Source organism: Bifidobacterium sp. ESL0784 (assembly GCF_029433295.1).
Classification (GTDB): Bacteria; Actinomycetota; Actinomycetes; order Actinomycetales; family Bifidobacteriaceae; genus Bifidobacterium.
In genome coordinates this window covers 115,343-346,028 of record NZ_JAQTHV010000002.1, presented here as the reverse complement: position 1 = coordinate 346,028, position 230,686 = coordinate 115,343, and the positions used below count along the sequence as shown (strand labels likewise).

The following is a 230,686-nucleotide window of genomic DNA, read 5'->3' as shown; positions in this document are numbered from 1 at the left end:
GGGCGAAAGCTACCAGCATATCGCCGCGCGCGTGAGCGATTTCGCGCAGGAGGCCGTGCACAACCACCCAGGGCAGCAGGTCATCATCGTCAGCCATGAGTCGCCGATTTGGAGCTATCGGCATATGCTGGAAACCGGTCATCCCGAGCACAACATGCTGTTGCGGCACACCGCGCTCGCTTCCATCACCTCGATCACCTACGACAGCGAAACCGGCGAGATGCTGCATATCGACTATGCCGACCCGGCCAAGGACGTGAAATGACAATACGCGCCAAAAACAACACCACGAAAGTTCGCATTCGAGCGTGGGCACGTCGGCGTTGTCATAGTGGTGTATGGATTACGATAGGGTGGGGAAACCGGCAATTTGGCAGTGAGAGCAAAGGAGCGAATATGGCGGTTGATATTGAAGGCGGCATCATCAAGGATGGTGAACTGGCTCGTTTGGCTTTGATGCCGGAGGTGCGGGACGCGGCGCAGACCGGCGTCGATCTTATCGCGCTTTGGCCTCTCGATACCGCACAGAAGCTCAGCAATGACGCGAAATATGCCGAGGACCTGCAGGTTCTCGTCTGCCGGGCGGTGGCCGAAGTCATCACCGGCGCTGAAATTCCGATGGCGGATGCGGAATTCGTCTATGAAGGTGCGGTTGATATTCCCGGTCGTCCGCAGTCGGTGGTCGATGCGCTGATCGATGTCAACGATGCCTACGAGCAGATGGAAGATTATTCCCGTAACGGCGATACGGCGCTGGTCATGGCGGGTGCCGGCGATCTCAATGTGGGCTGGGACGAAGAAATCGTGAAGACTGTTGCCGCCGCACTCGAGGAGATCGAGCAGGCCGCCGGTGCCGCCGCCGTTTCGAGCGAAGGTGGACAGAGCGAAGACGGCGATTCCGAAGATGATTCCACGCCGCACGGCCCGGACGTCGAAAGCATTACCCAGCGTCTTGTGGTGGTGTTGGCCGCGATTGAGGGGTTGCTTGGTTTGGTCGAAAACGACGTGGATGCCGCCAATGACGTTGACGCCGCAGCCCGCAATGCGACGCCGATTATGCTTTATATCAACGAGTTGTGCGAGCGCATGTCGATTCCACGCATGTACTTGACAAGCCGGCAGTTCAAGGATCTGGTGGGTAAGTATCTTGAGACGGTGGGTTCCGGCGACGGCGAAAATGCCATCGATGCCGTGGCCGGGTTCGTCTCGCCCTTGGCCAAAGCCGAATGGGAGAAGCATCACAACGACGTTGTTTACGATCCCGTGGCGGTGGCTAAGGCCGAAAAGGAAAAGGAAGAGAAGATCAAGAAGGCCAAGCTGGCCGAAAAATTCAAGGATATTCCGGAAGACAAGAACAAGCCGCCGGTGGAGCTGTAAGTTCGGGCCAGGTAGCCGTTAACGAAGGCAGTGGGTTCGGCCCGGCGAGGTTGCCGTTCCTTGGTTCTGTGGCCTTCAGCTGGTCTGCTCCGATATCCGATATATACGAAAACGTGCGCTATCGCAATATTGCCGGTAACGCACGTTTTTCGTTTTTCCAATGTTAGATGTTCTGGCTCAGTTCTGGGCGTCGACGGAATCCGTCTTGGCGGGCTTCATATCGGTGGGTCCCATATATCCCTGCGCCGGCTCTCCGCCGGAACCCGGCAGTTTCGTCTTGCCGTTATGGCCGCCGCCGGGCCGCGTATTGGCGTCAAATGGCGGCTCTTTCAGGTTGGTGCCCTTGGGATTCCTGGCTGAATCTGTTGTGCTCATCACGATCTTCCCTTCTGGTTGGACACGCACGTCACGGTGCGCCGGATGGCTTAAAAAGTGCCGGACGTACATTTCTGCCGACGATGTCTCATTATATGGCGTCATCTATGGATATCGTGAAAAATATACAAATCGTTTCTATTTATTGAATTTTTGTAAGCCGACGATTGCCGATTGCCGGCAGGCAAGTAGCTGGAAACGGTATGGGTATGGATTGATGCGCATGACTGATGGCAATGGCTTGGCCGCAAACCAAAGGCCCTCCAAACTCGTCCGATGGACGTATTCAGAGGGCCTTTGGTCGTACCGGTTAGCGCTTATTTCGCGGGGTCATTGACGTTGCTTCCAAAGCCGTCTTCTGCGCCCCAATCCATTATTGGGCTGCTGGCCTTGTTGCGTTTGCGGGTCCTGCTGGCCGAAGGGATTTTGGCTTTGGTCCGTCTCTTCGGTGTGGGCTTCGTGCTGGGGCTGGTACTGCGTCTCAATGGACGAGAAAGTTTGCGAGCTTTCGCCCTGCTCATATTGGTCCGTTCCGGAGCCTTTCTGGCTCGCAGGCTGGCCGTATTGATTGTCGGCGGTGTTTTGCGGATTTGCCGGTTGCGCATACGGAGAGTTCGCGGAAGCCTGTTGACTTGTCGTCTGCGGATATTGCTCGCCAAATGGGTTCTGCTGTTGCTGCATCGGCTGGGCATACTGGCCGTACTGATTGGCTGGCGGATTTCCCTGATTCATCGGCGGCATGTATTGGCCGTTGACGAGGCTCTCCGGAGGCAGAGACTCATCGAAACGAGCGCCTTCCGGGTTGGGGCCAAGCACCATCAGCACGATTTCCAAGATAAAGCCGGCCAGCATGCAAAGGAAAGCTATGAGCATCGCTATGATCATGCCGGCACCGGCAGTCTCGAAGGACGATTTGGACGGGCCGGAGATGGCCATTCCACCGAAGCCTACGACCATCGATAGCACCATGATCATTCCGCCCGCGATATCCAGGCCATAGGGCAGCAGCCACCACCAACCTGACTTGTTGGAATCGTGCAGGCGTCGGATTGTGATGGCAAGGCTTGGGATGAAAAGCGCAAGTCCTACGATGGTATCAATGAAACCGGCAGCTTTTCTGAACAGAAGCACGTCAAGGAAGAGAAGAACGAAGTAAAAGATCAAGAGGAACAGTTGTACCCACCAGTATTCGCTGCGGCTGGCGCGACCGGAGAACTTGATGTATTTGAGGAAGAAACGCTTGACGGCTTCTATCGGCGGGCAGCCATAATACGGCATGTTCAGCGGGACGGCTGTCGAAGGCCCGAAATTGCCGGCATTCGGGTTGCCGTAAGGCTGGCTGGGCGCACCATTCGGGAATGCGGATGCCCCGCTTTGAAAATCCATCGATTGGTTTGCGGCATATTGAGGAGGAACGTTGTTTGAGGCTTGCTGAGCGTTGTCATACTGCGGAGCCTGCTGGGAAGCGTTGTATTGCGAGGCTGCCTGCGGCGCATCATATTGGGGCGCTGGTTGCTGGGCTTCGTACTGGGGCGTTGCCTGCGGGGCTTGGTGTTGCGATGCCGATCCGGGGAGCGGTGGAATATCGGGAATAACAAAGTTTTGCGGCGCACTCGATGACGACGTGTCAACGGGATTGGCTGGGGTTCCGGAAGCGCCTCCGGCTGTGTACGGGCTTTCTTCCGGATTGTTGTAATCCACGTTTGGTTGAGGGCTGGTGTCGTCCATCGATTTCCTTTCCTTGAACTGTTCCTTGTTCTATGCATATCGCGATAATCGTTGAATACCCACATCGTTCGGATACAGCGTGAAGATACGACCTCACATCTTGCTTTCAGTTTAGCGGATGATGTCGAAAGCCACCAACTTGGGATAAGATATTGTTCGAATGATTTTGTAATAGTTGCAACGATTCGCAACGTATATGGCCGAATTGTCAGAGTTCGCTGTCATCAAGCGAGAGCGCGTCATCCTTATCTGCCGTGCCGAGGAGCAGACGTTCGACAAGCGAGACCAAGCCGAGCAGTATGCCAGTCAGGGCCACTACGACGATGGCGGCGGAGAAGATCATCGCCGTTTGGAACGAGTTGAACGCGCCCTGCAGCCACACGCCGAGGCCGTTGGTGGCGCCGAGGTATTCAGCGGTGACGGCAGTGCCGAAAACGTAGGCGGCGCTGATGCGGATACCGGAGAAGATCTGGCGGCCGGCGACACGAAGTTTCACGTGGAACAATGTCCACGGCTTCGTCGCCCCGCAGGTCAGCGCCACGTCCTGATAGAAGTTCGGTACAGCTGCCAAGCCGCGCGAAGTGTCGACAGCAATCGAGAACAGGCCGAAAATGGCTACTAGCGTGATTTTGCCGACCGGATTGAAACCGAACCAGATCATAAACAGCGGCGCAATGGTGATGATAGGGATGGTCTGCGCGGCCACCAGCAACGGGTAGATGGCGCGGTTGGCGGTTTTTGAGACATAGAGGCCGATACCGATGGCGATACCGACGATGACGGCAATCACGAAGCCCGCCAGCGCTTCGCCGGTGGTCACTGCGGTCGCAGCCATGAGGTCGGGCCAGGTCGCGATTATCGACGAGACGATGGCTGCGGGGGAGGCCAGCGTGGTCTCGGAAACGAGATGGGCGCTGGCCGCTACCTGCCAGACGAGAAGCACCGCCCCGATGGTGATGGCCGGTGGCAGCGCCTTGCGCCACCAGTTCCGGCGCCTGTTTCGCGTTTTCGTATTGTTGTGCATCAATTGCCTCATTGGTATAAATACAAAAATGAATTCAAATCTGAGAAAGATTATTTCCAATAGCTTTAGTCGGAAATCAATCTAGGCGGAGCACCGAAAGTTAAGGGGAAACTTTGCGGTCATCTGCATCCCTGTATTTTCGGCACGCTCTCATTCGCGCTCATTGGTGACTATTCCACATATTTGTTGGTCGAAAGCTCGGCGGCCTGGGGCGCGCGGGCGAGCTTCTTCTTGTGCGAATCGGTGTAGGTGCCGGCGTTGTACTGGAAGTCGAGATACTTCTGGCCGTCCTCGGTGTTGAGCGTGGCGGTGAGCTTCTGATCGGGCTTGCCGTTGGTTGTCTCGTCGTTCATGCCGTTGCCGCTCCAATAGCCTTCTTTCACAACCTTTTCCATCGAAGCTCGGGCGAGTTTCGGATCGAGGTGCGAGGTCTTGGTCTGCGAAACCAGAATGTCGGCGGCCTTGTCGGGATTGGCCAGTGCATAATCGTATCCACGGCGAGCAGCCTTGATGAACTTCTTCAGATTGGCGACGTTCTGCGGGTTTTTGAGCCATGAGTTCTTCACCGCAAAACCGAGCTGATCGGGATTGCCGGGCACGCCCCACTTGTCGGCCGCGAAGCAGTTGAGCGCCGGACCGTTGAGCTGCGATTCGACCTCTTCCCAGTTGGCGTAGAATCCTGCGAAATCACCTTTGCCGCTCGTGAGCGTCCGGAAGGTATTGGTACCGGCCGTTGCAGTTTTAAAGTCACCGTCCCCGCCGGCGAAACGAATCATCTGGCGTACCGAAGCGCTCTGTTCGGCTGACCCGAAGGTGACGAAGGTCTTGCCGGCAAAGTCCTTAGGCGTCTTGATGTCGGTGCGGCTTTTCAGGCTGCACCAGCGGGCGATGGGCTTTTGCGTCAGGTCGAAAACGAGCTTCAAGTCGGCTCCGTGCGCGTCGGCGTTGGCTAGATCGGTCAGTTTCGAGAAACCAATATTTGCCACCCCGTTCTCCACGCTGGTTTCGGCACCGGCCTGGGCGGTCGGCAGGATTTTCACATTGATGCCGGCATCCTTGAAATAGCCGAGTTGTTGGGCTACATAGAGGCCGACATGGTTGGTGTTCGGCGTCCAGTCGAGCATAAAGGTCAATGTCGGCTTGCCGTTGGCGCCGGTGGTGTTATTGCTTTCCGAACCATTGCCGCAGGCAGCAAGCGAAAGACCAAGTGCTGCCACGCCGACGACTGCCGTGGCCTTGCGCATTATTTTGCGGTAATCAGTGAAGTTGGTTTTCGCGTCATTCCGAGAACGGCTAAATCGTCCGCTACCCCTAAAAAACTTCAGAAAATCGGTTTTGATACTCATTATGAATCACCTTGTCTGTTCTGCGGCCCGAGACGACGCATGCGAAAAGGTGAGGAGTCCGCGCGACGAATCAAGCCGGTGCATTGAGCTGGGAATCGTTGTATGCCAATCGGTTTTGCGGTTACGGTTGGGTGTTATCTCAGCCGTTTCCACCGCAAAGTTGCTATTCCAAGCTATCTGCGTTGTTAAAATCGTCTTGGCGCAGCTGCTGCCACCAACCACGCGAACAGCTTTAAAGTATAGGCTTCGGCCCTTACCGATATAGTCATCGACGAACGTGTTGTAGCACTCAACGGCTAATTATAGGCAATTGTTGCTTCCGTGCTATGGAATTCATTGACGCAAAATAAGGAATGTTGATATTCTGCGGTTTTGGTGATGGGAAAGCATGCTTATCGAAACAGAGAACGCTTTGCGGGCCGCTTTTCACGTTCAGTGCTGTGCGGAGCCATCGTATCGATTCGAATTTTATATGACGTATTGTGATATTTGCTACATTTTCGCTGTGAAACCGCTCGAGAAATGTCGAGGTATTGCTTTTGCGTATTGGCATTCGGTGCCGGATCGACTTTTCTTTTTCATTTGTCTTCCGCGGTATGGCCGGTTGCGTTAATCTAGAACTATGAGCGAAAACAATAGCAACACACTCCGCATTGCCGTCGTCGGTGCCGGCCCGGCGGGAGTTTATTCATCCGACATTTTCCTACGCGAGCTGAAGAAGCAGGGCGAATCCCTTGGTCTGCCGACCAACGCGCGTATCGATCTCTTCGAAAAGCTGCCGGTGCCGTTCGGTCTCGTACGTTACGGCGTCGCGCCGGATCATCCTGCCATCAAGTTCATCGCCGATGCGCTGGAGAAAACGCTGGATAATCCTGATATCCACCTATATTGCGATGTGGAATTTGGCCGCGACCTGACACTTGACGATTTAATGCCGCGCTATGACGCGGTGCTGTTTGCCACCGGCGCGGTGGCCGACCGTCCGTTGACCATCGCCGGCGCCGACCTCGACGGCGTGCACGGTGCCGCGCGGTTCGTGGAGTGGTACGACGGCTATCCCACCGGCGCCCGCACTTGGCCGCTTGACGCCGAAAAGGTCGCCGTCATTGGCGGCGGTAACGTGGCCATGGACGTTTCACGCGAACTGATGCGCAACGCCGACGACCTCAAGGCCCGTACCGATATTCCCGATAATGTCTACGAAGGAATCAAAACCAACAAGGCGAAAGAGTTGCACCTCTTCATCCGCCGCGGCGTGGCCCAGGCCAAGTTCAGCGTGCAGGAGTTGCGCGAGCTCGAGAAGCTGCCGGGCGTGCAGATCATCATCAACGAGGACGATTTCGGCCTTGACGATGACACCATCGAGCAAGCCGGCAAAGACAAGCTGACCCGTCAGATGGTCGAGGAACTCTATGCCATCCGTGACATGGCGGAGGACATGGAAGACGATGGCGGTGTCGATTTCGAGGGCAATCCCGCTACCAAGAAGTATTACATGCACTTCAATTCCGCGCCTACCGAAGTGCTGGGCAAGGATGGCAAGGTTGTCGGCCTGCACGTCGAGCACACCGAAACCGGAGCCGACGGCGTGATGCGTCACACCGGCGAATTCACCGATTATCCCGTCGAGGCCGTCTACCACGCCATCGGCTACAAGCCGGCGAGCGTGCCGGGCGTGGCCTACGACGAGCAGCGCGATGTGCTGGCCAATGAAGAAGGCCGTATTCTCGCCGAACCGACGCTTACCGCCGAAACCGGCAAAAGCACCGTTCGCCCGCGTCTCTATGCAACCGGTTGGGCCAAGCGTGGTCCGGTCGGTCTGATCGGTTCCACCAAGTCCGACGCGCTACTGATCGTCGGCAACATGCTCGAAGACCTCACCAAGGATGAGAATGCCGACGGGAACGGCAAAGGCTGCATCGCCGCCGATCGTGACCCCGAGTCCATCGACCGTCTGCTGGCCTCCCGCGGCGTCAGGCCCATCGACTTCGCCGGCTGGAAGAAGGTCGACACCTACGAGCGTGCCGAGGGCGCGAAGGAAGGCCGCGAGCACAAAAAGGTCATTGACCCCGACCAGATGCGTGCGCTCGCGTTGGGCTGAGTGGCGCTTTGAGATATTTGATTGATCGGCGGCGGGACTGAACATACTGGCGCTGAGTGTATCTCTGCCGTTGCTTCGCCTATTGCCTCGATTGACGCAGTCCTATGCCATTCCGCTAGCTGGCACTGTTCGATTATTTGACAGTGGTGTCGGGTTTCCGTCTTGGGTGCTTTCTGTTGATACGACAGAAAGCACCCTTTTTCGTGCTTTTCGTCGCGCCCAATAATTCACTGCGACCAAAAGCACGTTTTTCTTCGTTTTTTCGTGCTTTTCGTCGCGTTTACGAAATCACAGCCTGCGTTCAGCAAAAGTACAGGCAGGTTCGTTAGGCTTTAGTTTATGGACGGCAAGATCAAAGTGCATGGCCATTTGAACGGCCTCAAAACCACACTGCTTTTCGGGGTGATGTGGGCCATCATCATGCTCATTTGGTGGCTTACCGGAGCCAGTCGTGACACGCTTATCTACTATATTTTCATCGGCCTTGCCTCCACCTTTATTTCCTATTGGTTCTCAGACCGTATTTCGATTGCTTCGATGGGTGCGCGACAGGTCTCCGAAGCTGAGGCGCCTGAGCTTTACCGTATCGTCCGCGAACTTTCCGCGCGCGCAGGCAAGCCAATGCCACGTATCTATATCGCTCCGACGATGAGTCCGAACGCCTTCGCCACTGGTCGCAACGAGCGTCACGCAGCTGTTTGCTGCACGCAGGGAATCCTCCAGATTTTGAACGAGCGCGAGCTGCGCGGCGTGCTCGGCCATGAGTTGATGCACGTCTACAACCACGACATCCTCACTTCGGCGGTCGCCAGTGCGATGGCGACGGTGATTACCTATCTCGGCTATATGCTGATGTTCTTCGGCGGCGGGCGAGATAACGATGATCGTGATTCCGGAATTTTCGGACTGATTGGCGTCGCCTTGAGTTCGATTCTCGCGCCGATCGGCGCTTCGCTGGTTCAGCTGGCGATTTCCCGTACCCGCGAATACGACGCGGATGAGGACGGCAGCAAGCTCACCGGCGACCCGGCCGCGCTCGCTTCGGCGTTGAATAAGATTACGTCCGGCGCGCAGGCCAACCCGATGCCGCAGACCGCCGGTACACAATCCGCTGCCGCGATGATGATTGCCAACCCCTTCTCCGAGCAGGGTTTCAGCCGCCTCTTTTCCACGCACCCGCCCACCCAAGAACGCATCAATCGCTTGATGCAGATGGCGCGTGAGATGCAAGGTGTTGGCGCCGGCCCGAATAGAGGGTCACATTTCAATCGGTTGGGTCCCGATGAATCGGCTCAAGTCGCGTACTGAGTGTTGATTTCGGCGCTTCGTTGCGAAAATGGGCTGGCGTCTTTCCGTCCAAATTGACGTGCTCGTAGTCGATAATCCCAATAAGAGATTATCGACTACGAATGAAATTTATCTGTCTGAGATTATGGAATATGGATCGGTTTCAAAGCCGGATTCCATGGGGTCAACGATTTTCGTTGAGTTTCTTGTTGATTTTGTTGATATTCATCCTTTTGAATGTGATGACGATAATCCAAACCAACGCATAGATAATGACGAATGCGGCTACAACGCTCACCAGGCCGCCGGGAATCTCTTTGAAACCCAAGCCATTAGCCAGGAGCCAAGCGATGGTGAATGTGAACGTCAGCACGCAGTGGGCGATATAGCCAACAAGTTTTCCGTTATTGAGCAGGAACGTCAGTTCGCCGATCAGCATGCTCATCATGAAGAGTGTCGCAATGCTTAGCGGATTGATGGGTATCCATCCAGGTACGACGGCACTGACCAACAGGAAGAAAAATGAGCCGGCACCGAGCCCGTCGACTGCGTAGAAAACGATTGCGCCGAGAAGCGTCCTTTGGTGTTCCGTGGTGCCGCCTTTCTTTCCGAGATTTCGGTTACTTTATTGGACAATCCAGTATAATGCTTTGATTATATACCTAAGATTTGAGATATCTGACGTATATCAAATGATTGATGTAAGCGTCGTAAAACCATTGCAATACATCAATTGCACTGCACAGAATTGAGCATGGAGTGATTCCTTTTTGCTCGGATATCTTTGAGATGACATCAAATGGTCATGTCGTAGTTTGCAGATTTTTCCCGTCTCGGTACAGGTTTCGCGGCTCTGTGCTAGACTCATTCTTTGTATGCGCGCGTCAATGTGCGTGCACCGTTGCGGATGTAGTTCATCGGTAGAATGGAAGCTTCCCAAGCTTCAGAGGCGGGTTCGACTCCCGTCATCCGCTCTTTGATATTTCCGATAGTTCGTTGAAGATAAAAATCATGTGAAACCGTCATTTGCTCGAAGCTCTCAAATGAGGTAAAACCAATTATTCCCAAAATGATTATTCCCCTCCGATGAGCTATCTTCAGGACTTACCGTTATTCGATGAACGGTTGATGGGCAATAATGTGGTTCGCAAAACAAAGGAAAAATCAATGCGAATTGCCGATTGAAGAATAAAGTGGAGGAGGCAGGAATCGAACCATGCATCTCCGCCTTGCGGCGGGCTCTACCATTGAGCTAATCCCCCAATTCACTGGGCTATCAAAGAATAACCGCGATGACTTGTCAAGTATATCACATATTTTCGATCGACAATTCCATGTCTGCGGCTTCGGCCGTTTTGGCCGGTCCAGAGGTTTGTGTTCGTTCCGGTTTCTGTTTTCTGAAGATTTTGCATGTGGGATGACCTCCGTCGAAGTCGATGGCGAGGCTCGCGGCAATAATGGAGGTATGACTATTGCGACCCCTGAACGATATCGTGAAATGCTGGAATCCGCGCGGCGTAACGGCTATGCCTATCCGGCGATCAATGTGACCAGCACACAGACGCTCAATGCCGCGTTGCAGGGGTTCGCGGAGGCACAGTCCGATGGCATCATCCAGGTTTCCGTAGGCGGTGCTTCCTACTTTTCTGGGCAGCGTGTCAATGACCGCGTCACCGGTTCGCTGGCGTTCGCGGCGTTTGCGCATGAGGTGGCCGCAAAATATCCGAATATTTCCATCGCGCTACATACCGACCATTGTGCCAAGCCATATCTTGATGGCTGGGTGCGGCCGCTGCTTGCCCATGAAGCGGTTGAGGTGGCACATGGCAGGGAGCCGGCCTTCCAATCGCATATGTGGGACGGTTCGACGGTCCCGCTCAAGGAAAATCTCGACATCGCCGAAGACCTACTGGATCTTTGTGCCAAAGCCCGTACAGTCCTTGAAATCGAGGTCGGTGCTGTCGGCGGCGAGGAAGACGGCCATCGTGCGGATATCGACGAGAAGCTTTATTCCACGCCGGCCGATGGCATTGAGGTCGCTCGTAGGCTCGGCCTGGGGGAGCGCGGCACTTACATGGCGGCGTTTACGTTCGGTAACGTTCACGGTGCGTACAAGCCGGGGGTGGTGAAGCTGCGTCCGGAGCTATTGGGCGAGATCCAGCGGGAGGTCGCGTCCGCCGCAAAGACGGGAAAATTATACAGCGACACGAACAGGGGCCTGAACTCCTCTGTGACCGAGGTTTCCGAAGGTCGGGATGCGTTGGGATTCGACAAGTCGGATGATTCGGATTCCCGTGTAGTTGCTCCGTTGACTGCAAGTCCATCGGTCAGCACTCCTGGGTATACGGACACGGATTTGCACGACGACAAGCCATTCATGCTGGTCTTCCACGGCGGATCGGGCTCGTCGAAAGGTGACATCACTGCCGCAGTGCATTACGGCGTGGTGAAAATGAACATCGATACCGACACGCAGTACGCCTTCACCCGCGCGGTTGCCGGCCATATGTTCGAGCATTATGATTCCGTGCTCAAAGTCGACGGCGAGGTGGGCGAAAAGCGTTACTATGACCCGCGTTCGTGGGGTCGCACGGCCGAGGACGCGATGGCCAAGCGCGTGGTCGAGGCCTGCGTGGAGCTGGGTTCGGCCGGCAAGGCGCTCAAATAAGTTTCTTAAATAAACCGCTTAAATAACCTGTCAGGTAAGCTGATTAACGGGGAATATGGCAAAACGGCACAACACGGCGAAGCGCCAAGGAAAATAAATAGCGCATGTTCGAAGGCAAAAATTTGGAACGCCGGCGTTTGGGCAAGGTGCTCCCGTCGATGTTCACAAATTCTTGTCAGCCAGTGCAGAGGGATTGACCCTGCCCGTACTGGCGCGCACGATATAAGACGATTCCAGCATAATGGGCTTTCGCTCGTTCAGCGGTTTGGTATGGCGGATAAGGCCGATCGTCTCGGTCACGGCTTTGACTCCCAACGCCTTACGGGGCAGGCGGACCGTTGACAATGCGGGGGAAACCAGCGAACTGAACTGCACGTCGTCGATGCCCACAACCGACACGTCATCGGGAACATTGACATCCTTGCTGTGCAAAGCCGCGATGAACCCGATGGCCATGATGTCGTTGTAGGCGATAACGGCATCGGTGGGGTTGCTCAGAAACTGGTTTCCGGTACAGAAGCCGCCGCTGAACGTCGGAGTATTGGAGGGAATGCGGCGCAGTTTCAGGTGGCGTCTTAGGCAGATGGAGGAAAGCGTCCTCCAACGCACGCCGTCCTGCCAAGACGATTCCGGACCGCTCAGATAGGTGAAACTGCGGTGTCCCAGCGCGACAAGGTGATTGATCGCCTGCGTCAGTCCTGTCTGTACCTCGGCGATCACCGACTGGATGCCGCGAATGGAGCGGTTAAGGGTCACCAACGGCTTGGTTTGGGCAAGTTTTCTGATGCCGGTGTCGGAAAGGCGTGACGAAGCGAGGATGATTCCGTCAATATGTTGCCCGGCGATGTGAATCGAGGTCCGTTCGATGACGGTATTTTCCTCCGAGTCAAGCACCAGCAGGCCGAAGCCGTTCGTGAGACATTCGTGTTGTGCGGCTCGCGTGTATTCTGCAAAAACCGGGTTGCTGAGGTCGGCCACCACGATACCCAGCATCCCGTTGAGATGATCGTCGTTGGTATGCGCATTGATCGTATGTGAGCGATAACCGAGCCGGTCGGCGACCTCGTAGATTTTTTCGGCGGTTGCGGCGCTGACACGGCCGGGCCTTGCAAACGCTCGGGAAACGGTAGACGGCACAACTCCGGCAGCTTGGGCCACGTCTCTGATGGTGACGGGTTTCTTGGCATCCTCCAAGACGGCAGGCGGCTCTTGCGGATTGTCTCGAAAATCTTTCGATAGGTCTTGAAGATTCTCGGCCTTGCCGTCATCCGTTATTTCGTCATTGTGCACTCTTTTGCCGTCCTTTGCTCTTTAGTATAAGCATACGTTGGCAAGTAATGGCAACAGCATACGGCCAAATGCTGCTGCGCGTAAACTGAGGCACGATTTAGGACTTTCGGGCAATCACCAGGGATTGTCTGTTGCGCTTCTGCTAGGAGGATTTTATGGCTGTCAAATCAGGAACGCCTTTATCCCCAGACAGGCTATTTCCTGCCGAGGAAAAAACATTGCATGCCGCACGCGAACTGTATGCCTCGGTCAAGGATCTTCCCATTATTTCCCCTCACGGGCATATCCCCGTTGGATGGTTTGCACAGGACAAGCATTTTGCCAATCCCACCGATTTGTTCATCACGCCCGATCATTATGTCACTCGTGTGCTGCATGCCCAGGGCGTCGCGCTGAGTGCGCTGGGGGTCAACCAGCCTCATTTCACCGAGCAGCAGGCCCGTGATGCTTTCCTGCTGCTTGGCCAGCACTGGTTTGCTTTTGCCGGAACGCCGATGCGTTATTGGTTCGAGGATTCGTTGGTGCGCGTTTTCGGCATCGATACCGCTTTTGGCCCGGATACGGCGGGCGTGATTTACGATGAGCTCAACGAGATGCTCAAGACCCCGGAATTCAGCACGAGGGCGCTCGCCAACCGTTTCAATATGGATTTCGTTTCCACCACCGACGATCCCGTCAGCGATCTGAAGCTTCACGATGAGGTCAATGCCGATCCGGATTTCAAGCCGTTTGTCGCCCCTGCGTTCAGACCTGACGTTTATCTTGAGCCGGGCCGTGCCGATTGGCCGCAGTTGGTCCGTGACCTCGGCTCGGCCGCCGATGTGGATGCCTCCAGCTATGAAGGTTTCACGCAAGCCATGCGTCGCCGGCGCCGGTACTTCAAAGAGCATGGCGCGGTGCTGAGCGACCATTCGCATATCAGCATCAATTCCGAAAGGCTCACGGATGCCGAGGCTGGTCGTCTGTTCCGGGAAGCGTACGCCGGACGAATCGATTCACGTGATGCCAACCGCCTTCGCGCCCATCTGTTTAACGACCAGGCGAGATTGGCCCAGGAAGACGGCTTGGTCATGACGGTCCATCCCTCCATTGCCCGTAATTATGACAACGCTTCCTACGCCGACTATGGCGCGGATATCGGCGGTGACATTCCTGCACGAGCCGAGTTCGTCGAGGCTTTGCGCCCGCTCTTGAACGAGTACGGCAACAATATCGATTTCCATTTCGTCGCCTTCACCACCGACGAAACGGTGTATTCCCGTGAACTTGCGCCGCTCGCAGGCTTCTATCCTTCGTTCTTTGTGGGCGCTCCATGGTGGTTCATCGACTCCCCGGAAGCCATTTCGCGCTATTTCCGTGCCACGGTTCCCTACGCCGGATTCACCAAGCTTTCCGGTTTCATTGACGACACGCGTGCAATCTGCTCGATTCCCTCCCGCCACGACATGAACAGGAGGATCACCGCGAGTTTCGTTGCTTCGCTGGTATGCGATCATCGCATTTCCATGGACGAGGGGCTTTCGGTCATGCACTACGAGGTTGCCACGCAGCCCAAGCGTGTGTTCAAAATTGATGCTGCGAAGCAACAATAAGGGTTTGGAAAATAGAAGCGTAAGGAGCAGTGATGTCAAAGGTAAACGCTTCGGTTCCGGCGATCAGCCGTGAAAAGGATGGCCGTCCGGCGGCTCCCGAAAGAATCATTCATCTAGGAATCGGCAATTTCACGCGGGCACACCAGTCTTGGTACACCCAGCATGCATCCGATGCGGCGCAATGGGGTATCGCCGGATTCACCGGTCTCGGACTGAGGATGAGCAACCTGCTTGAAGCGCAGGGCTGTGTGTATACCCTGATTACTTCCGGCGCCCAAGGTGACGAATTCGAAGTCATTTCCTCGATTTCCTCCATGCATGCGGGCTCGGACACAGCGGCTTTGCGTCTTCGTTTCGCCGATCCTGATATCTCGATCGTCACTTCCACGGTCACCGAGGCCGGGTATATGCGTGCTCAGAATGGCGATCTGGACGTTTCCGATGCCAATGTTGTCTCCGATCTTCAGGCTTTGAAGGCTGATCCGGAAGCGGGCGGGCTCAAAACGATTCCCGTCCGTATGGTCGTGGGTTTTCTCGCCCGCAGAAGCGCGGGAGCCGGCCCGATCACCGTGCTACCTTGCGACAATCTGGCCGGTAACGGTGCCGCGTTCCGCAAAGTGGTCGAGCAGGCCATCGCCGAAGTCGATCCGTCATTGCTTGACTGGACACGTCTCAACGTCGCTTGGGCCACGTCAATGGTCGATCGCATCACTCCTGCCACCACGCCGACCGATATCGATCTGGTCGAACGCACGAAAGGTTGGCATGATGCCGCTCCGGTGCGCACCGAGCCGTTCCGCGAATGGGTGATCGCCGGGGAGTTCCCGTCAGGACGCCCGGCATGGGATGAGGTAGGGGCCATCATTACCGACGATGTGACTCCTTACGAGCAGCGCAAACTGTGGATGCTCAACGGTTCCCATTCCACTCTGGCTTACTGCGGCCCGTTGTTCGGCCGCGAAACCGTTTGCGACGCCGTTTCCGATCCGACCTTGCGTGGCTGGATCAATGAATGGTGGGATATGGCCGGACAGTATGTTCCCGTTCCCACCGACGAATACCGTGCGAAACTGCTGGAACGTTTCTCGAACCCCCGCATCCGTCACCTGTTGATGCAGATCGCGACCGATGGTTCGCAAAAACTTCCCGTTCGCATTGTCCCTGCCGCTTTGCGGGCGTTGAAGGACGGGAATCCCGCGGTTCCTGCCGCCCGTGCCATCGCGGCTTGGGTGCTCTTCCTCGACCGTTTCAGCGACAAACTCGGCGATGTCAACAAGGATGAGGTCGTGTCTCTTGGCAAAGCCTGCCGTGACGCCAGCGGGAACATCGATGCAGGGGCCGTCAAGAAGGTCGTCGCCTATCTCAGCGAGGAACTCGCCAGCTCTTCGTCATTCGTTGACGAGGTCGTGCGTCAGATCAGTGAAGTGGACAAAGCGGCCAAGGCTCATCAGGCCTGAGCGTTAACCCACTAGTCAACAGACAATATATATAGACAAACGTGCAGTACGCGGCTACGGCCGTAATGATTTGTACAACAGAAAGGAATCGATATGGCTATCGAAAAGGCCGAGGTTTTCGTCACGAGTCCGGGGCGTAATTTCGTCGTTCTCAAACTTACGACGACGGACGGCATCGTAGGACTTGGCGACGCGACGCTCAACGGGCGCGAACTGGTCGCCGCGGAGTACCTGAAGACCATCGCTCCGTCGCTGATCGGCAAGAACGAGGACAACATCGAGGATATGTGGCAGTACCTCTATAAGGGTGCCTATTGGAAGCGCGGACCGGTGACCATGGCCGCCATTTCTGCCGTCGATGTGGCACTCTGGGATATCAAGGGCAAGAAGCTCGGCGTTCCGGTCTATGACCTGCTTGGAGGCGCATCGCGCAAGGGTATCCTGACTTATGCGCACGCCTCCGGCACCGATTTGCCGAGCCTGTTCGATTCGATTGATATGTATCGTGACATGGGCTTCAAGGCCACGCGTATCCAGTACGCGCTGCCCGGCATTCCTTCGACCTACGGCGTCGCGGCTTCGGCCAACGCACAGACCGGTAAGGGCGAGAAGGGCATGCGTTACGACTACGAGCCCGCCCGTCGCACCAGCGTTCCGGTCGAGGAAGTCTGGGACGCACGCACATACCTCAACACCATTCCCGGAGTCTTTGAGGAAGTGCGCAACAAGTACGGCAAGGATCTGATCCTGCTGCACGATTCCCACCATCGTCTGCGCCCGATCGAGGCCGCTCGCTTCGGCAAGGCGCTCGAGCCTTACGACCTCTTCTGGATGGAGGACACCACGCCCGCGGAGGACAACCAGCAGTTCCTGCGTCTGGTGCGCGAGCACACCACCACCCCGATCGCCATCGGCGAGATCATCAACTCCTGGACCGATTACATCACCCTGATCGAGGAGCAGCTCATCGACTACGTGCGTTCGGCCGTCACCCACACCGGAGGACTTACCCACATGAAGAAGCTCATGGCCTTCGCCGAGCTCTTCGGTGTCAAGTCCGGCTTCCACGGCCCCACCGACGTCTCGCCGGTCGGCATGGCCGCGAACCTGCACTTGGATCTTGCAATTCCGAACTTCGGCATCCAGGAGTACATGAAGCACAGCGACGAGACGCTCGAAGTGTTCCATACTTCCTATACGTTCAAGGACGGCTACCTGCACCCGGGCAACAAGCCGGGTCTCGGCGTCGACTTCGACGAGAAGCTCGCCGCGAAGTACCCATATCAGCCGGCTCCGCTGCCGGTCGATCGTCTGCTCGACGGTACCATGCACGAGTGGTGAGTGATTTTTCTTAGTGGCTGCCGCGATGGGGACGATATATACATTGCTCGGCACGCTCCGGGCCGCTCAGGCCGAGTCTTTACGGTCGAGCAACGCATATATCGTCCCCATCGCTCTGACTAATGGTGCTTTTTAAAAGCGAATAAAAAAATAAAAACAAGTTTGTTCGGGCAAGGTTGCGCCGTAGCAACGCATTGGTACCGATCCGGCACTCTGTAATAATCTTTCCTTGTCGGCCGGGTTCGGGAGAGACTGATAGGGCACCCGTTGGGACAGAATAGGCAATTCCCTATCTTGGCGATGGCATGAGGCCTGATAATTGGCTTCCTGCCATCGCTTTGGCGTTTTTTAGCTTCGGTAATTGTATATTTGTCGTATTGATATAAATAGTACGTTAGGTTATTCAATGTCGAAATATGATTTCAAAGCAAACTATGGCAACTTTGAATATTCAAAAACGGATTTGGATATGGTTAAAAAAGATTGACCTCCCACACGGATGTCGGGTTGCCAATATGAGGCTTTGCAAAGCTGTAAAGCCATAAGGAGGAAGAATGGACGCGAATACAGAAGCTGTACAATCGTCGCGAAAATTTGGAAAGGGTTCTCGGCCGAAAAACATCCAGAAAGCTCATAAGCATCGTCGCAATGGCTTAATTGGGTGGGCCTTCATCACGCCTTTCCTTATTTTCTTTGTCATAGCAATTATCATGCCGATTATCTATGCGCTGTATCTCAGTGTGTTCACTGATAAATTGATTGGCGGCAGGGTTTTCACCGGCTTAAGCAATTATGTTGCGATTCTGACGAATGGTTTGTTCTGGGATGGACTCTGGCGCGTTATCCGCGTCTTCCTGATCCAGGTGCCGATCATGTTGGGGCTCGCTCTTCTTGCTGCGTTGGCCATCGACAGTGCGCGGTTGGTTGGTCGCTCGGCCTTCCGAATCCTTCTGTTCCTGCCTTACGCGGTTCCTGGAGTGGTCGCCGTGCTTATTTGGGAATTCCTGTATGGCAATCAGTTCGGTCTGACAGCCAATATCAATGCCCTGTTCGGTCTCTCACTGCAGCCGCTGGCCAAGAACGTGATCCTGTGGTCCATCGGCAACATTATGACATGGTCGTTCACGGGCTACAACATGCTCATCCTTTACTCCGGTCTGAAAACCATTCCGACCGAGCTCTATGAGGCGGCAAGGCTTGACGGAGCAAGCGAATGGCAGGTTGCTTGGCATATCAAGGTCCCTGCGATCAAGGGCCAGCTTTTGATTTCCTTCATGTTCTCGATCATCGGTACATTCCAGCTCTTCAGCGAACCACAGCTGTTGCAGACTCCGGCGCCGAATGCGATTTCGAGTAGCTATACCCCGAACCTCTGGGCATACAACCTCTCGCTGAATGGCAGCCAGTACAACTTGGCGGCGGCGTTGGCCATCATCATGGGCCTGATCACCGGTGTGCTTGCGTTCGTGACGCAGAACCACGGTTCAAAGAATATCGACTGAGATCGCAAGGAGAAAAAGATGTCTCGTAAGAATACGAAAAACGCTGCGACCGTAGCGGTCTCCACCGGATCCGGTGTCAGGAAGAACGGCTATTCACGCCGTCATTCCCCCGTACTGTTCATATTCATGCTGGTATTGGCGCTCTATTCGGTTATCCCGCTGTTGTGGCTGTTACTGAATGCAACCAAGAGCCAGGCCGATATTCTCTCGACTTTCGGCCTCGGTTTCGGGCACAAGCTCAACATCGTCGAAAATCTCAAGGCGACATTCACCTATGAGGACGGATCGTTCCTGAGGTGGCTGGGCAACACGGTGATGTACGTGGTCATCGGTGCGGGCGGCGCCACTTTGCTGGCGGCGCTGGCAGGATATGGCATGGCCATGTTCGACTTTGCCGGCAAGCAAATCGTTATGGCGATCATCATCGGCGCCATCGCCATTCCCGGCAACGCCTTGGTCGTCCCCACCTTCCTGCTGTTCGCAAAGTTGGGCCTCACCAATACCCCGCTGGCGGTGATACTTCCCTCGCTCATCAGCCCGTTCGGGTTCTATTTGGTTATCAGTTATGTGCAGTCGGGTGTGCCAAGGGAAATCGTTGAATCGGCGCGTGTGGATGGCGCTGGAGAGGTCCGAATCTTCTTCCAGATCGTCCTTCCCTTGCTGATGCCCTGCATCGTCACCGTGCTGCTGTTCGCCATCGTGTCTACATGGAACAACTACTTCCTCCCGTTGATCATGCTCAACGACCCGAAGTGGTATCCGTTGACAGTCGGCCTGGCGGAATGGAACGCACAGGCGACCGGCTCGGCCACTCCAAAGCCAATCTACAACCTGGTCATCATGGGTGCGCTTGTCACCGTCATCCCGATTATCATCATCTTCCTCATGCTCCAGCGTTACTGGGAGTCCGGCCTGAGTGCCGGCAGCGTGAAGCAGTGATGTCGGTAATCAAACTGTTCAGATTTTAGTAAATTAGAAAGAAAGGTACCTTCAATGAAACGTACAAAGGTAGTTCGCTTCGTGGCAGGAGTCGCAGCCATCGCTATGGCTGCTGCAGGCCTTGCGGGTTGCGGCGGCTCGTCAAACAGCGCCAGCGGCTCGAACGGCGGAAAGGAAGGCGATTTGGACGCGGCCCTGCAGAAGGGCGGCACGATCACCTACTGGACTTGGACCGACAGCGCCAAGGCCCAAGCGGCGGCGTTTGAGAAGAAATATCCGAAGGTTCATGTCAAGGTCGTCAACCCTGGCACGGGCATGACCGTCTACACCAAGCTGCAGAACGTTCTGAAGGCCAGCTCCGGCATTCCTGACATCTCCCAGATCGAATATCAGGCCATCCCGCAGTTCTCGGTCCCTGGCAATCTGCTGGATCTTTCGCAGTACGGCTTTGCCAAGTACAAGAACAAGTTCGTCAAGTCCGCTTGGGAAGGCGTGACCAGTGGCAGCAGCATCTATGGTCTGCCGCAGGACACCGGCCCGATGGTCATGTTCTACAACAAGCAGGTCTTCGATGCCGCAGGCATCACCAATCCTCCGAAGACCTGGGACGAGTACATGCAGGATGCGAAGATTCTCCATGAGAAGGATTCCAGCGTCTACATCACCAACGATTCCGGCCAGGGCAACTTCATCACCTCTATGCTGTGGCAGGCCGGAAGCCATGCTTACAAGGTCAACGGCACCAACGTCGAGATCAATCTGAACGATCCAGGTGCCATGCGTTGGGCCAAGAACTGGGACTACCTGTTCAAGAACCACTACATCTCCTCGCTGACCAATCAGGGCACTGAATGGTATCAGGCTGCCAACAAGGGCAAGATCGCCTCTGTGGTCTCCGGCTCCTGGATGGCCGGTGCCTTCAAGTCCTCCGTCAAGGAGACCGCCGGCCAGTGGCGCGTCGCCCCGATGCCTTCTTATGATGGCAAGCCTGCTTCCGCAAACTACGGTGGTTCTTCCGAAGTCGTGCTGAAGAAGTCGGCCAACCCCGCTTTGGCGGCTGCCTTCCTTCGTTGGCTCAACACCTCTCAGGAATCCATCGATCTGTTCAAGCAGAGCGGCGGCTATGTCTCCACCAAGAAGGAACTGTCTTCCCAAGAGTTCCTCAACGAGAAGTCCGACTACTTCGGTGGCCAGCAGATCAACAAGGTCTTCCTTGAGAGCGGCAAGAACGTCGTGAGCGGTTGGCAGTTCCTCCCGTATCAGGCCTATGCCAACTCCATCACCATGGATACGGTCGGCAAGGCCTATCAGGGCCAGACCACTTTCGAGAAGGCGCTGAAGGAGTATCAGAAGGCTTTGGTCACTTATGGCAACCAGCAGGGCTATAAGGTCACTGGCAAGTAAGTACTCCACAGCTGTTTAAAGAAGTGCAATTGATAATCATGAGAGCAACACATGTGTAGTGATGTGTTGCTCTCATGATATCTGTACGTGGCTGTTGAGGCCGTGTTTACGGTCCGGCGGTGCGGATACACAATCCAATGAGATTAGGCGGTTGTATACACATGTTTGTTCCTGAATATTATGAGGATCTTTCGCTTCTTCATAGCGGGACAGAACCCAACAGGTCATATTTTGTTCCATGTTCCCTACCTGCTGAGAAGAGTGTATGTGGAGACGTGCCGAAGCAGAACATACTTGCTTCAGCGGGGCTGGAGCAATCCGATCGATGCATCATGCTTGACGGGACGTGGAAGTTCCGTTATTACGCGAGCATCTATGATCTGGATGCGCAGATAGCATCTACAGGTCTCAAGTTTTTCGACGAATCCTGCGATATATCGGGCGATGGCGTTTTAGGCGCCTTTGACTCGATCGAGGTTCCGTCTCTCTGGCAGTTGAACGGTTACGACAAACCGCAATATACCAACATGCGCTACCCGTACCCCTTCGATCCGCCGCATGTTCCCAAGGATGATCCCTGCGGAGTCTATGTACGGGACTTCGAATATCACCAAAATAGTGCCGCGCCCCGCGTCTTCCTTGATTTCGAAGGTGTGGATTCATGTTTTTATGTTTGGCTGAACGGCAAATTGGTGGGGTATAGCCAGATTTCGCATTCGACCAGCGAATTCGACGTGACGCAGACACTTCACGAGGGCCGCAACCGCATCGCCGTGCTGGTGCTGAAATGGTGCGATGGGAGCTACCTTGAAGACCAGGACAAGTTCCGTATGAGCGGTATTTTCCGGCGGGTCTATCTGATGCAGCGTCCGCGAGATGCCGTTCGTGATTTCTTCGTCCATGTGAATCTCGCCGATGGTCTTGACACGACAACGTTGAGCGTTGATTTCAGCTTCCTGGGCTCGCAAGCCGCCGATGTTTCGCTATCGTTATTGGACGCGTCAGGTCAGCTGCTTGATACCACGCACACCCGGGCTGCACAGGGTAATAGTGCCAACTCCGGCTTCATCGCTGAGGCGACGGCGACATTCATCATCGCCCAACCGCATCTTTGGAACGCCGAAGATCCTTACCTCTATACGTTGGTGATTTCCACAGGACTGCCGGGCGACGGCGAAATGATTGTCACTCGGGTCGGCATTCGCAAGGTCGAGATCAACGACGGAGTGCTCGAAATCAATGGCAGGCCGGTGAAGCTGCACGGCGTGAACCGCCACGATTCCGATCCGGTCAAGGGCTTTGCCGTGGACCGCGATGACATGATACGCGATCTGCGTTTGATGAAGGAGCACAACGTCAACGCGATACGTACCAGCCATTATCCCAATTCGCCGGAATTCTACGAATTGTGCGACCAGATGGGCTTCTACGTCATCGATGAGGCCGACATCGAAAGCCACGGCGTGGAGAGCCTGTATTATCAGCCCACTTCCGCGACACAGAAGCTTGCGTGGCATGGCACGATCAACGACAACCCGCAATGGTTCCCGGCGATTCTGGACAGGGTCCAACATTGCGTGTTGCGAGATAAGAATCGTCCCTGCGTGGTGATGTGGTCGATGGGCAACGAAAGCGGTTATGGCCGCGCGATCGAAAAAGCGCTGGCATGGACGAAATCGTTCGATTCCTCACGTCCTACACACTATGAGAGCGCGATTCATCCGGCGGACGACCGCGAATTCGATTATTCCGATCTCGACGTTTACAGCCGTATGTATCCCTCCATCGAAGATATCGAAGGATATTTCGAGCAGGCCAAAGAGGGGAAGGGTGCCTACGGTGCCGGGGACATGCACACCCTGCGTCCCTACGTCCTGTGCGAATACTGCCATTCCATGGGCAACGGCCCGGGCGATCTCGAAGACTATTTCCATGTCTTCCAGAAGTATCCGGGTATAGCAGGCGGCTTCATCTGGGAATGGTGCGATCACGCCATCGACAAGGGCCGCACCATAGACGGGAAAACCATATACGCCTACGGCGGCGATCACCACGAATACCCGAATGATGGCAATTTCTGCATGGACGGATTGGTTTACCCCGACCGGACGCCACACACCGGGCTCAAGGAATTCAAGAACGTCTTCAGACCGTTGCGCGTTGTCGGATTCGACCGGCAAAAGCAACTGCTGACCCTGCATAACTACATGGATTTTGAGGATTCATCGGCGTTCGAGATTTCGTGGCAGCTGCTGGTGGATGGCAAAGTCGCTGATCAGGGAATGCTCGATGTCCAAAGCGACGGGCTCCATATTGCTCCGCACCAAGAAGGAACGGCGAAACTGGACGGTATCTCGATTCCCGATCGAGGCAAGGCCACGTTGCTGGTTTCCTATGCCACAGCCCAAGCCGGAGTTGTGCTCCCTGCAGGTTTTGTCTTGGGATTCGATGAGGTGCCGCTCGAAAACGCCGACGCACGCAACCAGTACGCCACGCATCTGCTTCAAGAGAATCACGGCAGGTCAGACGATGTCGAGATCGAGCAGGATTCGCGGCAGATTCGCATGAGTGCAGCGCAATGGCAGTATATATGCGACAAGCGAACCGGCTTGTTCTCCTCGATGGTTTTCGGCAACCGCAAGATCATCGACCGGCCGATGGAAGTCAATATCTGGCGCGCCCCCACCGACAACGATATGTTCATCAAAAAGGACTGGGAGGCCGCCGGTTATGACCGTGTGCAGACCAGGGCGGATGATGTGGCGGTGAAGCGTGATGCCGAAACCGGCGACGTTTTCATCACCGCTCGGCTTACGCTTGCGGCCGCCGCCGTACAGCCGGTGCTTTGCGCCGATGTGACGTGGAATATTCACGGTGATGGTGCCATTGAGCTGGCCGTTGAAGTTAGGCGTGGGCAGGCGATGCCGTTCCTGCCGCGTTTCGGGCTCCGTCTCTTCGTGCCGAAGGGCATGAACCATGCGGCATATTGCGGCTACGGACCCAACGAGAGCTATATCGACAAACGGAGGTCAAGTCATTACGGGCTTTTCGCCGGTTCGCCGGAAGATCTCTACGAGCCGTATATCAAGCCTCAGGAAAACGGCTCTCACTACGGTTGCGACTATGTCAGACTTGAAGACGCCAGCGATGACGTAACGTTGACCGCAGTCTCAGAAGTACCGTTCTCGTTCCAGTTCCTGCCGTATACGCAGGAGGAAATGACCGAAAAGAAGCATCGTTACGAGCTTGAGCCCTGCGCATCGAACGTGGTGTGCCTCGACTATGTCCAAAGTGGTGTGGGCTCGAACAGCTGTGGCCCGCAGCTTGCTTCGCGTTATCGCTTGGATGAGCAGGATTTTGCTTTCAAGATCATGCTGCTTCCTCAAACCAGCTGTTAATTCAATATCAAATCAAACCGAACCAGCAATTTCCGTTACACGCGGAAATGTGATAGGGGAAAAGATGAAGATTAAAGTTGATCGTGAATTGGCCAAATGCGGCCGGTTCCTACACGACCGGATCGAGCCCCATATCGAGCGTACCGTCGTTTCGTGCGATGTGGCGATGGTCGAGAATCCCGGAGAGCCCGAGCCGGCGGGTGCGTTCATAGAACGTGCTGAGCGTAGTCAAGTGGAGTTTTCGCCCGCACGTTTCGGCGAGAAGTGGGGTACGACATGGGGAACCACATGGTTCCGCGTCGAAGGCACCGTTCCTCAGGAAAGCCTTGCCGGCGAGCAGACTCTCGAACTCGTGGTGGATCTCGGTTGGGAGCCCGACAAGGTCGGAGGCCAGGCCGAAGGCTTAGTATACCGCGCCGACGGCACTGCCATCAAGGGACTGCACCCGTTAAACAGCTGGGTCAGACTGACCGGCAGCGCAAGCCTGCCTGACCTGATCAATGCCGATGGCTCGTTCAGGTTCTATATCGAGACGGCCAGCAATCCTTATCTCGTCGGTTGGCCGGCGCGCAGCACGGATCTGGGCGAAGGTCCGACCGGCAAGCGCGATCTGCCGTATCTGCTCAAGCGCATCGATATCGCCGCTTTTGATGAAGAGCTATGGGATTACGCGCGTGACCTCGAAGTGGTGCGTGGCCTGATCAGGTCGCTGGATTCCTCCACCGTCCGCTATTGGAAAGCCGTCAAAGCCCTGCAGCGTTCGTTGAACGCCTACGATGATGACGATATCGAAGGCACATTGGGCGCTGCTCGCGCATGCCTTAAGGAAGTGCTGTCAAGCGAAGCACCGAAAGACGTGTTGCATGAAAACGCCATCGGACATTCGCATATCGATTCCGCGTATATGTGGCCCAAGCGCGAGACCCACCGCAAGGTCGCCAGAACCGTTTCCAACGCCTTGGCCCTGATGGATTATGATCCCGATTTCCGATACGCCATGAGTTCCGCGCAGCAGTATGAGTGGCTTCAGCAGGAGCATCCGGACATTTTCAAGCGCATGCTGCAGCGGGTGAAGGAAGGACGTTTCATACCGGTGGGCGGCATGTGGGTCGAAGCCGACGCGGTGATGCCCGCCGGAGAATCCCTGGTCCGCCAGATCACGTTCGGCCGTCGTTATTTCAAGGACGTTCTGGGCGTCGAGCCGCGAGGCATATGGCTGCCCGACAGCTTCGGCTACACCGGGGCCTTCCCGCAGATCGCCCGACGTGCCGGGTACGAATGGTTCTTGACGCAGAAAATCTCTTGGAACGACACCACCAAGTTCCCGCATCACTCCTTCATGTGGGAAGGCATCGACGGCACCGAAATACTCACGCATTTCCCGCCGACCGACACCTACGCCTCCGAAATGCAGCCTGAAGAGCTTCGCTATGCCGAATCGAACGCGCAGGACAAGGAACTCATCGACCAGACGCTGATGCTCTACGGCTATGGTGACGGCGGCGGAGGCCCGACGCGCGAGATGGTGGGGCGCATGCATCGGATGCGCAGTCTTGAGGGACTTGCGACCTGCCAGTCGGCCGCACCGGACGAATTCTTCGACAAGCTGGCCCGGCAGATGGATGATGCCGGCGACGAGCGTCCCCATTGGCGTGGTGAGCTCTATCTTGAGCTGCACCGGGCCACACTGACTTCGCAGCAGGACATGAAGAATGGCTGCCGCACCGAAGAGTCGCAATTGCGCGCTCTCGAATACCTGTGCTGTGTCGCGGCGGTCGCCGACCAGCACTATAAGGTGCCGCGCGAACAGATCAACGGCATCTGGAAGACCTTGCTTTTGAACCAATTCCACGATATTTTGCCGGGTTCCGCCATCTCTTGGGCCCACCGCTTGGCTCGTGAGGATTACCAGCGGGATGAGGCGCTGCTCAAGGAACTGACTCGACAGGCCTGCGACGTGATTGCGAAAGCCATGCCCGGCGAGCAAGTCCTTGCGCAAGGCAAGATATCGCAAGCCGATTGGAGAGGGCACGACCTGTCAACCGGGCAACGTGGCGGTATCCCCGTGACCTGCGAACGTGAACATGACGGCTATGTCCTCGACAACGGAATACTGCGTGTCCTGGTCTCGCCAGAGGGGACGATTGATTCGTTGGTCGATCTGGCCGAGGGCCGTGAATTGGTCGCTTCGGGCGAGCATCTGGCCCAGTATGCGTTGCTGACGGACAAGCCCTCGGAACGCGATGCCTGGGAGATCGATCGTGATGCGTTCCTTGGCCCTGTGGCCAAGGGTCTGCGCGATGTCACTATCGAAAAGCAGGACGACAATGATCAAGCAACACTGCGCATCAGCGGCAACCTCGGTCGGGCTTCCCGCGTCTCGATGACGGTAAGTCTCAAAGCCGGCGCGAAAAAGCTCGATTTCACTTCCCAGGTGGACTGGAACGAAAAGGATCGTTTCCTTAAGGTGATGTTCCCTCTGGCGTTGGTGACGGATAACGCGACCTACGAATGCCAGTACGGCACTGTGCAGCGTCCGGTCTGCAAGAATACCGAAAGCGACGAGGCACATTTCGAAAGCTGCACCCATCGGTTCGTCTATCTCGCCGAATCGAATTACGGCGTCGGCGTCGCAAACGCTTCGACATATGGCGCGAGCGTCCGCGAACTCGACGGCGACGAACGGGTGTGCGGCACCCAGCTGGGGGTGTCGTTGCTTGAATCTCCGACGTATCCCGATCCGCATACCGATGCCGGGCGTGTACACAGCTTTGCCTGGTCGGTGTGCGTCGGGGCGAGCCTTCCGCAAGTGGTCGACGAGGCCAGTGAATTGAATGCTCCGGTGCTCAGCAACCTGCCTGTAGTGGATCCTCTGGTGTCCCTCGATTGCGAGCGTGGCCATATTGTTCTCGATTGGCTCAAGGAGGCTGGCGACGGGTCCGGCGACATTGTCGTGCGTCTCTATGAGGCCGTGGGAGGCCAGGCGTCGGCGAAGTTGCGCACAAACGTTCTTATGGCCCAGGCTACGGTTCGCGAAACGGATTTGCTCGAGGAAAATCCTGTACAGGACTCCTTGGCGACCGCTTTAGTGGAGTCTCGAGCCGGTGCGCCGATTCCTGCCCAGGGAGCGCAACTACGCATGGGGCCTTACCAGCTGGCGACTCTGCGCCTGCATCGCTCCGGCGTAGAGCGCGTCTGAAAGCGGCCAGGCAATCTTGCGGTATATCTCTAACGGGAGTTGAAAACCATGTCAAGTTTTATCACTTCGCAAACACGGGTAGTCGGCGACAAGCCCTCGAAAGCGGTGTCGTTTGCCGTCGAGGACGTGCTGCGCGACATCGGCAAGGTGTTGTTGCCGGCAGGTGGCAAAGGTGCGGATATCGTGTTGGTCGATGGACCGCACGATTCGGAAGCCTATGAGATTGATGCTGCCGGCGGCAATGTCGAGATCCATGCCGGTGACGATTTTGGTTTCATCTTCGGCCTGTACGCTTTCAGCCGCGAGATTCTTGGTGTCAAGGATTTCTGGTTCTGGGACGACCAGCGTTTTGAGCTGTGCGAGCGTATCGAAGTCGAGGATGATCTTCATATCGTCAGCAAACCCGCCGCTGTCACCTACCGCGGTTTCTTCGTCAACGACGAGGTGCTGTTGGAGAATTGGCAGGTCGACAACGATAAAACCAAGCCTTGGCGTCTGGCCTTCGAGACGATCTATCGTTTGGGCGGCAATCTGGTCATCCCGGGTTCCGGCCAACGCGGGGAGCCGCATCTGAAACTGGCCCGCGATATGGGGTTCTATATCAATCAGCATCACGTCACGCCGTTGGGCGCACCGATGTTTGCGACGGCCTATCCCGGCGTCGAGCCGCTTTGGCCCGAGCAGAAAGACCGGTTCCAGGCCTTGTGGCAAAAGGCCATCGACGAGCAGAAGGACCAGCGCACGATATGGACGCTCGGTTTTCGTGGTCAGGGCGACCAGCCGTTCTGGAACGTGGACGCGCGTTACGATACCGACGAGGAGCGGGGCAAAGTGCTCAGCGAAGTCATTGATTTGCAATATAAAATGGTACAGCGTGCTTACCCCGGTGCACCCTGCTGCATTTATCTGTATGGCGAGATGATGGATCTCTGCCGCAAGGGGTTGCTGAAATACCCTGAGGCGTTGATCAAGATCTGGTCCGACAACGGTTTCGGCAGAATGGTTTCCCGGCGACAGGAGAACTGGAATCCCCGGGTTCCGGCGATGCCTGAAGGCGACGGGGGCAACGGTATCTATTACCATGCCAGCTTCTACGATCTGCAGGCGGCCAACCATATCACGCAGTTGTGCTGCGATCCCAGGCTCATTCAACAGGAGCTCGAAGCGGTGATCCATAACGGCGGCGACGATGTATGGATTATCAATTCCTCGAATATCAAGCCTCATGTGTACATGCTCAATATGATTGCCGCGCTATGGCGTGAGGGAACGGTCGATTTCGAGCAGACGGCCAAATCGTATATCGCCGATTACTATGGCGAGCGCAACGTCGAGGCCGTGTTTGCCTTGTTTGAGCAGTATTGGAATATCGCCGTCCATTACGGGCCGAACTGGGACGATTGCGCGGGCGAGCAATACTTCAACCATGTCCCGCGCATGCTGATCACCCAGTATCTGCGCAATCACAACGAGCCTTCCCCGGATCTCAAGTGGATGTGCGACGGCCCCGATCTTCGTACCCAGGTCCTTCACTACCGTGACCAAGTGGCCCCCGCCGTAAAGCGTTACCGTGATTTCCTGCTGCAGGTTGAATCTGTCGCGGCGCAAATCGAATTGAACGGTGATGCTGCCGAGGCCGGGCTGGTTCGTGACAGCATCGGTTTGATGGCTAATATCTACAGCCATTGCGTGTCCGGTGCCTGCTATGTATGTCAGAGCCTGCTTCAGGCGGATCAGGGGCGTTGGCGCCACGCGTTCTATTACGCCGGTCTTGCCCGTGACGAGTTCGCTGCGGGCAACGCCGCCATGCAGGCGCGTGAACATGGCAAATGGGCCGGTTTCTGGGATAATGACTGCTTGGCCGACGTCAGTCAGAGCGCCTATATCTGTGGCAAGTTGATGTCATATGTCCGTGTGATGGGTGACGGTCCGCACTTCTACCAATGGAAGCGTGACTTCATGTACCCCGAAGGCGAGAAAACCGTGTTTGTGATTGCGACGATGGAGAAGTACAAGACGGATGACGAGATATTCGCCGCGATGAAAGCCGCTTGGCAGCGCTGAGTATTGCCGGGATTTCAATATCAATAAATATAGTTGTACCTAATAAGGAAAGATGAACAATGAAAGATACGGATACAAGCAAACAAGACGCTGAGAAGCCGCAGTTGAATCCGAAATACGAGCTGGGCACGGTGGCCAATCGCACGTTCATGGCAAGCGAGACTTACGAATTACTGGACTTCGGCAAGGGTTTCGCGGTGCCGCAGGGAGGCTCGGGCTGGCTTGACGACGAAGGCCGGATCGACCCGTCGCACGGCGTGCAGACCTGGATTACCGGGCGGATGACGCATGTCTACTCGATCGCGGCGATGCTGGGCTGGCCGGGAGCCGAAAAGCTTGTGGATGCGGGGCTCAAGGGCCTTACGGGCGTTCTGCACGACGACAAGAACGGCGGATGGTATCCTTCGATCCAAGCCGACGGCACCCCGGAGCCGGGCAAGACCTGCTACCCGCACGCCTTCGTGATGCTTTCCGCGTCCTCCGCTCTGTTGGCTGGGCGTCTCGGAGCCAAGGAACTGCTGGACGAGGTCTTGAAGACCTACGACGAGTATTTCTGGGATGACGAAGTCGGATTGGCGGTGGATACGTGGAACAGCGATTTCACCGAGCTTGACGACTACCGTGGCGTCAACGCGAACATGCATACCACCGAGGCGTTCCTGGCCGTGGCCGACGCCACCGGCGACAACAAGTACCGTGCACGGGCCGGCCGCATCGTCGATCACGTCATCGGCTGGGCGAAAGGCAACGGCTGGCGCATCCCCGAGCATTTCGGGGCGGACTGGTCGATCAACCTCGAATACAACGCCGACAAGAAGGACGACCAGTTCAAGCCCTACGGCGCCACCCCGGGCCACGGCATCGAATGGGCGCGCCTCATCACCCAGTGGGCGTTGAGCTCCTTCGCCAACCGCGCAGGTGCACGGCCTTATATCGACGCAGCCGAGCATCTGTTCCGCCAGGCGGTCGCCGACGGCTGGAACCGCAACGGCACGGTGGGCATGGCCTATACCGTCGACTGGAACGGCAACCCGGTGGTCACCGACCGCATGCACTGGACGTTGGCCGAGGCGCTCAACACGTCCGCCACACTCTACAAGGTCACCGGCAAAGAAGAGTATCTCGACCGGTACGCTCAGTTCGCTCGGTACGTCGACGAGCATCTGATCGACCATGAGAAAGGCAGCTGGTTCCACCAATTGGACCAAGGCAACCGCGTCATCGGCACGGTGTGGCCGGGCAAGTCCGACGTCTACCACGCCTTCCAATCCACTCTGATCCCATACTTGGATCCAGCGGTATCCATCGCGACCGCAATCAAAAACGCACAATAGTCAAGCAAGAAAGAACTGCTATACGTTGAAATATGAAAGCATGTTTCAACGGTAAGCATATATATTGGGGAATAATGCATAATAATTCATCGAAACTTCAGGCTCAGTTCGTTATCGATAATGATTTCGAGGTGGAGAAGGTCAGCGACAGACTGTTCGGCTCGTTCGTCGAACATCTCGGGCGTTGTGTCTATACAGGAATCTACGAACCAGACCATCCCACCGCCGACGAAAACGGTTTCCGTCAGGACGTGATCGACCTGGTCCGAGAGCTTGGAGCAACGACTATTCGATATCCCGGCGGTAATTTCGTGTCCGGATACCGTTGGGAAGACGGCGTCGGCCCGAAACAAGAGCGTCCGAGGCGTTTGGATCTGGCTTGGCATTCCACCGAAACCAACCAGTTCGGCCTGCACGAAATGGTCAAGTGGCTGCGCAAGGTGGGCGGCAACGAACTGATGGAGGCGGTGAATCTCGGAACTCGCGGGCTTGAAAGTGCGCTCGATCTGCTTGAATATGCCAACGTTCCCAGCGGCACAAAACTCTCCGAACAACGTCGTGCCAACGGTGCCGACAAGCCGTTCGACATCCGTATGTGGTGCTTGGGCAACGAGATGGACGGCCCATGGCAGCTCGGCCACAAGAGCGCCGAAGACTATGGCACCCTTGCCGCGTCGTTGGCTGCCGGCATGCGCCAGATGGATCCGAACCTTGAACTTGTGGTGTGCGGTTCGTCGTCGCATGGCATGCAAACCTTCGGCACCTGGGAGGAGACGGTGCTTTCCAAGGCCTATGATCTGGTTGATTTCGTTTCCTGCCACGCATACTATCAGCCCCACGATGGCGACATGGCCAGTTTCCTCGCCTCCGGCGTGGATATGGACGGTTTCATTCGTGATGCCGCTTCCACCATCGACGCGACCAAGGCAAGGCTCAAGAGCAAGCACAACGTCTATCTTTCGTTTGATGAATGGAACATCTGGTACCACGATGCCAAGGAAAGCAAGAATCCTGAGGGTATCGGCAATTGGCCGGTTGCCCCGCATCTTCTGGAGGATGTGTATTCGGCGGCGGATGCGGTGGTCTTCGGTGATCTGATGATTACCCTGTTGAAGAACGCGGACCGTGTGCACGCCGCGAGCCTGGCGCAGCTGGTGAACGTCATCGCGCCGATTATGACGGCTCCCGGCGGCCCGGCGTGGCGGCAGACGACGTTCTATCCGTTCTCGATCACTGCGAAGCTGGCGAAGGGCGGCACGGTGCTGGAACCGAAGCTGGATTCCGCACAGGTGTCCACGCCGCGTTATGGCGAGGTGAACGGTGTCAACGCGGTGGCGGTGCGTGGCGCGGACGGCTCGGTGTCCGTCTTCGCGGTCAACCGTTCTCTGGAAGCCGAGGCCGAATTCGAAATCAAGCTGCCCGCCGAGCTGTGTGGCAGCTCCGAGGTGAAACTGGATGCCAAGACGCTGCACGATGACGACATGTTTGCGAAGAACACCCTTGAACAGCAAAATCGTGTAACTCCTCATACCAATGAAACCGCTACGCTCGACCCGCAATCCGGTAGCGTGAAGATTGCGTTGCCGCCGGTTTCGTGGACAGCGATTCATATACAGTAGCCGTCGGTATTTTGGCAGTCGGGAGATGTTCCTGGCTGCCATTTTTTATTGTTTTATGTGCGTGAACTTGCTTTTCCTGACGTCGCGGGAAGGCTCGTCAATTTTTATGGCCACATGCTGGTATTCCCGTCAATCACGCGCGGCATAATGGGGTTATGACTGAAAATTCAACTGATTCACGACCAGAACTGCCCAAAGACGTCCGTGTTCGCTTCTGCCCGTCGCCCACCGGCACGCCGCACGTCGGCATGGTGCGCACCGCCCTCTTCAACTGGGCAGAGGCGCGGCACACGCACGGCACCTTCGTCTTCCGTATCGAGGACACCGACAACGAGCGTGATTCCGAGGAAAGCTACAACCAGATTATCGACGCCCTGAACTGGCTGAATATCGACTGGGACGAGGGCATCAATGTCGGCGGCCCCGACGGCCCGTACCGCCAGTCCGAGCGCGGCGACATCTATAAGGACGTCGCTCAGAAGCTGCTCGATGCCGGTTACGCCTACGAATCCTATTCCACCGCCGAGGAGATTGAGGCGCGTAACGTCGCTGCAGGCCGTCCGAAGGCGTTCGGCTACGACGGCTACGACCGCAACCTGACTGACGAGCAGAAGACCGCGTTCAAGGCCGAAGGTCGCAAGCCCGCGCTGCGTATCAAGATGCCCGATGAGGATATCGCCTTCGACGACCTCATCCGCGGTCACATCGAATTCAAGGCCGGCAGCGTTCCCGATTATGTCATTGTGCGCCCGAACGGTGACCCGCTCTATACACTCACCAACCCGGTCGACGACGCGCTCATGCGCATCAATGTCGTGTTGCGCGGCGAGGATCTGCTGAGCTCCACGCCTCGTCAGGTCGTGCTCTACCGTTATCTCATCAAGCTCGGCATCGCTCGTGAGATGCCGCTCTTCGGCCATATGCCTTATGTCATGGGTAAGGGCAAGAAGAAGCTCTCCAAGCGCGACCCGGAGTCCAACCTCTTCCTGCACCGCGAGAACGGCTTTATTCCCGAGGGCCTCTTGAACTATCTGGCGCTGCTCGGTTGGTCGATCGCGCCCGACCGTGACGTCTTCAGCATGGATGAGATGGTCGAGAAGTTCGATATCCGCGACGTCAAGGCCAACCCGGCCCATTTCGACATCGACAAGGCCATTTCCATCAACGCCGAGCACATTCGCATGCTCGAACCGCAGGACTTCCTCAACCGCTCCGTGCCATACCTGCGCCGTGACGGCGTGGTTTCCGCCGATTCGTGGGACAAGCTGACCGACCGCGAACGCCGGATCCTCACCGCCGCTGCGCCGCTGGTCCAGCCGCGCGTGCGTCTGCTCGGTGAGGTCGCCGGCATGGCCGGAAGCCTGCTAAGCGAAGACGAATACATCGAGCCCGAGGACGACGCCCGCAAGACGCTCAAGGATTCCGCCGCCGAAGTGCTCGACAAGGCCATCGCCGCGCTGAGTGACGTTGCCGAATCCGATTGGAAGACCGACAACCTGCACGAGACGCTCAACAAGGCATTGGTTGAGGATGGCGGTTTCAAGCCGCGTCTGGCGTTCGGCCCGGTGCGTGTGGCCATGTCCGGCCGCCGCGTCTCCCCGCCGCTTTTCGAGTCGATGGAGATCATCGGCAAGCCGCTCACCCTCGCCCGTCTGAAGGGCCTCAGGGAGCACCTGTAATCGGTTCGTCCTTCGTGTTTATGTGCTAAAGACGACGCTGAATATGTTTAAGCGGCGTGTTTATCGTACTGGGGTTCACAGATGCGCTAAGTGGGTCGCTGATAGGAGTTGAGTGTCCTGTTTAGCGCATCTCGGTTGGCAAATACGATAAACAGGACACTGAGGGCACCCGTCTGGCGTCAGAATTGCATCTGTAACTGATGTGATACCGTACAACACGCCGGGTTGCGTTTGCTCTCGCTTTCCTCTAAACTATTAGTTTGTTGCCTTGGGAAGGGCAGCGATAAGTTAAGCCTCCATCGTCTAGCGGTCTAGGACTACGCCCTCTCACGGCGCCAACACCGGTTCAAATCCGGTTGGAGGTACGAAGTGCTATAGTTGTTTAGCGGCTACAGCACCAAGCCAATTGGGGTATGGTGTAATTGGCAACACGGCTGATTCTGGTTCAGTTGTTCTTGGTTCGAGTCCAGGTACCCCAGCAAAGATGCAAAAGCCTCGCAGCTTTTTAGTTGCGAGGCTTTTATTAGTTGTGGGATAATAATTCCGCTAATAACATTGGCGATATGATGGGGTTATCGACGACACAAAGGTTGGAATCATGACTGATCAGATACACATGACGCGTGATCTTTCGTCAAAGCCGCGAATCCAGCCTGTTCAGGAGGGCGATACCCGGCCCGTTTCCGTCTCTGCGCGTCTTGGTCGTCTCCAGTTCCATGATTCCGGCAAGTTCCGCGTCTTGGTATTGGCAGATATCCAGGACGGGCCCAAGGTAAACAAGGACACCATCAAACTGATCGAGGCTGCGCTCGACAGTTCTCGCCCGGATATTGTGATTTTTTCCGGTAACCAGATTGCCGGTTACGACAAGGCATACGCGAAGACGTTCCGCAAGCGCACATGGACACCGCAGAAATGGTCGATGGGCACGGCGGCGACCAACCTGCGCGACACCGAACTTGAGCATACCCGTGAGCTGGTGCGTCAGGAGATTTCCCAGTTCCTCAGCCCGCTGATTGAACGTCACGTTCCATGGGCCGTCACCTATGGCAACCACGATTTCCAGTGTGGCCTTGCCAATGCCGAGCTCGATGAGATCTATCGCGAATTTCCCGGGTGCCTGAATCCGGAGCCTCCGATCAAGCGCTCCGACCGGCCGCGCAAGCAACCTGGTAGCGGCTTGCCGGACCAGTACGTCTACCCTTGCGAGGCAGGCACATTCGTTTTGCCGGTCAGCGAGGATCACAAAAGCGACAGTGTCCTCGGTTTGGTGATTTTCAATTCCGGCGATTACGGCAAGCTTGGCGGCTATGGTGCTCCGAGCCAGCGGGCGCTCGATTTCCTGAAAGTGGTCCCCGGGCTGGTTGGCGCCAAGTCGATGGTCTTCCAGCATATTCCTGTGCCGCAATATTACGATCTGCTCAAGGAAGTCCCCGCCACCGCCGCGCACGCCGTAGAGGGCTATCGCACGTTCGCCGGCCACAATTACGTCATCGACGAGACCAAGACGCTGCCTGGCAGCTTCCTGGGGGAGGGTATCAGCTGCCCCGATACCGACACCGGCGAATTCGATATCCTCAAATCGACGGACGGTTATTTTGCGCTGCTTGCCGGACACGATCACCGCAACCGTTTTGCGGGCACCACCGAGGGCCTGATGCTCGTCGCCACGCCGACCTGTGGATTCGGCTCCTACGGCCCGGCCCCGGCCCAGCGTGCCGCACGTCTTCTTGAATTTGACATCCGCCACCCATATGAGCCGCGCACCCAGCTCTTGGAATTCGGCGATCTGGTCGGCAAATCGAGCTCCAACAAGGCATACACCTATGCGCTCAACGGTGTTCCCGACGCTGCAAAAGAGGGCACGAACCTGTTGCGCCGTCCGCGCCTCATCGCGCAGATCCTGCGTAAGATGCATCTGAAGAAGTGAACCGCGTGGTCGGGAAACGTTTTATATATAGATTTATACGTTCCACGTGCCATTTAGGCCAGATAAGCCGGAACCCGTTTCGAGGTATTCGGGGTAGCTTCTAGTATCCGTTTTCTGAGATTTTGGGACGAAATAGCATTTATTTTTCTTGTTTTCGGCCGTGTCATTAAACGATATACATATCGCTTACAGCGTAATTTTAAATAGTCAAGTATTGCATATTATACAGAATATTAAGGCCGTATTTTTGTAATATGCTAATTTCCCTTTTGTAAATTCGCCATTTTGATGAATAATTTTATTATTTAAACTGTTTAATTTTTTAGACAGTTTAAATAGATAAAAATCGGTTAACTTGAAATATCTGTCTAAATTAATTAGCATTACAGCTTGTCTTAAATGTTTTAGTGCAGCTGACTAAATTAGGAAGAATCGCGAAAGAGATTATGGTGAAAAAGAAAAATACGGCAATCGGTTTAATCGTTGCCGCAGCGTTGTTGGCAGCTCCAGTTGCCGCTTCTGCCGATGAAATCGGTGCTACGGATTCCGCTCCAGCGGAAAGTGAAAATATATCAATCGGCGGCGCGAATGTTGCCGATAGCAAACAGACCAAACAAACTGAGCTGAGCGTTAATGCCACGAGTTCGGATGCCTCCAAGGCCAATGCCGGAGCGGAAACGGGTAAGGCGGCCGCTTCCTCCGCAGGCAATCCTGGAACGGGCTCGGCTGGCCAACGCGGTTCATCTTCTGTGCTTGGCAGCGCGGCAGGTCTTCGCCCTTCCGCACAAAGCGCGACGACGGATTCGGCGTCAGGCCTTGTTTCTGCGCCTTCGGGCCTGCTCACCCGTGGCGGTTGCCTTGGTTCGGCTCCGGCGCAAGGCGGATTCGCGGGTTGGACGAAGTCCGTTGACGCCAGTGGCGAATGTACGCTGACCATCGCCGCGGACGCTTCCGGCAACAATGCCATGCCCAATGACGCCAATGTCATTTCCGGCGGCAAGGTCGATGCGAGCGTGGATCACATCGTTTTCCAGGGCCCGAACAAGACCAAGCTGAACAACGCCTCGGCGCAGTATTTCCACGGATATAACAACGATGGCGGGTTCAAGACCTTTGCCTCCAATGGTTTCGTCGATACGTCCGCTGTGACCGATATGACCAGCATGTTCTCATCCGATTTTGCCCTGACATCGTTGGATGTTTCCGGTTTTGACACCTCGAACGTGACGACGATGAACTCCATGTTCTCCTCCACTCAGAAGTTGAACACCATTCATGGCCTGACCGATTTCCATACCCGGAATGTCACGAACATGTCCACGATGTTCTATGCCTCGAAATACACCTCCCTGGATCTTTCGAGTTTCGACACCTCGAAGGTCACCACGATGCATGCCATGTTCCTGGCCAATCCGCGTCTGACCTCCATTGTCGGCATGGACACCTTCAGGACCCCTGCTTTGACCGACATGAGTTATGCCTTCGATACTGTCGCGGTGCAATCATTGGATCTTTCGGGCTTCGACACCTCGCACGTGACCAACATGGATTGCCTGTTCACCGGTTCGGCACGGTTGAACTACGTCAAGGGTTTGGAAAACCTCAATACCGATATGGTTACGAGCATGAACTCGATCTTTACCAGAACCGGATTTACTTCCTTGGACCTCACCAATTGGGATACGGTCAATGTGCAGGGTGGGCAAGGAGTGGCGCTTCCCTCCACGCTGAAGCAATTGACGTTGGGCGCAATGGGTGGCCCCGGCCCGATTCCCGGTCAGCGGAGGGTTACTTGTATCAATTCCCTTCCGGAAGCAAACAAGGGCCATGAAGAAAACGGCTATACGGGCAAGTGGACCAAGGTGGTTGATGCACCGATCGCCAATAACGGTGCGATAACCTCTTATAATTCCGCTACCGATATGGTAAATGCCATCAATGCATTCCCCTACAGCCCGGTTCCGGGTGCGACCTACGTTTGGGAACGCTATCGCGACGTTAACACACAGGTGGCGGCCCCAAGCGCAAATTACAAGGTCGATGGCAGCAATGAGACTTTGCGCAGCCACGGGTATTCGGCCGACGTCCCTCAGAGTGGTGGCACTTCCAAACATGTCGAGCGTTTTGCGCCGATGGTGTTGCCCGCCGCTCCCACCGGGCTCCGTTATACCAATGGCGGCCGTGCTTCGCATGATTATACCTCCGCGGGATGGGAAGACGAGGCTACCCATGTGGGCTACCCTGTTGGCGGCTCGGTGATTCCTGCCGAGAACGGCACGACCGTCACCTCCGCGTGGACACAGGTTCGCGACTCGAGCGCGTTGAATGACGAGATCATTCAAGATTCCAAGCTGGTCCAGGCGGACTACACGCCGGCGACCTGGTCCGTCTTCAAGACGGCGCTGGACGCGGCTAATGCCGTACTCGACGGCAGCGGCAACCAGGGCGTGGTCGACAACGCCTTGAATGCTTTGCGCTCTGGCCAGACCGGTCTTGAGATTGTGCCAGACAAGCTGGGCCTGACCACATTGCTGGATATGGCCAATGCCAAGCACCAGGCCGATTACCGTCCTTCCACGTGGACCGCTTTGGCCAATGCGATTGTCAACGCGAATACGGTGAACGCGGATGTCAACGCGACTCGCCATGATGTCAGCGCGGCGCAGACCACGTTGAAGAACGCTATCGATGCACTGGAGCGGAAGGCCGACAAGAGCAGCTTGAGTGTTTTGATTTCCAAGTCCGCGGCCGCGCACGAATCCGATTACACGGCGGCTTCCTGGGCGCCTTTCATCCAGTCGTTGAGTGACGCCAAAACCGTGATGGACGATGCGAATGCCACGCAGCAGAACGTCAACGATGCCCAAGGTAAGCTGCTTGATGCGTTCACCGGCCTCGACAAGCCCGCCAAGGTCGTTGTCAAGCCCGGCGAAAGCGGTCAGGCCGGCCAATCCGGTCAGAGCAGCCAGCAAGGCAATACGAATTCGTCAAATCACCAGTCTCAGAGTAATGGCAACGGTAACGGCGACAACGGCAAACCCGCAGCTGCAGCTCCTGCATCACAGCCTGCCGCGCAACCCGCTGCGCAGCCTCAAACGACAGTGAACCGAATTGTGATCCAGCGTCCCGCAATTGCTGCTGCGCCTGTGGTCGGCGCTCCGAGCGGTAACCAGAATGGTTCGGGTGCCGATTCCGGGGCTGCCGGTAACGACAATGTCAAAGAACCCAAGAAGAAGGATTCGGGCAAGTATATCTGCAAGACGGATACGGGCAATTACGTCACTCTGAGCGGTTGGATTGAACCCACTTCCATGTCGGGTCTGCCGCGCTGCTCGGTGCGTCAATCCGCGCCTGAGACTTCCAGCGCGCCCAAGACGCAGTTCAACTGGTGGATTATCGTGGCGTTGGTGTTCATTGCTGCCACTGCCATACTGGCTTACCAGTATTATCGCAGCGAACATTCGCGAGAAAAAGTGGAGACTTCATCGCAGCACGCTCAGCGTTACTGATTCGCTTCGTGGTTGAAAGACCGTCAAGCGACACCTGATCTTCTGATCAATAATGGCTGCCCCCTCGAAATCGTATTCGAAGGGGGCAGCCATTATTCGTTTTTGTGCTTTTACCTGCCGGCGCTGGCTTTCATCAGGGCGTTGGTCAAGTACTTGCCGCCGGCCATCACATACGGCGCGTAACGGCGGCCGGGGGAGGGGCCCATGCGGCCGGAGGGGCCAGAGATGGAGATGGCGGCGATGACCTGGCCGGAGGAATTGCGGATTGGCGCGGAGACGGAACAGACGCCTTCCTCGCGTTCGTTGACGGAATCGGCCCAGCCGCGGCGGCGCACCGTCGCCAGCGTGGAAGTCGTGAATTTAGCGTGGCGTAGACCCTGATGCAATCGTTCGGAATCTTCCCAAGCGACAAGGATTTGTGCGGCGCTGCCAGCCTGCATTGAAAGCATGGCGCCCACGGGGATGGAATCATGCAGTCCGCTGGCCCGCTCGACGGCGGCAATGCACACGCGCTGGTCGCCTTGGCGGCGATAGATCTGAGCTGATTCGCCGGTACGATCCAGAAGGGTCTGGAGAATTGGCCCGGCGGCAGTGAGCAGGCGGTCTTCGCCGGCGGCGGTGGCCAGTTCGGCGAAACGCGATCCAAGAATAAAACGTCCGTGCTGGTCGCGCAGAACGAAACGATGACGTTCCAGCGCAATGGCCAGGCGGTGTGCGGTAGGTCGTGCAAGCCCTGTGGCTGCCACCAATTGTCCTAATGTGGAAGGTCCGCTTTCGAGGGCCTCAAGAATCTTGACTGTTTTATCGAGGACCCCGACCCCGGAATGAATCTCGTCATGAATAGGGGCGCGATTCGAATTTTGGGCAGCATTGCCGGTTGCTTGGGGCGCGCGTATATCCCGCGCCGCTTGGGGATCCTTTGATAGTGAGTCCATATATGTATATTATACAGTGGGGTCTATCATCTCATTCGTCTCACGATACGAAACAAAGATGTCCATATTGTTGACAAACGCCGATACTCGGAATTACACACTACCACAAAAATCCGCGCGGTGAAATATTGACGGGAAGCGGCCCGAAAACCGACGATAGGAGGTCGTATGGCAAGCACATTGGCTGAAAAAGTCTGGGCTGATCACCTGGTGCACCAAGGCAAAGACGGTGCCCCGGATCTGCTGTATATCGACCTCATGCTCATGCACGAGGTCACCAGTCCGCAGGCGTTCGAGGGCCTACGACTGGCCGGACGCAAGCCGCGCCACACCGACCTGCTGATCGCCACCGAGGACCACAACACGCCTACGGTCGACATTGACAAGCCCAATCCTGACGAGACCTCTGCCAAGCAGCTGAGCACGTTGGAGAAGAACTGCAAGGAATTCGGGGTGCTCCTGCATCCTCTGGGAGACGCCGATCAGGGTATCGTCCACGCCTTTGCGCCGAACCTTGGCCTGACGCAGCCTGGCATGACCATCGTCTGCGGCGATTCCCACACCTCCACGCACGGCGCGTTCGGGGCGCTCGCGTTCGGCATCGGCACTTCTGAGGTTGAACACGTCATGGCCACGCAGACCCTGTCGTTGAAGCCGTTCAAGACCATGGCCGTCAACGTCGAAGGCGAGTTGCCAAAGGGTGTTACCGCCAAGGATATTATTCTGGCCATTATTGCCAAGATTGGCATTGGCGGCGGGCAGGGACACGTTATCGAATATCGTGGTTCCGCAATTCGTTCGCTTTCGATGGACGCCCGCATGACCATCTGCAACATGTCTATCGAGGCGGGTGCCCGTGCGGGCATGATCGCCCCCGACGAGACCACCTTCGAGTACTTGAAGGGTCGCCCGTACGCGCCGACCGGCGAGATGTGGGACAAGGCCGTGGACTATTGGAAGACGCTCAAAACCGATGACGACGCGACCTTCGATAAGGAAGTCACCATCAACGCGGCCGACCTTTCGCCTTACGTCACTTGGGGTACCAACCCGGGTCAGGGCGCGCCGATTAACGCCGACGTTCCCGATCCGGCCGATATCGCCGACGCTGAGCAGCGTCAGGCGACCGAATCCGCGCTTGAGTACATGGGTCTGAAGCCGGGAACGCCGATTAAGTCGATTCCGGTGGACACCGTCTTCATCGGCTCCTGCACCAATGGCCGCATCGAGGACCTTCGTGCTGCCGCTTCGGTGATGAAGGGCCATCACAAGGCCGATTCCATCCATCGCGTGCTGGTCGTGCCGGCCTCGTCCCGCGCCCGCCTGCAGGCCGAGGACGAGGGACTTGACAAGATCTTCAAGGACTTCGGCGCGGAATGGCGCAACGCCGGCTGCTCGATGTGTCTGGGGATGAACCCGGACAAGCTCGTGCCCGGCGAACGTTCGGTTTCGACTTCGAACCGCAACTTCGAAGGCCGTCAGGGCAAGGGCGGACGCACGCACTTGGCCTCGCCGCTGGTCGCCGCCGCTACCGCCATTCGCGGTACGATTTCCAGCCCCGCCGACCTGTAATGTCCTTGACGATTCATTCGTCCTTTATATTAATTATCGGATTTTAGATTTCAGAAGGTTTATCGATTATGGAGAAACTTACGCAGGTCACCGGCGTCGGCGTCCCGCTTCGGCGTTCGAACGTCGACACCGATCAGATTATTCCGGCCGTCTTTTTGAAGCGTGTCACCAAGACAGGTTTCGACGATGCGCTGTTTTATGCGTGGCGGCGTGACCCGGACTTCATCCTCAACAAGCCCGAGTATCAGAACAAGGGCAAGATTCTGGTCGCCGGTCCCGATTTCGGTATCGGTTCGTCCCGCGAGCACGCAGTTTGGGCGCTGCACGACTATGGATTCCGCGTCATCATCAGCCCCCGTTTTGCAGACATTTTCTACGGCAACACCGCCAAGAACGGCGTGCTGGCCGCCATCATGCCCGAGGAAAGCGTCGAGCTGCTTTGGAAGCTGCTGGAAGAGGAACCTGGACGTGACATGACCGTCGATTTGAAGGAGCGCACTGTGACCTGCGGTGACGTCACCTTGCCCTTCGAGGTCAACGATTACACGCGCTGGCGCCTGATGAACGGATATGATGACATCGACCTGACACTGCAGCATGAGGACGCCATCGCCGACTACGAAAAGATGCGCGCCCAGCGCTTCCCATTCAAGCCCAAGACGTTGCCCGCCAAGCACGCCCCCGAGCAGCCCGTCAAGTCCGCGCGCCCGGTTGATGACTCTGATTGGCTGGGGCCGTTAAGCGCGTAGCCCTGTGGGCTACGAGTAGGCCCCGGGTCACTTCGCGATTCTCGAGCGAAGTGACAAAGAATTGAGTCCGCTTCGAAGAAGTGGTCAATAATTGCTGTTCCGGACCGTTAAAGGCGTAGCCCCGTGGGCTACGCCTAGGTCCCGCGTGGTTACGCGATTTTTCGAGCGGAACCACAAGGCATTGAGTCCGTTCCCGTAGGGGACGGACAAAAATTGCAGGGCTTGGGCCATTAGGGGCGAAGTAAATTTCCAATTCGGACATTTAAATTGGGCCCTTACCTTGGCAACATACCAAGGTAAGGGCCCAATTATATTCAGCTATATTTTGATATGTTTTAGAAGTTATAGCTCAACGCGATCTTGCCTTGCGGATGGTGGTTGACCGCGAATTCGATGGCGTCTGCGATGTCGGTGATGTCGAAAGTTTTGTCGATGAACGGCGTGATGGCCTTGTTTTCGGCGAGCTCTTTGATATAGGGATATTCCTTCTTCATCTGCGCGAACCCGATGCTGCGCAACGATTTGCCGGTGCCTTCGAAGCATTCCTTGCCGCGCTGCCTGGCCTCGCCTGACTGCTGCATGCCGCCTACGGGAATGTAGACGCCACCGTCCTTGAGTAGGGCACGGTACTGCTCAAGCGTTGCGTAGCCGTTGACGGCAAGAATGCAATCGTAGCGGTCACTTGATTTCGTGAAGTCTTCCTTGGTGTAATCGATTACTTTATCCGCACCGAACGAACGGACGAGATCGACGTTGTGGGTGCTGCATACCGCAGTCACCTTTGCGCCGAAGGCCTTGGCGACCTGCAGCGTGAACAGGCCGACACCACCAGTGGCGCCGTTGATCAGCACGCTCTGTCCCGGCTTGACATCTCCCAGACGCACTTCACTCAGCGCGACTTGCGCTGCGGCGGGCAACGTAGCCGCTTCCTCGAAGTTCAGGTTTGTCGGCTTCAGGTAAAGGTCGCCGTCATTGAGGACCGCATATTCTGCCCATGCGCCGATGAGCATCGGGGTGGCTCCGAACACCTCGTCGCCCGGCTTCACATCGACGACCTTGCTGCCGACTTCTTCGACGACGCCCGCGACGTCGACACCTAGAACCTTGCCCAGCGCGTGGATGACGTTCTCGTCCATGTTACGCATCATCGGGCTCATTTCCTTGCCCATCACCGGCTCGATGAAGCGCATGTAATCCGCGAGGTTTAGCGACGAGGCCTTGACGTTCACCAAGACCTGATTGTCTGCGATCGCGGGCTTGTCGATTTCCTCGACCTCGAGAGCGTCCTTGGACGCCCCGAATTGTGTATAGACGATGCCTTTCATGTGATGCCCCTTCGTTGACTCCGGCCCGATCTCATTGGTGTCTAGTTTCGTTTCGATCTATATCGGTCTGTGTTCGGCTTCCGATTATTACAGATTGATACATTATCGTATCCTGCATCTCTGACCCCTAACAGGAAGCAGACGGTACGCGATTGGGGAATGCTCAAGGCGGAAACGTTACTTCATGATTCCTTAATCGTTGTCCAGCTTGGGCTTATCCGACAATGCCAAAGTTTGTGAATCGGCCGCACAGATTTTATTTGCCAGGAAACGTATCGTAAAAAATGAGACGGCAATAATAAAGTCTGAATATTGGCTCGAAATGGCGGTTTAACGCCGTTTCGCAAGTTAAAACTATGCAAATTAGACAAGTCCGTTCGGCCCGGGGCGCATTTTCGCCCATGCTTCACTGATCCGCCACAACCGTTGTGGCACACTATGTGTAGTAAGATCGCTTAATAAAGGATCGACGAAAGAGGTTGATTTTGGCAGATACTACACAGGACGTCCTGCACGTCGAAGGCGGCAAACCCCTCAACGGCACCATCAAGGTCCGCGGCGCCAAGAATTTCGTAAGCAAGGCCATGGTTGCGGCTCTGCTCGCGCCCGGCGTTTCTGTTTTGAAAAACGTCCCCGAGATCCGCGACGTCCATGTCGTTTCCGACCTGCTGCGTCTGCACGGCGCCACCGTTGATTGGGACGATGCCAAGGGCACGCTGCGCATTGATGCGACCAACGTCCGTCTCGCCGACGTAGCCGACGTGGACACGCTTTCCGGCTCGTCGCGCATCCCGATCCTCTTTTCCGGCCCGCTGTTGCACCGTTTGGGCGAGGCGTTCATCCCGCAGCTCGGCGGGTGCAACATCGGCGGTCGGCCGATTGACTTCCATCTGGAGACGCTGCGTAAGCTTGGCGCCAACGTGGACAAGGAACACAGCGACGGCATCCATATCACCGCTCCCAACGGCCTGCATGGCGCGAAAATCCACCTTCCATACCCGTCTGTAGGTGCGACCGAGCAGACACTTCTGGCCGCGGTTCAGGCCGAAGGCAAGACGGAGCTTTCCGGCGCCGCCACCGAACCTGAGATCATGGACCTGGTCGCGGTCTTGCAGAAGATGGGCGCGATCATTTCCGTCGACGTCGACCGCACCTTCCGTATCGAGGGTGTCAAGGCGCTCAAGGGCTTCACCCACACCGCGCTGACCGATCGCATCGAAGCCGCTTCCTGGGCTTCGGCCGCGTTGGCGACCCACGGCGACATTTTCGTGAAAGGTGCCACCCAGCCTGAGATGATGACCTTCCTCAACGTCTATCGCAAAATCGGCGGCGAGTTCGACGTCACCGACGAGGGCATCCGTTTCTGGCATCCGGGCGGGGACCTGAAGCCCGTGGCTATCGAAACCGACGTGCACCCTGGTTTCATGACCGACTGGCAGCAGCCGCTCGTCGTCGCGCTGACCCAGGCCAACGGCCTGTCGATCGTGCACGAGACCGTCTACGAGAACCGTTTTGGCTTCACCAAGCCGCTGGTGCAGATGGGTGCGACCATCCAGCTCTACCGCGAATGCCTCGGCAGCCTGCCGTGCCGCTTCCAGCAGCGTAACTACAAGCATTCCGCCGTCATCTTTGGGCCCACGCCGCTTGAGGGCCGCGACATCGACGTGCCGGATCTGCGTGGCGGTTTCAGCCACCTCATTGCGGCGCTCGCGGCCTCGGGGCCGTCGAACGTGCAGGGCATCAGCCTCATCGACCGTGGTTATGCCGATTTCCGCGGCAAGCTCGCCGCCCTCGGTGCTGACTTCGACTGAGGTTCCGCACTTTTACCAGCTGTTGGCAATCTCCTCGTCAGGTAATCTGGCGGGGAGATTTTTTAGTGTTCCGATACTGTTTTTCGAAACAAAATTAAGTAATTTCGTCTCGAAAATCGTTATGCGGATACGTTTGGTGGTCATCGCTTCAAAAGACGGATTGCCTATCACAAGGTAAGATATTACGCAAATCGCAAATGCGTAGAGAAGCCGCTATCCCCACGTTGTACACAGAGTTATCCCCATGGTGTGGATAACTCTGTGTATTGTCCCCAGTGACACGCCCAAAATGTGGATAACATATTTTCTTATCCACAGATAAAAGCCCGTGCGTGTCATCGTGTGAGGTCGAAAGTGAAATGAACATTTTTGCTATGGTGTTGTAAGTTTTCCGAGGAAGGGCGCGCAAAACACTGTTTTTTTACGGTGTTTTGGTTAAGCTTGACGGCATGGCAGACGGAAAATCTTGGGACTCAACGCGCGCAGGCGGCGACTATAATCCGGGCAAGTTCAGTGCTGACACTTCGGCGAATAACGCAACATTGTTCGATCGTGTCCCTCCCCACGACGATGACGCGGAAATGGCAGTTTTGGGCGGCATGCTGATGAGCAAGGACGCCATCGGCGAAGTCTCGCAGCTCATCGACGTCTCTGATTTCTACCAGCCTAAGCACCAGACCATCTACGAGGCGATTATCACGCTGTTCTCCGCCTCGGAGCCCGTTGACGCGGTGCTCGTTGCCAACGCGCTTCTGAAAGACGGCAACCTTGAAAAAGTGGGTGGTGCCGATTACCTGCATAGCCTCGTAGCCTCTGTGCCCACGGCCGCAAACGCGACGTATTACGCCGAGATCGTCCACCAACGTGCTATCCTGCGCAACGTCATTGCCGCCGGCACGAAAATCGCCCAGCTTGGTTATTCTGCGGAAGGATCGCAGGCCGAGGATGTGGTGAACCTAGCTCAGTCCGAGGTCTACGAGATGAGCGTAGGCAAGGTGCGTCAGGATTATGAGGCCATCGGTCCTGTCGTCCACGACGCGCTTGACCAACTCGATGCTCTGCAGAACGGGACTATTGAAAAGGGCGTGCCCACAGGCTTCAAGGGCATTGACGATGAGACACAAGGTTTGCAGCCCGGCCAGATGATCGTGGTCGCAGGCCGCCCGGCGATGGGCAAGTCCACGCTCGGCGTGGATTTCGCACGTTCGGCGGCGCTGCACAATAATCTGACCACCGTCATCTTCTCACTTGAGATGAGCAAAACCGAACTCGCGCAACGTATCATCTCCGCCGAAACCGGTATCCCGCTGGTCGCCCTGCGCCGCGCGGACAACGACAGCCTGACCCCGGAACGCTGGAACACGTTGAACGACTTCTGGACGGCCATGCAGAATGCGCCGCTCTTCCTCGATGACAGCCCGAACATGAGCCTGATGGAAATCCGTGCGAAGTGCCGCCGCCTGAAGCAGACGAACGATCTCAAGCTGGTCATCATCGATTACCTGCAGCTGATGAGCTCCGGCAAGCAGGAGGAAAGCCGTCAGCAGGAGGTCTCCGGCTTCTCGCGTGCCCTGAAGCTTCTGGCCAAGGAACTTGAGGTGCCTGTGGTCGCGCTTTCCCAGCTCAACCGTGGCCCTGAAATGCGTAACGACAAGAAGCCGCAGCTCGCGGATTTGCGTGAATCCGGTTCCATCGAGCAGGACGCCGACGTGGTCTTCCTCGTCCATCGTCCCGATTTCTACAACGAAGAGGACCGACCCGGCGAAGCCGACATCATCCTCGCCAAGCACCGCAACGGCAAAACCGGCACGTTCCCGCTCGCCTTCCAGGGCGAGTACTCGCGCTTCCGCGATATGCCGCAGGATTTCAACCAGGGGGTCTGATGCACGCAATATCGCCAATGGGCCTTCAAAGGATTGTTCGATCAGTGTTTATACAAGGTCGGTGAATGATGAATATTCCGGATACCGACAATATCAAGGCAGCCGACCGCGCCGATAATAAGGAACGTGACATGCGCAACGAAACTTCAACGCCGCGCAAGCCATGGAACGCGTTCGCCACGCCGACCATCGGCAAGACTGTTCGTAGTCTTTCCCGTTTGCTGCATCATGGGGGCAGTGCGTTGCCCGGTGAAGTGGTCGAGAAGATCGATCCCGGTTTTTTGGCGCGTACGCTTGGCCAATTGCCTTATGGGGTTGTTTTGGTTTCGGGCACGAACGGCAAGACCACGACCACCCGCATGATTGCCTCAATGCTCAAAGACCTCAATCTCAAGGTGTTCACCAACCCGACTGGTTCGAACTTCACGCGTGGCGTGGTTTCGGCGCTGCTTACCGAGGTTTCCGCTTCCGGCAAGTTGGATGCGGATATCGCGGTCCTTGAGCTTGACGAGGCGTATGCGGTGCATTTCGTCCATCAGGTCAAGCCGCGTTATAGCTTGCTGCTGAACGTCATGCGCGACCAGCTCGACCGGTTCGGAGAAATCGACAACACCGCCCGGCTTCTGAGCAAGGTCGCGCAGGCGACTACCGGAACAGTGGTCTTGAACCGCGAGGATCGGCGCATTGCGGCGCTCGCGAACGTGACACCGGAAAATACGCAAGTTCGTTATTTCGGCCTTTCCGACGAATTGCGCAGGCTGTTCCCCTCCGATGACGACATGCATGCCGGCGATCTGACCGCCGCCGAAAAAGCCGCAGCAAAAGTGGAGGGCGTCAATACGGCGTTGGCTAGTGCCGTCGCGCCTGTAGCAGCCTTCCGCTCGGGCGGCGACACCGGTAAGAAAACCTCTGAAAATACGGTCGATTTGCAAGGCCCGGATACAACTTCTACGTCGATGACAGCAAAAGCATCCGATAGCCAAACCGGCGCTGTAAAGTCGCATGACATATTCGATTCCGAAGGCAATAGGATTATCCCCAAGCTCGACGCGAGGGAGACGGTTTCCGACTCCTCGGCCATGACTGATTCTCTGGCGTCAAAGCGCCTTGCGGACGTGGTGTTGAATCGCGTGGGTGACCACGAGGCGGAATTCGTGATGGACGATGCCGAATTCGAGACGAAAGTCCAGCTCGAAGGTGTCTATAACCTTTTTAATGCGGCCGCGGCGCTTGCCGTGGTTCGTGCAGTAACCGGAGAAATCAAGAATGCGAACGTTACCCTGCCCAGAGCGCGCGATGAGCGGCTGATGCGGGCGCTTTCGCATGTCACTCCCGCATTCGGGCGCGGCGAGGTTATCAAGGTCGACGGTGCGCCGGTCGAATTGCTCTTGGTCAAGAACCCGATGGGCTTCAGGATGTCGCTGGCCAGCTTTGCGCCCGCTGGTCACGACACGATGATTGTTATTAATGACGAATATGCCGACGGACGCGATATGAGCTGGCTTTGGGATGTCGATTTCACCTCGTTGCGTGGCACGGGTGTTGAAATGGTTTCAGGCGTGCGTGCTTGGGATATGGCATTAAGGTTGGAATACGAAGGTGTCAAAGTCGCGCAAACCAACACGAACGTCGAAGAGGCCGTCCGCAAGTTCGTCACGGCCGATCCCGGCACGCCGAAACATATTTACTGCACCTATACCGCGATGCTCAAGGTGCGATCGGAACTTGGCAAATATGCCAAAGTCGCCGACGCCGGAGTAGGGAAGTGAACGCCATGACCGAAAACGATAACGCAACGAAACCCGCACAGGCCGCTCGTCCCATCGATGTCATGTCCATCTATCCGAAAGATATGAACATCTACGGTGACTGGGGCAACGTGCTCACCATCAAGCGCCGGCTCGCGCTATACGGCTATGAACCGGTCATCCACGCCTACAACCAGGGCGACCCGTGGCCGGAGCACGTCGACATGATCCTCGGCGGCGGCGGACAGGACAATGGCCAGAAGAAGATTTCCGAAGACTTTTTCAAGCGGGCGGATATCCTGCGCAAGTTGGCACAAGATGACGTGCCGATGTTGATGATCTGCGGCATGTACCAGCTGTTTGGTGAGTATTTCGAAACCATTGACGGTACCAAGCTCGACGGCATCGGCATTTTCGAGGTCTATACCGAGGGCCGCGAAACCCGCATGATCGGCAACCTCCTGGAACATTCCGACCAGTTCGGCGATGTCATCGGCTACGAGAACCATTCCGGCCAGACCTTCCTGCGCGAGGGCGTGAAGCCGTTCGGCCACGTCGACCACGAGGGATGGGGCAACAACGGTAAAGACGGTACGGAAGGTGCTTGCGTTCACAACGTTATCGGAACTTATATGCACGGACCGTTGCTGCCGAAGAATCCCGAGGTTTCGGACTTCCTCATTCGCGCTGCCACCACCCATCGCTACGGTGAGTTCCAGCCCCAGCAAAGCGGCGCTCAGAAAGCCGAGCTCGCCCACATTGACGAACTCGCCGCCAACGCCCGCCGCGTCGCCTCCTCAAGGCCGCGGTGACAAATCATTATGCGAGTAAAGCACGAATCGAGGAAATCCCGATTCGCAGATTAAATCAGGATTTTTGTTCATACGCTGTTTTATTCTCCGAAGATGTCTGTGGTGTAGCCGTCCCATCCTTGCGACCACATGTTTTGATGGATGAGCTGGTTGGTGTGGCAGTTGCGGAAGGTGATCTGCATGTCCCAGTCGCCCTTGCCGCCTTTGAGGTAGTAGTTGAGCCCGTAGCATTGGGGGAGGGTGATGGCCATGTTGGATTCGATGAGTGGTTTGACGTTGCGGTCGAGCCAGAGAGTCTGTTCTCGTCCGTCGGTGGAGACTTCCTGCCGGTAGTCGGATCCGTCGTGGTGGAATTCGGCGATGCCGTTTTTGATGTAGTCGTCGTTGCCCTTGATGAGTCTGTCGACTTGTTTCTGGGTGACGACGATGACGATGTCGCCGTTCTTCTTGGCATAGACATCCGTATAGTCTTCTGGAACGAGTCGTTGCTTCATGTCATTGGCATAATGTTTAGGTGTTTCATCATTACCTGTGAAGTTTTTTACGAAGCTCGCCGGGTAGGTGATTTCCTGTGTTGCAGGTTTCGTGGGCTGTTGATTAGTTCCGCATCCCATTAACGACACAGAAAGAAGAAGCGTCATCACCGCTATCAGGATGGACCTTAGCTGTAGCCTTCTGTGTCGTAGTTTCATGATTATGCCGCCAAAATTAAATCCACGACCGCAACTTCTGCTGGCGTCGCTACCTCGTTGCCCAACCCTACCGTCAAAACCTCACTGACCACTACTATGCCTGCTGTGGCAATAGTGGTCATTTTCTTCCAAATCATTTCCTCTATCTGAAAAGGCTTTGCCTCTGCCCAGTACGTAATCGTCGTCGATAACCAGATTGCCTTGTGTCTGCGCCATCACCATTCTCCTCTCGCGTGCATTGCAGCTTTCTTGGCTTCCTGCTGCGCCTCCCACTGTTCTTCTGCCACGACTCGTTGCAAATGGTTTACCTGATCGGCGCGATAGCTTTCGGCGCTGGCGATGCTTCGTTGAAGATCGCCGATTTCCTCTTCGGCCCTTTGAATGCCGCGATTCACGCTTTGCACACCTTCGGAATATGCTCCCGCCACATTGTTGGGTTCGTTGCCGAACAATATGGAGCCCATGGCATTGCTGTAGCCAACCGCGCAATGGCAGTTGGCACAATCCTGCCAGATTTTGTTGAAGCCGCCTTGGCGTCGGCCTTGTTCGTTCAGAAAGCTGTTTTGCTTATAGGAGACGTAAGAGAGCAGCTTGCGAAGACGGTTGAGGTTCTGCTTGGCAGCGTTGAGCTGACCTGACAAATCGGAAATGCGTTGATCCGTGCGCGCTATATCGACGCGCAGGTTGTCCGAATACGGCATTATGGCCTCCCCGGATAGCCATGGTTACTTATATGTTGTCATTTTATAGCATTATATAATAACCAATATTGTCATATTCGATTGTTGGGATGGCAAATCAAGCCGACAGGCTGGCCTTGCCGCGTTCGTAATATTCCATCGAATATGGCTGGCCGAGGATGCTGAAAGTGCCGTTTTCATAGCGCAGTTTGGTGGTCGCTGTGTTGTTCGGGCCGGTGAAATCAAGCGTCTGATCGAGCGTGAAGAGGAACTGACGGATACTCAGGCCGGAGCTGACGACCAATACGTTGCCACCGCCGCGCTTGGCCTCCGCCTCACCGATCTTGGTCATTGCCCGCGTCATGCGCCTGCGTACGTCCTCAGAGGTTTCCGCGCGAACACTGGCGTCAAGGGTGGTATCGAGCACGTTCTTTGCGTCCAGATCGTGCCAGGCATCTTGGATATCCAGATTGATTTTCGTGCCGCGATCGGCAAGGCCGGCCTCGAGCGTCGGATAGCCGAGATAATTGGCTCCGGCCAGATTCGTCTCTTTGCCGGAGCGTCCCTCGAAGCTGCCGAAATTATCCTCGCGCAGATCCGGGTCGCGTATGAGCTTGACGTTTCCGTTGCCGGAGTACTCGAGCGCGCCCTGGGCGGTATGGTAGTGGCGTGGCAGCGAACCGGAATAGGCTGCGTCGAAAACGATGCCTTTGAGGCCCAGTCCGAAGCACTTGATGATGTCGCGCCCGTGCTGGGTCACTGGGAAATCGGACCATCCCTGCATAAGCCCCATCACGTTTGAAGTGGTTTCGGTATGTCTGGTCAGATAGATGATTGTCGGTTTCATTGCCCTTTGCTTCCTTCATTGACTGCTACCTCAAGGTTATACGCAGTGATGATTTTTGGTTTTTCAAGCAGAATCCGTTTGAAACAAGCGAAAAGGTAACGAAGATTTCGTCGCCGGCCGTCATTGGCTGCGATGATTGCGGTTCGTTATGAAACAAAGCTATAGAGCAAAACGTATGATAAATAATAGTATTAAGGCGCGCTTGCCAACCTGCATTTTTGGTTGACAGACGCGCCTTAATACTATGTGGTCTTTTACTTCACCCTCTTGATGAGGATGGCGGCGACGGCCGAAATGACGGTCATCGCGATTGCGACCGGGAACACCATGGTGTAGCCGCCGCTGACGGCGACGATGGTCGAGGTGAAGACCGAGCCGATGGCCTGGCCTGCACATGTGGCGATGTTGATGAAGCCGAGATCCTTGCCAGCGTTCTCCTTGTTGGGCAGCACGTCGACGTTCAGCGCCTGGTCGATGGCCGAATACATGCCGTAACCGAATCCGGCGACACCCGCGAAGAGCAGCATACCGGTGGGAGTGGGGATGAACCAAGCCAGCGCGATGCCGATGGCATAGAGCGCACAGGCGAAGATGATCGGCGGCTTACGGCGTTTGATGATGTCGGAAATCGGGCCGGAAAGGAAGGTCGCGATCAGCGAGACGATCATGGTGATGATGGACATCGTGGCGATGACGGCGCCCGCCTGCGTCTTGGTCTGGCCGATACGGTCCTCGAGAATATAAAGCTGGTAGGCGGTGATCATCTGATAGGCGATGAGCAGACCGGTACGGCAGATGAAAGCCTTCCAGAAATCAGAGGCGCCCTTGATCGGCGGGGTGAAGGCGTGGACGATGACCTTCCAGACCGGTTCGCTGTTCTTGGGGGTATCGAGGTTGGAATGCTCGCGGGGGAGGATAGCCATGGAGATCCAGCCTGCGGCAAGCAGCATGACGCCGGAGATGACGAAGCCGAGCCGAGTGCTGGCCACGAACTGAGCTGCCAGCAGGTTGCCGAGGCCCTGTCCGATGACGGCGCCGCCGCCGAATGCCGCGGAGGCCGTGCCGCGGTCCTTCTCGGGAACGCGGTCGGAGAGAATCGCCGTGATGGGCGCGATCATCATGTTCAGACCGATCAGCGAGATGCAGTAGGCGATGCCCACTCCTACTCCCATGGTCGGCAGGCCTGTCATGTAAAAGCAGATGCCGCAGATGACGGCGCCGGAAACGATCCATGGCGTACGACGGCCGAAGCGTGAGCGGGTGCGGTCGGACATGCTGCCGATGAAGACGTTGATGAACATGGAGATCACTGCGCCAACGCCGTTGATTACGCCGAGCGTGGCGCTCGGGTTGGCGACGCCGATGTCTTTGAGGCGCTGCGGCATCAGCGTGCTGCCGACCATGGTGAAGCCGACGTAAAGCAACGTGTTATAGACGAACATGCCGATGATATAACGTGCCGATTCAAAGCGGGGGCGTGCATCTTTCTGCCCGTTTTCCGGATTCGACGTCGTAGCGGCTTGATTTGTAGCTGTGGTCATGATAGTTGTTTCGTCCTTTACTTACAGTTTCATCCACACTGAAGTGTCCTGCGGCAGCTTGCCGTCTGCAGTAAGCGGGCTGGAGCTTAGCAGCACTTCTCCTTCGGGCAGAGTCATCGGGGTCGCGCTGAAGTTGGTGATGTTCGTCCAACCGTTGGCACGCTGGTAGGCGATGGAGCCGCCGAGATTGCCGTCGGCGCCGTCGTGGGCGTCGGTCTGGTGGTCATAGTCGTTGAGCCAGGTCAGGCTGGTGTCGGGCGTCTGCAGCTCGTGGCGCAGTTTCAGCACGCGGCGATAATGCGAGAGCATGGAATCGTCGTTGGCCTCTTCGCTGTCCACCGCGTAGTCGGAGAACCAAGCGGGCTGCGGCAGATGCGGCTTTTCGGCATCGCTGCCGTCGGTCTGCTTGGCCGGGGAGAAGCCGAACGTGCTTGCTTCAGCCTGCCACGGAAGCGGCACACGGCAACCGTCGCGGCCCTTCTTGGTGAGGTCCCGACGAGTGCCGAAGGCCCACGGGTCTTCGAGCTCGTCCCACGGGATGTCGGCAACTTCGAAAAGCCCGAGTTCCTCGCCCTGATAGACGTATGCCGAGCCTGGCAGTGCCATTTCCAACATGACAGCGGCGCGGGCGCGCTTGGTGCCCAGTTCACGGTTTTCGTGGTAGGTGGTGCCGTTGCGCAGCAGCCAATCGTTGGCTACGGCATGGTAAAGACCATTGTCGGTCTTGATCTGCGGCAGTGCATAACGCGAGGCGCTGCGTGGCACGTCATGGTTGCCCATCACCCAAGTAGAGGTGGAACCGTTGGTGCGTGCGGCCGAGGCGATGCCGTCCTCGATGGCCTCGTGCATTTCGTCGCGCAGCCAGTTGCATTCGGCGAACTTGAAGTTGAAGACCTGTCCGAGCTCGTCCGGGCGGGCGTAGAGGTACTGGCGCGAAGCTGGAACCCAGGCCTCCGCAACGGCAAAGCGGGCGGGCGTGTACTTATCGAAGACCTCACTGCGCCATTCGCGGAAGATCTCGTGCACTTCGTCACGGTCGTAGACCGGGTGGCTGCCGTCCTCGACGGTGATGTGCATGGCGTCGACGTCGTAGTTGTCGAGGTCGTCACGGTCGAGGTCCTTGGCCAAGCCTTCGGCCACATCCACACGGAAGCCGTCGGTGCCGTGATCGCACCAGAATTTCAGAGTCTTGAGGAAGTCGTCGCGCACTTCGCGGTTGTCCCAGTTGAAGTCGGGCTGTTCCTTGGCGAACAGATGGAGATACCACTGGCCGTCGGGCACACGGGTCCAGGCGGAACCGCCGAAGTTGGCGATCCACTTGGTCGGTGGCTCATCGCCGTTCGGGCCTTTGCCGTCGCGGAAGATGTAGCGGTTGCGGGCGGCGGAGCCAGGCTCGGAATTCAGCGCCTCCTGGAACCACGGATGCAGGCGGGAGGAATGGTTCGGCACGATATCGACGACCACCTTGATGCCGGCCTCGTGTGCCGCGGCGACCATGGCGTCGAAATCGTCCATCGTGCCCAAGCGTGGGTCTACATTGCGGTAATCCTGCACGTCGTAGCCGCCGTCGGCCAATTCGGAAGGATAGAAGGGGGAGAGCCACACCGCATCGATGCCGAGAGCCTTGAGATAGTCCATCTTGCCGGTGATGCCCTTGAGGTCGCCCAGGCCGGAACCGGTCGAATCCTTGAAGCTTCTGGGATAAATCTGATAGACCACCGCCTGCTTCCACCAAAGGTCCGCGTTTGTAAAAGCGCTGTCATTTTTAGTGAGATTACTTGTTTCCGCCATGACTACTCCTTTATAGTTTCTGAGTTATTCTCGCTGAATATCAGCAATAATCTCATTATCGTGATGAAATTATAAACAACAGAAGTAATAATAGCGCTTGCATTTAAATTGTCAAGCCAAAGAATAAATCCGAGATAGATAACAAAATCACAAAAATATTCGTCGTAATCGGCGAAAAATCAAGGATCTTCGTCTTGATGAAGTAATGCAAGCGCTGTTATTTAAGGTCATAACAAGATAGGCAAACATAGATGGAGGTTTACGGAAGGTTGCGTCTCGAACGATGACCTTCGTCGATGAACCCGGCTTAACTTAAGCGAAAACCTCAACGATTCGTTGCCGTTTCCCGGCCACGCTTACCGATAGAATTGAATCGGCTCGGCAACGGGAAGGTTCACATGGCGAGGATTACACTTCATGACGTCGCTTTGGAGGCGGGCGTCTCCGACTCGACGGTTTCCAGGGCGCTTCGTGGGCTTGACAAGGTCGACGAGGGAACGCGTATCAAAGTCAAGAACGCCGCGAAGAAGCTGCGCTTTTCGTTCTCCCGTAACGCATCTTCACTTGCCAGCGGTAAGACGATGAGACTGGCGTTGCTGTTTTCGGACGCGCTGAATACCTGGTTCGATTCCTCGGTGCTGCAAGGGGCTTATGAGGTTCTGTCTCCTGAGGGATACGACATCATCCCCAGCACGGTGAGCACGCATTCTGAGCTTGATTCCTTCCTTGAACGGCTTCCTTTCGACGACAACGTCGATGGCGTCATCGTCTGCTCGATCAACTTGGACTCCAAGCAATCCGGAATCCTCAAAAAACTGACCATTCCGGTGGTCGGTTTGGACTCGCGCACAATCGACGGCTTTGACGCCTCGGTTCTGCTCGATGACGACAAGGCGATGGGGGAAGCGGTAGGTCTGTTGAAGAATCTTGGACATCGGTGTATCGCATTCGTCGGCTGGCCGGTTCCCGGGGATTTTCAATTCAGTACGCAGCTGAGGAGTGAAGCGTTTATGAGGGCCGCCAAGCAGCTGGGATTCGAAAATCGTTTGGTCAGCCGCATCGATCTGGGGAAAATGAGTGATTATCGTTCTTCTGCAGATGCGCTTTCGGCGGCGGCTGCGCAATTGCTCGCCTCGGATCCGCGCCCTACCGCGATTTGCGTGGAAACGGATGGATTCGCTGTACCATTGATGGCGGAATTGGAAAAATTCGGGGTCCGCGTTCCGCAGGACATGTCGGTAATCGGTTTTGACGACAACGATGTCGCCGCCGCCGTCAACATGACGACGATTCATCAGAGTCCTGTGGAGATGTCGCGGCTTGCGGCGCGCAAGGTACTTGCGTTGATGCGCGGCGAAACGTTGGAACAGCCCCATTCCAAGCTCAACCCGATGCTTATGCTGCGTAAAACGACGGGTCCTGTGCGGCAGTAAACCATGAATGCCGGTTTTATTGCGGGCTTTCCATGTTTCCCGATGGCATAATCGCCTGGTCTTTTGTATCAAGGATTGTCATTCCGAGTGTTTCATGGGCTAAATTAGTAGTACGGGTATCACCGCTAACGAAAGAGGAATCATGGCTGATTACAAACTGGGTGACGGGCTGCGCACCGTATTTCTGGCAGGCATCGGAGCACTTGCGACCACCGCTGAAAAGGGGCAGGAACTCGTCGACGAACTGGTCAAGAAGGGCGAGCTGACGGTGGAGCAGGGCAGGACGCTCAACACCGAGCTCAAACACAAGGCGCAGGAAGTCAAAGACGACATGAAAGCCGGGAACGCCAAGGATGAGGCGAAGGCCAGCGAGTCGGCTGCCGACAAGTCCGATGAAGACGACAACAAAGCCGAGTAAGTCGTACGCTCGTCGATTTGATTTCAGGTGACAATGGCCGATACAGTGCGCAATGCCGCGTTGAAGGGTGATTATGCCCAAAAAGAGGCGGTAAAGGACGATAAGGCCGAAACCGACTTCGAGAAATCAGCTGTGAAAGCGGATGCCGGCGCAGCCGAACCAAAATCGGCGGCAGCATCCTCAAGTTCGGAATCGAAGGCGAATGCAGATAACGTTGCCAAGGACGATAACGTTTCTGGAATCGGAACAGCTGGTAATGCCGAGACTCCCGACAATGCCGACAATGTCGAGAACACTGACAAGGCCCTCGAGGATACCGACGAGATCAGTCTGTTCGGACGACGTCGTGAATCGTTTGCGCAACGTTACCATCTGACCCGTCGCGGGAAAGCCAAGCGTCTTGGCCAGATTCTGCGCATCATGAGCCAATTCGACATCACCAAGGGACTCACGCCCCGTAAGATGCGGCTGATGCTGGAGGCGCTCGGCCCCACCTTCGTCAAAGTCGGGCAGATGCTTTCGATGCGTTCCGAGATTCTGCCACAGCAATATTGCGATGAACTGGCGAAGCTGCGCGCCGACGCCGACCCGATGCCATATCAGACCGTCGTCGAGACGTTGGAGCAGGAATACAAGCGGCCGGTGGATGAGATTTTCGTGGACATCGACCCCAAGCCGTTGGGTTCCGCTTCGCTGGCCCAAGTCCATCGCGCCACCCTGGTCACCGGCGAGGACGTGGCCGTGAAGGTTCAGCGTCCGAATGTGCGGCAGACGATGGCTCAGGATGTCTCCATCATGCGTTCGATCGCCAAGGCAGCCACGAAATTCATGGGTTCCAGCATGCAGGTCGTCGATTTGGGCGGAGTGGTCGAGGAGCTTTGGGACACCTTCGAGGATGAGACCGACTTTTTGATGGAAGCCCGGCATCTTGCGGAATTCAAGCGTTTCTGTGAACCATACCGCTATATGGACTGCCCGAAGCCGTATATGGATCTGTGCACCCAGCACGTTGTGGTGATGGATTATATCGAGGGCATTTCGCTCAACCATACCGACAAGCTCATCGCGGAAGGCTATGACCTGAAGGAAATCGGCACCAAGCTGGTCGACAACTACGCGGCGCAGATTCTCGACAACGGCTTCTTCCATGCCGACCCGCACCCGGGCAACGTCATCATCGCGGACGGCAAAATCGTACTGATTGATCTGGGGATGGTAGGCCGTCTCGACCGCAAGACCCGAGGGCTCTTGCGGCAGATGATTTTCGCCGTCGGCAAGCAGGATTCGCCGGCGCTTGCCGACGGGCTGCTGCGCTTCGCCGACGTCCAGCCAGATTCCGAGGATTATCCTCATCTTTTGAGGGATCTTGACGTCATCGTCGAGGAATACGGCAAAGTCGATCTGGCCGACCTCAACATCGCGGAATTCGCGATGGCGCTGACCAATCTCGCACAGCGTCACGGCATCGAGGTTCCCTCGACCATCACCACGATGAGCCGTGCGCTGGTCACGCTCGAAGGTCTGCTTGACGAGTTCATCCCCGACGTCAACATGATTGAGATCATCACCAATCACGCCGCCAGAAGCAAACGCTTGGATGAAGTCGCCGAGGACGAAATCAAGGCGTTTGGCATCGAAGGCAACAAGGCTCTGCACGGTTCGCTCGACGCGCTCGCCGAAAGCAAGATTGCCATGCGCATGCTGACTCGTGGACAGCTGCGGATGAATATGGAAATCGTGGGCAGTGAGGAGCCGCTGAAGCAGATCTCCGACATGACCAATCGCCTGACGATGGCCCTGATTGTGGTCGGACTGTTCGTCGGTTCGTCCATTGTGTATTACGCAGGAATGAAACCCATCGTTTTCGGTATCCCCGTGGTTGGCTTCATGGGCTACGTCATCGCTTTCATTCTGAGCGTCTGGATCGTTTTCGACATTTATTTCAAAGGTCGCAAAGCCAAGAAGGCCGCCAAAAACAAGTAGTGTGAGAATATTTTTCTCTGTACGAATCCGGTAAATTAATGGGTCGCATCTGATTGCGGTTGAGATAAAAAAGAAAGCCTTTCCGGAAAATTGTTCGGAAAGGCTTTCTGATATATATGAATTCCACTCAGTCGATGAGGCCGTAGAGACGGTCTCCGGCGTCACCGAGACCGGGGACGATGTAGCCATGCTCGTTCAGGTGGTCGTCAACGCCGCAGACCACAACTTTCAGGTTGATGCTGGGGTCGAGGGTCTCCTCGACGCGCTTCAAGCCTTCGGGGGCGGCGATGATGTTGATGGAAGTGATGTCCTTTGCGCCGCGCTCGATCAGGTAGTGCGTGGCCGCGATGGTGGTGCCGCCGGTGGCGAGCATCGGGTCTAAGAGGAAGACTTGACGGCCGGTAAGGTCTTCAGGCAGACGGTTTGCGTAAGTGATGATGTCGAGGGTGTCCTCGTCGCGGCGCATGCCGAGGAATCCTACCTCGGCGGTCGGCAGAAGCTTGGTCATACCGTCGAGCATGCCAAGGCCGGCACGCAGGATCGGCACCACCATCGGGCGCGGGGAAGCGAGGTGCTTGCCGGTCATCTTACAGATCGGGGTCTCGATGTCCTTGTCGACCACGTCGAGGTTGCGCGTCGCTTCGTAGGCCTCGAGGGTGACGAGCTCGCTGACGAGCTCGCGGAAGATGTTGGAGGGTGTGTTCTTGTCCCGCAGAACGGTGAGCTTATGCTCGACCAGCGGGTGATCCAAAACTTGAAGTTCCATACCTCCAAGGATATGCCCAGCCATGGTTTTTTGAAAATCGAAAACGCGAATAGGCAATCGGTCCGCGATATGACGTCGAAAAAGAAAAGTAAAACGCTGAACCGTGAAAGCGCCTGTCGGCGCGAACGCCGCTCGCAGCGGCAAAAAATGAAGCCCGGGGCTTAAGCACGGTCCAGCGCGTCTCCCAAGTATAACGGGTCATCCTGCGTTTACACGCCGAGCGCGTAAAGTATGGTTTTGGCCGGGCCCCATGGCGCTGGGTTACTCCAGCTTCCGCATAGGACCACTGGACTACTTTGATTTGTCCCGATGCGCTTCGCGCCGGGTTACTCCAGCTTTCCTTGACGCCAGAGGCTGGCTCCGTGACGGAAATCCGCGGAAGTCGTCATGAGATTGCTGCCGGTGTGGAGCAATCGTGCGGCGACGGTACGTGGATCATTGGATGCGGGACCTGCTGAACTCGCTGGGCCTTTGCCTGCACGATAACGGTCGTCCGCATCATGCAAAGCGGAATTGTAACGGTTGGCGGCGGGCTCGTTACGGTCGGTGTCGCCGTAAGCCGTGCCGCGGTTGTCGTTATCGTTGCCGTTTTGTGTATCTGAATGATCCGAGGCCTCGTCGGCAACCTGTTGCGCTGCCTCAGCGGCCTCCGCTGCTTCGACCTCACGCTGCAAATCGCGCATATGCGCTTCGCGACGGGCAGCTTGTTCCGCTTCGACTTTGCGCGCCTGGCCGGTCAGCATTTTCGCTCGAATCGCGAGACCTTTGGCGATGACATCGATGAAGGCGGAAGCGCGTTCGAGCGCGACAGCGAAATCACCTGTAAAAGCGCCGGAGAGTATCGAATCCGCGGTATGCACGATGTCTTCGGCGGTAGGCGGAGTGTCGACGCCGGCGATGGCCGAAGCCGCAGTATCTTCTGGCTCGGCGATACGATACAGGCTAGCCAACGATCGTTGGTTCTTGCGCATCCAAGTGCGCAGCAGATATAGCCGCCAGAGGATACCCGGCAGGGAATCCGGCTCCGACCTGCTCCAAAGCTCCGCGATGATATCGACGCCTTCGCGGTCGACTAACGTGAGCACGCGCTCGACGATTTGCGGGTCCTGCGTATGGTGGACTCGGTCGAGCATGGCCTGCGCCGAGGCGTGGCTCATCTCGTTGATTTCCTCCGGATCCATGCCGCCGGCCATTTTCTCGGTCAAAGCCGGGTCGAGCTGGGCAGGACGGGCCGGGCGCGAAGAGCCCGTTCTTGCGGGTGCAAAGCCGGGGTGGGCGGAATTGACAGAGCCTGAACTGTAATGCACTGGGTTAGTAGACAACTGGAGCCATTCTTTGGATATCGATGATACGCGGGCCTTCCGCGTCTTTCACGATAAATAATGCTACTGCATTACCTGTCGGCATGTAAGGTGACTTAGCGATAAGCTGTTTGGCCAGCGATTTCGAGGCGCACATGGTCCGCAGATGCTCGAAAATCCCGCCGATGACGGGCCGGTGCATGCAGATCGCGGTCGTACGACTATATTGCTTGGGCGTGCTTTCATCTTCGGGAGTCGTTGTTTCGGCTTCGTTTGGAGTCTGGCCGTTGACGGCATCTTCCTTATTGGTCGTATCTGAATTCTTGCTATGCTTATTTCCTTCGGCGTTGTCATCTGGCTTACCGGCAGGATCGGCGTTATCGCTGATCCTGACCACGGCTTTGGTGCCGGCTCGTACGGCGCGATTGGCTGCGGCTGTGGCATCGGTGTCGGTGGACAAATCGTCAATGACGTCAGCAACGCATTGCCACGCTGCGTCGGGGTCCGCCGCGAAGGCGTCCTCGGTAAGTGCAGGCAGTTGCGTGATTTCAAGTCCCGTATGCCAGGCGTAGGGTTCCAGTGTTTCCATGCAACGCAGCCAGGGGGAGGAGGCGAGCTTTTGCGGTGCATAGCAGCCCAACTCCTGGTTCAGGGCGAAACTCGCCGCCGCGCCGCGGGGAATGATGGGGCGGTTCGCATCGGTTCCGTTCCAACGCTTGCGGGCCACGGCTTTGCTGTGACGGACGATAATCAGTTTCTGCGCCTGAAGTGCGCCTTCCTGGATACGGTCGACGAATTGGTCGAGGATATCACGGTCGTGCGGGTGCGAGAGCAGCTTGCGGGCCTGTGGAATAGTGAGCCACCGGACTTCGTCGATTTCGCTGGTTTTTGCGGGCCTGATGGTGCCTACTGCCTGCTCTTGGCTTTTTGCGGCTTCTGCTGAAATCGGGTGTGCCATCCAGTAGACGACATGCTTGGTATAGATGGTGCCGGTTTTGCTACCGGTTTTGCCGTGCTTTGAATTCTTGCCCTCGCTGTTAAGGGGATATTCGACTTCGCCGATGCTTGGGCCCAACGCCACCGGGACACCGGTTTCCTCTTCCATCTCGCGTATCGCCGCGTGACGGAAGGATTCATGTTCTTCGAGTTTGCCTTTCGGCCAGCTCCAATCGTCGTATTTCGGACGATGCACCAGGCAGACTTCCAACTGCGTGATGATGGCGCGGAAGTGGATTTCCGCTTGCGTCAATGGCAGTTTGTGTTTCTGCCGTTTGCGTTTGCTGGTGCTGTGGGACGCGCGATCTTCAGCGAATTTGGTCGCTTTTTCCGCTCGCGCGTCGACACCTGTGGCAATGCCATCGGCAATCCAGCGGTAGGGTATGCCCCCCGCCGATTCAACGACATGTGAAGGTTTAATCTCGGAGGTCATCTACCGCTCGCTTTTCCATGGTTATTTTCGGCCGCGTTGGTGGGTCTTGATCAGCAGTTCCTGGCAATCGACCAGAGGCTTGCCGTCCTTATCGTGCGAATGGCGAATATAGGTGCCGTCCTGCTGCATATGCCACGACGAAGTGGTATCGGCCATCTGCAGATCGACATACTTGATCAGGGAAGTGATTTCCTCGGGGTCGGTGATGCGCACCAAGGCTTCTACGCGACGGTCGAGATTGCGGTGCATCAGATCGGCCGAGCCGATCCAGACTTCCGGGCCGGAGGCCGGGCCTTCGCCAATCTGTGGACCCGCGGAATTCGCGAAGGCGTAGATGCGGCTGTGCTCGAGGAAACGACCGAGGATTGAATGGACACGAATGTTCTCGCTCAAGCCGGGAACCCCGGGCTTCAGGCCGCATATACCGCGTACGATGAGATCGATTTTCACTCCGGCCTGGCTGGCACGGTAGAGGGCATCGATAGTCTTTTCATCGACGATGGAGTTGACCTTGATCTTGATCCAGGATTCGTGGCCCGCACGCGCTGCGTCCTCTTCGCGGCGAATGCGCTGGATGAGGCCGCTGCGGCATGTGCGTGGAGCGACCAGCAAACGATGGAAGCTGGAACGCGGCGCATAGCCGGAAAGCTGGTTGAACAGGCGCGTCAGGTCCTGCCCCACCACCGGGTCGCAGGTCAGCAGGCCGAGATCGGTGTACTGGCGGGCGGTCTTCGGGTTGTAATTGCCCGTGCCGACGTGGCAGTAGCGGCGTAGGCCTTCCGCCTCCTGACGCACGACCAGAGAAAGCTTGCAGTGTGTCTTCAGACCCACGATGCCATAGACGACATGGACACCTGCACGTTCGAGCTTGCGGGCCCATGCGATATTGGCATCCTCATCGAAACGTGCCTTGATTTCGACCAGCGCCAGGACCTGTTTGCCTGCGTGCGCCGCGTCGACCAGTGCGTCGATGATCGGCGAATTGCTGGAGGTGCGGTAGAGCGTCTGCTTGATGGCCAACACTCTCGGGTCGGCCGCGGCCTGGGCCAAGAAGGCCTGCACCGAAGTCGAGAACGAATCGTAGGGGTGGTGCAGCAGGATGTCGCGCTCGCGGATGGCGGCGAAGATGTCCTGCGCACGGCTTGATTCGACCGTGGCGATTTGCCGGTTGGTGGTCGGGATGAACGGTTTGTTCTTGAGATCCGGCCGGTCGATGTCCTGCAGCTCGAACATGAGTTTCATATCGAGCGGTGCGGGCAGACGGAAGATTTCATCCTCACTGACGCGCAGGCGGCGTGCCAGAAGCTGGGAGAGGAACGGGCTGGTGGCATCGCTGATCTCAAGGCGGATCGGCGGTCCGAAACGACGGCGCAGCAGTTCCTTTTCCATCGCGTTCAACAGGTTTTCGGCATCATCTTCTTCGACGTCGATGTCCTCGTTGCGGGTGACACGGAACGAACGTGCCTCCTTGATGATCATGCCGGGGAACAGCGATTCCAGGTGGGCGATGATGAGGTTCTCCATGGTGATGAAGCCATAGCGTTCCTCGCGGCTTTCCTCGTCGGTCAGGTCGTCGACGGGAACCAAGCGGTTGAGATTATCGGGAACCTTGACACGGGCGAAATGCGTCTTGCCGCTGTTCGGGTTCTCCACCAAAACGGCAAGGTTCAGGGAGCCGCCGGAAATATAGGGGAACGGGTGGGCGGGATCGAAGGCGAGCGGTGTCAAGACCGGGAAGACCTGCTGGCGGTAATACCGTGAAAGCCGTTCCTGCTCGGCGCTGGTGAGCCGGTCCCAGCTCAGAAGCACGATATGTTCCTTCGCCAATTCGGGAAGAATGTGTTTGATGGCCTCGTTGGCATGCTCGGCTTGCAGTTCGTGTGCGGTCTCGCTGATCGAACGCAGTTGCTGGCGCGGGCTCAGGCCCGAGGCCGACGTCACGGCGATGCCGGTGTCGATACGGCGTTTGAGGCCGGCGACGCGCACCATGAAGTACTCGTCGAGATTCGAGGCGAAGATGCCTGCGAAATTGGCGCGTTCCAGCAATGGGACCTCGGGGTCCTCCGCCATCTCGAGCACGCGTTTGTTGAATTTGAGCCAGCTGAGTTCACGGTCAAAATAACGGTCTGCGGGCAGCTGCTGCTCTTCCGGCAGCGCCTTGCGCTTGTCGTTCTTCTCGGTTTCGGCGATGTGCTCGGCAATCTGGCTGCGGAGCAGCGCCTTCGAGGGTGCGTCAAAAATCTGTGCCATATCCCTACTCTAAGCATTGCCATAGAGCTATGGAAGCAAAGAAACGCTGAATTCATCGTATTGTGGATAACTAATTTTTAACACATCGTGATTCTTGCTAAATCTGCATAAATCGAACACCTTATTTCGGCATTTGCCTTCTGTATTTCCAATGGTTACGCTGCGGGAATAATGAAACGACAGAAGCGCACAACCTATTCGTTGAACAGAACAAATCGCGACATTTTATGTGCATTACAGGATGGAAAGAAACGATATTGACCAATAGTGCACAAACTCCGGTTTTGGTTTGTAGTCGACGGGCTGGTGGTACATAATATGGAGTACAAGCACAAATGAACAGGGCAGATCCACAAAAAGACAAGGTCTCGATGACTATTACGTTGAACGGGCCGATGATAAAGCTTACCGTTACGACGATGGAGTTGTGAAGATATCCGCCTTTAGTTTGAGCTTGTTGGGAGACCCGTTTCGGCGGGTCTCCTTTTACGTTTGCACCATTGCGTATCCGGCGCCTCTAGGTGGCGTTTCAGCGTCGTTATATGCGGGAGTCGTGTTTTGCGCCCCAGGATATTTGGATGACTTGTAGATATTCCGACCTGAGTTGCGAACACAAGCACACTCGTAGTCTGCGCCATCTAAACTGAAAACCATGACTGACGATTCCATTGGGCAGAAAGTACCGGCCGACGATTCTCAGGAGCCTGCGCCGCGCAATCAGGCCAAAATCGAGATTCCCGTGCCTCCCCGGGCTCAGGTCGAGACGCCCCTACCTTCCCAGAATGCTAGCCAGACGCCTGCAACGCCTCAGCCGGAACCGTCTGCGCGGGAACAATCGGACGGCGACCCGCGTGTCAGTGCCGTCAATGAACCGTTTAATGGCGCTTTGAACAAAGCTCAGTCTGTCAATGCGTTTGTCGCGTCGCAAGAAGCAAGTTCGAGCCCGAAGGAACCCGAACCCGTAAATTTTGTGGCTTTTGGCGAACAGAACACTGCATTCGAGGGCGATGGCGACGTCTCGGCAAGTAGCGCCCTCATCGCTGATGCCCATTCCGGGAAGCCTGATATCGACTTCGCCGGCACAATCTCGAACAAGGACGCCGCCAAGGACGAAGAAGAGATTGAAAAAGGGCTTGCCCAGGTCGATCCGCTGACCGTTCACCCGCGCGTCTCCAGCTGCATCCTTGCGGTAGTGCTCGCCCTGATTTGCTTTGCATCAGCGGCGGGGATTTACTGGTTCGGCGTGCATACGCTGGAAGGTCAGAGTTTTGACGAAATCGTCTGGCAAAGTTTCAATACGAGCGCGCCCGGTTGGATTATCGCGGTCTCGCATGTGCTGAACCGTGGGGTTGTGATAGTGGTGGTCAGCCTTGCGATTGCCGTGGTTGCCTTCATCATCGCGGCGGTCCGTAAACGTTGGTGGCTGGTTGGGCAGATGGCCGTGTTCGGGGTCGTTACGTACGGTGCCGCATGGCTGAAAAGGCTTTTGCCGAGACCCATGATTATGCGCGTCATGTCCACACACGAAAACAGCGCTCCGTCAGGACATACCTTGCTTGCGGTGGGGTCGGTGCTTGTGCTGCTCGTTGCGGTTCCGCGTGTCTGGCGTGCGTTGGTCGCCTTGCTTGGATCAGCGTATAGCATTCTTGTCGCCGCATCGGTGATTGTAGGCCGTTGGCATCGGCCGTCAGACGTGCTGATGTCGCTGCTGATCGGCGGCGGACTGATGTTGCTTGCGCTCGCGTTCACACGCAAATCCGGAATGGATAGCCCCGGTAGCCGTATGTCGTCGGCCAGCATACAGATTGTCGGCAGCATTATGATTACCTTCGGCGTCGTTTCCTGCGCCTATGCCGGCTACATGCTTTGGCAGATTTACCCTGGACTCGACATGATGGCCGCGTGGGCCAAGAACGGTGCGTGTGCGTTGACCATGGCCGCCATCCTCGGCGTGGGCTGCCTGATGTTCGGTCTTGCGCTTGCTGTGCGTCAGCTGACGGCGTCCCCATTGACCAGGCTTGGTCTGGTCGGTGCCCCACCTGCGCCTCCGCAGGAGTAAGCAGTGTAGTTGTGCCATCCACGCCAATGCATGGATGGTGCCTTCTGTATTTCGAGAGAATGGAAATCGGCAGGCTTGCACCCTTCGTCCCGGTCCATCCCTATTTGTGTCTTTTTACTTGCTTGCGTAAGCCTAGTAGATAAAAGGACACGAATATAGCGTCTAAATGTTGCTTTTTACTTAGGTAGGTCAAGCAGGCGAGTAAAAAGCAACATTTATCTGTCGTCATGTTGGGAAGGTGGGGATTCTGTCGGTTTGGTTATGACTTTCCGGTACCCTCGTCTCCGAACTTTCTGCACATCGGCGTAAGAGCGAACGCACCAATCGCAAGACAGATGCCGGTGCCGGCCATGATCGGTGCAACCGTCATGCGGTCGAAAAGCAGGCCGTAAACCATTTGTCCCAGCGGCGTCGCGCAAAGGCTGATGGTCGAAATGAACGCGCCGATCTTGCCCATCAGCTCGTTGGGAATCAGCATCATAAGAGTCGGGGCGCTGATGATGTTGGCGAAATCGATGGAAAGCGTGATCAGGCAGAACGCGGCAATGAACGTGACCAGTTTTATCCACCTGCTCACCGGCAGTGCGAAGACCACGGCAATCGGCGCGAAGCAAAGGGCGGCGGCGTAGACGGTTGCCGGCATGTGTCGCATGAACAGTTTCGCGGCCAGTGCCGTGGTTAGCAAGGTATCGAGCAGGGAAACGACGCTCATGATGCCGTCGGAATAGCCGTAGACGTCGGCCCCGAAATTGAGCGCGGTGCGGATGATATACGGCGAGCCGACGGACGAGACACCGTTGAGGAAGAAGTTGAGGGCGGCGGTGACGGCAAGGAGTTCCAGCAGCGTCGGGTTGGCTTTGAGAAACACGGCGGCGTCGCGGATGTCGGCGAGGAAAACCTTGAGCATGCTCTGCTTATCGGATGAGGGTTTGGTTTTACCTGCTTTCGTTATTTCATGATGATGGTGTACGTTGCCGAGCTTGATGAAGCACTCCAAACTTGCGGTGACGAAGAAGCAGAGCGTGGTGGCGCCCATCATGGTGCGGATTCCGATCAGCGCGTAAAGTGCACCGCCGGCGAAGGTCGGGATGATCTGCATGATGGAGTTGACCTGGCTGGAAATCGCTTGGGCACGACGCAGCAACACGGCGTCCTTATGACCGAGCATTTGGGGGATGGCGGCGCTGACGGTGGGGGATTCAAGCGCGTCAAGTGCGGAGAGCGCGATGAGCAGCACCGCGATTGAGACGATGGTATGGGTCTCCATAAAGCCGAACGCAAGGGTTGCGGCCAGTACGACGCATCCGCTGATGGCATCGAGCGCGACCATCATGGTGCGGCGGTTGACTCGGTCGGCGATGACTCCTCCGAACGGCATGAGCAGAATGGTCGGGATGATTGAGATGGAGAGCAGCGAGGCGAAAACGGTGGCCGAACCGGTTTTATCGAGCACCCACATCGACGTGGCGAAGCGCAGCATCGTATTGCCGAACAGCGAGAGCCCCTGCCCGGCGATGAGCAGGATGAAGTTGCCGGATCGCAGCGGCGAAGCAGATCCTGTGGCTGGCTCGTGGATTTCCGTGTTCATAGTTTTCCTTTCAAGATTTCTTAAATTACATACCGACCGACGGTATGTAAATAAAATAAAGAATTATGAGGTATATCTTCTGTTGTGATTGTTGCGAAACTCCTTGGCTATTTCAACTCTTCAATGAATGGTTAAGGGAATGCCCGAGTTTTTAGTTTTGGCTTTTTGAAATCGATTTCGTCGTCAGAAACGTTATCTCCAAGTGTTCTTATTTCGTCTTTTTGGTTTTGTTTCCTTCATCGGTGATGGCGTCATCCGCGCAATCATGGCTTTGAAGCTGCGAGTAGAAATCGGCGAGTTGGTCGATCATGTCGTTCGTGAACACCGGGACGCCGATGGAAACGCATATGGTGGCCAAGCATTGTGCACGGTGTCGCAAAATGCTACGGGTACCGGGGTAGAAATTCGGCATGAACCACATGTTCATCAGCAGTGTGATCAGTTCGGCGGCCTCCTGCGGATAGTCCGTGATGATGGAACCGTCCTCGATGCCACAATCGATGAGCTTGCGTAGGTCGCCAGGTAGGGCGTGCGTCCACATGCCGATGCTTTCGGCGAGATTCTGCGGGTCGTCCATGGTGGGGAGCAGGCCTTTCAAACGCTCGACGTGTTCCGTATCGGTGATTGTGCCGAGGAACAGTTCGCGGATCTTCTGCAGCCCGTTGAGGTCTTTGCGTTCCAGAAAGGCATCATATTGGGCGGAGGATTTTTTGTTGTCCTCGTCGCTGATGGCGTCGAGAATGTCCAGTTTGGACTTGAAATGGTGGTAGATCGCGCCTTTGGAGAGGTCGCCGAGTTCGTCGAGGATGTCCTGAATCGAAGTGTTTTCATAGCCTTTGGCGGCGAACAGCTTCTGCGCCGCGTCAAGAATGCGGCGTCTGGTCACCTCGGGATGTGCGTTGCGTGCCATGCGGTGTCTCCTTTAAGAATGTCGGCAGATTCGTGGAATCCGATACGGCAGTAGGCTCATAAGTGGATCTATTACGTCTCGTCCACGACCAATCAGCTCTTGCTGCCATCATTATACATACCAACGGTCGGTATGAAGTAGGTGTGTCGCTCTTATTAAATAGTTTATATTTCAAGTTGATTCCTTATTTTTGACTAATCGTCAAATCTGTCACCGTCAATCTAAAGCGTATATGAAGTGAAACTCTATCTCGTAGGTAACGGGTCGTATCCCGAGTTCGCCGCCCCGAGGCACAATAGGGGAATGACTTCCAAAGGAAAACCGTCGCCGCGTTCGGCCGTCGAGCCCTTGAGCGATGAGCAGGTGGAACTTCTGGGCAAACGCCATCACTTGGTCGACCCGACGCAATACCTCCCAACCGGTCCGCGCGAAATAAACACCGCTGAAATCGAGGCGCAGAATCCCAAAGGTACTAAGCGTCTGCTTGATGCCGTTTCCGCGGTTCTGCGTGCACACAGCAAGAATTACGCATGGGGGCTTGAGCACGTCCCCGAAACCGGCCCGTTTATTACGGCCGCAACCCATGTAACGATGTATGACGTTTTCATTCCGATGGATGCGCTTTTCCACATGGGCCGCCGCCCGCGTTACATGGCCAAAGCTGAAATGGCGCATTGGCCGATTATCGGGCGTTGGTTCCGGCTGGTGGGTATGCAGCCAGTGCCGCGCCGCAGCGGCAAGGCCATCGAAATCGAGAAGGAATCCATCGATATCCTCACTTCCGGACGTCCTCTGACGGTCTGGCCGGAAGGCACGCTTTCGCGCGACCCGCTCAAATGGCCGATGAGCCTCAAAGAAGGGGTCGGCATCATCGCGCTCGAATCCTCGCGCCGACTTGGCTACCAGATACCGCTTTATTGCTCGGTGACGTGGGGTGCGGCGAGCATCAACCACTGGTGTCCGTGGCCGCGCAAGAACGTGGTGATGTGCTATGACGACGCACTGGATTACGGTGATCTGCTTAAAGGTGCCGATTCATGGGGTGTCGAGCCGCCGATGGAGCTGGTGACGGAGCTCACCACGCGCATTCGTGAGCGTATGGAGACGATCATGGCGGAGATTCGTGGCGAAGAGCCTCCGGCCGAGGGATATTGGGATTTCCGGACGATGAGCCGCAAGCCACGTCGCTAATTGACGGAATAGCGGATGTTGCGGCACAATGGTTGAGTTCTTGACGTCAGGGCATGTGTTTGGCGAATACATAACAGAATGCGATATTTGGCACTATTATGGAAGAAGCTAGCGATGCAAAGGAGCAAAATATGAAGGTGACGGTACTCGGGGCAGGTGCCTGGGGAACGGCGTTCGGCCAAGTGCTTGCGGACGCGGGCAATGACGTGACCATGTGGGCGCGCGAGCCGGAAATCGTCGAAGGCATCCGCGACCAGCACCATAATGCGGTGCGACTTCCCAGTGTCAAGTGCCTTCCAAGCAATATGACCGCCACCGGTGACCGGGCACAAGCCGTAAGTCAGGCGCAGATCGTTGTGGTCGCCATTGCCGCTCAGCACGCGCGTGAGGCGCTGGAACTTTTTGCACCGCTTATCAAAGCCGATGCCATCGTGGTGTCCTTGATGAAGGGCATCGAACGTGCCACCGGCAAGCGGATGGATGAAGTGGTACGGGAGGCTTTGGGAGGTCTGCCTGCCGAGCGTTTCGTCGCGATTTCCGGACCGAACCTCAGCAAGGAAGTTGCCGACCGCCAGCCGAGCGCGACGGTGGTGGCCTGCGAGGATATCGACAATGCCAAAATCGTGGCACAGGCCTGTAAAACGCAATATTTCAAAGCGTTCGTAACCACTGACGTCATCGGCGTGGAGATGTGCGGATCGCTCAAAAACGTGGTGGCGCTCGCGGTGGGTATGGCCCGCGGCGCCGGTTATGGTGAAAATACAGCCGCGATGATCGAAACCCGTGGTTTGGCGGAGCTTGCAGCGCTCGGCGAGGCCGCGCACGCCGAATCCAAGACTTTCCAAGGTCTTGCGGGAGTCGGTGATTTGATTGCCACTTGCGGTTCGCCGCTGAGCCGCAACTACACGTTCGGCGCGAATCTTGGTCGCGGCATGAGCGTTGAGGAAGCGACGAAGGTCAGCAACGGTGTGGCCGAAGGCGTGCCCACCACCGAAGCTGTCGTGCGCATGGGCGCGGGGCTCGGGGTAAAGACCCCGCTTGCCAGTGCGATGAACGACGTGTTGGAGCGCGGCCTGACCTGCGAACAGATGCTTCATGAGCTTCTCAAAGGAAATATTACGGAGGAATAATCCAACCATTACGCCACATTACGTAATGCATAAGGATATGGTGAGAAACTCGTCTTGGAATTTGAAGGGTTGGCTCAACGTGCTTGGGTCGGCGTGGTCTGCATCGGCTTTGTGAATGAGGGAATCATTCCCTTTGTCTCCTGTCCATTGCCGTGTACGCTTGGGTTCAGATTCGAGTTTCGTCGGAGTAAAGCGAGGGGATATGCGTAAGCAGCGCGTAGTGGTTTTGTACGGTGGCCGGGCGGATGAGCATTCGATTTCCTGCCTTTCGGCGGCAGGGGTCATGAAGGCCATGGATACCGAGCGTTTCGACCCGATTCCCATTGGCATCACCAAGGCCGGAGAATGGGTGATGGGCGGCACCGATCCGCGTGATTTCGATACTGCGGATGGCGCGATGCCGACAGTGGAGACGTCCGACGCCAATGATGCGGTCAAACCGGTCGTGCTCGACATGTCCCGTGGCAACAACGGCTTCTACGTGCGTGAAACGAACGGTAAGTTGACCTCGCTCGGCTATGTGGACGTGGTATTCCCGACGCTGCACGGTCCGTATGGCGAGGATGGCACGGTCCAGGGTCTTCTCGAAATGATGGGCGTGCCATACGTCGGTTGCGGCGTTTTCGCTTCTGCCGCGTGCATGGACAAGGCATTCACCAAGATCATTCTTCAACAGGCCGGCATTCCCGTGGCCCCCGGAGTGACGTTCGATACCCGTGATTTTGATGCGTCCGACGAATTCAAAGGCGACGCTGCCGAAGCGATGAAAACTATCAAGTCGGCGCATCTGCGCTATCCGCTGTTTGTCAAGCCATCCCGCGCCGGGTCGAGTTTCGGCGTGACCAAGTTGGAACAGCAAGGGGACGCCGAGGAACTGGCCGCGGCGCTTTTCGAGGCGTCGCATCACGACTGGAAAGTGTTGGTGGAGCAGGGCATCGACGGGCACGAGATCGAGTGCGCCGTGTTCGACCCGGTTGCGGACGAAGAGCCGAAGTCGGCGCTGCCCGGCGAAATCGTGCTCGACCGTCGTGCCGCCGACGGAGACCAGTTCTACGATTTCGACAGCAAATACACCGATTCCGACGCATCGCATGTAGAGGTTCCGGCAAATCTGCCTCAGGAAACGCTGAAACTCGCGCAGGAGGTCGTAGTCCGTGCTTTCAAAGCCGTTGATTGCGCCGGGCTTTCGCGCGTGGACACGTTCGTGACCTCGCGCGGCGAAGTGATGGTCAATGAAATCAACACCATGCCGGGCTTCACCCCGATTTCGATGTATCCGAAGGCTTGGGAGGCCACCGGGGTGAGCTATACGGAGCTGGTCACCAAGCTTATCGAGGGTGTGTTAAGGTAAGCTAGATATTATACTTTAGCAAAATTAAATCGAGATGGATAAACATCATTTATTGTTTCATACTGTATTCAGATTTATACAATGAATTGATATATTCGATTTATCGATGATCCGAGAGGATATGTGCCGCAACATGAACGACGATAACCGTCCTGAAGAACAGGCTTCACATTCGCTTTCGCAAGAAGAATCTGACTCGCCGCAGCAATCGCAGCAGCCACAATCGCCCTATCATGCGTTGCACGCCAAGGCGCAACCGGATCAGCAATCTCTGGAAACCCAAGAAACTCGGCGACTCGACCAAGTGGATTATTCCTCTGAGTCCCAAGATCAGGCTCAATCGTCAAGCCAGCCAAGCCAACCAAGCCAGGCGGAATCCAGGTCTCAATACGAACCGGAATCGGCTTATCGGGCGTTGAAATCGCTAGTCCAGCCGCAACAGCAATCTTCTACGCAGCAGCCCCAGTCCCAGACCTATCCTCAGCCATATGGGGCGCAATCCGGGGCTCAGCCCGTGCAGCAGTATCAAGCCCAGATTCTGGCATCCCAGCCGTATCAAGGCCAGCCGTACAGTCCTCAGGGTCAGCAGTACCAGCAGCCGCAAATGCAAACGTATCAGCCCTATCAGTCTCAGGCTGGTTACCAGCAGTCCCAGTATCGCCCATATCAAGCCCAGTATCAGTATCAGTATCAGCAGCCTCAATACCAGCAGACCGGCCAGTATCCGTCGCAGCCATACCAGCAGCCGCAATATCAGGCATACCAATATTCGTCCTATCCGCCGCAGCTATCTGGAGCTCAACCGCAACCCCAGTCCCAATCCCAGCCCGGAACGGGTTATCAGTACCCCTCCCAGCCTCGCTACAGAGCGCAGCCGTTTTCGCAATTCGCGCGTCCCGCTGTAAACGGCTATTTCTACCAGCCGAATCCCGCGTGGCAGGCCGCGATGTCCCGTTGGCTTCAAGGAGCCTGCAAACGTTTCTCGAATATCGGCTTCACTCTGGTCATGGTGGTTCTGGTCTGGAATGTGTTTGCCATGCTGATTTCCGGATTCACATCAGTATTCGTCGATCCTCGGAAACTGCCGATGTGGGTGCAATTGCTGATGGGCAATGGCCCGCTTTACGCGATTGCGATTCCGCTGTCATTGCTTATCTTCCGCACCATGCCTAAAGTCAAGCGTAAAACGAGCGATATGGGGCCTGGCATGTTCTTCGCGCTGATGGCCATATCGTTCCCGCTGACGGATATCGGCAATTTCATCGGCAACATCCTCTCGGGTCTGCTTTCACACAATCAGGCGCGCAGCAGCATCAACGAGCTGATTGAAAGCCTTGACCCGATAAGTCTTTTGCTCTTCACGGTCATCATCGGTCCTATTTTCGAAGAATGGCTTTTCCGACGTCTACTGATCGACCATACACAGCAATACGGTGAAAAAACGGCGATACTGGTTTCCGCCTTCGCTTTCGGCCTTTTCCACGGCAACCTCTTCCAGTTCTTCTATACTTTCGCTTTCGGCCTCCTGCTCGCCTATGCCTACGTGCGCACCGGCAAGCTGCGCTATACCATCGCCATGCACATGACGTACAATTTCTTTAACGGGTTTTTGTCCGAGATGACTTTCCTGCCGATGAGCAAAACAATCAGGTCGAGGGTCTCAGTGGATATGTTCGGCGGCATGCAGCAGGCGTTCGCCACGGGGCGCGGCAGAGAAGTCATGCCGTTCCTGGCGTACTTTGTCTTCGATTGCACGATGTTCATCGCGGGCATTGTAATCGCCATCATCATGCGCAAGAAGCTGGTGTTCTATCGGGCGCCGGAGGAATTGCCGGCAGGTACGCGGGCCAGGACGGTATTGCGCAACTCCGGAGTCATCACTTTCATCGGCCTGTGCGCCATTCTGATGATTGCTGCACTGTTCAACGTATAAGTTTAGTGGAGAACGTCGTCAAGCAGCCGTGTCCGCAACCGTGATCAATGCCGGCTCAGGCATGGATGTGCGCAGTCGGCTATGGAAAAGTGGTTGGAAGTGTGGTTTTCTCTGTGCGGGCTTAGGATTTGCGGTGGCAATCACGGTTTTGTACTTTGTCCGCTGTAATTACCTGTGCGGCTTGTGGTTTTAGATGATGAATTCTTCCTTGGCCAGCGCACGAACGGCGCAATCGCGAACCCGATCCTGATTGATGCCTGGGTTGGCAAAAAGCAAAGCTTCGCCCTGAACGCCGTCAGGAGAAAACCCGGTGAAGTTGATTTGCGGCGGATTGCGTCGGTCGGTGATGCCGGTAGTTGCCGTTTTGAGAACGCCTACGATGCGTTTGGCCGCCATTTTGATATCCGTGCCTGGTTTCACGGCAAAGGCCACGCTGACGCACGCCTCGCCCTCACGAGTGAGACGTTCAAGTGAAGAGGTGTTGAGCACCGAGTTGGGAATGATGAGCTGATTGCCGTTGCGCTCGCGCACCACCGTTTGCCGCCAAGTGATGTCCTCGACGGTTCCGGTGATGTTTTGGATGCGCACATGGTCGCCGGGGTGAATGACATGGCCAATCATCAGTCCGAAACCGGAGATGATGTTGGCGATGGTATCTTTCAGACCCAACGAGATTGCGACGCCGCCGACGCCAAGCGCCGTGACGATGGTAGTCGGATTGATACCGAAAACCGGCTGAAGTACCATGGCCACGGCAATGGTCCAGATCGCCACCAGGGAAAGGTTGATGAAAATCGACGCATTGGGAATGCCGGAATGATTAAGTAGTTTCTTGAGCCATCGCGAAACGGCTTTTGTAGCCACAAGGGCGATGACAAGCACGATAATCAGAAAAGCGATACGACTATCGTGCATCTTGAGCCAGTCCAGCAATGTTTCCATAAAGCTTTAGCTTACCCCCAGTAGGCTTCGAGCTGTTGGGCCGACTGAAATCCGAAAATCAAGCGGTGTGGCTGATGCCACCCATAAGTGCGGCGTTCCCCCTGAAACCGTCGACATGTTGATGCTGCATAACGTGAAGATCATCAAGCAAGGCATCAACCTCATGCTTGAAATCCTTGTCTTGGCTTTCAGCTTCGGCGATGTTCTTGAGCAGTGAGCTGTCGCCCTTCTCCAATGCGGTGCGGAACATCTGCACCCAGAAGCCCGGCATGCTGTTTCCGGAAACCGCCATGTAAAGAGTACGCGCGACCACCGCCGCGTCGAGGTTGCTCCACTGCTCGACCGTCGTCTCCTTGGCGAGCTTGGGCCACATCCCGGAAAGCGCCATCAGGCCGCCAACCGAGAATTCCAAAAGACAATTCTGAGTGGTGGTCATGTCGCGGTCGAGGTGCTGCCATTCGATGAAGCCGTCGCGAATCGCGTCGTGCACGGTGAAGAGCAGGAACGGAGAGCCGTGCGAGCTTACAGTCAGCGAGATGCGGTCGAGATAGATGCGGTTGGCCGGTACGCCGATGAGCTGCATGACGATGCCGTTCCAAGCCTTGGACGGGTCGATGGTGAATTCGGGCAGGGCCCTGCTGATACCTTCGACGGCGTGCTGAATCGCTGTTTCAGCGAGGTTGTTGAGTTTGCAGTAGTGGTAGTAGAAAGAGTTACGGTTGACGCCCGCCAGATTGACTATGTCAGTGACGGTAATTTTGGGATAATCCCGCTCCTCAAGCAACTTCCAGAACGCATTCTCCATGCGCGTCGTAGCCGGCAATTGATTTGAGTCTTGTCGGGGTCTAGACATTCTGATGCCTCCTGATGATTGAGAAAATTCTATGTGAAGAATTTCAGTATTGATTCTAAAGGATAATGGTTGACGATTTTGGTTAAATTACGATTATCGCGTAGAGAAAACTTTTCGACGCTTCATTATACATATTATTGTGTATATTAAATTAGATAATTTCGTATTTTAATCTATTTTTTTATACATCATGTTGTGATTTTACAAATTTAAATGTGATGTAAATCACATTAATTAAAAAATCGCTTTTAAATATACAACGAACATTCAAAGCGCGATAGATTGACAATATGGATATTCATACTTATCAGTTAATGGTCGGTGGGTTCGGCGCTATTCATCACGAACAGAGTAAAGGTGTCGAGTCCCATGTATTGTTGTTGCCTAATTCAATAGACATTAAAACGTTTGACGCAAAAGTCACTTTACGTCAAGAAAAAAGTGTCAAAGGTAATAAAAAATTAGTCGACGATGATAGCTCATCGCAATTGCCGTCAATCAGACCCGCAGGCGTTGCCTCTGATGTGCCTTCTCCGTCGTGGCTTTTGCGTGAGGGGGATACCGTTTTCGCGGTTCTCGAGGATACCGACGAAGTGGCTTCGCTGCGAATCGTATATAAGGATGACCATTCGAATGATAATCCGGCAAAAAACGGGAAAGTGAAGCTTGAAGAACTGTCGCGTGTGAAATTGCCTGCCAAGTCCGGCCCCACCCATGCGGCGATTGCTGTTGATCCCCTACTTGGCCGGCACTTGATTACCGCCGACTATCAGGACGGTACCGTCTGCGTTTTGCCGATTGATGCGGATGATGTACTGGGGCCGGTGGCGCAGGTGATGCATGGCGATCCTGATCATCACGGGCCGTTACCGGCGCAAGAGGGGCCGCACGCTCATTGGATTCTTCCTTTGGCCGACGGCCGTGTGCTGACTACCGATTTGGGTGCCGACCGCATCTATGTCCATCATTGGGAGGGTTCGCGCCTGGTCCGTACCGGCTTTATCTCACTGGCACCCGCCACAGGCCCTCGTGACCTGCACGTTTTGCCGGGGCCGTCCGGTGACTGGCGTATCGCAGTTGTGGACGAATGGGGTTGTACGGTGACCATTCTTGAACCTGTCGATCGTAATGGCGTAGGTTCGGCTGTTGGCCAGGATAACAAGGATGGGGAGCAATCCGAGGAGTTCTGGGTGGCCCAGACGGTGGGTCTTGGCGGCGATGGGGGAGAGCACCCCGATCAGGCAGCTTCCTTGGCTTTTGTACCGGATGCCCTTCACGTCACCGATTCCTCCGAGGGGCAGGACACCGAAGTGCCGCCTTTCTCCAGTGGTTTCGTCTATGTCGGACTGCGTGGTTCCGAGCGTATCGTGACGTTGTATTGGGATGGCAGAAAACTGAGCCGCCTGGCTGCCGAAAGCGAAGCCGGCTGGAAAGGGCGCGGGATATCCTGCGGTGGCAAGCGTCCCCGGCATATCAAGGCCGTCGGCAACATGTTGATCGTTGCCAATGAGGTCAGCGACAATCTGAGTCTTTTCCGTGTGGCGGACGACGGTGAACCGGTGCATCTCGGGGATTATCCGGCCGGATCGCCGACGGTGGTACTGCCCTTGGCCGGCGTCTAAAGCGTTCTCTGTGTCGCTGCGACAGCTTTGGAAAGAGAGTCGGACAGAGGAGGGCACAAGCATGTTGTTAGTGCCCTTTTGCCTGTTTACGTGAATATATTTTTGTTTAGATTATCGATTTAAAATATAAAATAATAAAATATGTCAAATCGAACTTTTAAAGTTCTTTTTTCTGTTGACGTGAGCACAACTTTGTCGTTGACGTAATATGAAACGTTAAAAAAAGATGTGAACGGTTGATATTGGGGTAGAACGGCTAAAAAAGAGAGGTGAATTCAGAAACCTTGCTGTTTTGAGCGGAAAATCCTGTGAAATATGCTTGACGCTTCTGACATCCCCGCTTTTTGTTGCTATTCCGGTAGAAATTCAGACCGGAATATCGTAAGACAGGCGTTTGGGGGCTGATTGCATATTCGACCAGAAAATACAGTCAATTATTGCATATTATAAGTGCAAAATCGCTTTAACTGTATAAAAAAATGTATTTGTATTCTATGCTTGAAGCTTAATTCCAAGTTGGTTCGGACGATTTATCTGATGGATTGATTTTCGGCCGCCTAGATGGTGCCGATTGACTCTGCACCATAACTGGCTGGCATGTCCTGTGTAGGAGGCGGTGATTTGCGTCATTGCCGGTGCCGTTTTGCGCTTGGTTTTGCAATATGTGATTGAACTTCATCCGAAGGACTGATACTTTGGCGCCGCTCATCCCAACTCATGGCTGTCAAGAGTATGAAAATAAGTGTGGGTATATATAAAGGTGTCTTTTGTCGACCATGTGTTCAGGTGAGCCAAAAGGGCCGCCCGATCACTCGTGTTTGGGCTGCGGACGGGGTTGGCGGCCAGCTGCCATGTTGCCCTTGGTCGGCCCCGGTTGTATACTTGATAAGTTGTGTGTCGCTGTTGTGCGCCAAAACGCAGGATGACGGCATCAAGACTTGCAAGTCAAAACAGTATAGGGAGTCCATTATGGCAGCTCGTTGCGCAGTGTGCGGCAAGGGACCGCAGACCGGTTACAGCGTTTCGCATTCACATATCCGCAATAAGCGCACCTTCAGCCCGAACCTCCAGCCGGTTCGCACCACTATTGACGGACAGAACGTCCGCATTCGTGTGTGCGCCAAATGCCTCAAGGCAGGCAAGGTTCAGCGCGTGGTTGCGTGAATCGCGAGTAGCAATTTCAAACCTCCGTACGTCGTTCGGCGTCGGAGGTTTTTTATATCTGTTTCACAACCAAAACGGGATATGAAAGGTTCTTAATTTTCGTAGGCATTTCGATGGTTGATTTATTTTCGAACGTAAGTTATATTTATTTTGAGCGTAATTAATGATGATATATCACGTTCCTAAACACCGTTCGAAAGAGGCAATGTTGGAATCCGCGATTGTGTTCAATGTACAGAAATTCAGTCTTAACGACGGTCCCGGCATACGTACCGTCGTCTTTCTGAAGGGATGCCCGCTACGGTGCGGATGGTGTTCCAATCCGGAAAGTCAGAGGAAAACGTCGGAAATCGAGTGGGACGAACGTTCTTGCGACGGGTGCGCGGCCTCCGATGGTTTGGCCTCCAAGGTCGGCTTCATCAAGACCGGTTCGCGACGGGGGCCGGATGTGATCCGTTTGCAGATAGGGGATCCACGGGTTGATGCTGCATTGCGGGACTGTCCTGGTCTCTCTGTTGTCGGCATAAACCGCACAACCGACGATGTGCTTGTCGAATGTCTCCAAGACGAGCCGTTTTACGAGGAGGGCGGCGGCGGAGTCACGCTTTCGGGTGGTGAACCTCTGGTGTGGGGGCACTTCTGTGTGGAATTGCTTGACAAACTGAAAGCCCGCGGTATTGATACCAGCATGGAGACCACCGGCCATGTGCCTGAAAAGACTTTCAGAGCCGCTATCGAACATCTCGATCATATCTTCATGGATTTGAAACAGTACGATACGAGGTTGCACAAGCGAGGTACCGGTGTCGGTAACGAGCTGATCCTCAAGAATATGGCCTACGCCGTTTCTACCGGCAAGGATCTGTTGATTCGTACGCCGGTCATTCCTGGGTTCAACGATTCGCTTGCCGACGCCAGAGGCATGGCGCGCAAACTTAGGGAAATCGGGGTCAATAAGGTTCAACTCCTACCTTTTCACAATTTCGGAGAATCAAAGTACGAGTTGCTGGGGCGTGATGACTATGCGTTCAAAGGCGTGCCTAATACGCATCCTGAAGACATCGAGGATTTCAGACAGGTGTATCTTGACGAGGGCGTTGACGCCTTTTTGTAGCGAGAGTTCTGCCGTCTCGTTGCTTCGGTTGAGTCGTTATTCTTGGAGTCATGATTGATAACGATTTTGGTTTGATGATACAGATGCTTTCGTTTGAAAACTGATTCACTTGTGATTGCTGGATAGTGGGTGTTAGGCTGACAATATAGGAAAAGGGATGAATTCGGCTACGGAAGGTGTACGGATGGAAACGAGAACCAATCGTATTCTGGAGCTGCTCACTGAGCGTAAGCGCATAGAGGTGGCCACACTTGCCGAAGAACTCGGGGTTTCCGAAGTCACTATGCGCAAGGATCTGAGCGAACTCGAAAAACGGGGCATCATCGATCGCGAACATGGGTTCGCGGTGCTGAAAAGCGCCGATAATATGGAGAGCCGACTTGCCTACCATTACGAGGAAAAGCTGAAGATCGCAAAGCGTGCAGCGGAGTGCGTCCATGACGGCGATACCGTGATGATTGAGAATGGCAGCACCTGTGCGTTGTTGGCCGCAGAATTGGTTTCGGCGAAAAACGACCTCACCATCATCACCAACAGCGCCTTTGTGGCCGGATACGTGCGTGGGAAGTCCCAAAGCCAAATCATCCTTTTGGGTGGCATATACCAGCAGACGGCGCAAGTCATGGTCGGACCGATGGTTGAACGTTGCCTGAAAGGCATGTATGTCGATATTCTTTTCGCAGGTACCGACGGATACAGCGAGGAGACGGGATTCGCCAATCGTGATTCCTTGCGTGCCGAAACCGTCTGCGGTATGGCGCAGCATAAGGGCCGTGTGGTCGTCGTCACCGAAAGCAGCAAGTTCGCGCGACGTGGTACTGTTCCCCTTGATTTCGGCGACAAAGATGTGGCGATATTCACGGATGACGGTCTTTCGGGCTCTGCCCGGAAAATGTTGGATCGGCATGGCGTCAACATCGTGACGGTCTGATATTTCGCTGTAGGTAAATTTTTCAATTATGTTTGGTCGGACGGCGTCGACCATGTTTTAGATTCCAACTGGAAGACGAACGTCTGCAAGAACCGTTGACATTAATATCCAAATATGATGATTTTTGGTATTTTCAGTACATTTGCCCGGATTGTTTACCGTTTTCTTCGGGTGTTGAGTTGTTTATAAATATAAAAGTCATTTGGCTAAAATAAATCAAATCGAAAGTATTTTACTTTCGAACAAAAGATAAATTAGTTACGAAGTTGACAAAAATACTTCCTTTCGTTATTCTAAAGCTGCGTAAGTGATGTAGCTTACATTTATGAAAGGAAAGTACGATGAGTGATTCACATTTTGGAAAGCTCACTGACAGGATGAACTCTTTCCGTGATCAGCTGCTTGACACAGTGCCACAGATCGATGTCGATCGTGCGATGATCACGACCAAGGTCTATCAGGAGCAGCAAGACCAGCCCTTGGCCATCAAGCGTGCGATCATGCTCAAGGAGATTCTTGAGCAGATGCCGATTTTCATCGAGCCTGAGACGGTCATCGCTGGCAACCAGGCCTCAAAGAACCGTTCGGCACCGATCTTCCCTGAATACGCCATGGACTGGGTAATCGACGAGCTGGATCAGTTCGAAAATCGTGATGGCGACGTGTTCACCATCACCGAGGAAAACAAGGAAAAGCTGCGTTCCATCTATCCGTTCTGGAAGCACAACACTCTTCAGGACCGTGGGCTTGCGGCGTTCCCTCCCCATTCCAAGCTGTTTTATGATCTCGGTATCATCAAGTCCGAGGGCAACATCACTTCGGGTGATGCCCATTGTGCGGTCAATTACGAAGGTTTGCTGAAGCTTGGGTTGAAGGATTACGCCCGTCGTGCCCAGGAGAAGCTTGACTCGCTCGATCTAACGGATTACCGCAACATCCACAAGAGCTACTTCTATCGTGCGATTCTCATCGTGGTCGATGCGGTCAAGGAATTCGCAGGTCGCTATGCCGCGTTGGCGCGCCAGCAGGCTACGAGGTGTTCGCAAAAAGGTGACGAGCGCCGTGCTTTCGAACTTTGCGGAATGGCAGAGGCTTTGGACCATGTACCGTATGAGCCGGCACGCACCTTGCGTGAGGCGGTGCAATCGGTGTGGCTGATTCATCTCACCTTGCAGCTCGAGTCCAATGGGCATTCGCTTTCCTACGGGCGCATGGACCAATATCTGTGGCCATATTATGAAGATGATCTGAAGACCGGCCGGATCACGAGCGACGAAGCCGACGAGCTGATGTGCAATCTTTGGCTTAAGACCTTCACCGTCAACAAGGTCCGTCCGTGGAGCCACACCCAGTTCTCTGCCGGATCGCCGCTTTATCAGAACGTGACGGTCGGCGGCCAGAAGCTGGTGGACGGCGAAGCAAGAGACGCCACCAACCCCATGAGCTGGCTCATCCTGAAGTCCGTGGCACAATGCCATTTGACACAGCCGAACCTTACGGTCCGCTATCACGAGAATCTTCCCGACGATTTCATGAACGAATGCATCGAAGTGGTGCGTTGCGGTTTCGGTATGCCGGCGTTCAACGACGACGAGGTCATTATCCCCAGCTTCATCGAAAAGGGTGTGGCCCGCGATGATGCCTACAATTATTCGGCCATCGGTTGTGTGGAGACGGCGGTGCCGGGCAAATGGGGCTATCGTTGCACCGGCATGAGCTTCCTCAATTTCCCGAAGGCGCTGCTTATCGCGATGAACAATGGCGTCGATCCACAAAGCGGTACGAAACTTGTGGAAGGCACCGGTCATTTCAAGGACTTCACGAGCTTCGACCAGGTCATGAATTGCTGGGACAAAGTCGTTCGTGAGATGTGCCGGCAGTGCGTCATCATCGATGCGACGTGCGATATGGTCCTCGAACAGGATACGGCTGATATTCTCTGCTCTTGCCTGACAGATGATTGCATCGACCGCGGCCTGAATATGAAAGAAGGTGGAGCCGTCTACGACTTTATTTCCGACTTACAGGTGGGTATCGCCAATCTTGCTGATTCTCTTGCGGCCATGAAGAAAGTGGTCTTCGAAGAGAAGAAGGTCACTCCCGAAGAGCTTTGGGACGCGATGCAGGCCAATTGGCAGGGCGAGAAGAACCAGCATATCCGCGAGCTGATGAAGGCGGCGCCGAAGTATGGCAACGACAATGATTATGTCGATTCGCTTATTCGCCAAGCGTATGACATCTATATCGATGAGATGAAGAAGTACCACAATACCCGATATGGCCGCGGGCCGATCGGCGGAATCTATTATGCCGGTACCAGCTCGATTTCGGCGAATGTGCCACAGGGCGCAGGTACGTTGGCCACCCCTGATGGCCGTGCCGCAGGTGAGCCGCTCGCTGAAGGTTGCAGTCCCTCCCATTCCGCGGATCAACACGGACCGACCGCTGTGTTCAAGTCGGTTTCCAAGCTGTCCACGGATGACATCACCGGAGGTGTGCTGCTCAACCAGAAGGTGACCCCGCAGGTGCTTTCGAAGATGGAGAACAGGCAGAAGCTCGCCTTGCTGACCAGGGCGTTCTTCGATAAGCTTCACGGATATCATGTGCAATACAATGTTGTCTCCCGTGACACATTGCTTGATGCACAGGTCCATCCGGAAAAGCATCGTGACCTGATTGTTCGCGTCGCCGGCTACAGCGCCTTCTTTGTCGTGCTGTTCAAGGCGACTCAGGATGACATCATCGAACGGACCGAGCAGGCGCTGTAATCCGCGATTTTCTTAAATGTTGGCAATGAAAGGAAATAACTATGAAACTCATCATTGATGATGCAGATACCGAAGCCATCAAACGCTTGGTTGAGTATTATCCGATTGATGGTGTGACCACCAACCCTTCGATTCTGGCGAAAGCCGGACGACCTCCCTTCGAAGTGCTGCATGAGATTCGTTCCATTATCGGGCCGGACCGCGAGCTGCACGCGCAAGTGGTGGCCAAGGATGCCAAGGGTATGGTCGCCGACGCCCACAGGATTGTCGAGGAGCTGGGAGACAACACATTCCCCAAAGTTCCCAGCGTTCCAGAAGGGTTCAAGGCAATCAAGCAGCTGTCTGCCGAAGGTATCAATGTCACTGCGACCGCCATCTATACTCCGCTCCAGGCGTTCATAGCAGCCAAGGCCGGAGCGGTATATGCGGCGCCATATATCAACCGCATCGACAATATGGGTTATGACGGCATCGACGTCGCATGCAAGATTCATGACATCTTCAGAGCCAACGATCTGCGCTGCGAGGTTCTGGCGGCGAGCTTCAAGAACTCCGAACAGGTCCTCAAGCTGGCAGTCCATGGTGTCGGTGCCGCGACGATAGCGTCCCCGGTTATCGATTCTTTGACGAAGAACGCGGCCATTGACGCGGCGGTGGATGATTTCACTGCTGATTTCGAAGGGCTCGTGGGTTCCGGAAAGACCATGGCAACGGTATAGGTCTGCTCAAAACGGCTCGATGACATTTGGGAAGTAACTTGTATCATCGTGGTCATTGAGCCGCCGGGTTTGGCCAGCGGGTTTTCTTCGTTTCATAATGTTGGAATTCGCTGGCGGAACCATTGCTAAAAAATAAAACGATGATTTGTCGATCATAATTTAAACGTGGAAGCTGTGTCGCTTCCATAGATTTTGATAAAAATTTCGATTTTCCAATGGAATTCCAGGGTGTATTGCGCTCTGAATGACCAATATACATATCGCAAGGAAGCATCATGAAAATTTTAGCTATTGACATCGGTGGAACGAATATCAAATACGCCTACATGTTGGAAGATAGTTCGATTACCTCCCGTGGGTCGATTCCCACCCCGCAGACGGGACGAGAGGAATTGATCGCCGCTTTGACCAGGCTCTTTAAGCAAGAGCCGGGTGTGCAGGGCATAGCGATTTCGATGCCCGGCATTATCGACGCTGATGAAGGATACTGCGCTATGGGCGGAGCACTGCGTTACAACGATGATTTCTATCTTCGTCACGAACTATTCAGCCATTGCCCGGTGCGCATCGTCATGGACAACGATGCGAAGTGCGCGGCCACTGCCGAAGCGACCGTTGGCGCATTGAAAGATGTCAGCGATGGCTTTGTCCTGCTGTTTGGCACCATGATCGGCGGTGGCATCATCAAGAACCATGTGCTTCACCGAGGTCCGCACTTCTCCGCGGGTGAGGTGAGCTATATCATTACTTCGCACGACGAGGGACCGACATGTGAAGGGGTGTGGGGCAACCAATGCGGGACCCCTGCCTTGTGTGCAAACTACGCCAAGGTCAAAGGTGTCGACCCTGATTTCATCGATGGCGTGAAATTCTTCGAGGCCGTCAACTCCGGTGAGAGCGAAGCGTTGGATTGCCTGGACCATTATGCCTATGACATCGCGGTTCAGATATTCAACATCCAGAACATCGTCGATCCCGAACGGTTCGCCATCGGCGGCGGCATTTCTGCTCAGCCTGCGTTCATCGAGGCCATTCGTGCCAATCTGCAGAAGCTATACGCGACCTGCCCGTATTTCGTCTCCCAAGCGGAAGTGGTCAGCTGCAAGTTCCAGAACGACGCGAATCTGGTAGGTGCGTTGCAGTGCTATTTGCGCGGCGTAGACGAGCGCGAGTACTTCGTCAACAAGGAAGATATGGACGGCTCGATCGAGAAGTCGGAAGAGCGGTCCGACGAGGACGAAGAAGAAAAAGCGCCTGAAGGTAAGGTGCTGGTCAACAACTTCAGTAAGGAGTGAACGGAATGGCCAAGAAAAAAAGTCTGCTCAACGTCATCATTGACGGTATTTCCGGCATTTTCCTGCCCATTGTGAACCTGCTTTCGGCCGCCGGCATCATGAAGGGCGTGCTGATTATCCTGACCAGCTGCAAGGTTCTGGATGCTTCCGGGAATACGTATCTGGTGCTTGACGCGATGGCTTCGTGTGTATTCACCTTCCTTCCCGTCATGCTTGCCTATACTTCCGCCAAGCAATTCAAGACCAACCCGTATATCGCTGTCGTCATCGCTTGCCTGCTGATGTATCCCGCACTCGTGAAAGTGCAAGAAAAAGGCACTACTCTTTCGTTCTTCGGCATACCGATGTTGGGCGTCAAATACGCTTCGAGCGTGCTGCCGATTATTCTTGCGATTGGTTTGCTGAGATTCGTGCAGCAATGGCTTGATAAGGTCCTACCGGAAGTGATTCGCGGATTCCTTACGCCGCTGATTTGCGTGCTGTTCGTCGGTTCGGTGACGTTGCTGCTGTTCGGACCGTTCGGCAAGGTGGTCGGTGACGGTCTCGCTGCCGGATACGAATGGGTGTATGCGCTCTCGCCGATTATCGCAGGTCTGCTGTTGGGAGCTGCCGTGCAGCCGATGGTCATCTTCGGTTTCCACTGGAGCCTGATTCTCATCGGTATGAACAACCTCGCGGTCTCCGGGCATGATACGGTGCTTGCACTGATGGGTCCTCCGGTGTTCGCTCAGGCCGGTGCGGCACTTGCCGTGATGCTCAAAAGCCATGATGCACCGTTCAAGACGACCTGCATTTCCGCCAGTATCTCGGCACTGTTCGGTATCACGGAACCCGCGATGTTCGGTGTGAACCTTCCGCGCAAGATGCCTCTTGCCGCTGTGTGCATCGGTGGCGGCGTCGGCGGTGCGATAGCCGGATATTCCGGGGTTCAGGCTCATGCTTTCGCACTTCCCAGCGTTGCAACCTTGCCGGTGTTCTTCGGTCATGGCTTCGTGACCTACGTTATTTCCTGCGTGTTCGCCATGGTGGTCGCCTTCGTTCTAACACTCGTGCTCAAGTTCCCTGTTGACGGTTTGAATGACGAAAAGGACGAGGTTCGTTCCGAAGAGGATCGCGAGTTGCTTGAAGAAAGCTCCGAGACCGAAAACGAGTCCGTTTCGAATACCGAAGTTGGCATCGCCGCCGACGAGATTGCAACGGCCGAAGCTGCGGTATAGGCTTAGCCGCGTTAATCGCGAATAGTAAATAGCAATTTCAAACCTCCGTACGTCGTTCGGCGTCGGAGGTTTTTCATATCTGCGATCGACAATGGAGCCAGCGCCGGAGGGTTGATCCCGCGACACGAATCGTGCTAAATGTGTCTTTTGCTTGCCTACATAGGCCACTAAGTAAAAAGACACAATTATGGGGGCGAGGTTAGGCAGGCGAATTGGCGGATTCGAGGTAGCGTTGTCCAGCGAGCTGCTAATAATAAGGTCTCGCTTTTGGAATTGAGGGGTTCCTGCCAAATAAAGTGGGCGCGTCTGCGCCACCCTTGCACAAAGGAAGCGCGCTTGAAGGCGCGATGCACGAATGTCCCGCGCAACCGTAAACGGTGATAAGACGTAGGAATGAAATGGAGAAAGAAAACATGGGCTCTGCCATGTCTAGGTCAACTGCGCCTGAAAATGAGACGTTGTCGGCAGAAGATGCAGCGGCACAATCTGCAGTCAAAAATGAATCCGCGTCGACACCGCACACGCCGTTGAAGGCTCGTGTGAATGTCAAACACCCGAACCTCACGATGCTCGGCCTTTATCTTGGTGCGTTCCTCGGAATGTTGAGTGAGACCGCAATGAACATCGCTCTGCCCGATTTGATGACGAGCTTCCACATCGGCTCTGGCACTGCGCAATGGATGGTGGTGGGCTACATGCTTGTCATCGGCATCGTGCTGCCGTTCACCAGCCTGCTGTTGAAGTGGATTCCGTCCAAGCCGCTGCTGCTGTTCGCGTTGTCCATGTTCTTTGTCGGCTCGCTGATTTCCGGCTTCGCGCCCGGCTCTTTGTTCGGCGTGCTGCTTGCGGGCCGTATGATTCAAGGCATCTCGACCGGTTTGGCTTTGCCGATGATGTTCTCGGTTATCCTTGAGGTCTTCCCGCTCAACAAGATCGGTGCCGCCATGGGCACCGCAGGTCTCGTGGTAATGTTCGCGCCGGCCATCGGCCCGACCCTCGCCGGTGCGCTCATCGGTGCGTTCTCCTGGCGTGCGATTTTCTTCTTCTTTGCTGCTGTCGCGCTGGTAGCGCTGGTTTGCGCCTCGATTTGGATGGTCAACGCCTATAAGCTCACCAAACCGCACATAGATTTGCTGTCCTGCATCACCTCGATTCTCGGTTTCGGTGGCTTCGTACTCGGCGTCAGCCTCATCAGCGATTTCGGCTTCTCGCTGCCGGTCATCGCCATTCTTGTCATCGGCATCCTTGCCATCGCTTGCTACAGCTATCGTCAGCTGCATATGGACAACCCGGTCATCGACCTGCATGCGTTGGGCATTCGTCAGTTCACCGTCGGTGCACTCATCGTGATGATGAACTTCGGTATCACCTTGGCCACTATGTATCTCATGCCTCAGGAACTGCAGAACGGCTTGGGCGTCAAGGTCGCGCTCACCGGTTTGGTGATGTTGCCCGGCGGCGTGGCCAACGCGCTTGTCTCCATGTTCGCCGGTCGCCTTTATGATGTCGTTGGTGCGAAATGGCTCGTGCGCGGCGGATTGGTGCTCTCCATGATCGGTGTGATTCTGCTGATGCTGGCGAGCCCCTCGACATCCGTGGCGTACATCATCTGCGCACATGTCATTCTGATGATCGGTGTCCCCATGGCGATGAGTCCGGCTCAGTCTTCGGCCCTCGCCTCGCTGCCGCAGCATCTTTCGACCGATGGCTCAACCATCCTCAACACGATGCAGCAGGTCGTCGGAGCGGTTATCACCGCTGTCGCCACGATTCTGCTTGGCGCAGGAGAAGCTTCCTCTCATTCCGGCGGCAAGGCCATGGCCTTCGTCACCGGTTCGCGCTGGGGCTTCACTTTCGCACTGGTGCTCGCCATCGTCGCGTTCATCATCTCCTTCGGTCTCTCGAAGCAGACTTCGACGGACGACGCTTCCAAGCGCTGATGGGTCTGTGAATGTTGGTTGGGAAGTCGTTACCCAGACGACTTTACCCGATTGATTCCGTACAAGTCGACAAATAGGTTTTGCAAATTGGCTGAATACAGTCATTTTGAGAAAATGTATTTGTCGACTTGTACGGAATTTTCGTATTGGAAAGTGATTTCGGCCATCTTACAATGCAGATAAATCAGCAAGGCCTCGCCGATTTATCTGCACTGCTTTTATGTTTCTGTGTTGTGAATCAGGGTTCGGCATGTCAAGGTTTTCTGGCCGTTCGTCGGCCTTCAATAGAATAGAGATATGAGCAATACCGTCACTTTGACCACCCCGATTTCCGCGTTGATCGCCAATAAACGGCGGGTCAGCGCGTTGAAGGGACTTGGCATGGTGAGTGTCGGCGACGCCCTGACTTACTATCCCTTCCGCGTCACCGAGCCGGTTCCTCTGCGTTCGATTCATGAGGCGAAAGTCGGTATGCCGATGGCGTTCGCTGCGGTGGTGCGCTTCGCGCGGGTGATTCCGATGGGCGGCAGACGCGGGTATCGGCTCGAAGCGGTCGTTGAAGATGACGCGTTTGCCGCAAGCCGGCAGGTTCCGGGAGCAAATTGCAAACTCGTCTTTTTCTCGCACAAAAAGCAATATATGGACTGGATGAGCGGACGGTTGCATTCGGGCGCCGACGTCGTCCTTGCAGGCACACCCACGGAATTCAACGGCCAGTTGCAATTCACCCATCCCGAAGTGCTCACGGTGATGCCGCAAGGTGCCGACGTATTTGCCGATTCGGCAACAGCGTCTGATTCCGCAAGTGCCGGTGAGCTTTCTTTCGATACCATTCCCAGCCAAGCCGATGCACAGACAAAATCGCAAAGTGGCGTATCTACCGGTGTTGGCGTTCCCGCTTCGCATTCCCAGCCCGTTCAGGCTGTCAACGCTCTGAAATTCGACGCGTCAACCGCCTACGAGGCGCTGCAGCACGTCTGTCGCCCGCGGCCGGTCTACCACGCCACTTCGCGCATCTCCACCGAGCACATCCACGAATCCATCGTCGCGATGCTCGATGCGTTGCGTGCAAGCGGGGAGGCAGTGCTAAAGGCCAATAATCCCAGTGATGATTCGTCTCTTGACTCCAAAAACGACCTTGCTTTACGTGCCGCAATTGATGACGTACTGCCGGGGGATGTCATTGATTCCAAGCATCTTATGCACCGTGCAGATGCTTTTGCTGCCATTCATGATCCACAATCGACCAAGGCGTTTCACGCTGCTTTGGCGACGTTGCGCTACGAGGAAGCGTTTGTCTCCCAGATTTCCGTCTTGCAGGAACGTGAGAACGCACACAAGGCCGAGACTTACGAATGCAAGGATTCCGGGTTGCGGGATGCATTTGTCGCCTCACTGCCGTTTACGCTGACCAAAGGCCAGCAGGATGTCATCGACACCATCTGCGAGGACATGGGCAGAAGCTACCCGATGCAACGTCTGTTGCAGGGCGAGGTCGGCTCCGGCAAGACGGTAGTGGCGCTCGCGGCCATGCTACAGGCTGTAGGTTCCGGCAATCAAGCCGTTTTGGTGGCACCGACGCAGGTGCTTGCCGAGCAGCATTTCGAGACCATCAGCCGTATGGTCGGCAAGGTTTCCGAAAACGAGTCTTCGACTATTCCGGTGACGTTGTTGACCGGCGGGATGAAATTGGCGACCCGGCGCAGGGCACTCGCGACGGCAGCCAGCGGCGAACCCGGTATCATCATCGCCACACACGCCGCGTTCTCCAAGATGTTTCAGGCGCCCAATCTGGCCTTGGTGGTCATCGACGAGCAGCATCGTTTCGGTGTCGAGCAGCGTGAGATTTTGCGCTCAAAAGGCGAGAAGACACCACATCTGCTGGTGATGACCGCAACGCCGATTCCACGCACCGCCGCGATGACATGGTTCGGTGATCTTGACATTTCGTGGCTCACCGAACTGCCCGGCGGCCGCAAGCCGATTCGCACGTTCATCGTGCCTGAGGCCGATGGCAATATGATGGCACAGATGTTTATACATATCCGACGGCGCATTGACGCGGGGGAGCGCGCGTACGTGGTCTGCCCGAGGATCGATGCGGACGAAGCCGATGCGGAGGCTTTGGCTGTGGCTGGTGGCAAAACGAGTGCAGAAGCTTCGACAAGTGCAAGTTCCGGCAGCTGCAGTCGAGGGAAGTCTTCAATGTCCGCTGCGGGTAGTGACGATATCGAAAGCGGCTTTGTGGAAGTCGATGATTATGACGATGAGAATGATGATGGCATACCTCGTGAGCCGAAGCCACCGTTGCATGCCGTTGATGAGATAGCCCAACGACTTTCGTCTCTGCCGCAGTTTGTCGGCGTCAAATTCGCCACGCTGACCGGCCGTGATGATGACGAGACCAAGCGCAAGGTGATGACCGATTTCGAATCAGGCAAGACGCCTATTCTGGTGGCGACTACCGTGATCGAAGTCGGCGTGGATGTGCCGCAAGCTAGTTGTATTACTATTTTCGATGCCGATCGTTACGGTCTCTCCCAACTTCACCAGCTACGTGGCCGCGTCGGTCGTGGCGGCACGGATTCCTGGGCGTTTCTCGTCTCGCGCGCCGAACCGGGCAGTATCGCCGAGCAGCGTTTGAAGGTCATCGAAGGTTCTCTTGACGGAGCCGAAATCGCGCAGGCCGATCTCGAGTTGCGCGGTGCCGGTGATGTATTGGGCGATGCCCAGTCCGGTGGCAAGTCCGGTCTCAAGCTGTTGCGCGTGGTCAAGGACGCCAAGATCATCGCCGATGCCCGTGAACAGGCCGAAGCACTGCTCAAGCGCGACCCAACGCTGGCCGGCGAAACCCAACTCGCCGGTGCCGTTCTCGACTTCACCCGCGGCGGTGAGTCCGAAATCTTAAGCAACTGAGTTCTTTATACAGCTATAAGGTGTAATTATGCGTGTGATTGCGGGACGATTCAAAGGGTTCGAGCTGGCCAAGGCCAAGCCGGGTACTCGGCCGACGACGGATCGAACGAAAGAGGCTATTTTCTCGAAGCTTGAGGCTTGGGGAGTGTTGGAGGGCGCTCGCGTACTTGACCTGTTCGCAGGAACCGGTGCTTTGGGTATCGAAGCGCTTTCGCGTGGTGCCGACGAATTGGTCGCCGTCGAATCGGCTGGACCGGCTGCTTCGCTGATCGACAAGGAACTGAGTAATCTCAAGCGCAACCGGTCCTGGGATTCTCGCGCGATGAAGGCCCGCGCGATGCGCAAGCGAGCCGAGCGCATCGCTTCCGGTTATGACGGCCCTGTTTTCGACGTGATTTTCGCCGATCCACCATATGCGCTCACCACGGAGGAATGCAACCAGCTCATTGCGGATTTGGTCGCGTCCCCGGCCGCAGATGAACAAACGGTAATAGTATTTGAACGTTCAACCCGCTCTGAGGCGCTGACGATGCCCGAAAACTGGCAAGTCAGCGATCAGCGCCACTACGGCGAAACCGAGGTCTACTACATCGACCACGAGTAGCTAACCACTCTTGGGTTTCGACGCAGTGGCACGGAAAGTTTGCAGAAAAGTCCTTGGGCAAATCCTTGGCAACGTTGCTGGTGAGTCTTTGGGAATGTTGCCGAAAGTTTCTAGGAGTTACTTGTCTTGTGCGGTCTTGCCGCCATCGATGACAAATTCAGCGCCGGTGCAATAACTCGACTCGTCGGAGGCGAGGAAGAGCACCAGATTCGCCACTTCCTCAGGCTTGCCGATTCGTTTGAGCGGAATGCCCTTGATTTGTGGATTCCAGATGTCCGGATTCTGCGCGATGGACTGCTTGATCATGTCGGTTTCGATCATGCCGGGATGCACGGAGTTGGCGCGGATGTTGTAGTCTCCGAGTTCGACTGCGGCGGCTTTGGTAAGCCCGCGTACCGCGAACTTTGAGGAATTGTAGGCGTAATGTCCCCACATGCCGAGCAGTCCGCCGACCGAGGAAATGTTGATGATTGAACCGATACCGGCTTTGCGCATCGACGGTTCCACGGCTTTCATGCCTAGGAACGTGCCGAACTGGTTGACTTCTACGATTTTCTTGTATCCCTCGAAGTCGGTGTTTTCAAGGCTCAGCGTCTTGCCTCCAGGGATGGCGATGCCCGCGTTGTTGACCAGCACGTTGACATGGCCGAATTCTGTCTCGGCATAGTCCACGACCTTCTGCCAATCCTCCGGTTTCGTGACGTCCTGGCGCATGAACCGGGCGTTTTCGCCCAGCTTATCTGCAACTTGCTGCCCGGCCTCGTTCATATCGGTGAGCACGACCTGCGCGCCCTCTTCGACCAGACGTTTGGCGTCGGCAGCACCCATACCGCCGGCGGCTCCCGTGACGATGGCTATCTTTCCTGAAACCCTGCCCATAATCAGCTCCTTAGCTTTATGGATATGTCTTTCCATAATAGGTGTGAATCGGTCTCTTTTGCGAGGGGTGTCTCGCACAAAACGGCCGAGGGCAACGATGTTATTTATAAATAACATTCAGGGGTAAATAAGAGGGTTTTGTTATTTATAAATAACATTTTCTCATTAAATATGATGAAAATCATTTTTTCTGATTACCGAGAAAGTGTAAGGAATTGTCGTATAAAGACAAAACATGGCTATATTCGGGATATGAAATGATGGTGTGGAAGAAATCGTCTTGTTACGAAGCCTACGCATCCAACTTGCGAGGGTGGGGGCCGGAGACCTCCCAGCCCAAGGACATCAAGGTTTTGCGGTCGGCTTTGTCGAGAGACCTGCAGTCGAGCTGCTTGATGAGGTCGGGACGGAGCTGATCGGTGTGAGCGATGGCCTCGTCGCGGCGGAAGCGGTCGACCTTGCCGTGGTCGCCGCCGGTCAGGACTTCGGGGACGCTCATACCTCGCCAGACGGCCGGTTTCGTGTACTGGTAGTGTTCCAGGAGTGCGTTCTGGCCGGTATAGGATTCCTCCACGATGGAGTCGGGATTGCCCATGAATCCCGGCATCAGGCGGGTGATGGCCTCGAGCATCACCGACACGGCCACTTCGCCGCCGTTTAAAACGTAGTCGCCGATGGAATACTCGCGTACGTCAACGCTTTGCGCACGGTAATAGCGGGGGATACGCGCGTCGTAACCTTCGTAGCGGCCGCAGCCGAAGATGAGGTGGTTAACATGGGAAAGCTCGGTCGCATCTTGCTGCGTAAACAGCGGTGCCGAAGGATTCGGGAAAATAAGAACAGGCTTGGCAGTGGTTTGGCCAGTTGTCACGGAAGTAGTCGTTTTGTCATCCGAATCGTTCTGTGCGTCATTGGAAGTGCCATCGTGAGTTTGGGAAGATGATTGAGAATCGTTGATACTTGCCAAAGATTCTTGGGCACTGTCGTCGTCATTAATTTCGACGGGTTCCAAGCCGAGCAAATCATCAAGGCATTTGGCCCAGACCTCGGGCTTCATCACCATGCCGGCACCACCGCCGACCGGCGTATCGTCGACGGAATGGTGCACGTCGCGGGTCCAGTCACGCAGATCGTGCGTTTTTACATCGAGCAGCCCATGTTCGATGGCCTTGCCAAACAGGCCGACGTTCAGGGCTTCAAAATACTCGGGAAACACGGACACGATATCGATCTTCATGGTTTCAACCATATCGTGACCCCACCCATCTGGATAGGTGAGACTCCTGATTGGGTGAGAAGCATACCCAATAAACGGTCTCCAAGGTATAAAGCCGGTTCGGTAATCAGAAATATCGGCGAATAAAAAAGTGCAGGTGTCAGATGAATTGTCTCTGATACTTGCACTTTATACGAAGTTTGGCGAGATAGATTTACAAACCGGGAATCAAGCCAGCCGGAGGGTCGAGCGTGAGGTAGTGCTCATCCAGGTCGATGTCGGGCACCAGTTCATCAACAAATGGAACTAACGCTGTTTTGATGATTTTAGCGTCGTTGTTCTCGTTGTTTCCGTCAGAAGGCACCGGAATAAAGCTTCCGTCTTTTTGCTCGATAACCGGATTAGCCAAACGAATCTTCAGCAGGGATTGCGCAGGGCCGTCGATGACGTCCACGACCTTGCCGATGACTTGGCCGGCTTTGGCACCATCGATTCCGTTGGCAGGTTGATCGACGACTCGCGCCTCAAGCCCGATGAGATCTTTGGGATACCAAGCGTCCTCTTCGGCCATTTCCTCGGGCTCGTCGGCCTCGACGTAAAGCTCCAAGCCGTTCAAAGCCTCGGAAGCGTCACGATTATCAACGCCTTTGAAATGCAGAATCCAGCGGTCTTTGAACGTACGGGAATGGGCGACGGTGTAAGTATGCTCGCCGTCTTTGGTGTACAAAACCGAACCAGCCGCGAACCGAAGTTCCGGTTCGTCGGTGAAGGTTTGCACGGTGACTTCGCCCTTGAGTCCTTGCGCACGCCCGATACGACAGACCCTCAACAGTTCACGCTGCTGAGGGTCTGCCTGCTGCGAAATGGTTTCGTCGCGATTCACTTGCGAACATCCATGATGTCGACGCGCACCTTGTGGTCGGACAGAGCCTGCACCACGGTACGAATCGCATTGGCGGTTCGGCCGGAACGGCCGATCACGCGCCCGATGTCTTCAGGGTTCACACGCACCCGCAACAGCTCGCCGCGGGCATTTTCGTGGGACTTCACCGACACATCATCGGGAAAGTCGACGATATTGGAAATGAGGTGTTCCACAGCTTGCGCGAGCATGATTACTCAGCCTTCTCGGTTTCAGCAGCTTCGGCCTTGGCCTCTTCGGCGCCAGCTTCCTCTGCCTTGGCCTCATCAGCCTTGGCGGCTTCCGCAGCCTTCTCAGCTTCGGCCTTCGCCTTGGCTTCGGACTGCTTGGCCTTGCGCTTCTGCGCGTCGGCCTCAGCGGCCTCGACACGAGCAGCGGCATCCGGACCAGCTTCAGCGGTCTTCAGCGTGCCCTCGGCACCCGGCAGACCCTTGAACTTCTGCCAGTCGCCGGTGATCTTCAAAAGATTCAGGACCGGTTCACTCGGCTGTGCGCCGACGCCAAGCCAGTACTGAGCGCGATCGGAATCGATCTTGATCATCGAAGGCTGTTGGTTCGGATCGTACAGGCCGATCTCTTCGATCGACTTGCCGTCACGCTTCTTGCGCGAATCCATGACGACAATGCGGTAGAAGGCATAGAACTTCTTGCCCATGCGCTTCAGACGAATCTTGGTAGCCATTGTGGCTCTCCTTGTTGGTTCATTGCGGTTTCGAGCTTGTATGTGGGGCATACTTGCGCGAATCCGCGTTGTCCCTCACGGCCTGCGGGATTGAGAGGGCCCCGCACCCGTAAATAACTTTTCAACTATATCGCGCCCGCTGGATAGATTCCGGTTCCGGTCTATCCTTGACAATAAAGCTTCACTGTGATGTTGCTTTGAGGAGATACAGCTATGAAAATGATGGATATCAAGAAAATCGGTAATCTCGGCGCAGGTACGATGGGGCATGCCACCGCACTGCAATTCGCGATGAGCGGTTACGACGTGACTATGGTCGATACGGCTCAACCGGCGCTGGATCGTGGCCGTAAGCTCATCGAGCGCGACCTCGACACGTTCATCAAATCCGGCATGGTCAAAGCCGAAGATCGGGATGCGGTACTTAGCCGTATTTCGATGACTACCGACTATGAGGCGCTTGTCGACGTTGATTTCATCATCGAATCAGTGCTTGAGAATCTCGAGGTCAAACATGATGTGTGGAAGAAGGTCGAAGGCATCGTCTCCGACCAGACTATTCTGGCGACCAACACTTCAGGATTGAGCCCGTCCGCAATTGCGAATGGTTTGCAGCATCCTGGCCGTTTTGTCGTCGCACACTTCTGGAACCCGGCCCAGCTCATGCCGTTGGTCGAGGTGGTGCCCGGTGAGAAGACTGACCAGGAAACCGTCGATGTCACCGTCGAGTTGATGAATCACGTCGGCAAGCATGCCGTGCCGCTTAAAACCGAATCGTTGGGATTCGTTGGTAACCGTATCCAGTTGGCGGTCATTCGCGAATGCTTGAACATCGTCGAGCGCGGTATCGCCACGCCCGAAGCCGTCGATGACATCGTCAAATACAGCCTCGGCCGTCGGTGGGCTATTCTCGGCCCGATTGCCAGTGCCGACCTCGGCGGGCTTGATGTTTTCGACAATATCTCCAAGTATCTTTACGACGATCTGGCCTGCGAAACCGGCGAGGACACCGCACTGAAGGCCAAGGTGGATGCCGGCGAGCTGGGTGCGAAGAGTGGCAAGGGCTTCTATGAATGGCAGGGCGAGCAGGCCGCCCGAACCATCCAGTCCCGCGACGACCAGCTGCTTGAGGCACTGGGCCGCGACGGTAAGGAACAAGGCTGAAAGATTGCTCGGCCATGCAGATTGATAAAAGCGCTATGCAAAATCGTGCGATTGGCGCGTTGCAGGGACTTTCTTTGGGCGATGCTCTCGGCATGCCGACGCAAAGCATGAGCAAGGAATGGATTGAATCCGCTTACGGGGAAGTAGCGGGGTTGGTGGATGCGACAGCCGACCAGCCGATTGCTCCCGGTATGGCAGCCGGTTCAGTGACCGACGATACCGAGCAGGCGCTTTTGGTGGCGGATCTCATCGATGAGGGCAATGGTCATATCGATTCCAAGCGATTAGCCTCCAAATTGCTGGCTTGGGAGGACGATATGAAGCGTCGGGGCTCTCTCGATTTGCTTGGACCTTCCACGAAACTGGCGCTGGAGCAGGTCAGGAACGGTGCGGATATTACCCAGACGGGACGTACCGGTACGACCAACGGTGCGGCGATGCGGGTGACACCGGTGGGCATCGCTCATGATGCCCATAATCCTTCGTTCGCCGATTACGTCTATGAATCCTGTCGTGTGACCCACAACACCGTTCCGGGTTTTCAAAGCGCACTGTTGGTTGCCGCCGCTGTCAGTTTCGGCGTTGCCGGAGAGCCGTTGCGGGCGTCGTTGAATCTTGCTGTGAATCTGGCTGAAAACACGTCGTATGAAAGGGCTGCCTGGAGTCCGAAGGCAAGCGTTATCGCGCGTGCTGAATTGGCCGTCAAAGCCGCACAGGATATTGCCGATGAAGATGAGTTCGTCGATCGTCTGCGTCGAGTGTTCGGGACTTCGGTTGAATCCAACGAGTCGGTTGCCGTGGCTTTTGCCTTGGCGTATCGATATGCCGATGAACCGGTGAAGGCGTTGCTTGCGGCGGCCAATATCGGCGGGGATACCGACACGATCGGTGCTATTTCCGGCTCCATGCTCGGGGCAGCGCTGGGGCCGGAAGCGTTCCCGAAAGAACTTACCGATCAAGTCGCTGCCGTTTCGCACCTCGACCTTCCGAAATCCGTGGAACCGTTGCTCAAAATTCGTGCAAGGGATGGCCGGATGGGCGCCTTGAAGTCCGGTTTGCCGCAAGTCGGGAAACCGGAAACGCAACTTGAACACGATGAGGTCGAACATGCGTGAACCCGAATTGATTCATCTGGCTCAGGTATGCGTTGATCTGACCTTATCGGTCGAGCACCTACCCGAGCGTGGTGGCGACGTTTTTGCCACCAAACAAGCCATGAGCGCGGGCGGCGGTTACAACGTGCTCTACGCCGCCCGGCAGATGGGAGCGCCTGCGTCATATCGAGGTGCCGTTGGCACCGGCCCGATGGCTGATGTGGTGCGCAAGGCCTTGTCTTCGATTGGTGTCGACATACGTGGGGCGGTGCTACCCGACATTGATACCGGTTACAGCGTCGCCATGACCGAGCCGGACGGTGAACGCACGTTTGTTTCGACCAGAGGCGCGGAAACGCAGGTACCGGAGGATTCCTACGAAGATATCGAACTTGTCGACGGCGATGTGGTCTATTTATGTGGCTATTCGTTTTCCCATAAAAAGAACACCGAGGCGATACGCAGGTTTGCCGTGAAAAATGCGGGCTGGAACAAGGGCTGTGTTGTTTTTGACACCAGTCCGATGATTGCCGATATCAGTGATGAATGCCTCAAAATCTTACATGGGCTGCACCCGATATGGACGATGAACGAACGTGAGACGGCCATTCTTTGCTCGCGTTTCGGTCTTCACGCTGATTCCGGGGATTATACGGGTGCGTGTCGTCTGCTTGCCGGGTATCTCGGCGATCGGGTTATCGTGCGTGTCGGCGCTTTGGGCGCATGGTACTGTGACGGGCGCCAAGACGGGAAGGGCAACGAACAGTCTGTAACGCACATCCCGGCCCTTGAAGTCGCCGCTGTGGACACGAACGGGGCGGGAGATACGCATGCGGGCGTGTTGTGCGCGGCTCTGCTCGAGTCGGATGACATCATTCATGCCTTGAAGCTGGCCAACTGTGCTGCCGGGTTGTCGACGTGCCATTCGGGTCCGGCTACATGCCCGCCCCGTTCCGATATTGAATCGGCGATAAGCCGGCTATCGTGAGCAGGCTTTCATTTGAAGAGGCCATATAGTCGCGGCAATGATTCACGCAGGAAATTCTAAAAATACGAAAGGGTGGCATCTGTCCAAAAGGAAGATGCCACCCTTCATTCAAGCAAGGTAATGGTTGATCCAACCGAAGCAGATCAGCCAGTTAGGAGAATCGCCGATATCAGACGCTTGCGGAAGCTTCGAAAGTCGCGAGGATTTTGTCGAATTCCTCGTTGACCTCCTGCAGCGTCACCTCCTGCTCTACGCCGACGCTAGCGGCCTCGAGCAGCTTGTCCATCGCCCACTCCTTGACCGGCCTCTCCTCAAGCGCCGCCGCTCGTTTCATAAGTGCGAGCTGATCTTTGCTGACGGAGATATTGAATTGAATGTCTGCATTTTGTGTGTCGTTCATCATATGTCCTTCTTTGCATTCGACATTGAATTCGTACTTTTAGTATCGGTTCAAGTCGTCTACATAACAACCAAAGGGACAGCATATGGACACTCTTTTGAAAAGTCAATAGACAGTTCTGTCGTGTCTAGTTTATGTGTATCAGGCGTTCGCTGCGGAACGGTGATTAAGACGGCTAAAGCGCTATATGACTTGCTTTAGACGATGGTTTCGCTTTAGAAAAAACGGATGGTGTATGTTACGATTCGCGGGCGTTTTTGCTGCGAGCAAACGCATGCCGATTATATGTGGCGTAACTGGGCGAGTAGTGCGAAATGGTCGCTTCCGGGAATGGCCAGGGTGCTTACGTTTGAGGTGCGGATGCCGGAAGTCGTCAGGATATGGTCAAGTTCCAAACGCGGCCAAACAAGCCATTGCGGGAAACTTGCGGTGTGGCCATGCGAGGCGTGCAGGCCCGCGTCATCGAAGCCCTCATCAAGCAGCTTGCGGAAGCTGGGATGGTCGAGGTTGGAGTTGAGGTCGCCCATGATGATGGTTTCGGACGGGAATGTCGCTGCTGCCGGTGCGGAATTGCCGGGAGCGTGACTGCCGAGGGTCGCCAGATTGATGATGCCGCGGGACCATTCCCTGCAGCCGCGCATGGGAGATTTGGGGTGGGCGCTGTAAACGGCGACTCCGTTGATGTCGCAGTAAGGTACGTCGGCGGCCGCGATGTCAATGGCGTTGCCGTTCTGCGCGTCGGGTTGGATGCGTGAGAAGATGCCGTTGAAGCCGCCGTTGTCGCCTTTCTGGGATTTGCCAAGCTGGCAGTATGGCAGCAGTGTACCCATTCCCGCTTTATCGAGCTCGGCGACGAGGGTTGGCGTCAGTTCCTGCAGAGCCAATATGGATACGCCATTGCCACGTACGGCGTCGACGATGGCCTGTGGATTGGCTAGACCGTAACGGCAATTCAACGTCATTGCAGTATAGGAATTATTGGTATTTTGGGCTTTCCGTCCGTCGGTTGCTTGCCGGCCCCGTTCGCCTGAAGTATGTTGTTTTCTGTACCAAGGTGACGCGAATACCCCGGTGAGTAGGGTCAATATCGCCGCGAAGACGGCGACTATCCAATGCCGGGAAGCAAACGCCAGCGTCACAATGACCATTGACGGTATCCACAAAAATCGGACGAACGCGATGAGGTAAGGCATGGGACGATGCCCATCAGCGCCCGCCGGCAGGAAACGCAGTACCCACCACAAGGCGATGATGCCCAGCAGGGTGGAGAGCGTGGTTGCCATGGATTGTTTTCTTGACTCTTGAGCCTGGCTCAGCCGAGCAAGCCGGAAAGGCCGCCGCCAAAGTTCGGCGGAAGATTCGGGGTGCCGTTCTCGTCGGTGCCTGCCGCGTCCATGGCCTCCTGCAAGCCTGCGGGCAGTGCGGGGTTCTGCGGTTTCTTGGCAAAGGCCGAGCCGCCGGAGTTCTTCTTGCCAGCAAGCTTCTGTCGCAATGCTTTTTCTTCGGCCTCGCGCTTCATCGGGTTGCCGGACTTGGACTTCCCCTTCTTCTTGCCTTTCTTGCCCTTTTTGCCGTAGCCGCCGCCCATGGCCGGACCACCCATGCCGGGGATGCCGCCGCCGACCTTGTTGGTCATGCGTTTCATCATCTTGGCTGCCTGCTCAAAGCGTTGCAGCAGGCCGTTGACGGAGGAGACCGTGTTGCCGGAGCCGTAGGCGATGCGCGCGCGACGGGAACCGTCGATGATGGACGGGTCGCGTCGCTCTTCCGGGGTCATCGAGTGGATGATGGCCTCGGTGCGGTCGATTTCGTGCTCGTCGAGGGCTTCGAGTTCCTTGCGGTGAGTGGCCATGCCGGGGATCATGCCCAGGAGGCTTTTCATCGAGCCGAGCTTGCGCACCTGTTCAAGTTGTTCCATGAAGTCGTCAAGGCCGTAGGTGCCTTTCGCCATCTTCTTGGCGGACTCCATCGCCTCCTGCTCGTCGAACTCCTTCTGCGCCTGCTCGATCAGGGTGAGGATATCGCCCATGTCGAGGATGCGGGAGGCCATGCGGTCTGGGTGGAAGACCTCAAAGTCCTTGAGGCCTTCGCCGTTGGAGACGAAGAGGATCGGCTTGCCGGTGACGGATGCGACGGAAAGTGCTGCACCGCCTCGGGCGTCACCGTCGAGTTTGGAAAGTACCACGCCGGTGAAGTCCACGCCCTTGTTGAACGCCTCGGCGGTTTGCACCGCGTCCTGGCCGATCATCGCGTCGATGACGAAGAGGATTTCGTTCGGGTTCACGGCATCGCGGATGTCGCGGGCCTGCTTCATCAGCTCCTCGTCGACGCCCAAACGACCTGCGGTATCGATGATGACAGTGTCATACAGTTTGTCTTTGGCGTACTGAATCGAGTCGCGTGCGACCTTGACCGGGTCGCCGCTGGTCTGTCCGGGAGCCGCCACGGCCTCGCCGCCGTCGGACTGCACGCCCTTTTCAGGTGCGTAAACCGGTACATCCGCGCGCTCGCCTACCACCTGCAGCTGGGTGACGGCGTTCGGGCGCTGCAAATCGGCCGCGACCAAAAGCGGGGTGTGACCGGCGTCTTTCAGCCAATAGCCGAGTTTGCCCGCCAACGTCGTTTTGCCGGCGCCCTGAAGGCCGGCAAGCATGATGATGGTCGGTGGATTCTTGGCGAAGTTCAATGGGCGGTCGACGCCGGCGCCGAGGACTTGCGTCAGCTCGTCGTTGACGATTTTCACCACCTGCTGCGCGGGGTTCAGCGCCTGCGAAACCTCTTCGCCCAACGCACGCTCGCGCACACGGGAAGTGAAGGAGCGCACGACGTCGAGCGCCACATCGGCGTCGAGCAACGCGCGACGAATCTCGCGGATCGTCCCGTCGATGTCCGCCTCGGTGAGTTTGCCTTTGCCCTTCAGATGCTTGAACGCGTTGGAGAGCCTGTCTGTCAAAGAAGAGAATGCTGCCATAATGTCTCAATTCTAGCGGTTCGTAGGGAAAACGGCGTACTGAACAGCTGGGAACGTATTGAATGGCTGGGAGATATTGCAGCCCATGCATTGTAGAATGCCGGGCTGTTTTCTTGATTCGGTTCCGTCTGAGGCTGAGCCTTAGGCGGGTCTGATGTAGAGGTATTTGCAGATTTACAATGAAAAAAATAAACAACATAATAGATTAAATCAATTAGAAAACTAATTATTTAGTTATATTATAAAAAATAGCCGAATTTGGCATGTTTTATTTACATTCGACTTATGCTGAAAAAGTAATCCTACGACCGGGCAAAGTTGTCGGTCTTTGCGGTGTTGCGGTTTGGGGGCAAAGGATATGAGGTACTTACAGGAAAAGTTGAACATGTGTCGGGCAATGCGGAGATGTTGCCAGGCGACAGCTTGGCTGGTGGGGCTCTCTCTATTGCTGTTTCCGGCAAATGTGGCCAATGGCGTGGAAGTGTCATCGACATCTGCGGCTACGACTCAGTCCACTTCGAATGGTTCAGAGACTGATGAGGACGCGGCCAACACCCCTTCGACGGTTCAAAGTAACGGCTCTACCGCTCCTCAGGCCTCTGAACCAACGGTAAAACCCGATATGCCCAAGAACGATGGGCCGGCTGCGACGGCCGCCCCTTTATCGGGCACAACGTCTCCTGGCCAACCTGGTACAAATCCGGAATCTCGCAAACAGATATTGCGCGAAGGGCTATCGAGAAATGGGGACGATACTTTCCTTGGAGAAGAGGAGTTCAAAGGTACTAAACCCTTCGACGAAAAACGGTGGTTCGCTTTCGATGATGCGTGTCTTACCGGCGGATCGCCACCGACCACTCAGTTGCAAGCGAGAAGGAAAATTTCGGTTGATGCGAACGGCAAGGATATCGGCGACAACACCACGCCGATCACCGTTGTCGATAAGAACGATCCATCGAAGACGAAAACCGTCAATCAGAAACTGCTGGGAACCTGCCACAAAGCTGACGGCACATATGCATTGATGGGCAATGCCGGCAGAGGTTTCCTGCAATTGACCGACGAGAACAGTAAAAAATACGACGGGAAGACCTCGGGCGTCGGCTCAGCGTTGTATGACAGGACTTTGCCGATTTACGACGGTCTGCACGTCTCTTTCAAGATGTACATGACCGGCACCGCTGACGGCATCTCGTTCTTCCTCGTAAAGAGTGACCAGACCTTGACGCAATCTGGGCTGCACGGCGGTCATCTGGGGTATGTTGGCATTCCCAATGCCTTATTGGGTATCGGGTTCGATCAGTTCGGCAATTTCGGCGCATACGACATTCCTGATGACGTGGCGTATAACGCGCACGATCCTACGAAGTCGGTGGCAGGCTACAAACCTGTCAGATGTGATCCGCAAAGCACCAACAATACGAGCCGGTATCCTCTGGTTACAGATGCCAATGCCCGCAACTCCATCGAACGAGACCCGGCTAGGGGCCTGAGCTCATTTTATCTGCGTGGCACGATTCCCCATCCACTGGTAGGCGTCCGCGACAGTTCGGAGCACGGCTATTGCCGTCTTGCGCAAAGTGATCTTTTACCGAGCAATGGAACAAGAGTTCCTGACAAATCGCCGTTTTTAAGCACAGGTATACCCACGAGCAGCGCTGAGGTCGGTACGCAGGTCGACATCATTCTTTCGCCGGCTGACGCTAACGGACGGCAGACGTTGGATGTGACGATGGTTGCGCGCGACGGTACGACGAATCATGTCATCAACAACTTGCCGGTGCCGGCGTTACCGAGATCGGCGAAAATGGGGTTCTCGTCTTCAAACGGCACGCCCGGCGCGCATCTTATCCGTGGGGTGTCGGCCAACAGCATTAATCCTTTGGGCGATCTCAATCTTTTGATGCAGGATGGATCCGAGATGGAGAATGTACCCGCCAAGGCGCGGTACAAGATAGGAGACAAGATACCTTACAAATACATTGTCACCAATCCTGGCAGTGAAGATATGACCGGGTTGTCCGTAAAAGATGGGTGGAGCAATTCGGCAAACTGTAGAGCGACCACCGTACCGGTCGGTTATGCCACAGAGTGCTCGAACACTCATACCGTCACTGCAGCCGATGACGTCGACAACGGGAAAGTCACCAATACGGCTACGGCTACGGCCACAGCCGCGAAGCCGGTGAGCGGCACCAGTTCGTTGGCGTTCCCTATCAACAGCATGGGCACTTTCAACGTTAAGCAGATTATCAATGACCCGGGAGGCGGGGGTACGTTGCCTGTGGGGCAGACCTACACGGTGAATTGGAGCTATTCGAACGGCACCTACCAATACTGCATGAAGCAGGAAGACGGCTCCTTTTTGGCGTTTCCGGTGGGTGACGGCCCGGTTGCACAGGGCGGAACCGAGCCGTCACCCACTGATGACACGGTGAATTACGCCGGTAATTCGGGTAGTCTGCAGATTGACACCTCTGTTGCGCATGGTCCGCAAGTCGCAGGAGGAGGCGAGCTTTATTTGCCGGTTGGCGCGACAGTGTCCATCGTCGATAATGGTGCCATGCCGGCTGTGCAAGGCTGGCACTGGACGTCGTCGGTGTTTTCTCCGACAATTCCCGTAACCATTGGATGCGCTGCCGGGCATACTTTGGCGGTTACCAAAACCAACGATCTGGTAAAGAACGTCGCCGTATCGAATTTGCCCATCACCGGAGGAAACAGCTGGGAGTGGTTTTCTGTGATTATGGTTTCTGCGGCAGGGCTGTTGATTTCCGGTATTGTGATGCGTCGCCGTCGCGTCATGAAAATCTGACTGCGGCAACTAGCTGGTACTTATGCGAGCGGTGCTACTTCTCGCAAGCACCAGCTGATATCGATAGGGGAGATAACTTCTGGCTGGGTTACTCTCCTTCTTGGTGAGTTTGCCTTTGCCCTTCGGATGCTTGAACACGTTGGAGAGCCTGTCTGTCAAAGAAGAGAATGTCGCTATAATGTCTCAATTCCACCGGTTCGTAGGGAGAAAAAGAAGCTCCGAGCGCAAAACTGGTCGGAGCTTCTTTTGCTTAGTCGCGATGGACTATCGATCAATCACGGTGGCCCGATGCTGCGCGGCGGTGAACTCGTTGCGGTGCTGATAAAGGAACATGGCGAAGAAAGACAAAACGGCGAGCACGAGCATGAAAGGCCATACGGGAGCCACCACGGTGCGGCTGACGGAGGTCGGAACTGCGCTTACTGTGGTTTTCTTGTCCTCGTTTTTGCAGACGACCGCTGCGGGTGCCACGGAGCCTTCGCTGTAGTAGGCGATTTTACAGATCCTGCGTTGCGGCGATGGTCCGGAAGTATTGGGGGCGGTTGCATTGTCGGCATCGTTGCCAGGCGCGGGTTTGGTCGTGGTGGCACCGATTCGTGGTGCGGGCAGCAGACGTGCCGACGCTCCGGCTGTAGAGGCCGGGGCCAAGGTAGGGGTTGTGGGCGCCACGACGAATCCGGCTGGGGCTGGGGTCTGCGTGGCCGGCTGAGCGGTCACGCCGCTGGTGCTGCCCGTACCTGCGTTGATAGATGAAGTTGATGAGCCGGAGGCGCCGGACGGGCTTGACGAAGAGGTTCCTGAAGGCGTCGATGGGTTTGGTGCCGGTGCGTGGTGGACTTGCCAGATGGCGTAGAGGGTCACGTCGCCGCCTGCTACGTTTGCTGTGCTGCCCAAGTTGTGGTCTACGGCACCCGTCGGGGTGGTGCTCCAGCCGGACAGTGTGTAAGTGTTGGTCGTCGAAGAAGGCGCAATCAAGGTGTACGGATCGCTGGCGGGCAGAGCCACGTCGGGATTGAGCGTGGCCACTGTTCTCGGCGTGCCGGCATCGGCGACATGTCCGGCTGTGTCGAATTCCGGCATGGGCACATCGTCCACAGTCATGTCGGTGAAAGCAGCGCTCAGGTTCCCTCTGGAGTCGGCGGTGTAACCGCGGGCCGTTGCCGCTGCGGTATAGCCGGAAGGCAGGCTTGCCAAGTTGGACTCGAGATTGAGTGTGTGCAAGGGCGCAGTTTGCCAGATGTATGTGCCGGCTCGGTTGGGATCCGTTGCCAGAGTGCTGGTAAAGTCGTCCTGGCTCTGAGCCTGAGCGTTGGTTAATGGTTCCGTCGCGCCCGTTGCGCCGTTCGACAGGTGTGAGACTTTAATCCATTTATCGGTGTAGCTCCTGCCTGGAGTCGATGGTCTTGCATAGATTGCCGATGCCACGGGGTTGCCTCTGAAGCTTCGATTTGACAACCTTGTCTTGGGTCCGACGGTCAGCCTGTTGACCCTGCAGAACATATCGTCGGTATTGCTTGTGCCATTGGGCTTGATGGTAAAGTCAAGTTTGGTGGTATCCCATTTGCTCAAATTCAGGGTATTGATGTTGCACGCGGAATAGAACATGTGGTTCATGTCGGTGACGTTGTGGGTGTCGAAGTTGGCGATATCCAAGCTGGCTAGCTGAATGCCGTCAAACATGGATCGCATGCTGGTGACTTGGCTGGTGTCCCAGCCGCTTAAATCCAAGGAGGTCATCCCGCGGTCTCCTTGGAAAATGCCTTCCATGGTTTTAACGCGGCTCGTGTCTACAAGGCCGTTGCCTTTGAAGGTCTTGACGTAGGTATTATTCGGGGTCGGGTCCCAGTCGCCAAACAGGAATCTGGAGTTTTCCGGCAATTGCGTTTTGTTGACACCGTTGAAGACGATGTGCTTGGCGTAAGCGAAATTGTGAAGGGTTTTTATGTGGCTGAACGGTGTTGCGGTGCCTGGCATGGTTTCCAGACCCTCGAAATCATTCTTCTGGAGCGGGTCGTCCGCTGTGAAGGTCAGTGTGCAGTCGCCACCGTATTCGGCGCTTGGCGCGAGCGTCCAATGGCCGTGGGTCATGGGGCCGGTGTCGCTGCAGATTCCCCCTCGTGTGAGAGGTGATGTCGAAGGCTCTTCGCCTTGAGCGCTTGACGTCGATCCCGGCGCTTTCGCGGAGGGGGTCTGGAGGGCATGCCGTGGTATTGACGTTGGCGTGGATAGCGTAGGAGTGGACGTCAACGTGGTCGACGTCGATCCCGGTGCGTCTGATGTCGGCATCGTACTTGTTGCAGGTGCCGTTGAGATTGGACGCTGTTGAGTCTGGTCAGTCGACGTTGAGGAATCCGCCGCCTGACTGCTCGGCGTGTTTCGCTGAGGTTGCCGCGTTGCTTCGGGGGGTTGTGCCGCCTGTGCCATGGCAGGCGACAGCAAAGTCGCTGTCGCTAGTGCCGTTGCGATCATCGTTTCGATCTTGCGTCGCATGATTGCCTTCTCGTTTCTTCTTGTCATCAAAAAATTTCCATATTGGTTTTTCAGCATAAAAATTATTAGTTTTTGATAACTTTAATAATTGTACGACGAAGAAACGATGAACGCAAATATAAAGCAATTTTTTTCATCGTTTTATGATAAATTGTGATGAAAACTAGGGAAAATGCGATTTATTAGATACTGATTGTTGCAGTCAAGAAATTCCGTAAGTTCTTCACGATGCTATTTCAGACTCCAAGTGGAGCCTGTCGGCTTGTCTTCGATAGTCACTCCCATGGAGGCGAGGGCATTGCGGATTTTGTCAGCTTTTTCGAAGTTTTTGGACTTGCGGGCGGCGTTGCGTGCAGCGAGTTGGTACTGCATCATCTCGTCAAGCAACTTGTGCTCGGCTTCGGCGTCGTTGGCGCCGATATTGCTTTCGCGCTTTGAACCGCCCTCGGAAGTCCCGACATTCCAAGGTTGCGCCAACGGGTCGAGGCCCAAGGTGTCGAGCATGGCCCGCACCGAAAGCAGCGTTTCGCGCAAGGCAACCCGGGAGGTAAGCATGTCGATGATTTCGGATGGAATGTTGCCGTGCGTGAAGGCGAACCTGACCTTGGCGTCACCTTGGATGTATTCTTCGGGCATATCCGAATATTTGTCGCTGGTTTCGTCGAGAACCCTGCGGTACTCGTCGGTCAGGGCGGCCATGTCGGCTTCATTCAGAGAAACGGTGCTGATGTTGGATTGCGCCGCTTCAAGTTCGGCAATCAGCGAATTGCCATGACGGATGGCGGTGAAAATCGCAGCGGTGGCGCCCGAAACGTTGATGTCGTCGTTCATCGCCTCCACGAAATCGGACGGCAACTGGTCGGCCTTGATGGCTGCGACTTCCTCGCGGCTCGGTTGTTCGTTCGGCCCCAGTACCTGGCCGGCGCGGACAATGAAATTGCTGATGCGCTCGTAGGCGGATTTCGCCTCGGCGAGCGTCTGATCGCTCCACTCGAGCATAGAGCGATATTGCACGCTGCCCAGGGCGTAACGCACCACCCACGGTGAGTTTTGCGCGAGGACGCTCGGCACGGAAAGCCCGTTGCCCAGCGACTTCGACATCTTCTCGCCTTTGGCCGTCACCCAGGCCGAGTGCATCCAGACGTTGGCGGACTCGTAGCCTGCCGCGCGCGTCTGCGCCATTTCGTTTTCGTGATGGGGGAAGCGCAGGTCGAGCCCGCCGCCGTGGATGTCGAACATGCCGTCGAGATAGCGGTGGCTCATTGCCGAGCACTCGATATGCCAGCCGGGGCGACCGGTACCGAATGGCGTCTTCCAACGGGCGGTTTCAGGGTCGCTTTCCTTCGAAGCCTTCCACAGCGCAAAATCACGGGGGTCGCGCTTGTCGGGGGAATAGTCAGCCGGGTCGGCCGGGTTGTATTTGTCATTTCCGGACTGGTCGACGCTCGGGCCCATTTCGTCCGCCACCGCCGCTGCGGAATCGACTTCTGAGGTTTGTTTTTGGTGGGTCAGCTCGCCGTAATATGGCCAGCTGGCCACGTCGAAGAATACGTTGCCGGTCGGTTTGCCGTCGTTGTCGGTGACGACGTAGGCGTGGCCACGGTCCACCAGACGTTGGATAAGGTCGACCATGTCGCCGATATGGCCGGTCGCTCTGGGCTCATATGTCGGCGCGAGCACTCCCAACGTTTCATAGGCGTGCGTGAATTCGCGCTCGTAATGATAGGCGCGTGCCCACCATTGCTCACCAGCGGCCGCAGCCTTGTCCAGGATCTTGTCGTCGATATCGGTGACATTGCGGATGAAAGTGACGTCATAACCGAGCTTTTCAAGCCAACGACGGACGATATCGAAGGCGACCGCCGCGCGGATATGGCCGATATGCGGCGAACTCTGCACCGTGGCGCCGCAGACGTAGATGCCCACCTTGCCGGGCACAATCGGCGTGAACGCGGACACTTCGTGCGTGGCCGTGTTATAAAGTTTCAACCCCGTGGCGGCATCGGCGAGCGCCTTCGACTGGTCCGATTCAGGAAGGTTGGAATTCTGCGGTTTCGTGGCGTTTTCCATATTTACCAGAGTATTGGCTTTAGCCGACAAAAAAATGTGCAAGTCCGTTCGCTTGAAGTCAACGGGTATGAATTTGGGGTGACGAAATGCCACAATGGAACCATGACGATGCCGAAAGTGCTTATTCTGCAACATGTTTCCTGCGAAAAGCCAGGACGGATCCTTGATAATCTCGACGACCTTGGTATGGGCAGCGAAACACTGAACATCGCCTCTGAAGCAAATCCAGACGTGCCGAAAAGCGAAAAGATTGCGGGGCTCGTGGTAATGGGCGGGCCGATGGGGGCGCAGGATTACAAGGAATATCCGGGGCTCAAAACCGAGGCGAAGCTGGTGCGCAAGGCCGTGAAGGCGGGCAAACCGGTGCTGGGCATCTGCCTTGGCCATCAGATTATCGCCACGGCGCTCGGCGGCAAACTGCAGAGTGGCAAATGCTCGGAAATCGGGTTCGCGCCGATCAAGCGCGTCGTCAAAAACGACTGGTTCCCAATGTGGACCTCCGAGATGAACGTGCTCAACTGGCACAACGACGTCGTCTCCGTTCCCGATGGTGGCCAGCTTCTCGCGTCATCGAAATATACCGAAAACCAGGCGTTCTGCTATAAAAGCGCACTCGGGCTGCAGTTCCATCTTGAGGTGACGCCGACGCTTTTGGACGAGTGGCTGAGTGAGCCGTCCATGGTCAAGGGCATGAAGAAGAGCCAAATTGCCAAGATTCGTGAGGATTTCAAGCATTACGACGTTGAACTGCAGCCGCTCGCCGAGCAGGTTTTCTCCGCCTTCGCCGTGCGTTGTGCTGCCAGTGCCCGTGCGATGGGCGAACAGTCCTGACTCGAGCTTGCGATGAAAATCAGGGAAATGAGGCAGGAATCGTAATTTTCATCGCATGTTCAGTTTTGGTGTGACGGGAAATGCGAGAATGTGCACTGGCTGATTTGCCTGCAGACTAAAGGGTGTTGGCGGCGGGCGGTACCATCGAATCACTATGCCGACTTATGACTTGGGACTTGAACACGTTTCGCTTGATTTCGCCACCAAAACCATTTTTACCGATGTGACGCAAGGCGTCTTCGAGGGCGACCGTATCGGTATCGTCGGCAAAAACGGCGACGGCAAATCCACGTTGCTGCATTTGCTGGCTGGCACGCAGCAGCCCGATTCCGGGCGCGTGACCACGCGTAACGGGCTGACGTTCGGCATGCTGGACCAGCGCGATCCACTTGATGACAATGCCACAGTGCGGCAGGCCGCGCTCGAAGGGCGTGAGGATTACCAATGGGCTTCCGACACCCGTTCCCGCGAGATCGTGGAGGCGTTGCTCGGTGGTTTGAGTCTCGATGCCAAAGTTGGTTCGCTTTCCGGCGGCCAGCGTCGACGTGCGGATTTGACCCGTTTGTTGCTGAAGGATTGGGACATTCTTGCGCTTGACGAACCGACGAACCACTTGGATATCGTTACCATTCATTGGCTTGCGGAGCATCTGAAGAACCGCTGGGCCAAAGGGCAGGGCGCGTTGCTGCTGGTTACGCACGACCGCTGGTTCCTGGATGAGGTCTGCGAGTCGATGTGGGAGGTGCACGACGGGGTGATCGACCCGTTCGAAGGCGGCTACAGCGCCTACATGCTTCAGCGCGTCGAACGTGACCGGCAGGCCGATATTCGTGAGGAACGCCGCCGCAATCTTGCCCGCAAGGAACTGGCTTGGCTGACTCGCGGCGCCCGCGCCCGTGCCACCAAGCAGAAGTTCCACGTGAAACAGGCCAATGAGCTGATTGCCGACGTGCCACCGATGCGTAATACATTGCAGCTGAAACAAATGGCGACTTCACGGCTGGGTAAGCAGGTCGTCGACCTCAGCGATGTCACTCAGATTTTCGAGCATCTCCAAGGCGAAACACCCAGTGATAATGGATCTGATGACTCGGACAACGACTCCGCTTCGCGTGTTGATGTGGTTCCGGCTTTGTATCAGGAGCCGAAAGTCATGGGTTTCGTCGAGCTGGCTGTTGACGATTTGGATGATGACCGGCTTGTTGATGCCAAAGCCGAACGTTCTCAAGCCGACGAAAATCAGTCTGTGACGGAAACCAATGAAGCCACACAGATTTCGGATGGGACGAATGACGCCGATACTTCCGATGTTTCTTCCAATCAGGAAGATAGTGCAGTCAGTGATAAGGAATCCAACGCCGAGGATACCCCTGCCGTCACTTCCTCAGCGCAGAAGGTGACGGTCAGCGGACGCAAGATTCTTGACGATGTCACTTGGCTGATTGGCCCCGGCGACCGATTTGGTATTGTCGGTGCGAACGGTGCCGGCAAGTCGACGTTGCTGAAAATCATCGACGGCACGTTGACACCGACGACCGGGTACGTGAAAATCGGCAAGACCGTGAAGTTTGCGGTGCTTTCGCAGCGGCTCGATGAGCTGGAGAAGCTCGGCAAATACAAGATCAAGGAAGTGCTGAGTCGCTACAAGCCGACCTATGAAGTCGACGGCAAAGAGGTTTCGACCAGCCAGCTGATGGAACGGCTTGGTTTTTCGGCTGCGCAGCTGATGACGCCGATTGCCGATCTTTCCGGCGGGCAGAAGCGCCGCATGCAGCTCTTGCTGATTTTGCTGGACGAGCCCAATGTTTTGATTTTGGATGAGCCTGGCAATGATCTTGACACCGACATGCTGGCCGTGATGGAGGATCTGCTTGATTCCTGGCCGGGCACGCTGATTGTGGTTTCCCATGACCGCTACCTACTTGAACGCGTGACTGACGAGCAGTTTGCATTGATTGGTGGCAAGGTCCGTCACCTTCCCGGTGGCGTCGATGATTACCTCGAAATGGTTCGCAAAATCGAGAACGGCGAAACGCTCGATGAGGTTATCGGCGGCAATCACAGTGGTAAGTTGTCGGGCAAGGGCTCTTCTTCGAGCAGTACGACTGAATCCCAATCATCAAATGCAGACGCAAGCGATAACGGCAACAATACCGATTCCGATTCGCAATCCGGCGAACCGAAACTGACCGGCAAAGCCTTCCACGACGCCACTCGTCGTCTCTCGGCCATCGAGCGCAAACTTGCGAAACTCGAAACAGAGAAGTCGAAGATCGAACAGAAAATGGCCGCGCACGACCCGTCCGATTACGTAGGTCTGGGCAAACTCAACGAGCAACTCTCTGCCAACTCCGCCGAGTCTGAGTCTCTAGAGTCCGAGTGGATGGAGCTCTCCGAGCAGGTTGAATAATAACCCCAGAATCCCAGAGGAAAGACAACAAAAGGTGGATATGGTTTTAACCCATATCCACCTTAGAAATTTGGTACCGTTAAGTTACTGCATTACCTTCCGGTGATCTCGCTGCCGACCACCTTTTCGCTCAAGGCGTGGGGACCGCGGGTCATGGCGACAGCGCCGGAACGGACCAGTTCGATGACGCCGTAATCGTCCAAGAGCCCAAGCAGCGCGTCGATCTTGCCTTCGTCGCCGGTGGCCTCGATGGTCAGCGACTCGGGGTGCACGTCGACCACGCGCACGCGGAAGAGTCGTACGATCTCAAGTACATCCGATCGATTCGATTCGTTGGCGGCGACCTTGATGAGCACCAGCTCGCGCTGAACGGCGTCCATGTTGTCGAGATCGACGATTTTCAGGACGTGGAGCAGTTTGTTGAGCTGCTTGATGATCTGCTCAAGCGGCACCTGCTCCACGTCGGCGGTCACGGTGACGCGCGAGATGTCGGGGCGTTCGGTGGGGGAGACGGAAAGCGAGTTGATGTTGAAGGCGCGGCGGGCGAAAAGGCCGGCTATACGGGCCAGTACGCCGGGGCGGTTTTCGACCAAGACGGACAGGGTATGACGCTCGCTATGCGGAGTGGATGCAGGATAGATTGCCATGATATTCCTTTCGCCTTGCCCTTACTTTTCCGCGGCCGCGATGTCGGCGGCTTCGGCAACATTCTCGGTATCGTCAGAAGCGTCATCGGCAGCTGGGTTCGCCGCGTTATGATGCAGCAGTGGTTGTATGCCCGGCATATAGGTGACGGTGTCGTTGGATTGCCCGGCTGCCACCATCGGCCAGACCATGGCGTCCTTGTAAACGCGGAAGTCGATCAGCACCGGCCGGTCGTTGATTTCGTTAGCGCGTTTGATCGCGTTCCTCGCCTCGTCCTGTGTTCTCGCGCGAATACCGACGCAGCCATACGCCTCGGCCAGTTTGACGAAATCGGGGACATTGATGATATCTTCGGTGTTTTCGCCATCCTGGATGCTGGTCTGCGAATAATGCTTGTCGTAGAAGAGCGTCTGCCACTGGCGGACCATGCCGTAAACGGAATTGTTGAGAATCGCGATCTTCACCGGAGCGTTGTCGATGAACGCAGCTGCCAACTCCTCGGAAGTCATCTGGAAGCTGCCGTCGCCGTCGATGAGCCAAACTGGTTTCTTGCCGCCGAAATCACGGGTGGAACCGATGCGCGCCCCGATGGCCGCAGGAAGGCCGAAGCCCATGGTTCCCAAGCCTCCCGAGGAAATCCAGGAATGTGGATTCTCGAAATCGACAAGCTGCGAGGCCCACATCTGATGCTGGCCCACGCCGGAAACCCAGATGGTGGAAGGTGCTGCCTGGCGCGAGAGCTCCTCGACCACCCACTGCGGCGAAAGTGTACCGTCCGGCGTCGTTTCGTCATACTTCATCGGATATTTTTCGCGCCACGAGTTGATGAGCTTCCACCACGACTCGTGATTCGGCAAGCCGTGTATGGCCTGTCCTCGCTTGATTTCGGCGTTCAGTGCGTCGAGCACCTCGGCCACGTCGCCGACAATCGGTACATCCGGCTGGCGGCGCTTGCCGATCTCGGCCGGGTCGATGTCGATGTGGATGACGCGGGCGGCGGGTGCGAAAGCCTCCAATTTTCCGGTCACACGGTCGTCGAAACGGGCTCCGATGGCCACCAGCAAATCGCATTTCTGCGTGGCTGCCGTAGCCGCCAACGTGCCGTGCATGCCGAGCATTCCCAGTACTTTCGGATCGGAATCCGGCACGATGCCGCATGCGGGAAGCGTGGTGACGATGGGGGAATCGGTCAGATCGGCCAGTTCCTTGACCTGCTCGCTGGCGTTGGAGCGCACCGCGCCGCCGCCGACGTATAGCACCGGTCGATACGATTGTTCAAACAGTTTCGCGGCCTCGCGCAGGACGTGCCCGTGCGGTTTGGTCGTCGGATTATAGCCTGGCAGCAACAGTTTCTGAGGCCATGAGTAATACATATCGTCAACTTGGGCGGTTTTCGTGATGTCGACGACGACAGGGCCGGGGCGGCCGGTGCGCGCGACATAGTGCGCTTCAGCGAGTACGCGGGGAATGTCCTGCGCGTCGGTGACAAGGTAGGAATGCTTGACCACGGGGTATGTGATACCGACGGTATCGGCCTCCTGGAAGGCGTCTGTGCCGATGGCGTTCACGCCGACCTGCCCGGAAATGACCACGAGCGGCACCGAATCCATGTTCGCGTCTGCGATCGGGGTGACCATATTGGTGGCTCCCGGCCCGGAGGTGACGATGCATACGCCCACGCGTCCGGTGGCCACGGCGTATCCCTCGGCCGCGTGCCCCGCGCCCTGCTCATGGCGCATCAGCACGAAACGGAACTTGGTGTCGTCGTGGATCTCATGATAGACCGGCAGGATCGCGCCGCCCGGAATGCCGAAAACGTCCTGCACGCCCAGATCTTCCAGCGTGCGGATCAGCGCCTGTGCGCCGGTCATTTTCTCGCCATCCACGAGAGTCTGTTTGTTGGTCTTCGGTGCTTTCGGCACCGCGCTGAATGCCTGTAAAGGCGTTGGTGACACCATCATTCCTCTTGTCTCTTCGGGTTGATAAGGATTGTCGGTGACCTGTGGCGTATGGTGTACGTCCGCATGGCTGTGACGTTCGGTGTTCGCTGGGCTGTTCTTGGCAGGCCGCGGCGCTATGCCGATTTGGTAGATATAATAACGCCTTACGCGTGGCGAACCCGCTTATTGCCCAAATATTGGCGTCGTGATGGCGGTTTATTGCGTATAGCTTGTGGGAATACATGCCCGAGGCCGTTGTCATTGTTCTGTGCGGATGATTCTTATTGCTTGTGATATACACGTATGTCTGGTTTACGGTTATACGTACGCTGCGAATGACCGTGGTGATAAACGGGAATATCAAAGCAAATAAAGGAGCGGACTATGGCCAAGGAAGACACCGCGACGACCACCAAGCAGCCGGTTACGACGTTTCTGCGGGCGTTGTCGGTTGCGTTTGCGGCATTCATGGTGATTGCGATGATATTTGCGCCCTGTTCCGTTTCAGCCGCGCAAGTTCGGCACGATTGCAAGGTCGGCAGCGACAGCATAGCCGATTGCTTCCCCGATGAGGCTCTCGCCAAGGACGTTGCGAGAGCCGAGCACGTCAAGACCACTAATATCTTTACCCAGAAAATGGTTGATACCACCACGAAACTCAATGCTTTCAAATCGTTGAACGGACGAGTCGAGAGTCTCAAAGGCATCGAGAATCTGGTGAACCTCACCTATCTCAATATCGATGGTAATTATGTTCAGAGCCTCGCACGTCTAGCCAATCTCACCAAACTGCAAACGCTGTATTGCAATGGAAACGAGGTCTCCGATTTCTCGCCGCTTTCCAAGCTCACCTCGTTGCAGGTGCTTTCCCTGAATAATCGACAGGATAATTCTGGTTCAAATCCTGACTCCCTCTTGTCGATCGATCTTGCTCCGTTGGCAGGTCTTATCGGGCTCAAGGTCCTTCGGCTCAATAACCTTAAATTCAAAAGCGTCGCTTCGCTTGCCGGGTTGGTCAATCTGAACGAACTTGATATCGAGAGTGCTGGCATCATCGATGGCTCGCCTCTGGCTAGCTTGGTGAATCTCACCCGGCTCGACATCAGCAAGAATGATCTCGGCTCGATTGATATGGTGCGGAGCATGACGAATCTGCGCAAGTTATACGCGGGGCAACAGAACACTGGGGGCAGTCTGCAGATCCGTGATGTCTCCGCGCTCGAAACGCTTACAAACTTGCAGGAGCTGGATTTGAGCGGCAACGCGATAGCCGATATCTCGCCATTGCGTGGAATGGCCAATATGCGTGTGCTGTGGATTGGTGGTAACCGTATTTCCGACATCAGCACGCTTTCCGGAATGACCGCGTTGACGTCGTTGTCGATTGACTATAACGAGATTCAAAGCCTGGAGCCCTTGCGCGGTCTTACGCAGCTGCGCACACTCAAGGCCGACGACAACAACATTTCGGACATCTCACCTCTAGCTGGACTTACCAAGCTTGAAGGGGATCTCGATCTTTCCGATAACCAGATATCGGATATTTCCCTTCTCGCCAATTGCGACAAGATATGGGATCTTGAGCTTGAAAACAACAAAATAACCGATATTTCGGTTTTGGCGAAGATGGCAAGTATCAGTAGCGCGGATTTCGGTGGTAATGCGGTACGTGACGCCACTTTGCCTGCCAAGGTGAGGGATGAAGTGAGAATAGATTTGGATAGACAATACACATTGCTTGACGACGCCGCCACCGACCAGTTGACGCTGAAGACGGGGAAAGATTTCGATGGCAAATATATCAAACCGAAGATGTATCCGAAAAACGGCCATTACGACCCGACGACTGGGGTGGCGACGTGGAAATCCGCGGGGGACGCCGACCATATATCCCTAACCTTCTGGGACGCAAAAGAAATGCATGACGCCGATTTCATCGGAATGGTCTCACGACATATTCAAGGTGTGCCGCCGAAACAGACGCATAGTGTCTCATTTACCAACGAATGCGGTCTTCATGTCCCTGACCAGCAGGTGCGTGACGAAGATGTGGTGAACCTGCCCGACGTTCCGATCACATGTGATGGAAAGGGATTCAGTCGATGGCGCGTGAAAGACGGTAAGGATGAGAGTGTCATATTTGGACCCGATGCTATCAACGAGCCCGTTACTGAGGACATGGAATTGAATGCCAAGTGGGAGGATACTCCGTCCAGCATCTTCTACGACGAGGAAAGAACGCGGAGCGGAAAATACTGTGACGGTCCAGCCGACGAGGATGAATATGTGCATGCCCATCCCGACGGTGGTGATGAGGGCGGCAGCTTGGATTTTTCATGGCGTGAATTGGCGTTGTTTTTTTGGCCGATCACACTACTTGGAGTGATTGTTATCGCTTTCGTTGTGTTGGCCTGTTGCTTACGTATCAAAGAGAAGAGCGCTGATAAGGAGCCGAGTGGTGTTAGAGGGCCGGGTATAGCTGAATGGTCGGACGATGCTCGAGGAACGGATGGTGCCGAAGGACTTGGCACTGTAGGAGAGCCGGGCGTTGCAGAGGAACCGAGTGCTGATGAGTAGCCGAACACTGCCGAAGATGAGATGCAATAGGTTCGGGAATCTAATGAATTAGGGTATAGAGGTTTTATGGATGAAGGGTTTATGGTCGATAGTGATTGCAGTCGCCCGATGAGTCGATGCTGCCCCGAGCAACTGACCTTGCAGACAGCTGCTCGGGGCATGAGGGATGCACATACCCGGGTATTCAGAATCGGACGTAGGAGAAAAGGACGAGGGAGATTCTCAAGCTGCGTTGGACGAGTCCGCAGAAACCAATGGAGATACTGATTCTCAGTCAGCTTTAGTAGTGAATGAGGCAGGGTAAGGGGATGATTTTCAGTCTACTTTAGATGAGTCTGCGCTGGAATTATTACGGTGATGGTGTTTCTTCGCCTGATGCTTGCTTGGATGGTCATCAAGCTCGTGCCAAGCCTCGCGAGCAGCAGCAAGCTGGGCCTTGCGTTTGCTGGAACCGGTGCCGACGCCGAGCACTTCGTCATCCTGACCGACAACGGCTCGGGCAGTGAAGACCTGCGCGTATTCCGGGCCGGAGACGGCCATGCGGTAGCGCGGATCCTCAAGTCCCATGCCGTGCGCCTTGACGGTCAGCGAGGTCTTCCAATCCAGCGCCGGGCCTTCGGTCGCAACTTTCTTGAGCTCATCATCGACCAGATGATGCACGACTTTACGGGCCTCGTCAATGCCGTGCTCAACGAATGTCGCGCCGATCAGCGATTCGACGATGTCGCAGAGAATCGAGCTTTTTTCGGCGCCGCCGGATTCCGCCTCGCCATGGCCGAGCAGGATATATGGGCCTACCTGCAGTTTTTCGCGTGCAATTTGTGAAAGCGCCTTTTCTGAGACGGCCATCGCCCGCATCTTCGCAAGCTGGCCCTCATTCATGTCCGGGTGAACACGATACAACGTTTCCGTAGAAACGAACTCGAGTACAGCGTCACCCAAGAATTCCAAACGTTCGTAGTTCGGCGCACCCTCGTGCTCGTGCGAGAACGAACGGTGGGTGAGTGCCTGCACCAGCAGATCCGGTGAAAGCGTGGTTCCGAGTCGGTCAAGCAACTCCTGCTGCGGAGAGGCAGGTTTGCTGTTTTCGTTGTTGTGTGAATCGGTCACGATGGTCCTTTTACTAATCGATACGACCCCGACGAACATATTGCGGGCACCAAGCCGTTTGATGACGAATGGCGGGATATCGGATCTCGTCAATCAAAGTCAAATCGAATTGGTTCCTGTAACACATCTGCGTGGTGGGTTATGGATATGAAATTATTGCCTGGATTGATTGCAAACGTAAGCAGAGATGCAAAAGCCCCGCCACCCGTCGATGGCAGGGCTTTTATTTGCTAGCGTTTCACTTGCTCAGCGACTTGCTGATAGCCTCGCGATAGACGCGGCCGCGGAACGAGCCGCAGCTCGGGCAAGCCATATGCGGCAGGGTCGGCGCACCACAGTTCGGGCAGGCGACGGTCTTGGCCGCGCTGGCCTTCCAGTTGGAGCGGCGCGAATGCGTGTTGGCTCGCGAAGTCTTGTACTTTGGCAGTGCCATGGTATTCCTCTATTTCGTTCGAACAATTTGAGCTTAAGCGTAGACAAGTTTAGCGCCATCTCGGTACAAGCTCTACTTGCCTTGCTTCTCTTCCTTTTCCAGCTCGGCCCTGAGATCGGCCAAAGCGGCGAATCGGTTGTCGACCACGTCGTGATGGTGGTCGGGATTGTCGTTTAGGTTGATGCCACACTGTGAGCACAGGCCCTTGCAATCCGGCTTGCATAGCGGCTGCATCGGCAGGTTCTCCACCAACGTGTCGCGGAGCAAGGCTTCAAGGTCGGCGAAATTGCAGTCCGCACTCAGCGGGTAGGTGTCTTCCGACTCGTCCTCGCCGGCGATGATGTCGATGTCCTCATCGTGTTTGTCGTGTCCGTTGTCCGCGTTGACCGAGGCTTTCGCGGAATCGTAGGGGAAGAACGCGGTGACGTCCATGCTCCAGTCGCGTTTGATCGGGGTGAGGCAACGCACGCACTCGGCATGAACCGGCGCGTTGAAATGTCCGGTGAAAATCAGGCCATCGACGATGGAATCAAAGGTTCCGCCCACCTTGACGGACGCGCCTTCTTCGACGCCGATAACGTTGTCGCCGATGCCGCTTGGAGCGGGGAAATCGGCATCAACGGTTTTGCTTTGGCCTGGGCGCGAGATAATCTGCCCCACGCTCACGGCCCATTGCGAATCTTCAGGTCTGCTCATATATTCTTATTGTTCTTTCGAATCTTTGGGATTTCGTTGTTATACGTGTTAGTCGTTTTTCTCCGACGACGTTTGCTTTTGGGCGAGCGCCTCGGCTTGGGTCGCTTCGAGCTCCTGTGCGGCCTCGTGCTGGCGCTTGTCGATGACGTCGATGCCGTTGCGGATATCGCGGTCGTAAGTGGTGACTTGGTCTTTCAGGGCCTTCATCACGTCGGCGCAATAGGCGTTGGCACCCTGCACGAGCTTGGTCGACTTGGTCTGGGCGTCGTCCAGGATCACGCGGGCCTTCTGCTGTGCCAAGTCCACGACGCGTTCCTGCCCGGCTAGGATCTGCGCTTGCTCCTCGGCGTTCTGCCTGATCTGCGCGGCCTGGCTCTGCGCCTTGGTCACGATGGCCTGGGCCTGGCTTTGCGCGTTCTGCAGACGGCGTTCGGCCTCACGCATCAGGGAAGAGGCACGTTCGAGCTGAACGGGAAGCATGGCTTTGAGCTGGCCAAGCTGGTCGAGGAACTCGTCGCGGTCGAGACGAACCATGCCGGGAGTGAAAATGCTCGACTTGGTCTCCTCGATGGAAGCGCTCATCTGGTCGATGATGTCATAAACCGTCGTGAACTCGTCGCGGCTTTTGCTCTCGGCGTCGTCTTTTCGCTCCGATTCGTTGTTTTCGTCATTGTCGTCATTATCGGCGGTAGAGACTTCGTCGTGGTGTTCCCGCAGGTCGGGAAGGTCGGAGGGGGAGGTGAAAAGCGGCTTGGCTGCCTTCGGAGAAGACGTCTCGCCGGTTTCGTCGCCGGCATTGTCGTTCGTTTCGTCGCGGTCAACCGAGACCGGTGAGCTTTCGCCGTCTTCGTCATGGTTCGGCGAAAGATTGTCTACCGGAATGACCTTCGAAATGGTATCGTCTTCCTCGTCGCTGAGGTTTTTCTCTTCCGTCATCATTGACTCTTTTCTTTCTGAAGTTGCTCGGCGAGCATGCCGACCACGCAATCGGGCACCATGCCGGTGACGTCGCCGCCGTGACGCGCCACATCCTTGACGATGGTGCTGGAAATGTGTTCGAGAATCGGGTTCGCGGGCAGGAACATGGTTTCGACGCCGGAAAGCTTGCGGTTGACCAGCGCCATGCCGAGTTCGGCCTCGTAATCGCCGTTCTGTCGCAGCCCCTTGACGATGACTGAGGCGCCGACCTTGGTGCAGTAGTCGGTGATCAGTCCGTCGGTTGAAGCGACTACCACGTTAGGGTATCCGTCTTTGACCAGCGCCCGCTTGATGACATCTACACGGGTGTTTTCCGAAAACATGGGGGTTTTCGCGGAGTTGACGGCCACGACAACATGTACCGTCTCGAAAATGCGCGCGCTGCGTTCGATAACGTCCAAATGCCCTGCCGTGACTGGATCATACGAGCCTGGGCACACTGCAATAGTCATATTCCCAAGAATAACGCCTGACGCTGATTTCCGCTGTATCGACGTGAGGCGTGCACAATGTGATAGTAAAAAATAAGGTACAATAAAATAGTGAGATTCTGCATTATTTCAAGCGCGAACCCGGGATGTTCAAGATGCATATGACCATGTATAATTGTCATACAGGTAAGCAGGTTGACGATTACGATGGCCTCGATCCCAACGGTCACCAGTGGTCTCAGGGCCAGTTTGGCGATTGATTTTGGATGGGGTGTAATGCTTAGAGATGAATGGTAGGTGAATCGTTACTTGTGGTAAATGCTCGACGCTATGATATATCCAGCATTTCGATGTGTGGTGTATAGATGGATGGCAGGATACCTGATAGGAGACGGCATGACTGACTTTTTCGAATGGACGAACAGAGCTGCTCGGCGATCGAGCGGTTGGCGAGATGAGGCCGGATTCGAGAACCCTAACCGAGACCCGGATTCCGGTGCTGGGACGGCGGTACTCGAGCGCCCCGAGACCAATGAGGAGACCGAGCGCAGCGACGACGGCAATACCGACCGCTTTGCGCATTACGTTTCGCGTGACCGTATTAACGAGTCCCAGCTTACCGGAAGGCCTGTGGTGGCGCTGTGCGGCAAGATCTGGGTTCCCAAGCATGACCCGTCGCATTATCCGGTCTGCCCGGATTGCAAACGCATCTACGAGGAAATGGACGGCGAGTAAAGCTAAGTAGTTGCTTTTGGTGGCAAGAAGTATTGACTGCCGCTTTCAAAAGGCTGCATATACCAAGCGATAAGCGGTATATGCAGCCTTTTTGATGGTGCATTTGATGTATTTTGCTTGGAATATAGAAAAGCCGGCCTGCGATTTCTTTTGACGGCTAGCGCCAGATTGGAACCGCAGACCGGCTTTTAGCGTTTATATTCGCTTTGGTACTCCATTCTCTACAGTACATCAATTTGCGTAGGGATTGACGGATCGCCCTTCATCAGCGACTGCGCGGTGATCGGCAGCTCGGCCAGAGCCTTCGCGTGATAATTGTGCGCGGCGACGATGGCGTCGTGACCCTGATACTGCGTGTTGGCCTCGCCATGGTCCATATAGCTGACCATCAGGTCCTTCCAACCGGCCTCGGGCTGGAACTTGGCGAGCTTTTCCTCGGACCCGGAGATGACGTGCTCGGCGCTCGCAAGGTCATATTCATAGGAGCGGAACGCGAGCTTGCGGCCGGGGACAGTGGCCTTGTTTTCCGAGTGCTTGGCGACGGGCACCATTTCGCCGTTGTCGCCTTCGCGCTCGGTGAGCTTGTAGACCATCGCGCAGGTCGGGGCACCGGAACCGGTGACCAGCATCGTGCCGACGCCGTAGGAATCGACGGGCGCGGACTGCAAGGCGGCCAGGGCATATTCGTCAAGGTCGTTGGTGACGGTGATCTTCGTGTTCTTGGCGCCGAGGGCGTCGAGCTGGTTGCGCACGCGCTGGGCGAGGGCTGCGAGATCGCCGGAATCGATGCGCACACAGCCAAGGTCGGGGCCGGCCACCTCAACTGCCGTCTTGATGGCCTTTTCGATATCGTAGGTATCGACCAGAAGCGTCGTGTTCGCGCTCATGGCGTTGACCTGAGAGGCGAAGGCGTCACGCTCGGAATCGTGGACGAGGGTGAAGCAGTGGGCCGAAGTGCCGATGGCCTTGAGCCCGTAAATCTGGGCGGCGAGTAGGTTCGAGGTGCCTTGGAACCCGCCGACGACGGCTGCGCGGGCTGCGGCGACTGCGGCCCATTCGTTGGCGCGGCGGCCGCCCATATCCATGCAGGGACGATCCTTGGCGGCGCTGACCATGCGCGAGGCGGCTGAAGCCACGGCGGAATCATAGTTGAGGATCGAAAGCAGCAGCGTTTCAAGCAGTGTGCATTCGCCGAACGTGCCTTCGACCTCCAGAATCGGGGAGTCGGGGAAGAACATCTCGCCTTCGCGATAGCCCTTGATGGAACCGGTGAACTTGAAGTTTTCGAGCCATTTGATGGTTTCTGGGCTCACGATTTTGCGGTCGGAGAGAAACTTCAGGTCATCCTCGTTCAGGTGGAAGCGTTCGAGCGCGTCGAGGATGCGCCCGGTTCCGGCGAGTACCCCGTAGCGCCGGCCGAGCGGCAGATGGCGTGTAAACACCTCGAAGACGCACTTGCGGTTCGCGGTACCGTCCTTGAGCGCCGCGTCAAGCATCGTGTATTCGTACATATCGGTCATCAAAGCCGGTGAATAATCCAGCATCACATGCCTCCCTGAGGTGTGCCTCTTCCGTGCCTCGCGTTGTCGGTTCGGGCACGAGATTTGCGTTGCCGGATTCCCCGGCCGCGTTGCTTTCCATTTCGAGTCTAACCCGACACGGCGATTAATAGTAATAATGACTATAAGTAGACATTTCGGCGTTGATCTACGCAAGGATACCAGTGAATCCGATTGTTTTCTCGCGCTGTCCATAAACTTGGCTTCCATGAAATATTTTGTCGGAATCTATCGTCTCGTCATCGCTTTTTTCTGCCTGACGTGGACGAGCGTGGCTTGGGGCGAGGCCAGCTATTGGGTCTACTTCACCTACGAAACGAACTTTTTGCTGGGGCTGGTGATGTTGTGGGCCGGTATCGCCTGCCTGATCGACGGTAAACAGCCGCCGGCGTGGCTCAAGGGCGTTCTGACATTATATATATTGATTACCGGCATCGTCGCGGCCACGTTGCTGCCGCCGGCCAACCCCGCCACCGTCAAATACGTGTTCGGTATTATGACCAACCAGATCCTGCACAGGGTCGTGCCGATTCTTGCGGTCATCGATTTCATCCTTTTCGATGCCCATCGCCGCTTCAAGTGGCACTATGTGCTCACCTGGCTCATCTATTTCCCGTTCTATCTGGCATTTGTGCTCATCCGCGCGCAGCTTTGGCCTCATTCCGGGCCCGAGGCCGGCGGCAATCCGTACCCGTACGGTTTCATCGACGTCAACAAGATCGGCTGGAACCAGATGTGGATCAATATCGCCATGTGCATTGTCGCGTTTGCCATCATGGGGCTTGTTATTTTCCTGATTGATCGCATCCTGCCGAAGAAACCGCTGATTGGCTCCGTTCGCAACTGAATAAAAGCGCTATTTCCCGCACTCCACACACATTTGTGCTGGAAAAGTCCTAAATAAAAACTTTAAATGCGTTGTTTCCCGCATAAAAGTGTGGGGACTGCGGGGAATGTCGCATTTGATGAGATGAATTTGTATTGCGTTAGTCGTAGAGGTGTTGATCTGTGCTAAAAGGCATGGTCGAATTGTCTGCGATAGCGAAGCTGTCAGGTAAGTGGTAGAGCGTTGAACCGACGTGACCGGTTGATGGTAGGTTTGCGGTATGGCTGAAATCAAAGATCTATTGGATAGCAACACCGTGGTGCGTCCTGACGGACGTGCCGTCGACGAGCTGCGGCCCGTCAAAATCACCCGTCATTTCACCGATGCGCCGGAAGGTTCCGTCTTGATCGAATGCGGCAACACCCGCGTGATGTGCACGGCGACCTTCGCGCCCGGTGTGCCTCGCTGGCGCAAGGATTCCGGACTCGGCTGGGTCACCGCCGAATACGCGATGCTGCCGCGCGCCACCTCCGAGCGCACCCCGCGCGAATCGGTGAAGGGCAAAGTCGGCGGGCGTACGCAGGAAATCAGCCGTTTGGTCGGCCGTTGCCTGCGCGGTGTCATTGACATGAAGGCGCTGGGCGAGAACCAGGTGCAGTTGGACTGCGACGTCCTGCAGGCCGACGGCGGCACTCGTACCGCTTCCGTGACCGGTGCTTACGTCGCGCTGGTCGACGCGCTGCATTGGGCCGAAAAGCACAAGCACATCCGCTCTGCCAAAAAGGCCATCAAGGACCAGATTTCCGCGGTTTCCGTTGGCGTCATCAACGGCACCCCGATGCTTGACCTGCCCTATATCGAGGACAGCCAGGCCATGACCGACATGAACGTGGCCATGACCGGTTCCGGCAAATTCATCGAGATCCAAGGCACCGCCGAACACCGTCCCTTCACCCGCGACGAGCTCAACGTGCTGCTCGAGCTCGCCGAAAAGGGCAACAAGGAACTCCAGCGCGCGCAGAACGAAGCGCTCGCCAAGGACTGAATTCCTGTTTGTCAAGTAATAAAAGGAAACGCCATGAAAATCGTCGTCGCCACGCATAACGAGGGCAAGCTGCCCGAGATCCGCACCATCATCGAGGCTGAGTTGGGTAATGCCGCCCGACACGTCGAGCTGGTTTCGGCCGGTTCAATGAACCTACCCGACCCCGTTGAAACGGGCGTGACGTTCGAGGAGAACGCCTTGATCAAGGCGCGGGACGTGGCCAAGCGAACCGGATTGCCGGCGCTCGCCGACGACAGCGGACTGATTGTCGATGTGCTGGGCGCGGCTCCTGGCATTCTTTCGGCACGATGGGCCGGCGCCCACGGCCATGACAAGGCGAACAATGCCTTGCTGCTCGCCCAGCTCGAGGATATTCCCGACGGCAAGCGTGACGCGCGGTTCAATTGCGCGGCGGCGTTGGTGGTGCCGAAGCATTGCGGCGAAGAACGGGCGAATGGCACGACACCGAAAACCGAGGAAACCGTCAAGTTCGGCGAGATGCGCGGCGTGGTGATCCGTGAGCCGCGCGGTGAAAACGGTTTCGGCTATGATTCCATTTTCGTGCCGAACGAGCAGCCCGGCCGTTTGAACGACGATGGCGAAAAACTGACCAGCGCCGAGATGAGTGCCGAGGAAAAGAATGCGATTTCGCACCGTCACAAGGCTTTCGTCGCCCTTGCACCCGCAATCAAGGAACTCATCGGTTGAGCGGCAGCATCCTTACATGGCAATGAGGAAGTGGGCTACGGTCATCATAATCGTGCCGAGAATGGCGGTTACGCAGAGAATGAAGCCGGCGAGTTTGGCGTTGCCGAGCACCTTGTCGGTGAACATCGTCGAGAAGATGGCCGTCGGTGCGAGGCAGCACATCACCACGGTCTCGCGGACGAGCGGGCTGAACGGCAGGATATACCAAGCCAGCAAAGCGAAGATGATTGCGCAAGGTATGCGCCAGGCCAGAACTTCGCCGACGAACTTGAAATCGTGCTTTGAGCCGGGCAGGTCGGTCAGCATGCCGACCATCACCATCGAGCAGAACGCGTTGGCCGCGGAGAAGGGCTGTGAGACCTGAGCGATCCAGGTGGGGAAATGGAAGTTGAAGAGCATAAGCACTAGCATCAGAATATAGGTGTCGAACGCCGGTGAGGTGACGAAACCCTTGATGATGTTGCGGATCAGCGCACGCCTTTGAAACCGTCGCGCGTCGCGGTCGGTGGCTTTGATGCGTGGCAAAGTCGGTGCGTCACCGGCATGCTGCTCGGCCAGCGTCTTGCCCGGTGCAATGTGCAGCAGGTTCTGCGTCATCACGTTCGTGCCGGCCGCGACCATGATGTCATTGCCGATATCGAACATCGCGGCGGGAATCAGCGCCGCAGGCCCCAGAAACGCCTGGACCATAGGGAAGCAGAAGCATCCCACGTTGAATCCGCTGCCATTGAGCATCAGGAACGCGCGGTCGGCGACGGGCCGGTGGCGCGTGACGACGAAAATCAGCAGCGGCGGAATCAGCGCCGCACAAAACGAGAAACACGAGAGCAGCAGAAGGTTGAGCTGGTGCGGATTCGTGGCGAACGAATAGATAATGGCACCGGGCAGCACGATATCGAATTCGAGCACCTGCACCACGCGGTAGTCCTTCGGTCCAAGGATTCCGGAGCGTTTGAACAGGTAACCCAACAAAATGATCAGCAGCAGCGTCGCCGGTTGAATGAGTGCTGACATGAATCCGTCTTCTCCTTCTTTGTACGTGGCGATCTTGCCAGACGGTTACCTTCCTCTGGCTTATATCATAGACCGTCGGTCGCCATCGGACGGCTGGAGGTCGGCAGTGCGGATGTCAGATGAGTACTCGTGTTTGTCGGATGTGCTTTGTGCCTTCATATCCACTGTTGATTGTCTTCTTGAAAATATTGGCGTGTGTTGGATACCGGATCGTTTTCCCTAGTTGCCTTTTCTCAGTTCGAAGATAATGCGCTGAGCCACCATCTCATTGGTGACCACATCGGTGAACAGATGGCCGCGCAACGCGCCCAGCAGCGCCTTGGTCTTGAACGTGCTTTTGACCACAACGAAGCGGATAGGCGTCTGCAGGATAGTGTTCAAGTCGAGGCCGAATGTGGTGTCATGGTGTTGGTTGAGGAAGTTGCCGTAGATGTCATAGGGGCGGCCATAGGCGAGTCCTGCGACTTGTTCGAGATTGACTTGCGGGAAGATCTTGTTGACGTTTTTCGACCAGGTCGGGATTGATTTGATCGAGTCCAGCGTGCCCAGGCTGGTGAAAATCAGCTCCATGCGTGCCGCCATCTTGAGCGTTGCAGTGGCGGCGATTTCTTCCATCATGCCCTTGCGGGTGTCGTCCTTGACGATATAAAGCGGACCGGCGAGCGTCATGTATTCGCTGGAGAACCGATCGGCGATGCGTTCGACCATGCGCATCGATCCCGCTTCTGAATGGTATTTCATGTTTTCGCCGATGAATTGCGTGAAGACCGAGTTCTCGAGCACGCCTCCGTGGAATTCATTGATGATGTTGTAGATCACCGATCCCCACGTAGTGCCGATGACATGGCTTTGCAGGATATAGCTCTCCACCTTGCGTGCGGCGAACCGGTTGATGTTGTCGAGGTTCTGTTTGGGGTCGGCGCTGTTCTTGAGAATATAGAGATTTTTGATGCCGAAATATTCGCCGAGTTGTCGTTCGAGCTGTTGGTTGCGCACATCGGGGGACTGGATGGTGAACGTTACGATTCCGTCTTCTCGCGCCTCGTCGAGGTATTTGTTGACCAGGTATCGGCTGAGATGGTATTTGGAAGAGAGCTCGGCAAGGTTCATATTGGCCTGGTAGTAGTCCTGTGCCAGATTGGCGAGTAATTCTTGTGTGACCATCCCTGTCTCCAATTTATAAGTCGATACTGATTAATCGTTTCAGATTTAAAAATTTTAAATACAGTTTACATCTGTTAATAGAAGTAAAATAATTTTTTTAATTTTTTAAAAAACGTCAATATAGTTTTGCTGAATTTTAAGTTTTTGTTACCCTAAAACCGTTATTAACTCGACGATGAGAATCATCGGAAATGGTCAATGTGGACGGTCAGAAAGGACTTATCCACATGGCCGGGGAGGAGCGGAAAATTGGTAGATCAGAATCGTGTGCTCGAGCTGCATGAACGGCATACCGGTGTGCTGGGGGTGTGCGGCGAATTGCCGGTCACCAGTCGCGCCCAGCTGTCCGAAGCCTACACCCCCGGTGTAGCAGGTTTGGCAAAGCTCATCGAAAAGGATCCTTCAGCGAAGAAGCGCTATACCGTCAGCGGCAAGCTGGTGGCGGTTGTGACGGATGGTTCGGCGGTCCTGGGACTGGGGAACATCGGTTCGGCGGGTGGGTTGCCCATCGTTGAAGGCAAGTCCCTGCTCTATAAGCAGCTTGCCGGTGTCGACGCCATCCCGATGACGCTGGAACAGGTTTCCGCCGATGAGTTCGTGGAGACCGTCGTCAATTTCTCGCAGTCGTTCGCCGGTATCCATTTGGAGGACATCGCCGCTCCGAAGGTCTTCGAGATCGAGGAGAAGCTACGCGAAAGGCTGGATATCCCCGTTTACCATGACGATCAAACAGGCACGGCGATTGTGGTGCTGGCTGGACTTATCAATGCGGCCAAGGTCGTAGGCAAGCCATTGCAGGCTCTTCGTGTGGTCATCAACGGTGTCGGCGCCGCAGGTGTAGCGACTTCGAAACTGTTGCTGGCGGCGGGCATCCATCATCAGACTCTTGTCGACATTCATGGTGAGGTCACGCCCGGAGACACCTCTTACAACCGTTACCAGCGAGATCTGGCCTCCCATGTGGATATGGTGCCCGGCGAGACCCTCAATGATGTCATTGCCGGTGCGGATGCGTTCATCGGCGTTTCCGTCGACCATGTCCTCGACGGTGCTGAAGTGCAAAAGATGGCCGATTCGCCGATCATTTTCGCCTTGGCGAATCCGGTTCCCGAAATCGATCCCGACGAGGCGTTTGCAGCTGGCGCAAAGGTCGTGGCCACGGGCTCGTCTCAGTGGGCCAACCAGGTCAACAATATCCTCGTTTTCCCCGGTCTGTTCAAGGGGTTGCTCGAATACGGGGTCAATGAAGTGAGCGTGCCGTTGCAGCTGCGTGTGGCGCAACGGCTTGCAGCCCTTATCGATCACCCAACCGCCGATAGGGTGGTTCCGGGCGTTTTCGATGAAGGCGTGGTCAAGGCGGTCGAAGGCGCCGTCGCCGAGTTCAAGGAGAAGTGAACATGACAGATTCGCCAACTTCCGTCAATCTGAATAAGGATGAGCAGAAATCCGCCGAGTCCGACAGCAAGTCGTCGAAGGGCTCCGGTCTGTGGTTCAAGATCAAATCGCTCAAGATAGGCTTCATGCCTGTCGGCCTCTGGCTGGTGCTTGCCGTGGGCTATGTGCTGCTCGCCATCACCAACGTCATGCCCAAGAATGATATGCTCATTTCCCTGGGTGTGATGGTCGTCTTCTCCTATCTGCTCGAGGAGATCGGCAACAACATCCCGATTCTCAAGTCTCTGGGCGGCAAGGTCCTGGTAGTCACCTTCCTGCCCTCCTTCCTGGTGTTCAAGCATTGGCTTCCGGACAGCACCGTCAAGACGGTCTCCGATTTCATGAACAACAACAACTTCCTGATGTTCTTCATCACGTTGCTGGTTGTCGGCTCGATTGCCTCCATGAACCGCAAGACGCTCTTGAAGGCCACTAGCCGCATCATCGTGGTGCTGCTGCTCTGTGACGTCATTGGTTCCTTGGTGGGCACCGGGGTCGGTATGGCGCTGGGGCTTTCGGCCTACAAGGCGTACTTCTTCATCGTCGCCCCGATTATGGCAGGCGGTGTAGGCGAAGGCGCTATGCCCATGGCTATGGGCTATGCCGCTATCTTGAGTGGCACCACCTCCGGTGACATCTTCGGCCAGATTCTCCCCGCAGTCATGCTCGGCAGCCTCGTGGCGGTCGTCTGTGCAGGCGCGATGCGCAAGCTGGGCGAGAAGAAGCCGGAACTGACCGGCAACGGCAAGCTCATCGACGACGAAAGCGACAAGCTCGAGAGCCTCAAGACCAAGGGCGGCGAAGTGAGCATCGAGAAGATGCTCATGGCCATGGTCATGGCTATCGCCTTCTATTTCCTCGCGGTGTGGCTCAACTACGTGATCAAGACCTACCTGCATTTCAACCTGCCGTCCCCGATCATCGTGCTGATCGTGCTCATGGCCGCCAAGATGCTGGGCTATATCCCCAAGGACATCGCCGAAGGCGGCGCCGCGCTCAACACCTTTGTGGTCAAGGGCATCACGCCCCCGTTGCTGTTTGGCGTAGGCGTCGCTCAGACGGACTGGAACAAGCTCATCGAAGTGTTCAAATCCCCGGCTTCCATGGTTGTCATCTTGGTAACCGTGCTCGCCATTGTGGCGACGGCGTTCATTTCGGCGAAGGTCCTTGGTCTCTACCCGGTCGATACCGCCATCGCGGTGTCTTGCTGCTCCGGTCAGGGTGGTACTGGCGCACTGGCCATTCTCGCTGCCGGCGACAGGATGGAACTCATGCCCTTTGCCCAGGTCGCGGTCCGTCTCGGCGGCGCGATGACGGTGACGGTCGCCATCTTCATCATGGGGCTCGTGGTCTGAGTCTGGCCTGAGTTTGGAGAGCGACGAATGATGACAACGATGCGGGATATGTATTTATCAGACCCGATGACAATGCGTCAGTGGAAGGAATTCCTTGAATCGCAAGGAATCCAGGAATTCCGGTCCGGTGAGGTCGAGCCTCTGGAAGAGACCATAGGGCTCTTCGACGAGGACGACCGGCTGGTCGCCACTGGCTCATTGGCAGGGCCGATCCTCAAATACATTGTCGTTCGGCATTATGACAGCGAGCATAGCGCGTTGTTCAACCGCATCGTCGGCGAGCTTGTCGCTAGGCTGGCCGAGCGCGGGGTCACTCATTATTCCGTTTTTACCAAGCCTCGTTACATCGCCAGTTTCGAGCATGTCGGCTTTACTTGTCTCGCCCGTGTCGAGCGGGGCGGGTTGTTGGAAAGTGGTATGCCCGGCATCGACACCTACCTTGAACATGTTCGTGACTTGGGCGGCTGGCAGGCGTCGGCGGCCATCGTCATGAACGCCAATCCCTTTACCCTAGGGCATCGGAGACTGGTGGAGGCAGCAGCGCATGACAATGAGCACGTCTATGTGTTCGTCGTCCACGAAAACCGGTCTCTGTTCACCACCGATGAGCGTTTGCGATTGGTGTGCGAAGGGGTGGCGGATTTGAAGAACGTCACGGTCGTGGACGGGGGTGACTACCTGATCGGGTTCGCCGCTTTTCCCGCCTATTTCATTCCTTCGTCCAAAGATGTCATTGATTATCAGACCAGATTGGACGCGACATTGTTCCGTGATTGGTTCGTTCCCGCCCTCGGCATCACTCGCCGGTACGTGGGGAAGGAACCATATTCGCCCACTACGCAGGTCTATAACCAAGCGCTTAAGGATGTGTTGGAGCCACGTACAAAAGTCACGGTTATCGAACGCAGGCAGGTCGGGCAGGAGCCCATATCCGCCTCACGTGTCCGCAGGCTTATCGCCCAAGGGGACGTGGATGGGCTCAAGGGCCTGGTGCCTTCGACCACGAAAATTTTCATACAAGATCATCTGGCTCAATTGCAGATGAGAATCTAGAAAGGAACAGCAGTTTATGGATATCACACATACCGCGACTGCGGGAACCTTGGAGTCCTCGGACATCCAGGTGACGCTCGCGCCAGGAGGTGACGGAATCGACATCGATCTGACCTCCGACGTCATCAAGCAATTCGGCGATCAGATCAAGGCCTCGATCACCCAAGTGCTCCACAACTACGGCATCACTTCGGCCAAGGTCAAGGCCGTCGATAAAGGAGCGCTTGATATCGTCATCAAGGCACGCACCGTGGCCGCCGTGCAACGGGCGCTCGATATCGTCGATCAGCCCAAATGGGAGGTACTCTGAAATGGCAGTAGATTCCGAAAGACTACGCCGGACGATGATGTTCGTCCCCGGCAACAATCCGGCCATGATCAAGGACGCCGGCATCTACGGCGCCGACTCGATTATGTTCGATCTGGAAGACGGCGTCTCGCTCGATCAGAAGGACGCGGCGCGCTACTTGGTGTATGAGGCGTTGACGAACATCGACTACGGTGACACCGAAATGGTCGTCCGGATCAATGGCGATGACACCCCGTTCTATGACAACGACATCAAGGCGATGGTCAAGGCCGGCGTCGAGGTCATCCGCCTGCCCAAGGTCGAATCCGCGGCCATGATGCAGCGTCTCGAACAAAAAGTCGAGGAGGCCGAGCGCGAGTTCGGACGCCCCGTCGGCTCCACCAATCTGATGGCGGCCGTCGAATCGGCGGAAGGCGTGCTGCACGCTGAGGAAATTGCGAAGGCATCCGACCGCATGATCGGTATCGCCCTTTCCGCCGAGGATTACACCACCGACATGAAGACCCATCGTTATCCTGATGGCAAAGAGCTGTTCTTCGCTCGCAACATGGTCGTCCATGCCGCTCGTGCAGCCAAAATCGCCGCGTTCGACACGGTGTTCTCCAATATGAACGATCCCGAGGGCTTCTACCGTGAAACGCGCCTGATCCACGAGCTTGGTTTCGATGGCAAGTCGCTTATCAACCCACGCCAAATCGAGATGGTCAACGAGGTCTTCACTCCGACGCAGAAGGAGATCGTCAACGCGCAAGGCGTCATGGCCGCTATCAAGAAGGCTCGCGAGCAAGGCTCCGGCGTCATCTCCATGAATGGCAAGATGGTCGATCGCCCGGTCGCCCTGAGGGCCGAACGCATCATGAAACTGGCGAAGGCCACCCACGTCATCGATGAGGAGGGGAATTATCTTGGAAAGTAAAGTAGGACGTCAGTTGCCTGACGATATTATGAACGAGCTTGGTTTCAAGCCTTTCGAGACCACGGATTTCGGCAATCCCGTCATCCAACGCAAGGCCCCCAAGGTTCGCGCTTCCACTGGTAAGGGCAAAGTGGTGGACTCGCTTGAGGAGGTCGTCAAGAAGACGGTACGTGATGGCATGACCATCTCCTTCCACCATCATTTCCGCGGCGGCGATTATGTGTTCAACAAGGTCATGCGCGTCATCATCGATGCAGGCTATCGTGACCTGACTTTGGCGCCTTCCTCGCTGACCGGCGTTATGAATGATACCGTGGTCGAGGCCATTGAAAAGGGCGTCGTCACCAACATCACCTCCTCCGGTATGCGCGGCTCCTTGGGCGACGCGGTGTCGCACGGGCTGCTGAAGAACCCGGTGATTTTCCGCTCGCATGGCGGCCGTGCGCGCGCCATCGAAGACGGTGACATCAACATCGACGTCGCGTTCTTGGGTGTGCCCAACAGTGATGTCATGGGCAACGCCAACGGTATGGAAGGCAAGTCGGCGTTCGGTTCCCTCGGTTATGCGCTCGTGGATGCTGCGTATGCCGATACCGTCGTGCTGGTCACCGATGACATCCAGCCTTACCCGAACACCCCAGCCTCGATCAAGCAGACCCAGGTCGATTATGTGGTCAAGGTCGACGAGGTTGGAGATCCGGACAAGATCGGTTCGGGAGCCACCAGGTTCACCAAGGACCCCAAGGAACTGAAGATTGCGAAGAGCGTCAATGACGTCATCGTCAATTCTCCTTACTTCAAGGACGGATTCTCCTTCCAGACCGGTTCCGGCGGTGCGGCGCTTGCCGTTACGCGCTTCCTTCGCCAGTCGATGCTCGACAACGAGATTAAGGCTTCGTTCGCCTTGGGAGGCATCACCAAGCCAACCGTCGATCTGCTTGAAGAGGGATTGGTCGGCAAGATCATGGACGTGCAGGACTTCGACAAGGGAGCCGCTTCGTCGATGCGCCTGAACAAGAACCAGCAGGAGATTGACGCATCTTGGTACGCCGACCCGGCCAACAAGGGTGCCATGGTCGACAAGCTTGATGTCGCCATCCTTTCGGCGCTTGAAATCGACACCGATTTCAACGTCAATGTCATGACTGGTTCCGACGGCGTAATTCGTGGCGCGGTCGGCGGCCATCAGGATGCCGCAACCGCCAAGCTCACCATCATCTCGGCCCCGCTGGTGCGCGGTCGCATCGCCACTGTGGTGCCCAAGGTGACGACGGTGGTCACGCCTGGCGATTCGGTCGACGTACTGGTTACCGAGGTGGGTATCGCCATTAATCCGAAGCGCAAAGATCTCGTCGAGTCGCTGAGTGATATCCCGGGGCTGCCGGTCTATACGATTCAGGAGCTTCAAGAGCGTGCGCAAAAGTTGCTCGGCACCCCTGAACCGCTGAAGTTCACCGACCGTACCGTAGCGCTGGTCGAGTATCGCGACGGCACAATCATCGACCAGATCCGCGAGGTCCAGGACTGAGCGGTCGGAAAATCCACGGTGGGCCAGCGAAGAATTGGGGGCTTCGCCGGCCCACCGTCCCGCTCGTTTTCTGGTATTTGTGTACCGGGAGACGAACGGGGCCATTTCGTTTTAGTCAGGATGTATTCGCCATGCCATTTTGTAATACCGTCTGTGGTGAAACGAATCCGTGTCAGTGCGTATGAAAGGTCAGGGATGATGATATTGGATCATGGTCAACGGCAGTCACTCGACGCCATACTTGACAACCGGGAATGGCGCGCACATCTGCAGGAAACGTTGATGGATTCATTTGTGAATGGTTGCATCGTCGCCGCAAAGCTCAATATACCTGGTGCCATCAAGAACAATGTCACGTTGCAGGCCATTTTCAGGGTCGGATTGATTGAACTTGGGCGGCGTATGCAAAACGAATGCCTGTGTGCGGCGGAATTCCATTACTATGTGAACAGACCAACGGGCCCCGAGGCTTTCGCGGCCTTCGAAAAAAGCGACTGGACGTCGATCAAGCGTGTAGCCATAGCATTTGAGGACGATTTCGCGCTCGGAAGGCTTTTCGATATTGATGTCATGCGGCGACATAGTGTGCATCAGCTTTCGCGCACCGATTTGGGAATGCCCGCCCGGCGTTGCATGGTCTGCGAAAAACCGGCCAAGGAGTGCGCTCGCAACCAGACTCACACAGCCAGTGAATTGGCCGAGGCGGTGGAACGTCAATATCTTGCGTATTGCTCTTCGGCAGGCAATGGCGGGCATACTGCAGGCATCTGATGACGGCGGCAAATCGTGAAGCGTAAGCAGGAGATCGTTTTGCTTCTTGTCTTTGCGGGCAACCTGCATTCGACAAACAGAGACTGATGAACCGTGAAAAGCCCTATAAATATATAAATCCTTTTAATCTGGTAGGAATCAGCGATGCGTTATAATCCGGAACAGTTGGCCGACATGGCCCAAGCCGCTTTGCTCTATGAGGTGATGGTACAGCCCAAGCCCGGACTCGTCGATCCGGTTGACTCCGGTCCGCATCATGACATGAACGCCTTTACCTTCGTCAACAGTGCTATCTCGCTGAAGCCGTATTTCCAAGAGACTAGCCGTCTAGGCATGAATTTCGCGGGAACCGACATGATCCGGCTCTTCAACCAGCTTCGCGCTGCCGGACGCAAGGCGGAACAGACGATGTTCGCCGCAACGCACGGGGTGAACACCCATAAGGGGGCCATTTTCTCCTTGGGCATCGCCGTCGGTGCCACCGCGCATTGGTGCAAGACCCGTGATTACGATACTGATGGCGTTCGTAGGCTGGTCAAGCGCATGCTGACTGGGCTGACGAAGCACGATATGGGACGTGTGGAAGCCGAAGGCACCGAAGCTGAGCTGACAGCTGGCGAACGCCAGTATCTCCGTTTCCGTTCGACGGGCGCCAGAGGTGAGGCCGAACAAGGGTTTCCTTCGGTGATGGAAGTGGCATTGCCGTTTTTGCGCAATGCAGAGGGGCCGCTGAATGTGCGATTGCTGGATACGTTGATGACTTTGGCCGGCCATGTTGAAGACACCAATCTCGTCAAGCGCGCGGGAACCCGCGACGTCCTGGAATGGATGCGCTCGCAGTGCAATCGGTATTTCGAGCTGGGAGGTGCAGGCAGTGCGGAAGGGATGAAATTTCTGCTGGAGCTCAACAACGCCTGCGTCGAGCGCAATCTGAGCTTGGGAGGCTGCGCCGATTTGCTTATCCTAACCATCTTCTTTGGTTTGTTGGAAGGTGTCATCCATACGTGAACGCCGCATCGGGTTGAGTTCAATGGCGTATGCTGGGCTTTGGCTTCGATGGGAATGCCGCATTTTATAAGGACTTGACCGAACGTTTGAGGGCGGAGGCGTGATGAGTTTGAATGGCAAGGATGAGCGACGAGAGAACGGTGCAATCAGAATCTGCGGCCCTGAGGATGTTGCATTGCTGCATCGTATGAGCGTCGAGACGTATGTCGACACGTTCGAGGGCACCAGTTCCGAGGAAGACATGGACAAGTTTCTCGAGGAGTCCTATTCCGAGCCGGTCTTGCGCGGCGAACTGAGCAATCCGGATTCCGTATTCCTCTTGATTTCGGTACAGCCTGATAGCGGCTTTGAGGAACATGCGGATTCGGATTCTTCCAACTCGGCCAACACCGATGAGATTCCTGCGGGCTATATGAAGCTGAATTTCGGCAAGGCGCAGGTCGAAGATATGGGGGCTGGAACGATGGAGATTCAGCGCCTATATATTGGCAAACGGTTCAAGGGTCTTGGACTAGGCACGCAGCTGATGAATTTTGCATTGGACGTGGCGCGTAAACGTGGCTTGCACAAAGTCTGGCTCGGCGTATGGGAGCACAACGAACCAGCCAAACGCTTCTACTCCGGCAAAGGTTTCGTCCGTGTCGGCCAGCATGCGTTCTGGCAGGGCGATGACAAGCAGACCGACTACCTGCTGGCGCGCGAGGTGTGACGGCTCCTGCCGTCTCGTTGTGCGGGACGTCTGATAGATTGAATGTCGTTACGCGCGCATGGCGGAATTGGTAGACGCGCAGGATTTAGGTTCCTGTGACTTGTTCGTGAGGGTTCGAGTCCCTTTGCGCGCACTTTTGAGATATTTTTCGAGGTGAGTTGTCAAATAGGCTCAGGTTTACTGCTGATTGACGTTTCAAGGTATACGGTATCGTTTGTCGATTTCGTTGCGAATCATGCTAAATTGTTCTAAATAATGGCAGTTTGAACTCAAAATGAACTCAATTATTGATTATCGAAATTCCCCATTATTGTGGTTTGATAATATGTGATTTTGATTACGTTCTTTGCCTGATTCGGTTTACACTGTTCTTGGTGTCGTTGATTTGCCGATGATCAATGATTATCAGAGAAAGGGAATCTTATGGCTGACAAAGTATTGGTAACGTATTTTTCTGCTACTGGCAACACGCGCGCTGTGGCGCAGAAACTGGCAAAGGCCGCCGAAGCCGACCTCAAGGAAATCAAGCCGGCAAAGCCGTATGTCGGTTCCGAACTCGATTATGAGAATGAGAAAAGCCGCGTGAATGTGGAGCATGCCGCCGATGCCCGTCCGCAGATGGCGGCCCCGATTGATATCGGTGCCTACGACGTGGTGTTTGTCGGCTATCCGCTCTGGTTTGGCGTCGCGCCGCAGATTGTGCGTACGTTCCTGGAAAGCCAGGATTTCACAGGCAAGGCCATCGTGACATTCGCGACTTCCGGCTCGAGCGTGGAAGGTGCGAACGGCGAGCATCTGCACGACAGCGCGCCCAAAGCGACCTGGAAGACGGGTCGGCGATTCACGCCGGATGTAAGTGTTGAAGACTTGGACCAGTGGGTCAAGGAACTTGATTTGTAATCGAATATGAAACGGGCCGCTACCGGAAGGTAACGGCCCATTTTTTGTCGGCATATGATCTCGACTATAAGCCGGGAAGTTCTTTTGACTGTTTAAAAAGTTGGACAAGAATCTTGACGCGGTGCTCGCCGTCGTTTTCATTGGGTATTGATCGGCAGCGATCTGGTTATGCCGAAACGCAAAAGCCTCGCCATAAATGGAAATATTTGTGGCGAGGCTTTTACGTTTTGGCAAGTTTTGAAATTACTTGGTTTCCGGCGGGACGGTCGTGCCGGCCAGCGCCTTCTCGCCCGGACGAGCCAACGGGCCGACCAATTCGTGCGCGATATACGGGGCTTCGAGGTAGTCGACCTCTTCGCTGGTCAGCTGCACGTCCATTGCGGCGACGGCCTGATCGACGCGCTTGGGGGAGCTGCAGCCGACGATCGGGGCGGACGGGCCGTGGGCCCAGTGCCAGGCCAGTGCAATCTGCGACATGCTTACGCCACGCTTTTCGGCGAGTTCGGCCACGCGGTCGACGATGGGTTGGTCGATGGTGCGGTCACGGTCGTACTTGCTGTGCTCGACCTTGTCGGTCCTGCCGCGCAAGGAATCCGAATCCCAAGTCTTGCGGGCCAAGTGGCCGGAGGCCAGCGGACTGTAGGGCGTCGGAACCGCGTTGTACTGGCGGGCCACGGGGATGAGCTCGCGTTCGTCCTCGCGGTAGATCAGGTTGTAATGGCATTGCAGGGTCGAAAGCTTCGTCCAACCGTTTTCCTCGGCGATGACTTCAAGGTTGTGGTACTGGTAGCCGTACATTTCGCTGGCACCGATGGCGCGCACCTTGCCAGCGCGTACCAGCTCATCGAGCGCCTGCATGGTCTCTTCCATGGGTGTGGTGTAGTCGAAACGGTGCAGGATATAGAGGTCGAGATAGTCGGTCTGCAGGCGTTTCAGGCTGCATTCGATCTCACGCTTGATCGCCTTGGCTGAGGAATGGCCCTCGTTGAAGTAGACCTTGCTGGCGAGCACGACCTGGTCACGCGAAACGTTGAGGTTTTTGAGTGCTTGTCCGATGTATTCCTCGCTGGTGCCGCGTGCATAGCAATTGGCGGTGTCGATGGCGTTGACGCCGAGTTCGAGCGCCCGCGCAAGAACCGCCTGCGTGCCTTCTTGGTCGATGGTCCAGACGTGTTGTTCCGGGTCAGGTTCGCCGAAGGACATCCCGCCGATGAACATCGGCGAGACTTTGACGCCCGAATCTCCTAAAGTGATGTGTTTCATATCGTGCTACTTTCTGTTGCTTTGTGATTACTTGCGGTATTTCGGTATTGTCGCCATTGATATGGCTCATTGGATGGATGAATGATTATCGAGTTTTATGGCTTGAAAAATTCCGATAGGTTTTGTTCCGGATTGTTGGTTGGCGGGTTGCGAAGTTGTATTTGACGAAAACCGAACTCTTTCAGCGTGCTGTTGCTCCCGGCTTTAGCGTTTTCTTGCTCGAGCCGGTGAGCTAGTTGGTCGTTGTTTTCGCTTTGTCGTGTCTGTCGTTGGGGTGATATCCGTCAGTTTGGCGGTGACTTCCGTTTCGTTGCCTTGATCGTCGTGCCAGTGGCTGAGTTCCTTGACTTTCTGCTCGGCACGGGCTCCCAGTCTGGTGGCCTGCGCGTCGTTGTCATCGGAAACCGCCTGCCAATACTGAATTTTGAGATTGACGTATTCCTCGCGGGCCATCAGGAAGCGTCGTTCTTCGTTCAGCCGACGTTTTTGGTCGCGCAGCAGCTCGATTTCGGTCGGCGCGCCTTCACGCCCGCGTTTGCGATTGGCCATGTATTCTTTCATTTTGGCCAATGGCATACCTGTTGCCGACAAGCAGGAAATGATGAGCAATGCCTGCAAATCGTCGTCGGTGTAGGCGCGATGACCGCTTTCCGGGTCACGGGCGATCGGCGTGATAATGCCGACGTCCTCGTAATAACGCAGCGTGCTTTCCGGCAGCCCGCAATATAGCGACGCCTCGCCGATCGAATGCCAAGTCTGAGTGTTCATGCCTTCACTCTATTGACTTAAAGCACTTGAAGTCAAAACGGCAGATTGGGTAGTATCGCTTGTTTAGAATAAGTCGGGAGAGGGGATTAGTGTAGCAAGCTATGGATATGGAAGACGCGAAGTTTGATGCGGCCGGGGCTGATAGCTTGGGGCCGCTGATCAAGGTGGCGAACACCTTGATTGAGAAGGAGCTCAATAACCGCGTCGCTTCAATGTTTGAGGGATACAGCCTCACCGGGCCGCAGATTACGTTGATGGTCTATCTGCACGACGCGCATGGCCACGCTGTCACCCAGCGCGAGATTGCCGACCGGTTTGTATTGAGCCACCCGACCATTCGCGGCATCGTCAAGCGGCTCGAAAGTGCGGGGCTGATCAAAACGTCTCAGTTGGCAAGTGATCGTCGGCAGATTTTGCTTGAACTCACCGCCGAGGGGCAGCGGCTGATGGATGCCCATGTTGACGATATCCATGGCGTGATGAAGCAAATCAACGGGAAAATTACCGATGGCCTGACAAGTGCGGAGCAGGTGAGATTGGTCGCCGCGCTCAAACGTATTGTCGCCAACTTTTCGGACGGGTCGATGCAATGAAAGCAATGATCGACGATGCTTGCGCAGCCCGGAATGCATATGTGCGGTTGATTGACGCTTCGGTGCTACTGCTGACTGTGACCCGAATTTTGAAAACGTTGAAATTCCGTGGTTTTGACGAAAAGGAGATTGGTGCATTGAGCACTTTTGCAGCAGGAAAGTCACTGATAGGCATGATACAGCTTTGCTGCTGCGATTCCTCGGTTGTCGGTAACTGATGTGTGGTTCTGCGCCGGTACGAGGCGATTTATTTTTTTATTCAAACTGTAGCTTGCTATAAATTAGGAAAGGTTATCAATGGTAGGTCAGCAATCGGTAAAGCAGCAAGGCAGGGAGCAGAACGCTGCGACCTCGAAGCATGAATCCGGGCAGGAAGGTGGTTTCACTTCATCCATCACCTCACGTCAGCGTGGGCTGATGATGGCGGTGCTGCTGCTGGGATCGTTCACGGCGTTGATGGCCGAGACGTTTCTGAACAATGCGCTGCCGACCATCATGGGGGCGTTTTCGGTAAGCCAAGCAACAGCTCAGTGGCTGACGACCGCGTATTTGCTGGTGGTCGGTCTGATGATTCCCATGTCGGCGTGGGTATTTGAGTCCTTTAATCTAAGAACTACTTTTGTCACGCTGATGGCCGTATTCTTCGTCGGCTCGATAGTCTGCATTTTTGCACCGAACTTCTGGGTGCTGCTCGCGGGTCGTATCATCGAAGCCATCGCCGCAGGCGGATTGATGCCATTCATCCAGAACGTCATCCTGATGATGTTCCCGCCCGAAAAGCGTGGCATGGCCATGGGCATCACTGGCCTGGTCATCGGCTTTGGTCCGGCCGTCGGCCCCACCATTTCCGGCCTTATCCTCAAAGTTTCCAGCTGGAAGATGCTCTTCATCATTCTCGCCATCGCTAGCGCCATCACCGCAATTCTCGCAGTCCCGCTGGTGCGCAACCTCACCTCGCCTCATCACAGCACTACCGACGTCATCTCCTTCGCCGAGTCCATTTTCGGCTTTGGTCTTATTCTCTATGCGCTGTCTGAAGTCGGCAACACTGGGCGCATCACGCTGATGCTTGCGGTGCTGTTCATCGTAGGTGTGGTTATCATGGCGCTCTTCTGCGTCCGTCAGCTGAAGCTCTCCAAGCCGTTGCTCGATATCCATGTTTTCGGCAACGCCCGCTTCAACCTCTGCACCCTCTTGAGTACCATCAGCAACATCGCCATGGTCGGCATCGAACTGGTGCTGCCGCTCTACCTGCAGACTACCCGCGGTGAGTCAGCGCTTGCCAGCGGCCTGGTGATGATGCCGGGCGCCCTAGTCATGGTGATTTGCAACCCGATTTCCGGCACGCTTTACGACAAGCTCGGCATCAAGAAACTTTCGCTGTTCGGCTTCCTGATGCTCCTGATTGGATCGGTGCCGATGCTCTGGTTCAGCGCGAAAACTAGCCTCTTCGTGATAGGCCTGTGCTACGCGCTGCGCATGGTCGGCATCTCCTTCACGATGATGACCACGTTCACCGCCGGCATCAACCTGAGCTCCGCTCGCCTCACCGCGCACGCCAACGCCGCCTCGTCCACCGTCCGTCAGGTCGGCGGTTCGCTGGGCACGGCGCTCGCGATGCTTGTCATCTCGCTTGCCGCGACTTCGCAGGCCTCTGCAGGCAAGGCTGCGGCTCAAGCCATCGGCTACAACTGGGGCTTCATCCTCATGGTCATCTTCGCCGTCATCGGCCTTGTCGCGTCGTTCTTCCTTCCGAACGCCGAAGCCGAGCGCAAGGCCATCACCGCCGAAAGTGAGTAGACGCGGGTTTTGCGGTTTTGCTGCGACGAAAAGCACATTTTCAGGCCTATTTTCGTGCTTTTCGTCGCATGTTTGCGATTTGCTACGCTAAAGAGCCGTGTTTGACTTCAAGTGCTTGAAGTTTCTAGGCTTGGCTTCGATGACGATGTCGTAATCGACAAACGTGAAAGGAACCAATCATGGCAAAGAAACAGACAGCGGGGCAGGAGCAGCTTGGTGAGTTCGCGCCGCAATTCGCACATTTGAATGATGACGTGCTTTTCGGTGAGGTGTGGAGCCGCGAGGACGAGCTTTCCGCCCACGACCGCTCGATGATCACCATCGCAGCCATCATTGCAATGGGTGCCACCGAGCAGATGGATGCTCATTTCAACATCGGCAAGGCCAACGGCATCACCAAGGACGAGATTGCCGCCGAAATCACGCATCTCGCCTTCTACGTCGGCTGGCCCAAGGCCTGGTCGGCGTTCAACCGTGCCAAGAAGGTCTGGGCCGAGGGCGAAGAGTCTCACGCGCATGGAGAATGAAAACATCAGGATACTTGCCGACTCACTAGACTGAATATCAACAGTTGATAATGCTCAATATGATGTCGAGTTAAGCGAGGCGAGCCATGGCGGCATTGACGGTGAATCTCTATTACAAAGGTTCGAACGGTTCAGCTCGGCGGTTTGCGCAGGAGATGATGGACGGTGGCATCGTTGCCCGGATTCGTGCCGAAAAAGGCAACTTGCGCTATCAGTATTTCACGTCGTTGGAAGATTCTGAAACCGTGTTGCTTATCGATTCGTGGAGCGATCAGGAGGCATTGGACAGACACCATGCCACTCCGATGATGCAGGAAATCGCCACGTTGCGCGACAAATATGACCTTCATATGGAGGTCGAACGCTATCGTGGCGACGGCGATGACGACCATGATGCAAATTTCATTCGTAAGTGAAAAATAAAGCTGGTCTCACGGCAAACAGGGTCGTGGCACCAGCTTTATTGATTTAACTATTGGTTATATAAGATGCGATCGGAATTTACAGCCTCACGAAATGCAGCAGGGTACGCACCATGTTGCAGGTGAAACCGTATTCGTTGTCGTACCAGGCGTTGACCTTCACCAGCTCGCCGTTGCCATCGCCAAGCGGCACCACCTCGGTGAGGGTCGGGTCGAAAATGGCGCCATGGGTGTCACCGATCATGTCGGAGGAGACCAAACCGCTGTCGTCATAGCCGAAGGAATCGTTGTCGCTGGTGACCTCACGGAACATCTTATTGATTTCCTCAGCCGTGGGCGCCTTTTCGAGCACCAGCGAAAGCTCGGTAAGCGAGCCGGAACGAACCGGAACGCGGCGGGCTTGCCCTTTGAGCTTGCCGTCGAGTTCGGGGATGACCAGGCCGATGGCCTTGGCAGCACCGGTGGAATGTGGAATGACGTTTTCGGCGGCAGCGCGGTTGTTGCGCGCGTTCTTGCCCTTTGGCCCGTCGGTCAGGCTCTGCGAGGCGGTGTAGGCGTGGATCGTGGTCATCGAGCCGGCGCGGATGCCGTAGTGGTCGTTCATCGGCTTGGACAGAAGCGCGACGGACTGCGTGGTGCAGGAGCCAGGGGAGATGATGCGGTCGTCGGCGGTCAGAACGTCCTGGTTGACGCCGTAGACCACGGTCGGCATGTCGCCAGCCGGCGCTGAGACAAGCACTTTCTTGACGCCCGCATTCAAATGCGCCGAAGACTTTTCGGTGCTGGTGTAGAAACCGGTGGATTCTACAACCAGCTCGACCCCGTCGTTGGCGACCCACGGAATATTCGCGGCGTCGCGCTGCGCGTAGACGGTGTAATGCTTGCCGTCGACGATGATGCCGGTCTTGTCGCTGGAGACTTCGGCGGGGAAGCGGCCCTGCACGCTGTCGTGCTGTAGCAGGTAGGCGAGCATGGCCGGGTCGGTCAGGTCGTTGATGGCGACAACTTCGACCTCATCGCTTTTCAGTTCAAAAAGCCTGCGGAATGTGAGACGACCGATGCGGCCGAATCCGTTGATACCAATTTTCACTGTCATAATGGCTCCTTGCTTTTTCTTTCGTTTTCTAACAGCTTCAAGATACGACTTTGTAAGAAGGATGCATAGTATCTGAAATGGATATACATATCACTAAAAATGATAGATATCGTAAATTATGAGTATTCACAACCGTTGTGTTTACTGGGTATTTAATTCTGTATTTTCTGATAGCATATCAATACAGCAGATACTATAAGTCGATTATCGTAGATGATTTGACGGACGTTCATCCATAGCGGCAACGGCTACGGTCATCGCTGTTACAAGCAAGGGAGTGCGATGAATCTCAACGACCTGGAGATTTTCGAAGCCATTATCGAAACCGGTTCGCTCAACAAGGCCGCAAAGGCACTCGGCTACGCGCAATCGAATATCAGCGCCCGGCTCAAATCGCTTGAACACGAGTTCCACACGACACTGGTGGAGCGCAGCGCGAAAGGCGTGGAGCCCACGAGGATTGGCAAGCGGCTATATCGAGCGTCGTTGCGGATCACCGCCGAACTTGACGATGTACGGCGTGAAGCGGCCGGGGCTCCGGGAAACCTGTTGATTACCGAAACCTTGTTGCACTATATGATGACCAACATGCCGTCGTTTCATCCTGAAAGCTACGGCACCATCGTCGTCCGCCGTCAAAGCGAAATCGTTCCCGAAGCGCGGCGGCACCAATACAAGTCGGTGGTCGCGTTTGTGGATTTGGGCGAACTGGACAACTATCAAGTGGTAAGTGCCGGGATGTTGGAAGCTTCCTATCTTGCAGCGGAAGATGGAACGAAGGGTTTTCCTGCCGGCATTCCGCTGCTGATCAACCACGACAAGGAATGTGCCTTCCGCAAGCGTTCCCTTCGTGACCATATAGATACTCACGATTCGCGCCGCCTGATGGAGGTCGATTCGCTGGAGACCATCGTCACCATGGTGGAGCAGGGCAAGGGCATCGCGCTGCTGCCCTCGTATCTGACCGAACAACGCAAGTTGCGCAAGATTGGTGCGGAGCTCATCCACCTGCAATATCGCGTCTATGGCGAGGTGGAATAAATTATGCAAACGTGGATTAAGCAGAAATAGAGAGTGCCGTCAATTGAATTTTGCTGTGAATTACATTGGAACCATTGAAAAATAAAAGAGCCGCTTGACAGAATCGAACTGTCGACCTTCTCATTACGAGTGAGACGCTCTACCAACTGAGCTAAAGCGGCAATTGCCCGAGCGGTATGCACCACTCGCGCACAAAACAATAATACTACTGGATGATTTCCATTTTGTCCACGAGACTTGCGTTCGGCCGTGTCTTGTAGAGCGACGCTTGCAATGACAACGGGCCGCGCGACAATATATAAGGAGCAGGCAGGCTCAAAATCGCGCGAAAAGGGATGGGCAACTTGGAAAATGCAATGCCGGACGTATCGACGTCACGCAACGGCTTCGAGGACTTTTATGCCATCATCCCTGCGGGTGGTACCGGTTCGAGGTTGTGGCCGTTGAGCCGTGGGGCGAGGCCGAAGTTTCTGTATGATTTGATGGGCAGTGGGCGCACGCTGATTCAGTCCACATTCGACCGGTTGGCGCGGCTTGCCGGGCCGGATCGCATCGTGGTGAGTACTGGGTGGCGGCACGTTGCGGCGGTCGAGGCGCAGTTGCCGGAATTGAAGGAATCCAACATTTTCGCCGAGCCCGTTCCTCGTGATTCGACCGCGGCCATCGTGCTGGCCACGGCTATTTTGGCGCGGCGGCATGGCGAGCATATAATCGTCGGTTCGTTTGCAGCCGATCACGTTATCCGGGGCAAGGACTCGTTCGCTGATGCGGTTCGGCAGGCGGTTGCTGCGGCTCGTGCCGGGTATGTGACGACCATCGGCATTGCGGCGTCCAGACCGTCCACGGCGTTTGGCTATATTCACCAAGGCCGGTCGTTAGCCGACGAAATTCCGGAGGCACCCAGCGCGCGTCTGGTGGAACGTTTCGTCGAAAAGCCGGATTCGGCCACGGCCCAGGCCTACCTTTCCACCGGCGAATATCGTTGGAATGCCGGTATGTTCGTGATGCGCGCCGGCGTCTTGCTCGACCATTTGCGTGAATACAAGCCGGAAATGTACGATGCCGTTTCGCATATCGCCGATGCCTATATGGCCGTGGATAATGACGATGGTGCCGATACCGCCGGGAACGCGGAGATTGCTGCTGCACAATATGTCGGACAGGAAGCTTTGGGTGCTTCGGACTCTTCTCGGCAAAACGACAATATCGCTACCGCGGAAAACCCCGACAATGCGAAGAATAATAACAGCATCAATGGAGATTCCCGATCCGATGCCGGCATTGACGATGATGCTGATAATGATGCCGATGTCAACAATCAAGCTGATCCGGACAATGACGTAATCGATGAGGCCATGGCGACCTACTGGCCGGGCATCGAGAAAATCGCGTTCGACTACGCGGTGGCCGAGCCGCTGAGCGTGGCAGGCGGTGTGGCGATGGTTCCCGGAGATTTCGGCTGGGACGATATCGGCGACTTCAACTCCGTGGCGGCACTTTTGCCCAGCACTGGCTCTCGCAATATCAAGATTCTTGGCGACAGCGACAAAGTGGTAAGCCTCGACAGCGCCGGTGACGTGGTGATGCCGCTTTCCGACCGAACCATCGCGTTGCTCGGCGTCAACGACATGGTGGTCGCCGACACTCCAGATGCCCTGATGATCGCCCCGCGCGCCCGCAGCCAGGAGGTCAAGGACATGGTCGCCTATCTCGACCGCGAAGGCCGTGATGACATCCTCTAGCATTTCCGCATCTGCGCAGACATTCCCTGCAAGGCGGCATTCGCGTATTTTCGCCGTCGAGCTGTTGCGTTTGCTGGCCATCGTCGGCATTGCGGTGTTTCATACGTTTCTGCTCACGTTCGAACAGATTGCGATTGCTGGTCCGCATGCTGTGTCGACGGCGGCGCAGACCGGGGCTGCTCCCACATTTATCGCCATCGTTTCGTCAACGCCGCTGGCCGTTTGGCTGATTTCGATGCTTATGTTCTTAGGCGCCTGGGGCAACCACATCTTTTTCATGATTTCAGCGTTTTTCCTCGTTCCGCGCCTTGCTGAGCGTTCGCATCGTAAAGGCTTTGCCCGCGACGAATGGAAACCAACCGTGGCTCGCATCGCAAAAATCCTTGCCGCAGTGGTGTTCTATGTTGTCGTATTGGTGGTTGTCAACCGCTGGATCGTCCCAATACAAGCGGTTGGTGGGTTGCGTGACGTGATTTTAAGTCTTGAATTTGTTTGGCTTTATGTTCTGTTTGTATTACTTGCGCCGTTCATCAGCTGGTGCATCGAACGTTGCCGCAAGAAATGGTGCGTGGCATTGTGGGTGGTCGCGCTTGCGGTGATTTACGGCCTCAACGTCTACGTGGCGATAAGCGGGCGCAACTTCTTCGATTCGCTGAGCGTTCTGGATTGGCGCAAGCAGATGAGCGCCATCACCTATTTCGCCTCCTATATTTGTGCGGGAGCTTTGGGTTGCGCTTGGCAACGCTGGTATGGGGGGAATGCTGCCATTCCTGCTGTTTCTCAATGTGTCGGTGGTAATAAAACCGCTTCTCACTACGCAAAGATCTCTGCGCCATTCTGGCTGACCCGCCGTTATTGGACGATTGCTTTGGCCGGCCTGATTATCGCTGCTGGTTGCATCGTTGCATTTGCTTCTTTCGGCGGTCATTACGGATTACTGATGGCGCTTTCGTTCAAATCGACTTCGGCAATTTCCTTCTTACTTGCCCTGTGCTCGCTGATGTGTGCCGCATGCCCCAGTGCACGAGCCCAAAGGTGTGAGTCTTTTGCTGCGCAGAGTGGCTTGGAACCTTCGTTAGGTAACACTGCGGAATCGGACGAAGCTTTGCAAAGTAATGGCAACAGCGCAAAGAAGCCATTGCGGAAAAGCGTAAAGGTCTTCTGCCGTCATGCGGTTGAAGCACTCGCTTCCGGCATCTTGGGCTTCTATATCGTGCAGGCGCTCACGTATTATTCTTGGATCGCCGTTCAAAGCCATTTTGCCGACCCTGTCGCTGCTCACGTTGCCAGTGCTTTTGCGATCGGTGGCATGTCGGCGTCCATAGGTTGGTTGGTCGATTGGTTTGTCGTTGAGGTCGTTTTCTCACTTGTGTTTGTGCTGCTGGTCTGCCTCATCGACCGTTTTGTCCGTCAGCCCTTGTTGCGCTTGATTAAGTTGGCATAGGCGAAATCGAAAAGCGAAACTGACGCCGCCGGGAAATCCAAGGACAAGTCAAAAAGAAGCCGTCGCTGCATGCTCAATCCGTAGACTGTAAATATGTTGGGATGTGAGCGTGCCCTTTCCTCTGGGCTATAAGTTGTGAATTCTGAGAATCGTTCGGATTCCAATGTTTTGATGTCAAATATCGCGTTATGTCAAGGTCGACTGGCGCGACGCTTTTTGTGCTGTTGTGTCCGCTTTTGTGAGTAAATTGGTGTGTGTAGCAAGCGGTGGAAATAGCGCCTTGAAGAAAAGAATGACTAGGCCATGAAACCCCGCAGCACGTGATGAAAGGACCAAAAGAATTATGGCCATCAATCCTCCTGTCGACGCCACGAAGACCCCGGAATGGGCGGCGCTGCAAAAGCATTTTGACGAACTGAAAAGTGAAGGCATCGACCTCAAGAAGTGGTTCGCAGAAGAACCCAACCGCGTTGAAGAGTTGAGCTTCGACGCAGGCGACCTGCACTTCGACCTTTCCAAGAATCTCATTCAGCCCGAAACGCTCAAGCTTTTCGCCGACCTTGCCAAGGCTGTGCATCTTGAGGATCGCCGCAAGGCCATGTACGAGGGCGTCCACATCAACAACACCGAGGATCGCGCCGTGCTGCACACCGCGCTGCGTCGCCCGAAGTCCGACGAGGGCAAGCTCATCGTCGACGGTCAGGACGTGGTCAAGGATGTGCACGAAACGCTTGACAAGATTTACGCTTTTGCCGACAAGGTGCGTAGCGGCGAATGGCGCGGTGTAACCGGTAAGAAGATCAAGACCGTCGTCAACATCGGCATCGGCGGCTCCGACTTGGGCCCGGTCATGGTCTATGAGGCGCTCAAGCCTTACGCGGACGCCGGCATCTCCGCCCGTTACGTCTCCAACATTGACCCGAACGACATCACCGAAAAGACCAAGGACCTCGACCCCGAGACCACGATGTTCATCATCGTCTCCAAGACCTTCACCACCCTCGAAACCCTGACCAACGCGCGTGAAGCTCGTACCTGGCTGCTGAACAGCCTCACGGCATCCGGCGCCATCGACGGCTCTGACGAAAAGCGCGCCGAAGCGATCCGCAAGCACTTCGTCGCCGTCTCCACCAACCTCAAGGGTGTGGAGGAATTCGGCATCGACCCGCAGAACGCGTTCGGCTTCTGGAATTGGGTCGGCGGCCGTTATTCCGTGGACTCCGCGGTTGGCACCTCGCTCGCCGTCGTCTTCGGACCGAAGCGCTTCGAGGAATTCCTCGCCGGCTTCCACGAGATGGACGAGTACTTCGCCAACACCCCGCTTGAGCAGAACGTCATCGTGATGATGGGCATGCTCAATGTCTGGTACCGCAACTTCTTCCACGCGGCCACCCACGCCGTGCTGCCTTACGACCAGTACCTGCATCGTTTCCCGGCCTACCTGCAGCAGCTCACCATGGAATCCAACGGCAAGTCCGTGCGCTGGGACGGCACCCCGGTCGTCACCGACACCGGCGAGGTCTTCTGGGGCGAACCCGGTACCAACGGCCAGCACGCCTTCTACCAGCTGATCCATCAGGGCACGCAGCTCATCCCGGCTGATTTCATCGCCTTCGCGAACACTCCGAACCCGGCCAAGGACGGCGACCAGGACGTGCACGAGCTCTTCCTCGGCAACTATCTGGCGCAGACCAAGGCGCTCGCGTTCGGCAAGACCGCCGACGAGGTTCGCGCCGAGGGCACGCCCGAAGCCATCGTTCCGGCTCGCGTCTTCTCCGGCAACCGTCCGACCACCTCGATCTTCGGCGACGCACTGACCCCGTTCTCGCTCGGCGAGCTCATCGCGCTCTACGAGCACATCACCTTCACCGAGGGCACCGTCTGGGGCATCGACTCCTTCGATCAGTGGGGCGTCGAGCTCGGCAAGCAGCTCGCCCGTCAGATCACCCCGGCGATCTCGCAGGATGACGAAGCGCTCGCGCAGCAGGATGCTTCCACGCAAAGCCTCATTCGCTTCTACCGCGCGCATCGCAAGTAGTCGCATGGTTGCGGCTTAGCTGGTCGCGGTGGATGAATCGCTTCGACGCAGCAATAGCAAAAGGCGTTTGGTCATTATCGCAATGATCAAACGCCTTTTGCTATTGAGAATGCCTGCCTCGGAACCGCCGGATTGCTCGAATGTGCGATGAAAATCAGGAAAACCGACCAAGAATCCTGATTTTCATCGCACATTTATTTGTCAGCGTTGAAGATTGCCGAGTTGATTTTGAGCATCGCTTTGCTTGGCCTTGCGTCGCTCAGTTCCTTATAGATGGGATTCTGATTGCCGAACTGTTTGGTCGGGTTGAGGTCGTCGCTGAGTTTGCGGGACATATCCTCGAAGCTCTGGAACTTCGTCTCGTCGCCGAAGATCTCGTCCGCTGAGCCAAGACCTTTAATGCCGTCGAGCTGCTTTTGCGCGTCATCCATGCGTTTGAGGGTCGTTGCGGCATACTGTTTGATCGGGCCGTCCTTTGAGTCCGCAACGCCTTGCGCCGCTGCCCTGCAAGTGGTGATGGTCTTTTGTTTGCCGTTCGCGTAGGTGGCCGCATCCGAGTTCATGGTGGACCAATCATTGGCCTCGTCGCAGCTTTTCTCTGCCTTGACGTAAGCAATGACGGAGTCGGCGAAATTATTAAGCGCGTTGGCGTAATCTTTTTCTTTGTCCGTGTACTCTTTGTAGGCTTTGCGTACATCCGAATGTTTGTGATACGACTGCGTTTTCTTGAACGCGTCAATCGGCGTGGACATTTTCGCTATCTCCGACTTGAGCTCGTCGACTTGCTCCTGGGTCACTTCTGTGCTTGCGCCGCTGTTTCCCGAATTCAGGGTGAGGGTGTTCAGGGCATCGGTCACTTTGAGATCTTGGTCGGAAATCGCCCGATAGGCGTTGCTTGCTTCCTCGACGATGGCCTGCTTTTTCTGCTGATCTTTGAGTTTTCGAGATTCTTTTGACGAATCGGAATAATAGCTATCACTTGTACGATTGCTGTTGCTATCGGTATCGCTGCCGCGGAAATAGACGAATGCGGCAATGATGACGGCAACCACGGCGATGATGGCGATGACGAAGTTGGCTGTTGACAGGACCGGTTTGTTGCCGTATTGGTCGTCGATGGCGTCGGGATCGCCGTGTTTCATCTGTGGCTTGTCGCTGCTTCTGCCGGCGTTTTTGCCAGCACGGCCGCCCCCGACGGGCATTTGGGTATAGTCGGCGGAATCGAAAGACGTTGAGGTGTCCGTTGAGGTGTCTGGCGCTGATACGTCGTCGTAACTGATATCATCGCCGGATACCGGTATCTGCCCGTTTACTTCGGACTTATTGCCAAAACGATGCACTTCAAACTCTCTTCTTTAATTCTTCTTCACGCAATTCGATATGGCATTACTATATCCCACCATTCTGCCAACCGATGGAGCAAACCTTTTTACCAAGGCGTACTTGTGGATTGATAGTATTGATGTCACGAAGAGGGCTTGCAGATGTCGCGGTGTGGCTGCATCCGCTTTTGTGGAATGAGGGAAGATGCAGATACGGCAGGGGCTGAGTCTTGAACGAATAGGCGCGGCGCTGAAATCGGCGGCGATCGGCACCATTGTCGTGGTCGTGTTCCTCTCCTTCTGCAGTTTTGAATCCGGCGACCTCGGCTTTCACCATAACGATTTGACCTACAATTCCCTAAATTACAATGCGACGGTGCGGTCCGACGGGGATTTGCGCATCACCGAGCATGTCGATATGAAACTCAACAAGCGCAAGGGTGGCGAACCGTGACGGCAGTTGTACCAGCGCTATACGCTTCGTAACAATGTGAAAAGCGACGGCGTGCTGAGCGCCATCACCGATGTGTCGGTCACTAATGTTTCGACGGGGCAGAAATACCGGCACGGCAGCGCCGGTTCCTCGCGTGACCTTGATAATTTCAACTGGGATGGCAAATACGCGGGGCAATGGTATGCGGCCGATTTCGCCAATGCTTACAACCGCGAAGGCGACGAATATCTTCCGGCTGCCATGGACGACGGGCAATATCGGCAGAAAACCGCGGGGTCCGATGACAAAACCGCCGGATCGTCCGCTCATGGACCTGCCGCGCCCAATGACAAAACCGCTGCGCCCGGCAATAAAACGGATAGCAAACCCGACGACTTGCGCGACGAAAACGGTGTGTCGGCAAGCATGGGCAAGTCCGGTGACACGGTGGAGATTGGCTGGAACATTCCTGCGACGCAATCCGCGAAAAGCCTCAAATTCGACATCTCCATGACGTTCAAGGACGTCGTGAAGGTCTATAACGACGTCGCTTACTCCAAGTGGGAGCCAATCAGCGATACCGGCGGTGTGCCGATCGGCGATTTCCATGCTAAGGTCACTTTGCCAAAAGGCGTGAAAAGCACGGATGTGCGGCAGGATGCATTACACCGGCAAGGGTTCGGTCAGCCAGACCGGAAGCCGGCAGATTGACGTCGCTGCGCACAACGTCGCCGCGAATCGCCATATCGACTTGGTTTCGATGTTTTCCGCATCGCCAATGAACGCGGATGTGAGGTATCGCATCGCCAAGGACGGCAAAAAGCTGATGCTCGACCGCGGTACCGCCGAAATGCGCAAAGCCGAAAGCGATGTCACCATGCGTCGCAACGTGATTCTTGGATATTTGGGATGGGAAGGCGCGGTACTCCTGTTTGCGTTGCTTGCCGTGCTGATTACGAATTGGCAGGCGTACTATCCGCAGGAGCGTCCCCACCATGCTGCCGCGGGTTTGAAACGCAAGAAGAAAACCAGGCAGAAGAAACCGGTAAACGAACCGGAACAGACACCGTATTCGCAGGCCATTCCTGATATGACGCCGGCATGCGCCGCAAAATTCATTGATTTTCTTGATTTCGGGGAGTACTCCGACGATTTCAAGGATCGACAGATGAGCTCTACGCTGCTTTCGCTGGTGAGCAAAGGCGTCATCGCGGTCTATCCTGGTCGCTCCAAGTGGTTCAGGGGGATCGATCTTTCGCATGCCAGCGACGATGAGATTTCGCAACGGCTTCGTGATGTCAGCGAAATGCAAAAGAAAGACGCGCAATCGGCTGAAGCATCTGCGGGAGCAATGGATGAAAGGTCGCAGGCAGCCGACAGGCAAGCCCGGGATGAGGAATATATCAGGCAGGCCAGGGCTCAGGGGCTCACCAAGGGTATGGAGGCGGTGCGGGAAGTCATCTCCGAAGAGGCGGAAGGTCCTAAAGCCTCCTCCAAGCCGACTTCGACGGTGGTGATGTTGCCGGGTGCATTTGCGAAGAATGTCGGCGAGACGCATGAGCTCACGCTGTGTGAACGGGCATTGCTCAACTTGCTGCAGGCGATATCGCTGAAACTTGATACGCCTGTTTTCGATTTCCGTACCGTTGGCCATAAGTTGGACGGTTGGTGGAAGGCCGAATGGCTGCAAAGCGTCTTCAATTGGACTGCGAATTTCGAATATCTGAAGCTGCATGTGGTCAAGCCGTTGCTGTTCGGTTTTGCGGCGGCCGCTGCGATTGTGGCGGCTGGAGTGATGGGGGCGCTGTATGTCGACGGCCTTGCCTTCAACGTGGTCGGTTCGGGCACCGACGATTACGGCCATGTTTCCGACCAGCTGCACGAACAGTGGGGGATTTCGCTGTTGCTGGGTGCCCCGGTGATTTTCCTGCTCATTTTCCTCTTCAAACTGCTGCGTTATCGAGGCTTGACACGAAAAGGGAGACGGTTGGTCAAGCCGATGCTGGGTTTGGAGGCGTATCTGTGGCATGGCGGCGACGCCGGAAATCAGTCGGCGGCGGCCGAGTCGGTTGCGACGTCGGGTTCGCTATCGGATTCGGATTCAGATGTGGCTGCGGCGCTTCATCCGTCTTCTGTTTCTCCATTGTCGCCGGATAATTTCGATAAGTATTATATTTACGCCACTGCGTTCGGGGTCTCTGACAAACAGATGCAACGTTTTGGCGGGTTGTTCTCGTCGCTTGATGATGACCATGAGCGCGGCAACAACGATTCGTTGTGCTATTGGTATCGTTATTCGACCGATTCGGGCTCGGGGGCCGGTGCGGACTCGTCGCTGGCTGCGCAATTCAGTGATTTCGGCGCTGGAGTCAGTAACGGCATCGACACCATGGAATCCACGTTCAGCATGTCCTCCGACTCTGACGGCGGTTCCGGCAGTGGCGGCAGCTTCGGCGGATCGGGCGGAGGTTCCGGTGGAGGCTCATTTGGTGGGCGCTGAGCGTCTGCTGTTCTAGTTCGAAGCAGTAGATGAGGTTTTGGTGACATGGCGATCCGCAATAGAATACCTGCTCGTCTGAACAAGCGATTGGCCTTTCGGCGAATATGACGTTCGGCGGGTATGATTTGATGACGATGATTTTAATCATAGGCTAATAGTTTTCGGGCAGTGGAGAATGCGCCTTCGAGACGGATTGGTTGGACGATGCTGAGTTTGAGAAGAGTGGCGAGAGACGTTGCCGTATCCTTGGCGGTTACGCTGGTGCTGGCCCTGACCGTCATAGGGTCGGCGGCACAAAGCGGCACGTTCCGGCAGGATATCTCGTATCGTTCTTTGAAATATGATGCGTCGGTATCTGCAAACGGCGATTTGCGATTCACCGAGCACATTGACATGAAGCTCAATCAACGGCCAAATGGCAAGCCTTGGAAACAACTGTTCCAGCAATACAAGATTGACGACGACAAACTCACGGCGATCACCGATGTGTCCGTCAAAGACGTCAGCCACAGCAAGACCTACCGGCTTGGTAGCGCCAAATCGACCAAAACGTTGGATGACGCCCGTTGGAATGATGATTACGCGGGCACATGGTATGCCATGGATACTTCCGAGCATGACCATGACTATGCCCCGGCGGCCCAGGATGACACCGACGCCGATAGCCCTGACGCCAATGACGGCGAAACCCGGGATAACGACAATGGGCATACCGTCGAAATAGGCTGGAATATCCCTGCTACCGAAAGTGCAGACAGTCTGCGATTCGATATTTCCATGACCTTCAAGGGTGTGGTGTCGGTCTATAACGACGTCTCTTATATGAAATGGGAGCCCGTGGGCGATGACAATGAGATTCCCATCGATTCCCTGCAAGGCCACGTTTCGCTTCCCAAAAGCACTGCGAAGAGCCAGACCTGGCAATGGTTGCATTACGATGGCGATGGCAATGTGCATAAAAGCGCCGACCACGGTGTCGATTTTTCCGCAAAATACGTCAAGGCCCATCAGCATGTGGATCTGGTGTCGATGTTCGGCGTGCAGGGAATGAAGCAGCCTTCGGTGAAACTGCCCGACAACATCGATATGAAAAATATGGTTTTGAACGATGAGCGGGTGGAAGCGGAGAACTACCAACGTGAGCTGCGCAAAAGGGACGATGAGCTCAAAAGTGTGGTGGGGCTTACACTGATGGCCATGGTGGCGGTCGTTGCCATGGTGATATACAACAACCGGAAGATTCGTTGTCGGTCAGCGGTGACCTATTCCCGCGATATACCGCCGATCAGCCCTGCCGCGGCCGCCAAATTGATGGGTGTGCTTGAGCCGATGAGCAGTCGAGCCATGCGTTCGCGTCGCATGTCGGCGACCCTGCTTTCGCTGGCTAGCAAGAAAATCATCGCCCTTTACCCTGGTCGGATGCAGTGGTATGACGGCATCGATATGGACACGGCCAGCGTTCAGCAGATCGATGCGGCGGCCAAAGATGAAAATCGTCCTCGTTCCGGGAAGGCCACAGGCGTTGTCAAAATTCTTCCATTGGCGTATGTGGACATCTCGGATCAGCCCGAATTGGCCGATTCCGAACGTGCGTTGCTTGATTTCCTGACCAGTGCTTCTGCCCAACTTGGCGCGAAGATCTTCGATTTGTCGCAGCTCAACGAGTGCATCAAAGAATGGAGTGGCGGCATTGCCGCGAAGCAGCGCTTTGACGACGCCGCCGACGACGAGTTCGACCAGATGCAAGTGACCGGTTTCCAATGGCAATATTTTCTCTTCACTGCCATCACGGTGGCTCTGCTCGTCGCCGCTTTCATCGGCAGCCTCGCTTTGGTGGTCTATGGCGGTATCGCCTGGATGGTGGTGTTTGGCATCCCGCTCATGTTCTTCTTTGTTTTCGCGATTTCGCTGATGCAGAATCAGAAGCTCATCGGTTCCGGCCAAGAGGCCGCGGCATGGATTCTCGGATTCAGAAAATACCTGGAGGATTTCAGCAATTTCGTGAATCGTGACATTCCCGACCTGGTGTTGTGGGACAAGTACTTGGTCTACGCGACCGCGTTCGGCATCAGCAAACGATTGGTCAAAGAGCTTTCGAAAGCCTTCGCACAAGTGCCCCAAAACGTTCAGTTCAGCGACGATTCGAATGATTCGCTGACGTATCGCTACGCTATTGGCCCCACCGATGCAGCAAATACGGTATATGGCAGTGGGCTTGGCGATTTGGGTTCGCAATTCGCTTCCGGTTTTTCGGATATTCAGGCTACATGCTCCAGAATCTCGACCTTCTCGAACAACGGTGACGGTTCCGGCGGCGGTATCAGCATTGGGTCCGGCGGTGGCGGCGGTGGCAGCTTCGGGGGCTCTGGCGGTGGTTCCGGTGGCGGCAGTTTCGGCGGTCGGTGAGTGCTTGCGGTATCGTCCTGACTGGTTTCATGCCAATTGTCGCTGGCCGGGACGGCAGCGCTGACATGAGATGTCAAACCTTAGTATCGTGTGAGTGTGGAATAATATCGTCTGACCGACCGAATGAGGCGATTGCGACAAGGCGGGTCATGGAAGCCGCGATTTGAGAATGGTTTTAAAGGAAGAAGAGGCATATATGAGTGTGAGTACCATTGTATTACTGGTCATATTGGCCATTGTCGTCATCGTTCTGGTGTGGGGTGTCGTGGCCTATAACAACTTGGTCACGCTGCGCAACCGCGTTCAGAACGGTTTCTCGCAGATTGACGTGCAGCTCAAGCGGCGCACCGACCTGGTGCCGAACCTGGTCGAGACCGTCAAAGGATACGCGACCCACGAATCGCAGGTCCTTCAGAATGTGACCGAGGCGCGCGCCAATGCCGTCAGGGCGGCCAGCAGCGGTTCCGCGACCACAGCCGAAAGAGCCCAGGCCGAATCCGCTTTGAGCAACGCCTTGATGGCCTTGCAGGCCACTGCCGAGGCCTATCCCGATCTCAAAGCCAACCAGAACTTTCTGCAACTGCAGGAGCAGCTTTCCGACCTCGAACAGAAGATCGCCTACGCCCGCCAGTTCTACAACGACGTCGTCCAGAAGCTCAACACCAGCATCCAGACCTTCCCCTCGAATCTCATCGCCAGCATATTCCACTTCGCGCCTGCCCAGTATTTCCAGGTCGCCGAGGCCGACAGGCAGGTCCCGCAGGTCAGGTTCTAGGAGAACCGCGACACAAGGCTTTCGTGATGTGAAAAAGCCGGAGAGGGCTGTAGAGGATGAGAAAACAGACGGTGTCGAACGTCCGTAGGAAAACCGTCGTGACGGCGTTGATTTCCTCATTGGTGGTCGCGCTCATTGTTGCCGGGATTCTCTGCATGGGATATTCCTCAAACCCCACTGGCGGGAATATGCGCTACCATTCGCTCGATTACGATATGGCGGTGCAGCCGAACGGTGATTTGCGCGTGGTGCAGCATCTGGATCTGAAATTGGGCAAGCACCCCGACGGTGAAAACGGCAAGACGTTTTGGCATCACTTCTACCAGCGCTATCACTTGGATTCCGAGCAGCTGAGCGCCATCATCGATGTTTCAGTGAAAAACGTTGATACCGGGCAACGTTACTCGAAAGGTAAGTCCCCGGGTGAGCAAGACCTTAAATATTCGTCCGAAGCCGAGTGGAACCGCGAGTTTGCCCGTACCTGGTACGCGCAAAACATTTCGTGTGGCTACAATACGAATTACCTACCTGCCGGTAAGAAAGCAGATTCCAACGATGCCTCGCAGGGCAGGGGCAACAAAGACGGGAACATAACCGATAAGGAAAATGACTGGGGACCGTCGAAATCCCAAGTCCGTTCCGTTGATGACGACGAGGACGAGGATAGCTGTGCCAGTGGTAAGGGACAATCGGGCGATACCATCGAGATTGGCTGGAATATTCCGGCCGTTGATACCGCCGAAAGTATGAAGTTCGATATTGCCATGACATTCAAGGACGTGGTCACACTCTACGACGACGTCGCGTATTTCAAGTGGGAGCCGGTGGGCGAAAACAACACCGTGCCGATCGATAATCTGCATGCGCGTGTCTCCTTGCCCAAAGGCGCTTCCAAATCCGGTTCGACATCGCCGATACGGCTTCCTCGTCAGTGGTTGCATTACGCGGGCAAAGGGTACGTTAAAGTGCTCGACGGTCATACGCTTGATTTCACCGCGTCGAACATCAGACCACATCAGTATGTCGATCTGGTGTCGATTTCCGATGCCGCGCCGATGGGAACGGTGACTCATCGAAAATCGGGGAATCATGTGAGAAGCATCGTGGCTGAGGAAAACGGCGAGCGTGTGGGTGCCGCCTTTGTCCAAGGTATACAGATTGCTTGGTTATTAACCACTTTGCTGGCGTTGCTCATTGTCATCACCTATGCCGTCTGGCGGATTGTTACCAATACCGGCAAGGCTTCCTACCGTGGCAGGATTGAGTATTATCGCAACATTCCCGTGGTGTCGCCCGTGGCCGGTGCCAGGTTGTTGCAGACTGTGGATGGGTTCCCCGACGGCAAACTGATGGGCCAGGTCATGGTGAAAAACGAGAAGCAGTTGGTTTCCCAACAGATGTCGGCCACGTTGCTCTCCTTGGCCGACAAGAAACTGATAGCCATTTACCCGGGCGAAGCCGAGTGGTATGCGGGGCTTGACCTGCCGCACGCCAGCTCAGGGCAGATAGCCGAGCGTTTCCGCTTCTATAACTCGTCTTCCGGCATTTCCTCTACTGGCACTTCGTCTTCGGACAAAGCAACCATCAGCACCATAGTGGTCATGCCGTACGCGTATCAGCACGCCGGCAATGTTGAGGTCAATGATCGATGGCGACAATACGGCGGAAACGTGAATGGCCCCATCTCTTTGACACAATCAGAAAAGGCTCTGTTCGATTTTCTGATGGCGTTTGCGCAGCGTAACGATTCGCCGGTCTTCGATTTCGAGCAGCTGCACGATCAAAGCAAGGATTGGGCAAAAGGCAGAGACCTTTATCGCGATTTTCAAACGTCGTTGTCCTGCGAATTCGATGGTTTCGCTCTTGTCAGCAACGTCAAAGGAACATGGAAAATCGTGTTGGCCATTTTGGCGGTTGCGGTGTTCGTATCCTTCTATTTGCGGCACCTTTGGACGATAGGGCTGCCCGCTGTGGCCATCGTTGCGGCAGCGGTCCTCGTTTTCATCGGCCTTGCGATTCTCCAACTTTGGCCTACCGAAACGTTGACCCGCAACGGTTATCAAGCAGCGGGCGAGATTCTTGGTCTGCGCAAGTATATGGAGGATTTCAGCAATTTTTCCGAGCGCGGACCGCAGGATCTGGCCTTGTGGGGTCAATATCTCATCTACGCCACCGCATTGGGCATCAGCGGGCAGCTGGTACGTCAGATGGCCCGAATACAGCCCTATTTGGCCGATCCAAGATGGCTCGATGAGAATGCGGCTGGTTCCGTGCTCTGCACTGCTTGTTGCTCATGCGCGTGGAGTGGGGTCTCTCCGGCCGACCCTCTATTCGACAGTATCAGCGGTTTCGGCGATATCGGTGACCAGTTGAGTTCCGGTTTCAGCCTTTTGGGCGGTTCTTCAGGCGATAGCGGCGATAGCGGCAGTTTCGGCGGTTCGGACGGCGGAGCTGGCGGCGGCGACTTCGGCGGGTGGTAAACGGCGATGGGTCATAGTCTGAGTCTCAAACGTATCATCCGGCAGATTCCTTTCTGTCTGGTCTGCACGCTGGTGGTGGCGCTGTGTATGGTGATTCCGTATCTCGACAGCGAACATGATCAGGCCAATGCACAAAGTCGTAGTGATGCCAAGGCGGTCGGGGCGGACCCGGGTTGCCCGGTTTATGACGACCAGATGTTGCTTCCGCAGGTTCCATCGGACAAAGGCTCGGGTTCCCCGACCGATGACAAGGCGCAACTGTCTTATAATTTCATTCAATACGACATGACGGTTTTGCCTAATGGGGACGTGCAGGTGAGAGAACATCTCGACGTAAGGCTCAAGAAACAGGTCATCGATGGGGACGTCGTGCCGTTTGACTCGCTTTCCGCAAATTTCGATTTGTCTGATGACGATTCTTTTTCCGATAGGCCACAGGCGCAAATCGGTGGGATTTCGGGGGTTACGATCAAGGATGCCGTTTCCGGGTAGGTATATCGTCACGTATCCGGCAATGATTTTCCGGTAGATGCTGATGGCTCTTCTCAAGGACAGCAGCAAGCAGGCGTGTGGAAGGCAGACGTTTTGGACTTGCACGGGCTTGGTTCTCATGGTCGTGTCGATTATGCCCCTGCAGAGGTTCCGGCCGATGCCGCGCTGACGAAAAGCGACATGGAACTTGCCGCGCACCGGAGCGATGTCTCGCTCCAATGGACGATACCCGAGACGGTATCGGCCAAAAGTCTTAGATTCGACATATCGATGACACTGAAGAATGCACTGACGCGTTGTGGCAACCGAACATATTTCCTTTACGATACCGGCAGCAATGTCAACGGGCCCGTCGAACACGTCGCGGTTCGGCTGAAGCTGCCTCCGCACGTAACCGGCGAGCCGGAGGGCTTCATCGATTATTCCGGCAACCAGACGGTGCGACGCAAGGGGTTGCGTGAAATCGACATGGACACGTATAACGTTCGCACGATTTCAGGGCCCGCGTTTGCGTTCATGTTCGACGCTTCAGGCATGGGGGCGATAAAACACGATGTTGTCTGGAACTCCGAAGAACGTAAGTTCTTCGACAAAGGGAGCGTGAAGACTGACGAGGGGGCGGCTGGTTGCAGCAAGGATTCTGCGGTTTCAGGAAGTTCTGCGAGATCCGGCTGTAGTGACACGGCCTCGAATGGCGGCGATTCAAACGATGAAGCCGATGACGAATCCACGTCGTCTTCTGATTGGTTGCCGAACGCGTCGCAGTTCATGGCCGTTTTGGTCTTGGTACTGATATTTGGAATTGTGATAATTATTATTACCAACAGGCAGACGAGCTGGAAAGGCGATATTCCCTACAATGAGGACCTTCCTTCGATAAGCCCCGCCAGTGCCGCGATGTTCATCGATGTCGTCGAACCCAAAACCGCCAATACCAGTACCCTTTCGCGGCGGAACACCCGTGAGATGCTCTCGACGTTGCTTTCGCTGGCTCAAAAGAAGGCGATTGCCCTGTATCCGGGAGCCGCATCCTGGTATTCGGGGCTCGACTTGGCCAATGCAGGGGAAGATGAGATACGGGCATGCGCCAAGGCAGGACGGGCGGAGCGGAATATGAGGGCTGCGGATGCTGGCGAAAGCTCCGACTTCGATCGTGATTTTGCCGGCCACGCTGGCAATCTCGACAATCCCGACAACCTTGGCGACGCCGGTAATCTCGACAATGTCGGCGCAAGACAGGTGTCTCACCGTCGTCCCTCGAAATCGGAACGAGCCCAATCTCTATTGAGCCGAGCTCTTTGGCGTACGCGTCTGGGGTGGATTATCCGTCAACATCCGCGTCTGGCCCGCTTCTTCGGCAATATTTCCAAACCTGCCGACGGCAGGACCGTCACCGTAAGGTTGTTTCCTTCTTTCGACGGCAAGTGGTCGGCGGCATCGACATCCGGACTGGCACCTTCGGAACTCGCGCTGCTCAAGTACCTACAGGATTTCGCAGCATGGCAAGGCTCGCAGGTCTTCGACCTCAACCAGCTGCGCAACTCCACGCAGAGCTGGGATGAGAACGCGTATGCGCGCCACGGGGCCAAATGGAGCAAACCCGGTGAATTGGCTCATCGTCCCGCCGACCCGCAGCTGGTGTGGACCGAGGGGGTCAAGGCCCGCCAGACCTTCTTCCGCTCGGTCAATCAGGAATACAATGCCCTGAAACTGGTCCGGCTCTCAGCGCTTTCGGCATTGTCGGTAATCGTCATTGGAACCTTTGTGGATTTGGGATACCACATCTTGCTCGAAATCTGGAACATGGGGCATCAGGAAGCCGCGCTCGCGCTGGGTTTGCCGTCGGTGTTCCTCGTCGCCATGGTGTTCACGTTGATCCAATACAGCACGTTAACCGGCGATGGCCGTCGTGCCGAGAAGCAGCTGTTGGGCTTGATGAAATATATGAAGGATTTCAGCGACTTCTCCAAGCGGGATGTCGAAAGCCTGTCGATTTGGGGGCAATACCTGATTTACGCCGTGGCTTTGGGAATGGATACCGAAGTGATGCGCCAGCTGAAGTTCCACCTTCCATCGAACCTCTATATGGACGACTGACAAAACGACTGACAAGGCGATCGGCCCTGTCGTTTCGGCACCGTCTTGCTCGGCGTTGTCTTGGATAGTATTGAAACCGACAGAAGAAGAGAAGGAAAGAGAACAAGACATATGGGTGCCGGAAGCCTGAATCCCAAGCGGATTGTCAAAGTATTGCTCGCAAGCTTGTGCTCACTGCGCTGCTGGGCGGCTGTGTGGCGGCCTGTGGTTACGACCAGGGCACCTACACCCCTCACGAGAACAACGAAAAGGCGATGGACGCCGATTTTTCGTACCGTTCGCTTGATGACGATGTCGAGGTAATGCCTAATGGGGATTTGCATATCCGCGAGCATATCGATATGCAATTTCGCAAGCGCACGGATGAAAACGGCAAAGTCAAGCCGTGGCGGCGTGTTTTCCAGCGCTTTACCTTAAGCCGCGCTGACGGTACGCTCAATCCTTTGAGCGATATCACCGACGTGTCCGTGAAAAACGTGAGTACCGGCCAGCAATATGTGCAAGGGGACAGAGGTGACATGGCTGATCCCGGGTGGGACGCGAATTATGCCGGTCAGTGGTATGCCGAGGATGTCGGTCAAGGCTATGGCAGCAGGCACGCACCCTATCTGCCAGCTGCGATGAATGATTCTCAGTACGATCAGGCGTTGTCGTCGGCCGGCGGCCTAGACATGGATCTCAAGAAATCGCTCGACAAGGACCCGATTTCCGGTTCTTCCGACAATACGCCCACCATGGGAGGCCCTGAGGACCAGATAGAAATCGGCTGGAACATTCCGGCCATTCTATCGGCTTCTTCGCTCAAATTCGAAGTCGATATGACTTTCAAAGATGTCGTGACGCTCTACGACGACGTGGCCTACTTGAAGTGGGAGCCGATCAGTACGGAGAACTCGACCCCGATCCGCAAGTTCACCGCTTTGATCACCTTGCCCGACGGTGTGGATACGCAACATACCGATACTAGGGAATGGATGCATTTCAAGGGAGACGGCTCGATTAGGCCAAAGGGCAGGAACGCGCTGTATGCGCAGGCGCCGACCGTCGGACCGGAAAACTATGTCGACGTGGTCTCGATATTCAAAGCTTCGGCTATGGAGCAGGTGAGGCATCGCTCGAATGGTGAATACAAAGAATTGGCTATCCAGGACGAGCGCAAGGAACAGGTGGATGCACAGGGTGTTGCAAGAGGCGAGGTTGTAGGGCGGGTGGTCCTTTATCTGCTTTTCCTGATTCCGGAACTGGTCGCCGTCGTTGTCGGGGCCGTGTTGGTTGTCAAAAGCCATCGTCAGGCAAGCCCTCGCGATTCGGGGGAGTACTACCGCGATATTCCCGACATCAGCCCTACGGTTGCGGCCCAACTTTTGTGCGACCTCGAGAATCCCTCGGGTGATTCGCAAATTGAGTCCAAGCAACTGGCCGCCACGATGCTTTCTTTGGTCGAAAAGAAGGCCATAGCGATCTATCCGGGTCAATCGCAATGGTATGCGGGCATCGACTGGGCCCATGTCACCGATGAGCAGATCGGCGAGCGTATGCGGCGTGGTGCCGCCGGAGAATTCGACCATTCGACCGTGGTGATCGACAAAAAAGAAGCCAGCGAGCCGTTTATCCTCCGGTTGCACGACGAGAAAGGCGGTTTGGCGGACACGATCAAGAAGAAGACAGGGCTCGGCAAACGTAAGAAAACGAGCACCATCGTGCTTTTGCCGGGTATGCCGGGGCAAAAGGGGAGTTCGCTCACCGAAATCGAAACGTCTCTCCTGGCACTGTTGCAAGGCATGGGCAAAGAATTCGATTCGGATGTCTTTGATTTTCAGGACATCCACGACGGGCTTTCGGGTTGGCTGGATGGCCCCAGCTTGGAGTTGGATTTCCACAAGAAAGTGCACGCCGAATACGATGATATGGACCTTACCCATGACTCGAGGGCGTTTGGATTTGCCAAGGTGCTGCTGTTTTTGGTGGGGGCGGCCGGCTATTGGTACCTTTATAAGCTTTTCATCAGCGATCCGTTCAAGGTGTCGGAATTTTCGGGCCGCCAGGTGTTCGCATTCCACGGCCATATCGGCATCATGCTCCTGATGGCGATGCCGGTCACGTTCCTGCTCATTCTTGAGATATTCCTGATACAAACCACCGTTTTGACGGACAGCGGCCGGCGGCTCACCGGACAGGTTATGGGCCTACGCAACTATCTTCGCGACTTCGGCGATTTCGAGGAAAGCGAGCCCGAAGATCTTGCGCTCTGGGACCAGTACTTGATTTACGCCACCGCCTTCGGTATCAGTGGCAAGCTCGCGCGCGGAATGGTCAAAGTGTGGCCGCAGATCGCTGACGGCGACTGGCTCGATAGCAACGGTTCCGGTAGCCTCCTGTATTGGTCGTTCTACCCCTCCAGCCATGATATTCAGGGCTACTCTGCCTCGGACATGAACTTCGGCGATATTGACGGATTCGGCGATATTGGCGACCTTGGCAGTCAGCTGAGTAGCGGTTTCAGCTCTGCGGGCGGCAGCTTCGGTGGCGGTGATTTCGGCGGCGGCGGGAGCTTCGGCGGTTCCGATGGCGGTTCCGGCGGTGGCAGTTTCGGCGCGATGTAGTAGCGGTTCCGATGGCTTGAATGGTGGTTCCAGCAGCAACGGTTTCAGCGGTTGCTGAGCTGATGCAAGGCCGCTCGGATTGGCTGCGAGGAATCCAAGCATAAAAATCGGCAAGATTCGTGCTTAAAATGCTGTCGAAACCCATCAATAGGAATTTAAGCATAAAAACTGGCCGACAATATGCTTAAATTCCTACTTGCTTACTGCAGCCGGTTCCCTGCGGCTGATGAAAATGTCTCCGGCCTGTATGGCAGTCCCAACTTCAGCTACTTCGGTACATTATGGCCAACCCGTCTGATTTATTTGTTGGCCTCGTCGAGGGTGAGCTGATCGTCGTCGGCATCGTAATCGAAGAGCTCGCCGTAGCGACCCCACGTCACGGCGATGTCGAACTGCTGCTGTGCCTCCTCGTCGGTGTGCTGGCTGCGCAACAGGTCGAGGATGAGCTCGCCACGCAGACCACGGTCCGGATGGTTGCGCAGCGCCCGGTCGATGGTGCGCACGAGCGGCGCGTGATCCATGATGAGCTGGGCGAAGAGCTTCTTGGCCTCGAGCACGTCGGCATGGCACCAACGATCGCCTTCGCGGGTGATGGTGCAGTGGCCGTTGTTGACGGTCAAAAGCCCCAGCATCGTGCCGGCGTCGATCAACGGGAAGAGGTCGTCCACCTCGAAAGAAAGGTCAGCCGCTAGGTCGGCGAGGTCTACTCCGCCTTGGTAATTCGAGACGACGTCGAGCAGGCCGGCAAGTCCGCCGGGAGTGGCGTTCGGCAGAAGTTCGGCCCGTGCGTTGGCTTCCTTTACCTTGGTATCGTTTTCATGCACCGCGAGTTTTTCGCTGGCTTCGGTTTGTGCCTTGGTGTGCTCATCGAGACCGATACCCTGGCTCTGGTCTTGGTTGGCATTGTTGCCTTTGCCGCCGTCATGTGCCGAAGTCTCGTCAGGACCATTTTCATCGGCCGGGCTGCTTGAGCCATTCGCATTGTCGGCGGTCTGCGCGGCGTTGCCGGCACTATCGTCAGCGCTTTGACCGGAACCTTTCGGTGAGGATGTTTCTTCGTTTCCCGCCGCTGCCGGCTGCTCCGAATTTCCGCCGTTCGCGGCCGCTGTGTTGGCCCGGCTGCGCTGCGACTCTTGTCCGGTCAGGATGGCATAAAGCTTGTCGACCATCGCTTCGAATTCGGGGGAATGCTTGTCGCGCGGGCGCGGCAGATTGACCGGAACCTGCGCGATCAGGTGGCCGGGGTGCGAACCCAGAACGACCACGCGGTCGGCCATCTGCACGGCCTCCTCGATGTTATGTGTGACAATCAGAATCGACTTGATGCCGCTCTGGTTGTTGTTCCACAGCTTCAGCACCTCCTGACGTAGGTTTTCTGCGGTCAAGACGTCCAGCGCGCTGAACGGTTCGTCCATGAAGAGCGCGTCAGGGCGCAGCACGAGTGCTCGGGCGATGCCGATGCGCTGCTTCATGCCGCCGGAAAGCTCCTTGGGGTAGGCGGATTCGAAGCCGTCTAGGCCGATGGCGTCGATGGCTTTGAGCGCGCGCTTGTGGCGTTCTTCGCGGGGCACACCTCGCGCCTCGAGCCCGAGTTCCACATTGTCTTCGACGGTGAGCCAGGGCATGAGCGCGAAGGTCTGGAAGACGAGTGCGACACCGGGGTTCGGCCCGTTGAGCGCCTTACCGCGGTAGGAGACCTGCCCGCTGGTCGGCTGGATGAGTCCGGCCAGAATCCGAAGGAAGGTCGACTTGCCAGCGCCGCTGCGTCCGAGGATCGCAACGATTTCGCCCTCATGCAGGTTGAACGAGATGTCGTCGAGGACGGTGGTTTCGTTGCCTTTTTCGGAGGTGAAGCTTTGGCTGATGTGGTTTGCTTCGATGACGGTGTGGGCGCCGTCCGCATTGAGATCGGAGTACTTCGGGTTCACATGGCGGCGATCGCGGGTGCGGGTGGCGGTGCCGGTTTCGGTGCCGCTGGCGACGGTTTTATAGAGTTTGTTGAAGTTCATCGTGACTTCCTTTAATTAAGTATTGATATATTTTGATATTTATGAATAATGGCATCAGTTATCCGATGACGAAACGACGGTCGGCGAGACGCTGCAGCGGGTTCCAGAAGAGGCGGTTGACGGCAACCACGAAGATGGCCATGACGGCTACGCCGATGATGGTCTTCATTCCTTCGGCGTGCGCGGTGGCTTCGGCGATATAGGAGCCGAGGCCTTTGGCGACAAGCGTGTGGCGGCCGTAGCTAACGATTTCCGAGACGATCGAGGCGTTCCATGCGCCGCCGGCCGCGGTGATGCCGCCGGTGACCCACGAGCCGAAGACCGCCGGCAGAATGAGCGTCTTCCACTTCATCCATCCGGTGATATGGAAGTTCTTGGTCATTTCGATGAGGTCATCGGGAATGGCAGACGCACCGGCGATGACGTTGAAGAGGATGTACCATTGCGTGCCCAGTGCCATCAGCAGTATCGAGCCCCAGTTGATGTCGACGCCGCAGGCGACGAAGACCATGACCACGAACGGGAAGATAAAGTTCGCAGGGAAGCTGGCCAGCACCTGCACCAGCGGCTGCACCAAGCGTGAGATCTTCGGGTTCATGCCGATGATGACACCGAGCGGTACCCAGATGACCGAGCAGACCACGGTCAGCAACGCCACGCGCAGGAAGGTCAGTCCGCCGAGTCCGAAGGCCCGGCCGAGCTCGCCCAAGCCGGTGGTTTTCATAATGGAGACGATGAGTTCCACGGCCCCGGCGATAACCAGCACACCTACGATGACTCCGAAAACGACGTCACCAGCGCGGCGACGGCCGGGCTTGGCACCCCACTTCGAGCCGGTTTGGCCGAGCGGACGGGTGACCCAGTTGAGGAATTCGCCGATCGGGCGGAAGAGCCGAGCGAAGAAATCGTCGATATGTGACTGGCGAATAAGCGTCAGAACCGCGCTGCGCTTGGGCTCCGAGGACTCGCTTTGCGTGATGCGGAACTTTTCGGCCCACGCGGTCAGCGGCTTCCAAACCAATACATCGATGGCAAGCACGACGATGACCATGGTCACGATGGCCCAGCCGATCTTGCCGGGATTCTCCTCTTTGGCTGCGGCTTCGACGTAGCTGCCGATGCCGGGCAGCGCGTAGGTGCGATTGTTCACGGAGATCATCTCGGAGGCGGTGAGGAAGAACCAGCCGCCGCCCACGCTCATCATCATGTTCCACAGCAGCGGAATCATGGAGTTCGGCACGTCAAGCACCCAGAAGCGCTGCCAGTGCGAAAGCCGCAGGTTGCGCGCCGCCTCGTCCAGTTCCTTGGGTTCACTTTTGAGCGAACGGTAGAACGAGAAAGTCATGTTCCACGCCTGCGAGGTGAAGATGGCGAAAATCGACGCGGCCTCGACGCCCATCATCGAGCCGGGGAAGAGCGCGAGCCAGATGGTCACGGTCGCCGAAAGGAAGCCTAGGATCGGTACGGATTGGAGGATGTCGAGCAGCGGGATGAGTACTTTGCCGAGTCTGCGCGAGCGTGCCGCCGCCAGTCCGTAGACGAAGGTGAACACCAGCGAGAAGAACAGGGCGATGGCCATGCGGAAAACGGACCGTAGGGCATAATACGGCAGGTTGCGCGGGTCGGTCGAGACGGTGGAGGGGATGCCTTTCGGCCCCACCGGTGCGTTGATGGCGGGCAGCACCCATGCAATCAGGCCGAAGATGGCGAGGATGCCGACGGCTACCACGCAGTCAGAGACCACGCGCCTGGTGAAGCTCGTGTTCCGCCCCGCGTCCGATGTTGCAGGCGCGGCGCGATTGAAGTTGAAGGAGAAGTTGGTCATGATGATCCCTCATGAACGGCGTATCGTGGTGCTCGCGAATTTTCGGCGGAAGTTTCGCTGCAGTTGCGGCGTTTATCGGGCTTGGCTATTGGGCTTCTGCTTGACGCTGAGCTGTGGAGCTCGTATTGCGAACAACAGCAAGTCGGGCATCAGAAATATACGATTCCTGCAATGCCGATCTCGATTTTGGCCGGTCAGGTGCAGACTATGAATTGCGAATCGTATATCCTTGATGCCGTTATTCCTTTATATCCGTAAGTTTTTGCGGCACATTAGATACGTTGAGTTGAACTTTAAATGGGAATCTCGAAAGCGGAATCATCCGCAAGCTGGATGAATCGTTTCACATTGTCTTACGCCCGTAGCGTGACGTGTTAAAAACGAAGGTGAGGTTTACATCCAGCGCCGAGTCATCGTGTCGAGATGAGGTTGCGCAGGGCTGCACAAATGATGCAGATCGTTGATACTACTAGGAAGATCGTCAGCCATGATCCCCACCTCCTTCGACTCGGTGTGCCAAGCACAGAAATTATTACCGCCACTAAAATAAAGGCGTTCGCGCGGCTTGTCAAATCGGTTTGTTTCGAGTAGGTGTCCTCCTTCCTTCATTAATACCGCCTTCGCGGTTTTGGGTGTTTTGGCTCTTCTAGATGACCAATTTCCAGCATTTATTGGGGTGTGCCGGAAAGTGCTCACTGACGCGTTGGCGGTGATCGTTTTCGTGCATTTTTAGTCGGAAATGCTGGAGAACGGTCACAGAGGTGAATGGACCTCGCATTCAGCGCATTCGGCGGCAGACAACCATCACCCAATTGGCCGGTAGACTGGGTAATCTTAAATCACGCAAGCGAATAAAGGCGTTTCTTGAAGGAGCGATATGAAGCCATTGAGCCCGTGGCATGTACTGAATTCCATGCTCACTGCCCTCGTCGTTACTGCGGTGATAGTCTTCCCGTTCCTCGCCGTTTACTTTATGGGAACGAATTTCGGCAATGGCGATGAAACCGGCGTTGCGGATGCGGACTTTCATGATGATTGCGCCTTTTTCCTGGAGATTTTGGCGCTGTTTATCGTTGTGGCGCTTGTCGTAATTGTCTACACGAATCTGCGCTCTCGTCTGCCGCGTGACATCGATTACAGCCGTGATTTGCCCGCGATGAGTCCGGGTTGCGCCACGTTGCTCAACGATATCGTCGACCCGCCCTCTGATATGTTCTCGCGCGTGGTCAATATCGGATCGTCGGCCATGGCCGCCACGTTGCTTGAGTTACAGGAGAAGAAGGTCATTGCCATCTACCCTGGTGTCGCGGCCGATTATGAGGGCTTCGATTTGCACCGTCCCGATGACGCAGGGTTGCAGGGTCGCATGCGTGAGGTCGCTGAGACGCAGCGTTCGTTCGCTGATGCCGCAGCTCAAAATACGGCCGATGCCAGCAACGGCAATGGCTCACGGGAATCCTCGCGTGGCCAAGGCCGTCACTATACCAAACGCCCCATGCCTATGAGCGGCATATTGGCTCGGCTCTTATGGAATACGGCGCTGGGTTCGAAGCTACGGATGAACGCCTACAGCCAATCCTGGCTGGGCGATATCAACCAGCCGTCGGATCTGGTAAGCACGATCTGCCTGTTGCCCCTGGCCTTTGAAGGCATTCAGACGTCGAACAATTTGAAAGATTCGAATGATCCGAACGGTTTGAACGAGCCGAATCACGCAAACGGTTTGAATGCTCCAAACTCTCTGCGCAGCCTGTCATCCACCGAGCGGGCGTTCCTGAGATTCCTGATGGACTTCTCGCGTTGGCAGCGCAGTACGGTTTTCGATCTGAACCAGCTTCGCACCGCCTGCGCAGCTGAGGCCAAGGCGCTGGAAGAGAGGATGCAAAGCGAGGAACGGAGCAAGCACGTGGTCGAAGTCAAAGACGGCGAGATCACGTGTCCGCAGGTGTCGGTCTCCTTCGACGGCTTGTTTAGGGGTTACCGTCCCCAAGCCAAATTTTTCCAAACGGTGCGTGGTGAGCTTCAGTCCTCGAAACTGGTCGCATACAACATGGGCCCGTTGATCGTGTTCTTTCTTGCCATGGCGATTGTTATTTTCCTTGGAGCCCCACCACTTATGCGGATGTGGGATGCCGACGCCGGCTATACGGCGATCGGTCTTGGTGCGCTGGGCTGCTTCATCGGCATCACGATGTTGTTCTGCGTGCAGGCCTATGCCCTGACCGCAGAGGGCAAGCGTGCGGCGATCCAACTGTTGGGTCTCAAGAAATATATGCGTGATTTCAGCGATTTCTCATCCCGCGGCATCGCGGACGTGGAGGTCTGGGGCCAGTACCTCATTTATGCCACCGCACTCGGTCTGAGTGAGCGCACGAACCGCCAGCTTTCCGTCTATATCTATCTCTACGCGGTGATGGAAACCTATAACTACTACGGCACCGATTACGAGAGCATCGTCATGGGCGACTCCGCGAACTCCAGTGGGGCCTCCAATGAGACTTACACCGATTCCGACCTGTTGGACGCGTCGTAGGGCATGGCTTCTGGATAGGGCTGAAACCGAAATGCCATATACGTCGTGATCCGTCGTCACGCATTCCTCCCTGAACCCACATGGTCTATTCATGACTATCCATTCGGCATCCATACGTTGTCTGTCTTTATTTTTTTCTTTGGCCCGTGATTTCTGTCGCCGTATTTCGCTAAAATAAAAGTTTGTTATGCCAAGAGACGGGCTGCCGCATGGGTTCGTTTCTTCATTTGGGTTCAGCCACGTGGCCGCGTCCGTTAAATCGGCCGGGTCTGCGGCGGCGAATCGGCAACATTTCGCCGGGTTTCGGCGGAATACGATAGTGGGCGCGTTCGGCTCCATCAGCCGCTGGGCACGAAAGTGCGGCGCCGCCCCTGACATGTACGCTGATATGCGGCAGCGACAGGTGAAACAATGGTTAACGCTATTGAGGCATTTGATGCCAAGCACATGAAGCCCTCGGATTCTATCCCGGAGTTCCGTCCCGGCGACACCGTCGAGGTCAACGTCAAGATTCAGGAAGGCAACAATTCCCGTCTTCAGGCGTTCACCGGTGTGGTGATTGCACGTTCGGGTGCCGGCCTGCGCGAGACGTTCGTCGTCCGTAAGGTCAGCTTCGGCTGCGGCGTGGAGCGTCGCTTCCCGCTGCACTCCCCGTCGATCGATTCCATCAAGGTGCTGCGTCACGGCCGCGTTCGTCGCGCCAAGCTCTACTACCTGCGCGCTTTGCGTGGCAAGGCCGCTCGTATCACCGAGCGTCAGGACAACAGCGCCAAGGCGTGAATGCAAGCCTAAATGGCTAGGTGCTTTACGGCAGTCGGACTCCAAGGTTCGGCCGCCGTTTTTGTTTTCTTTTGAAGCCGGAATACCTGTTTTGTCATGCATGATCTCTGTATGGTGCCCTATACTATGATAGTTTCCGGTAATGAGGGCCCATTGTTTTCGTGAGCCGTGATATCAAAGTGTATATGGTTGGGAGGCACGGATGGCAGCGGATGATACGCGCGGTGATGAGCGGCGTGCTGCGGATTCGCATATCATCGAAGTTGCGGACTATGGCGTGAGTCCCGAACCCCGGCCACGCAATCTTCGTGCCAATCCGGAACATGCCGACCCCGAGTCGCAGGGCTATACGTTCCATGATTTTCTGAGTTTTGTGGTGCCTTTCGCGATATTCGTCGTGATTCTGGCGTTGCTGCGGGTATTCGTCATCGGCGTCTACGAGATTCCCTCCGGCTCCATGGAGGACACCATTCAAATCGGCGATCGTCTGGTCACCAATCGTCTCGCTCGACCTATGAACAAGCTCAGGCGTGGCGATGTCATCGTTTTCAAAGACCCGGCGCACTGGCTTGTCGGCACCGATAATCATGGTTCCGATGATCTCATCAAGCGGCTCATCGGCATGCCCGGCGACGTCGTGGCCTGCAAGGGCAGCGGTTCCCCGGTCACCGTCAACGGAGTGGCGATTGACGAAACCCCGTATATCAAGCCCGGCACCGAACCTAGCAATTTCGCATTCAAGACCAAAGTGACTGCCGGCAACGTCTTCGTGATGGGCGACAACCGCGCCAATTCCGCTGATTCACGCTACCATGCCGAGGACGGCAACGGCGGGCTCGTCCCGATTTCCAAGATCAGCGGGGTAGCGATGCTGACCTTCTGGCCGTTCAGTCATTTCAAGGTCGTCAAGTCGCATCACGAGGTTTTCGCCGCCGTGCCGGGTGTGCCGAAATCATGACCTTGCAATCCAACAGTGAGGCCGCTGAGGAGCCCAATCGTGCTGTGCGTCATGTTGCTGAGCCGACGTTGGATTTGGAACGGGAATTGGCCGGACAAGGTTTCGATTTGATTGTCGGATTCGATGAGGTGGGTCGTGGTGCGCTCGCCGGCCCGGTGATGGTCGGTGCGGCGGCGGTGTGGGCCCGTGATCTGGATGGTCTTGATGTGCCGGATGGCGTCGCCGATTCCAAACTGCTGACGGAGCACAAGCGCGAGGCGATGTTCGAAGGGCTGCGCTCCTGGTGTGCGGCCAGCGCGGTCGGCCAGGCGAGCAATAAGGAAATCGACGAATGGGGCATTTCCTACGCTTTGGGCATCGCGGCCCTCCGTGCGGTCAAGGAGGTCGAGCGCGAACTGAACATCGACTCGGGCCGGCTTGGTGTCGGGGCCATTTTGGATGGTCCGAACGATTATATTTCCAAGGCCGCTGGGACATTCGACGCGCCTGCAGTACCGGTTTTGCCGAGCGTGACCACCAAAGTGAAGGCCGACCAAAGCTGCGTGCTCGTTTCCACCGCTTCCGTCATCGCCAAGGTGACGCGAGATCGGTTGATGGTTGCTTTGGCGCAAGGCAATCCGAGCTACGCGCCCTACCAGTGGCAGCACAACAAGGGTTACGGCTCGGCCGCCCATCGCGCCGCGATTGCCGAGTACGGCCCGACACCGCTGCATCGTGTCAGTTGGCATTTGCTCTGAACGCATCCTTTTATATCGGCGCTGCCGGTTAGCGGCAGACCAATCGGAATTCCGTCCGTGATTCTGGCGAAGGTGAAGGCTGCCGTTGCCGCACTTTGCCGGCAGGGCGGCGTGACATTTGCCTTTGATATTTTCGAAGGTTGGTGATGTTGTTGGTTTGCAAGCACAATGGCAAAGGGCCGGCGCACCTGTGTGATAGGCAAGGCCGAGTAGACTTGTGAGCGTTCACTTAAAACTGCGTCCCGGGACGTACATCTGCTGGCAAAGGGAGGTAGGATGAGCGCTCAACGTAACGGCCAAAAGCGGCCATCGATGTTCGAGGTGGCCAAGATAGCCGGGGTGAGCCACCAGACAGTTTCCCGCGTCATCAACCATTCCTCTGAAGTCTCCGATGCCACCCGTGCCCGTGTACAGCACGCCATCGACGCGCTCGGCTACCGTCCCAGCAATTCCGCACGAACCTTGGCCTCGCACCGTTCTCGTACGATCGGCCTCATCGCCGGCGGCCTCAATTTCCTCGGCCCGATTTCGGCGATCGGAGCCATTGAAACCATTGTGCGCCGTCACGGTCTGTTCCTCATGGTTTCCATGGTGCACGAGGCGCGTTGCACCCAAAGCGAGTTCGAAAATCTGTGCCGTACCTTCGAGGAGCAGAACGTCGATGCCTTCATCTTCCTGACACCCACGGATATCATGTTTTCGGCGGCCTGCCGGACCAGGCTTGACGAGCCGCGCGTCCTGATCACCTCCACCCACGGTAACCTGTCGATGAGCCGGGCGGGCGGCCTGATGGACGCCGAGGGCCGGGGCCGCACGGCTTTGATGGGCATCGACCAGTGGGGGGCGATGCGTGAGGTGGCGCGTCTCATTTCCCGGTTCGGCCACCGCTCGGCGCTCTATTTCGCCGGTCCGCTGCAATGGCGCGATGCCGTGACGAGGTTGCTTGGCTGGCGTAAGGCCTCAGCCTCTTTACGCATCGAATCACGCGAGGTACAGTGCGATTCCTGGGATTCTTCGGAAGCCTACGCGCGTATGAACCATGAGCTGGAGAGTCTTGGATCGGTCGGAGCCAGGAAGCCGACGGTCGTCGTCACTGCCAACGATGCGCAGGCGATTGGCGTGACCCGCGCCCTGCATGAGCATGGTCTGCGCATTCCGCAGGACATCAGCGTGGTCGGTTTCGATGACATGACCGGAGTCAACGACATGTGGCCGCCGCTGACCACCGTCCGCCCGGATTTCGAAGGCCTTGGCACGGCTTCGATGCGCGAGACGCTGCGTCTGTTAGGCGAAGGCCCCGAAACGACGTTCGTAGCCAACGCTCATGGGGCCGGTCTTATTCCTGCTGAGGTGATTCAGCGCCATTCGCTGGGTCCGGTGCCGCGGCTTTAGCCATCAACTGCGAGCTTCTTGGGTGCGGTGGCTGGTTGTCGGTAATCGAATCGGCAATGTCGTAATCTATCTTTCGGATGAAGTCGTGTCGTATATGTGTCTTTTACTTGCTTGTGTCGGTGGTCCAGGTAAAAGACACAAATAAGCCGTTAACTGTGTCTTTCTACTTAGTACACCCGTTATCGTAAGCAAAAATACAAAGTTAGCGACACGAAAGTCAGTCACTTAAGTAAGAAGCGATGGCTATTGCCTGAATCGGACCGGTTTCATCCGTTGATTCCGTTTTCGGCGTCGCGGATGGCGCCGATGGTGATGGCAGTGCGCAGCACATAGGCGTCGCGAGGGTCGTTGGCATCCCAACCGGTGGCGTCGGCGGCGCGTTTGATGCGGTAGCGAACGGTGTTCGGGTGAACATTCAATGCCTTGCCCGTAGCGTCGAGCGAACCGCCGAAAGTGAGGAACGCGGAAACTGTCTGCAGGGTCGGATCGTTTTCGTTCTCGCTTTTCAGGCTCTGGTAGACGCTGCGGTAGAGCTCATCAATGGCATCCTCATCGCCAATGAGCGCCCGTTCCGGCAACATGTCGGCCGCCCTGGCGGGCCGGGGAAGCGGATGAATTGCCGGCATCACATCGAATGCGGAAAGCACGGCGCCCAATGTCCGTGCGGCTCCGGCCGCGTTGTGGCGGGTCGGCCCGAGACATACCGGCTTTTCGCGGTCGAACGCCTTCATCACCGCGGTGCAGGTGACTTCGGGAGTGGCCGCGCTTTGCACCACGACCAGTCCGATCGTCAAGCCGTTGCTGCGACCGACCAGGCAATATTGGCTGCCGAGGTCGTGGGCGCCTTTAACCAGGATGGATTGCGCTGTTTCGAAAGTAACCGCCGCAACGCCCCCGATGGCGAAGCAGCTGAAGGTTTCCGGCCAGCCCAGCACATGCAGTAGCGAAACGACCCGTTTGTCGTGGATTCCGTTGGCGAGGCACTCGAAGGCTATGGCCTCCAGGTTTTCGCGGTTGCCTAGTTTTTCGAAGGCTTTGAGCTGTGCGGCGTCTTTTTTGCTGTCGTGTGTGTCCGCGATGACGGTGATATGTGGTGTCTGGTTTTGGTCAGAGGAAAGCCTGTCGCTGGCCGTTTTTTCACGGTGCGCGATATCGAGTGACCCTTCGGCGAGGCTCAGAAAATCGGCTGGGTTTTCCGAGCCTGTGCCTTTGTTGTCGCTATCGTGCATGTTCATACTTACGATTCTAGTCCGGCGGCTTCGTCGGCCCGTTGCAGATGGGATTGTGTGCGTTGCGCTCGTGAGTCTTGCCAGAATGTCAGGAGCACAAAGCCCAGGACGAAAACCAGCGGCAACATGTGACGCTCGAAATTGTTGGCCGGGGAAGTGACCATGACCCCCATCAAAAGCAACAGCGGAAGGTGGGTCGCCAGCGTTTTCCAGCGGCGCAAAATGACCTCGGCCGCGCCCAAAAGCAAGGTAATGATGACATAGGTGTTGCCGTGGATGAGAAAACCGAGTATGGGCTTCGAACTCCAGCTTTCCACGAAATCGGTGATGTTTTTCCTCCAGCCGGCGCACCAGCTTCCGATCCAATCGGTGAAGTTTGCACTGCCTGCATAGGTGACGTAATACGTCATGTCGATATACGGCGGATCCATGATGTCGAAATACCCATAGCTTTTGGCCAGCAAAGCGTCCAGTGAGATACGCGGATTGGCTTTGACTATTTCTAGCCAGGCGGCGTTGAAGTTCTTCATATCGGCTTTGGTGACGGTGCGCCAGCGGTAGCTGACACGTTTCGCCTGGATTCCCGATGATTTCACGGGGTCGGTGTCCTGCGGGGAATAGGCTTCGGCCATTTGGTCGAGATTGAAGATCGGGGCCAGTTTGTTTCTGGCGTCCTGTGGTATTCCATTCGGGTTGAGCACGGCAACGCGGGCGATCTGCTGGAGCTGGACGCCATGGCTTTCGATCGGGTCGCCGTTGATGATGATGCCGTTATGTGTGGCCAGGCCGAGTGCGCCCTCAAAGAGGATGACCGGCAGAAGCAAGCCGATAATGTAGGTTTTCCAACGTTTGTGGTCGGCGAGGAGAGCTATTACCAGCTCGAAAAGGATGATGTACAACGCGTATTTCGCCGAAATCATCATGATCAACGTCGAAAAGACCAGAGCGATGAACGTGCGTTTGCGCAGGTGAAGCACGATTCGCTCGTAGGAGGGGGAGGAGTCGAGATTCGAAGTGGTGTTATTGGCGTTTTCGCTGTTATCCGGTGCCTCTGTCTTAGCGCTGTAACCGATGTCTAGTTTCTGTTGTGTGCCTGATTTCGTTGATTTCCCAGATGAGCGTTGCCGTAATTTCGCGGTGCAGAGGATTTCGTAACCCACGCCGAACCACCAGACGAACGCGAAGGCGAACAGCGGCGATTTGGTCAGGCTTATCGTTGAAAACAGCACCAACGGGCAGACCAGGAAGAACAGAAGGATGACAAAGCGGGGGAGAGGACCGACGAATCTCGGGTCTTCGGCCCTCTCGGCCATTGAGGTGGGTTGCTTGTTCTTGGGAGGCGTCGCCGACAGGAAATCGATGAGCTTCCTACGAGGATTGAGCCAGGGGTGATTGAAGAAGCGGTTGGCGGTCGCGGCCAGGCAGAATGCGGCGAAGAGCAATTGGGCGAAGGCGAGCAGTGCGATTCCCCAGTCGTTGGCGCCGGTGAAATAGCGGGAAACCGTTCCGGCGCCGCCGTAGATCAGGGTGAGCACGATGTTGTGCTGGTCGGTCAGATAGGTGGGTTTGGTAGGCCATAGGTAATGGGCGGTGGGGTAGATGTCCATCGGGACGAACGAAAAGAAGCCAATATAGGGTTGTTTCAAGCCCGTCCATTGGTTCCATGCCCAGCTGAATTCGCGGAACTGGCTGCGGATGTCCGCACCGAACGCCGCCACCAGTGTTATCGGGATCCACAACCAACCGATGATGAGAATAACTGCGATTTTCCACCATTTGTCGGTGCTGGCCATCATGCATCGGCGTGCAGCGGAACGGAGGGCCGAAGCCGCGCGTCGTGTGTATTGCCAAATTCTGGTACGCAGCCAAACTTTATCGTCGAATTTTGCGTCCTGTTTGGCCTCTGATTGGTCATATGGCATGGCGATTGAAGCAGTGTCTGGTTTTTTTGTTTTGTTGTTTGCGCAATGATGGGTTTGCCGGCGTTGGCGTCTTGCGGCAAGTTTGGCGCGCAGGCCGAAATCATAGGGGATAAGCAACTGCCCATGTGAAAAACGGACGAGTTCGACAATGATCACCATGCAGATGACGAACGTGAAGACGAAGATAGCGGCGTTGTTCCAGGAGAAGGCTCGTATCGTGGCAATGCCTGGGTTGAATTCGTATTGCCGGTATAGCGGTCCGAGAGAGGTGCACAATGCAATCCAAAGGCTTGCCGCCACCGCCAGCGCCCAGCACAGGAAACTGAAAAGCCTGCCAAAATGCTTCTTGCCATCTCCTGACCCCTGCGGGTAGACTTCGTCGTCACTGTGACGGCTGGAGGTACCTGTGGGGTTCGGATTGCTCATAACCGGCATTCTATCGTTTGATGTCAACCTCGACCATATTACTTGTTGTCTGAATTGTATGGAATCACAAAGTATCTCCGCGTCTTTTCGGATACAGTGGTGCTATGAGCAATGAGACCGATTCCCCGATTGTCGGGCAGGTAAAGCAGATCGAAGCGCAATATGCGCATTTTGCGCGAAAGATCGGGGCACATAAGCCGCAGATGCCCCAAACCGCCGGGGCGGTGGATGCGCTGATAGCACTTGCCACGCTCGATTCCACCAATATTCTGGCTCGGAAAATGATGGCGAATGGAGACCTCAACGTCATTGACGCGCAGGGCTTGCCCCGAATGGCTGCGATGTGCGCCGATGCACAGAGTGCCGGGCACGGGCGTCTCGGCCGGCAGTGGAGCGACAAGGCCGGCGGGGCTTCGTTCCTTGTTACGTATTGCACCGCATTACCGCAACGTTTGGTGACCGACTCGCATTACAACGGGTGGTTCACGATTGTCGCCGGGCTTGCGGCGCTTGATGCTTTGAACGATGCGCTCGCGCAGTGCAGTGCCAAGCCGCTTGACCCGACGCACGGCCTGGAGCTCAAATGGCCGAACGACATTTTCTACGATGGTCACAAGCTTGGCGGCATCCTGGCTGAGCTGGTCCAATTGCCGGAAGGAATGAATCGTCTGGGTGCGCAGTGCCGCAACGCGGGTTCAGGCGAAACCGACATGTCGGATGGCCGCGAAAATCGAAGCGATGACGGGGAGCCCGCCGTTGGCGTGATGTTCGGTATCGGCATGAACCTTGGCCTTCCTGCCGAAGAGCTGCCGACCCCGATTTCCACCTCCCTGCAGCTGCTTTATGCTCCGTTGCCCGATCCCGCCACGATGCGTGATATGGTCGCGGCACGGCTGGCGAAGTCGTTGAAGCGACGGCTTGCGGTTTTGGCCGCCGATCCCGAAACCGAATCTCCGCGATTGCTGGAAGAGACCCGAAGCAAGTGCTGGACGCTGGGACGCGAGGTCGAGGCGAAATTCACCGACGGCTCGAAGCTCACCGGCAAGGCCCTTTCACTCAATGCCGATGCGTCGCTGACTATACAGGACGAGCATGGCGGCCCACACGTCGTCAAAACTGCGGATGTGGGCGTGCTTGCTTGAGAATGCATCGTCGGTTCGGGTTTTGGCTATGTGCTTTCCTTTTGTCTTTAATACCCGGCTTTCGGTCTTTCTGATGGTGAGTGAGTTTCACTGTGAGATGAATGATAATTAGGAATCAGACATCGTATTGACATATTTATGTCTTTTTGGGCAGTTTTCTTTAATATATTCGGATAATTTTCATGTCTTCTTGAGTTTGTGTAAACCTACAAAAGCGGTCGGGCGATTTTGTCGATTCGTGTGATTTCATCGGTGGGGGATAGGCGATAGGTTGAATAGCATGGTCAAAAATGTCAATAAACTGCTGGTGGCGAACCGCGGCGAAATCGCGCTGCGTGTTATTCGCACAGCCCACGAAATGGGGATTCCGACTGTCGCGATCTACGCCGAGCAGGACAGAGATGCACAATATGTAGAGATGGCCGACGAAGCCTATCTGCTGCATGGGGATTCCTACCGCTCCTATATGGATGAGGATCTGATCATCGACGTGCTGCATCGCAGTGGCGCCGATGCCGTCCATCCTGGATATGGCTATCTTTCCGAAATCGCTTCGTTCGCCGACAAGGTCATCAAGGCCGGCGCCACTTGGATCGGCCCGAGCCCGACGGCGCTTACCGACCTCGGCGACAAGATCACGGCCCGCCGCGTGGCCAAGCGCGCGCACGTGCCACCGGTGCCGGGACTTTCCGAACCGGTCAGCAATATGCGCGAGCTTTTGACATTCGCCCAGATCAACGGCTATCCGGTGATGATGAAACGCACCGATGGCGGCGGGGGCAAAGGCATCACGCTGATTCACAACGACGATGAGCTGCGCAGCTTCTATATGAACCACGACGCGCTGGAAGGCGGCGACCTCAACGAATACTTCGTCGAGCTCTTCATCGACAAGGCTCGTCACGTCGAAACCCAGTCCGGCCGTGATTCGCACGGCAACTTCACCGTCTATTCCACGCGTGACTGCACCGTGCAACGCCGCAACCAGAAGCTCATCGAAGAGGCCCCGGCCCCGTTCCTCACCGACGACGAGAGGGAACAACTCGAGCGTTACTCCCGCAGCTTGTTCAGCGCCGTCGATTACGTCGGCTTGGGCACTTGCGAGTTCATGGTCACCGAGCAGCACAAGGTCTACTTCCTTGAGGTCAACCCGCGCCTGCAGGTCGAGCACACGGTTTCCGAGCAGGTTTCCGGCCTCGATTTGGTGCGCGAACAGATCAACATCGCCAACGGAGAGGAGCTTACCAAAGCCCCGGAGAGCCACGGCCATGCCTTCGAGCTGCGCATCACCAGCGAGGATCCGGACAAGAACCTTACCCCGTCCGGTGGCACGCTGACCCGGCTGGATTGGCCCAGCGGCCCCGGCATCCGCATCGATTCCGGCGTGAAGGTCGGCGATGTGGTCTCTCCGAAGTTCGATTCGATGATGGGCAAGCTCGTCGTCACCGCGCAGGACAGGCCCACCGCTGTTGCCCGCGTGCGTCGCGCGTTGAAGGAATTCCGTTTGGAAGGCGTGCCGACACCGAAGGCATTGTTTGAAACGATTTTCAACGATCCGGAATTCACCGCCGAGGACCATCCCTTCTCCGTATATACCAAGTGGCTCGAGCGCAAATACCTCAATCGCAAGCCAAACACTGCCGGCAGCGGCCAGCCCGCCTCGCTTTCGGGAGGCGAGGAACAGAAGCCGAAGAAGCAGGAGACCGATTCCTTCGTCATCGAAGTCGACAACAAGCGTGTCAAGCTCACCGTTCCGCGCGATATCGTCGACAACCTCACCGGTTCGGCCCGCGCCCGCGGTTCACATCGTCCCACCCAGCCGTTGCGCGGTTCCTCCTCGGGAGCCGTCGAAGAGCGTGTGAAGGTCAACGACGGCAAGTCCGGCGTCATCGACTCGCCGATGCAGGCCATCGTCACGCGCGTCAATGTCGCCGAAGGGCAGAATGTCAACAAGGGCGACCTGCTGGCCGTGCTCGAAAGCATGAAGATGGAGAACTACGTCTATGCGCCCGTCAACGGTACGGTGCAGAAGATCTTCGTGGGTCCGTCCGATTCCGTGGATGCCGGCACCACATTGATGAAGATCGATGTGGACGGCGCCGCCAGCCGCGAGAAGTCCGGTGCAAACGGGAATGCCGCGGATAACGACAATGACAAGCCGGCCGATAAGGCCGCTGATGCCAACACGGCTACGGATTCGGCCACAACTGCAACGTCTGCCGATGACGCCGAGAAGGGAGGCGAGCGCTGATGACCGACATCATGACCACTACGGCCGTCGAAAAGGCCATGTCCAGTGATAAGCCCCTCGACCAGCAGCCGATTCGCGCTGCCGTCGCCCGCGCCGCCGAACTGGCTCGCGACGCCGAAAACCATGCCCATGCCCGTCAGAGCGCCAAGGGCAAGTTCACGGCCCGTGAGCGCCTCGACCTGCTTTTCGACACCGGCACCTTCCAGGAGATCGGCCGCTTCTGTGGCGGCAACATCAACAAAGGCATCGTCGGTTCCGCCGTCATCACCGGTTTCGGCGACGTCTACGGCCGCAAGGTCGCCGTCTACGCGCAGGACTTCTCGGTGCGCGGCGGCACGCTTGGCCACGCCGAAGGCGAGAAAATCTGTCACCTGATGGATATGGCACTCGACCTGAAAATCCCGGTCGTCGCGTTGATCGATTCGGGCGGTGCCCGTATACAGGAGGGCGTGGAAGCTTTGACCCAGTACGGCCACATCTTCCGCAAGACCTGCGAGGCCTCCGGTTTCATTCCCCAGCTTTCGCTGATTCTCGGCCCTTGCGCGGGTGGCGCGGTCTATTGCCCGGCGCTGACCGATTTCATCATCATGACCCGCCAGAATTCCAACATGTTCGTCACCGGCCCCGATGTGGTCAAATCCGTGACCGGCGAGACCATTTCCATGGAGGATCTGGGTGGCGGCAAGGTGCACAACACCGTCTCCGGCGTCGCGCACTACTTGGGCGAGGACGAGGCCGACGCGATCGATTATGCGCGCACGGTGCTCGCCTATCTGCCTTCCAGCTGCGAAGACAAGCCGCCTGTCTACGCCTATGCGGCCACTCGCGCCGACCGTTCCACCGCCGAGCGCCTCGGCACCATCGTTCCCGACAACGACCGCCAGCCCTACGACATCAACGAGGTCATCCGCTGCATCGTCGACTACGGCGAATTCGTGCAGGTACAGGAGCTTTATGCCAAGTGTGCCGTGGTCGGTTTCGCCTGCATCGAAGGCCATCCGGTGGGTATCGTTGCCAACCAGCCCAACGAGCAGGCCGGCATCCTGGATGTCGATTCCAGCGAGAAGATCGCTCGTTTCGTCCGCCTCTGCGATGCGTTCAACCTGCCGGTGGTCACCTTGGTTGACACCCCCGGCTACAAGCCGGGCAGTGATCAAGAGCACGCGGGCATCATCCGCCGCGGTGCCAAGGTCATCTACGCCTACGCCAATGCGCAGGTGCCGATGATCTCGGTCGTGCTGCGCAAGGCCTTCGGCGGCGCCTACATCGTCATGGGTTCCAAGGCGATCGGCGCAGACGTCAACTACGCCTGGCCTTCCAGCCAGATTGCGGTTTTGGGCGCGGCCGGAGCGGTGAACATCATCCACCGCAAGGATCTGCACAAAGCCAAGGAGCGTCGTCAGGACGTCGAGGCGCTGCGCCAGCAGTACATCGACGAGTACGAAAGCGAAACCCTGAATGCGAACCTTTCGCTGGAAACTGGCCAGATCGACGCGATGATCGACCCCGAGCAGACGCGTGAGGCCATTGCCGAGTCCCTGCGGCTGCTGCGCGACAAAAAACGTGTACGCCGCACCGACAAACACCATGGAAATCAACCCATGTAACGTTTGACCCTAAAGCGAAATCCAAGGCGGGGCAGGTAAGATTGTCACCAACTGCCTCGCGTCGGTTCGCTTGACATTGATTGTTTGATTTTTGTAATAACCGTAGAATTCCAACCTACTATAAGGAAGATAATGACTGAAAACACCTTCTTCTTGAATCGCCTCAGCACCGAGCCTCATGCGCTCGTTTTCGGCGGTCAATCCACGCCGTGGGTCAGCTCTCTGGCCGACGAATGCACCGACCCGACGTTGGCACAAAAGCTCAAGACGCATGCCGACGCTTCGGACCGCCTGCTTTCGGCGGTCACCCCTGATCTGCTGGCCACGATGGGTGGCACGGTTGATTTGTTCGGTTTCAAGGCCAATCCCGCCAAGCTCGGCCCTGCCGCTGACGCGGCAGCCAGTGTTCCGGGTATCGCCTTGGCTCAGTTGGGTGCACTTATCGACGCCGAGGGGCTTGGATATAACGTTGCACAGGCACGGCCGGTCGCCGTTCTCGGCCATTCCCAAGGCATTATCGCAGAGCACATGGTGGACGCCATCGAGGCGGCTGGTTCCATCGATGCAGCCAGTGACGCCATCGACGAGATTCTCGCCATTGCGCGTCTGATCGGTGCCGCCGGCACCCGTCAGTCCCGTCTGCTGCCGGTTTCCACGAAATTCGGCGATGCCACCCCGATGCTTTCCGTTCGTGGCGCCACCAAGCGCCAGATTGAGGTTTTGGTCGACCGTGTCGTGAAGCCCCGCGGGCCGATTGCGTTTGCAGTGACCAACGCCACCGATAATTACGTACTTTCCGGCCATCCCGAGGATCTTGCGGCCTTCGCCGTCGAGGTCGGCAAGGAGCACCGCCGTCAGGCCAAGCTGCGCGCCGACAAGGTGCGTGGCGGCGAGGTCTTCGACCCCATCCTCGAATATCTCGAGGTCACCGTTCCCTTCCATTCCCCGCTGATGGCCGAAGCCGTTGAATCCACTGTCTCGTGGGCGCAGGCTTGCGGCTTGGATACCGAGCGCGCCCGTACGCTGGCCAGCGAGGTGCTGGTCAACCACGTCGATTGGGCCTCACGCACCGATCAGCTGCTCAAGAGCAACGACCCGACCAAGCTTTGGATCGTGGACATGGGCCCGGGCAACACCGTCGGCAAGCTCGTCAGCGCTCTGGTGCAGGGCACCGGCGTCGGCGTGGTCGAAGCCGATAGTGAAGAGGCCCGCGCTGCGCTTTCCACCATGGAAGAGGAACCCACTCGCACGCAGGATTGGCGCAAGTTCGCCCCGAAGGTCATCTCCACCCCCGCAGGCGATAAGATCCGCACCAAGTTCAGCGATCTGACTGGCAAGCCGCCAGTGCTGCTGGCCGGCATGACTCCGACCACCGTCAACGCGGACATCGTCTCCGCCGCCGCGAACGCCGGATATTGGACTGAAATGGCCGGTGGCGGCCAGGTGACCCCGGCCGTCTTCGACCGTAACGTCGCAGCGCTTGACAAGCAGCTCGAAGAGGGCCGTACCATCGAGTTCAACGCAATGTTCATGGATCGTTATCTGTGGAACATGCAGTTCGGCCCCGCCGGTATCGTCGCCAAGAAGCGCGCCTCCGGCACCCCGATCGACGGCGTCGTGATTTCCGCGGGTATCCCCGAGCTTGACGAGGCCAAGCAATTGGTCGCCTCGCTTAACGAACAGGGCTTCCCGTATGTCGCCTTCAAGCCCGGCACCATCGACCAGATCCGTCAGGTCGTGCGCATCGCCAAGGCCGTCGCCCCGGTTTCCATCATCATGGAGGTCGAAGGCGGAGCCGCCGGTGGCCACCATTCTTGGGAATCCCTTGATGTCCTTTTGATGGACACCTACGCCGACGTGCGTGCCTGCAGCAACCTCGTGCTGGTCGCTGGCGGTGGCATCGGCACCCCTGATCGTGCTGCCGACTACATCTCCGGGCAATGGTCCCGCGTCTATAGCAAGCCTGACATGCCCGTTGACGGCGTCCTGATTGGCACCGCCGCGATGACGGCAAAAGAGGCCCACACCAATCCCGATGTCAAGCGCATGCTTGTTGCGACTCCTGGCATTTCGCCGAAGCCCGACGATTCCGACCCGTTCGCACCGCTCGGTGAGAACTGGGTTCCTGCCGGTCAGGTCGCCAAGGGCGGCGTCGCCAGCGGCCTGAGCCACTTGCATGCCGATATCTACGAGCTCGAGAATGCCTCGGCTCGTTGCGGCCGCCTCTTGGTGCGCGTCATGAAGCATCCGGAGGAGCTGGAAAGCCGTCGCGACGAAATCATCGAAGCGCTTGACAAGACCTCGCGCCCGTACTTCGGCGACCTCGACAAGATGACCTACGTCCAGTGGACGCAGCGTTTCGCCGACCTTACCTACCCGTGGGCCGATCCGACCTACGCCGACCGCTTCCTGCATCTCTTGCAGCGCGCTGAAGCCCGTGTCTGCGATCAGGAGTCCGGCGAGTTCGCCTCGCTCTTCACTTCCCGCGCCGACGTCGAAAATGATCCGCAAGGTGCCATCGACAAGCTGCAGCGTGCCTATCCGCGTGCCGCCGAGGTCACCGTGACCCCGTCCGATGTGGCTTGGTTCCCGACGCTCATTCACGAGTACCACAAGCCGGTGCCCTTCGTGCCGCAGATCGACAACGACCTGTTGCGCTGGTGGGGCCAGGACCAGCTTTGGCAGTCCGAGGATCCTCGTTATTCCGCCGATTCCGTACGTGCCATCCCCGGCCCGATCTCCGTGGCCGGCATCACCACCATCGACGAGCCTGTCGGCTCCATCCTTGGTCGCTTCGAGGCCGCTGCGCTCGATCGCACCCGTGAGATTAGCGGGGGAGCTGAGCCACAGGCCGCTTATGCCGAGCTCGATGCTGCGAAGACCGCCGAAGACTTCATTCGCAAGTCTCCGAACATCTCCTGGGTCGGCCACCTGATGGCCAATCCCGCCTTCGGCACGCCGAACGGCGATAAGTATTACGAAATCCGTGAGGTGGGCGACGAGAACGGCACCCAGATGTTCGATCTCGACATCCATCTCGACACCTTCTGGGACAACGATCCCGATGGCGGTCTGACCAAGCACGCGGTGCGCGACATCGTCATTCCGCTGAACGTCAAGCCAAGCGAACCCGGCCTCTTCCCGGTGGTCGACCGCGAACGTCTGCCCAAGCACGTCTACGCAATGCTGGCTGACACCGCCGGCATCGGCAACACCGCCATCACCGGTGACAAGTTGACCGCGATGCCCGAAATCGAGGAGATGAGTGATAAGGAGGCCTTCCCGTATGGTCAGGCTCACACCAGCTACACCCTCTCCGCAAACCTCGGTTACGACCACGAAGCCGCCACGGCCGGCAACATGCCTGGTTCGCTGAATGCCTCGCGTATCGCTCCCGACGCTTTGGTCGGCCCGGCCTGGCCCGCAATATACACGGCGCTTGGTTCCGTTTATGTTCATGGCTATCCGGTCATCGAAGGCCTCTTGAACGCGGTGCACCTCGACCATCAGATGGAGCTTGAGGTCACCGAGGACGAGCTTCTGGCCCATACCGGTGAGAAGATCGACCTGACGAGCTGGGCCGACGCCTACGCCGAGTCCGCTTCCGGCCGCATCGTCACCATCCACGTCATCCACACCGCCCTTGACGGCACCGTTCTGGCCCATGAGGTCGAGCGCTTCGCCGTGCGTGGACGCTCCTATTCTGACGAGCTGCCGGTGGATGTGCCCGATTACGGCGGCTACCTTTCCTATCGCAAGAGCCATATCGGCGCAGGAACGCCGTTTGACGAACAGAAAGATCAAGACAAGGACCCGGTGGTTGCGACCCCGCGTCGCATGCTCCGTCGCGTCACGTTGACCGCACCGAGCGAGATGACCGCGTTCGCGCGAACTTCCGGCGATTTCAACCCGATTCATACCTCACATCGCGGTGCCGCGGTCTCCGGCCTCAAGGCTCCGCTGGTGCACGGCATGTGGCTTTCCGCCGCCGCCCAGCACGTCGTGCAGGCGCGCGACGACAAGGGCGCACACTACGAGATCGTCGGCTGGACCTACAACATGTACGGCATGGTGCAGCTGGGCGACAAGGTCGAGATTTCGGTCGAGCGCATCGGCAAGCTGCGTCACGGCGGCATGACCCTCGAGGTCACCTGCCGCATTGACGGCAACATCGTCTCCCGTGGCACCGCCGCGGTTCGCGCCCCGCGTTCCGCCTACGTCTATCCTGGCCAGGGCATCCAGCAGCAGGGCATGGTCTTAGACGAGCGTGCCAAGTCGGCCGCCGCCCGCGAGACCTGGGAACGGGCAGACAAGCTCACCCGCGAAAAGCTTGGCTTCTCGATTCTTGCGATTGTTCGTGATAATCCGAAGACGCTGACCGCCAATGGCGTGACCTATCATCATCCCGACGGCCTTCTGAACCTGACCCAGTTCACCCAGGTGGCGCTCGCCACCGTCGCCTACGCCCAGACTTCGCGTCTGCGCGAGGCTGGCAGCGATATCTGGCCCGCCTACTTTGCCGGCCACTCGCTGGGTGAGTATAACGCGCTGAGCTCTTTCGCCGGCATCATCCCGTTCGAGACGGTGCTCGAGCTGGTTTTCCAGCGCGGTTCCGCGATGAACAGCCTGATTGACCGCGATGAGCAGGGACGTTCCAACTACCGCATGGCCGCCTTGCGTCCGAACCAGTTCGGCGTGGGCGACGACGGTGTGGATGACTACGTCAAGTCCGTCAGTGAGGCGAGCGGCGAGTTCCTGCAGATCGTCAACTACAACCTTTCCGGCCAGCAGTACGTCATCGCTGGCACGCTCAAGGGCCTTGAAGCCTTGAAGAAGGATTCCGCCCGTCGTGTCAAGGAGTACGGCGGCAAGCCTGCACTCATGTATGTGCCCGGTATCGACGTGCCGTTCCACTCCATGCTGCTGCGCAAGGGCGTGCCCGATTTCCGCAACAAGCTCGATACCCTGCTGCCGGAACACATTGACTACCAGCGTTTGGTCGGTCGTTATATCCCGAACCTTGTGGCGTCTCCGTTTGAAATGACCCGCGAGTTCGCGCAGAAGATTGTTGACGTCGTGCCGTCCACCCGCATTCAGGAAGCGCTCGACAACCCGGAGGTCTGGGATTCCTACGCCGCCGACGAGCAGAAGCTCGGCCGTTTGCTCTTTACCGAGCTGCTGGCCTGGCAGTTCGCCTCCCCGGTTCGTTGGATTGAAACGCAGGCCATCATGTTCGGCGATCCGGCACAGGGCGGCCTCGGTGTAGAGAACTACGTCGAAGTCGGCCTCGGCAATCAGCCGACGCTCGCGAACCTCGCCACCAAGACCCTGCGCCTGCCCGATTTCTCCGGCAGCGAGGTCGCGGTCTACAACCTGGGTCGCGACGAGCAGCGCGTCTATATGACCGATTCGGACAGTCTCGTCCTTGATAATGACGACGATACCGAAGAAGTTCCGGCATCGTCTCAGCCGGCAGCTGCCGCCCCGGCTCCGACGACACAAGCCGCCGCTCCCGCAGCAGCTTCGGCGCCTGCCGCGCCTGCCGCTGCAGCCCCGGCTGCTCCTGCTGCAGCTTCCGGCGAACGTCCGGCGGATTTGCCCTTCAAGGCGTCCGACGGTATCGCGATGCTCCTGGCTTACGCGGCCAAGGTGCGCCCCGACCAGATCGGCGAAAGCGATACCACCGATACCCTGACCAACGGCGTCTCTTCGCGTCGCAACCAGCTGTTGATGGACATCAGCTCCGAGCTTGGCGTGGCATCGGTCGATGGTGCCGCCGAGGCGTCGATTACCGACCTCTACGCTCTGGTCAACAAGGTGGCCCCGAACTACAAGCCGTTCGGACCGGTGCTTTCCGACATCGTGCGTGACCGCATTCGTGGCCTCTTCGGCGCCGCCGGCGTCAAGCAGGCACAGGTAGTCAAGCGCGTCACCGACACCTGGCAACTGGGCCTCGGTTGGGCCGACTATGTGCTCGGCACGTTGGTGCTCGAAACCCGCGAAGGCACGTCCTCGCGTGGCGACGATCTCGCCAGCCTCAGCACTGCTCAGGTCTCCAACGCCAATGATGCTAACGCGTTGATCGACGCGGCCGTGCAAAAGGTCGCTTCCGACCATGGCGTAACCGTAGCGCTTCCGAGCGCCGGTGGTGCTGGCGGTTCGGTGGTTGATTCCGCTGCACTTGACGCCTTCGCCGAGAAGGTCACCGGTGCTGATGGCGTGCTGGCCAAGACCGCACGTTTCGTGCTCGACGAGCTTGACATCAAGGCTCCCGTCGTAGACGTTGATGAGGATGAGGATGCCGCTGTGGTCGAAACCGTCGAGGCCGAACTTGGCAGCGATTGGGTCGATCAGGTCGCGCCGCGCTTCGACGAGCGCAAGGCTCTCCTACTCGATGATCGCTGGGCCAGCGCGCGTGAGGATCTCGTCCGACTGTATTACAACCATGACCAGAAGATCTCTTCGCTGAGCTTTATCGGAGCAGGCCATGAGGTCGCCGACCAGGCCACTTGGTTCGCTTCCAAGGCCGCGACCGACGATGACAGCATTCTCGCTTCGACCTTCAACCGCATCGCGGTCGAGGCTAGAAGCAACGCCAAGACCGACTCGAAGGCGTCCCGCTTTGCCGGTGACGTCGCAGTGGTCACGGGTGTGGCTCCGAACTCCATCGCGGGACAGGTCGTCGAAGGTCTGTTGGCCGGCGGCGCGACGGTGATTGCCACCTCCCACAGCTTCAAGCAGTCGGTGAAGGCTTGGGCCGAGCAGGTCTACCGCGAGCATGCGGTCGGCGATGCCAAGCTCTGGCTCGTTCCTGCCAACCTCTCCAGCTATCGCGACGTTGATGCGCTGGTCAAGTGGGTCGGCGGCGTGAGCAAGAAGACCACCGGCGCCACCACCACGATCCTGAAGCCGGCCTACGAGCCAAGCCTCTTCTTCCCGTTCGCGGCTCCTCCGGTGCATGGCACCATGGCCGATTCCGGTCAGCTTTTCGAGTCGCAGGCACGCCTGATGCTCTGGGGCGTCGAACGTGCGATCACCGGTTTCGCGGCCATCGGCGGCGACACCGATGTGCAGCACAAGCTCCACGTCGTCCTGCCTGGTTCCCCGAACCGTGGCGTCTTCGGCGGCGACGGTGCTTATGGCGAGGTCAAGGCTTCGTTTGATGCCATCGTCACCCGCGCCCGCGCCGAGAAGGATTGGTCCGGTCGTGTCACCTTCGCCCACCCGCTGATCGGTTGGGTGCGTGGCACCGGCCTGATGGGCGGCAACGATCCGCTGGTCGATGTGGTCGAACGTCATGGCATCCGCACTTATTCCACCGAAGAGATCGCACAGCAGCTGCTCGATCTGGCCGATGCCGGCGCCCGCAAGCAGGCCGAGAAGGCCCCGCTTCGCGCCGATCTGACCGGTGGCCTAGGAAGCGAGCCCATTGACATCGCCGCCCTGCGCGCCGAGGCCGAGGCCGACAAAGCCAATTCCGCCGCAGCAAGCGCCGACGAGAACACTCAAGCCGATGCCGCCAAGGACAAGGACGGGCAGGCGACGCTCATCAAGGCGCTGCCCACACCGAACCCTCCGCGTCAGGCTGAGGTGAACCTCGCCGACTGGCGCAACGTCACCGTCAAGCCTGAGGACGAGATTGTCATCGTCTCCATCGGCGAGCTGGGTCCGTGGGGCTCCGGCCGCACCCGCAATGAGGCCGAGTTGGGCATTCACTCCGATGGCAGTGTTGATCTCTCCGCCGGAGCCGTGCTTGAATTGGCCTGGAACATGGGCCTGGTCACCTGGCAGGATAGCCCGAAGGCCGGTTGGTATGACACCGACGGCAACCTTGTACCCGAAGAGGACATCGCCGAGCGCTATCACGACGAAGTCGTGGCCCGTTCCGGCCTGCGTCCCTTCGACAACGGCATGGGTAGCGGTGACTATCAGGAAGGCACTGCCAGTGGTGAGGTGGAAATCTACCTCGACCACGAGGTCACTTTCAACGTTCCCAGCGAAGAGGTCGCCCAGCAGTACGTCATCATGGACGCCGAGCATACGCAGATCGCCCAGGATGAAGAGTCCGGAGAGTGGAGCGTCACCCGTGAGCCCGGTTCGATGATTCGCGTGCCCAAGCGTTTCGCGATGACCCGCACCGTCGGTGGCCAGTTCCCGAAGGGCTTCGACCCGGTCAAGTGGGGCATTCCGGCCTCCATGGTCGGCGAGGTCGATGAGATCGCGCTCTGGAACATTGTCACCACGGTCGATGCCTACCTTTCCGCAGGCTTCACCCCGGCCGAGGTTCTGCAGACGATTCATCCTTCGATGGTCGCCTCTACTCAGGGCACCGGTTTCGGCGGCATGTCCAGCATGCGCAAGCTTTATCTCGACCGCTTCCTCGGCCACGAGATTCCGACCGACATCCTGCAGGAAGCCTTGCCGAACGTTGTCGCCGCGCACGTCATGCAGTCCTACATCGGCGGCTACGGCAATATGATTCAGCCGGTCTCGGCCTGCGCCACCGCCGCGGTATCGCTTGAAGAGGGCGTCGACAAGATCGCCCTTGGCAAGGCGGACTTCGTGGTCACCGGCGCGATCGATGACATCGGCGTGGACTCGGTGATTGGCTTCGGCAACATGGGTGCCACCGCTGACGCGAACGTGATGTACGGCAAGGGCATTTCCGACCGCTTCTTCTCCCGCTCCAATGACCGCCGACGCGACGGCTTCGTTGAGTCCGAAGGCGGCGGCACGATGCTCGTCACCCGTGGCGATATCGCGATGAAGATGGGCCTGCCCGTGGCGGCCGTGGTCGGTTACGTCCACAGCTTCGCCGACGGCGCGCACACCTCGATTCCGGCTCCTGGCCTTGGCGCTTTGGCTGCGGCTCAGGGTGGCAAGGATTCCCAGCTGGTCCGCCAGCTAGCGCGTCTCGGGGTCGCCCCCGACGACATCGCCGTGGTGTCCAAGCATGATACGTCCACCAATGCCAACGATTCCAACGAATCCGAGCTGCACAACTCCATCCAGCACGCCATCGGGCGTAATGATGGCAACCCGCTGTTCGTGATTTCGCAGAAGAGCCTCACAGGCCATGCGATGGGCGGTGCTGCGATCTTCCAGATCGATGGCTTGACTCAGCTGTTCAAGTCCGGTGTCATTCCCGCCAACGCGGCTCTCGACTGCGTCGACCCGAAGATGCGTAAGGACGACCACATGGTCTGGCTTCGCAAGCCGCTCAACATCGGCTCCGTCAAGGCCGGTCTGGTCACATCTCTCGGCTTCGGCCATGTCTCCGGCTTCGTCGCCCTCGTCAACCCCGGCGCCTTCGAGGCTTCGGTGGCCAACGAATATGGCCAGGATGCACTCGACGAATGGCGCAAGCGTGCCAACGAGCGTTTGGCCCGTGGCGAACGCCGCCGCCTGATGGGCATGATGGGCGAGGCCCCGCTCTATGAGGAGATCGACAACCGTCGCTTCCACGAAGACACGAAGACCTATAGTGCCCACGAGGCTGAAAAGGCGATGCTCCTCAACCCGGACGCTCGTCTCGGCTCCGACGGCTATTTCGCGTAACCGACAAGAGAGGTTCCGTCATCGCCTTTGAGTGATAGACGAAGCAATGGCCCGCCGCTGGTAAACAATCCAGCGGCGGGCTTCTTACTGTCTGGCCATTGGGCTTATTTTTCAATCGTATGGATGAGCGTAGTAACCCGACTCCGGCTCCGATACTGCGGCAGCAGCCGGTCCGCCCGAAGTACATTCCCTTGTTGCTCGCCTGCGAATATAGCGAAATCCTCAGCCGGATACTGATGCTGCCGGCACGGTTGTGCGGTTCCGGTCACGCTCCGATTATTTTGCGCAGGTTTGGCACATAGCGCCGTCCGACCGTTTCTTCCATGCCGCCGTCAAGGCTTGCGCTCATGTTCCCCGAATAGCTGAGTTTCAGTGAGCGTAAATGCCGTACACTGATAAGCGCTTGTCGCGATATTCGCACGAAGTCCGAAGGCAGCCGCGTCAGGAAATGAACGAGTGTGTCACGGGTGGTGAACGTGGTGATCGGAGGGCTTTTTCTCCCAGCGTTCTCTTTGCCGGCAAGGGCATGGATGTTGAGCATCTCCCCGTCGTTCTCTACTGCGACGATGGACGAAGTCGGTATGATTTCGAAGCCGCCGTTGGCTTCGATGGCGATGGTGTTCATGTTGCGTTGTTGCAATGCTTTGATCTCCTGCATCAGCTTGATGGTTTCCTTGGTTGCCTCACTTGCCTCGACAATGATATTGACATTGCCTTTCGGCAATTCGGGATTCTCGCGGAACGTAATGCTCATATGTTCTACCTGGTCCTTCCATCTTCTATCACGAGAATCGAATTGTTTATGAAAGCGGGCATATATTACCGAGGCCGATCGCCCTTATAAGCAATACCTACAATAATACATAATATGCTTGAATTGATGGGCATCCTTTGTTTTATTTCGAATTCAGGTCATTCCCCTAACATCTTTTAACCACGGATGGCCTGATTTGCCCTCAAGGTGGGTATGGTGGAATCGGGCAGTGGCAGGCAGGTCAGGCGGACAGTGCGATTTCCGTGAATACCCCGCTACGTTTCAATTGGGCGGTGCCAGCTCTTTTCACAGTTGCTTATTTCGTGATATTTGTTGTCGCCTATCGTTACTGGTCCATTAAAGATCGGTTCAATATGTATGCCCGGCACCGCAACGGGATGCTACGAAATCAGATAGCAGCCGGTTCTTGGTCTGATGCCGCAAATATGGAGCTGAGATGTTCGATTGTGGGAAATCGCTGATTTACCAGTTCGTTTATGCGCTTTTCTTTTCCGATCCAGATTGTCATATAGAACGTAGCGCAGATGGGTAATTTGATGTCCAGTGCAAAAGTTTGACGGCTTGACGAATAATTTATCGGAATTCGTTGTCCGGGTTTCGTTGATTCCCTATCTTATATAAATATATTTGATTTGTAACTTATTACCGATAAATCAAGAAACACCGTCTAATATATTTCCTCCGATTATGTTACAATTCATCCCGAAGGGGAAATCTATATGGGGGAGATTTGCGGATACCGGCTTTTTTAAGCCGGTACCTGTAAATCAAGGTTGCCTTGAGACCTTATAAAGGAAAATGAAATCTTGGAACAAGGCGGTAATCAGCCTTGTTGTTGCTTTTGCAATGGCGATCGGAACCGGAGTGGCTGCGTCCGCCGGTAGCGAGGGAAATCGGCGAACAGTATTACATATGCTGCCCGCAATTTCATTGTTGCCGTTGAGTTTTGTGTGATTGCTCGCGAATTCATGTTGGGAAGGTAGCATGAAACTGTGATTGACGTTAGTGAAAGCACTGAAGCGGAGCCGCACGGCTCTCTGGTGCTCGGACTGGGGCATGATGTGGTCGATATTGCGGCCTTCGCCGAGCAGCTGGATGAGCCGGGTTCGCGCGGAAGGCTCCTGTTTTCCGCTCGGGAGCTGAAGCAGGCCGCGATGCGTGCAAAGACCAAGCATGACGATGAGGCTGCACATCTGGCCGTTCGTTGGGCGGGCAAAGAGGCCGTGCTCAAGGCTTGGTGCGAGGCGCTTGGCGATCGGCCGAATCCGTATACCCTTGACGATTTTCCATGGACCCAGGTCGAGGTCCTCGACGATTCGCGCTCGCGGCCGCGTGTGGTGTTGGGTGATGCGTGTGAAGCGAAATTGCAGGCATCGTTGGATTCCGTGCATTCATTACGCTGGCATGTCTCCTTAAGCCACGACGGGCCCATTGCATCCGCAGTGGTTCTGTTGATCGGGTGATGTCGGCCGGGCATCGTTTCGTTGTTCAATTTTCGATGATTTGTATGTTATCAAAGTTGATAGTTTATGCTAACATATAGCTACCTACCGGTCGGTAACTAAGTGGTTATCCTCCAATTCAGGAATGGCCGGATTGGCAATAACTGAATGGAATATAGCTGGCACGCAGGGCTCAGAGATGAGGTTTGCGGGAAATAAAGGAAAGGTTGCACAATGACCAATCAGACAACACCAGTAACCAGCGCCAAGGATCTCAGTGTAGAAGAGCAGGCGGCGCTGACCAGTGGCACCAACCCGTGGAGCATCGGCTCTGTGCCTGAAGAAGGACTGCCGAACTACACCATCACCGATGGCCCCCATGGACTGCGCAAGGCTCAGAACCTCGAAGGCATGGATGTCGAAAAGGCCGTTCCCGCCACCTGCTTCCCCCCGGCCGCGGGCATGTCGTCAAGCTGGAATCCGGAACTGGTGAAGGAAACCGGCGAAGCGATGGGCGAGGAATGCATCCAGGAGCAGGTCGCGGTCATTCTGGGCCCTGGCATCAACATCAAGCGCAACCCGCTGGGCGGCCGCTGCTTTGAGTTCTGGAGCGAGGATCCCTATCTGGCTGGCCATGAGGCTGTCGGGGAGGTCGAAGGCATCCAGTCCAAGGGCATTGGCACGTCGCTCAAGCATTTCGCGGCCAACAACCAGGAGACCGACCGCATGCGCGTGAGCGCCAACATGTCGCAACGTACGCTTCGTGAGATTTACCTGCCTGGCTTTGAGCACATCGTCAAGACCGCCCAGCCCTGGACGATCATGTGCTCCTACAACAAGGTCAACGGCGTCTATTCTTCCCAGAACAAGTGGCTGCTGACCGACGTGCTGCGTGACGAGTGGGGCTTCAAAGGCATCGTCATGTCCGATTGGGGCGCTGTGCATGATCGTGCCGCCGCTTTGAACGCTGGCTTGAACCTCGAGATGCCGCCGACCAATACCGACGCCAAGGTCGTCTATGCGGTGCGCGACGGCGAGCTTAAGCCCGAGCAGCTCGAGAAGATGGCTCAAGGCATGATCGATCTGGTCTCGAAGACCCGTCCGGCCATGGAAAAGGGCCAGGCCGGCTATCGCTACGACGTCGACGCGCATGATGACGTCGCCCGCCGTGCCGCCCGCGAGGCCATGGTGCTCCTGAAGAACGACGATTCGCTGCTGCCGGTTAAGCCCGGCACCAAGCTGGCCGTTATCGGCGAATTCGCGCGCACTCCGCGTTATCAGGGCGCCGGCTCTTCGCTCATCAATCCGAACAAGCTCACCAGCTTCCTCGACGCTTTGAAGGAGCGTGGCATTGACGCGGACTTTGCGCCTGGCTTCACGCTCGAGGACGACCCTCAGGACCCGGCTCTGACCAGCGAGGCTGTTGCCGCCGCCAAAGGCGCCGACACCGTGCTGCTCTTCCTCGGCCTGCCTGCCGAATACGAATCCGAGGGCTTCGACCGCACCTCGCTCGACATCCCCGCCAAGCAGGTCGAGCTGTTGAAGGACGTGGCCGCTGCCAACAAGAACGTCGTGGTAGTCCTTTCCAACGGTTCCTCGGTCTCCATGCCGTGGGCCGATGACGCCAAGTCCATTCTCGAAGCTTGGCTCTTGGGCCAGGCCGGCGGCGCCGCAACCGCCGATGTCGTCTTCGGCGATGTAAGTCCGTCCGGCAAGCTCGCGCAGACGATCATCAATGACCTGGACGACGATCCGACCATGATGAACTGGCCGGGCGAGGAAGGCCACGTCGACTACGGCGAAGGAGTCTTCGTCGGCTATCGTTACTACGACACCTTCCACAAGCCGGTCGTATATCCGTTCGGTTATGGCCTGAGCTACACCACCTTCGAGATTTCGGACGCGAAGGCCGAGAAGACCGGCCCGCAGTCCGCTCGCGTCAGCGCAACCGTGAAGAACACGGGCGATGTTGCCGGCGCCGAGGTCGTGCAGTTCTATGTCGTCCCACCCAAGGAGGCCGTCGAGCGTCCCGTCCACGAACTCAAGGGCTTTAAGAAGGTCTACCTCGAGCCCGGGGAATCCGCCGAGGTTTGCGTCGATCTCGATTCCCGCGCCTTCGCCTACTGGTCCGAGCGTTTTGAGGGCTGGAAGGTCGAGGAAGGCACATACGGCATCGAGGTCGCCACGTCTTCGCGTGACATCGCCGACACCGTAACCGTCGATCTCGACGATGACGGCAAGGTCGCCAAGCTCACCGAATGGTCCACGTTCAAGGAATGGAAGGATGATCCGGTCGGTGGCCCGATCGTCGACAAGGTCGTGGCCAAGCTCGACAAGCAGTTCGGCCGCAACATCATGCCTGACAGCAGCCTGCTCGTAATGTTCGTCGACAGTTGCACCGTCGGCGGCATGGCCATGATGCTCGGTGCGGATGTTGCCGAGGAGCTTACCAAGAATCTTCTGGCGGAATATGCCAAGGTCAGCAAGTGACAACATTCAATCTGCCCGGCCATCGTTGATCGTTGGGTAGTCTGGATGAACGTGCAGCACGGAAACGTTGATACATCGTCATCAGCGCTTCCGTGCTTTTTCTTTGACTTATCGGAAAAGAAGAATGGCTTGATTCCGCCATTTCTGGAATCAGGCCTCGATGCTGGCGCAGCACGGAACATCAATTGGTATTGAATTCATCGTTTGGTGCTGCTTGCGGTGCTGCCTAGCTGTGATTGAGGAATATTGTCGCTTCATCGATCGCACAAGTCGATGGACGTGTCGCCAATTCCGTGCCTCGTGTATACTGAAAGTCGTTGTTTTGTGGGTTCTAGGGAACTTGCGGAATGGCACGCGGATGTAGCTCAATGGTAGAGCCTCAGTCTTCCAAACTGATTACGCGGGTTCGATTCCCGTCATCCGCTCTCTGGATGTTTTCATTTCCGTTTTCTGGGGTTCTCAAGTATTCTGTTCAAATTTTAGTCAAATGTTGACATAATAATGCGGAAATCTGGAAAATGTATTTCGTCAAATCCAATTTGACGGGAATTCGTCAATTTTTCAACCGTTGTTTCAAGTCTGTCCACGAGTCCTGTGAAACTGGTCATCAGCGTTGTTATGGGCCATTTTCCAAGTAAAATTTCATATTGAAGTTTTACTTTTAGGCATTACATTATTGTGTCTGGTAATCTTTGTGCATATCGACGTCAAATAATGATTAGCTAAACGTAAAAAGTTTGACATATTACAAAACTTTTGTATTAATGATTATAAGATGATATTTGATATCAAGGAAGAGCGCTTGCGGTTGGCCTCTTTCCTTCCGCATCAAAAGGAAAGTAATCCCATGAAGAAAAACTCCGTACTGTACCGTGCCGTCGGCGTGACGGCAGGCTTAGCGGTCTGTCTCGCCATGGCTGCAGGCACCGTGGGTGCTGCAAATGCAGGCCCGCACCATTCGGTGGGGTCCTCGCCATCTGTTGGCCCGCAATCCGATGTGTCGATGGTCGTCAAGGCCCTGCCTGGCAACACCCTCGGCGGACACACCTTCAAGTTCTATCAGCTTGGCAGTTACACAAACGTAGTACCGGTCTCCGGAACCATCACGGGCTTCGACCTTCAGGACGTGGCCGCCACGCAGCCCGCGCTGGCCGCCGCCTTGGGCGCCAAAGGCCATACGATCACCGGTTCCGCCGCGCACACATTGGCGCTGCTGAGCGAATCCGATCTGCATAATGTGGCGGTTCAGTTTGCCGCCAATCCCGGCGCCTCCTCTACCGCCATCGGCGACCAGAGCCCTGCTGCCGGTGCAACGTCCTTCACGGTGAACCTGCCCGCAGGCTATTACCTGATGACGGACAGCAAGGGCAGCCCCGTCATTTTCGCCACGCAGACCGAAGACGGCCGAAACGTTCAGGGGGATAACGCCTCGGTGACCATCAAGTCCACCGATGTGGAAAAGCCGCCCATCAACACCGACCCGAACACCGAACCGGGTGCGACGCCCACCAATCCGGCGGTTCCGGGAGATTCCGACCCGATTAGCAACCATCACATCGCCAAGATTGCCGGCGACCAGTCGGTCAGCCATCTGCACGGTGTGGTTTCGACCCCTGGTTCGGAGACCGGCCATAACACCGCTCCGACCCTGACTTTCGATACCCCCACCGGTTCCGGCAACGCCAGCATCACCGGCATCACGTTCAAGGTCAACGGCACCGCAACCAACCTTTCCCCGACGGTACCCGGTGGCCATACCTATGACCTGTCGGGCCTGCCTGCCGGCGCGAAGGTCGATTTCGTCGTCGCCGTCAGCGGGACGGACAAAGATGTCACAGCCACGTATTCGAGCACGCCGGAAGGCGCAAGCCCGGTAAGCGGCACCAGCGATCTGCTCCTGCTCTCCGTCAATCCGACGATCACGCTGCTTGACCAAGCCGACCACAGCATCAAAATCAACGGAGGCGCCTTTACACTCACCAAGCCCAGCGCCACCGATGAGCCTGCGGTCAGCAAGGATGTCACCACCGGGTCCGATGGCAAGGTCACCGTCCCTACCCTTGGCGTAGGCGATTACACGGTCACGCAGACCGCGACCGACGCGGACCATGCCCATGCCTTCCCGGTCTTCAAGTTCACCATCAGCGCCGACGGCAAGGTCACCGGTCTCAGCGAAACCGAGACACCGAGCTACAACCTGGTCGACAACACGATCACGGGGCTGCAGGCTGCGCCGAATCAGACCACAATGACCGCCGATCGCACCCCCGGCTTCACCGTCTACAACGTGAAGAACCTGGGCGAGTTGGCGACCACCGGCGGGTTCTACACCTGGCTGCTTTTCGCGATTGTCGCCGCACTAGCCTTGGTCGGGGCGCTCCTGTTCAAGCGCCAGCATGACAAGGCCGTCAAGGCCTGAAAGTCGCAAATGACAATGCTTTTATGACATTGCCCTGTGTGGGGGAACGCCTTTGCCGGGTGACGTCCGACAAGGGCGTTTCCCTCTATTTTCCCGCAAAGCAGATTGAAGCACCATGAACAGCATCCCGGGCCTCGATTCCTCGCCCTCGTGGATTCAGGTCGTCAAGGTGCCCGCCGACAAACGCTCGCACGGGTGGTCGAGAACCCACAACATGCTCTTAAGCCTCGCCGCGTGGCTGTGTATCGGCATCGCCATGGGTGCCCTGTTCATGGGTTTGGGGCTACGCCAATACCGCGCCGACCAAGCTACTCTGGATGGCCTCAGAACGGACGCCGCGCTCGCCGCGTGGCCTGCAGTTCAACGCGACAATGCCATACGCAAGGCGCAGGACTACAACGGTTATCTCGCCGAACACGGGCAACCCACGCTCGGGCATACGCCCGATCCCGGCGCGCCGGGCTATGCGGATCTACTGGATGCCGGAAACGGCGTCATGGGGCGCATCGTGATTCCGGCCATCGGCATCGATCTTCCCGTCTACCACGGCATCGGCACTAAAACGTTGGAACAGGGCATCGGTCATATGCCGGATTCCTCACTTCCGGTCGGAGGCCTTTCCACCCGTCCCATCCTTTCCGCCCATAACGGGCTGGCGGGCGCGAAATACTTCGATGACCTGCCCAAGTTGAAAATTGGCGACAGCATCATCGTCCACGTCATGGGGCGTACGCTTTACTACAAGGTCGAAAAATCGCAGACCGTCAGGCCCGATGATATCAATGATTTCCGTATCCAAGCCGGGCGCGACCTTATTACCCTGACCACCTGCACCAACGGCACCGCAACGCGTCTGGGTGTTACCGCACACCGCGTGCCCGGCCCGCTTTCCGATGCCAGCGCCCATGTCAACCTCGGGCGCAGCGAGGGGTGGATGGCGTTCATCGCCCTCGTCTGGCCGCTGATGACCTGCATCGGCTTGTGGCGCACTTGGCATGAGCGGCCGGTCTGTAGGCACCATGCAGAAGATGATACGATATGATAGAAAAAATATGAAATAATAATTCGCGTTGCGCTACGTCCACGAGTGGTTGCCGGGGCAAGTTATCAGATCGGTGATGGCTCTGGCCGATGTCTTTATAAGGCGGCTGGAATTTGCGGACAGTGAACGGCGAAATGCGTGTAATGCGATCCGGCTAAGAGCCGGTGAATCGGCATAAAGAGAGACCGAAGCGTAGAATGAGTCAATTGTGTGGATGAAAGGAACCGGAATGACTGCAGGAAGCGAAGCCGAAGGGGGCAAGGCTCAACGCGACGAGTCCGAAAACCGTAAGTCTGAGCGCGACGATAACGAGCGTGATGTGGTGAAAACCGGCGGGAACACGCAGGTTGAGGCGGAGAACAACGAGGCCGTCGAAATTGTGGAAGGCAAAGTCGAGAAGGTCAGCGTTTCCAAGCATCCCGAAGCCTCCATCCCTCAGACCGACCTTTCGCTGGCCGATATCAAACGCAGCCAATTCCGCCCCATGCGTTGGGTGGTCTATCTGGTCATCCTGCTTGTCGCCATCATTGCGCCGTATTGGTTCGGACGTGTGCTTGCGGTGCGTCACACCGCCCAGATAGTCAAGCTCTTAAGCCCATTCGCCCCGCAGGGCGTAGCGCTCGTTTCGTGGGCGGTGACCGTCTTCGCGCTCGCCACCTTCGCGCTTGCGTTTGTGGAAGCGCATTCATGGCTATGGCGTAATCTTTTCCTGCTTCTGCTGGCTTTCGAACAGCTGATCGGCGGCATCTGCCTGTTGAAATTCAAGTTCTGGTATTCCACGTACGTGGTCTACGGCTCTTCGTCGGCGCTGCCGAACGCGGCAAACCTTGGCATCATAGCGGCGTTGGTTGCGGCCGGCGTCTACGCGATTCTCTTCGTCGGCCTCTTGATCGGCATCAAGAAGGATTCCCCGTTGAACGTCCTGACCCGCAGCTGGGCCTCGTTCCTCATGTATTTCGTCATCGAGGGCATTGCCCTTTTGATTGTCCTCTTCGGTGGCATCCTCGCTGCCGTGTGACGCTGCTGCCATTGTGCTGCATTGACCGTCGCTGTGCGGTGCCGGTCGCCGCGCCATAATCATGAAGACGCGTGGAAAATCAGCCGAAATGGCCTCGAATCTCGATTTTTCTCACATGTTCGATTGAACGTGCGATAGAAATCAGGATTCGGGGTCGGAAGTGCTGATTTTCCTCACATCCATGGATCGAGAGGTAGAACGACGACGAATCAGGCCATGGTTTGGGGAATGGGGATTGCGTTCATCCGTACCTGTTCCTATACTTGAAACTTGGCGTGTATTCGCCCGCGGATAGAGAGCGCTTCGGCATCATGCCGATGGCACCGCGCAGCAACTATAAGGAGGATGCCGTGGCACTTACGGCTGAAGAAAAGCACGAGATCGTAACCAAGTATGCGACGCACGAAGGCGACACGGGTTCCCCCGAGGTCCAGGTTGCGCTGCTGAGCAAGCGTATCTCCGATCTGACCGAGCACCTGAAGACCCACCAGCACGACAACCACTCTCGTCGTGGTCTGCTGCTGATGGTCGGCGATCGTCGTCGTCTTCTCAACTATTTGAAGAAAGTCGACATCAACCGTTACCGCTCCTTGGTCGAGCGTCTTGGTCTTCGTCGATAGCTGTTGTATGCCCGGGCTTTGCGCTCGGGCTTTTTCAGAGGTCTGGTTGGACATGGACGGTACCAACCGTCTAAGAATGTTCGCGAGTGAAGAAATACCGACGACCCTAAGGTGAGGGTCGATAATTAAAGTATCTGGATATGTGTTCCGGCGTGATCGCCGCCAATGCTGCTTCAGACTGAGAAGTGAAAGTCGATGTGCCGACACCAGCGTGGGTGAGGCCAGGTAAGCCTTACAAAAATACACAAGGTCGGACGTTGACAAAGCATTTTGCAGTATGTTGGAAATAGGAAATTAAACAAAGGAGGAACCCTTGGAGGGTCCCGAAATCAAGGCCGTAGAGGCCGTTATTGACAATGGTTCATTTGGTAAACGTACACTGCGATTCGAGACGGGTCGTCTCGCGCAGCAGGCCGACGGCTCTGTAGCTGCCTACCTCGATGACGATTCGATGGTTCTTTCGACCACCACCGCCGGCTCAAGCCCGAAGGAAAACTACGATTTCTTCCCGCTCACCGTCGACGTGGAAGAGAAGATGTACGCCGCGGGCAAGATCCCGGGCTCGTTCTTCCGCCGCGAAGGCCGTCCTTCGAACGACGCCATCCTGGCCTGCCGCATCATCGATCGTCCGCTGCGTCCGCTCTTCCCGCACACGCTGCGTAATGAGGTCCAGGTCGTCGAGACCGTCCTCGCCTGCAACCCGGATGATGCCTACGACATGATCGCTTTGAACGCCGCTTCCGCGTCCACCATGATCTCCGGCCTGCCTTTCGAAGGCCCGGTCTCCGGTGTGCGCCTGGCGTTGGTTGATGGCCAGTGGGTCGCCTTCCCGCGTTGGAGCGAGCGTGACCGCGCGGTCTTCGAGATCGTCGTGGCCGGCCGTGTCATCGAAAACGGTGACGTCGCCATCGCCATGATCGAGGCCGGCGCTGGTAAGAACGCCTGGAACTTGATTTACGATGAGGGTCAGCAGAAGCCGGATGAGGAAGTTGTCGCCGGTGGCCTCGAGGCCGCCAAGCCGTTCATCAAGGTCATCTGCGAGGCTCAGAACGAGCTCAAGGAGAAGGCTGGCAAGACCAACGACAAGGAATTCCAGCTCTTCCCGGAATATACCGACGAGCTTTACAAGCGCATCGACGAGATCGCTCACAATGACCTCAACGATGCCCTTTCCATCGCCGCCAAGCTGCCGCGCCAGGAGCGCATCCACGAGATCAAGGAAGACGTCCGCGCCAAGCTCGCCGACGAATTCACCGACATGGATGACGCCGAGAAGGAAAAGGAACTCGGCAACGCCTTCAAGGAACTGCAGCGCCAGATCGTGCGCCGTCGCGTCCTGACCGAAGACTTCCGTATCGATGGCCGCGGTCTGCGCGATATCCGCACGCTTTCCGCTGAGGTCGGCATTGTGCCGCGCGTGCACGGCTCCGCACTTTTCCAGCGCGGCGAAACCCAGATCCTGGGCGTCACGACGCTGAATATGCTCAAGATGGAGCAAACGCTTGATTCCATCTCCGGGCCGCAGACCAAGCGTTACATGCACAACTACGAAATGCCGCCGTATTCCACCGGTGAGACCGGACGCGTCGGAAGCCCGAAGCGTCGCGAGGTCGGCCACGGTGCGCTCGCTGAAAAGGCGCTCGTGCCGGTGCTTCCCAGCAAGGAAGACTTCCCGTACGCCATCCGTCAGGTCTCCGAGGCCATCGGCTCCAACGGTTCCACTTCCATGGGCTCCGTCTGCGCCTCCACGCTTTCGCTGCTCGACGCAGGCGTTCCGCTGAAGGCTCCTGTTGCGGGCATCGCGATGGGCCTCATCTCCGGTGACGTCGACGGCAAGCACATCTACAAGACCCTGACCGACATCCTGGGTGCTGAAGACGCGTTCGGCGACATGGACTTCAAAGTCGCCGGCACTTCCGAATTCATCACTGCTCTCCAGCTCGACACCAAGCTCGACGGCATCCCCGCCGACGTTCTGGCCGCGGCGCTGCAGCAGGCGAAGGAAGCCCGCACCACCATTCTTGAGGTCATCAACGAGTGCATCGACGCCCCGGCCGAGATGAGCCCGTATGCCCCGCGCATCATCACCACCACCGTTCCTGTCGACAAGATCGGCGAGATCATCGGGCCCAAGGGCAAGATGATCAACCAGATTCAGGAAGACACCGGCGCCGACGTCAGCGTTGAGGACGACGGCACCATCTACATCGCTTCCGAAGGCGGCGACGGCGCGGAGAAGGCCAAGGCCACCATCGACGCCATCGCGCACCCGCACGTTCCCGCTGTCGGCGAGAACTTCAACGGCAAGGTCGTCAAGACTACAAGCTTCGGCGCGTTCGTCAACCTGACCCCCGGCACCGACGGCTTGCTGCATATTTCGCAGATTCGCAACCTGACCAACGGCGAGCGCATCGACGCCGTCGAGGACGTCTTGAAGGAAGGCGACACCGTTGAGGTGACCGTCCAGGGCGTCGACGACCGCGGCAAGATCTCGCTGGCCATCCCCGGCTTCGAGGATCAGGAATCCGGTCCGCGCGGTGGTGGCCGTGGCCCACGTCGTGATCACGACGATCGCGGTGGACGTGGCTATCGTGGCCACGGGCGCGACCGTGAGGATCGTGATGACCGTCGTCGTTCCGATCGCGACGATCGTGATGACCGTCGTTCCGGACATGGACGTGAGGACCGCGAAGACCGCGACGATGCCGATTTTGAGGATCGTCCACGTCGCCGTCGTGAGGATCGTGATGACCGTCGTCGTTCCGATCGCTATGATCGCGATGATCGTCGCGGCCGCGACCCTGAGGATCGCATCGAGCGCGATGACAGTGATGATTTTGAGGATCGTCCGCGCCGTCGTCGTTCCGATCGCGACGATCACGATGATTACCGTCGCTCCGACCGTCACGAAGGACGCCGTAGTGGCGGCTACCGTGGTGGCCGTCGCAACGACCGCAACCCGCGCTACGCGACCGACGATCACTATGACGAATATCGCGAGAATCGTGAAGAGCGCAGCGAGCGTCCGCGCCGCCGTGTCCGCCGCGACTTCGACCCGTTCGATGACTGATTGAACGATTGATTGGCTGGATAGTCGGTTGATTGTTGGTCGATCGTATCGTTAGATAACGGATAACTGGTCTGCAACCTGCTTGTTTTGGTTGCAGACCAGTTTGTATATCTGCTGATGCCTACTGCTCATTTAGGATTCTCACCGATCGTTTTCTGGCATTCGACCGGCTTTGTGCTAGAAGCGAGTCGTTTAGGGTCTCTCAGTGACCTGTTTCTAGCATCTTGCTTGGTTTGTGTTAGAAACAGGTCATTTTATTATCGTTTCATCTCTATTTTCAATGATTGATGTTGATTTGATGCGGTTTTTGGGAATGAATGTGTACGGCTCGACGGTTCACCCCGCGACACGCCTCAAATGTGGATAAGCCCTATCATTCGACCACAGTACCCGTTTTGGCTTGCATCTGCGCCCTACAAGTGGATTGAATGGGTATATGGAAAATGTACTCACGATTTCAAGACCGCGCCGCGCAGACACGCCGTTTGCGAGGCACAAAAGAATACTGTTGCCTGCCGAGGTAAAAGGCAGACGGGTCAAAAGGTTGCGGCCGCAAAAGTCACCTTCTACGATTTCCGCGATTCCACCGCCGGCGAGGCTGCCGGAATCCATGAAACCTCAGCCATATCGGCCGCAGAGTCCCTTGTCGGTGCCTGAATTGCCGCGTTCTCCTCAAGTGCTGAATGTACCCGATTTGTCGTTGAACGCGACCGCCCTGATGCTTCGACCCACTTCAACACAGAGGATTGCTGTTCTCCAGCCTCAAGCCGCTGGGGTAGCGCCATTGACATTAACCGAGCCTCCAATGCCGCAAACACAAAGATTGGGAGAAGTTTCTCGGACGAAAAAGAAAGGTCGAGACGAGACCGGTTGCACCTCGCCTGGGAATCCTCCGAAAAACAAAAGTATCGTCACCCATGCATTCGTCAAGCACACGGTCGTTTTCCTTTCCGCTAGCGGGGGAGTAGGACTGAGCGCCCTTTGCTCACTTGCCGCCTTGCAGCTCAATGATCAAGGCAGGCGTACGGCTTTGGTGGATGCGGACTTTGCTTCCGGTGGGCTCGATATTTTGCTTGGCCTGGAAAACGACAAAGGGCTGCGGTTCGGCACCTTGAACGCGCCATTGGGCAACATCGACGGCGACGTGCTGTGCAAACGGCTGCCGCATTGGGAAGACATCCCCGTTCTCGCTTTCGATTCATGGGATAGTCAGGTCCCGGAATGGTGGGAAGTCGAGGCCGTAATGGCAGCCTTGGGGCGCAGTGTTGATATGGTGCTCGTCGATGGTGCCGGTGGCCGGGTCGTCGGTATGGTTCCTGCACTGCGTTTGGCGCCGGTGGTGGTCGTCACTGAGCTTTCGGTGCTTGGCTTGGCCCGTGCCAAGGCCCTGCTGGGAAGGGTTGCTTCGGGTCGTCTCGGATCGGTTGGCCGACGCGACGATGGTCCTGCAGATGGCTGTATGGATTCGTGTGAATGCTCGTCCCGGCCGTTTTCGCAATCTTGTGAAGATGGTTTTGGCGAAGATGGCGAGGCCGGATACTTTGAAGACACCGGGACCACGCATCTGGCGGCGATTGTGGGCATCGAGCCGAGAGGCGTGTCGCGTCGGCGCGGTGTGGTGGACGTCAATGAGGCGAGCGAGTATTTGGGCCATCGGGTCCTCGGGCCGATATGTCCCAGCAGCGCGAGAATCAGCGATGTCTTGGAGGGCTTGGGTCTCAAGCTTGCGAAAGCCGACCGGACGGTGATGGCCGAGTTGGCCCATGCCGTCAGTGACGCGGTGGAAGGAGGCGAACGACATTGATGTTTGGACCTCTTGAGGATTTGGCGCATGAACCTGCACTGACCGATATCGCTGTGACCTGTGAGGGACGGGTGTGGGTCGATCGGGGCGGCGGCATGAGTGAGTACCATCCCGCGGTGCCGTTCCGCTCCCCGCAGGTCGTACGCGAGTATGCCACCCAGCTGTGTGCGCAGTTGGGCAAACGGCTCGACGACGCATGTCCCATCGCCGATGCCTCGAGTGTCGAGGGCATTCGCATCCATGCGGTCATCGCGCCGATTGTGCCGACCGGCGCCAGCATTTCCATACGGTTCCCAAGTCGAACGGTTCCAAGGCTGAGCGGTCTCGGTGCCAAGGGCCTATTCCCGTCCTCATGGTTCCCGCTGCTCTGTGGTCTGGTCAGCAAGCGTGCGACGATTCTGATTACCGGCGGTACCGGGGCCGGCAAGACCACGTTGCTGAAAGCCTTGCTCGCCCAGGCCGACCCTGCCGAACGCGTCGTCAGCGTCGAGGAGGTTAGGGAATTGGGTACGCTTGGCCGTGGCAACCACGTTTCCCTCGTCGTTCGTGAGGCCAACGTGGAGGGTGCCGGTGCGATTGGCCTGCCGGATTTGGTGAAGGCGACGTTGCGTATGCGCCCTGATCGCATCATTCTGGGTGAATGCCGTGGCGAGGAGATAGCCGACCTCCTGCGTGCTTTCAATTCCGGGCACCACGGAGGTATGGTCACCCTGCACGCCGACAGCGTCGATCGCGTGCCTTCCCGGCTGGTGTCGTTGGGGCTGTTGGCCGGGCTCAATCAGCCGGCATTGACCATGCTTGCCGCCGGGGCCTTTGACGTGGTCCTTCATCTCGAACGCAGCAATGGCAAGCGGCGAATCGCGCAAATCGGCAGACTTTCCAAGGATTCCGAGCATTTCGTCGGCGAGCCGATATCGACTTGGAGCGGCATCGGGATGCCGGTGCCCGGACCGGGATGGGACGCTTTCCTCAGCCATTGGGCGGGGTGATTGCATGGATTGCTATGCGTTGGTGGCCGCGCTTTTGCTTGTCGGCGCGGTTCTTTGTCTTGGTTGGCCAAACGAAACAGGCAAGCACGAGGCGCTCGCTCCAACAGGCGCTGCGTCTTCGGACACGCGTAAGGCAGGCATCCTTTCGTGTATCGATGCGCTGAGGGCCTCGGTCAAGGCAGGTGGGTCGCTTGAGGAGGCTTTTGGCGAGCAGATGCAGGGCGAACCCCTCAGCGAAACCCCCACCATGCCTGATTTGGCGCAATTGCAGGACATCCTGTATGCCCAATTGGGCAAGAAGGAGACGGTGGATCAGGCGAATCAGGCGGCCATAGAGCTGGATCTGGCATGCAAACTCAGCAAAACCCTTGGGTGTGAGGCCTCTCATTGTCTGGATGCCGTTGCTTCGTCCTATAAACGCAACCGGATGATGAAGACTTTGAAAGACAATGCCTTTACCGTGCCGAAATCAACGGTGAAGCTTCTTTCTTTATTGCCGCTGGCCACCCTCGTTTTGGCGCAGCTGATGGGTGCCTCGCCTCTGGCCTTTCTCTTCGGCAATGGCGCTGGTCGGGTTTGCCTATTATTGGGGGCCGGCACCTATGGATTGGGCATGCTATGGATGAAGGCGCTGATGGACGGTGTGGATGCGGCCGAAGGCGCCACGAGGGAAAAGAATGAAGACGCCTTTTGAAATGTATTGCAATAGTAGAGGTCGATGAACATGGATGCGTTGGTTTCAGCATGTCTGGCGGCGCTCGCGTGGATGCTCTGGTACCCGCCGGCACAAATGCTTGCGCGGCAATTGGGCGCTTTGGGCAAGACCGTGGCGGCCGGCCCCTCCCTGGGGGTCATTTTGGAGATGATGGCGGTGGCCATGCGCGAAGGTTCCTCGATTCCGCACGCGCTCGATGTCATCGGCTCAATTGTTGGCGGGACGTTGGGCTGTGGGCTTTGCCGGGCCTCGCATTCGCTGATGTTGGGGTTCAGTTGGGAAGATTCATGGTTTGCCGCTTCCTTGGCCTGCCAGAAGGCCGGCGAACGAAACGGGCAAAGTTCCGAGCCGGACGGCAGACATCGCGGAAAACGCCGGAATGACGACGACGATTCATCTTCGGCTGATGTCGCTTTCACGCTTGATGCGTTGGGCATCATCGACGATGCCCTGAAAAGCACCTGGACCCGCGGTGTTTCGCCGGTCGGCCCATTGGAAAGCGCGGTCGAGCAGCTTGACGCCAGAGCCCGTGCAACAATCGAGCAATCGGCCCAGAGGCTTTCGGTCAAACTCCTTCTACCCACGGGGCTCTGTTTCCTTCCCTCTTTCATGCTCATCGGCATCATCCCCGCCATCGGTTCGTTTATTGGTCATTGAAACAAAGCGGCTGGGCCTATAAATGTCGCTTGGTGCGATGGAAGTGGAAATCGTCTTTTACTGCTCTTTGGTTTTGGCAGCGTAGCGATGGCTGGATTTTCAAACTGGTGAATTTATTTTCCGATATGCCACAGGAATTGTGAATCTGTGCCTATCTATCCGTATTTATCAGATTCCAGTAGATTCTACAATGTTGACAACCTATTGGTATTCCACATTTTCATACACAATTTCTGTGGACGAAAACCGTGACACGCCCGGAATGTGCACAACCCCGAGCATCCGACCACACTCCCCGAAATCGCCACGGTAAACGACCAAGTTCTGTCAGACTGGGGGTATCGCAACCCACATCGGCTGCGATGAAGAAATGTCAGAGATATCAAAGGAGTAATCATGAGTAGGGAATTAATAGCTATCGATCAAACCAATACCGGCGTTGCAGCAGGTTTTGTCTCTCGGCTTTCCGAACGCTCAAGGCAGGTCAAAGGGCAGTTATGCCTGTTGGATGCACGTTTCCGCACCGCCATGACAGCACCGGACGAAGGCGCGGCGACGGCGGAATACGCGGTGGTTCTGGTAGCCGCCACGGGATTTGCCGCGGTTTTGGTGGCCCTGCTCAAATCCGGGGCCGTAAAGACGTTGTTGATGGCATTGGTCAAGAAGGCGCTCAAGGTGGTCTGATTTTCCCTGTTTTCTCGTCGAAACAACGAAAATGAACGATGTGGATTGCAGAGAGGATGCAGTGCATGATGTCACTTCAAAAGATGCAATCGCAAGAACCGGCTGACCGCCATCGCCATAGGTGTTTCACCCCGATGGTGGTCAGCAAGGTGGAAAGCAGAAGTTGTCGGCCGATTGTGTGGGCACATTGTTTGCGTCAACGGTTCCGTGCCTATATGACCGGTGCTCAGCATTGGCGTTTTGACGATTTCGGATCTCGCAGGCAAGCTTGCGGCGATGAAGGCGCCGTCACCGCTGAATTTGCCGTGGTGCTTCCGGCCGTGATGGCGATGGCCGTACTGCTGATGATGCTGGCTCGGGCGGTCACAGTGGAGATGAACTGCCAGGATGCCGCCTCCGCGGCCGCCCGTGTGGCTGTCGTGTCCAGCAGCGACACGGAGGCTCGTCTTGCAGCCCAGGATGCCGCCGGTGGTGATGCCAGTGTCTCCATATCCCGAGGTTTCAAACAGGTCAGGGTGACGGTGAGTTGCCGCGTGGTGCCCGATCCCATGCATGTGCTTCCCACGGCTGTGGTCGGCAAAGCGACGGGGGTAATTCAATGATGGGCCGGCAGCACAAGCGCTGCGGTGCCGGAAAAGAGCTGAAAGGCATTGAGATGATGAAGCTCGACAAAAGCGAAAGCAAGTGTCATGGCTGTTCGCCTTTGCATGATTTTCGATCTGAAGTGTCGAATCGGGTGAGGCGATGCTCTGCTTTGCCTGTGTTTGGCAGGTCGGCATCGGCTTCGACGGTTGCACATCACGGGCTGCGAAACAATGGCATATGTGACGAGGGTTCCGGAACCATTAACGGGGTCATGCTGATCGCTGTTGCCGCGGTGCTGCTATCGGCCATTGCCTTGGGCGGCAATCTACTGGTCTGTATCTCGCAAGCTCGCTCTGCCGCCGATCAGGCTGCCATCGCGGGAGCATCGTCGGCTCGTGACGGTGATTTCGACCCATGCATCAAATCCCGCTTGGCTTCAACACTCAACAAGGCGGCAGTGATCACTTGCACGGTAGATGAAGAAGATGTCACCGTCAACGTTGCCGTGAAAACCGCGGTTCCGTTCGTCCCCACGGTCGCCCGCATGGCCCGGGCAGGGCCGGTAGAATGTTCATAGGAATTCCGATGGATGTCAACGTTGTTGTTGGCGCGACGCAATGGGATGGTTGCGATCCTTGCAGCCGGTAGGATTCGGGTTCTCTTTCAACGGCTCTGACGTATGCTCTCCAGTGGACGAGTTAAAGACCGTGAACGCGACGGCCATCACTGACCCGACGCGCTTGGAAGGCTGAAAGAGGGCGAATCCGCTTGCCAAATATTTCTCAAAAATAGTCGGGTGAAGGTAGGTTATAGAGTATGGCACTTGCATTGTATCGACGGTATCGGCCAGACACATTTGACGGCATTATTGGCCAGGATCAGGTCACGGTCCCGCTTTCCCGGGCGTTGGATGAGGGCAAGCTCACTCATGCCTATCTCTTCAGCGGCCCGCGTGGCTGCGGCAAGACCAGTTCGGCCAGGATACTGGCCCGTTGCATCAATTGTGCCAAAGGTCCGACTTCGCATCCGTGCGGCGAATGCGAAAGTTGTAAGGACTTGGCCACCGGCGGACCCGGCTCGATTGACGTGGTCGAGATCGACGCCGCCAGCCACAACGGCGTCGAGGACGCGCGTGAACTGCGCGAGCGCGCCGCGTTCGCCCCGGCCCGCGACCGTTACAAGATTTTTATCCTTGACGAGGCCCACATGGTCACCCAGCAGGGGTTCAACGCTTTGCTCAAGATTGTGGAGGAACCGCCGGAACATGTCATGTTCATCTTTGCCACCACCGAGCCCGACAAGGTCATCTCGACGATTCGCTCGCGCACCCATCATTATCCGTTCCGTCTCGTGCCTCCAGAGGTCATGGGTCCTTATCTGGAAGAAGTGTGCGACAACGAACATATCGACTTGGAACCGGGCGTGCTGAAGCTCACCATGCGTGCCGGCGGCGGTTCCGTGCGGGACACGCTTTCCGTGCTCGACCAGCTAATGGCCGGTGCCGTTGATAATGAAGTGTCCTACGATTCCGCTGTAGCCTTACTCGGCTTCACCCCCGACGAGCTTATCGGCGAGGCGATCGACGCCGTCATCGACAAGGATGGCGAAAAGCTTTACGGGGTCGTCGAGAAAGTGGTCGTTGGCGGTTTCGAGCCGCGTCGGTTCGTGGAGGATCTGCTCTCCCGTGTCCGTGACCTCCTTGTGCTCACCCTTGGCGGTGAGAAGGCAGAAAGTGTGTTGAGCGACGACTCCGCGGTAGAGGATATGAGCGACCTTCATCGTCAGTCTTCGGCGTTGGGTCTTTCGACGCTTACCGCGATGGCCGAGACCATCAACGACACTTTGGGCAATATGACCGGAGCGATTTCACCGCGAATGCGTCTGGAACTTCTGGCCGCGAAACTCCTGGCCGGGCGCGAGAACGGCTTTGCGCCGGGCGTCGCTTCGGCCAGTTCCGTCGTCTCCTCAACTGTTGCCGGCCCTCCAGCCAACAATAACGGAGTCCCTCAGAACGCTAATCCGTCACAAGGTCGAGGCGGCTTCATCGGTTCGAGCAGAAATGCCGCGAATCACCAGCAAGGCAATCGTCAGGTTCAAACCCAGCCGGCACCCGCATCCGAAGGTTTTGCGCCGAACACCACGGCACGAGCTCAGCAGGCCGACAATAATGTCAACGGGCAGAATGCTGCCGGCAACGGCACTCATACTCCGAATACCAATGGTGAATCCAGCGGATGGCAAGGCAACGTGCAAGGTGCTAACGGACAAAGTCCGCAACCTTCCGTCCGAGGCAACGCAACCGCCGGTGTTGACGCGAACACACATGCACAGCAGAACGGCCAAACTGCTGCGCCGCTCAAAGTGAACGTTGATCCGAATGCCACCGTCGAGGAAAAGTGGGACGCAGTGCTCAAGGCGTTGCCGGAAAATGTGCGTGAGTATGTCGCTTATGGCAAGGTGCCCACCGTTTCGTTGGCGACCAATAATGCCGGCAAGTCCCGTCTTTCGATGACCTTCGACTGCGCTCTGAGCCAACACGCTTTCGCGCTGGCGCTCGCCTCCGATGCCGAACACAACGGGCAGAAAGCCGCCAACGTGGTGCTGGACGGTGTGCGTTCCGTTTTTGGCCCGCACACCATGATCGCCCCTACCGGCGTCGCTGCGAACGGCGAAAAGGTCATTTCCACCAAGCGCATGAAGCCGGAGGAGCTTGCCAAGGTCAAGCGTGACATTGCGGTTGCCAAGGTTTCGGCCACTGGCGGATTGGGTATGGCTGCCGGGAAGGGCGGCCATAGCGCTTCGGCTCCCAAAGAACAGAAGAAGTCGGATGCCGATGCCGCCGGTGAATCCGATGATTCCTCACATCGAGCTGCTCACCCGGAAAACGGGAGCGGCAAACGCGAAGACCGCATAAGTGAAGCCGATAGTGGTGACGTGCAAACAGAAAACGTTTCATCACAGCGTGTCGATATCGCTACGAACACGTTCGCTTCAGTGCCGCCGCACAAAGGCGGAAGCTCCTCGAACCCGTCAACGATGGGCCCTGGATCGCAAAACCCTATGGATGCCGATTACGATCCATGGATGAACCCATTGCCCACCCCAGGTTCCCGGAATGCAACGGCTTCCAATCCGACTGCCCGGCAAACAGGACGGGTTCCCGGTGCCGCTGCCCCGCAAGATTTCGATGGCAATGGAGCAGGCCTCCCGTCATTCGCCGATGAATCGGAAAACCGACCTGCCGAACACCATAAGAAACATATCGCCGTGCCCGACATCAGTGATGGCATTGACCCTTGGGCCACCCCTGCACACGTGCAGGAGGCTGGCGATTCCAACCCCGGCGTAAGCGCCGCTGATGGCGGTTCGGCTGCCCGGCAGCCGGCAAACGGCAACGGTCCCCACGACTCGGTGTCTACAGGCAATTTCGATAATTGGCAGACCAGACCGCCGGATTCTTCCGGCAATGGTCCCTATGCTTCAACGAGCAGCAAAAATAGTGCTGGAGCCCCGGTTTCCCAGGAATCCGATAATCAAAGCAAATCCGCCGCTGCGAATGTCAGTCCTTCGGACAATCCCGACGACAGGGGAGACGTGGCTGCACGCTTCCATGATGCCGACCTGGCCGATGAGCCCGAACAAGGTCCGCAAGTGGCTGCCGAAGACGATGACTATTCGTTGAATGACCAGTCATTGGGCGATGCCACGGCAGTGGGGCTGGACGAGCTCTCGAAGCTCTTCGAAGTCAAGAAGGTCGAGGATTTCAAGGCGGATGATCCGAAGAACCCGAAGAACATCAAACCGGTCGAGCGGCATTCCGAAGAGGAGAAACGATAGCAGATGGCATTGGCTTATGATGGCGCGATCCAGCGCCTTATCGACGGTTTTGTGCGTCTGCCGGGAATCGGGCCGAAAGGTGCCCAGCGCATCGCGTTCTACCTGCTTTCGGCCAGTGACGAGGAAGCACAGGATCTGGCCGATGCCATCCGCGAGGTCAAGGAAAAGGTGCGTTTCTGTGAGATCTGTGGCAATGTCTGCGAGACCAGTCCATGCCCGATCTGCTCCGACCCACGGCGCGACCATTCCATCATCTGCGTGGTGGAAGAGCCCAAAGACGTCATGAGCATCGAGCGGACCCGCGAGTTCCGCGGCGTTTACCACGTCCTGGGCGGGGCCATCAACCCGATGGCCAACGTCGGCCCTGGAGACCTGGCCATTCCCAAGCTTTTGGACAGGCTCAAAACCGACGAGGTCAAAGAGATTATCCTGGCACTCGATCCAAATATCGAAGGCGAGGCCACGGTGACCTATCTAAGCCGTCTGCTTTCCCCGCTCGGGCTCAAGGTCACGCGGCTTGCCAGCGGCCTGCCGGTTGGCAGCGATCTGGAATATGCCGACGAAATCACATTGGGCCGGGCCTTGGAAGGACGTCAGGAAGCCTGAATATCGGTTTGGCCAGTATCGGCCAAGCAGGCTGAACGCCGATTCGTTTCACTATCGAGGAAGCACAAACTTCAGCAAGTGAATGCCCGCATGGTGGTAAGAGACACGATCGGGCGTGGTGCTGACATATAATTCAATCAATACTGTCGAAAGCCGACTGCAAGGCTCGGGTGTGTGGCGTTGCTGCGCATCAGTCGTGTGCCGACCGGAGTTGAGATTTGGCGGTGTGTGTCTTTTAGATCGGCCATCCGCTAGGGAGATAAGGGAAAAATCGTGGCGCTTATCGTGCAGAAGTACGGCGGGTCCTCCGTGGCCGACGCCGAATCCATCAAGCGCGTCGCCAAGCGGATTGTGGAGACGAAACGCAAAGGCAACAATGTCGCCGTGGTCGTTTCAGCGATGGGGGACACCACCGACGATCTGATCGATCAGGCCATGAGCATCGATTCCAATCCTCCGGCCCGTGAGATGGACATGCTGATGACGGCAGGCGAGCGTATCTCGATGAGTCTTCTGGCGATGGCCATCCATGCCGCCGGCGAACGCGCTTACTCGTTCACCGGTTCGCAGGCCGGTTTCATGACCGACGCCCGTTTTGGTGCGGCGCACATCAAATCCGTGAAACCCGAGCGTGTGGCCCACGTCGTGCATGATGGCAAGATCGCCATCGTGGCCGGTTTCCAAGGCATCAACGCCGACGGCGATTACACCACGCTGGGCCGTGGCGGTTCCGACACTTCGGCGGTGGCACTTGCGGTGGCGCTCGGGGCCGATATCTGCGAGATCTACACCGATGTGGACGGTATTTTCACCGCCGACCCGCGCATCGTGCCCAGTGCGCGACGCATCCCCTCGATTAGTTATGATGCCATCCTCGAAATGGCTTCTTGCGGTTCCAAGGTTCTTGCGCTGCGGTGCGTGGAATATGCCCAGCGGTTCAATATGCCGCTTCATGTCCGCAGCTCGTTCTCGCACCGAATGGGCACTTTGGTGGTCCCGGAGGGCGTGGACGCACGGAAACTGCCGGATCTCGAGTAAATTTCTCGAAACAATGCCGTTGTCACAATACCTACAAAATATATCGGAACAGACTTCAACGATAAGAGAGCAAAGGAAACACGATGAGCAGTGAGAGCACGAAAGGCAATGACGTGAATTCGACCGATCAAGGCAAAACCGGTAAGGTCGAAACCAAGTCGATGGGCGATATCTTCCCCGATCTCGGCCCGGAGACCCCGGTGATTTCCGGCGTTGCACACGATCGCACCGAATCGTTGGTCACTTTGCGCGGTGTGCCCGACACTCCTGGCATGGCCGCACGCGTATTCACCGAACTGGCGAAAAGCGGCATCAACGTCGACATGATCGTGCAGGCCGGCGCATCCACCGGCAAGGCCGACATCTCCTTCACCGTCCCCGATTCCACGGTGAAAACCGTCGAGAAATCGCTTGACGGCAAGAAAGCCAAACTCGATTACGACTCCTACTCCGTCAATAGCAACGTGGGCAAGGTCGCCGTGGTGGGTGTGGGCATGAAAACCCATTCCGGCCTGGCCGCCAAGTTCTTCGAGGCCTTGAGCGCCGAACATATCAACGTGATGATGATTTCGACCTCCGAGATCCGCATCGCTGCCCTCGTGCCGCTCGACCAACTGGATGACGCAGTGCGTGCGCTGCATACGGCTTACGGCCTCGATGCCGATCAGGTGGAAGCCGTGGTCTACGGCGGCACCGGTCGCTAAACGCTGCGCCGTGACGGTTTGCGATTCGATATTGCGGTATTGTGCGGGGTTTGCCGTGTGTCGATGTTCGTATCGGATTCTTGGATTAGCAGCCTGTAAGAACGTAAAATTTATTTGATAATAGATTAAATCTATCGTAATTTGATTGTCGTTGAAGTAACAGGGACCGCTCCATTGTGTCTTCACGCCGTCGCTTATCTGCATCGGCTCGTTCTCATGGTCGACATATCTCGTGTACGTACATGTACATATCTCATATAGTCGTACGCAAGCAATGGGCACGAAGTACCTCGCGCTATGATATGGCACATATAGTCGCCTGTGCTTCGTTTGTGCAGACAGTAATCAGAGATTGCGGCGGTGCGAGCCATGAGTGAGTGGCCGCCGAACGGGAGGGAATACCATGGCCGGGTCAAATGAAACGCAACAGCGCAAAGTGAATGTCGCGGTGCTGGGAGCCACCGGCCAGGTCGGCATGGTGATGCGTCGCGTACTTGACGAGCGGAATTTCCCTATCGACAACCTGCGTTTTCTCGCTTCCTCACATTCTGCCGGCACCGTGCTCAAATGGCGTGACCGTGACATTGTGGTCGAAGACGTTGCCAGAGCCGATTTGAGAGGCATCGACATCGCCATCTTCTCCGCCGGTGGCGGCACCTCCAAAGTCTGGGCGCCGAAATTCGCCGAAGCCGGTGCCTATGTCATTGACAATTCCTCGCAATGGCGCATGCACGACGAGGTGCCGTTGGTGGTAGCCGAAGCCAATCCCGACGATCTCGACAATATCCCGCGCCGAATTGTCGCCAATCCGAACTGCACCACCATGGCCTGCATCCCGGTCCTGAAAGCGCTGGATACCCACTTCGGCCTGAAGCGCCTGATTGTCAGCTCGTATCAGGCGGTCTCCGGAGCTGGCCGTGCCGGCGTCGAGCAGCTGATGAACGAGGCCAAGGCCGCCGTCGACCAAGGCGCCGATAAGCTTGTCTTCGACGGTTCCGCCATTGATTTCCCCAAGCCCACCAAGGTCGTGCGCACCATCGCCTTCAACGCAGTCCCGTTCATCGGCGCTATCGTCGACGATGGCAGCGAAGAGACCGACGAGGAGCAGAAACTTCGCAACGAAAGCCGCAAGATCCTGCACCTGCCGAATCTCGCCGCCTCCTGCACCTGCGTGCGCGTCGGCGTCTTCACGGCTCACGGCATGTCGGTCAACGCCGAGTTCGAATGCGACGTCACCCCCGACATGGCCCGCGAGGTGTTGAAAGACGCGCCGGGTGTCGAGCTCAACGACATCCCGACCCCGCAACTGGCCGCCGGCCACGACCCGAGCTACGTCGGCCGTATCCGTCAGGACCAGGCCGTCGACGGCAAGAAGGGCCTTGCGTTCTTCATCGCCAACGACAACCTGCGCAAGGGTGCCGCCCTCAACGCGGTTGAACTCGCAGAAATCGTGGCGCACAAGCATTTCGGCGCATAGCCATCGGCTGCGTCATCGGTGGTGATGCGATGAAGATCATGAAAAATGACCTGAAATCCTGATTTTCCTCATATGTTTATTGCGAATGCGACCAAAAGCACGAAAATCGGTCTGGAAACGTGCTTTTGGTCGCTTTGTCGATTTTGGCGCGACGAAAAGCACGAAAAATAGCCTGAATTCGTGCTTTTCGCCGCATTCTTATAATTCGTGACTGGGAGTGCGGGAGTAGCCAGAGCGGCGCGAACCTGGTGGCGTGTGTTGTTGCAGTCGTGAACGTACGAAGATGACGTGCCTCGTGTTTCATCATGAGCAGGTGACATACTGGAGATATGTCGAAGGCATCTCAAGAAGCGCAGAAACAACTGGACCGCATTGTGGCATTGGGCTATCCCGACGTGGCCGAAATGAGCGCGGCGGCGTTCCGTGCGCTGGCGCGTCCCCTGATCGATGCCTTGAAAGACAGTGATCTGGGCGAGAACATCCTTCTGGTGCCTACCCACGAGTTGGTAAGTCCGGAGTCACTAATCGCCCGTACCAGCATTAACCGCATGGCCGGCTTCACCACCATGCCCCCGCGCGACGTCGCTAGCTTCTTGCCGCAGGACGGTTTTGAGCCGCCGGAAGGCCCGTTCTATCTGGTGGTCGACCCGCACACCGGCACCGCCTACGTCAACCGCGAGCCCGACGTGGCCCGCAAGCTCATCGATTCCGACGAGCGTATGCCGCTGACTCTTGAAGAGGGCCTCGCCATCGCCACCCAGCACCCTGATTGGCTGGTCAAGAAGAACGGTTTCAACCTGCTTGGTTCCCGCAGCGCCGACGGCCGCGTGCCCAGCATCTGGATGAGCCAGAACGCTCCGCGCTTGGGTTCGGTGTGGCCGACTTCCCGGCACACATGGCTTGGCAACGCATACTGCCAGGCCCGCCGCGGTATTTCCCTCTTCCGTTGAGTTTTCTTTCACCAATCATGCGTTGTCGTCGCGAAAGTGACTCACACTAACCCATGGTTACCGAAAGAAACTATGGAAATGTGTACAGTATCTTATAGAAACTGTGGGTTAGTGTGAGTGCGGATTTTATTTTCCTCATCAAATCTTGGAATATGGGCGGTTTTATTGCTTCGAGCTGTCTATCATTAGCGTTTATATGTTTCTGAAAGGTAATTAAGCCTATCAAAACATACGATATTTAGTTACATCGCATCGCTTCCTGCGGTGCGTAATACCAAGAAAAGGAGGAGTGATGGGTCAGGATCAAGAATCATCGGTATTTGATCTCGCGGCTGTTGCCGCACAATCCAATGGAGGTAACAACGACCTGCTGCTGCCTCCCCGTCGTTTCGTAGGAGAACCGCAAAAGCCCAGCAAAATGCCGTACACCAAGTATGTGGCCTACGACAAGCAGATTCCGTTCGATTACCCCGAACGCACCTGGCCGTCGAAAAAGCTGCGCCGTGCCCCGCGTTGGTGCTCGGTCGATCTGCGCGACGGCAATCAGGCGCTGGTTAACCCCATGGATTCCGAGCGCAAGCTGCGTTTCTGGAACCTTCTCATTTCGATGGGCTTCAAGGAGATCGAGGTCGGCTTCCCGTCGGCTTCCGATACGGATTACGATTTCGTGCGTTTGCTCATCGAACGCGAGCTCATTCCCGACGACGTCACCATCGTCGTCTTGACGCAGGCCCGCGAGCACTTGATCCGCAAGACATACGAATGCCTGCGCGGAGCCAAGCGTGCCGTGGTGCATTTCTACAATTCCGTCTCCGTCCTGCAGCGCGAGGTCGTCTTCCGCAAAGACAAAGAGGGCATCAAGAAGCTCGCGACCGATGCGGCCGAACTTTGCAAAGATCTTGAAGGTGCAGCCGGCGGAACCGACTTGTATTACGAGTATTCACCGGAATCATTCACCGGAACCGAGCCGGATTATGCCGTCGAGGTGTGCAACGCCGTCATCGACGTCATCAAGCCGACGACTGACCACAAGATGATCATCAACCTGCCGGCCACCGTCGAGATGACCACGCCGAACGTCTTCGCCGACGAGGTGGAGTACGTCTCCAACAACCTGAAAGACCGCGATTCCATCGTTCTTTCGCTGCATCCGCACAATGACGAAGGCATGGGCGTCGCCGCCACCGAACTGGCCGTGCTCGCCGGAGCCGATCGCGTCGAAGGCTGTCTCTTGGGCAACGGCGAACGCACCGGCAACGTCGATCTGGTCACGCTGGGCCTCAATATGCTCACCCAGGGCGTCGATCCGCAAATCGATTATTCCGATGTGCCGAAGATTCGCAAGACCGTCGAATACTGCAATCAGCTCGCCATCTCCGAGCGTCATCCCTATGCCGGAAACTTCGTGTTCACCGCCTTCTCCGGCTCCCATCAGGATGCCATCAAGAAGGGGCTTGAAGCCCGTCAGGCCGCGGCCGAACGCGCCGGAGCCAACCTCGACGATTTCGTCTGGCTTGTACCTTACCTGCCCATCGACCCGAAGGACATCGGCCGCAGCTACAAGGCCATTATCCGCGTCAATTCGCAGTCCGGCAAGGGCGGTATGGCCTACTTGCTCAAGACCAACCACAACCTCGACCTGCCCAAGCGCTTGCAGATCGAGTTCGAGAAGGTCGTGCAGGATTACGCCGACAAGACCGACAAAGAGGTCAAGGACGACGAGATCTGGCGCCTCTTCAAGGACGAGTACCTCCCGGTCGAGGAGAACGGCGCGTTCGCGGCCAGCGAGGCTGTGGGCGACGAGGGTGACGACCAGTTGCAGTCTTGGGGCCGTTTGAAGCTTCTGAACGTTTCCGTGACTTCCGGTGCGGACGGTTCCGATACAGTCTTGAAGGCCAAGTTGCTCGACCGCGGGGCCGAGTATGGTGCTGACCCGATCGAGCGCGAGGTCTCGGGAGCCGGCAACGGCCCGCTCGATGCGTTCCTCAATGCGCTTTCCACAATCGGTATCACCGTCAGCGTCATGGATTACGCCGAGCATGCGATGACCGCCGGCACCGACGCGATGGCCGCCTCGTACATCGAGTGCCAGATCGGCGGGGAAGCTAATGCGCAGATCATCTGGGGCGTCGGCATCGATTCGTCGATTACCACCAGCTCGCTGAAGGCGATTATCTCCGCGATCAACCGCTCGATGCGCTGATAGGGCTATTTCGCATTCCCCGCTATTTCCGGTTGCCAAAGCCGGAGCGAAAGGGAATGCGAAAATCCTAAAACTCTATAACCTTAAAACTTTAAAGCCATAAAGATATGGGCTTGCTCCACCGAGGATGCAAGCCCATATCTTTTGTTGTTCTTTTTTCGCCTATTGCTGCTGGGTCTGTGGGCCTTGCTGTTGCCCGTTTTCTCCGCCGCTCGCCCCGCCGGTGCCGCCATTGGATTCGTTCTGCCCTTGGCTTGGGGTTTCGCCGGTTCCATTTCCGGCTCCTGCTCCGCCGGAACCGGTTGTGCTTCCAACTCCGGAGTCTGTTGAAGTCGATCCACCTGAAGTGCCGCCAGACGATTTGTTCGAGTCGCTATTCCCGTAGCTCCTGCGTTTGTAGGATTCGCTCGAATAACTTGACCTGGCGCCGCTGCCCCACGTGCCGTCCGGGCCGCCGATCTTGCCTTCGTCGTGGGCGACGGGGAAAGTCTCGTTTGGCTGGTCGGCAAGTGCCTGTTTCATGTATTCGGTGAACAGGTGTGCGGGATATTGGCCGCCTGAGCCATAGCCGTCGCGCAACGGCTGGATTTCCTGCGGCGTGCCATTGGCCCCTGGGCTCCACATGGCGAAGACGGTCACCATGCTGGGGGTGAAGCCGACGAAGCTGCCAGCCGTCGAATCGTTGGCGGTCCCGGTCTTGCCGGCGATGGTCTTGCCCACTTTCCGCACTTCGGTGGCCGTGCCGTATTGCACGGTGCCTGTCATCGCCTTGGCCACGAGTGCGGTGTCGTTGGCCCCGAAGACGCGTTCGGTATCGGTGGGGGCTCGGTACATGTCTTTGCCGCCTGAATCCTTGACGGACGCGACGATATGCAGCGTCGGTTTGTTGCCTTGGTTGGCGATGGTGGCGTAGGCCTGTGCAACGTCGGAGACGTGCACACCGTTGTTGCCGAGCACGGTGAAGGGATTGTCGCCGGGTACGAGTTTCGGACTCATGCCCGCCGCCTGCGCGGTTTGCGCCACCTTCTTGGCCCCTAGATGCTCCTGCAGATCCATATAGACGGTATTGACCGAATTGGCCGTGGCGTTGTAAAGGTTCGTGTATCCGAACTGCTCGTTGCTGAAATTACGAACCGGTTGGGTGATGCCGGCGTAGGTGCGCGGCGAATTGCCGTTGAACGTCGTATTGAGACTCACCCCGTCCTGTACCGCCGCCAACAGTGCGAAGGGTTTCATGGTCGAACCGAGCTCGTAGGTGGCCTGCGTGGCGTTGTTGAGCTGTTTGGTCAGGTAGTCGTCACCGGCGTAGAAGGAGATGATGGAGCCGTCTTTCGGGTTGACACTCATCGCCCCGGTCTGCATACCCTGGTTCAAAATTCTGGCGTTCTCCTTGGTCGATGGACTCGCGGTGTTGAACATCAGGTCCTGCTTGCCTTTGTCGATGGTGGTGACGATGGTATAGCCGCCGGTGTCGAGGTCGTCGGGGGTGAAAGTCCCGCTTCCGGTCAGTTCGTCGCGCACCATTTGCAGAATGTAGCCGTTTGTGCCTTTATACGAGCTTTGCTGCGATTGCGGTGGCACAGTCGGTGGCATCTGTTGATTGGCGGCAGCATCCTGAGAGGTGATGTAGCCCTGCTTTTCCATGATGCCGATGACGCGTGTATAGCGTTGTTGCGCGCGTTTGGGATTGATTGCCGGGTCCCAGGTCGAAGGCGCCGGAATGATGCCGGCCAGCAGTGCCGACTCGGGCATGGTCATGTCTTTGGCATCCTTGTTGAAGTAGGCCTTTGACGCCGCCTCGATGCCGTATGCACCGCGACCCAGATAAATGGTGTTCATATAGTTGCACAGGACCTTGTCCTTGTCCTGCGACTTCGTGATCTTCATTGCGAGGATGGCCTCGCGCACCTTGCCGGAATAAGTGTGGGTGTCGCCCATGTAATAACGTTCCGCGTACTGCTGGGTGATGGTCGAGGCGCCTTGACGTGCGCCGCCGCTTACGTTGTTGAGCAGGGCTCGTGCGATGCCTTTGAAATCGACGCCCGTATCTTTGTAGAACGTCTGGTTTTCGCTTGCCACCATGGATTGCCCGACGTATTTCGGCAAGGCGTCGCAGCTGATAATCTCACGGTTCTGCGTGGCAAAATTGCCGACTTCAGTGGTGCCATCGGCGTAATAGACCTTGGTTTTTTCGGCCATCGCGATTTTTTCCGGCAGCGGGATTTCGGTGGTGGCGTAAAGATAGGCGAATACGCCGATACCGGCGAGGATGAGGGCCGCGATGATGCCCAGCGTCCATTTGAGGATGCGATGCTTATGCTTCTTGGGCGCCTTGCGTTGCGGGCCGTTGCTGCCTGGATGTTTTTGCGTACCATTGGCGCTGTGGCGCCGGTATTGGTCGCGCGGTGTCCGGGTGCTTCTGTAGTTGCGTTTGGGCTTGGCTCTGCCCGGGCTCACGGCGCGCGCCGAAACTGTGCAAAACTCTGTGACCATGCCAACTACCGTAACGGTTGCCCCTGAAAAACTACTGGGATTGAGAGCCAGAAGCGGTTTTTGTGTGTGGTCTCCTTGTCGGAAGACGAAAGAGTGACGTAGTTCACATTAGTGTTTTGCGATTTTTGTTTCAGCCGTTTTCTCGCTCATACCTAATGGCTGATACGTAAATATATTATACAATTCTCGTTACGTTGTGGGGCATGTACAGCTTATTCTCATGCCTTTTCTTCATGAGGGGCTAAACTGACAAATGGAATTTTGCACGTGAAATAAAGGAGTCGATATGAGTATTCGCGTGGCAGTCGCAGGTATTGGTAACTGCGCCTCGTCCCTGATTCAAGGTGTTGAGTATTACAAGGACGCGAAGGATGATGAGAAGATCCCCGGCCTGATGCACAACAACTTCGGTGGCTACCGGGTTCGCGATATTGAGTTTGTGACGGCGTTCGACGTTGATGCCCTCAAGGTGGGCAAGGATATCTCCGAGGCCATCGGAGCCTCGCAAAACAACACCTACAAGTTCTGCGACGTACCGAACAAGGGTGTAGAGGTACTGCGCGGGCCGACCTATGACGGCTTGGGCGAGTACTACCGTCAGATGATCACCGAGTCTGACGCCGAGCCGGTCGACGTGGCGCAGGTGCTGCGCGACAAGAAGGTCGACGTGCTGGTCAGCTACATGCCTGTTGGCAGCGAGCAGGCCGACAAGGCCTACGCGCAGGCCGCGATGGACGCCGGTTGCGCCTTCGTCAACTGCCTGCCTGTCTTCATTGCTTCCGACCCTGAGTGGGCGCAGAAGTTCCGCGATGCCGGTGTGCCGATTATCGGCGACGACATCAAGAGCCAGGTCGGCGCCACCATCACCCACCGTGTGATGGCCCGTCTCTTCGAGGATCGCGGTGTGCGTCTCGACCGTACCTATCAGTTGAACGTCGGCGGCAACATGGACTTCATGAACATGCTGCAGCGTTCGCGTCTTGAGTCCAAGAAGGTCTCCAAGACCCGCGCCGTCACCTCGATCGTGCCTCACGAGATGGATCCGCACAACGTCCACATCGGCCCGTCCGATTACGTGGCATGGCTTGACGACCGTAAGCTTGCGTTCGTGCGTTTGGAAGGCACCACCTTCGGCGACGTGCCGATCAGCCTCGAGTACAAGCTTGAGGATTGGGATTCGCCGAACTCCGCCGGCATCGTCATCGACGCCGTGCGCGCTGCCAAGATCGCACTCGACCGTCACCTCTCCGGCCCGATTCTCGCGCCGAGCTCCTATTTCATGAAGTCCCCGGCCGTGCAGCATGAGGACTCCGAAGCCCGCCAGTTGGTCGAGAAGTTCATTAAGGGCGAGGTCGAGGCTGATGAGGCCGAACTCGATGCCGATGTGAAGTCCGCCAAGGACAATGGCAAGGATGTCTGGCACGCCTGAGTTAAAGCGTGTATGACATTCGTCAATACCTGGTCGCCACTTGCATTACGCAAGTGGCGATTTTCGTATCCGGATGCCTTCAAAAATTCCGCCATGCGGCCTTTGGTCCTTCCGACCGGGTCAATGTGCTTCGACCCCTTGATTTTCCTGCTTTTTCTTCGATACGGACATCGTTCGACGTCGATTTGATATTGCCGTTCATTCAGGGATTTACAAGTTTTTTGGAATCGCTATAAATAAGCAATAGTCGTCATCGTATAATTATTCCATCTGTC

Annotated in this window: 167 protein-coding genes and 6 tRNA genes (1 of these 173 only partly in view); 119 read left to right on the top strand and 54 right to left on the bottom strand. The window is 56.5% G+C overall.

What is annotated here, in order from left to right:
* Positions 1-265, top strand: the 3' end of a protein-coding gene (locus tag PT279_RS03950; RefSeq protein ID WP_277165662.1) for a histidine phosphatase family protein. 407 nt of this gene lie to the left of the window's left edge; only the last 265 of its 672 coding nucleotides appear in the window; the start codon falls outside the window, past its left edge; its stop codon occupies positions 263-265.
* A 131-nt stretch (positions 266-396) separates the two neighbouring features.
* Positions 397-1,377 (top strand): hypothetical protein, encoded by a 981-nt coding sequence (locus PT279_RS03945; protein ID WP_277165660.1) that lies wholly within the window; start codon positions 397-399, stop codon positions 1,375-1,377.
* A 177-nt stretch (positions 1,378-1,554) separates the two neighbouring features.
* Here PT279_RS03945 and PT279_RS03940 read toward each other — a convergent pair whose 3' ends face one another.
* From PT279_RS03940 to PT279_RS03925, 4 genes are all read right to left on the bottom strand, one after another.
* Complete coding sequence (locus tag PT279_RS03940; RefSeq protein ID WP_277165658.1) at positions 1,555-1,752, bottom strand: hypothetical protein; 198 nt, start codon at positions 1,750-1,752, stop codon at positions 1,555-1,557.
* Between the two features lie 330 nt (positions 1,753-2,082).
* Positions 2,083-3,480 carry a DUF805 domain-containing protein gene (locus PT279_RS03935; protein ID WP_277165656.1) on the bottom strand — a complete coding sequence of 466 codons (1,398 nt, stop codon included), beginning with the start codon at positions 3,478-3,480 and terminating at the stop codon, positions 2,083-2,085.
* A 208-nt stretch (positions 3,481-3,688) separates the two neighbouring features.
* Complete coding sequence (locus tag PT279_RS03930; protein ID WP_277165654.1) at positions 3,689-4,504, bottom strand: ABC transporter permease; 816 nt, start codon at positions 4,502-4,504, stop codon at positions 3,689-3,691.
* Between the two features lie 170 nt (positions 4,505-4,674).
* The gene (locus PT279_RS03925) at positions 4,675-5,748 is read right to left on the bottom strand and encodes an ABC transporter substrate-binding protein (RefSeq protein WP_348519370.1); all 1,074 of its coding nucleotides are present in this window, start codon (positions 5,746-5,748) and stop codon (positions 4,675-4,677) included.
* 724 nt (positions 5,749-6,472) lie between these two features.
* Between PT279_RS03925 and PT279_RS03920 the strand changes: the two genes are divergently transcribed.
* Both PT279_RS03920 and htpX read left to right on the top strand, forming a co-directional pair.
* On the top strand, positions 6,473-7,951 hold the full coding sequence (locus PT279_RS03920; RefSeq protein ID WP_277165650.1) for an FAD-dependent oxidoreductase: 1,479 nt from the start codon (positions 6,473-6,475) through the stop codon (positions 7,949-7,951).
* Between the two features lie 339 nt (positions 7,952-8,290).
* The gene (htpX, locus tag PT279_RS03915) at positions 8,291-9,259 is read left to right on the top strand and encodes a zinc metalloprotease HtpX (protein ID WP_277165648.1); all 969 of its coding nucleotides are present in this window, start codon (positions 8,291-8,293) and stop codon (positions 9,257-9,259) included.
* 163 nt (positions 9,260-9,422) lie between these two features.
* Here the strand turns inward: htpX and PT279_RS03910 are convergent, their stop codons facing one another.
* Positions 9,423-9,800, bottom strand: a complete 378-nt coding sequence (locus tag PT279_RS03910) for a DUF3021 family protein (protein WP_277165945.1) — start codon at positions 9,798-9,800, stop codon at positions 9,423-9,425.
* Positions 9,801-10,141: 341 nt separating this feature from the next.
* Between PT279_RS03910 and PT279_RS03905 the strand changes: the two genes are divergently transcribed.
* Together PT279_RS03905 and fbaA are read left to right on the top strand one after the other, a co-directional pair.
* Positions 10,142-10,212 (top strand) — tRNA-Gly (locus PT279_RS03905).
* A gap of 491 nt (positions 10,213-10,703) precedes the next feature.
* Positions 10,704-11,906: a class II fructose-bisphosphate aldolase gene (gene fbaA / locus PT279_RS03900; RefSeq protein WP_277165646.1), complete on the top strand. Its 1,203-nt coding sequence runs from the start codon at positions 10,704-10,706 to the stop codon at positions 11,904-11,906.
* Positions 11,907-12,068: 162 nt separating this feature from the next.
* Here the strand turns inward: fbaA and PT279_RS03895 are convergent, their stop codons facing one another.
* Entirely contained in the window at positions 12,069-13,196 is a 1,128-nt protein-coding gene (locus tag PT279_RS03895) for a LacI family DNA-binding transcriptional regulator (RefSeq protein WP_277165644.1), read from the bottom strand.
* A gap of 155 nt (positions 13,197-13,351) precedes the next feature.
* Between PT279_RS03895 and uxaC the strand changes: the two genes are divergently transcribed.
* The 16 genes from uxaC to PT279_RS03815 all read left to right on the top strand — a co-directional run bounded on the left by uxaC (position 13,352) and on the right by PT279_RS03815 (position 40,163).
* Positions 13,352-14,788: a glucuronate isomerase gene (gene uxaC, locus PT279_RS03890; RefSeq protein WP_277165642.1), complete on the top strand. Its 1,437-nt coding sequence runs from the start codon at positions 13,352-13,354 to the stop codon at positions 14,786-14,788.
* Positions 14,789-14,820: 32 nt separating this feature from the next.
* Positions 14,821-16,245 (top strand): mannitol dehydrogenase family protein, encoded by a 1,425-nt coding sequence (locus tag PT279_RS03885; protein ID WP_277165640.1) that lies wholly within the window; start codon positions 14,821-14,823, stop codon positions 16,243-16,245.
* Positions 16,246-16,338: 93 nt separating this feature from the next.
* Entirely contained in the window at positions 16,339-17,586 is a 1,248-nt protein-coding gene (manD, locus tag PT279_RS03880) for a D-mannonate dehydratase ManD (RefSeq protein ID WP_277165639.1), read from the top strand.
* Positions 17,587-18,296: 710 nt separating this feature from the next.
* A complete protein-coding gene (locus PT279_RS03875; RefSeq protein ID WP_277165637.1) occupies positions 18,297-19,088 on the top strand; it encodes a sugar ABC transporter permease in 792 nt (263 codons plus the stop codon).
* Between the two features lie 18 nt (positions 19,089-19,106).
* Positions 19,107-20,027 carry a carbohydrate ABC transporter permease gene (locus tag PT279_RS03870; RefSeq protein WP_277156422.1) on the top strand — a complete coding sequence of 307 codons (921 nt, stop codon included), beginning with the start codon at positions 19,107-19,109 and terminating at the stop codon, positions 20,025-20,027.
* 54 nt (positions 20,028-20,081) lie between these two features.
* A complete protein-coding gene (locus tag PT279_RS03865; RefSeq protein WP_277165635.1) occupies positions 20,082-21,431 on the top strand; it encodes a sugar ABC transporter substrate-binding protein in 1,350 nt (449 codons plus the stop codon).
* Between the two features lie 275 nt (positions 21,432-21,706).
* Entirely contained in the window at positions 21,707-24,829 is a 3,123-nt protein-coding gene (locus PT279_RS03860; RefSeq protein ID WP_348519366.1) for a glycoside hydrolase family 2 TIM barrel-domain containing protein, read from the top strand.
* A 64-nt stretch (positions 24,830-24,893) separates the two neighbouring features.
* Positions 24,894-28,028 (top strand): alpha-mannosidase, encoded by a 3,135-nt coding sequence (locus PT279_RS03855; protein WP_277165631.1) that lies wholly within the window; start codon positions 24,894-24,896, stop codon positions 28,026-28,028.
* A gap of 48 nt (positions 28,029-28,076) precedes the next feature.
* Positions 28,077-30,092, top strand: coding sequence for a glycosyl hydrolase 115 family protein (locus tag PT279_RS03850; RefSeq protein ID WP_277165629.1), 2,016 nt, complete (start codon positions 28,077-28,079; stop codon positions 30,090-30,092).
* A gap of 59 nt (positions 30,093-30,151) precedes the next feature.
* Complete coding sequence (locus tag PT279_RS03845; RefSeq protein WP_277165627.1) at positions 30,152-31,426, top strand: AGE family epimerase/isomerase; 1,275 nt, start codon at positions 30,152-30,154, stop codon at positions 31,424-31,426.
* 74 nt (positions 31,427-31,500) lie between these two features.
* The gene (locus tag PT279_RS03840; protein WP_277165625.1) at positions 31,501-33,045 is read left to right on the top strand and encodes an alpha-L-arabinofuranosidase C-terminal domain-containing protein; all 1,545 of its coding nucleotides are present in this window, start codon (positions 31,501-31,503) and stop codon (positions 33,043-33,045) included.
* Between the two features lie 155 nt (positions 33,046-33,200).
* Complete coding sequence (gltX, locus tag PT279_RS03835; protein ID WP_277165623.1) at positions 33,201-34,724, top strand: glutamate--tRNA ligase; 1,524 nt, start codon at positions 33,201-33,203, stop codon at positions 34,722-34,724.
* A 292-nt stretch (positions 34,725-35,016) separates the two neighbouring features.
* Positions 35,017-35,089, top strand: a tRNA-Glu gene (locus PT279_RS03830).
* Between the two features lie 42 nt (positions 35,090-35,131).
* Positions 35,132-35,203, top strand: a tRNA-Gln gene (locus PT279_RS03825).
* A 137-nt stretch (positions 35,204-35,340) separates the two neighbouring features.
* Positions 35,341-36,654, top strand: a complete 1,314-nt coding sequence (locus tag PT279_RS03820) for a metallophosphoesterase (protein WP_277165943.1) — start codon at positions 35,341-35,343, stop codon at positions 36,652-36,654.
* 446 nt (positions 36,655-37,100) lie between these two features.
* Positions 37,101-40,163, top strand: coding sequence for a BspA family leucine-rich repeat surface protein (locus PT279_RS03815; protein WP_277165621.1), 3,063 nt, complete (start codon positions 37,101-37,103; stop codon positions 40,161-40,163).
* 110 nt (positions 40,164-40,273) lie between these two features.
* On the opposite strand, the gene PT279_RS03810 is transcribed toward PT279_RS03815, so the two are convergent.
* Positions 40,274-41,005 carry an IclR family transcriptional regulator gene (locus PT279_RS03810; RefSeq protein WP_348519369.1) on the bottom strand — a complete coding sequence of 244 codons (732 nt, stop codon included), beginning with the start codon at positions 41,003-41,005 and terminating at the stop codon, positions 40,274-40,276.
* A gap of 261 nt (positions 41,006-41,266) precedes the next feature.
* Between PT279_RS03810 and leuC the strand changes: the two genes are divergently transcribed.
* A complete protein-coding gene (gene leuC, locus PT279_RS03805) occupies positions 41,267-42,670 on the top strand; it encodes a 3-isopropylmalate dehydratase large subunit (RefSeq protein ID WP_277165617.1) in 1,404 nt (467 codons plus the stop codon).
* 68 nt (positions 42,671-42,738) lie between these two features.
* A complete protein-coding gene (gene leuD, locus PT279_RS03800; RefSeq protein WP_277165615.1) occupies positions 42,739-43,419 on the top strand; it encodes a 3-isopropylmalate dehydratase small subunit in 681 nt (226 codons plus the stop codon).
* Between the two features lie 335 nt (positions 43,420-43,754).
* Here the strand turns inward: leuD and PT279_RS03795 are convergent, their stop codons facing one another.
* Positions 43,755-44,744: an NAD(P)-dependent alcohol dehydrogenase gene (locus PT279_RS03795; RefSeq protein ID WP_277165613.1), complete on the bottom strand. Its 990-nt coding sequence runs from the start codon at positions 44,742-44,744 to the stop codon at positions 43,755-43,757.
* Between the two features lie 485 nt (positions 44,745-45,229).
* On the opposite strand from PT279_RS03795, the gene murA reads away from it, so the two are divergent.
* The 4 genes from murA to PT279_RS03775 all read left to right on the top strand — a co-directional run bounded on the left by murA (position 45,230) and on the right by PT279_RS03775 (position 50,998).
* Positions 45,230-46,555 (top strand): UDP-N-acetylglucosamine 1-carboxyvinyltransferase, encoded by a 1,326-nt coding sequence (gene murA / locus PT279_RS03790; RefSeq protein ID WP_277165611.1) that lies wholly within the window; start codon positions 45,230-45,232, stop codon positions 46,553-46,555.
* Positions 46,556-47,004: 449 nt separating this feature from the next.
* Positions 47,005-48,438: a replicative DNA helicase gene (gene dnaB, locus PT279_RS03785; RefSeq protein ID WP_277165609.1), complete on the top strand. Its 1,434-nt coding sequence runs from the start codon at positions 47,005-47,007 to the stop codon at positions 48,436-48,438.
* Positions 48,439-48,569: 131 nt separating this feature from the next.
* Positions 48,570-50,207 carry a Mur ligase family protein gene (locus tag PT279_RS03780; protein ID WP_277165941.1) on the top strand — a complete coding sequence of 546 codons (1,638 nt, stop codon included), beginning with the start codon at positions 48,570-48,572 and terminating at the stop codon, positions 50,205-50,207.
* 5 nt (positions 50,208-50,212) lie between these two features.
* Positions 50,213-50,998 (top strand): glutamine amidotransferase, encoded by a 786-nt coding sequence (locus PT279_RS03775; protein WP_277165607.1) that lies wholly within the window; start codon positions 50,213-50,215, stop codon positions 50,996-50,998.
* Between the two features lie 80 nt (positions 50,999-51,078).
* On the opposite strand, the gene PT279_RS03770 is transcribed toward PT279_RS03775, so the two are convergent.
* The 6 genes from PT279_RS03770 to PT279_RS03745 all read right to left on the bottom strand — a co-directional run bounded on the left by PT279_RS03770 (position 51,079) and on the right by PT279_RS03745 (position 56,549).
* A complete protein-coding gene (locus tag PT279_RS03770; RefSeq protein WP_277165605.1) occupies positions 51,079-51,492 on the bottom strand; it encodes a hypothetical protein in 414 nt (137 codons plus the stop codon).
* Between the two features lie 279 nt (positions 51,493-51,771).
* A complete protein-coding gene (locus PT279_RS03765) occupies positions 51,772-51,906 on the bottom strand; it encodes a hypothetical protein (protein ID WP_277165603.1) in 135 nt (44 codons plus the stop codon).
* Entirely contained in the window at positions 51,906-52,391 is a 486-nt protein-coding gene (locus PT279_RS03760) for a hypothetical protein (protein ID WP_277165601.1), read from the bottom strand. Before PT279_RS03760 ends, PT279_RS03765 begins: the two co-directional genes overlap by 1 nt.
* Before the next feature lie 97 nt (positions 52,392-52,488).
* Entirely contained in the window at positions 52,489-53,217 is a 729-nt protein-coding gene (locus PT279_RS03755) for a histidine phosphatase family protein (protein ID WP_277165600.1), read from the bottom strand.
* A gap of 254 nt (positions 53,218-53,471) precedes the next feature.
* Positions 53,472-54,758, bottom strand: coding sequence for an MFS transporter (locus PT279_RS03750; RefSeq protein WP_277165598.1), 1,287 nt, complete (start codon positions 54,756-54,758; stop codon positions 53,472-53,474).
* Between the two features lie 21 nt (positions 54,759-54,779).
* On the bottom strand, positions 54,780-56,549 hold the full coding sequence (locus PT279_RS03745) for a glycoside hydrolase family 13 protein (protein ID WP_277165596.1): 1,770 nt from the start codon (positions 56,547-56,549) through the stop codon (positions 54,780-54,782).
* Between the two features lie 398 nt (positions 56,550-56,947).
* Between PT279_RS03745 and PT279_RS03740 the strand changes: the two genes are divergently transcribed.
* The 3 genes from PT279_RS03740 to PT279_RS03730 all read left to right on the top strand — a co-directional run bounded on the left by PT279_RS03740 (position 56,948) and on the right by PT279_RS03730 (position 60,383).
* Complete coding sequence (locus PT279_RS03740) at positions 56,948-57,982, top strand: LacI family DNA-binding transcriptional regulator (protein WP_277165594.1); 1,035 nt, start codon at positions 56,948-56,950, stop codon at positions 57,980-57,982.
* Between the two features lie 142 nt (positions 57,983-58,124).
* A complete protein-coding gene (locus PT279_RS03735; RefSeq protein ID WP_277165592.1) occupies positions 58,125-58,400 on the top strand; it encodes a phasin family protein in 276 nt (91 codons plus the stop codon).
* A gap of 33 nt (positions 58,401-58,433) precedes the next feature.
* On the top strand, positions 58,434-60,383 hold the full coding sequence (locus PT279_RS03730; protein ID WP_277165590.1) for an AarF/UbiB family protein: 1,950 nt from the start codon (positions 58,434-58,436) through the stop codon (positions 60,381-60,383).
* Between the two features lie 127 nt (positions 60,384-60,510).
* Here the strand turns inward: PT279_RS03730 and upp are convergent, their stop codons facing one another.
* The 4 genes from upp to PT279_RS03710 form a co-directional block, all read right to left on the bottom strand.
* Positions 60,511-61,149, bottom strand: a complete 639-nt coding sequence (upp, locus tag PT279_RS03725; protein WP_277165588.1) for a uracil phosphoribosyltransferase — start codon at positions 61,147-61,149, stop codon at positions 60,511-60,513.
* Between the two features lie 326 nt (positions 61,150-61,475).
* Complete coding sequence (locus PT279_RS09265) at positions 61,476-62,471, bottom strand: hypothetical protein (protein ID WP_348519365.1); 996 nt, start codon at positions 62,469-62,471, stop codon at positions 61,476-61,478.
* The gene (locus tag PT279_RS03715; RefSeq protein ID WP_277165586.1) at positions 62,461-63,879 is read right to left on the bottom strand and encodes an NUDIX hydrolase; all 1,419 of its coding nucleotides are present in this window, start codon (positions 63,877-63,879) and stop codon (positions 62,461-62,463) included. The genes PT279_RS09265 and PT279_RS03715 overlap by 11 nt, the downstream gene beginning before the upstream one ends.
* Before the next feature lie 21 nt (positions 63,880-63,900).
* Positions 63,901-66,129 carry an RNA degradosome polyphosphate kinase gene (locus tag PT279_RS03710; RefSeq protein WP_277165584.1) on the bottom strand — a complete coding sequence of 743 codons (2,229 nt, stop codon included), beginning with the start codon at positions 66,127-66,129 and terminating at the stop codon, positions 63,901-63,903.
* 652 nt (positions 66,130-66,781) lie between these two features.
* On the opposite strand from PT279_RS03710, the gene PT279_RS03705 reads away from it, so the two are divergent.
* The gene (locus PT279_RS03705; RefSeq protein WP_277165582.1) at positions 66,782-68,188 is read left to right on the top strand and encodes a phosphatase PAP2 family protein; all 1,407 of its coding nucleotides are present in this window, start codon (positions 66,782-66,784) and stop codon (positions 68,186-68,188) included.
* Between the two features lie 259 nt (positions 68,189-68,447).
* Here PT279_RS03705 and PT279_RS03700 read toward each other — a convergent pair whose 3' ends face one another.
* Entirely contained in the window at positions 68,448-69,776 is a 1,329-nt protein-coding gene (locus tag PT279_RS03700; protein ID WP_277165580.1) for an MFS transporter, read from the bottom strand.
* A gap of 208 nt (positions 69,777-69,984) precedes the next feature.
* Positions 69,985-70,686, bottom strand: coding sequence for a TetR/AcrR family transcriptional regulator (locus PT279_RS03695; protein WP_277165578.1), 702 nt, complete (start codon positions 70,684-70,686; stop codon positions 69,985-69,987).
* Positions 70,687-70,989: 303 nt separating this feature from the next.
* Here PT279_RS03695 and PT279_RS03690 point away from each other — a divergent pair, with 303 nt between their 5' ends.
* The 4 genes from PT279_RS03690 to PT279_RS03675 all read left to right on the top strand — a co-directional run bounded on the left by PT279_RS03690 (position 70,990) and on the right by PT279_RS03675 (position 76,291).
* Entirely contained in the window at positions 70,990-71,877 is an 888-nt protein-coding gene (locus PT279_RS03690) for a lysophospholipid acyltransferase family protein (RefSeq protein ID WP_277165938.1), read from the top strand.
* 131 nt (positions 71,878-72,008) lie between these two features.
* Complete coding sequence (locus PT279_RS03685; RefSeq protein ID WP_277165575.1) at positions 72,009-73,007, top strand: NAD(P)H-dependent glycerol-3-phosphate dehydrogenase; 999 nt, start codon at positions 72,009-72,011, stop codon at positions 73,005-73,007.
* Positions 73,008-73,209: 202 nt separating this feature from the next.
* Positions 73,210-74,358, top strand: coding sequence for a D-alanine--D-alanine ligase family protein (locus PT279_RS03680; protein ID WP_277165573.1), 1,149 nt, complete (start codon positions 73,210-73,212; stop codon positions 74,356-74,358).
* Positions 74,359-74,491: 133 nt separating this feature from the next.
* Positions 74,492-76,291: a type II CAAX endopeptidase family protein gene (locus tag PT279_RS03675; protein ID WP_277165571.1), complete on the top strand. Its 1,800-nt coding sequence runs from the start codon at positions 74,492-74,494 to the stop codon at positions 76,289-76,291.
* Between the two features lie 189 nt (positions 76,292-76,480).
* Here the strand turns inward: PT279_RS03675 and PT279_RS03670 are convergent, their stop codons facing one another.
* Both PT279_RS03670 and PT279_RS03665 read right to left on the bottom strand, forming a co-directional pair.
* Positions 76,481-77,233: a mechanosensitive ion channel domain-containing protein gene (locus PT279_RS03670; RefSeq protein WP_277165569.1), complete on the bottom strand. Its 753-nt coding sequence runs from the start codon at positions 77,231-77,233 to the stop codon at positions 76,481-76,483.
* A gap of 58 nt (positions 77,234-77,291) precedes the next feature.
* Entirely contained in the window at positions 77,292-78,086 is a 795-nt protein-coding gene (locus PT279_RS03665; protein ID WP_277165567.1) for a TetR/AcrR family transcriptional regulator, read from the bottom strand.
* A 488-nt stretch (positions 78,087-78,574) separates the two neighbouring features.
* Here PT279_RS03665 and PT279_RS03660 point away from each other — a divergent pair, with 488 nt between their 5' ends.
* From PT279_RS03660 to rsmD, 11 genes are all read left to right on the top strand, one after another.
* Positions 78,575-79,708, top strand: coding sequence for a beta-propeller fold lactonase family protein (locus tag PT279_RS03660; RefSeq protein ID WP_277165565.1), 1,134 nt, complete (start codon positions 78,575-78,577; stop codon positions 79,706-79,708).
* A 969-nt stretch (positions 79,709-80,677) separates the two neighbouring features.
* The gene (gene rpmB / locus PT279_RS03655) at positions 80,678-80,872 is read left to right on the top strand and encodes a 50S ribosomal protein L28 (RefSeq protein ID WP_277165563.1); all 195 of its coding nucleotides are present in this window, start codon (positions 80,678-80,680) and stop codon (positions 80,870-80,872) included.
* Positions 80,873-81,077: 205 nt separating this feature from the next.
* Complete coding sequence (locus PT279_RS03650) at positions 81,078-81,986, top strand: glycyl-radical enzyme activating protein (RefSeq protein WP_277165560.1); 909 nt, start codon at positions 81,078-81,080, stop codon at positions 81,984-81,986.
* Between the two features lie 184 nt (positions 81,987-82,170).
* Positions 82,171-82,917 carry a DeoR/GlpR family DNA-binding transcription regulator gene (locus tag PT279_RS03645; RefSeq protein WP_277165558.1) on the top strand — a complete coding sequence of 249 codons (747 nt, stop codon included), beginning with the start codon at positions 82,171-82,173 and terminating at the stop codon, positions 82,915-82,917.
* A gap of 341 nt (positions 82,918-83,258) precedes the next feature.
* Positions 83,259-85,685: a glycyl radical protein gene (locus PT279_RS03640; RefSeq protein ID WP_277165556.1), complete on the top strand. Its 2,427-nt coding sequence runs from the start codon at positions 83,259-83,261 to the stop codon at positions 85,683-85,685.
* A gap of 41 nt (positions 85,686-85,726) precedes the next feature.
* Positions 85,727-86,404, top strand: a complete 678-nt coding sequence (locus tag PT279_RS03635) for a transaldolase family protein (RefSeq protein WP_277165554.1) — start codon at positions 85,727-85,729, stop codon at positions 86,402-86,404.
* 275 nt (positions 86,405-86,679) lie between these two features.
* Positions 86,680-87,699 (top strand): ROK family protein, encoded by a 1,020-nt coding sequence (locus tag PT279_RS03630; protein ID WP_277165551.1) that lies wholly within the window; start codon positions 86,680-86,682, stop codon positions 87,697-87,699.
* A 5-nt stretch (positions 87,700-87,704) separates the two neighbouring features.
* Positions 87,705-88,916: a PTS transporter subunit EIIC gene (locus PT279_RS03625; RefSeq protein ID WP_277165549.1), complete on the top strand. Its 1,212-nt coding sequence runs from the start codon at positions 87,705-87,707 to the stop codon at positions 88,914-88,916.
* A gap of 398 nt (positions 88,917-89,314) precedes the next feature.
* A complete protein-coding gene (locus PT279_RS03620) occupies positions 89,315-90,856 on the top strand; it encodes an MFS transporter (RefSeq protein ID WP_277165548.1) in 1,542 nt (513 codons plus the stop codon).
* Between the two features lie 297 nt (positions 90,857-91,153).
* On the top strand, positions 91,154-93,772 hold the full coding sequence (locus PT279_RS03615) for an ATP-dependent DNA helicase RecG (RefSeq protein ID WP_277165545.1): 2,619 nt from the start codon (positions 91,154-91,156) through the stop codon (positions 93,770-93,772).
* Between the two features lie 28 nt (positions 93,773-93,800).
* The gene (gene rsmD / locus PT279_RS03610; RefSeq protein ID WP_277165542.1) at positions 93,801-94,376 is read left to right on the top strand and encodes a 16S rRNA (guanine(966)-N(2))-methyltransferase RsmD; all 576 of its coding nucleotides are present in this window, start codon (positions 93,801-93,803) and stop codon (positions 94,374-94,376) included.
* 117 nt (positions 94,377-94,493) lie between these two features.
* Here the strand turns inward: rsmD and PT279_RS03605 are convergent, their stop codons facing one another.
* The 5 genes from PT279_RS03605 to rpsP form a co-directional block, all read right to left on the bottom strand.
* Complete coding sequence (locus PT279_RS03605; protein ID WP_277165540.1) at positions 94,494-95,255, bottom strand: glucose 1-dehydrogenase; 762 nt, start codon at positions 95,253-95,255, stop codon at positions 94,494-94,496.
* Between the two features lie 292 nt (positions 95,256-95,547).
* A complete protein-coding gene (trmD, locus tag PT279_RS03600; protein WP_277165936.1) occupies positions 95,548-96,492 on the bottom strand; it encodes a tRNA (guanosine(37)-N1)-methyltransferase TrmD in 945 nt (314 codons plus the stop codon).
* A 193-nt stretch (positions 96,493-96,685) separates the two neighbouring features.
* Positions 96,686-97,336, bottom strand: a complete 651-nt coding sequence (gene rimM / locus PT279_RS03595; RefSeq protein WP_277165934.1) for a ribosome maturation factor RimM — start codon at positions 97,334-97,336, stop codon at positions 96,686-96,688.
* Positions 97,337-97,350: 14 nt separating this feature from the next.
* Complete coding sequence (locus PT279_RS03590) at positions 97,351-97,584, bottom strand: RNA-binding protein (RefSeq protein ID WP_277142488.1); 234 nt, start codon at positions 97,582-97,584, stop codon at positions 97,351-97,353.
* Positions 97,585-97,586: 2 nt separating this feature from the next.
* A complete protein-coding gene (gene rpsP / locus PT279_RS03585; RefSeq protein WP_277165538.1) occupies positions 97,587-98,075 on the bottom strand; it encodes a 30S ribosomal protein S16 in 489 nt (162 codons plus the stop codon).
* Between the two features lie 219 nt (positions 98,076-98,294).
* Here rpsP and PT279_RS03580 point away from each other — a divergent pair, with 219 nt between their 5' ends.
* The 3 genes from PT279_RS03580 to PT279_RS03570 are packed head-to-tail and all read left to right on the top strand — an operon-like array spanning position 98,295 to position 101,321.
* Positions 98,295-99,239 (top strand): 3-hydroxyacyl-CoA dehydrogenase family protein, encoded by a 945-nt coding sequence (locus PT279_RS03580; protein WP_277165931.1) that lies wholly within the window; start codon positions 98,295-98,297, stop codon positions 99,237-99,239.
* Positions 99,240-99,274: 35 nt separating this feature from the next.
* Positions 99,275-100,354, top strand: a complete 1,080-nt coding sequence (locus PT279_RS03575) for an ADP-ribosylglycohydrolase family protein (protein ID WP_277165536.1) — start codon at positions 99,275-99,277, stop codon at positions 100,352-100,354.
* Positions 100,347-101,321, top strand: a complete 975-nt coding sequence (locus PT279_RS03570) for a PfkB family carbohydrate kinase (protein ID WP_277165532.1) — start codon at positions 100,347-100,349, stop codon at positions 101,319-101,321. The genes PT279_RS03575 and PT279_RS03570 overlap by 8 nt, the downstream gene beginning before the upstream one ends.
* A gap of 169 nt (positions 101,322-101,490) precedes the next feature.
* Here PT279_RS03570 and PT279_RS03565 read toward each other — a convergent pair whose 3' ends face one another.
* The 3 genes from PT279_RS03565 to ffh form a co-directional block, all read right to left on the bottom strand.
* On the bottom strand, positions 101,491-101,724 hold the full coding sequence (locus PT279_RS03565; RefSeq protein ID WP_277165529.1) for a DUF1778 domain-containing protein: 234 nt from the start codon (positions 101,722-101,724) through the stop codon (positions 101,491-101,493).
* 278 nt (positions 101,725-102,002) lie between these two features.
* Positions 102,003-103,004 (bottom strand): endonuclease/exonuclease/phosphatase family protein, encoded by a 1,002-nt coding sequence (locus PT279_RS03560; RefSeq protein WP_277165527.1) that lies wholly within the window; start codon positions 103,002-103,004, stop codon positions 102,003-102,005.
* 29 nt (positions 103,005-103,033) lie between these two features.
* On the bottom strand, positions 103,034-104,692 hold the full coding sequence (gene ffh / locus PT279_RS03555; RefSeq protein WP_277165525.1) for a signal recognition particle protein: 1,659 nt from the start codon (positions 104,690-104,692) through the stop codon (positions 103,034-103,036).
* A 481-nt stretch (positions 104,693-105,173) separates the two neighbouring features.
* Here ffh and PT279_RS03550 point away from each other — a divergent pair, with 481 nt between their 5' ends.
* On the top strand, positions 105,174-107,507 hold the full coding sequence (locus PT279_RS03550; RefSeq protein WP_277165523.1) for an LPXTG cell wall anchor domain-containing protein: 2,334 nt from the start codon (positions 105,174-105,176) through the stop codon (positions 107,505-107,507).
* A 264-nt stretch (positions 107,508-107,771) separates the two neighbouring features.
* On the opposite strand, the gene PT279_RS03545 is transcribed toward PT279_RS03550, so the two are convergent.
* From PT279_RS03545 to cysS, 3 genes are all read right to left on the bottom strand, one after another.
* Positions 107,772-109,793 carry a BspA family leucine-rich repeat surface protein gene (locus PT279_RS03545; RefSeq protein ID WP_277165522.1) on the bottom strand — a complete coding sequence of 674 codons (2,022 nt, stop codon included), beginning with the start codon at positions 109,791-109,793 and terminating at the stop codon, positions 107,772-107,774.
* A gap of 46 nt (positions 109,794-109,839) precedes the next feature.
* Entirely contained in the window at positions 109,840-110,124 is a 285-nt protein-coding gene (locus PT279_RS03540; RefSeq protein ID WP_277165520.1) for a hypothetical protein, read from the bottom strand.
* A gap of 104 nt (positions 110,125-110,228) precedes the next feature.
* Positions 110,229-112,067, bottom strand: coding sequence for a cysteine--tRNA ligase (cysS, locus tag PT279_RS03535; RefSeq protein WP_277165517.1), 1,839 nt, complete (start codon positions 112,065-112,067; stop codon positions 110,229-110,231).
* 102 nt (positions 112,068-112,169) lie between these two features.
* Here cysS and PT279_RS03530 point away from each other — a divergent pair, with 102 nt between their 5' ends.
* Together PT279_RS03530 and PT279_RS03525 are read left to right on the top strand one after the other, a co-directional pair.
* Entirely contained in the window at positions 112,170-112,898 is a 729-nt protein-coding gene (locus PT279_RS03530; RefSeq protein ID WP_277165514.1) for a type 1 glutamine amidotransferase, read from the top strand.
* Between the two features lie 154 nt (positions 112,899-113,052).
* Positions 113,053-115,308 (top strand): ABC-F family ATP-binding cassette domain-containing protein, encoded by a 2,256-nt coding sequence (locus PT279_RS03525; protein WP_277165511.1) that lies wholly within the window; start codon positions 113,053-113,055, stop codon positions 115,306-115,308.
* Positions 115,309-115,400: 92 nt separating this feature from the next.
* Here PT279_RS03525 and ilvN read toward each other — a convergent pair whose 3' ends face one another.
* Positions 115,401-115,955 carry an acetolactate synthase small subunit gene (gene ilvN, locus PT279_RS03520; protein ID WP_277165506.1) on the bottom strand — a complete coding sequence of 185 codons (555 nt, stop codon included), beginning with the start codon at positions 115,953-115,955 and terminating at the stop codon, positions 115,401-115,403.
* 21 nt (positions 115,956-115,976) lie between these two features.
* Complete coding sequence (locus tag PT279_RS03515) at positions 115,977-117,911, bottom strand: acetolactate synthase large subunit (RefSeq protein ID WP_277165929.1); 1,935 nt, start codon at positions 117,909-117,911, stop codon at positions 115,977-115,979.
* A 366-nt stretch (positions 117,912-118,277) separates the two neighbouring features.
* Between PT279_RS03515 and PT279_RS03510 the strand changes: the two genes are divergently transcribed.
* A complete protein-coding gene (locus PT279_RS03510; RefSeq protein ID WP_277165503.1) occupies positions 118,278-120,470 on the top strand; it encodes a leucine-rich repeat domain-containing protein in 2,193 nt (730 codons plus the stop codon).
* Between the two features lie 315 nt (positions 120,471-120,785).
* On the opposite strand, the gene rnc is transcribed toward PT279_RS03510, so the two are convergent.
* The 5 genes from rnc to coaD all read right to left on the bottom strand — a co-directional run bounded on the left by rnc (position 120,786) and on the right by coaD (position 124,139).
* On the bottom strand, positions 120,786-121,580 hold the full coding sequence (gene rnc / locus PT279_RS03505; RefSeq protein ID WP_277165501.1) for a ribonuclease III: 795 nt from the start codon (positions 121,578-121,580) through the stop codon (positions 120,786-120,788).
* Positions 121,581-121,818: 238 nt separating this feature from the next.
* On the bottom strand, positions 121,819-122,013 hold the full coding sequence (rpmF, locus tag PT279_RS03500) for a 50S ribosomal protein L32 (protein WP_277142447.1): 195 nt from the start codon (positions 122,011-122,013) through the stop codon (positions 121,819-121,821).
* A gap of 72 nt (positions 122,014-122,085) precedes the next feature.
* The gene (locus PT279_RS03495; RefSeq protein ID WP_277165499.1) at positions 122,086-122,709 is read right to left on the bottom strand and encodes a DUF177 domain-containing protein; all 624 of its coding nucleotides are present in this window, start codon (positions 122,707-122,709) and stop codon (positions 122,086-122,088) included.
* 48 nt (positions 122,710-122,757) lie between these two features.
* Positions 122,758-123,648, bottom strand: coding sequence for a cell division protein (locus PT279_RS03490; protein ID WP_277165496.1), 891 nt, complete (start codon positions 123,646-123,648; stop codon positions 122,758-122,760).
* Positions 123,645-124,139 (bottom strand): pantetheine-phosphate adenylyltransferase, encoded by a 495-nt coding sequence (gene coaD / locus PT279_RS03485; protein ID WP_277165494.1) that lies wholly within the window; start codon positions 124,137-124,139, stop codon positions 123,645-123,647. Before coaD ends, PT279_RS03490 begins: the two co-directional genes overlap by 4 nt.
* A gap of 375 nt (positions 124,140-124,514) precedes the next feature.
* On the opposite strand from coaD, the gene PT279_RS03480 reads away from it, so the two are divergent.
* The gene (locus tag PT279_RS03480; protein WP_277165492.1) at positions 124,515-124,853 is read left to right on the top strand and encodes a DUF3039 domain-containing protein; all 339 of its coding nucleotides are present in this window, start codon (positions 124,515-124,517) and stop codon (positions 124,851-124,853) included.
* Between the two features lie 221 nt (positions 124,854-125,074).
* Here the strand turns inward: PT279_RS03480 and PT279_RS03475 are convergent, their stop codons facing one another.
* A complete protein-coding gene (locus PT279_RS03475) occupies positions 125,075-126,397 on the bottom strand; it encodes a nicotinate phosphoribosyltransferase (RefSeq protein ID WP_277165489.1) in 1,323 nt (440 codons plus the stop codon).
* Positions 126,398-126,620: 223 nt separating this feature from the next.
* On the opposite strand from PT279_RS03475, the gene PT279_RS03470 reads away from it, so the two are divergent.
* The 3 genes from PT279_RS03470 to rdgB all read left to right on the top strand — a co-directional run bounded on the left by PT279_RS03470 (position 126,621) and on the right by rdgB (position 128,991).
* Positions 126,621-127,259 (top strand): Pr6Pr family membrane protein, encoded by a 639-nt coding sequence (locus PT279_RS03470; protein ID WP_277165486.1) that lies wholly within the window; start codon positions 126,621-126,623, stop codon positions 127,257-127,259.
* A gap of 259 nt (positions 127,260-127,518) precedes the next feature.
* Positions 127,519-128,283 carry a ribonuclease PH gene (gene rph / locus PT279_RS03465; RefSeq protein WP_277165484.1) on the top strand — a complete coding sequence of 255 codons (765 nt, stop codon included), beginning with the start codon at positions 127,519-127,521 and terminating at the stop codon, positions 128,281-128,283.
* Positions 128,284-128,316: 33 nt separating this feature from the next.
* Positions 128,317-128,991 carry an RdgB/HAM1 family non-canonical purine NTP pyrophosphatase gene (rdgB, locus tag PT279_RS03460; protein ID WP_277165482.1) on the top strand — a complete coding sequence of 225 codons (675 nt, stop codon included), beginning with the start codon at positions 128,317-128,319 and terminating at the stop codon, positions 128,989-128,991.
* Between the two features lie 12 nt (positions 128,992-129,003).
* Here rdgB and PT279_RS03455 read toward each other — a convergent pair whose 3' ends face one another.
* Both PT279_RS03455 and PT279_RS03450 read right to left on the bottom strand, forming a co-directional pair.
* Complete coding sequence (locus tag PT279_RS03455; protein WP_277165480.1) at positions 129,004-130,005, bottom strand: AEC family transporter; 1,002 nt, start codon at positions 130,003-130,005, stop codon at positions 129,004-129,006.
* A gap of 219 nt (positions 130,006-130,224) precedes the next feature.
* Positions 130,225-131,169 carry a sugar-binding domain-containing protein gene (locus PT279_RS03450; RefSeq protein WP_277165477.1) on the bottom strand — a complete coding sequence of 315 codons (945 nt, stop codon included), beginning with the start codon at positions 131,167-131,169 and terminating at the stop codon, positions 130,225-130,227.
* 249 nt (positions 131,170-131,418) lie between these two features.
* Here PT279_RS03450 and PT279_RS03445 point away from each other — a divergent pair, with 249 nt between their 5' ends.
* The 11 genes from PT279_RS03445 to PT279_RS03395 all read left to right on the top strand — a co-directional run bounded on the left by PT279_RS03445 (position 131,419) and on the right by PT279_RS03395 (position 141,153).
* On the top strand, positions 131,419-132,564 hold the full coding sequence (locus PT279_RS03445; RefSeq protein WP_277165475.1) for a malic enzyme-like NAD(P)-binding protein: 1,146 nt from the start codon (positions 131,419-131,421) through the stop codon (positions 132,562-132,564).
* A 2-nt stretch (positions 132,565-132,566) separates the two neighbouring features.
* Entirely contained in the window at positions 132,567-133,958 is a 1,392-nt protein-coding gene (locus tag PT279_RS03440; protein ID WP_277165474.1) for a 2-hydroxycarboxylate transporter family protein, read from the top strand.
* Between the two features lie 27 nt (positions 133,959-133,985).
* A complete protein-coding gene (gene citC / locus PT279_RS03435) occupies positions 133,986-135,011 on the top strand; it encodes a [citrate (pro-3S)-lyase] ligase (protein ID WP_277165472.1) in 1,026 nt (341 codons plus the stop codon).
* A 16-nt stretch (positions 135,012-135,027) separates the two neighbouring features.
* Positions 135,028-135,321, top strand: a complete 294-nt coding sequence (gene citD, locus PT279_RS03430) for a citrate lyase acyl carrier protein (protein ID WP_277165470.1) — start codon at positions 135,028-135,030, stop codon at positions 135,319-135,321.
* A gap of 1 nt (position 135,322) precedes the next feature.
* Complete coding sequence (gene citE, locus PT279_RS03425) at positions 135,323-136,237, top strand: citrate (pro-3S)-lyase subunit beta (RefSeq protein WP_277165468.1); 915 nt, start codon at positions 135,323-135,325, stop codon at positions 136,235-136,237.
* A 13-nt stretch (positions 136,238-136,250) separates the two neighbouring features.
* On the top strand, positions 136,251-137,765 hold the full coding sequence (gene citF, locus PT279_RS03420; RefSeq protein ID WP_277165466.1) for a citrate lyase subunit alpha: 1,515 nt from the start codon (positions 136,251-136,253) through the stop codon (positions 137,763-137,765).
* A 120-nt stretch (positions 137,766-137,885) separates the two neighbouring features.
* Positions 137,886-138,536 carry a citrate lyase holo-[acyl-carrier protein] synthase gene (gene citX / locus PT279_RS03415; protein WP_348519364.1) on the top strand — a complete coding sequence of 217 codons (651 nt, stop codon included), beginning with the start codon at positions 137,886-137,888 and terminating at the stop codon, positions 138,534-138,536.
* A 144-nt stretch (positions 138,537-138,680) separates the two neighbouring features.
* Positions 138,681-139,544, top strand: a complete 864-nt coding sequence (gene citG / locus PT279_RS03410; RefSeq protein WP_277165465.1) for a triphosphoribosyl-dephospho-CoA synthase CitG — start codon at positions 138,681-138,683, stop codon at positions 139,542-139,544.
* 103 nt (positions 139,545-139,647) lie between these two features.
* Entirely contained in the window at positions 139,648-140,253 is a 606-nt protein-coding gene (locus PT279_RS03405; RefSeq protein ID WP_277165924.1) for a GNAT family N-acetyltransferase, read from the top strand.
* 52 nt (positions 140,254-140,305) lie between these two features.
* Positions 140,306-140,386: transfer RNA gene (locus PT279_RS03400), tRNA-Leu, on the top strand.
* 290 nt (positions 140,387-140,676) lie between these two features.
* Complete coding sequence (locus PT279_RS03395; protein ID WP_277165464.1) at positions 140,677-141,153, top strand: flavodoxin; 477 nt, start codon at positions 140,677-140,679, stop codon at positions 141,151-141,153.
* Positions 141,154-141,396: 243 nt separating this feature from the next.
* Here the strand turns inward: PT279_RS03395 and PT279_RS03390 are convergent, their stop codons facing one another.
* Both PT279_RS03390 and PT279_RS03385 read right to left on the bottom strand, forming a co-directional pair.
* Entirely contained in the window at positions 141,397-142,416 is a 1,020-nt protein-coding gene (locus PT279_RS03390) for an aldo/keto reductase (RefSeq protein ID WP_277165463.1), read from the bottom strand.
* A 204-nt stretch (positions 142,417-142,620) separates the two neighbouring features.
* A complete protein-coding gene (locus tag PT279_RS03385) occupies positions 142,621-143,184 on the bottom strand; it encodes a MerR family transcriptional regulator (RefSeq protein ID WP_277165462.1) in 564 nt (187 codons plus the stop codon).
* Positions 143,185-143,291: 107 nt separating this feature from the next.
* Here PT279_RS03385 and PT279_RS03380 point away from each other — a divergent pair, with 107 nt between their 5' ends.
* The 5 genes from PT279_RS03380 (at position 143,292) to PT279_RS03360 (ending at position 146,520) form a co-directional block, all read left to right on the top strand.
* On the top strand, positions 143,292-143,777 hold the full coding sequence (locus PT279_RS03380) for a MarR family winged helix-turn-helix transcriptional regulator (protein WP_277165460.1): 486 nt from the start codon (positions 143,292-143,294) through the stop codon (positions 143,775-143,777).
* A complete protein-coding gene (locus tag PT279_RS03375; RefSeq protein WP_277165458.1) occupies positions 143,774-143,995 on the top strand; it encodes a hypothetical protein in 222 nt (73 codons plus the stop codon). The genes PT279_RS03380 and PT279_RS03375 overlap by 4 nt, the downstream gene beginning before the upstream one ends.
* 79 nt (positions 143,996-144,074) lie before the next feature.
* On the top strand, positions 144,075-145,577 hold the full coding sequence (locus PT279_RS03370; RefSeq protein WP_277165456.1) for an MDR family MFS transporter: 1,503 nt from the start codon (positions 144,075-144,077) through the stop codon (positions 145,575-145,577).
* A gap of 179 nt (positions 145,578-145,756) precedes the next feature.
* Positions 145,757-146,104: a carboxymuconolactone decarboxylase family protein gene (locus PT279_RS03365; RefSeq protein ID WP_277165454.1), complete on the top strand. Its 348-nt coding sequence runs from the start codon at positions 145,757-145,759 to the stop codon at positions 146,102-146,104.
* An 86-nt stretch (positions 146,105-146,190) separates the two neighbouring features.
* Positions 146,191-146,520, top strand: coding sequence for a putative quinol monooxygenase (locus PT279_RS03360; protein WP_277165452.1), 330 nt, complete (start codon positions 146,191-146,193; stop codon positions 146,518-146,520).
* Positions 146,521-146,605: 85 nt separating this feature from the next.
* Here PT279_RS03360 and gap read toward each other — a convergent pair whose 3' ends face one another.
* Positions 146,606-147,622: a type I glyceraldehyde-3-phosphate dehydrogenase gene (gene gap, locus PT279_RS03355; protein ID WP_277165450.1), complete on the bottom strand. Its 1,017-nt coding sequence runs from the start codon at positions 147,620-147,622 to the stop codon at positions 146,606-146,608.
* 282 nt (positions 147,623-147,904) lie between these two features.
* On the opposite strand from gap, the gene PT279_RS03350 reads away from it, so the two are divergent.
* The gene (locus PT279_RS03350; protein ID WP_277165448.1) at positions 147,905-148,663 is read left to right on the top strand and encodes a LysR family transcriptional regulator; all 759 of its coding nucleotides are present in this window, start codon (positions 147,905-147,907) and stop codon (positions 148,661-148,663) included.
* An 88-nt stretch (positions 148,664-148,751) separates the two neighbouring features.
* Here PT279_RS03350 and PT279_RS03345 read toward each other — a convergent pair.
* Positions 148,752-148,824, bottom strand: a tRNA-Thr gene (locus tag PT279_RS03345).
* Positions 148,825-149,019: 195 nt separating this feature from the next.
* On the opposite strand from PT279_RS03345, the gene PT279_RS03340 reads away from it, so the two are divergent.
* The 3 genes from PT279_RS03340 to pgi all read left to right on the top strand — a co-directional run bounded on the left by PT279_RS03340 (position 149,020) and on the right by pgi (position 153,887).
* Positions 149,020-150,405: a sugar phosphate nucleotidyltransferase gene (locus tag PT279_RS03340; protein ID WP_277165446.1), complete on the top strand. Its 1,386-nt coding sequence runs from the start codon at positions 149,020-149,022 to the stop codon at positions 150,403-150,405.
* Positions 150,392-151,849, top strand: a complete 1,458-nt coding sequence (locus tag PT279_RS03335; RefSeq protein ID WP_277165444.1) for an acyltransferase family protein — start codon at positions 150,392-150,394, stop codon at positions 151,847-151,849. Before PT279_RS03340 ends, PT279_RS03335 begins: the two co-directional genes overlap by 14 nt.
* A gap of 343 nt (positions 151,850-152,192) precedes the next feature.
* Positions 152,193-153,887: a glucose-6-phosphate isomerase gene (gene pgi, locus PT279_RS03330; RefSeq protein WP_277165442.1), complete on the top strand. Its 1,695-nt coding sequence runs from the start codon at positions 152,193-152,195 to the stop codon at positions 153,885-153,887.
* A gap of 194 nt (positions 153,888-154,081) precedes the next feature.
* On the opposite strand, the gene PT279_RS03325 is transcribed toward pgi, so the two are convergent.
* Positions 154,082-155,227, bottom strand: coding sequence for a hypothetical protein (locus tag PT279_RS03325; protein ID WP_277165440.1), 1,146 nt, complete (start codon positions 155,225-155,227; stop codon positions 154,082-154,084).
* 187 nt (positions 155,228-155,414) lie between these two features.
* Here PT279_RS03325 and PT279_RS03320 point away from each other — a divergent pair, with 187 nt between their 5' ends.
* The 9 genes from PT279_RS03320 (at position 155,415) to PT279_RS03280 (ending at position 168,995) form a co-directional block, all read left to right on the top strand.
* Positions 155,415-155,663, top strand: a complete 249-nt coding sequence (locus PT279_RS03320; protein ID WP_277165438.1) for a hypothetical protein — start codon at positions 155,415-155,417, stop codon at positions 155,661-155,663.
* A 36-nt stretch (positions 155,664-155,699) separates the two neighbouring features.
* Positions 155,700-156,353, top strand: coding sequence for a DUF2207 domain-containing protein (locus PT279_RS03315; protein WP_277165436.1), 654 nt, complete (start codon positions 155,700-155,702; stop codon positions 156,351-156,353).
* Positions 156,289-158,142: a DUF2207 domain-containing protein gene (locus PT279_RS03310; RefSeq protein ID WP_277165434.1), complete on the top strand. Its 1,854-nt coding sequence runs from the start codon at positions 156,289-156,291 to the stop codon at positions 158,140-158,142. Before PT279_RS03315 ends, PT279_RS03310 begins: the two co-directional genes overlap by 65 nt.
* Before the next feature lie 222 nt (positions 158,143-158,364).
* Positions 158,365-160,548, top strand: a complete 2,184-nt coding sequence (locus PT279_RS03305) for a DUF2207 domain-containing protein (protein ID WP_277165432.1) — start codon at positions 158,365-158,367, stop codon at positions 160,546-160,548.
* 196 nt (positions 160,549-160,744) lie between these two features.
* Positions 160,745-161,323, top strand: coding sequence for a LemA family protein (locus tag PT279_RS03300; RefSeq protein ID WP_277165430.1), 579 nt, complete (start codon positions 160,745-160,747; stop codon positions 161,321-161,323).
* Between the two features lie 56 nt (positions 161,324-161,379).
* A complete protein-coding gene (locus tag PT279_RS03295; protein WP_277165428.1) occupies positions 161,380-163,803 on the top strand; it encodes a DUF2207 domain-containing protein in 2,424 nt (807 codons plus the stop codon).
* 6 nt (positions 163,804-163,809) lie between these two features.
* Positions 163,810-164,295 (top strand): hypothetical protein, encoded by a 486-nt coding sequence (locus PT279_RS03290; RefSeq protein ID WP_277165426.1) that lies wholly within the window; start codon positions 163,810-163,812, stop codon positions 164,293-164,295.
* Positions 164,296-164,370: 75 nt separating this feature from the next.
* Positions 164,371-166,392 (top strand): DUF2207 domain-containing protein, encoded by a 2,022-nt coding sequence (locus tag PT279_RS03285; protein ID WP_277165424.1) that lies wholly within the window; start codon positions 164,371-164,373, stop codon positions 166,390-166,392.
* A gap of 167 nt (positions 166,393-166,559) precedes the next feature.
* Positions 166,560-168,995 (top strand): DUF2207 domain-containing protein, encoded by a 2,436-nt coding sequence (locus PT279_RS03280; RefSeq protein ID WP_277165422.1) that lies wholly within the window; start codon positions 166,560-166,562, stop codon positions 168,993-168,995.
* Between the two features lie 299 nt (positions 168,996-169,294).
* Here the strand turns inward: PT279_RS03280 and PT279_RS03275 are convergent, their stop codons facing one another.
* A complete protein-coding gene (locus PT279_RS03275; RefSeq protein WP_277165420.1) occupies positions 169,295-171,004 on the bottom strand; it encodes an AAA-associated domain-containing protein in 1,710 nt (569 codons plus the stop codon).
* Positions 171,005-171,062: 58 nt separating this feature from the next.
* A complete protein-coding gene (locus tag PT279_RS03270) occupies positions 171,063-172,829 on the bottom strand; it encodes an ABC transporter permease subunit (RefSeq protein ID WP_277165417.1) in 1,767 nt (588 codons plus the stop codon).
* Between the two features lie 877 nt (positions 172,830-173,706).
* Between PT279_RS03270 and PT279_RS03265 the strand changes: the two genes are divergently transcribed.
* The 5 genes from PT279_RS03265 to PT279_RS03245 all read left to right on the top strand — a co-directional run bounded on the left by PT279_RS03265 (position 173,707) and on the right by PT279_RS03245 (position 179,229).
* Positions 173,707-175,362 (top strand): DUF2207 domain-containing protein, encoded by a 1,656-nt coding sequence (locus PT279_RS03265; protein WP_277165415.1) that lies wholly within the window; start codon positions 173,707-173,709, stop codon positions 175,360-175,362.
* Between the two features lie 411 nt (positions 175,363-175,773).
* Positions 175,774-176,142, top strand: a complete 369-nt coding sequence (gene rplS / locus PT279_RS03260; protein ID WP_277165413.1) for a 50S ribosomal protein L19 — start codon at positions 175,774-175,776, stop codon at positions 176,140-176,142.
* Between the two features lie 202 nt (positions 176,143-176,344).
* On the top strand, positions 176,345-177,100 hold the full coding sequence (lepB, locus tag PT279_RS03255) for a signal peptidase I (protein WP_277165411.1): 756 nt from the start codon (positions 176,345-176,347) through the stop codon (positions 177,098-177,100).
* On the top strand, positions 177,097-177,837 hold the full coding sequence (locus PT279_RS03250) for a ribonuclease HII (protein WP_277165409.1): 741 nt from the start codon (positions 177,097-177,099) through the stop codon (positions 177,835-177,837). Before lepB ends, PT279_RS03250 begins: the two co-directional genes overlap by 4 nt.
* A gap of 276 nt (positions 177,838-178,113) precedes the next feature.
* Positions 178,114-179,229: a LacI family DNA-binding transcriptional regulator gene (locus tag PT279_RS03245; RefSeq protein ID WP_277165406.1), complete on the top strand. Its 1,116-nt coding sequence runs from the start codon at positions 178,114-178,116 to the stop codon at positions 179,227-179,229.
* A gap of 266 nt (positions 179,230-179,495) precedes the next feature.
* On the opposite strand, the gene PT279_RS03240 is transcribed toward PT279_RS03245, so the two are convergent.
* Complete coding sequence (locus PT279_RS03240) at positions 179,496-180,464, bottom strand: helix-turn-helix domain-containing protein (protein WP_277165404.1); 969 nt, start codon at positions 180,462-180,464, stop codon at positions 179,496-179,498.
* 2 nt (positions 180,465-180,466) lie between these two features.
* A complete protein-coding gene (locus PT279_RS03235; protein WP_277165402.1) occupies positions 180,467-182,806 on the bottom strand; it encodes a DUF6020 family protein in 2,340 nt (779 codons plus the stop codon).
* 104 nt (positions 182,807-182,910) lie between these two features.
* Here PT279_RS03235 and PT279_RS03230 point away from each other — a divergent pair, with 104 nt between their 5' ends.
* The 4 genes from PT279_RS03230 to PT279_RS03215 all read left to right on the top strand — a co-directional run bounded on the left by PT279_RS03230 (position 182,911) and on the right by PT279_RS03215 (position 197,364).
* On the top strand, positions 182,911-183,948 hold the full coding sequence (locus PT279_RS03230; protein ID WP_277165400.1) for a biotin--[acetyl-CoA-carboxylase] ligase: 1,038 nt from the start codon (positions 182,911-182,913) through the stop codon (positions 183,946-183,948).
* A gap of 280 nt (positions 183,949-184,228) precedes the next feature.
* Positions 184,229-186,199, top strand: coding sequence for a biotin carboxylase N-terminal domain-containing protein (locus tag PT279_RS03225; protein WP_277165398.1), 1,971 nt, complete (start codon positions 184,229-184,231; stop codon positions 186,197-186,199).
* Positions 186,199-187,806 (top strand): acyl-CoA carboxylase subunit beta, encoded by a 1,608-nt coding sequence (locus PT279_RS03220; protein ID WP_277165396.1) that lies wholly within the window; start codon positions 186,199-186,201, stop codon positions 187,804-187,806. Before PT279_RS03225 ends, PT279_RS03220 begins: the two co-directional genes overlap by 1 nt.
* A 132-nt stretch (positions 187,807-187,938) precedes the next feature.
* The gene (locus tag PT279_RS03215; RefSeq protein ID WP_277165394.1) at positions 187,939-197,364 is read left to right on the top strand and encodes a type I polyketide synthase; all 9,426 of its coding nucleotides are present in this window, start codon (positions 187,939-187,941) and stop codon (positions 197,362-197,364) included.
* A gap of 265 nt (positions 197,365-197,629) precedes the next feature.
* On the opposite strand, the gene PT279_RS03210 is transcribed toward PT279_RS03215, so the two are convergent.
* Complete coding sequence (locus tag PT279_RS03210; protein ID WP_277165392.1) at positions 197,630-198,118, bottom strand: LytTR family DNA-binding domain-containing protein; 489 nt, start codon at positions 198,116-198,118, stop codon at positions 197,630-197,632.
* A 1,061-nt stretch (positions 198,119-199,179) separates the two neighbouring features.
* Here PT279_RS03210 and PT279_RS03205 point away from each other — a divergent pair.
* The 22 genes from PT279_RS03205 to leuA all read left to right on the top strand — a co-directional run bounded on the left by PT279_RS03205 (position 199,180) and on the right by leuA (position 226,489).
* Complete coding sequence (locus PT279_RS03205; protein WP_277165921.1) at positions 199,180-199,602, top strand: holo-ACP synthase; 423 nt, start codon at positions 199,180-199,182, stop codon at positions 199,600-199,602.
* A 213-nt stretch (positions 199,603-199,815) separates the two neighbouring features.
* Entirely contained in the window at positions 199,816-202,071 is a 2,256-nt protein-coding gene (locus PT279_RS03200; RefSeq protein WP_277165390.1) for an exo-alpha-(1->6)-L-arabinopyranosidase, read from the top strand.
* A 354-nt stretch (positions 202,072-202,425) separates the two neighbouring features.
* Positions 202,426-202,496: transfer RNA gene (locus PT279_RS03195), tRNA-Gly, on the top strand.
* A gap of 422 nt (positions 202,497-202,918) precedes the next feature.
* Entirely contained in the window at positions 202,919-204,490 is a 1,572-nt protein-coding gene (locus PT279_RS03190; RefSeq protein WP_277165388.1) for a SpaA isopeptide-forming pilin-related protein, read from the top strand.
* A gap of 115 nt (positions 204,491-204,605) precedes the next feature.
* Entirely contained in the window at positions 204,606-205,532 is a 927-nt protein-coding gene (locus tag PT279_RS03185) for a class C sortase (protein ID WP_277165386.1), read from the top strand.
* Between the two features lie 229 nt (positions 205,533-205,761).
* Positions 205,762-206,550 carry a hypothetical protein gene (locus PT279_RS03180; RefSeq protein WP_277165384.1) on the top strand — a complete coding sequence of 263 codons (789 nt, stop codon included), beginning with the start codon at positions 205,762-205,764 and terminating at the stop codon, positions 206,548-206,550.
* A gap of 350 nt (positions 206,551-206,900) precedes the next feature.
* The gene (gene rpsO / locus PT279_RS03175; RefSeq protein WP_277142331.1) at positions 206,901-207,170 is read left to right on the top strand and encodes a 30S ribosomal protein S15; all 270 of its coding nucleotides are present in this window, start codon (positions 206,901-206,903) and stop codon (positions 207,168-207,170) included.
* A 313-nt stretch (positions 207,171-207,483) separates the two neighbouring features.
* Positions 207,484-210,240, top strand: coding sequence for a polyribonucleotide nucleotidyltransferase (locus PT279_RS03170; protein ID WP_277165381.1), 2,757 nt, complete (start codon positions 207,484-207,486; stop codon positions 210,238-210,240).
* An 805-nt stretch (positions 210,241-211,045) separates the two neighbouring features.
* Complete coding sequence (locus tag PT279_RS03165; protein WP_277165379.1) at positions 211,046-212,044, top strand: hypothetical protein; 999 nt, start codon at positions 211,046-211,048, stop codon at positions 212,042-212,044.
* Positions 212,044-213,033, top strand: a complete 990-nt coding sequence (locus tag PT279_RS03160; protein ID WP_277165917.1) for an ATPase, T2SS/T4P/T4SS family — start codon at positions 212,044-212,046, stop codon at positions 213,031-213,033. Before PT279_RS03165 ends, PT279_RS03160 begins: the two co-directional genes overlap by 1 nt.
* Before the next feature lie 4 nt (positions 213,034-213,037).
* The gene (locus tag PT279_RS03155) at positions 213,038-213,727 is read left to right on the top strand and encodes a hypothetical protein (protein ID WP_277165377.1); all 690 of its coding nucleotides are present in this window, start codon (positions 213,038-213,040) and stop codon (positions 213,725-213,727) included.
* Between the two features lie 24 nt (positions 213,728-213,751).
* On the top strand, positions 213,752-214,405 hold the full coding sequence (locus PT279_RS03150; RefSeq protein ID WP_277165375.1) for a tadC protein: 654 nt from the start codon (positions 213,752-213,754) through the stop codon (positions 214,403-214,405).
* 396 nt (positions 214,406-214,801) lie between these two features.
* Positions 214,802-215,089, top strand: a complete 288-nt coding sequence (locus tag PT279_RS03145; protein ID WP_277165373.1) for a DUF4244 domain-containing protein — start codon at positions 214,802-214,804, stop codon at positions 215,087-215,089.
* Between the two features lie 65 nt (positions 215,090-215,154).
* Positions 215,155-215,691: a TadE family type IV pilus minor pilin gene (locus tag PT279_RS03140; protein ID WP_348519363.1), complete on the top strand. Its 537-nt coding sequence runs from the start codon at positions 215,155-215,157 to the stop codon at positions 215,689-215,691.
* Positions 215,692-215,744: 53 nt separating this feature from the next.
* Positions 215,745-216,251 (top strand): Rv3654c family TadE-like protein, encoded by a 507-nt coding sequence (locus PT279_RS03135; RefSeq protein WP_348519368.1) that lies wholly within the window; start codon positions 215,745-215,747, stop codon positions 216,249-216,251.
* Between the two features lie 239 nt (positions 216,252-216,490).
* The gene (gene dnaX / locus PT279_RS03130) at positions 216,491-219,511 is read left to right on the top strand and encodes a DNA polymerase III subunit gamma/tau (RefSeq protein ID WP_277165371.1); all 3,021 of its coding nucleotides are present in this window, start codon (positions 216,491-216,493) and stop codon (positions 219,509-219,511) included.
* A gap of 3 nt (positions 219,512-219,514) precedes the next feature.
* Positions 219,515-220,117 (top strand): recombination mediator RecR, encoded by a 603-nt coding sequence (recR, locus tag PT279_RS03125; protein WP_277165369.1) that lies wholly within the window; start codon positions 219,515-219,517, stop codon positions 220,115-220,117.
* A 273-nt stretch (positions 220,118-220,390) separates the two neighbouring features.
* Positions 220,391-221,155, top strand: coding sequence for an aspartate kinase (locus tag PT279_RS03120; protein WP_277165367.1), 765 nt, complete (start codon positions 220,391-220,393; stop codon positions 221,153-221,155).
* A 161-nt stretch (positions 221,156-221,316) separates the two neighbouring features.
* Entirely contained in the window at positions 221,317-221,859 is a 543-nt protein-coding gene (locus PT279_RS03115) for an ACT domain-containing protein (protein ID WP_277165911.1), read from the top strand.
* A 403-nt stretch (positions 221,860-222,262) separates the two neighbouring features.
* Positions 222,263-223,336, top strand: coding sequence for an aspartate-semialdehyde dehydrogenase (locus tag PT279_RS03110; RefSeq protein ID WP_277165365.1), 1,074 nt, complete (start codon positions 222,263-222,265; stop codon positions 223,334-223,336).
* A gap of 329 nt (positions 223,337-223,665) precedes the next feature.
* Complete coding sequence (locus PT279_RS03105) at positions 223,666-224,286, top strand: DUF5701 family protein (protein WP_277165363.1); 621 nt, start codon at positions 223,666-223,668, stop codon at positions 224,284-224,286.
* Between the two features lie 292 nt (positions 224,287-224,578).
* Positions 224,579-226,489 (top strand): 2-isopropylmalate synthase, encoded by a 1,911-nt coding sequence (leuA, locus tag PT279_RS03100; RefSeq protein ID WP_277165361.1) that lies wholly within the window; start codon positions 224,579-224,581, stop codon positions 226,487-226,489.
* 162 nt (positions 226,490-226,651) lie between these two features.
* On the opposite strand, the gene PT279_RS03095 is transcribed toward leuA, so the two are convergent.
* Positions 226,652-228,982: a transglycosylase domain-containing protein gene (locus PT279_RS03095; RefSeq protein ID WP_277165359.1), complete on the bottom strand. Its 2,331-nt coding sequence runs from the start codon at positions 228,980-228,982 to the stop codon at positions 226,652-226,654.
* Between the two features lie 286 nt (positions 228,983-229,268).
* On the opposite strand from PT279_RS03095, the gene PT279_RS03090 reads away from it, so the two are divergent.
* Positions 229,269-230,411, top strand: a complete 1,143-nt coding sequence (locus PT279_RS03090; RefSeq protein ID WP_277165357.1) for an inositol-3-phosphate synthase — start codon at positions 229,269-229,271, stop codon at positions 230,409-230,411.
* Positions 230,412-230,686: the final 275 nt, after the last annotated feature.

Excerpts from the sequence above, each read along its gene's own strand:
- PT279_RS03945 (WP_277165660.1), top strand. The coding sequence starts at position 397 with ATGGCGGTTGATATTGAAGGCGGCATCATCAAGGATGGTGAACTGGCT.
- PT279_RS03940 (WP_277165658.1), bottom strand. The coding sequence starts at position 1,752 with ATGAGCACAACAGATTCAGCCAGGAATCCCAAGGGCACCAACCTGAAA.
- PT279_RS03935 (WP_277165656.1), bottom strand. The coding sequence starts at position 3,480 with ATGGACGACACCAGCCCTCAACCAAACGTGGATTACAACAATCCGGAA.
- PT279_RS03930 (WP_277165654.1), bottom strand. The coding sequence starts at position 4,504 with ATGCACAACAATACGAAAACGCGAAACAGGCGCCGGAACTGGTGGCGC.
- PT279_RS03925 (WP_348519370.1), bottom strand. The coding sequence starts at position 5,748 with ATGCGCAAGGCCACGGCAGTCGTCGGCGTGGCAGCACTTGGTCTTTCG.
- PT279_RS03920 (WP_277165650.1), top strand. The coding sequence starts at position 6,473 with ATGAGCGAAAACAATAGCAACACACTCCGCATTGCCGTCGTCGGTGCC.
- htpX (WP_277165648.1), top strand. The coding sequence starts at position 8,291 with ATGGACGGCAAGATCAAAGTGCATGGCCATTTGAACGGCCTCAAAACC.
- fbaA (WP_277165646.1), top strand. The coding sequence starts at position 10,704 with ATGACTATTGCGACCCCTGAACGATATCGTGAAATGCTGGAATCCGCG.
- uxaC (WP_277165642.1), top strand. The coding sequence starts at position 13,352 with ATGGCTGTCAAATCAGGAACGCCTTTATCCCCAGACAGGCTATTTCCT.
- PT279_RS03885 (WP_277165640.1), top strand. The coding sequence starts at position 14,821 with ATGTCAAAGGTAAACGCTTCGGTTCCGGCGATCAGCCGTGAAAAGGAT.
- manD (WP_277165639.1), top strand. The coding sequence starts at position 16,339 with ATGGCTATCGAAAAGGCCGAGGTTTTCGTCACGAGTCCGGGGCGTAAT.
- PT279_RS03875 (WP_277165637.1), top strand. The coding sequence starts at position 18,297 with ATGCCGATTATCTATGCGCTGTATCTCAGTGTGTTCACTGATAAATTG.
- PT279_RS03870 (WP_277156422.1), top strand. The coding sequence starts at position 19,107 with ATGTCTCGTAAGAATACGAAAAACGCTGCGACCGTAGCGGTCTCCACC.
- PT279_RS03865 (WP_277165635.1), top strand. The coding sequence starts at position 20,082 with ATGAAACGTACAAAGGTAGTTCGCTTCGTGGCAGGAGTCGCAGCCATC.
- PT279_RS03855 (WP_277165631.1), top strand. The coding sequence starts at position 24,894 with ATGAAGATTAAAGTTGATCGTGAATTGGCCAAATGCGGCCGGTTCCTA.
- PT279_RS03850 (WP_277165629.1), top strand. The coding sequence starts at position 28,077 with ATGTCAAGTTTTATCACTTCGCAAACACGGGTAGTCGGCGACAAGCCC.
- PT279_RS03845 (WP_277165627.1), top strand. The coding sequence starts at position 30,152 with ATGAAAGATACGGATACAAGCAAACAAGACGCTGAGAAGCCGCAGTTG.
- PT279_RS03840 (WP_277165625.1), top strand. The coding sequence starts at position 31,501 with ATGCATAATAATTCATCGAAACTTCAGGCTCAGTTCGTTATCGATAAT.
- gltX (WP_277165623.1), top strand. The coding sequence starts at position 33,201 with ATGACTGAAAATTCAACTGATTCACGACCAGAACTGCCCAAAGACGTC.
- PT279_RS03820 (WP_277165943.1), top strand. The coding sequence starts at position 35,341 with ATGACGCGTGATCTTTCGTCAAAGCCGCGAATCCAGCCTGTTCAGGAG.
- PT279_RS03815 (WP_277165621.1), top strand. The coding sequence starts at position 37,101 with ATGGTGAAAAAGAAAAATACGGCAATCGGTTTAATCGTTGCCGCAGCG.
- leuC (WP_277165617.1), top strand. The coding sequence starts at position 41,267 with ATGGCAAGCACATTGGCTGAAAAAGTCTGGGCTGATCACCTGGTGCAC.
- leuD (WP_277165615.1), top strand. The coding sequence starts at position 42,739 with ATGGAGAAACTTACGCAGGTCACCGGCGTCGGCGTCCCGCTTCGGCGT.
- PT279_RS03795 (WP_277165613.1), bottom strand. The coding sequence starts at position 44,744 with ATGAAAGGCATCGTCTATACACAATTCGGGGCGTCCAAGGACGCTCTC.
- dnaB (WP_277165609.1), top strand. The coding sequence starts at position 47,005 with ATGGCAGACGGAAAATCTTGGGACTCAACGCGCGCAGGCGGCGACTAT.
- PT279_RS03780 (WP_277165941.1), top strand. The coding sequence starts at position 48,570 with ATGCGCAACGAAACTTCAACGCCGCGCAAGCCATGGAACGCGTTCGCC.
- PT279_RS03775 (WP_277165607.1), top strand. The coding sequence starts at position 50,213 with ATGACCGAAAACGATAACGCAACGAAACCCGCACAGGCCGCTCGTCCC.
- PT279_RS03770 (WP_277165605.1), bottom strand. The coding sequence starts at position 51,492 with ATGAAGCAACGACTCGTTCCAGAAGACTATACGGATGTCTATGCCAAG.
- PT279_RS03765 (WP_277165603.1), bottom strand. The coding sequence starts at position 51,906 with ATGGCGCAGACACAAGGCAATCTGGTTATCGACGACGATTACGTACTG.
- PT279_RS03760 (WP_277165601.1), bottom strand. The coding sequence starts at position 52,391 with ATGCCGTATTCGGACAACCTGCGCGTCGATATAGCGCGCACGGATCAA.
- PT279_RS03755 (WP_277165600.1), bottom strand. The coding sequence starts at position 53,217 with ATGAAACCGACAATCATCTATCTGACCAGACATACCGAAACCACTTCA.
- PT279_RS03750 (WP_277165598.1), bottom strand. The coding sequence starts at position 54,758 with ATGACCACAGCTACAAATCAAGCCGCTACGACGTCGAATCCGGAAAAC.
- PT279_RS03745 (WP_277165596.1), bottom strand. The coding sequence starts at position 56,549 with ATGGCGGAAACAAGTAATCTCACTAAAAATGACAGCGCTTTTACAAAC.
- PT279_RS03740 (WP_277165594.1), top strand. The coding sequence starts at position 56,948 with ATGGCGAGGATTACACTTCATGACGTCGCTTTGGAGGCGGGCGTCTCC.
- PT279_RS03735 (WP_277165592.1), top strand. The coding sequence starts at position 58,125 with ATGGCTGATTACAAACTGGGTGACGGGCTGCGCACCGTATTTCTGGCA.
- PT279_RS03730 (WP_277165590.1), top strand. The coding sequence starts at position 58,434 with ATGGCCGATACAGTGCGCAATGCCGCGTTGAAGGGTGATTATGCCCAA.
- upp (WP_277165588.1), bottom strand. The coding sequence starts at position 61,149 with ATGGAACTTCAAGTTTTGGATCACCCGCTGGTCGAGCATAAGCTCACC.
- PT279_RS03715 (WP_277165586.1), bottom strand. The coding sequence starts at position 63,879 with ATGACCTCCGAGATTAAACCTTCACATGTCGTTGAATCGGCGGGGGGC.
- PT279_RS03710 (WP_277165584.1), bottom strand. The coding sequence starts at position 66,129 with ATGGCACAGATTTTTGACGCACCCTCGAAGGCGCTGCTCCGCAGCCAG.
- PT279_RS03705 (WP_277165582.1), top strand. The coding sequence starts at position 66,782 with ATGACTGACGATTCCATTGGGCAGAAAGTACCGGCCGACGATTCTCAG.
- PT279_RS03700 (WP_277165580.1), bottom strand. The coding sequence starts at position 69,776 with ATGAACACGGAAATCCACGAGCCAGCCACAGGATCTGCTTCGCCGCTG.
- PT279_RS03695 (WP_277165578.1), bottom strand. The coding sequence starts at position 70,686 with ATGGCACGCAACGCACATCCCGAGGTGACCAGACGCCGCATTCTTGAC.
- PT279_RS03690 (WP_277165938.1), top strand. The coding sequence starts at position 70,990 with ATGACTTCCAAAGGAAAACCGTCGCCGCGTTCGGCCGTCGAGCCCTTG.
- PT279_RS03685 (WP_277165575.1), top strand. The coding sequence starts at position 72,009 with ATGAAGGTGACGGTACTCGGGGCAGGTGCCTGGGGAACGGCGTTCGGC.
- PT279_RS03680 (WP_277165573.1), top strand. The coding sequence starts at position 73,210 with ATGCGTAAGCAGCGCGTAGTGGTTTTGTACGGTGGCCGGGCGGATGAG.
- PT279_RS03675 (WP_277165571.1), top strand. The coding sequence starts at position 74,492 with ATGAACGACGATAACCGTCCTGAAGAACAGGCTTCACATTCGCTTTCG.
- PT279_RS03670 (WP_277165569.1), bottom strand. The coding sequence starts at position 77,233 with ATGGAAACATTGCTGGACTGGCTCAAGATGCACGATAGTCGTATCGCT.
- PT279_RS03665 (WP_277165567.1), bottom strand. The coding sequence starts at position 78,086 with ATGTCTAGACCCCGACAAGACTCAAATCAATTGCCGGCTACGACGCGC.
- rpmB (WP_277165563.1), top strand. The coding sequence starts at position 80,678 with ATGGCAGCTCGTTGCGCAGTGTGCGGCAAGGGACCGCAGACCGGTTAC.
- PT279_RS03650 (WP_277165560.1), top strand. The coding sequence starts at position 81,078 with ATGTTGGAATCCGCGATTGTGTTCAATGTACAGAAATTCAGTCTTAAC.
- PT279_RS03645 (WP_277165558.1), top strand. The coding sequence starts at position 82,171 with ATGGAAACGAGAACCAATCGTATTCTGGAGCTGCTCACTGAGCGTAAG.
- PT279_RS03640 (WP_277165556.1), top strand. The coding sequence starts at position 83,259 with ATGAGTGATTCACATTTTGGAAAGCTCACTGACAGGATGAACTCTTTC.
- PT279_RS03635 (WP_277165554.1), top strand. The coding sequence starts at position 85,727 with ATGAAACTCATCATTGATGATGCAGATACCGAAGCCATCAAACGCTTG.
- PT279_RS03630 (WP_277165551.1), top strand. The coding sequence starts at position 86,680 with ATGAAAATTTTAGCTATTGACATCGGTGGAACGAATATCAAATACGCC.
- PT279_RS03625 (WP_277165549.1), top strand. The coding sequence starts at position 87,705 with ATGGCCAAGAAAAAAAGTCTGCTCAACGTCATCATTGACGGTATTTCC.
- PT279_RS03620 (WP_277165548.1), top strand. The coding sequence starts at position 89,315 with ATGGAGAAAGAAAACATGGGCTCTGCCATGTCTAGGTCAACTGCGCCT.
- PT279_RS03615 (WP_277165545.1), top strand. The coding sequence starts at position 91,154 with ATGAGCAATACCGTCACTTTGACCACCCCGATTTCCGCGTTGATCGCC.
- rsmD (WP_277165542.1), top strand. The coding sequence starts at position 93,801 with ATGCGTGTGATTGCGGGACGATTCAAAGGGTTCGAGCTGGCCAAGGCC.
- PT279_RS03605 (WP_277165540.1), bottom strand. The coding sequence starts at position 95,255 with ATGGGCAGGGTTTCAGGAAAGATAGCCATCGTCACGGGAGCCGCCGGC.
- trmD (WP_277165936.1), bottom strand. The coding sequence starts at position 96,492 with ATGAAGATCGATATCGTGTCCGTGTTTCCCGAGTATTTTGAAGCCCTG.
- PT279_RS03590 (WP_277142488.1), bottom strand. The coding sequence starts at position 97,584 with ATGCTCGCGCAAGCTGTGGAACACCTCATTTCCAATATCGTCGACTTT.
- rpsP (WP_277165538.1), bottom strand. The coding sequence starts at position 98,075 with ATGGCTACCAAGATTCGTCTGAAGCGCATGGGCAAGAAGTTCTATGCC.
- PT279_RS03580 (WP_277165931.1), top strand. The coding sequence starts at position 98,295 with ATGATGGATATCAAGAAAATCGGTAATCTCGGCGCAGGTACGATGGGG.
- PT279_RS03575 (WP_277165536.1), top strand. The coding sequence starts at position 99,275 with ATGCAAAATCGTGCGATTGGCGCGTTGCAGGGACTTTCTTTGGGCGAT.
- PT279_RS03570 (WP_277165532.1), top strand. The coding sequence starts at position 100,347 with ATGCGTGAACCCGAATTGATTCATCTGGCTCAGGTATGCGTTGATCTG.
- PT279_RS03565 (WP_277165529.1), bottom strand. The coding sequence starts at position 101,724 with ATGATGAACGACACACAAAATGCAGACATTCAATTCAATATCTCCGTC.
- PT279_RS03560 (WP_277165527.1), bottom strand. The coding sequence starts at position 103,004 with ATGGCAACCACGCTCTCCACCCTGCTGGGCATCATCGCCTTGTGGTGG.
- ffh (WP_277165525.1), bottom strand. The coding sequence starts at position 104,692 with ATGGCAGCATTCTCTTCTTTGACAGACAGGCTCTCCAACGCGTTCAAG.
- PT279_RS03545 (WP_277165522.1), bottom strand. The coding sequence starts at position 109,793 with ATGCCGACATCAGACGCACCGGGATCGACGTCGACCACGTTGACGTCC.
- cysS (WP_277165517.1), bottom strand. The coding sequence starts at position 112,067 with ATGGAAAACGCCACGAAACCGCAGAATTCCAACCTTCCTGAATCGGAC.
- PT279_RS03530 (WP_277165514.1), top strand. The coding sequence starts at position 112,170 with ATGACGATGCCGAAAGTGCTTATTCTGCAACATGTTTCCTGCGAAAAG.
- PT279_RS03525 (WP_277165511.1), top strand. The coding sequence starts at position 113,053 with ATGCCGACTTATGACTTGGGACTTGAACACGTTTCGCTTGATTTCGCC.
- ilvN (WP_277165506.1), bottom strand. The coding sequence starts at position 115,955 with ATGGCAATCTATCCTGCATCCACTCCGCATAGCGAGCGTCATACCCTG.
- PT279_RS03515 (WP_277165929.1), bottom strand. The coding sequence starts at position 117,911 with ATGGTGTCACCAACGCCTTTACAGGCATTCAGCGCGGTGCCGAAAGCA.
- PT279_RS03510 (WP_277165503.1), top strand. The coding sequence starts at position 118,278 with ATGGCCAAGGAAGACACCGCGACGACCACCAAGCAGCCGGTTACGACG.
- rpmF (WP_277142447.1), bottom strand. The coding sequence starts at position 122,013 with ATGGCACTGCCAAAGTACAAGACTTCGCGAGCCAACACGCATTCGCGC.
- PT279_RS03495 (WP_277165499.1), bottom strand. The coding sequence starts at position 122,709 with ATGAGCAGACCTGAAGATTCGCAATGGGCCGTGAGCGTGGGGCAGATT.
- PT279_RS03490 (WP_277165496.1), bottom strand. The coding sequence starts at position 123,648 with ATGATGACGGAAGAGAAAAACCTCAGCGACGAGGAAGACGATACCATT.
- coaD (WP_277165494.1), bottom strand. The coding sequence starts at position 124,139 with ATGACTATTGCAGTGTGCCCAGGCTCGTATGATCCAGTCACGGCAGGG.
- PT279_RS03480 (WP_277165492.1), top strand. The coding sequence starts at position 124,515 with ATGACTGACTTTTTCGAATGGACGAACAGAGCTGCTCGGCGATCGAGC.
- PT279_RS03475 (WP_277165489.1), bottom strand. The coding sequence starts at position 126,397 with ATGCTGGATTATTCACCGGCTTTGATGACCGATATGTACGAATACACG.
- PT279_RS03470 (WP_277165486.1), top strand. The coding sequence starts at position 126,621 with ATGAAATATTTTGTCGGAATCTATCGTCTCGTCATCGCTTTTTTCTGC.
- rph (WP_277165484.1), top strand. The coding sequence starts at position 127,519 with ATGGCTGAAATCAAAGATCTATTGGATAGCAACACCGTGGTGCGTCCT.
- rdgB (WP_277165482.1), top strand. The coding sequence starts at position 128,317 with ATGAAAATCGTCGTCGCCACGCATAACGAGGGCAAGCTGCCCGAGATC.
- PT279_RS03455 (WP_277165480.1), bottom strand. The coding sequence starts at position 130,005 with ATGTCAGCACTCATTCAACCGGCGACGCTGCTGCTGATCATTTTGTTG.
- PT279_RS03450 (WP_277165477.1), bottom strand. The coding sequence starts at position 131,169 with ATGGTCACACAAGAATTACTCGCCAATCTGGCACAGGACTACTACCAG.
- PT279_RS03440 (WP_277165474.1), top strand. The coding sequence starts at position 132,567 with ATGACAGATTCGCCAACTTCCGTCAATCTGAATAAGGATGAGCAGAAA.
- citC (WP_277165472.1), top strand. The coding sequence starts at position 133,986 with ATGATGACAACGATGCGGGATATGTATTTATCAGACCCGATGACAATG.
- citD (WP_277165470.1), top strand. The coding sequence starts at position 135,028 with ATGGATATCACACATACCGCGACTGCGGGAACCTTGGAGTCCTCGGAC.
- citE (WP_277165468.1), top strand. The coding sequence starts at position 135,323 with ATGGCAGTAGATTCCGAAAGACTACGCCGGACGATGATGTTCGTCCCC.
- citX (WP_348519364.1), top strand. The coding sequence starts at position 137,886 with ATGTATTCGCCATGCCATTTTGTAATACCGTCTGTGGTGAAACGAATC.
- citG (WP_277165465.1), top strand. The coding sequence starts at position 138,681 with ATGCGTTATAATCCGGAACAGTTGGCCGACATGGCCCAAGCCGCTTTG.
- PT279_RS03405 (WP_277165924.1), top strand. The coding sequence starts at position 139,648 with ATGAGTTTGAATGGCAAGGATGAGCGACGAGAGAACGGTGCAATCAGA.
- PT279_RS03395 (WP_277165464.1), top strand. The coding sequence starts at position 140,677 with ATGGCTGACAAAGTATTGGTAACGTATTTTTCTGCTACTGGCAACACG.
- PT279_RS03390 (WP_277165463.1), bottom strand. The coding sequence starts at position 142,416 with ATGAAACACATCACTTTAGGAGATTCGGGCGTCAAAGTCTCGCCGATG.
- PT279_RS03385 (WP_277165462.1), bottom strand. The coding sequence starts at position 143,184 with ATGAACACTCAGACTTGGCATTCGATCGGCGAGGCGTCGCTATATTGC.
- PT279_RS03380 (WP_277165460.1), top strand. The coding sequence starts at position 143,292 with ATGGAAGACGCGAAGTTTGATGCGGCCGGGGCTGATAGCTTGGGGCCG.
- PT279_RS03375 (WP_277165458.1), top strand. The coding sequence starts at position 143,774 with ATGAAAGCAATGATCGACGATGCTTGCGCAGCCCGGAATGCATATGTG.
- PT279_RS03370 (WP_277165456.1), top strand. The coding sequence starts at position 144,075 with ATGGTAGGTCAGCAATCGGTAAAGCAGCAAGGCAGGGAGCAGAACGCT.
- PT279_RS03365 (WP_277165454.1), top strand. The coding sequence starts at position 145,757 with ATGGCAAAGAAACAGACAGCGGGGCAGGAGCAGCTTGGTGAGTTCGCG.
- PT279_RS03360 (WP_277165452.1), top strand. The coding sequence starts at position 146,191 with ATGGCGGCATTGACGGTGAATCTCTATTACAAAGGTTCGAACGGTTCA.
- gap (WP_277165450.1), bottom strand. The coding sequence starts at position 147,622 with ATGACAGTGAAAATTGGTATCAACGGATTCGGCCGCATCGGTCGTCTC.
- PT279_RS03350 (WP_277165448.1), top strand. The coding sequence starts at position 147,905 with ATGAATCTCAACGACCTGGAGATTTTCGAAGCCATTATCGAAACCGGT.
- PT279_RS03340 (WP_277165446.1), top strand. The coding sequence starts at position 149,020 with ATGCCGGACGTATCGACGTCACGCAACGGCTTCGAGGACTTTTATGCC.
- PT279_RS03335 (WP_277165444.1), top strand. The coding sequence starts at position 150,392 with ATGACATCCTCTAGCATTTCCGCATCTGCGCAGACATTCCCTGCAAGG.
- pgi (WP_277165442.1), top strand. The coding sequence starts at position 152,193 with ATGGCCATCAATCCTCCTGTCGACGCCACGAAGACCCCGGAATGGGCG.
- PT279_RS03320 (WP_277165438.1), top strand. The coding sequence starts at position 155,415 with ATGCAGATACGGCAGGGGCTGAGTCTTGAACGAATAGGCGCGGCGCTG.
- PT279_RS03310 (WP_277165434.1), top strand. The coding sequence starts at position 156,289 with ATGTGCGGCAGGATGCATTACACCGGCAAGGGTTCGGTCAGCCAGACC.
- PT279_RS03300 (WP_277165430.1), top strand. The coding sequence starts at position 160,745 with ATGAGTGTGAGTACCATTGTATTACTGGTCATATTGGCCATTGTCGTC.
- PT279_RS03295 (WP_277165428.1), top strand. The coding sequence starts at position 161,380 with ATGAGAAAACAGACGGTGTCGAACGTCCGTAGGAAAACCGTCGTGACG.
- PT279_RS03290 (WP_277165426.1), top strand. The coding sequence starts at position 163,810 with ATGGGTCATAGTCTGAGTCTCAAACGTATCATCCGGCAGATTCCTTTC.
- PT279_RS03275 (WP_277165420.1), bottom strand. The coding sequence starts at position 171,004 with ATGAACTTCAACAAACTCTATAAAACCGTCGCCAGCGGCACCGAAACC.
- PT279_RS03270 (WP_277165417.1), bottom strand. The coding sequence starts at position 172,829 with ATGACCAACTTCTCCTTCAACTTCAATCGCGCCGCGCCTGCAACATCG.
- PT279_RS03265 (WP_277165415.1), top strand. The coding sequence starts at position 173,707 with ATGAAGCCATTGAGCCCGTGGCATGTACTGAATTCCATGCTCACTGCC.
- rplS (WP_277165413.1), top strand. The coding sequence starts at position 175,774 with ATGGTTAACGCTATTGAGGCATTTGATGCCAAGCACATGAAGCCCTCG.
- lepB (WP_277165411.1), top strand. The coding sequence starts at position 176,345 with ATGGCAGCGGATGATACGCGCGGTGATGAGCGGCGTGCTGCGGATTCG.
- PT279_RS03250 (WP_277165409.1), top strand. The coding sequence starts at position 177,097 with ATGACCTTGCAATCCAACAGTGAGGCCGCTGAGGAGCCCAATCGTGCT.
- PT279_RS03245 (WP_277165406.1), top strand. The coding sequence starts at position 178,114 with ATGAGCGCTCAACGTAACGGCCAAAAGCGGCCATCGATGTTCGAGGTG.
- PT279_RS03240 (WP_277165404.1), bottom strand. The coding sequence starts at position 180,464 with ATGAACATGCACGATAGCGACAACAAAGGCACAGGCTCGGAAAACCCA.
- PT279_RS03235 (WP_277165402.1), bottom strand. The coding sequence starts at position 182,806 with ATGAGCAATCCGAACCCCACAGGTACCTCCAGCCGTCACAGTGACGAC.
- PT279_RS03230 (WP_277165400.1), top strand. The coding sequence starts at position 182,911 with ATGAGCAATGAGACCGATTCCCCGATTGTCGGGCAGGTAAAGCAGATC.
- PT279_RS03225 (WP_277165398.1), top strand. The coding sequence starts at position 184,229 with ATGGTCAAAAATGTCAATAAACTGCTGGTGGCGAACCGCGGCGAAATC.
- PT279_RS03220 (WP_277165396.1), top strand. The coding sequence starts at position 186,199 with ATGACCGACATCATGACCACTACGGCCGTCGAAAAGGCCATGTCCAGT.
- PT279_RS03215 (WP_277165394.1), top strand. The coding sequence starts at position 187,939 with ATGACTGAAAACACCTTCTTCTTGAATCGCCTCAGCACCGAGCCTCAT.
- PT279_RS03210 (WP_277165392.1), bottom strand. The coding sequence starts at position 198,118 with ATGAGCATTACGTTCCGCGAGAATCCCGAATTGCCGAAAGGCAATGTC.
- PT279_RS03200 (WP_277165390.1), top strand. The coding sequence starts at position 199,816 with ATGACCAATCAGACAACACCAGTAACCAGCGCCAAGGATCTCAGTGTA.
- PT279_RS03190 (WP_277165388.1), top strand. The coding sequence starts at position 202,919 with ATGAAGAAAAACTCCGTACTGTACCGTGCCGTCGGCGTGACGGCAGGC.
- PT279_RS03185 (WP_277165386.1), top strand. The coding sequence starts at position 204,606 with ATGAACAGCATCCCGGGCCTCGATTCCTCGCCCTCGTGGATTCAGGTC.
- PT279_RS03180 (WP_277165384.1), top strand. The coding sequence starts at position 205,762 with ATGACTGCAGGAAGCGAAGCCGAAGGGGGCAAGGCTCAACGCGACGAG.
- PT279_RS03165 (WP_277165379.1), top strand. The coding sequence starts at position 211,046 with ATGCCGCAAACACAAAGATTGGGAGAAGTTTCTCGGACGAAAAAGAAA.
- PT279_RS03160 (WP_277165917.1), top strand. The coding sequence starts at position 212,044 with ATGTTTGGACCTCTTGAGGATTTGGCGCATGAACCTGCACTGACCGAT.
- PT279_RS03155 (WP_277165377.1), top strand. The coding sequence starts at position 213,038 with ATGGATTGCTATGCGTTGGTGGCCGCGCTTTTGCTTGTCGGCGCGGTT.
- PT279_RS03150 (WP_277165375.1), top strand. The coding sequence starts at position 213,752 with ATGAACATGGATGCGTTGGTTTCAGCATGTCTGGCGGCGCTCGCGTGG.
- PT279_RS03145 (WP_277165373.1), top strand. The coding sequence starts at position 214,802 with ATGAGTAGGGAATTAATAGCTATCGATCAAACCAATACCGGCGTTGCA.
- PT279_RS03140 (WP_348519363.1), top strand. The coding sequence starts at position 215,155 with ATGATGTCACTTCAAAAGATGCAATCGCAAGAACCGGCTGACCGCCAT.
- PT279_RS03135 (WP_348519368.1), top strand. The coding sequence starts at position 215,745 with ATGATGAAGCTCGACAAAAGCGAAAGCAAGTGTCATGGCTGTTCGCCT.
- dnaX (WP_277165371.1), top strand. The coding sequence starts at position 216,491 with ATGGCACTTGCATTGTATCGACGGTATCGGCCAGACACATTTGACGGC.
- recR (WP_277165369.1), top strand. The coding sequence starts at position 219,515 with ATGGCATTGGCTTATGATGGCGCGATCCAGCGCCTTATCGACGGTTTT.
- PT279_RS03115 (WP_277165911.1), top strand. The coding sequence starts at position 221,317 with ATGGGCGATATCTTCCCCGATCTCGGCCCGGAGACCCCGGTGATTTCC.
- PT279_RS03110 (WP_277165365.1), top strand. The coding sequence starts at position 222,263 with ATGGCCGGGTCAAATGAAACGCAACAGCGCAAAGTGAATGTCGCGGTG.
- PT279_RS03105 (WP_277165363.1), top strand. The coding sequence starts at position 223,666 with ATGTCGAAGGCATCTCAAGAAGCGCAGAAACAACTGGACCGCATTGTG.
- leuA (WP_277165361.1), top strand. The coding sequence starts at position 224,579 with ATGGGTCAGGATCAAGAATCATCGGTATTTGATCTCGCGGCTGTTGCC.
- PT279_RS03095 (WP_277165359.1), bottom strand. The coding sequence starts at position 228,982 with ATGGTCACAGAGTTTTGCACAGTTTCGGCGCGCGCCGTGAGCCCGGGC.
- PT279_RS03090 (WP_277165357.1), top strand. The coding sequence starts at position 229,269 with ATGAGTATTCGCGTGGCAGTCGCAGGTATTGGTAACTGCGCCTCGTCC.